Source organism: Pseudomonas sp. IT-P218, assembly GCF_949767605.1.
GTDB classification, from domain to species: domain Bacteria; phylum Pseudomonadota; class Gammaproteobacteria; order Pseudomonadales; family Pseudomonadaceae; genus Aquipseudomonas; species Aquipseudomonas putida_AE.
The window spans coordinates 56,571-287,256 of record NZ_CATKQQ010000033.1; the positions used below are offsets into that span (position 1 = coordinate 56,571).

General features: G+C 57.2%; 207 protein-coding genes, 3 tRNA genes and 6 pseudogenes (2 of these 216 only partly in view). 85 read left to right on the top strand and 131 right to left on the bottom strand.

What is annotated here, in order from left to right; genetic code table 11:
- Nucleotides 1-8, top strand: the final stretch of a protein-coding gene (locus ACM6I6_RS17905; RefSeq protein ID WP_414920353.1) for an NAD(P)H-binding protein. It extends 829 nt beyond the left edge of the window; the window shows 8 of its 837 coding nt (coding positions 830-837); the start codon falls outside the window, past its left edge; the stop codon is at nt 6-8.
- Nucleotides 9-101: 93 nt separating this feature from the next.
- Nucleotides 102-311 carry a hypothetical protein gene (locus ACM6I6_RS17910; RefSeq protein ID WP_274075988.1) on the top strand — a complete coding sequence of 70 codons (210 nt, stop codon included), beginning with the start codon at nt 102-104 and terminating at the stop codon, nt 309-311.
- A gap of 85 nt (nt 312-396) precedes the next feature.
- On the opposite strand, the gene ACM6I6_RS17915 is transcribed toward ACM6I6_RS17910, so the two are convergent.
- The 16 genes from ACM6I6_RS17915 to ACM6I6_RS17990 form a co-directional block, all read right to left on the bottom strand.
- Nucleotides 397-1,170 (bottom strand): ParA family protein, encoded by a 774-nt coding sequence (locus tag ACM6I6_RS17915; RefSeq protein ID WP_414920354.1) that lies wholly within the window; start codon nt 1,168-1,170, stop codon nt 397-399.
- 206 nt (nt 1,171-1,376) lie between these two features.
- Complete coding sequence (locus ACM6I6_RS17920; protein WP_406591671.1) at nt 1,377-1,895, bottom strand: GNAT family N-acetyltransferase; 519 nt, start codon at nt 1,893-1,895, stop codon at nt 1,377-1,379.
- Between the two features lie 9 nt (nt 1,896-1,904).
- Complete coding sequence (locus tag ACM6I6_RS17925) at nt 1,905-2,321, bottom strand: hypothetical protein (RefSeq protein ID WP_274075985.1); 417 nt, start codon at nt 2,319-2,321, stop codon at nt 1,905-1,907.
- Between the two features lie 181 nt (nt 2,322-2,502).
- Nucleotides 2,503-3,954: a DUF1254 domain-containing protein gene (locus ACM6I6_RS17930; RefSeq protein ID WP_406591672.1), complete on the bottom strand. Its 1,452-nt coding sequence runs from the start codon at nt 3,952-3,954 to the stop codon at nt 2,503-2,505.
- Between the two features lie 54 nt (nt 3,955-4,008).
- Nucleotides 4,009-4,185: a hypothetical protein gene (locus ACM6I6_RS17935; protein WP_323606179.1), complete on the bottom strand. Its 177-nt coding sequence runs from the start codon at nt 4,183-4,185 to the stop codon at nt 4,009-4,011.
- Nucleotides 4,186-4,482: 297 nt separating this feature from the next.
- On the bottom strand, nt 4,483-5,259 hold the full coding sequence (locus ACM6I6_RS17940) for a glucose 1-dehydrogenase (RefSeq protein ID WP_323606181.1): 777 nt from the start codon (nt 5,257-5,259) through the stop codon (nt 4,483-4,485).
- Between the two features lie 23 nt (nt 5,260-5,282).
- Entirely contained in the window at nt 5,283-6,098 is an 816-nt protein-coding gene (locus ACM6I6_RS17945) for a glucose 1-dehydrogenase (protein ID WP_323606182.1), read from the bottom strand.
- 23 nt (nt 6,099-6,121) lie between these two features.
- Nucleotides 6,122-6,565 carry a hypothetical protein gene (locus ACM6I6_RS17950; RefSeq protein ID WP_323606183.1) on the bottom strand — a complete coding sequence of 148 codons (444 nt, stop codon included), beginning with the start codon at nt 6,563-6,565 and terminating at the stop codon, nt 6,122-6,124.
- A gap of 47 nt (nt 6,566-6,612) precedes the next feature.
- Nucleotides 6,613-7,734, bottom strand: coding sequence for a saccharopine dehydrogenase family protein (locus ACM6I6_RS17955; protein ID WP_406591674.1), 1,122 nt, complete (start codon nt 7,732-7,734; stop codon nt 6,613-6,615).
- A 32-nt stretch (nt 7,735-7,766) separates the two neighbouring features.
- Nucleotides 7,767-9,371, bottom strand: a complete 1,605-nt coding sequence (locus tag ACM6I6_RS17960; RefSeq protein ID WP_323606186.1) for an AMP-binding protein — start codon at nt 9,369-9,371, stop codon at nt 7,767-7,769.
- Nucleotides 9,368-10,612, bottom strand: a complete 1,245-nt coding sequence (locus ACM6I6_RS17965; RefSeq protein WP_323606187.1) for a thiolase family protein — start codon at nt 10,610-10,612, stop codon at nt 9,368-9,370. The genes ACM6I6_RS17960 and ACM6I6_RS17965 overlap by 4 nt, the downstream gene beginning before the upstream one ends.
- Nucleotides 10,613-10,622: 10 nt before the next feature.
- Nucleotides 10,623-11,855 carry an acyl-CoA dehydrogenase family protein gene (locus ACM6I6_RS17970; protein ID WP_414920355.1) on the bottom strand — a complete coding sequence of 411 codons (1,233 nt, stop codon included), beginning with the start codon at nt 11,853-11,855 and terminating at the stop codon, nt 10,623-10,625.
- A gap of 259 nt (nt 11,856-12,114) precedes the next feature.
- Nucleotides 12,115-12,573, bottom strand: coding sequence for a glycine zipper 2TM domain-containing protein (locus ACM6I6_RS17975; protein ID WP_323606190.1), 459 nt, complete (start codon nt 12,571-12,573; stop codon nt 12,115-12,117).
- Nucleotides 12,574-12,587: 14 nt separating this feature from the next.
- Entirely contained in the window at nt 12,588-12,953 is a 366-nt protein-coding gene (locus tag ACM6I6_RS17980; RefSeq protein WP_406591676.1) for a hypothetical protein, read from the bottom strand.
- A gap of 120 nt (nt 12,954-13,073) precedes the next feature.
- Nucleotides 13,074-13,751: a DUF3313 domain-containing protein gene (locus tag ACM6I6_RS17985; protein ID WP_406591677.1), complete on the bottom strand. Its 678-nt coding sequence runs from the start codon at nt 13,749-13,751 to the stop codon at nt 13,074-13,076.
- A 47-nt stretch (nt 13,752-13,798) separates the two neighbouring features.
- Complete coding sequence (locus ACM6I6_RS17990) at nt 13,799-15,061, bottom strand: OmpP1/FadL family transporter (RefSeq protein WP_406591678.1); 1,263 nt, start codon at nt 15,059-15,061, stop codon at nt 13,799-13,801.
- A 156-nt stretch (nt 15,062-15,217) separates the two neighbouring features.
- Here ACM6I6_RS17990 and ACM6I6_RS17995 point away from each other — a divergent pair, with 156 nt between their 5' ends.
- The 4 genes from ACM6I6_RS17995 (at nt 15,218) to ACM6I6_RS18010 (ending at nt 18,197) form a co-directional block, all read left to right on the top strand.
- Entirely contained in the window at nt 15,218-16,012 is a 795-nt protein-coding gene (locus ACM6I6_RS17995) for a transporter (RefSeq protein WP_414920592.1), read from the top strand.
- 104 nt (nt 16,013-16,116) lie between these two features.
- Nucleotides 16,117-16,563, top strand: a complete 447-nt coding sequence (locus ACM6I6_RS18000) for a hypothetical protein (RefSeq protein ID WP_406591679.1) — start codon at nt 16,117-16,119, stop codon at nt 16,561-16,563.
- Nucleotides 16,564-16,591: 28 nt separating this feature from the next.
- Nucleotides 16,592-17,413, top strand: a complete 822-nt coding sequence (locus tag ACM6I6_RS18005) for a DUF2092 domain-containing protein (RefSeq protein WP_323626052.1) — start codon at nt 16,592-16,594, stop codon at nt 17,411-17,413.
- Nucleotides 17,414-17,429: 16 nt separating this feature from the next.
- Nucleotides 17,430-18,197 carry a hypothetical protein gene (locus ACM6I6_RS18010; protein ID WP_406591680.1) on the top strand — a complete coding sequence of 256 codons (768 nt, stop codon included), beginning with the start codon at nt 17,430-17,432 and terminating at the stop codon, nt 18,195-18,197.
- A 75-nt stretch (nt 18,198-18,272) separates the two neighbouring features.
- Here the strand turns inward: ACM6I6_RS18010 and hdeA are convergent, their stop codons facing one another.
- From hdeA to ACM6I6_RS18045, 7 genes are all read right to left on the bottom strand, one after another.
- Nucleotides 18,273-18,575 (bottom strand): acid-activated periplasmic chaperone HdeA, encoded by a 303-nt coding sequence (gene hdeA / locus ACM6I6_RS18015; RefSeq protein ID WP_323626053.1) that lies wholly within the window; start codon nt 18,573-18,575, stop codon nt 18,273-18,275.
- 123 nt (nt 18,576-18,698) lie between these two features.
- A complete protein-coding gene (locus ACM6I6_RS18020) occupies nt 18,699-19,358 on the bottom strand; it encodes a MarC family protein (protein ID WP_274075979.1) in 660 nt (219 codons plus the stop codon).
- A 194-nt stretch (nt 19,359-19,552) separates the two neighbouring features.
- Nucleotides 19,553-21,007 (bottom strand): DUF1254 domain-containing protein, encoded by a 1,455-nt coding sequence (locus ACM6I6_RS18025; protein WP_406591715.1) that lies wholly within the window; start codon nt 21,005-21,007, stop codon nt 19,553-19,555.
- A gap of 108 nt (nt 21,008-21,115) precedes the next feature.
- Nucleotides 21,116-22,762 carry a DUF1254 domain-containing protein gene (locus tag ACM6I6_RS18030; protein WP_406591681.1) on the bottom strand — a complete coding sequence of 549 codons (1,647 nt, stop codon included), beginning with the start codon at nt 22,760-22,762 and terminating at the stop codon, nt 21,116-21,118.
- A 187-nt stretch (nt 22,763-22,949) separates the two neighbouring features.
- On the bottom strand, nt 22,950-23,990 hold the full coding sequence (locus tag ACM6I6_RS18035) for a saccharopine dehydrogenase family protein (RefSeq protein ID WP_406591682.1): 1,041 nt from the start codon (nt 23,988-23,990) through the stop codon (nt 22,950-22,952).
- Between the two features lie 35 nt (nt 23,991-24,025).
- Nucleotides 24,026-26,527, bottom strand: a complete 2,502-nt coding sequence (locus ACM6I6_RS18040; RefSeq protein ID WP_323606200.1) for a LuxR C-terminal-related transcriptional regulator — start codon at nt 26,525-26,527, stop codon at nt 24,026-24,028.
- Nucleotides 26,528-26,710: 183 nt separating this feature from the next.
- Nucleotides 26,711-28,612 carry a DUF1302 domain-containing protein gene (locus tag ACM6I6_RS18045; protein ID WP_406591683.1) on the bottom strand — a complete coding sequence of 634 codons (1,902 nt, stop codon included), beginning with the start codon at nt 28,610-28,612 and terminating at the stop codon, nt 26,711-26,713.
- A 249-nt stretch (nt 28,613-28,861) separates the two neighbouring features.
- On the opposite strand from ACM6I6_RS18045, the gene ACM6I6_RS18050 reads away from it, so the two are divergent.
- The 5 genes from ACM6I6_RS18050 (at nt 28,862) to ACM6I6_RS18070 (ending at nt 36,827) form a co-directional block, all read left to right on the top strand.
- Nucleotides 28,862-30,229, top strand: a complete 1,368-nt coding sequence (locus tag ACM6I6_RS18050) for a DUF1329 domain-containing protein (protein ID WP_406591684.1) — start codon at nt 28,862-28,864, stop codon at nt 30,227-30,229.
- 254 nt (nt 30,230-30,483) lie between these two features.
- Complete coding sequence (locus tag ACM6I6_RS18055; protein ID WP_406591685.1) at nt 30,484-33,087, top strand: LuxR C-terminal-related transcriptional regulator; 2,604 nt, start codon at nt 30,484-30,486, stop codon at nt 33,085-33,087.
- Nucleotides 33,088-33,540: 453 nt separating this feature from the next.
- Nucleotides 33,541-34,413, top strand: coding sequence for a TauD/TfdA dioxygenase family protein (locus ACM6I6_RS18060; RefSeq protein ID WP_414920593.1), 873 nt, complete (start codon nt 33,541-33,543; stop codon nt 34,411-34,413).
- Nucleotides 34,414-34,519: 106 nt separating this feature from the next.
- Nucleotides 34,520-34,999, top strand: a complete 480-nt coding sequence (locus tag ACM6I6_RS18065) for a 2,4'-dihydroxyacetophenone dioxygenase family protein (protein WP_274075978.1) — start codon at nt 34,520-34,522, stop codon at nt 34,997-34,999.
- 178 nt (nt 35,000-35,177) lie between these two features.
- Nucleotides 35,178-36,827 carry a 3-(methylthio)propionyl-CoA ligase gene (locus ACM6I6_RS18070; protein ID WP_414920356.1) on the top strand — a complete coding sequence of 550 codons (1,650 nt, stop codon included), beginning with the start codon at nt 35,178-35,180 and terminating at the stop codon, nt 36,825-36,827.
- A gap of 107 nt (nt 36,828-36,934) precedes the next feature.
- Here the strand turns inward: ACM6I6_RS18070 and ACM6I6_RS18075 are convergent, their stop codons facing one another.
- On the bottom strand, nt 36,935-37,996 hold the full coding sequence (locus ACM6I6_RS18075) for an alpha/beta fold hydrolase (RefSeq protein ID WP_414920357.1): 1,062 nt from the start codon (nt 37,994-37,996) through the stop codon (nt 36,935-36,937).
- Nucleotides 37,997-38,356: 360 nt separating this feature from the next.
- Between ACM6I6_RS18075 and ACM6I6_RS18080 the strand changes: the two genes are divergently transcribed.
- Entirely contained in the window at nt 38,357-39,370 is a 1,014-nt protein-coding gene (locus ACM6I6_RS18080; protein WP_274075975.1) for an AraC family transcriptional regulator, read from the top strand.
- 159 nt (nt 39,371-39,529) lie between these two features.
- On the opposite strand, the pseudogene ACM6I6_RS18085 reads toward ACM6I6_RS18080, so the two are convergent.
- Nucleotides 39,530-40,295 (bottom strand): annotated as a pseudogene (locus ACM6I6_RS18085) (YeiH family protein).
- 97 nt (nt 40,296-40,392) lie between these two features.
- Nucleotides 40,393-41,718: an MFS transporter gene (locus ACM6I6_RS18090; RefSeq protein ID WP_414920358.1), complete on the bottom strand. Its 1,326-nt coding sequence runs from the start codon at nt 41,716-41,718 to the stop codon at nt 40,393-40,395.
- A 151-nt stretch (nt 41,719-41,869) separates the two neighbouring features.
- On the opposite strand from ACM6I6_RS18090, the gene ACM6I6_RS18095 reads away from it, so the two are divergent.
- Both ACM6I6_RS18095 and ACM6I6_RS18100 read left to right on the top strand, forming a co-directional pair.
- Nucleotides 41,870-42,901, top strand: a complete 1,032-nt coding sequence (locus ACM6I6_RS18095; protein ID WP_414920359.1) for an AraC family transcriptional regulator — start codon at nt 41,870-41,872, stop codon at nt 42,899-42,901.
- A gap of 287 nt (nt 42,902-43,188) precedes the next feature.
- A complete protein-coding gene (locus ACM6I6_RS18100) occupies nt 43,189-44,046 on the top strand; it encodes a TauD/TfdA dioxygenase family protein (RefSeq protein ID WP_274075972.1) in 858 nt (285 codons plus the stop codon).
- Nucleotides 44,047-44,618: 572 nt separating this feature from the next.
- Here the strand turns inward: ACM6I6_RS18100 and ACM6I6_RS18105 are convergent.
- Nucleotides 44,619-44,703 (bottom strand) — tRNA-Leu (locus ACM6I6_RS18105).
- Nucleotides 44,704-44,782: 79 nt separating this feature from the next.
- Between ACM6I6_RS18105 and ACM6I6_RS18110 the strand changes: the two genes are divergently transcribed.
- From ACM6I6_RS18110 to ACM6I6_RS18145, 8 genes are all read left to right on the top strand, one after another.
- Nucleotides 44,783-46,156 (top strand): tyrosine-type recombinase/integrase, encoded by a 1,374-nt coding sequence (locus ACM6I6_RS18110; RefSeq protein ID WP_414920360.1) that lies wholly within the window; start codon nt 44,783-44,785, stop codon nt 46,154-46,156.
- Between the two features lie 422 nt (nt 46,157-46,578).
- Complete coding sequence (locus ACM6I6_RS18115) at nt 46,579-46,872, top strand: plasmid mobilization protein (RefSeq protein WP_414920361.1); 294 nt, start codon at nt 46,579-46,581, stop codon at nt 46,870-46,872.
- Nucleotides 46,869-48,044 carry a relaxase/mobilization nuclease domain-containing protein gene (locus ACM6I6_RS18120; protein ID WP_414920362.1) on the top strand — a complete coding sequence of 392 codons (1,176 nt, stop codon included), beginning with the start codon at nt 46,869-46,871 and terminating at the stop codon, nt 48,042-48,044. Before ACM6I6_RS18115 ends, ACM6I6_RS18120 begins: the two co-directional genes overlap by 4 nt.
- Entirely contained in the window at nt 48,025-48,351 is a 327-nt protein-coding gene (locus tag ACM6I6_RS18125; protein WP_414920363.1) for a hypothetical protein, read from the top strand. The genes ACM6I6_RS18120 and ACM6I6_RS18125 overlap by 20 nt, the downstream gene beginning before the upstream one ends.
- A 401-nt stretch (nt 48,352-48,752) precedes the next feature.
- Nucleotides 48,753-49,160, top strand: a complete 408-nt coding sequence (locus ACM6I6_RS18130) for a hypothetical protein (RefSeq protein WP_414920364.1) — start codon at nt 48,753-48,755, stop codon at nt 49,158-49,160.
- 647 nt (nt 49,161-49,807) lie between these two features.
- Nucleotides 49,808-50,167, top strand: a complete 360-nt coding sequence (locus ACM6I6_RS18135) for a hypothetical protein (RefSeq protein WP_414920365.1) — start codon at nt 49,808-49,810, stop codon at nt 50,165-50,167.
- A 137-nt stretch (nt 50,168-50,304) separates the two neighbouring features.
- Entirely contained in the window at nt 50,305-50,580 is a 276-nt protein-coding gene (locus ACM6I6_RS18140) for a hypothetical protein (RefSeq protein ID WP_414920366.1), read from the top strand.
- Nucleotides 50,581-50,633: 53 nt separating this feature from the next.
- Nucleotides 50,634-50,900, top strand: coding sequence for an AbrB/MazE/SpoVT family DNA-binding domain-containing protein (locus ACM6I6_RS18145; protein ID WP_414920367.1), 267 nt, complete (start codon nt 50,634-50,636; stop codon nt 50,898-50,900).
- Nucleotides 50,901-51,183: 283 nt separating this feature from the next.
- Here ACM6I6_RS18145 and ACM6I6_RS18150 read toward each other — a convergent pair whose 3' ends face one another.
- Nucleotides 51,184-53,373, bottom strand: a complete 2,190-nt coding sequence (locus ACM6I6_RS18150) for an AAA family ATPase (RefSeq protein ID WP_414920368.1) — start codon at nt 53,371-53,373, stop codon at nt 51,184-51,186.
- 103 nt (nt 53,374-53,476) lie between these two features.
- On the opposite strand from ACM6I6_RS18150, the gene ACM6I6_RS18155 reads away from it, so the two are divergent.
- The 3 genes from ACM6I6_RS18155 to ACM6I6_RS18165 all read left to right on the top strand — a co-directional run bounded on the left by ACM6I6_RS18155 (nt 53,477) and on the right by ACM6I6_RS18165 (nt 54,848).
- Nucleotides 53,477-53,656: a hypothetical protein gene (locus tag ACM6I6_RS18155; RefSeq protein WP_414920369.1), complete on the top strand. Its 180-nt coding sequence runs from the start codon at nt 53,477-53,479 to the stop codon at nt 53,654-53,656.
- Between the two features lie 642 nt (nt 53,657-54,298).
- Nucleotides 54,299-54,580, top strand: coding sequence for a hypothetical protein (locus ACM6I6_RS18160; RefSeq protein ID WP_414920370.1), 282 nt, complete (start codon nt 54,299-54,301; stop codon nt 54,578-54,580).
- Nucleotides 54,581-54,641: 61 nt separating this feature from the next.
- On the top strand, nt 54,642-54,848 hold the full coding sequence (locus ACM6I6_RS18165; RefSeq protein ID WP_414920371.1) for an AbrB/MazE/SpoVT family DNA-binding domain-containing protein: 207 nt from the start codon (nt 54,642-54,644) through the stop codon (nt 54,846-54,848).
- 169 nt (nt 54,849-55,017) lie between these two features.
- Here ACM6I6_RS18165 and ACM6I6_RS18170 read toward each other — a convergent pair whose 3' ends face one another.
- On the bottom strand, nt 55,018-55,248 hold the full coding sequence (locus ACM6I6_RS18170; RefSeq protein ID WP_414920372.1) for an AbrB/MazE/SpoVT family DNA-binding domain-containing protein: 231 nt from the start codon (nt 55,246-55,248) through the stop codon (nt 55,018-55,020).
- A gap of 251 nt (nt 55,249-55,499) precedes the next feature.
- Between ACM6I6_RS18170 and ACM6I6_RS18175 the strand changes: the two genes are divergently transcribed.
- Nucleotides 55,500-56,117: an exonuclease domain-containing protein gene (locus ACM6I6_RS18175; RefSeq protein ID WP_414920373.1), complete on the top strand. Its 618-nt coding sequence runs from the start codon at nt 55,500-55,502 to the stop codon at nt 56,115-56,117.
- A gap of 1,163 nt (nt 56,118-57,280) precedes the next feature.
- Here ACM6I6_RS18175 and ACM6I6_RS18180 read toward each other — a convergent pair.
- A pseudogene (locus ACM6I6_RS18180) lies at nt 57,281-57,514 on the bottom strand (hypothetical protein); the annotation flags it as partial.
- Nucleotides 57,515-58,545: 1,031 nt separating this feature from the next.
- Here ACM6I6_RS18180 and ACM6I6_RS18185 point away from each other — a divergent pair.
- Both ACM6I6_RS18185 and ACM6I6_RS18190 read left to right on the top strand, forming a co-directional pair.
- Complete coding sequence (locus ACM6I6_RS18185) at nt 58,546-59,202, top strand: hypothetical protein (RefSeq protein ID WP_414920374.1); 657 nt, start codon at nt 58,546-58,548, stop codon at nt 59,200-59,202.
- A gap of 203 nt (nt 59,203-59,405) precedes the next feature.
- Nucleotides 59,406-59,564 (top strand): hypothetical protein, encoded by a 159-nt coding sequence (locus tag ACM6I6_RS18190; RefSeq protein WP_414920375.1) that lies wholly within the window; start codon nt 59,406-59,408, stop codon nt 59,562-59,564.
- A gap of 609 nt (nt 59,565-60,173) precedes the next feature.
- On the opposite strand, the gene ACM6I6_RS18195 is transcribed toward ACM6I6_RS18190, so the two are convergent.
- Both ACM6I6_RS18195 and ACM6I6_RS18200 read right to left on the bottom strand, forming a co-directional pair.
- On the bottom strand, nt 60,174-61,151 hold the full coding sequence (locus tag ACM6I6_RS18195) for a cupin domain-containing protein (protein ID WP_414920376.1): 978 nt from the start codon (nt 61,149-61,151) through the stop codon (nt 60,174-60,176).
- A gap of 112 nt (nt 61,152-61,263) precedes the next feature.
- Nucleotides 61,264-61,998 carry a glutathione S-transferase family protein gene (locus ACM6I6_RS18200; protein ID WP_414920377.1) on the bottom strand — a complete coding sequence of 245 codons (735 nt, stop codon included), beginning with the start codon at nt 61,996-61,998 and terminating at the stop codon, nt 61,264-61,266.
- 364 nt (nt 61,999-62,362) lie between these two features.
- Here ACM6I6_RS18200 and ACM6I6_RS18205 point away from each other — a divergent pair, with 364 nt between their 5' ends.
- From ACM6I6_RS18205 to ACM6I6_RS18240, 8 genes are all read left to right on the top strand, one after another.
- A complete protein-coding gene (locus ACM6I6_RS18205) occupies nt 62,363-63,400 on the top strand; it encodes a fumarylacetoacetate hydrolase family protein (RefSeq protein WP_414920378.1) in 1,038 nt (345 codons plus the stop codon).
- Nucleotides 63,401-63,416: 16 nt separating this feature from the next.
- Nucleotides 63,417-64,460: a glyoxalase gene (locus ACM6I6_RS18210; protein ID WP_414920379.1), complete on the top strand. Its 1,044-nt coding sequence runs from the start codon at nt 63,417-63,419 to the stop codon at nt 64,458-64,460.
- A 112-nt stretch (nt 64,461-64,572) separates the two neighbouring features.
- Nucleotides 64,573-65,568 (top strand): fumarylacetoacetate hydrolase family protein, encoded by a 996-nt coding sequence (locus ACM6I6_RS18215; RefSeq protein ID WP_414920380.1) that lies wholly within the window; start codon nt 64,573-64,575, stop codon nt 65,566-65,568.
- A 28-nt stretch (nt 65,569-65,596) separates the two neighbouring features.
- The gene (locus ACM6I6_RS18220) at nt 65,597-66,562 is read left to right on the top strand and encodes a C-terminal binding protein (protein WP_414920381.1); all 966 of its coding nucleotides are present in this window, start codon (nt 65,597-65,599) and stop codon (nt 66,560-66,562) included.
- Between the two features lie 26 nt (nt 66,563-66,588).
- A complete protein-coding gene (eno, locus tag ACM6I6_RS18225; RefSeq protein WP_414920382.1) occupies nt 66,589-67,884 on the top strand; it encodes a phosphopyruvate hydratase in 1,296 nt (431 codons plus the stop codon).
- A 10-nt stretch (nt 67,885-67,894) separates the two neighbouring features.
- Nucleotides 67,895-68,932, top strand: coding sequence for a phosphotransferase family protein (locus ACM6I6_RS18230; protein ID WP_414920383.1), 1,038 nt, complete (start codon nt 67,895-67,897; stop codon nt 68,930-68,932).
- A gap of 13 nt (nt 68,933-68,945) precedes the next feature.
- The gene (locus tag ACM6I6_RS18235) at nt 68,946-70,076 is read left to right on the top strand and encodes an FAD-dependent oxidoreductase (RefSeq protein ID WP_414920384.1); all 1,131 of its coding nucleotides are present in this window, start codon (nt 68,946-68,948) and stop codon (nt 70,074-70,076) included.
- 13 nt (nt 70,077-70,089) lie between these two features.
- A complete protein-coding gene (locus tag ACM6I6_RS18240; protein WP_414920385.1) occupies nt 70,090-70,503 on the top strand; it encodes a YybH family protein in 414 nt (137 codons plus the stop codon).
- Between the two features lie 44 nt (nt 70,504-70,547).
- On the opposite strand, the gene ACM6I6_RS18245 is transcribed toward ACM6I6_RS18240, so the two are convergent.
- The 15 genes from ACM6I6_RS18245 to fdhA (ACM6I6_RS18315) form a co-directional block, all read right to left on the bottom strand.
- Nucleotides 70,548-71,453, bottom strand: a complete 906-nt coding sequence (locus ACM6I6_RS18245) for a LysR family transcriptional regulator (protein WP_414920386.1) — start codon at nt 71,451-71,453, stop codon at nt 70,548-70,550.
- A 115-nt stretch (nt 71,454-71,568) separates the two neighbouring features.
- A complete protein-coding gene (locus ACM6I6_RS18250; protein ID WP_414920594.1) occupies nt 71,569-72,360 on the bottom strand; it encodes a cache domain-containing protein in 792 nt (263 codons plus the stop codon).
- A 154-nt stretch (nt 72,361-72,514) separates the two neighbouring features.
- Complete coding sequence (locus ACM6I6_RS18255) at nt 72,515-74,185, bottom strand: arylsulfatase (RefSeq protein WP_414920387.1); 1,671 nt, start codon at nt 74,183-74,185, stop codon at nt 72,515-72,517.
- A gap of 41 nt (nt 74,186-74,226) precedes the next feature.
- Nucleotides 74,227-75,003, bottom strand: coding sequence for a cyclase family protein (locus ACM6I6_RS18260; protein ID WP_414920388.1), 777 nt, complete (start codon nt 75,001-75,003; stop codon nt 74,227-74,229).
- Nucleotides 75,000-75,992, bottom strand: a complete 993-nt coding sequence (locus ACM6I6_RS18265) for an NAD-dependent epimerase/dehydratase family protein (protein WP_414920389.1) — start codon at nt 75,990-75,992, stop codon at nt 75,000-75,002. The genes ACM6I6_RS18260 and ACM6I6_RS18265 overlap by 4 nt, the downstream gene beginning before the upstream one ends.
- A gap of 9 nt (nt 75,993-76,001) precedes the next feature.
- Nucleotides 76,002-76,991, bottom strand: a complete 990-nt coding sequence (locus tag ACM6I6_RS18270) for a fumarylacetoacetate hydrolase family protein (RefSeq protein ID WP_414920390.1) — start codon at nt 76,989-76,991, stop codon at nt 76,002-76,004.
- A gap of 19 nt (nt 76,992-77,010) precedes the next feature.
- Nucleotides 77,011-77,601 (bottom strand): malonic semialdehyde reductase, encoded by a 591-nt coding sequence (locus ACM6I6_RS18275; protein WP_414920391.1) that lies wholly within the window; start codon nt 77,599-77,601, stop codon nt 77,011-77,013.
- A gap of 10 nt (nt 77,602-77,611) precedes the next feature.
- Complete coding sequence (locus ACM6I6_RS18280; protein WP_414920392.1) at nt 77,612-78,565, bottom strand: PDR/VanB family oxidoreductase; 954 nt, start codon at nt 78,563-78,565, stop codon at nt 77,612-77,614.
- An 89-nt stretch (nt 78,566-78,654) separates the two neighbouring features.
- A complete protein-coding gene (locus ACM6I6_RS18285) occupies nt 78,655-79,845 on the bottom strand; it encodes an MFS transporter (RefSeq protein WP_414920393.1) in 1,191 nt (396 codons plus the stop codon).
- Nucleotides 79,835-79,960, bottom strand: coding sequence for a hypothetical protein (locus ACM6I6_RS18290; RefSeq protein ID WP_414920394.1), 126 nt, complete (start codon nt 79,958-79,960; stop codon nt 79,835-79,837). The genes ACM6I6_RS18285 and ACM6I6_RS18290 overlap by 11 nt, the downstream gene beginning before the upstream one ends.
- A 37-nt stretch (nt 79,961-79,997) precedes the next feature.
- Nucleotides 79,998-82,493, bottom strand: coding sequence for an efflux RND transporter permease subunit (locus ACM6I6_RS18295; protein WP_414920395.1), 2,496 nt, complete (start codon nt 82,491-82,493; stop codon nt 79,998-80,000).
- Nucleotides 82,494-82,497: 4 nt separating this feature from the next.
- A complete protein-coding gene (locus ACM6I6_RS18300; protein ID WP_414920396.1) occupies nt 82,498-83,598 on the bottom strand; it encodes a WD40/YVTN/BNR-like repeat-containing protein in 1,101 nt (366 codons plus the stop codon).
- Nucleotides 83,599-83,681: 83 nt separating this feature from the next.
- Nucleotides 83,682-85,049: a DUF1329 domain-containing protein gene (locus ACM6I6_RS18305; RefSeq protein WP_414920397.1), complete on the bottom strand. Its 1,368-nt coding sequence runs from the start codon at nt 85,047-85,049 to the stop codon at nt 83,682-83,684.
- 13 nt (nt 85,050-85,062) lie between these two features.
- Nucleotides 85,063-86,742: a DUF1302 domain-containing protein gene (locus ACM6I6_RS18310; protein WP_414920398.1), complete on the bottom strand. Its 1,680-nt coding sequence runs from the start codon at nt 86,740-86,742 to the stop codon at nt 85,063-85,065.
- Nucleotides 86,743-87,538: 796 nt separating this feature from the next.
- The gene (fdhA, locus tag ACM6I6_RS18315) at nt 87,539-88,738 is read right to left on the bottom strand and encodes a formaldehyde dehydrogenase, glutathione-independent (protein ID WP_414920399.1); all 1,200 of its coding nucleotides are present in this window, start codon (nt 88,736-88,738) and stop codon (nt 87,539-87,541) included.
- Between the two features lie 327 nt (nt 88,739-89,065).
- Here fdhA (ACM6I6_RS18315) and ACM6I6_RS18320 point away from each other — a divergent pair, with 327 nt between their 5' ends.
- The 4 genes from ACM6I6_RS18320 to ACM6I6_RS18335 are packed head-to-tail and all read left to right on the top strand — an operon-like array spanning nt 89,066 to nt 92,435.
- Nucleotides 89,066-90,442, top strand: a complete 1,377-nt coding sequence (locus tag ACM6I6_RS18320; RefSeq protein WP_414920400.1) for an amidohydrolase family protein — start codon at nt 89,066-89,068, stop codon at nt 90,440-90,442.
- The gene (locus ACM6I6_RS18325; RefSeq protein ID WP_414920401.1) at nt 90,439-90,879 is read left to right on the top strand and encodes a GlcG/HbpS family heme-binding protein; all 441 of its coding nucleotides are present in this window, start codon (nt 90,439-90,441) and stop codon (nt 90,877-90,879) included. Before ACM6I6_RS18320 ends, ACM6I6_RS18325 begins: the two co-directional genes overlap by 4 nt.
- Nucleotides 90,880-90,922: 43 nt before the next feature.
- Nucleotides 90,923-91,303, top strand: coding sequence for a nuclear transport factor 2 family protein (locus tag ACM6I6_RS18330; protein WP_414920402.1), 381 nt, complete (start codon nt 90,923-90,925; stop codon nt 91,301-91,303).
- Between the two features lie 55 nt (nt 91,304-91,358).
- Nucleotides 91,359-92,435 carry a Rieske 2Fe-2S domain-containing protein gene (locus ACM6I6_RS18335; RefSeq protein ID WP_414920403.1) on the top strand — a complete coding sequence of 359 codons (1,077 nt, stop codon included), beginning with the start codon at nt 91,359-91,361 and terminating at the stop codon, nt 92,433-92,435.
- Between the two features lie 55 nt (nt 92,436-92,490).
- Here the strand turns inward: ACM6I6_RS18335 and ACM6I6_RS18340 are convergent, their stop codons facing one another.
- From ACM6I6_RS18340 to ACM6I6_RS18350, 3 genes and pseudogenes are all read right to left on the bottom strand, one after another.
- On the bottom strand, nt 92,491-93,417 hold the full coding sequence (locus ACM6I6_RS18340; RefSeq protein ID WP_414920404.1) for a LysR family transcriptional regulator: 927 nt from the start codon (nt 93,415-93,417) through the stop codon (nt 92,491-92,493).
- A gap of 391 nt (nt 93,418-93,808) precedes the next feature.
- Entirely contained in the window at nt 93,809-94,354 is a 546-nt protein-coding gene (locus tag ACM6I6_RS18345) for a methyl-accepting chemotaxis protein (protein WP_414920595.1), read from the bottom strand.
- A gap of 312 nt (nt 94,355-94,666) precedes the next feature.
- A pseudogene (locus tag ACM6I6_RS18350) lies at nt 94,667-95,746 on the bottom strand (methyl-accepting chemotaxis protein); the annotation flags it as partial.
- A 438-nt stretch (nt 95,747-96,184) separates the two neighbouring features.
- Here ACM6I6_RS18350 and ACM6I6_RS18355 point away from each other — a divergent pair.
- On the top strand, nt 96,185-97,417 hold the full coding sequence (locus ACM6I6_RS18355; protein WP_414920405.1) for an FAD-dependent oxidoreductase: 1,233 nt from the start codon (nt 96,185-96,187) through the stop codon (nt 97,415-97,417).
- 76 nt (nt 97,418-97,493) lie between these two features.
- Here the strand turns inward: ACM6I6_RS18355 and ACM6I6_RS18360 are convergent, their stop codons facing one another.
- Nucleotides 97,494-97,967: a MarR family winged helix-turn-helix transcriptional regulator gene (locus ACM6I6_RS18360; RefSeq protein WP_414920406.1), complete on the bottom strand. Its 474-nt coding sequence runs from the start codon at nt 97,965-97,967 to the stop codon at nt 97,494-97,496.
- Between the two features lie 285 nt (nt 97,968-98,252).
- Between ACM6I6_RS18360 and ACM6I6_RS18365 the strand changes: the two genes are divergently transcribed.
- The 3 genes and pseudogenes from ACM6I6_RS18365 to ACM6I6_RS18375 all read left to right on the top strand — a co-directional run.
- The gene (locus ACM6I6_RS18365; protein ID WP_414920407.1) at nt 98,253-99,206 is read left to right on the top strand and encodes a PDR/VanB family oxidoreductase; all 954 of its coding nucleotides are present in this window, start codon (nt 98,253-98,255) and stop codon (nt 99,204-99,206) included.
- 38 nt (nt 99,207-99,244) lie between these two features.
- The gene (locus ACM6I6_RS18370) at nt 99,245-100,324 is read left to right on the top strand and encodes a Rieske 2Fe-2S domain-containing protein (RefSeq protein ID WP_414920408.1); all 1,080 of its coding nucleotides are present in this window, start codon (nt 99,245-99,247) and stop codon (nt 100,322-100,324) included.
- Nucleotides 100,325-100,514: 190 nt separating this feature from the next.
- Nucleotides 100,515-101,149, top strand: a pseudogene (locus tag ACM6I6_RS18375) (transposase); the annotation flags it as partial.
- 513 nt (nt 101,150-101,662) lie between these two features.
- On the opposite strand, the gene ACM6I6_RS18380 reads toward ACM6I6_RS18375, so the two are convergent.
- Both ACM6I6_RS18380 and ACM6I6_RS18385 read right to left on the bottom strand, forming a co-directional pair.
- Nucleotides 101,663-104,752 (bottom strand): efflux RND transporter permease subunit, encoded by a 3,090-nt coding sequence (locus tag ACM6I6_RS18380; protein WP_414920409.1) that lies wholly within the window; start codon nt 104,750-104,752, stop codon nt 101,663-101,665.
- Nucleotides 104,749-105,858 (bottom strand): efflux RND transporter periplasmic adaptor subunit, encoded by a 1,110-nt coding sequence (locus tag ACM6I6_RS18385; RefSeq protein WP_414920410.1) that lies wholly within the window; start codon nt 105,856-105,858, stop codon nt 104,749-104,751. Before ACM6I6_RS18385 ends, ACM6I6_RS18380 begins: the two co-directional genes overlap by 4 nt.
- A gap of 213 nt (nt 105,859-106,071) precedes the next feature.
- Here ACM6I6_RS18385 and ACM6I6_RS18390 point away from each other — a divergent pair, with 213 nt between their 5' ends.
- Complete coding sequence (locus ACM6I6_RS18390; protein ID WP_414920596.1) at nt 106,072-107,529, top strand: efflux transporter outer membrane subunit; 1,458 nt, start codon at nt 106,072-106,074, stop codon at nt 107,527-107,529.
- 89 nt (nt 107,530-107,618) lie between these two features.
- Here ACM6I6_RS18390 and ACM6I6_RS18395 read toward each other — a convergent pair whose 3' ends face one another.
- The 3 genes from ACM6I6_RS18395 to ACM6I6_RS18405 all read right to left on the bottom strand — a co-directional run bounded on the left by ACM6I6_RS18395 (nt 107,619) and on the right by ACM6I6_RS18405 (nt 110,012).
- A complete protein-coding gene (locus ACM6I6_RS18395; protein WP_414920411.1) occupies nt 107,619-108,890 on the bottom strand; it encodes an OmpP1/FadL family transporter in 1,272 nt (423 codons plus the stop codon).
- Nucleotides 108,891-109,082: 192 nt separating this feature from the next.
- Nucleotides 109,083-109,703: a TetR/AcrR family transcriptional regulator gene (locus tag ACM6I6_RS18400; RefSeq protein ID WP_414920412.1), complete on the bottom strand. Its 621-nt coding sequence runs from the start codon at nt 109,701-109,703 to the stop codon at nt 109,083-109,085.
- A 69-nt stretch (nt 109,704-109,772) separates the two neighbouring features.
- Nucleotides 109,773-110,012, bottom strand: coding sequence for a winged helix-turn-helix transcriptional regulator (locus ACM6I6_RS18405; protein WP_414920413.1), 240 nt, complete (start codon nt 110,010-110,012; stop codon nt 109,773-109,775).
- 253 nt (nt 110,013-110,265) lie between these two features.
- Here ACM6I6_RS18405 and ACM6I6_RS18410 point away from each other — a divergent pair, with 253 nt between their 5' ends.
- Nucleotides 110,266-110,556: an NAD(P)-binding domain-containing protein gene (locus ACM6I6_RS18410; RefSeq protein ID WP_414920414.1), complete on the top strand. Its 291-nt coding sequence runs from the start codon at nt 110,266-110,268 to the stop codon at nt 110,554-110,556.
- Nucleotides 110,557-111,061: 505 nt separating this feature from the next.
- On the opposite strand, the gene ACM6I6_RS18415 is transcribed toward ACM6I6_RS18410, so the two are convergent.
- From ACM6I6_RS18415 to ACM6I6_RS18445, 7 genes are all read right to left on the bottom strand, one after another.
- Nucleotides 111,062-112,021 carry a transporter gene (locus ACM6I6_RS18415; RefSeq protein ID WP_414920415.1) on the bottom strand — a complete coding sequence of 320 codons (960 nt, stop codon included), beginning with the start codon at nt 112,019-112,021 and terminating at the stop codon, nt 111,062-111,064.
- A gap of 121 nt (nt 112,022-112,142) precedes the next feature.
- Complete coding sequence (locus ACM6I6_RS18420) at nt 112,143-113,399, bottom strand: cytochrome P450 (RefSeq protein WP_414920416.1); 1,257 nt, start codon at nt 113,397-113,399, stop codon at nt 112,143-112,145.
- Nucleotides 113,400-113,437: 38 nt separating this feature from the next.
- Complete coding sequence (locus ACM6I6_RS18425) at nt 113,438-114,604, bottom strand: serine hydrolase domain-containing protein (RefSeq protein WP_414920417.1); 1,167 nt, start codon at nt 114,602-114,604, stop codon at nt 113,438-113,440.
- A gap of 26 nt (nt 114,605-114,630) precedes the next feature.
- The gene (locus tag ACM6I6_RS18430; protein ID WP_414920418.1) at nt 114,631-115,437 is read right to left on the bottom strand and encodes an SDR family NAD(P)-dependent oxidoreductase; all 807 of its coding nucleotides are present in this window, start codon (nt 115,435-115,437) and stop codon (nt 114,631-114,633) included.
- 146 nt (nt 115,438-115,583) lie between these two features.
- Complete coding sequence (locus tag ACM6I6_RS18435; protein ID WP_414920419.1) at nt 115,584-116,531, bottom strand: PDR/VanB family oxidoreductase; 948 nt, start codon at nt 116,529-116,531, stop codon at nt 115,584-115,586.
- Nucleotides 116,532-116,616: 85 nt separating this feature from the next.
- Entirely contained in the window at nt 116,617-117,651 is a 1,035-nt protein-coding gene (locus ACM6I6_RS18440) for a Rieske 2Fe-2S domain-containing protein (RefSeq protein ID WP_414920420.1), read from the bottom strand.
- Nucleotides 117,652-117,809: 158 nt separating this feature from the next.
- Entirely contained in the window at nt 117,810-118,427 is a 618-nt protein-coding gene (locus tag ACM6I6_RS18445; RefSeq protein ID WP_414920421.1) for a TetR/AcrR family transcriptional regulator, read from the bottom strand.
- 279 nt (nt 118,428-118,706) lie between these two features.
- Here ACM6I6_RS18445 and ACM6I6_RS18450 point away from each other — a divergent pair, with 279 nt between their 5' ends.
- From ACM6I6_RS18450 to ACM6I6_RS18480, 7 genes are all read left to right on the top strand, one after another.
- Nucleotides 118,707-119,762, top strand: a complete 1,056-nt coding sequence (locus tag ACM6I6_RS18450) for a maleylacetate reductase (RefSeq protein WP_414920422.1) — start codon at nt 118,707-118,709, stop codon at nt 119,760-119,762.
- 51 nt (nt 119,763-119,813) lie between these two features.
- The gene (locus ACM6I6_RS18455) at nt 119,814-120,770 is read left to right on the top strand and encodes a glyoxalase (protein ID WP_414920423.1); all 957 of its coding nucleotides are present in this window, start codon (nt 119,814-119,816) and stop codon (nt 120,768-120,770) included.
- Nucleotides 120,771-120,780: 10 nt separating this feature from the next.
- Nucleotides 120,781-121,476, top strand: a complete 696-nt coding sequence (locus ACM6I6_RS18460; protein ID WP_414920424.1) for an alpha/beta hydrolase — start codon at nt 120,781-120,783, stop codon at nt 121,474-121,476.
- A 108-nt stretch (nt 121,477-121,584) separates the two neighbouring features.
- On the top strand, nt 121,585-122,481 hold the full coding sequence (locus ACM6I6_RS18465) for an NAD(P)-dependent oxidoreductase (RefSeq protein WP_414920425.1): 897 nt from the start codon (nt 121,585-121,587) through the stop codon (nt 122,479-122,481).
- An 18-nt stretch (nt 122,482-122,499) separates the two neighbouring features.
- The gene (locus ACM6I6_RS18470; protein WP_414920426.1) at nt 122,500-122,886 is read left to right on the top strand and encodes a carboxymuconolactone decarboxylase family protein; all 387 of its coding nucleotides are present in this window, start codon (nt 122,500-122,502) and stop codon (nt 122,884-122,886) included.
- A 164-nt stretch (nt 122,887-123,050) separates the two neighbouring features.
- Nucleotides 123,051-123,854 (top strand): N-acyl homoserine lactonase family protein, encoded by an 804-nt coding sequence (locus ACM6I6_RS18475; protein WP_414920427.1) that lies wholly within the window; start codon nt 123,051-123,053, stop codon nt 123,852-123,854.
- Between the two features lie 108 nt (nt 123,855-123,962).
- Nucleotides 123,963-126,728: a LuxR C-terminal-related transcriptional regulator gene (locus ACM6I6_RS18480; protein WP_414920428.1), complete on the top strand. Its 2,766-nt coding sequence runs from the start codon at nt 123,963-123,965 to the stop codon at nt 126,726-126,728.
- 79 nt (nt 126,729-126,807) lie between these two features.
- On the opposite strand, the gene ACM6I6_RS18485 is transcribed toward ACM6I6_RS18480, so the two are convergent.
- Together ACM6I6_RS18485 and ACM6I6_RS18490 are read right to left on the bottom strand one after the other, a co-directional pair.
- Nucleotides 126,808-127,824, bottom strand: coding sequence for an NADP-dependent oxidoreductase (locus ACM6I6_RS18485; RefSeq protein WP_414920429.1), 1,017 nt, complete (start codon nt 127,822-127,824; stop codon nt 126,808-126,810).
- Between the two features lie 56 nt (nt 127,825-127,880).
- Nucleotides 127,881-129,224, bottom strand: a complete 1,344-nt coding sequence (locus tag ACM6I6_RS18490; protein WP_414920430.1) for an FAD-dependent oxidoreductase — start codon at nt 129,222-129,224, stop codon at nt 127,881-127,883.
- A 353-nt stretch (nt 129,225-129,577) separates the two neighbouring features.
- Here ACM6I6_RS18490 and ACM6I6_RS18495 point away from each other — a divergent pair, with 353 nt between their 5' ends.
- The 4 genes from ACM6I6_RS18495 (at nt 129,578) to ACM6I6_RS18510 (ending at nt 133,331) form a co-directional block, all read left to right on the top strand.
- Nucleotides 129,578-130,171: a hypothetical protein gene (locus ACM6I6_RS18495; RefSeq protein WP_414920431.1), complete on the top strand. Its 594-nt coding sequence runs from the start codon at nt 129,578-129,580 to the stop codon at nt 130,169-130,171.
- Nucleotides 130,172-130,202: 31 nt separating this feature from the next.
- Complete coding sequence (locus tag ACM6I6_RS18500; protein WP_414920432.1) at nt 130,203-131,861, top strand: FAD-binding oxidoreductase; 1,659 nt, start codon at nt 130,203-130,205, stop codon at nt 131,859-131,861.
- Nucleotides 131,858-132,193, top strand: a complete 336-nt coding sequence (locus ACM6I6_RS18505; RefSeq protein ID WP_414920433.1) for a c-type cytochrome — start codon at nt 131,858-131,860, stop codon at nt 132,191-132,193. The genes ACM6I6_RS18500 and ACM6I6_RS18505 overlap by 4 nt, the downstream gene beginning before the upstream one ends.
- A 328-nt stretch (nt 132,194-132,521) precedes the next feature.
- Complete coding sequence (locus ACM6I6_RS18510) at nt 132,522-133,331, top strand: alpha/beta fold hydrolase (RefSeq protein ID WP_414920434.1); 810 nt, start codon at nt 132,522-132,524, stop codon at nt 133,329-133,331.
- 174 nt (nt 133,332-133,505) lie between these two features.
- Here ACM6I6_RS18510 and ACM6I6_RS18515 read toward each other — a convergent pair whose 3' ends face one another.
- The 4 genes from ACM6I6_RS18515 to ACM6I6_RS18530 all read right to left on the bottom strand — a co-directional run bounded on the left by ACM6I6_RS18515 (nt 133,506) and on the right by ACM6I6_RS18530 (nt 140,117).
- Nucleotides 133,506-135,983 carry an efflux RND transporter permease subunit gene (locus ACM6I6_RS18515; protein ID WP_414920435.1) on the bottom strand — a complete coding sequence of 826 codons (2,478 nt, stop codon included), beginning with the start codon at nt 135,981-135,983 and terminating at the stop codon, nt 133,506-133,508.
- Nucleotides 135,984-135,994: 11 nt separating this feature from the next.
- The gene (locus ACM6I6_RS18520) at nt 135,995-137,065 is read right to left on the bottom strand and encodes a WD40/YVTN/BNR-like repeat-containing protein (RefSeq protein WP_414920436.1); all 1,071 of its coding nucleotides are present in this window, start codon (nt 137,063-137,065) and stop codon (nt 135,995-135,997) included.
- A gap of 68 nt (nt 137,066-137,133) precedes the next feature.
- Nucleotides 137,134-138,483 (bottom strand): DUF1329 domain-containing protein, encoded by a 1,350-nt coding sequence (locus ACM6I6_RS18525; RefSeq protein WP_414920437.1) that lies wholly within the window; start codon nt 138,481-138,483, stop codon nt 137,134-137,136.
- Between the two features lie 20 nt (nt 138,484-138,503).
- Nucleotides 138,504-140,117 (bottom strand): DUF1302 domain-containing protein, encoded by a 1,614-nt coding sequence (locus ACM6I6_RS18530; RefSeq protein WP_414920438.1) that lies wholly within the window; start codon nt 140,115-140,117, stop codon nt 138,504-138,506.
- Nucleotides 140,118-140,511: 394 nt separating this feature from the next.
- On the opposite strand from ACM6I6_RS18530, the gene ACM6I6_RS18535 reads away from it, so the two are divergent.
- Nucleotides 140,512-141,390 carry an SDR family NAD(P)-dependent oxidoreductase gene (locus tag ACM6I6_RS18535; RefSeq protein WP_414920439.1) on the top strand — a complete coding sequence of 293 codons (879 nt, stop codon included), beginning with the start codon at nt 140,512-140,514 and terminating at the stop codon, nt 141,388-141,390.
- Nucleotides 141,391-141,519: 129 nt separating this feature from the next.
- Here ACM6I6_RS18535 and ACM6I6_RS18540 read toward each other — a convergent pair whose 3' ends face one another.
- Nucleotides 141,520-142,467: a cupin domain-containing protein gene (locus ACM6I6_RS18540; protein WP_414920440.1), complete on the bottom strand. Its 948-nt coding sequence runs from the start codon at nt 142,465-142,467 to the stop codon at nt 141,520-141,522.
- Nucleotides 142,468-142,582: 115 nt separating this feature from the next.
- On the opposite strand from ACM6I6_RS18540, the gene ACM6I6_RS18545 reads away from it, so the two are divergent.
- The 4 genes from ACM6I6_RS18545 to ACM6I6_RS18560 all read left to right on the top strand — a co-directional run bounded on the left by ACM6I6_RS18545 (nt 142,583) and on the right by ACM6I6_RS18560 (nt 148,830).
- The gene (locus tag ACM6I6_RS18545; RefSeq protein ID WP_414920441.1) at nt 142,583-143,650 is read left to right on the top strand and encodes a Rieske 2Fe-2S domain-containing protein; all 1,068 of its coding nucleotides are present in this window, start codon (nt 142,583-142,585) and stop codon (nt 143,648-143,650) included.
- 74 nt (nt 143,651-143,724) lie between these two features.
- Nucleotides 143,725-144,924: a formaldehyde dehydrogenase, glutathione-independent gene (fdhA, locus tag ACM6I6_RS18550; protein ID WP_414920442.1), complete on the top strand. Its 1,200-nt coding sequence runs from the start codon at nt 143,725-143,727 to the stop codon at nt 144,922-144,924.
- 1,601 nt (nt 144,925-146,525) lie between these two features.
- A complete protein-coding gene (locus ACM6I6_RS18555; protein ID WP_414920443.1) occupies nt 146,526-147,515 on the top strand; it encodes an MBL fold metallo-hydrolase in 990 nt (329 codons plus the stop codon).
- A gap of 322 nt (nt 147,516-147,837) precedes the next feature.
- On the top strand, nt 147,838-148,830 hold the full coding sequence (locus ACM6I6_RS18560) for a zinc-dependent alcohol dehydrogenase family protein (protein ID WP_414920444.1): 993 nt from the start codon (nt 147,838-147,840) through the stop codon (nt 148,828-148,830).
- Nucleotides 148,831-148,940: 110 nt separating this feature from the next.
- Here ACM6I6_RS18560 and ACM6I6_RS18565 read toward each other — a convergent pair whose 3' ends face one another.
- The 11 genes from ACM6I6_RS18565 to ACM6I6_RS18615 all read right to left on the bottom strand — a co-directional run bounded on the left by ACM6I6_RS18565 (nt 148,941) and on the right by ACM6I6_RS18615 (nt 158,986).
- Complete coding sequence (locus tag ACM6I6_RS18565) at nt 148,941-149,846, bottom strand: N-acyl homoserine lactonase family protein (RefSeq protein ID WP_414920445.1); 906 nt, start codon at nt 149,844-149,846, stop codon at nt 148,941-148,943.
- Nucleotides 149,847-149,859: 13 nt separating this feature from the next.
- The gene (locus ACM6I6_RS18570) at nt 149,860-150,342 is read right to left on the bottom strand and encodes a hypothetical protein (RefSeq protein ID WP_414920446.1); all 483 of its coding nucleotides are present in this window, start codon (nt 150,340-150,342) and stop codon (nt 149,860-149,862) included.
- Between the two features lie 43 nt (nt 150,343-150,385).
- Nucleotides 150,386-150,694 carry a DUF1330 domain-containing protein gene (locus ACM6I6_RS18575; protein ID WP_414920447.1) on the bottom strand — a complete coding sequence of 103 codons (309 nt, stop codon included), beginning with the start codon at nt 150,692-150,694 and terminating at the stop codon, nt 150,386-150,388.
- Between the two features lie 16 nt (nt 150,695-150,710).
- Nucleotides 150,711-151,433, bottom strand: coding sequence for an ABC transporter ATP-binding protein (locus ACM6I6_RS18580; protein WP_414920448.1), 723 nt, complete (start codon nt 151,431-151,433; stop codon nt 150,711-150,713).
- Nucleotides 151,426-153,423: an ABC transporter permease subunit gene (locus tag ACM6I6_RS18585; protein ID WP_414920449.1), complete on the bottom strand. Its 1,998-nt coding sequence runs from the start codon at nt 153,421-153,423 to the stop codon at nt 151,426-151,428. Before ACM6I6_RS18585 ends, ACM6I6_RS18580 begins: the two co-directional genes overlap by 8 nt.
- Before the next feature lie 2 nt (nt 153,424-153,425).
- Entirely contained in the window at nt 153,426-154,301 is an 876-nt protein-coding gene (locus ACM6I6_RS18590; RefSeq protein ID WP_186566886.1) for a branched-chain amino acid ABC transporter permease, read from the bottom strand.
- Between the two features lie 68 nt (nt 154,302-154,369).
- Complete coding sequence (locus ACM6I6_RS18595) at nt 154,370-155,548, bottom strand: ABC transporter substrate-binding protein (protein WP_414920450.1); 1,179 nt, start codon at nt 155,546-155,548, stop codon at nt 154,370-154,372.
- Nucleotides 155,549-155,596: 48 nt separating this feature from the next.
- Nucleotides 155,597-156,343, bottom strand: a complete 747-nt coding sequence (locus ACM6I6_RS18600) for an SDR family NAD(P)-dependent oxidoreductase (protein WP_414920451.1) — start codon at nt 156,341-156,343, stop codon at nt 155,597-155,599.
- Between the two features lie 35 nt (nt 156,344-156,378).
- Nucleotides 156,379-157,128 carry an SDR family NAD(P)-dependent oxidoreductase gene (locus ACM6I6_RS18605; protein WP_414920452.1) on the bottom strand — a complete coding sequence of 250 codons (750 nt, stop codon included), beginning with the start codon at nt 157,126-157,128 and terminating at the stop codon, nt 156,379-156,381.
- A 60-nt stretch (nt 157,129-157,188) separates the two neighbouring features.
- Nucleotides 157,189-158,175 (bottom strand): quinone oxidoreductase family protein, encoded by a 987-nt coding sequence (locus tag ACM6I6_RS18610; RefSeq protein ID WP_414920453.1) that lies wholly within the window; start codon nt 158,173-158,175, stop codon nt 157,189-157,191.
- A 28-nt stretch (nt 158,176-158,203) separates the two neighbouring features.
- Nucleotides 158,204-158,986, bottom strand: coding sequence for an SDR family NAD(P)-dependent oxidoreductase (locus ACM6I6_RS18615; protein WP_414920454.1), 783 nt, complete (start codon nt 158,984-158,986; stop codon nt 158,204-158,206).
- 125 nt (nt 158,987-159,111) lie between these two features.
- Between ACM6I6_RS18615 and ACM6I6_RS18620 the strand changes: the two genes are divergently transcribed.
- Nucleotides 159,112-160,068: a LysR family transcriptional regulator gene (locus ACM6I6_RS18620; protein WP_414920455.1), complete on the top strand. Its 957-nt coding sequence runs from the start codon at nt 159,112-159,114 to the stop codon at nt 160,066-160,068.
- A 72-nt stretch (nt 160,069-160,140) separates the two neighbouring features.
- On the opposite strand, the gene ACM6I6_RS18625 is transcribed toward ACM6I6_RS18620, so the two are convergent.
- The 8 genes from ACM6I6_RS18625 to ACM6I6_RS18660 are packed head-to-tail and all read right to left on the bottom strand — an operon-like array spanning nt 160,141 to nt 169,437.
- Nucleotides 160,141-160,977, bottom strand: a complete 837-nt coding sequence (locus tag ACM6I6_RS18625) for an HpcH/HpaI aldolase/citrate lyase family protein (protein WP_414920456.1) — start codon at nt 160,975-160,977, stop codon at nt 160,141-160,143.
- Nucleotides 160,978-161,004: 27 nt separating this feature from the next.
- Complete coding sequence (locus ACM6I6_RS18630) at nt 161,005-161,823, bottom strand: MaoC family dehydratase N-terminal domain-containing protein (RefSeq protein WP_414920457.1); 819 nt, start codon at nt 161,821-161,823, stop codon at nt 161,005-161,007.
- Between the two features lie 11 nt (nt 161,824-161,834).
- The gene (locus ACM6I6_RS18635; RefSeq protein WP_414920458.1) at nt 161,835-163,493 is read right to left on the bottom strand and encodes a GMC family oxidoreductase; all 1,659 of its coding nucleotides are present in this window, start codon (nt 163,491-163,493) and stop codon (nt 161,835-161,837) included.
- Between the two features lie 34 nt (nt 163,494-163,527).
- On the bottom strand, nt 163,528-164,928 hold the full coding sequence (locus ACM6I6_RS18640) for a GntP family permease (RefSeq protein ID WP_414920459.1): 1,401 nt from the start codon (nt 164,926-164,928) through the stop codon (nt 163,528-163,530).
- Between the two features lie 50 nt (nt 164,929-164,978).
- Nucleotides 164,979-166,193, bottom strand: a complete 1,215-nt coding sequence (locus ACM6I6_RS18645; protein ID WP_414920460.1) for a CoA transferase — start codon at nt 166,191-166,193, stop codon at nt 164,979-164,981.
- The gene (locus ACM6I6_RS18650) at nt 166,190-166,681 is read right to left on the bottom strand and encodes a MaoC family dehydratase (protein ID WP_414920461.1); all 492 of its coding nucleotides are present in this window, start codon (nt 166,679-166,681) and stop codon (nt 166,190-166,192) included. The genes ACM6I6_RS18645 and ACM6I6_RS18650 overlap by 4 nt, the downstream gene beginning before the upstream one ends.
- Before the next feature lie 46 nt (nt 166,682-166,727).
- Nucleotides 166,728-168,206 carry an aldehyde dehydrogenase gene (locus ACM6I6_RS18655; protein WP_414920462.1) on the bottom strand — a complete coding sequence of 493 codons (1,479 nt, stop codon included), beginning with the start codon at nt 168,204-168,206 and terminating at the stop codon, nt 166,728-166,730.
- Nucleotides 168,207-168,231: 25 nt separating this feature from the next.
- The gene (locus ACM6I6_RS18660; protein ID WP_414920463.1) at nt 168,232-169,437 is read right to left on the bottom strand and encodes a CaiB/BaiF CoA transferase family protein; all 1,206 of its coding nucleotides are present in this window, start codon (nt 169,435-169,437) and stop codon (nt 168,232-168,234) included.
- 374 nt (nt 169,438-169,811) lie between these two features.
- Here ACM6I6_RS18660 and ACM6I6_RS18665 point away from each other — a divergent pair, with 374 nt between their 5' ends.
- Nucleotides 169,812-170,717 carry a LysR family transcriptional regulator gene (locus tag ACM6I6_RS18665; protein ID WP_414920464.1) on the top strand — a complete coding sequence of 302 codons (906 nt, stop codon included), beginning with the start codon at nt 169,812-169,814 and terminating at the stop codon, nt 170,715-170,717.
- Nucleotides 170,718-170,997: 280 nt separating this feature from the next.
- Nucleotides 170,998-171,957 (top strand): LLM class oxidoreductase, encoded by a 960-nt coding sequence (locus ACM6I6_RS18670; protein WP_414920465.1) that lies wholly within the window; start codon nt 170,998-171,000, stop codon nt 171,955-171,957.
- 1,078 nt (nt 171,958-173,035) lie between these two features.
- Here ACM6I6_RS18670 and ACM6I6_RS18675 read toward each other — a convergent pair.
- The 6 genes from ACM6I6_RS18675 to ACM6I6_RS18700 form a co-directional block, all read right to left on the bottom strand.
- Complete coding sequence (locus ACM6I6_RS18675; protein WP_414920466.1) at nt 173,036-174,472, bottom strand: NAD(P)(+) transhydrogenase (Re/Si-specific) subunit beta; 1,437 nt, start codon at nt 174,470-174,472, stop codon at nt 173,036-173,038.
- Nucleotides 174,473-174,474: 2 nt separating this feature from the next.
- Nucleotides 174,475-174,786 (bottom strand): NAD(P) transhydrogenase subunit alpha, encoded by a 312-nt coding sequence (locus ACM6I6_RS18680; RefSeq protein WP_186566921.1) that lies wholly within the window; start codon nt 174,784-174,786, stop codon nt 174,475-174,477.
- A gap of 13 nt (nt 174,787-174,799) precedes the next feature.
- Nucleotides 174,800-175,942, bottom strand: coding sequence for a Re/Si-specific NAD(P)(+) transhydrogenase subunit alpha (locus ACM6I6_RS18685; RefSeq protein WP_414920467.1), 1,143 nt, complete (start codon nt 175,940-175,942; stop codon nt 174,800-174,802).
- Between the two features lie 201 nt (nt 175,943-176,143).
- Nucleotides 176,144-177,787, bottom strand: a complete 1,644-nt coding sequence (locus ACM6I6_RS18690) for an acetolactate synthase large subunit (protein WP_414920468.1) — start codon at nt 177,785-177,787, stop codon at nt 176,144-176,146.
- 878 nt (nt 177,788-178,665) lie between these two features.
- Nucleotides 178,666-179,412, bottom strand: coding sequence for an NADPH-dependent F420 reductase (locus ACM6I6_RS18695; protein ID WP_414920469.1), 747 nt, complete (start codon nt 179,410-179,412; stop codon nt 178,666-178,668).
- Nucleotides 179,409-179,801 (bottom strand): MarR family winged helix-turn-helix transcriptional regulator, encoded by a 393-nt coding sequence (locus tag ACM6I6_RS18700; RefSeq protein WP_414920597.1) that lies wholly within the window; start codon nt 179,799-179,801, stop codon nt 179,409-179,411. The genes ACM6I6_RS18695 and ACM6I6_RS18700 overlap by 4 nt, the downstream gene beginning before the upstream one ends.
- A 324-nt stretch (nt 179,802-180,125) precedes the next feature.
- On the opposite strand from ACM6I6_RS18700, the gene ACM6I6_RS18705 reads away from it, so the two are divergent.
- Entirely contained in the window at nt 180,126-180,707 is a 582-nt protein-coding gene (locus ACM6I6_RS18705; RefSeq protein WP_414920470.1) for an SH3 domain-containing protein, read from the top strand.
- Between the two features lie 17 nt (nt 180,708-180,724).
- Here ACM6I6_RS18705 and ACM6I6_RS18710 read toward each other — a convergent pair whose 3' ends face one another.
- The gene (locus ACM6I6_RS18710; protein ID WP_414920471.1) at nt 180,725-180,985 is read right to left on the bottom strand and encodes a hypothetical protein; all 261 of its coding nucleotides are present in this window, start codon (nt 180,983-180,985) and stop codon (nt 180,725-180,727) included.
- A gap of 300 nt (nt 180,986-181,285) precedes the next feature.
- Nucleotides 181,286-181,396: a hypothetical protein gene (locus ACM6I6_RS18715; protein ID WP_414920472.1), complete on the bottom strand. Its 111-nt coding sequence runs from the start codon at nt 181,394-181,396 to the stop codon at nt 181,286-181,288.
- Between the two features lie 107 nt (nt 181,397-181,503).
- Here ACM6I6_RS18715 and ACM6I6_RS18720 point away from each other — a divergent pair.
- Nucleotides 181,504-181,680 (top strand): annotated as a pseudogene (locus ACM6I6_RS18720) (hypothetical protein); the annotation flags it as partial.
- 81 nt (nt 181,681-181,761) lie between these two features.
- Here ACM6I6_RS18720 and ACM6I6_RS18725 read toward each other — a convergent pair.
- From ACM6I6_RS18725 to ACM6I6_RS18740, 4 genes are all read right to left on the bottom strand, one after another.
- Nucleotides 181,762-182,127 (bottom strand): histone-like nucleoid-structuring protein, MvaT/MvaU family, encoded by a 366-nt coding sequence (locus ACM6I6_RS18725; RefSeq protein WP_414920473.1) that lies wholly within the window; start codon nt 182,125-182,127, stop codon nt 181,762-181,764.
- 152 nt (nt 182,128-182,279) lie between these two features.
- Complete coding sequence (locus ACM6I6_RS18730; RefSeq protein ID WP_414920474.1) at nt 182,280-182,522, bottom strand: type II toxin-antitoxin system PrlF family antitoxin; 243 nt, start codon at nt 182,520-182,522, stop codon at nt 182,280-182,282.
- 236 nt (nt 182,523-182,758) lie between these two features.
- On the bottom strand, nt 182,759-183,256 hold the full coding sequence (locus ACM6I6_RS18735) for an exonuclease domain-containing protein (protein ID WP_414920475.1): 498 nt from the start codon (nt 183,254-183,256) through the stop codon (nt 182,759-182,761).
- A gap of 129 nt (nt 183,257-183,385) precedes the next feature.
- Nucleotides 183,386-183,685: a hypothetical protein gene (locus tag ACM6I6_RS18740; RefSeq protein WP_414920476.1), complete on the bottom strand. Its 300-nt coding sequence runs from the start codon at nt 183,683-183,685 to the stop codon at nt 183,386-183,388.
- 269 nt (nt 183,686-183,954) lie between these two features.
- Between ACM6I6_RS18740 and ACM6I6_RS18745 the strand changes: the two genes are divergently transcribed.
- Nucleotides 183,955-184,218, top strand: a complete 264-nt coding sequence (locus ACM6I6_RS18745; RefSeq protein ID WP_414920477.1) for a hypothetical protein — start codon at nt 183,955-183,957, stop codon at nt 184,216-184,218.
- A gap of 126 nt (nt 184,219-184,344) precedes the next feature.
- Here the strand turns inward: ACM6I6_RS18745 and ACM6I6_RS18750 are convergent, their stop codons facing one another.
- Nucleotides 184,345-184,533, bottom strand: coding sequence for a type II toxin-antitoxin system prevent-host-death family antitoxin (locus tag ACM6I6_RS18750; RefSeq protein WP_414920478.1), 189 nt, complete (start codon nt 184,531-184,533; stop codon nt 184,345-184,347).
- Nucleotides 184,534-184,547: 14 nt separating this feature from the next.
- Between ACM6I6_RS18750 and ACM6I6_RS18755 the strand changes: the two genes are divergently transcribed.
- Entirely contained in the window at nt 184,548-184,958 is a 411-nt protein-coding gene (locus tag ACM6I6_RS18755; protein WP_414920479.1) for a hypothetical protein, read from the top strand.
- Nucleotides 184,959-184,987: 29 nt separating this feature from the next.
- On the opposite strand, the gene ACM6I6_RS18760 is transcribed toward ACM6I6_RS18755, so the two are convergent.
- From ACM6I6_RS18760 to ACM6I6_RS18780, 5 genes and pseudogenes are all read right to left on the bottom strand, one after another.
- Nucleotides 184,988-185,392, bottom strand: coding sequence for a DUF6957 family protein (locus tag ACM6I6_RS18760; RefSeq protein WP_414920480.1), 405 nt, complete (start codon nt 185,390-185,392; stop codon nt 184,988-184,990).
- 67 nt (nt 185,393-185,459) lie between these two features.
- On the bottom strand, nt 185,460-186,188 hold the full coding sequence (locus ACM6I6_RS18765) for a metallophosphoesterase family protein (RefSeq protein ID WP_414920481.1): 729 nt from the start codon (nt 186,186-186,188) through the stop codon (nt 185,460-185,462).
- A gap of 17 nt (nt 186,189-186,205) precedes the next feature.
- Nucleotides 186,206-186,601, bottom strand: coding sequence for a hypothetical protein (locus tag ACM6I6_RS18770; protein ID WP_414920482.1), 396 nt, complete (start codon nt 186,599-186,601; stop codon nt 186,206-186,208).
- Between the two features lie 683 nt (nt 186,602-187,284).
- Nucleotides 187,285-188,172, bottom strand: a pseudogene (locus tag ACM6I6_RS18775) (DDE-type integrase/transposase/recombinase); the annotation flags it as partial.
- Between the two features lie 251 nt (nt 188,173-188,423).
- On the bottom strand, nt 188,424-188,687 hold the full coding sequence (locus tag ACM6I6_RS18780; RefSeq protein WP_154909239.1) for a transposase: 264 nt from the start codon (nt 188,685-188,687) through the stop codon (nt 188,424-188,426).
- Nucleotides 188,688-190,544: 1,857 nt separating this feature from the next.
- Between ACM6I6_RS18780 and ACM6I6_RS18785 the strand changes: the two genes are divergently transcribed.
- Nucleotides 190,545-190,748, top strand: coding sequence for a helix-turn-helix domain-containing protein (locus ACM6I6_RS18785; RefSeq protein ID WP_154909240.1), 204 nt, complete (start codon nt 190,545-190,547; stop codon nt 190,746-190,748).
- 15 nt (nt 190,749-190,763) lie between these two features.
- Here ACM6I6_RS18785 and ACM6I6_RS18790 read toward each other — a convergent pair whose 3' ends face one another.
- Nucleotides 190,764-190,910 (bottom strand): hypothetical protein, encoded by a 147-nt coding sequence (locus ACM6I6_RS18790; protein WP_414920483.1) that lies wholly within the window; start codon nt 190,908-190,910, stop codon nt 190,764-190,766.
- Between the two features lie 38 nt (nt 190,911-190,948).
- Between ACM6I6_RS18790 and ACM6I6_RS18795 the strand changes: the two genes are divergently transcribed.
- Entirely contained in the window at nt 190,949-191,110 is a 162-nt protein-coding gene (locus tag ACM6I6_RS18795) for a hypothetical protein (RefSeq protein WP_414920484.1), read from the top strand.
- A gap of 399 nt (nt 191,111-191,509) precedes the next feature.
- On the opposite strand, the gene umuC is transcribed toward ACM6I6_RS18795, so the two are convergent.
- From umuC to ACM6I6_RS18835, 8 genes are all read right to left on the bottom strand, one after another.
- Complete coding sequence (umuC, locus tag ACM6I6_RS18800; protein WP_414920485.1) at nt 191,510-192,787, bottom strand: translesion error-prone DNA polymerase V subunit UmuC; 1,278 nt, start codon at nt 192,785-192,787, stop codon at nt 191,510-191,512.
- Complete coding sequence (locus tag ACM6I6_RS18805) at nt 192,780-193,205, bottom strand: LexA family protein (protein ID WP_046820111.1); 426 nt, start codon at nt 193,203-193,205, stop codon at nt 192,780-192,782. The genes umuC and ACM6I6_RS18805 overlap by 8 nt, the downstream gene beginning before the upstream one ends.
- A gap of 210 nt (nt 193,206-193,415) precedes the next feature.
- Nucleotides 193,416-193,489 (bottom strand) — tRNA-Cys (locus ACM6I6_RS18810).
- A gap of 45 nt (nt 193,490-193,534) precedes the next feature.
- Nucleotides 193,535-193,610, bottom strand: a tRNA-Gly gene (locus tag ACM6I6_RS18815).
- A gap of 60 nt (nt 193,611-193,670) precedes the next feature.
- The gene (gene pgsA, locus ACM6I6_RS18820; RefSeq protein WP_274075970.1) at nt 193,671-194,231 is read right to left on the bottom strand and encodes a CDP-diacylglycerol--glycerol-3-phosphate 3-phosphatidyltransferase; all 561 of its coding nucleotides are present in this window, start codon (nt 194,229-194,231) and stop codon (nt 193,671-193,673) included.
- A gap of 32 nt (nt 194,232-194,263) precedes the next feature.
- Nucleotides 194,264-196,087: an excinuclease ABC subunit UvrC gene (gene uvrC / locus ACM6I6_RS18825; RefSeq protein WP_274075969.1), complete on the bottom strand. Its 1,824-nt coding sequence runs from the start codon at nt 196,085-196,087 to the stop codon at nt 194,264-194,266.
- A 2-nt stretch (nt 196,088-196,089) separates the two neighbouring features.
- Nucleotides 196,090-196,731 carry a UvrY/SirA/GacA family response regulator transcription factor gene (gene uvrY / locus ACM6I6_RS18830; protein ID WP_008015884.1) on the bottom strand — a complete coding sequence of 214 codons (642 nt, stop codon included), beginning with the start codon at nt 196,729-196,731 and terminating at the stop codon, nt 196,090-196,092.
- Between the two features lie 127 nt (nt 196,732-196,858).
- Entirely contained in the window at nt 196,859-197,314 is a 456-nt protein-coding gene (locus ACM6I6_RS18835; protein WP_414920486.1) for a GNAT family N-acetyltransferase, read from the bottom strand.
- A 610-nt stretch (nt 197,315-197,924) separates the two neighbouring features.
- On the opposite strand from ACM6I6_RS18835, the gene ACM6I6_RS18840 reads away from it, so the two are divergent.
- The 13 genes from ACM6I6_RS18840 (at nt 197,925) to ACM6I6_RS18900 (ending at nt 215,129) form a co-directional block, all read left to right on the top strand.
- On the top strand, nt 197,925-198,992 hold the full coding sequence (locus tag ACM6I6_RS18840) for a 3-deoxy-7-phosphoheptulonate synthase (RefSeq protein WP_406591700.1): 1,068 nt from the start codon (nt 197,925-197,927) through the stop codon (nt 198,990-198,992).
- 194 nt (nt 198,993-199,186) lie between these two features.
- Complete coding sequence (locus ACM6I6_RS18845) at nt 199,187-200,068, top strand: triacylglycerol lipase (protein ID WP_323606339.1); 882 nt, start codon at nt 199,187-199,189, stop codon at nt 200,066-200,068.
- A 106-nt stretch (nt 200,069-200,174) separates the two neighbouring features.
- Nucleotides 200,175-200,456, top strand: a complete 282-nt coding sequence (locus ACM6I6_RS18850; protein ID WP_059405911.1) for a peptidylprolyl isomerase — start codon at nt 200,175-200,177, stop codon at nt 200,454-200,456.
- Between the two features lie 135 nt (nt 200,457-200,591).
- On the top strand, nt 200,592-202,460 hold the full coding sequence (locus ACM6I6_RS18855) for an extracellular solute-binding protein (RefSeq protein WP_414920487.1): 1,869 nt from the start codon (nt 200,592-200,594) through the stop codon (nt 202,458-202,460).
- Nucleotides 202,460-203,518, top strand: coding sequence for a microcin C ABC transporter permease YejB (locus ACM6I6_RS18860; protein ID WP_323606341.1), 1,059 nt, complete (start codon nt 202,460-202,462; stop codon nt 203,516-203,518). The genes ACM6I6_RS18855 and ACM6I6_RS18860 overlap by 1 nt, the downstream gene beginning before the upstream one ends.
- A complete protein-coding gene (locus ACM6I6_RS18865; RefSeq protein ID WP_274075964.1) occupies nt 203,518-204,540 on the top strand; it encodes an ABC transporter permease in 1,023 nt (340 codons plus the stop codon). Before ACM6I6_RS18860 ends, ACM6I6_RS18865 begins: the two co-directional genes overlap by 1 nt.
- 14 nt (nt 204,541-204,554) lie before the next feature.
- Entirely contained in the window at nt 204,555-206,132 is a 1,578-nt protein-coding gene (locus ACM6I6_RS18870) for an ABC transporter ATP-binding protein (protein WP_323606344.1), read from the top strand.
- Nucleotides 206,133-206,221: 89 nt separating this feature from the next.
- The gene (locus ACM6I6_RS18875; protein WP_414920488.1) at nt 206,222-207,637 is read left to right on the top strand and encodes a sigma-54 interaction domain-containing protein; all 1,416 of its coding nucleotides are present in this window, start codon (nt 206,222-206,224) and stop codon (nt 207,635-207,637) included.
- 287 nt (nt 207,638-207,924) lie between these two features.
- Nucleotides 207,925-209,316, top strand: a complete 1,392-nt coding sequence (locus tag ACM6I6_RS18880; RefSeq protein WP_274075961.1) for a GntP family permease — start codon at nt 207,925-207,927, stop codon at nt 209,314-209,316.
- Nucleotides 209,317-209,323: 7 nt separating this feature from the next.
- A complete protein-coding gene (locus tag ACM6I6_RS18885) occupies nt 209,324-210,097 on the top strand; it encodes a 3-hydroxybutyrate dehydrogenase (RefSeq protein ID WP_323606347.1) in 774 nt (257 codons plus the stop codon).
- Between the two features lie 60 nt (nt 210,098-210,157).
- The gene (locus tag ACM6I6_RS18890) at nt 210,158-212,113 is read left to right on the top strand and encodes an acetoacetate--CoA ligase (protein ID WP_414920489.1); all 1,956 of its coding nucleotides are present in this window, start codon (nt 210,158-210,160) and stop codon (nt 212,111-212,113) included.
- A gap of 148 nt (nt 212,114-212,261) precedes the next feature.
- Entirely contained in the window at nt 212,262-214,799 is a 2,538-nt protein-coding gene (locus tag ACM6I6_RS18895) for a PAS domain-containing protein (RefSeq protein WP_414920490.1), read from the top strand.
- Between the two features lie 54 nt (nt 214,800-214,853).
- Nucleotides 214,854-215,129, top strand: a complete 276-nt coding sequence (locus ACM6I6_RS18900) for a peptidylprolyl isomerase (RefSeq protein ID WP_007933743.1) — start codon at nt 214,854-214,856, stop codon at nt 215,127-215,129.
- 125 nt (nt 215,130-215,254) lie between these two features.
- Here ACM6I6_RS18900 and ACM6I6_RS18905 read toward each other — a convergent pair whose 3' ends face one another.
- From ACM6I6_RS18905 to ACM6I6_RS18960, 12 genes are all read right to left on the bottom strand, one after another.
- Nucleotides 215,255-216,172, bottom strand: coding sequence for a sugar kinase (locus ACM6I6_RS18905; protein ID WP_414920491.1), 918 nt, complete (start codon nt 216,170-216,172; stop codon nt 215,255-215,257).
- A gap of 140 nt (nt 216,173-216,312) precedes the next feature.
- Nucleotides 216,313-217,530, bottom strand: coding sequence for an amino acid deaminase (locus tag ACM6I6_RS18910; RefSeq protein WP_274075956.1), 1,218 nt, complete (start codon nt 217,528-217,530; stop codon nt 216,313-216,315).
- Nucleotides 217,531-217,569: 39 nt separating this feature from the next.
- Nucleotides 217,570-218,334, bottom strand: a complete 765-nt coding sequence (locus tag ACM6I6_RS18915; protein WP_414920492.1) for an IclR family transcriptional regulator — start codon at nt 218,332-218,334, stop codon at nt 217,570-217,572.
- Between the two features lie 144 nt (nt 218,335-218,478).
- Nucleotides 218,479-218,868 (bottom strand): RidA family protein, encoded by a 390-nt coding sequence (locus ACM6I6_RS18920; protein ID WP_274075954.1) that lies wholly within the window; start codon nt 218,866-218,868, stop codon nt 218,479-218,481.
- Between the two features lie 30 nt (nt 218,869-218,898).
- Nucleotides 218,899-219,693 (bottom strand): amino acid ABC transporter ATP-binding protein, encoded by a 795-nt coding sequence (locus tag ACM6I6_RS18925; RefSeq protein WP_414920493.1) that lies wholly within the window; start codon nt 219,691-219,693, stop codon nt 218,899-218,901.
- Nucleotides 219,690-220,352: an amino acid ABC transporter permease gene (locus tag ACM6I6_RS18930; protein WP_274075952.1), complete on the bottom strand. Its 663-nt coding sequence runs from the start codon at nt 220,350-220,352 to the stop codon at nt 219,690-219,692. The genes ACM6I6_RS18925 and ACM6I6_RS18930 overlap by 4 nt, the downstream gene beginning before the upstream one ends.
- A 9-nt stretch (nt 220,353-220,361) precedes the next feature.
- Nucleotides 220,362-221,024: an amino acid ABC transporter permease gene (locus ACM6I6_RS18935; protein WP_414920494.1), complete on the bottom strand. Its 663-nt coding sequence runs from the start codon at nt 221,022-221,024 to the stop codon at nt 220,362-220,364.
- A 47-nt stretch (nt 221,025-221,071) separates the two neighbouring features.
- Nucleotides 221,072-221,920, bottom strand: coding sequence for a transporter substrate-binding domain-containing protein (locus tag ACM6I6_RS18940; protein ID WP_408596682.1), 849 nt, complete (start codon nt 221,918-221,920; stop codon nt 221,072-221,074).
- A gap of 266 nt (nt 221,921-222,186) precedes the next feature.
- Entirely contained in the window at nt 222,187-222,468 is a 282-nt protein-coding gene (locus tag ACM6I6_RS18945) for a type II toxin-antitoxin system RelE family toxin (RefSeq protein ID WP_274075949.1), read from the bottom strand.
- A complete protein-coding gene (locus tag ACM6I6_RS18950; RefSeq protein ID WP_274075948.1) occupies nt 222,458-222,706 on the bottom strand; it encodes a type II toxin-antitoxin system Phd/YefM family antitoxin in 249 nt (82 codons plus the stop codon). The genes ACM6I6_RS18945 and ACM6I6_RS18950 overlap by 11 nt, the downstream gene beginning before the upstream one ends.
- 251 nt (nt 222,707-222,957) lie before the next feature.
- Nucleotides 222,958-224,517 (bottom strand): TerC family protein, encoded by a 1,560-nt coding sequence (locus tag ACM6I6_RS18955; protein WP_274075947.1) that lies wholly within the window; start codon nt 224,515-224,517, stop codon nt 222,958-222,960.
- Nucleotides 224,518-224,822: 305 nt separating this feature from the next.
- A complete protein-coding gene (locus ACM6I6_RS18960; RefSeq protein WP_274075946.1) occupies nt 224,823-225,689 on the bottom strand; it encodes a LysR family transcriptional regulator in 867 nt (288 codons plus the stop codon).
- A gap of 103 nt (nt 225,690-225,792) precedes the next feature.
- Here ACM6I6_RS18960 and ACM6I6_RS18965 point away from each other — a divergent pair, with 103 nt between their 5' ends.
- Complete coding sequence (locus ACM6I6_RS18965; RefSeq protein ID WP_414920495.1) at nt 225,793-227,337, top strand: MFS transporter; 1,545 nt, start codon at nt 225,793-225,795, stop codon at nt 227,335-227,337.
- A gap of 155 nt (nt 227,338-227,492) precedes the next feature.
- On the opposite strand, the gene ACM6I6_RS18970 is transcribed toward ACM6I6_RS18965, so the two are convergent.
- From ACM6I6_RS18970 to cobN, 3 genes are all read right to left on the bottom strand, one after another.
- Entirely contained in the window at nt 227,493-228,038 is a 546-nt protein-coding gene (locus ACM6I6_RS18970) for a vWA domain-containing protein (protein WP_414920598.1), read from the bottom strand.
- 119 nt (nt 228,039-228,157) lie between these two features.
- Nucleotides 228,158-229,156: an ATP-binding protein gene (locus ACM6I6_RS18975; protein WP_414920496.1), complete on the bottom strand. Its 999-nt coding sequence runs from the start codon at nt 229,154-229,156 to the stop codon at nt 228,158-228,160.
- Between the two features lie 32 nt (nt 229,157-229,188).
- Nucleotides 229,189-230,686, bottom strand: the 3' end of a protein-coding gene (gene cobN / locus ACM6I6_RS18980; RefSeq protein ID WP_414920497.1) for a cobaltochelatase subunit CobN. The gene runs 2,327 nt beyond the window's last position; the window shows 1,498 of its 3,825 coding nt (coding positions 2,328-3,825); its start codon lies beyond the right edge, outside the window — the gene reads right to left on this strand; its stop codon occupies nt 229,189-229,191.

Consider the following 230,686-nt stretch of genomic DNA (forward strand, 5'->3'; position numbering starts at 1 on the left):
CGATGTGAGGCATTGGCAACAATGGCCTTCCTCGGCTAGGGTCACTTTGCGTATCGAACCAAGGCGTCTTGATTGGCAGAAGTCAGCCCATGGAGGAAGTGATGTCATCCACTCGTAATGCCGAACAAACCTATCGCCAGTGGTCCAGCCCGATCCTGCTTGAACTCAAGGAGCGAGAACATCAAATGACCCCGTCGGACCGCGAGGCCCTGCAAACCATTCTGCTGGAAAGAAGACTGATCGATGTCGGCAATCCCAACGGCAGCGATCGACGCAAGGCAGACCTGAACGCTGAACACAAACAGGAGTAACGACGCAAAGGACAGCAATAGACGAAGTCGAACACACAAGGGTTTGCATTAGCTTCAGTCCGCAAACCCTTGATCTCAGAGCCCCCTAAGCAGCTCGTTCCAGGGCATCCAGCAAGTTGGCAAACTCCAGCGACAGCTTATGCCGAGGGGCGAAATGCACGAGGGGAACCGACACCTCATGAGACTCGCGCATCTTCACCGAGCTGCTCAGGTAAACCGGCAGCACCGGCAAACCTTCGGCCATCAGCTCATCCACCAGCATCTGGTGCAAGCCGGTGTGACCAGTGAACTGGTTGACCACCACCCCTTCCACCTTCAGGGATTCATTGTGATCAAGGCGCAGCTCTTCCACTTGGGTGATGACGCGATACAAAGCCTGGCGGGAAAACCTGTCGCAATCGAACGGAATCAGCAAACGGTCCGCCGCCACCAGCGCGCTGAAGGTGTAGAAATTCAGTGACGGCGGTGTGTCGATGTAGATGCGCTCGTAGTCCTCGGACAGTGCGACCAGCAACTTGCGCAGCTTGTTGATCTTGAACTTGCTCTCCAGTTTTGACTGCAGCTCGGACAGCTCGGCACTGGCCGTCACCAGGTCGAGATTGGCGTAAGGCGTGCGGGTGATGTTCACGCGATTCTTCCTGCCCTCGAACCCGCTGGACAAGGTCTGCTTGAAAAAATCGGCGATCCCCGCAGGAATGTTCTCGTTCATCAACCCGGTGAGATAGTGGGTCGAATTAGCCTGGGGATCGAGATCAACCAGCAGCGTCCGGTAACCTTCGGCAGCACTGACGGCGGCGAGGTTGCAGGCAATGCTGGATTTTCCGACACCGCCTTTCTGATTGAATACGACACGACGCATGGGACTTGCTCATCCATGAAAAGGCCAGAGGCCGACTGAGGGAAACTGTAAGAAGTCGTGTCAATTCTATGACTGAATTATTACAGTATTGCGACAGTGGTTGGCGCAAGCCACGAGTTAGAGCGCTGGGCTCCTAAAAGAGCTCTTCAAGGCCTGTATCTCACATCAACGTTCGCCGAAGCGCTAGTGAAGTACTCGAACAAAACTCAGCCATGCCGGGCCTCCTGCTCGCGCATACCTTGGATGATCGTCGACGCAGACAAAACAAGGCGAAGTGGGTTGTCCTTGGAGGGCATGAACTGCAGGCTCTGGTAGTAAGCTGCAGCAGCCTCGTCTTTTGCATCAACAACGATGAAAGCCACGCCACAGTGCTTCGATACCGCGTACACGCGGCGAAAGAAATCAGCCATCAACCGCTGACCCAACCCCTTCTTCTGCATGCGCTTGTCAACGCCAAGCCTGCTCAGCAGCACTGCCGGCATCGGATACCGAGGCAACTTCTTTTTCATCTCATCACTGAGCTGATCGAGCGCCACAGCGGTGTTGGCCAGGGTGTAGTAGCCCAGCAGAACTCCGTCCTGCAGATACATGAACGTCCGGGAAATGTTACGCTTTTCGTCCTGACCAGCGTGCTGGGCAATATATGTGTTGAGGGCTGGATGAACTCCGCAGTCGAACGCAGCGCGATCTATCGACTTATCAAAGTCGACGGTGATGAAATCCATTAAAAGCCCTTAGCGTAAGGCAAGCAGATTGCGCAGCGCCTGATTAGGCTCGGGAGGATTGTCGAGCAGCTGGTATGCAGTGTCAGCATCCAGCACCGTCATGCCCTCGAAATCAACAGAGTCAGAAACCTGGGCCGACTGATCGTGCACAACGGAGCGGACCGCGAGGGCATCGACGACTTTTTTCAGGTCGCGAAGCTCCCGCTCCAGATTCTGAAGGTGCGGGACTCGTGGAGTACGAGGGGCTTTGTATACACCCGACTGACTCAGACCACTGCCGGCAAAAGCCTTTGCGGCTTGTCGCTCAACCACTTCGCTTGCACGCGAGGACACAACCACAATGCGATCGTCGCCGAGTCGGACGTCGAAATGCGCCTTCTTGCTGCCTGTCGGTGGCAGTGGTTTGTTTTCTGCTTGCTTGGTCACGGTGTTGCTCCTGTTGAGAAGCAAGAATATCACAAACTGCTTGACACCCCAGGGTTACGAAGTAACCGCCGATTTCAGGCGCTAATAATGTTTGCGGTAACCGGCGCGCTCCCAGTGAGTGAAGCGAACGAGCACCTGGCTGCCGATGCCAAGAAGATCAGGACATTGCTGCCATCAACGTTTACATGATCGTGCTCACAGGCGGCATCATGTACTCACCCTTGACCACGCTTTGTCCCGGGCTGTACAGGCGCAACAACAAGCTGAAGTCGCCCTTGGGTACCGGCAGCCAGTTGCTTTCCTTGTCAGCCCCTGGCGAAGGGTGTTGCAGGTAAATCGTCAGCGAACCGTCGGCATTCTTCTTCAGGTCCCGATTCTTGGTGCCGATTGAATAGCGATTGATCGGGTTGGGCTCGAAAAAGTGCTCACCGTCGTACGCCGATATTGACCAGAACGCCTCGGCCGGCGGTAGTTGATCGGCCGCAAATGTCAGGCTGTACGGCTTCGAGCCCTCAAGCCGTTCCCCGCGGCCATCGTAGTCGGTGCCCAGATACAGCGCGTCGTCCGGCTTGTTGGTGGCGATGTAGGCCTTGGCTACCCAGGCACGGCGCAAGTAGTTGCTTCCTGCTGCGCCGGCAGTCAGGTCGGCCGCCCACTGGTTACCGAATTTGTTGGGGTGGATGCTGAACGAAAACCCGGCATTGAGCACCATCGCACCATGCGCCAGTGCCCGGTCCAGGCCTCGCTGGATGGCCGGGTTGGTCTTGGCAAACTCCAGCGTGCGCTTGAAGGTGTCCACCAGTGCCGCCTCCTCCGGGCGTGGCTGGTTCTCTAAGAGGACTGTCGCCAGGTCGGCCCAGAAGGTTTCGTCCTTGACCCAGCGCACTTCTCCCTTGCTGTGTGCCGGGGCCGGAAATGTCGGCAGGGCGTGCCAATCGACGTTCCTGGGTTTGCCATCGAACTGGCTGAGCGGATAGGCGTTGACCTGGTTGACCAGCGAGCGCACGGCCTCCCGGTCCTGAATGTCGTCATCCATGAAGATGCGCGGCACCACCCAGGCCAGGTTGGTCGGCGAGCGCAACATCTCGACCACCCCGGCCGGTTTTTCACCCTGCCAGTCCGGTCCGACGATCATGTAGAAACCAGGTTTGGACTTGATCCGCGAGCCGGGGGCCGCGAACACTTCGGTATAGGCGTCCATGCAATGCAGCACCCAGTAGCGTGCGCCAAAGTCGGGGATCTGGAACACCACCGGGCCCTTGCCGAGGTCGGTGAACATCTGGCCGTAGATCACGTCCTGGTTAGGGGTCAGCACAAAGCGCTGCCCGGCATCGAGGTAGTCGGTCAACATGCTCAACTGATTGACCGGGGCCACCGGAATGATGCCGCCGACCAGCCCCGGACGTGGCACCGGCTGCATGGCGGCGCGGCGGTTATGCAGGTTGACCGCCGGCCAGCCCCAGATGTAAGCCTGTTTGCCGATGAGGTAGGCGTAATCTTCCTGGGCCTTCTGGTAAACCTGAGTCGACTCAGCAGCGTTGAGCGGCGTTTTTTCCTGGGCCACGGCCCCCAGGTTTATCGACAAGGCCAGGCCGACGGCGGCCGCAATAGGTGAAAATCGGAGCGAGAACATTAGCGTGTTTTCCTTGTATTGGAGGGGCCTTCCCTTTCTGTGAGGGTGTTCGGGTCAGAATGACCAGAACCAGCAAAACCAGACGCAGCTGGTTGACTGGCTGCGCAGTTGGTCCTGTACGGCGTACCAGGCGGGCGGGTATGAGGCGAAGGCGATGGCCCCGGCGATCACTAGCGAAGGCAGTATCAGTTCGAGGGCACGCGCAACCTTGCCCATCCATTCAGAAGCCATGATTGAGTCCCCCGCGTTCAGTTGACACGGCGGATGGCTGGCGACACACGGTCACCGCGGAAGATCGCCGGGTCCGTGGCCAGGAATGAAGCGGATAGCGCATGCGCAGGTCCTCGATTGTTGTGATTGTTGTTATCGGGCGGCTCGACTCTGGGCAGTCGAGAGGCAGGAGGACTATGCAAATTCCCCCGGCGCGCATTGATCCCCCACATGGGGGGAACCGGGCGGCAAAAAAAAAGGGCGAACCCCGAGGATTACCCAGGCTCCGCCCCAAAAACACAGCACAGCGACCCGCAGTCACTGCGCCAGATAACCTCCGTCGACCACCAGGTCAGTACCCGTTACATAGCTGGCATCGTCCGATGCCAGGAAGAGCGCGGCCTTGGCGATTTCCTCAGGGGCGCCTACGCGGCCCATGGGGATGCGCTGCTGCAGGAAACCCTGGAACTGTTGCGCCTGTTCCGCGCTGATGGTGCCCAGGCCGCCAGTGAACATCGCGGTCGAGATGAAACCCGGGCATAGGTTGTTGATGCGGATGCCATAGCCCAGGCGCGCGCAATGGGCGGCGGCTGCGCGTGTGAAGATGCGCACACCGCCCTTGCTGGCGTTGTAGGACGGCACCAGTGGCTCGCCGATGATGCCTTCGATGGACGCGATGTTGATGATCGCCCCGCTGCCCTGCCCCTTCATGGCCGCGATGGCCTGTTGGGTGCCAAGGAATACACCGTCGAGGTTGACCGCGTTGGTCTTGCGCCACTGCGCCAGGGTCAGGGTTTCCACGTCGGCGATGATGGCGATGCCCGCGTTGTTGACCAATACGTCGAGGCGTCCCCAGCGTTGCTGGACGGCGTCCATGACCTGCTGCCATTGCTCCTGCGAACTGGCGTCATGAACATGGAAGTCTGCCGCCAGGCCTTCTTCCTGCAAGCGGGCAACGGCGCTTTCGCCATTCGCCACATCGATATCGGTCAACAGGACCTTTGCGCCTTCGCGCAGGAAGGCTTCGGCGATCGCCAGGCCGATACCGCTCGCGGCGCCAGTCACCAGGCAAACCTTGTTGTGCAGACGACTCATGAGTTTCTCCTTTCTTCAGACAGTCAGCAGGCGCAAGCGCCGCCGTCGATGACGATTTCGCTGCCGGTGCTCCAGCGCGACGCCTCGGACGCGAGGAACAGCACGGCGCTGGAAACATCCTGCGGCTGGCCGTAGCCGAGCGGGTGCAGAGACTCGGCGTAGGCGTCGGCGCTGGCTTCGTCGGGCGCCAGGCCAATGGCGACAAAACCACGCACCACATTGACGCCCATGTCGGTCTTGATGATTGCCGGGTGGATCGAGTTGACGCGAACGCCATAGCCCAGGCGAGCGAACTCCACGGCCGCTGCCTTGCTCATCAGGCGCACCGCACCTTTGGAGGAGCAATAACCGCCAAGCGCCGGCATACCCACCAGGCCGGCCACCGACGACAGGTTGATGATCGAACCGCCCTTGCCCGCGGCGGCGCCCGGGCGCATGACCCGGGCGGCGTGCTTGATGCCGAGGAACACGCCGGTGACGTTGATCTCGTGCATCAGGCGGAAGTCCTCGACGCAGGCTTCGGTAAACAGCGCCATCTTCTCGATGCCCGCGTTGTTGACCAGCACGTCGAGCCCGCCGAAGGCCTCGACCGTTGCGGCGACCACCTGCTGCCATTGGGCTTCGTCGGTCACGTCATGCACCATGGCCAGGGCTTCGCCGCCTGCCGCACGGATACGTTCGGCGGTGGCTTGCGCCTGCTCGAGTTGCAGGTCGCTGACCATCACTTTGGCGCCCGCCATGGCCAGGGTGTGCGCAGTTTCGGCACCCAGGCCTTGCGCGGCGCCAGTGACCAGGGCGACCTTGCCGGCCAGGGCGAATCGTTCGAATACAGTATTCATCGTGATTTTTCTCTCGTGTTTGCTCACGCCGGTAAACGGCGCAGGAAAGCCAGGAACAGCAGGCTGAACAGTGCGTCGGCGCTGGCCAGCAGCGGCAGTTGCCAGCCAATGTCTCCCAGCAGCCAATGACCGAACACCAGCAGCACCACCAGCGTCTTGCCCAGCACGCCCAAGGCGATGTAAGGGCGAAAACGCTGCGGATGGCCGGCGACTCGCGCATAGGCGTAGCCGAACACCGCAATCAGCATCGCCGTCAGGTCGAGGAACAAGGCATTGCTGCCGTAGGCCGGCGTCAGCCCCAACAGGGGTGCCAGCCAGGATTGGCAAAACAGCAGGCCCGAGGCCACGGCCACATTGAAGGCGGCCGCGATGCCGAACAGCCAGCGGGCGTGAAGCCGCACATCGCGTGCTGCCGCGCGCGGGGCGTGAACCGTACGGGCTGGTTTATCCAGGACGACTGGGGGCATATCTTTCTCCGCTTGCGATGAACCGTTCAGGCTGGGCAACTGGCTGTTCAGGCCGGCAATGCGCTGCAATAGCCGCGCTCGTGGAAGAACTGGATCAGCTCGCGATGACCAAAGGCCTTGGCAGGCGACTGGAAGCCGACGTTCTTCTGCCGGTTCTCAAGCAGGCGCAGGGCTCCTTCGGCACAGAGGTCGCCGGTCCAGGTGTAGGCCGCGGACAGGTTCATTACGTAGGACGTGGTGATCTGCCGGCCCTGCCCGTGCACCACGATCACACCGCGTTGCACGTCCAGCGAATCCTTCGGCGGCTCGCCCGTGTCCATCTGGTCGCCCATGTGGTTGGTCCACTCTTCACGCTGCTGCTGGGTCAGGCCCGGCGCGACCGCGTTGAAGGCCTTGATCGCCTGGATGACCGGGCCGATCATGTGTTCGCCGACCGCCGTCAGTACCTTGCAGTTACGCACGCGCGGATCGTTCTTGAACCACACCGGCTCGCAGGCGCCACCCCAGGGGTGAGCACTGAGCAGCGCATTGCGGTAAGGCACGGACACCTGGTAGGCCACGTCATTGGGCCAGGATTTGTACTCACCCTGCTCCAGGTAATACTGGGACACGTCGTTGCAGACCATGCGCAGGAACGACTTGGTCGAGGCTTCCGAGGGCAGGCCGTTGTCGATCTGGTAGCAGATGTCCAGGCTGTCGATCAGCGGATTCTCCAGCACCACTTCGGCGGCCAGGGAGCCGGCGGCCCACATGAAGGAGTTGGCCGGGCACAGCAACAGGCCCTTGGCGGCGAAGGCGGCACCGAATTTCTCGCCGATGGCGGCGGTCCAGTCCTGCTCGCCAGTGGTATCCAGGTAATGGCAGCCCGCTTCCAGGCAAGCCTCGACCACCGGCCAGGCGATCTGCATGAAAGGACCGGCCACGTTGATCACCACGTCCACCTCGGCGAACAGCGGCAGCAAGGATTCCAGATCGTTGCTGGCGACGACGATTTGCGCATCGACCGCTTGGCCATGACGTTCTTCGACTACCTGCAACGCCGCTTCCAGACGGGCCTGGGTGCGCCCTGCCATGTAGAACGGTATGCCGCGCTGGGCCAGGGATTCGGCTACCAGTTTGCCGGTGTAGCCGCTGGCGCCATAGATCAGGACTTTGCGTGCTTGGGACATGTGAATTTTCCTCTTGTTGTTTGAATTGACTGTCAGCGGACTTCGAGATGCACGTTGGCTCGATCGCGCTCGAGGGCTTCGAGCAGGAAACGATCCTGGGGTTTTTCCGAGGCGGTCTTGGGGATCTGCGCCAACACCTGCAGGTAGCTCGGTACAAAGTTGGACTCAAGCTGCTCGCGGCAGACCCGGAAGATTCGCTGTGGGTCGAAGCCCGCCAGGTCTTTGGGCACCACCGCCGCAACCACGTCTTTTTCGCCGGGGACACCGCTGCTGGCCGGGATGCCATAGACGTACACGTCGTCGACCTCCGGGCACTCGGCGATGGCTTTTTCGATGAAGGCGCTGCTGATGAACTCACCGTTGCGGCGAATGCCGCTGCCTTTGCGGTACTGGAAGAACAGCCAGCCCTCGGCGTCCTGGGTCACCACATCGCCCATGTGCAACCAGCCGGCCGCGCACTTCTTTGCCGAGGCTTCGGGGTTGTTGAAGTACTCGACCTTGTAGGGGCTGCCATCGACCGGCTGGAACAGCAGCTCGCCTGGCTCGCCCGGCGCGCAGTCATGGCCGGCCTCGTCGACGATGCGATGGCGTAGATTCGGCGCCGGCTTGCCGATACTGCCGACGGGGCCCACGCCGATCGGCTTGATGCTCAGCCCACCCTCGGCAGCGCCGTAGAACTCCAGGACCTGGACGCCGAAGCGTTGCTCGAAGTCATTCCAGATCGCCTTGGGCATGCCGGCGGAAATCACGAAACGCACCGGATTGTCGGCGTCGTCTGGGCGGGCCGCCTCGGCATACAGCGCCGTGGTCATGCCGCCCAGCAGGGTGAAACTGGTGCAGCCGTACTGGCGGGTGATGTCCCACAGCCGAGATTTGGTGAACTTGCGCGACAGCACGCAGCGCATGCCCAATGCCAGCGACGCACCGAGGGTGACCAGTTGGGCGTTGGCGTGGGTCAGCGACAGTCCCGAGTAGGGACGGTCGTCGGCGTGGTAGCCAAAGGCGCGGTCGGTGATCAAGGCCGACTCGCAATAGCGCCTGTGGGTCATGACAATGCCTTTCGGATCGCCCGTGGTGCCCGAGGTGAAGATCAACTGCATCGGCGCATCGTCGGCCAGATCCGCCAACGGATGATCGTCGAGACTTGTCTGCAGGACATCGGCGTACAGCGTCACATCGGAGCTGTTCCGCCACTCACCGGCGGCCTCGTCGCTGGGCAAGACCAGCACCCAGGGGCGATCGTCGAGCTGCTCGCGGACCGCCAGCAGATTGCCCAGTGCGTAGTCGGCGGCAATCACTCCTTTGCAGCGCGCATTGTTGAGAAAGAACGCCAGCTTCTCGCCCTTGGCCCGCGGGTCGATCGGCACGAAGACGGTGCCGGTGATCGCCGCCGCCACCATCGCATCGACAAACTCCGCGTGGTTGGCCATCAGCAAGGCGAAGCAGTCGCCGGGCCGCAGTCCCAACCGGCTCAGGCCCCAGGCCAGTCGGTGGCCATTGCGCCACAGCTGCGCATAGGTGCGGGTCTGCGCCGGGCTTGCCGGGCCGTTCTCCACCGTCAGCACGCAGCGCTGCGGGTCGCTCACAACCCGGTTGCCGAGCAGCCCGGCCAGATTCAGATCGCTGTAATGACTCATCGCAGATTCTCCCGCACCAATAGAGTGACAACCGTGGCCGCGGCATCCAGGCCGATGGCCCCGCCGCCGTTGTGGGCCAAACCGATTCGCGCGTTATCGACCTGCCGTGCGCCGGCGCGCCCTTGCAACTGCTCGGTCAATTCGACGATCTGCGCGCAACCACTGGCGCCGATGGGGTGGCCTTTGCGCAACAGGCCGCCGGAAGCGTTCACCGGCAAGCGCCCACCCAGATGCGTCGCCCCGGATTCGAGCAATCGCGTACCGCCACCGGGCGCGCACAGGCCCAGGTATTCGTAGGCCATGAGCTCCGACGGTGCCGACGCGTCATGCAGTTCGACACAGGACAGGTCCTGCGGGCCGATACCGGAGGCGGCGTACACCTGTTGAGCCGCCAGGGCGCCGACGCTTTCGCCGGCCTGTTCGAAGTCCCAGCCCGACACCAGCGCCGAAGCCGCCACCCGCACCGGATTGCGCAGGCCGAGTTGCCGGGCCTTGCGCTCGCTGACCACCACCACGGCCGCCGCGCCATCGCCAATCGGCGAGCACATGGGCAAGGTCAAGGGATCGACGATCGAGCGGGCGCCGAGCACCTGCTCTACAGTCAGCACGTCACGAAATTGCGCGCGTTCATTGAGGCTGCCATGGAAGGAATTCTTCGCCGCGATCATGGCGAAATGCTCGGCAGTCGAGCCGTACTGCTTCATGTGCTTCTTGGCCATCAACGCGTAGATGTCCATGAACACCGAACGGCTGCTGCCCGCCCCGGCGACGTCGAACGGCTCGCCTGCAGCCTCGGCGAGTTTCTTCACCACGTTCATCGCACCTTCGGGGTCTTCGACGTCGATGGCGCTGGAAAACGCCCCGAGACTGCGGGCCTTGTCTTCGTGAAACAGCTTCTCGTAGCCGCACACCAGGACGATGTCGTAATAGCCGGCACTGACCATGGCGCAGGCCTGCTGAAAGGCCGTGGACGATGAGGCGCAGGCGTTTTCCACATTGACCACGGGAATCTTGCCGATGCCCATGCCCCGCAGCACCACTTCGCCACGGATCATTTCCTGGCCGGTCACCACACCGGCGGCGGCATTGCCCATCCACGCCGCCTGTAGCTGCGTCTTGTCCAGCCCGGCATCGTTCAAGGCCAATTGGATCGCCTGTCCGGCCAAGCCCTTGAGCGTCTTGTCCAGGTGTTTGCCGAACGGCACCATGCCCACACCGGCAACGTATGCATTCATCTTCATGTCGAGGTCCTCAGATCCGTGAAATCAGGGTGCCGCCCTTGATGGCGAGCATTTCGTTGCAACCGTCCTCGATCATCGAGGCGCGGGCATCGCGCAGCAGCTTTTCCACCGGGTACTCGCGAGTGACGCCGTTGCCACCGAACAGCTGGATCGCTTGCGAGGCCACGTCGAAGGCGGTCTGCGTCGCGGTGATCTTGGCGGCGATGGAACCTTGCAGCGCCGGGCGTGGCGCCAGCTGGTTGAACAGCACCGCACGGCGAGCCAGGGCACGGGAGGCCTCGACGCGGGTGAACATGTGGAACAGGCGATAGCGCACGTTCTGGTGAACGATGATCGGCACCCCGCCCTGCTTGCGCTGGTGGGCGTAGGTGTAGGCGAGCTCATAGGCAGCACGGGCCACGCCGGTCCAGATCACGCCCATCAATGCGTTGGCCTCGGCGAGCACGCCCTGCTCGACCCTGGCGTAGTCTTCCGGCCCGGCCACCAGGTGGTCGAGCGGCAGGCTGACGTTGTCGAAATACAATTCACCTTGCGGCAGCGCACGCTGGCCCATCTTGTCCAGCGGTGCCCCGCGGCTGACACCCGCGCTGTCGAGCGGCACCAGCACCACGCAGCGCTGGTCGCGGCCGGAGCCATCGTCGAAACCGCAGAACAGGATGCAGGTTTGCGCAATCGGTCCATTGGACACCCAGGCGGACTTCTGCCCATTGATGACGATGCGCTCGCCCTGGATTTTCGCGTTGCAATTCAATCGGCCATGCCCCACGCCGGGGTGGCGTACGTGGCCGCTGCTGTCGAGCATGTCGCTGCCATGGTCCGGTTCGGTAATGCCCCAGCAGCCCAGCGGGCGGTCGATGTAGCGCTGCATCAGGTCCTGCCGATCGACCAGGTCCAGGACAATGCCCGGGATCATGGCGGCGCCCAGCACCACGGCCAGGCCCCCGTCACCGTGCCCCAATTCCTCGAACACCAGGCTCATCAGGCGTGCGCGATCGGCCGCCGGCAACGCCTGCAGATCGGCCAGGTTCAGGCCGAGCCCGGCGAACTCCTCGAACACCTGCCACAACGGCGAGTCGGCGGCGATCACCTGCGCCGGGGTCATCTGGTCGAGCTGCTGGCCGAGCGGTCGCATCACATTGCAGGCAAAGCGCCGCGCACTTTGCTGCATCGCCTTTTCCAGCTCGTTGAGGTCGGCATCGAGGCCGGTTGGTTCAAGTTCCACTCGCAAGGCATACCCAGTCATTATTGTTTCTCTCGGGAAATGGCGGCAGCGGGCCGCACGCAAGGCGCGGCTGTCGCGACAAGGACGAGCTGGATGGTATGCGCAGGAACGAGGGGGATTGACCCCCTTGATGGGGGATGGGGGGTGTTCAGACTTGCAGCTTAAGGGGTCCGTCTTGCCTGCCCGATTGCCGGGCAGGCAAGTGAATAACTACGGTTACCCAGGTCCTTGTTACAAGTGCCTGGGCAACAGTGCAGCGCTCAAAAACCTCGGATGAATCTTAACCACCTTGCGGTACCACACGAGCATCATTGCCTGAGCCCTGGATATACACCTTCATCCCTTTAGCCAGGGAGGGATTGATCGGCTGGGTCACTGAGACCAGCACGCCACTGTTGACCCGCACGATAATCTGCTGCGCCTCTACCGGTTGATCGTACTTTTTCTTCTCGGCGTAATTACCACCCACCGCCCCGGCGAGCGCGCCGGCGACCATGGCAACATCCCGCCCGGTGCCCCGGCCAATCAGGCTGCCGATCCCCAGGCCACCCAGGCCACCGAGGACAGCACCGACGCCACTGTCGTGATTGGTCTGCATTTGTGTCAGCGAAATCTGCTCGATTGTGCCTGAGCGAATTTCAACTTCACCGGCGCCGCCGTCGGTTGAGCTGACGGCCGAACAGGCACTGATCAGTACAGCCGCCAATGTGATCGTCAGCCAGGACATGATTGCTTTCATAGCGGTGTACCTCGTCATTGATATTTGATGGCAATGCCCTTGAGCTTGCGTCCCTGAATCGTTTCGATGTCACGGCTCCAGAGTGGCCCGCTCACGTAGGCAGCGACGGGCTGGATCTGGTCATAAACGACAACCACTGCATCTGCGCCAAGCTTGGATGCTTCTTCGCGCAGCTTTTGTTCGACCTGGGTGATGGGCGGTGCCGGGTCGACACTGGCATCGATCAGGATTTCGCCCAACCGCACGTTGGGCCGCGTCGGCGCTGTACGGAGGATCTGCACCTCACTGGCCAGGGTTGGCGCGGGGTGCTCGACGCCGACGTAAGCGGTTGTCTGCGCATCCACCGACGCACAGGCACTGAGCATCAGCACGCTGGTCATCAGCGCGGCCACTAGTAACGGTCTTTGCAAGCTTGCGCATCGAAGCGATGAATAAAGACGCATGTCAGCAATCCTCTGCTTGAGGGTTTCGAGCAGCCGCCGTGACGGCTACGCTAAGGTTCAACTGCGAATGAACGCCCAAAGATCAACATTCAATTTATCGATGGCGGCCTTGAAGTCCTGGGCGGTAATTTTCTGGCTTTCATTTTCCAGGGTGCTACCAAATACCTTGCGAACCACTTTGGCGACGGTTTGATTGGTTTTCGCATCGATGAGTTCGGCTTCGATGAACAGGTTCGTGTCCTGATCCCGGTGACCGGTGGCCGCCTGTGTGGCTCCGACAACGGCGGCGATGGGCACCACTTCATACCATTTCATGCCTTCGTTGGAGGCACTCACTCCGGTGACCGCCGCACGCATGATCAGGGGCTTTGAGCCGGTCGGCGCTTCTGAGATGTTCGACACCAGGCGGTATTTCTGACCCAGTGTGGTTCGCGCCTTGCTGGTCATGTAGTTCTGAATATCGGCCAGCGTCTGTTGATTGATTCGTTCATTGGGCTTGGGCGCCGGATAGAGTTCCAGCCTGTTGAACGCCACGGTGTCATAGGCGTTCGGGCTCCACGACGGGCTGACCCAGCGCATCGTCGTTCCACCGCTGGGCGTGTCGACTTCCTGCAGGTTGTCATAGTTGGAGAGGAAACCGGAGTACTGCGTTTGCTCGGTGACTTTGGAGGTGCAACCGCCGAGTAACAGACTCGCCAGCGCGGTGCCGACAAGCAGTTTTCGAGACAGATTCATCGTGGTGTGTACTCCTTGGTTTGACGCGTCTTTGTTATGGCAGGGCATTAGAATCGCCAGGTCATATTCCCGGTCAGCGCTTGAATCCATGCATTGTCAAACTGACCGGAAGTTCGATTGCCAGAGAGGGATTTGGTCTGGTCCACCGACATGTCACCGATCCAGATCATGGCCCAACTGACGTTGATGTCTGTCTCTTTGTTCAGAGCATAGGTGGCGCCTGTCGCAATGCGCCAGGATTCGTCCATGGGCACGGTGAACGTCCGATTGCCGTCCGACACGGCGCTGCTGTCGTAAGCCACGCCGACGTTCCACAGCAATTGCTGCGTGGCCTGGTATTGCGCACCAAGGGATAGGTGCCAGGTATCCTTGAAGTCGGCATCGACGGTGGTCGAACGGGCGTTGCCCGCTGAGGTGTCGACCTGGGCGGCAATCTCGCCGAACTCTGACCAGTCCTGCCAGTTGACCGAAGCCAGCAAGGTCCATTGCCGGTCCAGTTGCTGAAACAGACTCAGGGTGACGGTTTGCGGCACCGTCATGTCCAGTTTGGTCTTGGCGCCATCCAGGCGTTCCAGCGCCGGGCCATTGCCTTTGATGTCCAGGCCGTCCTCGAAATCCAGATCGACCTTGCTGGTGTACGTCAGGCCAATACGGGTTCCGTATTGCGGGGCATAGATCACGCCCACGTTCGCACCGAACCCCCAATCCTCGTCTTTGTATTTGAATTGCCCGTCACCACGATCGGTTAGACCGAACGGCGAGCGATCTATGGCGGTTTGTGCTTGCAGCATGCCGTACATGGCCTTGACGCCGACACCGATCGACCATTGTTCGTCAAGGCGATACGCCACGCTCGGCACGAAAGAAACACCACCCAGACTGGCGTTCTGGGAGAAATAGCGGCCAGACCATTCGTTGTCGTAATTGACCGCCAGGCCGAAGTCGGCGTACTGGCCGAAGCCGACGCTCCAGTGATCGTCCAGTTCATGGCTGACGAAAAAACTGGCACCGGGTATGGGGTCCAGAGCGTTGCCACTGCTACTGCCCGCGACGTTGGTATCCTCGTCGCGATCAAATTTCAGGTGGCCGTACAGCACCTGCAAGCCAGCGGTTATTTGCGTGCCCGGCAGGTAGCTCATGCCCGCCGGATTGGAGGCGATCGTCGAGGGGCCCTGCGCCCGGGCGGCGGCACCGGCGTTGGCCAGGCCGGCATTATCGGTGCCGATTTCGTAGAGCATGATGCCGCCCGCCTGCACCTGATGGCAGAACAGAACAAGCACAGCTGGAATCGCAGCCTTCCTTAGTTGCATGGACTTACCTCGACAAGAAAGCTTTCTCGAACATCCAAATTAGTTCTGATTCAGAAAGTCTGAACTACGCTGGATGGAGCCGGGGACAGACCACTAAGTGGTAGTTCATGTTTTCGAAATCGCAAAGGTGTGCGAATGAATAAAGCTCTTCAATTCATGCCTGTCATGGCATTGGCAACCCTTTGGCCCAACATCGGGTTCTCCGCCGACAGCCAGGCGGAATTGGCCAAGCAATCGCTGAACCCGGTGGCGGCGCTCTACAGCGTGCCCATTCAATACAACTGGAACCAGAAGCTCGGGCCCAGCGGCGAGGGTTATCAAAGCGTCATCAATATCCAGCCCGTGTTGCCTTTTAGCATCAACGAGAAATGGAACCTGATTTCCCGAACCATCCTGCCGGTCATTGACCAACATGGCCTGGTACCCGGCGGGCAAGCCGACAAATCCGGTATCGGTGATATCACTCAGAGCTTCTTCTTTTCACCCAAGGAACCCACCGCCAGCGGCTGGATTCTGGGGGCCGGCCCGGTGATTCTGGTGCCGACCGGCAGTGATGACCTGTTGAGCGCTGAACAATGGGGCGCCGGGCCTACGGTGGTCGCGCTTAAACAAAGTAATGGCTGGACTCGCGGCATTCTGGCCAACCACATCTGGTCCGTGGAAAGTAGCCCGCCCGACGACAAGGAAAAGATCAACCAGACGTTCCTGCAACCGTTCTTCAGCTACACCACCCATACCTACACAACCTTTGGCATCAACACCGAATCCACCTACGACTGGCAAACCCGCGAATGGTCGGTGCCGATCAACCTGTTCGTGACCCAGTTGTTCAAAGTAGGTCATCAACCCATGAGCTTGCAGGCCGGACCGCGCTACTGGGCTGACAGCCCGAAAGACGGTGCTGAAGGCTGGGGATTTCGGGTAGCGTTTACGCTGTTGTTTCCAAAGTAGATTTAATTCAGGCCGGAATAATTTCTGTTTCACCGCTACTGCAATGCCCTCGACGGTGTAGATAACAGCTCGAGCCTCAGCCAACTCATTGATGGAGATTGCCAATGAAATACAGCGCCCCGCTGGTAATGCTATTGGGCTCGGCAGGCCTCTTGGGCTGCACCAGTTCCTCCAGCCATCCGGTAACACTGCCGTTGACCGCTACCCAACAGAATACTGGCCAGATCGGCAGTACGACTCTGACCACTGTGGATAATGAAACCAGTTTTGACTTCTACATTTCTGGTGTCCCGGACGGAACCACTCTGCCGTTGCGTCTCTACACTTTTGTCAACAAAGGCAGCTGCCAGCAGCCAGGCCCAGCCGCTTATGACATGAACAACAGGATTACCACTCAACGTGCTGCTGAAGCCGGTTGGACTTTTTACCGAACTGCGCCTGTCGCCGTGCCTGAACTGCTGTCCGGGAAGTACTCCATCGTCGTGCGTACGACTCCCGAGGATGGCAGCGTCGATATTTTTTGCGGAGATATCGCACAAGCGGTCAGGTGACCTGTCTTTACTTCTGCGGAGAAGAACGATGTTGGCACTCCATCAACATATCCGATTGCTCTCGCTTGGGCTGTTGATCGGCCTGTTCGCAGCACCCTTACAGGCAGCAGAAAAAGCCGTCACTGCTCCTGCGCCTGCGGTTCAACTGGAACCCAGGGCGCTGGAAGTTCTGCAGGCGATGAGCGCGAAGTTGGCTGGCTCACAGGGTATGAGCTTCACAGCCATCACGACCTACGAAAAGCCCAGCCGGCTTGGGCCGCCCTTGGCCTATAGCACGGTGGCGCAAGTCGACGTGCAACGGCCTGATCACCTACGCGTAATGACTTCGGGTGATGGTCCTGCGACCGAGTTTTACTATGACGGCAAGCGTGCCTATGCCTTTGCTCCGACGGAAAACCTGCTGGCGCAAGCGGATGCGCCACCCACCATTGATGCGACCCTTGAGGCTGCGTACCAGCGTGCCGCAATCTACTTTCCTTTTACGGATGTGATCGTCGCCAATCCTTATGAGGATTTGACCAGGGATATGCGTCTGGCGTTTTTCATCGGACAGTCCACGGTGATCGGGGATACCACGACTGATGTGATCGCTTACGCCAATGACATCGTCTTCGTCCAAGCCTGGATCGGCGCGCAGGACAAGCTTCCGCGTATGCTGCGTGCAGTGTTTCGCGATGATCCCAGCCAATCCCGGCATCAGGTCGCGTTCAGCGACTGGAAGCTTGCCTCGGCATTGTCAGTGGACAACTTCAAACCAGAACACATCGACAAGGCCCGACAGATCGAGTTTGCCCCGCCGCCAGACATGCGCCCCCCGGTTGGGGTTAAACCGCTGCAAGTAAAACCCTGAGTAAGGAGGATGAACCATGACTCGATCAACCTTGAGGCTTGCCGGCCTGTTGGTTGTGGCATTCACCTGTGATCAGGCTGCGGCCTGGTCGCACGCTTCCGGTTTTGGGCGCACATGGGGAGGCGGTGGCTCGTGGAGCCACTCCGGTGAATTCGGCTCGGCTTCAGGAGGGGGTGGCAGTTGGAGCGGCTCAAGCTATCGCGGCGGCTCGGCTTCCGGGGGGGATGGCAGTTGGAGCGGCTCAGGCTTTCGCGGCGGCACGGCCTCCGGGGGCGAGGGCTCCTGGCATGGCACCGGGGCCGAAGGAGGAACGGCCTATGGCGGCGAAGGCTCATGGCACGCCCAAGGCGAGTATGGGGGCAGTGCCAGTGGCTATCATGCGGACGGTTATGGCACAACGGTCTACCATCCCTCGAGCTACGGAACCACCTACTACCACCCGCCCACTGCTGTCTATGCCAGCAGTGGTTGCTATAACTGCGGCTACAACGACAGCGTAAGTCCTGCCGCCGCGGCGGCTGTTGGCGCGGTTACCGGGGCAGCCATGGCTGATGCTGCCAATACGAATGCCAGCAACAATGCCTATGGTGCAGGCTACAACGCCGGGATGATGGCCGCAGCGCCGCCTACCATGCCCATGGGTTCGACATTTGTCAGCTTGCCATCGGGGTGCGGGCTGAGGACCGTTTCCAGTGGCACGTACTATCAGTGCGGGGATTCCTGGGTGCGACCGGCCTACGGGGCCAATGGCGTTTATTACACCGTTGTACCAATGCCGGGATAACCTCGACTACTGCCTCGATAGGCAGATCTACTGCCTATCGAGGTATCCAAAAGTCACATCAGCAATACTCAGTGATTACTTGGCATGGCTTTTTTTCACGGCGCCCACAAAAGACGATTTCGGGTCTTCCTTGCAGGCCGCCACAATCTTGGGAACCACCGTTTCGGTGGCATCGACATCCAATACCGCTCCTACTGGCGTACCTGATTTTGTAAAGCCCTCAGCCAGAAAATAGGCGTTAGGTTGATACGTCTCATCCAACTCCACAAAATCGCCGCACGTCCACTTGTCAACGGATTGTGTGGGCGGCTTGGCGGCCAGGGCGGCAGAACTGACGAAGATTGCCAGGGTAGCGACGAATAGTTGTTTCGCTTTCATTGGAGGTCCCTCAGTAGTTGATTGAGCCGGCATGCCCAGGCAGAGGCAGTGGCGCAAATAACTATAGAACAGCGCAACAAAGCTGCTTCACAGCGTGTGGTATTGGCAGGCAGGTAGAACCACTTACTTTGCTACCCCGTCAAGCAGCACTCCATACGACTGGAGAAACTCCACCGTCCCGTGGAAGATCAGGCCGACGCCCATCGCCGAAACGAAGAAGCCGACGATGCGGGTCGCTGCGTCAATGCCTTGCGGGCCAATCTTTTTCAGGATGACATTGGCGTAAGCCAAAGAAAGGTAGGTTGTGAACATAGTGGCACAAATCGCCAGTGCCACCACGGCGAAGGACAGTATGGCGCGGTCGGAATCTTTTATGGTGCTGGTCAAGCCGATCACGGTGGCAATAGCGCCGGGGCCGAACATGATCGGCATGGCCATGGGTATGAAGGATACGTCCTGATCGCCTTTGCCAGCGCTTGGAATCAGATTGCTGTTGGGCGAAGGGGCGAAAAGCTCGAAGCCGATGCGCATCAGGATCAGCCCACCGACCACCCGAATCATACTCAATGGAACCTCGAACAGGCGCAGCAGCAGGTTGCCGAAGATCAAGAAGAAAAACATCAGCAGCAGCGCATAGAGGCAAGCCTTGCGCGCCACTCGACGCCGTTCGACAGCGTCTTTGTCTTGCAGCAGACCAAGGAATACCGGAATGGCCTCAAGTGGATTGATGATTGCCAGCAGGGTAGTGAACATGCCGAAGAACAGTGTGAGGTAGGCGTTCATGGATGATCTGCCAAGTGGGTTGTGTACCGGCTTACCATAGCTGATCAAAAACAGCGCGCCTCAAATCATGGGCATAAAAAACAGCGGATCCCGAATGTCCGCCTGAAAACGTAGATGCCTGTGCAGGCCTTGCCTGCCCGATTGCCGGGCAGGCAAGTGAATGACTGTCGCTACACGGGCAAACCGCATCAGGGTCAGTTGGTTTTCACCACATCAGGCGGCGTCCAGCTGCCGTCGATGATCGAGGCCTCAGGCCAGTAATTGCGCAGCAGCAACGAGAACGGCCCCGTGGGAGCTGGCAGCCAGTTGCTTTCCTTGTCCGCGCCCGGGGACTTGGCGCCGAGGTAGAGGGTCAGGGAACCGTCCGGGTTGTCCTTGAGCGTCTTGTTCTTGGTGCCCAGCGAAAAGCGCTGCAAGGGGTTGGCGTGGAAGAAGTGCTCGGCGTTGTACAGCGTCAACGACCAGAAGCCCTTGACCGGTGGCGTCTGCCCCTTGGCAAAGGTCACCGTGTATTGATGATTGCCGTCCAGGGGTTGCCCCTGGCTGTCGTCCTCCTTGAATTGGTACTGGGTCTCCTCGGGCGTGTTCTGGTACATGCTCGACTTGGAGATGGCGGTACGGTTGAGGTAGTCGGTGCCCCACTGTGACGCGTTGGCCGGTGCGGTCCAGCCGCGACCGATGGGCCGGCCGTTGTAGCGAAAGTGGAACAGGGGATCGACCAGGTCGGCATCGGCCTTGGCGAAGGTGTCCACCAGCTGTTTTTTGGTCTCGGGATTGCTCGCCGCGGCCTCCCACACCGAGCGGATCCAGGCGTACAGGGCTTCTTCGCCCGGTAGCGGCGGCACGCGTTTCAATACGTCCGCGAGATCCTCGTAGTAGCTCGCCGGCCTCACCCATTTGGTCTCGCCGCCGCTGCCCGCCGGAGCCGGGAAATGCGGAAGCTTGGCGTAATCCACGGTTTTCATCTTGCCGTCGAACTGGCTCAACGGGTACATGACCACCTGGTTGATCAGCGGCTGCACGGCGGCGGTATCGCCCGGCGTGTCATCCTTGAACACACGGGGAATCACGAACACCAGGTCGGTCGAGGAACGGGCGACGGCGGTAATGCCCGGCGGCACGGTACCCTTCCAGTTGTCCCCGGCAATCAGGTAGAAACCCGGCTTGGTTCCGTACTGCTTGCCAATGCGTGCCACTTCGTTGGTGCGCGCGTCGTACAAGGCATACACGTAGAAGCGGTCGCCGAAATCCGGCACCTGGATCACCGTCGGTTCTGTATCGAGCGCGGTGAAGCCTGCGCCATAGACCACGTCCTGGTTGGGGCAGGCGATGAAGCGTTGCTGGGGCTCGACATAGCTGGTCAGCATCGCGTTCTGGCCGACCGGCGCGACCGGAATGATACCGCCCAGCAAGCCGGGCTTCGGTGCCTCGGAGAAGGCCTTGCGGCGGTTATAGGCGTTGACCATGGGGTAACCCCATACATACGCCATGCGACCGACCATTTCGACATAGGACTGGGTCATCACGTTGCCGGCCACCGGGCCAGGCACCTGGTTGACGGCGGTAGGAATCGGTACTTGGATGTCCGGCGCTTGCGCCAGGCTCAGGCGCGGGGCGATGACCGCCGCCAGCGCAAGACTCAAGGCCATGGTAGTGGGTGCTGTTCTCACGATTCACTTCCCTTGCTGGTTGATGATGTGGGTCAACTCGACTCACACATGCGTTCCCGGCGCGCAGCCCGCGCGCCGTTGCACTCGCTACTGCACCAGCGTTATATCGCCGGGCTTCCAGGTCTTGCTGAAAAAGGCTTCGAGCGGGCTGTACAGTCGCAGGATGGTGAACCAGCCTTTGTTCGGATCGGTCTGAATCCAGTTGCCCGCCTCCACGCCGTCGGGTTTGTTCGGGCTGAAGTACACGGTAGTCGAGCCATCGCTGCTCGGCACTGCGGCCGGGGTCGGATAGTTCTGGCTGCCGGCGCGCGGGTAGCGTTGCGGCGTGTCGAGCATCGAGCGGGTCTGGTTGTCATACACGGTGAAGGACCAGAACTTCCCGGCCGGAATCTTCGGCGGCAGCGTGACCTTGTAGGTCTTGCTGCCATCGAAATACTCGCCCTTGGCATCCGCCACGCCGACCAGGTACTGCGAGCCGATGTCGGTGAGGCGCATGATCATCGCCGGGGTGATGAAGGTGTAGCCGAAGAACATCGTCGTGCGCACGTTGAGAGTGCGCGCCCCGGTCGGTGGATTGACGCTGATAGCGCCTTCCGGGCTCACCTGCGGCGGTGGCGTTTCGAAGTTGTAGCCGCCAAGGAACAACGGGTTGAACCAGGAAGTGGAATCGGCGTAGTAGTAACCGCCGTCCGAGGGCCGGAAGCGAAAATTCAGGCTGCGCGCCGCCGCGTTACCAATGTGCGCCGCATCGGTGAGGATCTTCTTCATGCGCTCATCGGGCGCAAAGGGTTTGCCCTTGACGATGCCGATGGCGGCCAGCGAACCCATGATTTCCGTGGAGAATGCCGTCGCCGGTTCCTTCTGCACCACATCGTTGAGCAGCTCGAAATAGCTGAAGTCGCTCGGTGGCACCGTGTTCATGACCTTGCCCGTGCCTTCGGTGAACTGCACCGGCTCCTTGGGTCGCAGGAACGACCAGTCCAACTGGTGCTCCGGTGTGCGCGCCAGCGTCGCGTTGCCCTGCAAGGCAGTCCCGATGCTGGTGCCGTAGCCGCCGGGCAGGTAGGGATAGACCTTGAGGGTGTTCTTGATGCGCGCGACCACCGGTTTCGGGTCGTCTTTTTCCAGGAACGAACGCCCGAGCAGCGTGGCGCGCGTGGTGCCCATCTTCTTCACGAAGTAACCGCCCTCCGGCACCTCGCCCTTGTAGTCTGGCGGCAGGAACAGGTACTTGCCGCCCTCGCCACGGTCCGGTCCGGGCAGTCCGAAATCGGTCACCCACTGGAACCACATGTCGTCGACCACGCCGAGCGAAAGCGGTGGCGTCTCGACCACGATCGGGCCCTTGCTGACGTCCAGGTTGACCCAGAAATACACGGTATCGGCGTTGGCCGTGAGGAACAGCGACTTGGCGTCCATCAATCCGGAGAAGATCAAGGCGGTGTTGTTCGGTATGCCGGCCTCCTGGAAGCCCTTGAAGATGGCGGCGACCGAAGCGCCCTGGTAGGCGTTGACGAAGGCTTCGACGCCATGCATCAGGTCCAGGTAGTCATAGGCCTTGGTGACCGTCTCTTTGCTCGGTGCGCCATCCTTGTATTCGAGGGGGCCGAGACTGGATTCGACCCGGTCGGGCGTGGCAATCGAGGGTGGAATGGCCGCTGCGGCCTGGACTGCAGTACAGAGGGGCAGGATGGCGGAAACCATGATTGCCCCTAGAAGTGTGCGTTGATGCATTGAGCGTCTCCCTGCATTGGCTCCCGCAGGATCGCTGGCCATGAATCACGCGCACCAGGAATCCTGCCTTGGGGAGCACATCAATTGTTGAATGTAATCGTGGCCTACGAAATGCACTGCCGGGGTAGGTCAGGAAAGACACGAAGCAGTGTAGATCAATTCCCCCGCCGCCCTGCCCCGCAGGCGCTTAGTGTTCCCACTCCACCCCGGGCAACGATTGAATGAACTCGTTGCCCATCAGCATGGCCGGGGTATGGAAACCGGCGACAGGCCCTTTCAGGCAATGCATAGCGATGGCCAGCCCGGCTTCCACGGTCAGTCGATAGACACTCGGCGCCGAGAGTGCTGCCGTGAGCTTGCGGCCATCGGTGGCTACCGCTTCTCCCCAGAATTGGGTTCGGTGATTGTCCAGCTCTGTGTGACTCGGCCCGCCCCTGTAGAATCTGTCGACCAGATGCTTGAGCCAGCGTTGCGCCGTGGGCGTTGCCAGCAGGCCACTGAAGGCAGAAGTCAGGCGCAAGAAAACGCCCATGCCCAACGGCAGCGCGGTATACACCATGCCGTTGGGCACTCCCGTGGACACACCCGCGGTATAGACGTCTGCCCAGGGAATGGTCACGCTCCAGCGGGCGCGATCCTTGAAGGGAACCCGCCGAATGCGATAGCCATTAGCGACTTTTTTCAACTGATGGTCGCGCCTGATGAGGCCACCCAGACGAATGCCTTCGACCAGGGTCTTGAGGCTGCCGGCGCTGGGTCGTGTCCCGAACGCGAACGCCAGGTCAATGCGCTGGGCGTCGGGCATGCGCGCCTTGAGGCCGGCGGCCAGGCAATCGGTCGGTACGATGTCAAAACCCGCGCCCGGGCAGAGCAGTATCGAGGCCGCCTTGGCCCGGGCATCCAGCTCATGGCACATCTGAAACACCGACAGCTCGCCGGCGATGTCCACGTAGTGAATACCCAATTCCAGGCACGCCTCCACCAGCGGCCGAGCCGTGGCCGAAAACGGCCCGGCGCAATTGAGCACGACAGCGATGTCGTCCAGAGCGCCCACGGCATCTTCCAGGGCGAACACCCGATATTCGATGCGCAGCTCATCGGCCAGGGGACGCAGCCGGGTGTCTGAGCGTGCGGCAATCACCACATCGAGATTTCTCTGCGCGGCCGCGCGACACATGAGTTCGCCGCTGTAGCCATTGGCCCCGTAAATCAACAGCTTGTTTTTCATTAGACACCTCAGGTTTGTGTTGTGGTGCTGCCGGGTCACGCCACCAGACCGAGCATCTTCGCGCGGACCACCGCTTGAGTCCGGCGCGATACACCCAGTTTCACGTTGATTTTCTGCGCATGGCTCTTCACGGTATGAAGAGAGATAAACAGCGATTCGGCGATTTCCTGATTCGATAAGCCCCGGGAAATCATTTCCAGTACCGACAGTTCCCGCTGACTGAGCAGGACAGCCGTGGTGCAGACCGTGGCGTCGTTGAAGACGTCCTTGCCCCAGCGCATCAAGCCGGGGCTGCGCTGACTGCAAACGCGCAGTGCGTGCTTCAGGCCGATTTGTCGGGCCAGCGCCAGACCATCAAGCAGGCTCATTTGCGCTTTGCCTTGCAGATTCTGGGCGTATTGGGCTTCGGCCAGACTGAGCCAGAGTTCGCAGGCCAGGGTCCGTCGCCCCTGGGCCAGGGCCCGTTTGAGCATGGATTCCAGCTGCACGCGCACATCCTGCCCCGACGCCGTGCGTACCTGGCAGAACAACAGTTCCAGGCGCTGGACCAGCTCCGGACTGCCAAATGGCGGCTTGCAAGCACCGGCACCGCGGTAGTGGGCGAGAATTTTTTCCAGTGCCTGCCCTGCCCGCTCGGGCCGTCCTTGCTGCAGCCACAGTTCGCCGTAGGCCAGCACCAGCGGCCCCATGTACAGCGGCTCGACGATGTTGCGCCGTTGCATCAGGCGCTTGGCCTGTGCCAGGCGAGTAAAGGCCTGGTCGAGATCGTCGGCCGCGGCATCGAGCGCAGCCAGGCCGATGTAGGCGTCGATGACCAGCGGGTCTTCGCAGGCCAGACCCGCGTGCAAACCATTCTGGAAATACCTCGCGGCCTCCGGGTATCGCCCTTGCTTGAGCAGGATCTCGCCCAGGCGCACCTGTGTCCGGCCCCACAGCAGGTCAGGCTCCGCCCAGGTGCCATTGAGTTCGCCCTGCAACTGGCGCAGCAGACGCTCGGCCCGGGTCAATTCGCCGCGAATGCCCAGCAGTTGTACGTGTTGCAGGACCAGAAGCGCCTCCAGACCAAGGCTGCCGCGTTCCCGTGCCAGGCGGGTGGCCGTGCCGTTGAGGTCATGGGCGGTTTCCAGGTGAGCGTCGACCTGGGCGAGTTCGATGAAGGCCATCCTGGTCATGAGCTGTTGCGCGCAGGCAGCTGGCGGCATTAACGCCAGTGCCTCGCCCAAGTCGCTGTTCGACGGCAAGGGTTGACCACGTTGGGCGGCGATCATGGCGATCAGCACTTGCCATTGTGCGAGCAGTTCGCGCTGCTGCCGGGCACCGGGTTGAGGCATGAATCGTTGCAACCGGTTGGCGCTTTGCGCTGCCGCTTCGAGGCGGCCGCTGAGCAACAGTGCCCAGGCATCGAGGATCAACAGCGACGGCGTACGGCACAGCAGGTCGCGCGGCAGGATCTTGCATCCACTCAATACGCGGGCCAGCTCACGGCCTTGGAACAAGCTTTCCAACGGCAATTGCTGCAAGAGCTCGGCAGCCAACTCGCCGTCGCTTGCCAACAGGGCCAGTTCAATTGCGGGCCGAACCTGATGCTGGCTGCGATACCAGTCACACGCACGGCGGTACAGCGCCTGTTTCGCCGCCTCGGCCACTTGCCTGGCGAGTACGCCTGCAATGGCCGGCCAAACGCGAAAGCGTTGATGTCCGTTGTCCAGTACCTCAATGAACAGACCGCTCTCGTACAACCGGTCGATGGGTGGGGCTCCCTCGACCGATACCAGCAGATGCTCGCAGAGCCCGGCATCGAAGCCAGGCAGGCAAGCCAGGGTGCAAAGGGTTTGTTGCCAGGCCCCAGGCAAGGCGGCTAGCACTTCTTCTTCAAGGTAACGCTGGAGCAACGCGGCGTCGGTTTCATGGCCTGGCGCATGGCCCTGCCCGGCACCGTGCAAGTGCAAGCGGATCCCGGTGTACCAGCCCCCGGTGCGGGCCAGCAGTTCGTCGACAGCCCAGGGTTGTACCGTCTGTCCGCGATTGTGCAAAACGGCTGTCAACTCATCGGCCGTCAAGGCCATCTGCGCGGCGCCCAACTCGAATAACTCGCCCTCCAGCAACAGGCGCGTCAGAGGCAAGACTGGCCGGCGACGACTGGCGATCCACCACTGAACCTGGCAGGACGACGCCTGCATCAGCCGGTTCAAACAGTCGTCAAGACTTCCTTCGATGGCACCGGGCAGACCGTCGAGCATCAGCCAGACAGGCGTCTGCCGCTGCTGCAGGTGGGTTTGCACCGATTGAAAATCTGCGTGTTCCAGACCCAGGGCCGCAGCCAGGCAATCCAGCCACGCCGTCTCCTGAAGTTGCCGACCCTGAAGATCAAACCACAGCAGCGGGACATCGGCCGGGCATTGTCGTGCGCACTCGCGCAACAGCAAGCTCTTGCCACAGCCCGCCGGCGCCCAGATCAGGCGTAGCCGGCAGCGCGCCTCAAGCAACGCATCGCGCAGCCGGCCGCGGGGAATGAATCCGTTAGGAAGGGGGGGCATTCTGGACACTCTGCTCTCCTGTCTCGCCAAAGGCCCGGGGGCGCAAGCTTGATCGCCGCTCATGCTAGTCGATGGCCTTGCAGGCTTTAGTCCCCGCAATGGGGGATAGCCGACTCGCCATGAGCCATTTTCAAGTGCGCGCCCCGGTGCCCTGGGACTGAGTCAATGTTTCCCGGAGAACTGTTAGAAGTTCACCCCGACACTGAGGGCGACAAAGTCGCGATCAGTGGAGGTGTTGAACTCGCCACCAAAGAAGTCGGTGTACGACAGACTGGCGGTGTAGGTGTTGAGGTAATCGGCATCCAGGCCAAGGCTGACGGCCTTGCGCCCCTCCTCGAAGTTGCCGCCGGGACCGGGCGAGTAGCCGTTGACGTCATGGGACCAGGCAACGCTCGGCTTGAGGTTGATACCGGCAAATACGTTGGTGTAATCGAGGATTGCACGGCCGCGATAGCCCCAGGAGGTGGCGGTGGTGAAACCGTCGTTGTTGCAGTTTTTGTCGACGTTTTTACCGTTGGCGCCCACTGCTCCCGCGTTGATGGCCTGGCAGGTATCGGCGGGCAAGGCGCCCGGGCCGAACACCGCATCGCGCCCGTAACGTGCCTGGGATTTACTCTCCAGGCCGCCCACATGGGTCACCCCGACTTCACCGACCACCGTCAGACGCTCGGCGCCCAGGACCTGGTCGAAGAAGTGCACGAAGGTGCTTTGCAACTGGCTAATTTCCTTGCGCTCATAGCCATGGACGGTGCTACCCGGAATGGATGCCGGATCGCCCCCAAGGACCGAAAAGTTGGAGAAGCTGGAGAACGGCCCGCCAAACTGCGCCAGGCCACGCACGCCGCTGTATAGGACATCCGTGGTATTGAGTTGCACCGGGGCATTGGGACGATAGCTGATCTCGCCGGTCCAGGAAGTACCGGTGGGCAACGTGGTCGCGAAGCTCAAGCCGTACAGGCGAATATCTTCCGGGTACTCGATGAAATACTGACTGCCGGCCGCCACATTGGCGATCGCCACACCCTGGCGCGCTGCGCCGGGCACGGTGGGAGACGAAGCACCGGCCAGGATACCCGCCGATTCGCGATAGGTGGCCTGGTTCGCCACCTCGGCGCTGAATATCGGTGCACGGGAATGGTAGTTCATGAAATAGCCACCGAATTCGGTATTCAGTGAATCGACCATCCAGCGTAGTGCCAGGCCGTACTGGCCACTGTCGCGCGCATCGCGGTCGCCACTGCGCGGCACGATCACCCCTTCCGACGTGGTTTGGTAACCGAACGCAGGACCAAAGGGCGCGAGGCCAGGCGACAGCACCGCCAGGTTGCGATTGCAACCGTCCGCCACCACGTCCGGCTGGGAGAAGAACGTGCCGCAGTTGTCGACCACGGTCTGGTCCCATTCCAGCTGGTAAAACGCTTCGGCGGAGATGTTGTCGGTCAGGCTCTGGGAAATGGTGAACATGTTCACCGGGATCAGGCCTTCCTTGACTTCCGCGCCGGGGCGGCGGAAAGCCGAGACATCGATCGGGTTGATCGCGTTGATGCCGTTCTGGATGAAGGTGCTTTCACCCCAGCTGACGACTTGCTTGCCCAGGCGCACCGAACCCGGCGCGTCAGCGATGCTGTAGTTGTGGTAGACGAAGGCATCGAGCAATTGCGAACCGGCGGATTTGGCGCCCTCCTTGCGTCCGTTGTCGCTGATGTCCTTGAACGGACGGCTTTCATCCTTGAGTTCGAAGTCGTACCAGTATTTGCCCCGCACGAACACACCGGAGTCGCCGTATTTGAGCTCCAGGTCGTGAATGCCCTTGAAAATCTTCGAGAAGGTTTCGCCTTTCTTGAAGTTCAGGTGGCTGTCATCGGTGGTTTGCGCCAGGCCATCGCCGCCGTTGTTCGAACCGATGAAATCCTTGTCCGCTCCGCGCACCGACCAGCTGGCGCCCACCGACAGGGAGGTGTCGAACGTACCTTCGATTTCGCCGATATTGAAGCTGGCTGCCTGGGCCTGGGCCGCGCAGCCAAGGGCGATGGCTACAGCAAGCCCCGTGAGCTTGAATTCTGCGCGCGTTATTGTTTTTTTCATGCGGCTCCCCTGTTGGGTTTTTGTTGGTCGCCGCAGCTAATCAGTTCTCCCCGCCCGAACGTAAGCGACGAAAGAGTGATTCAAAAACTCATACCTGCCCGGCCTTTTCGACGCCCCCCAAACGGGGGAGATTTCCCGCCGCCTCAGTGCGTTAGCGTGTTCCAAGAGCAATCTTTCTTGCTCGGCCGATGACTTGCGGCGAGCTGCGGCGCAAGTCCGGGCCCACTTACGTTGTCGAGGAAAGTTGAAATGCAAACAATAAGAACCTGGCTCAAAGCCGGAGCTTTCTCCCTCACTGCCCTGTCCACCGCGGCGATGGCAGCTGTTCCTGCCGAAGAGGCTGCACAACTGGGTGCAAAACTCACGCCCTTGGGCGCAGAGAAAGCCGGCAATGCCAACGGCAGCATTCCAGCCTGGACCGGTGGGCTGCCTGTCACCGCCGCCCCGGTGGATGCCAATGGTTTCCTCAGCGATCCCTTCGCCTCGGACAAACCCTTGTTCACCATCACCAAGGACAACCTGGCGCAGTACAAGGACAACCTGACGCCGGGCCAGGTGGAAATGTTCAAGCGTTATGGCGACACCTACAAAATGCCGGTCTACCAGACGCGCCGCAGTGCGGCCAACCCGGATTCGGTGTACGCCGCCGTGAAAAAGAACGCCACCACGACGAATCTGATCCAGGGCGGAAACGGCCTGGAAAACTTCGACACGGCGATACCGTTCCCCATTCCGAAGAGCGGTGTGGAGGTGATCTGGAACCACATCACGCGCTACCGCGGCGGCAGCTTTCGCCGGGTGATTACCCAGGCCACCCCTCAGGCCAACGGTGCCGGCACCCTGGTGACCTTTGAAGATCAGTTCACCTATCGCACGCAGCTCAAGGACTACGATCCGAAAGAACCAAGCAACATCATGTTCTACTTCACCCAGAACGTGCTGCAACCGGCACGCTTGTCGGGCAATGTGCTGCTGGTGCACGAAACCATCGACCAGGTCAAAGAACCTCGCCTGGCCTGGATGTACAACGCCGGTCAACGTCGCGTGCGCCGGGCCCCGCAGGTTGCCTACGATGGACCTGGACTGGCCACCGATGGCCTGCGTACCTCCGACAACTACGACATGTACAACGGCTCGCCCGACCGCTACGACTGGAAACTGGTCGGCAAGAAGGAAATCTACATTCCGTACAACAGCTACAAACTGGCCTCCACCAAGCTCAAATACGACGACATTCTCAAGCCAGGCCATATCGACCAGAACCTGACGCGCTACGAGTTGCACCGCGTCTGGGAAGTCGAGGCGACCCTCAAGCCCGGCCAGCGTCATATCTATGCCAAGCGCCACTTCTTCATCGATGAGGACACCTGGCAAGCCGCCGAAGTTGATCACTATGATGGCCGCGGCCAACTGTGGCGCGTAGCCGAAGCCCATGCCATGCAACTGTACGATCACCAAGTTCCCTTCTATGCACTGGAAACCCTGTATGACCTGCAGTCGGGCCGCTACCTGGCCCTGGGCATGACCAACCAGGAGAAACGCTTCTACGATTTCGACTTCCAGGCCAGCAAGGCCGATTACTCCACCGCCGCCTTGCGTAACGCTGGCGTACGCTGAAGCGCAACCGTTCGCCGAATACCCGGCACCAGGCCACCCCTAGCGGTGGCCTTTTTTCGTATCCGGCCCAAACTGAGGTGCCCTGCGCCGCGTCGTGCGCCCAACCCGGTTTCCCGGTGTGCATGCCTATACTGTCGAAGGGTCATTCCCAGGTACGCCCTCCTCCAAGAAGAATACGGGTCAGTATGTCAGCCATAACGACAATGCCACTGTTGGCGACCAAGCTCATTCCTCCGCGCCGCGGTCGTGGAACCTTGCCCAGGCCGCGCCTGGAGCAACTGATCGAACAGATTGCCCACGCCACCCTGACGGTGCTCAAGGCCCCGCCCGGATTCGGCAAGAGCACCCTCGCCAGTGCCTGGGCACAGGCGGCGTTGGCCCGTGGTGCGCGGGTCGCCTGGCTGACGCTTGATGAAACCGATGCCACGCCCGAGCGCTTGCTGCTGCATGTGGCTGCGGCGGTCCAACGGGGTTTCAAGGACGATCTGGAGCAGAACCTGATCAAGGACCTGCTCCTACTGCCCGGCGACCAGTTGGGGATCCTCCTGCTCAACGAGCTGGAGCGCAGTTCGCAGAGCAGTTTCCTGTTTATCGACGACTACCACAGTGTGCCGCCGCAGGTCCTGATCAGCGCCTTCGACCAGATCATTCGTTATGCCCCGGATAACCTGCACCTGGTTTTTTGTGGACGCAGCGACTTGCCATCGGCCTTGTACGCGCACCTCTATAGCGACGCCTGCCTTGAAATAGACGTCGGCCAACTGCGTTTCGATCTCGATGAAACACGCGACCTTTTGCTGCGTTCGGGCCTGGAAGCCGTCGATGCTGGCGAAGCATTGGACCTGCACAAGGCCACGGAAGGCTGGATCGCTGCGTTGCGCGCCAGCCTGCTGTCCCTGCGCCAACAACCTGCTGGCAGTTTTCGGTTGCCCAAGAGCATCTCCGGGCTGCTTGATGAATTGCTCGAACGCCTGCCGCCAGAACTGGCCGGGCAACTGCCACACCTGGCCAGCGTGGAACGCTTCAATGCAACGCTGGCGCAAGCCCTGACCGGCCATACCAACGGGCATGCCCTGATCGAAGACATCGAGCGCCTGCAGCTGTTTCTTACCGGTCTCGACGATAGCGGAGAATGGTTCAGCTTCCACCCGTTGTTTCGCGAACACCTCTGTCGTCGGCTGCAAGCCCGGGAACTCAATACGGCGCTGCGTTGCGCCGCGCAATGGTTCGCCGCAGAGCAACTCTGGACCGATGCCGTGCGTTGCGCATTGGCTGCCGGCGATAACGAAAGTGCCCAGGAATGGATCACGCATTGCGCCATCATGTTGGTAGAAAGGGCCGACTTCATCATCCTGCTGGACTGGCAACGTCAGTTGCAGGACCACCTGCTGCAAAGTCCGCCGCAGTTGAAACTGGCGCTGGCCTGGGCGTCTGGTCTGGCGATGACGCGCAGCAACTCTCGCCAGTTACTCGACGAAGTAAAGGCCGAATGTACCGAACTCCAGCGCTTCAATGAACGGGATGATCTCTACTGGGAATGCCAGGCCCTGCACGCCATGTTGCTGGCACTGGACGATCAGGCGGAAATGGCCGGCCGACTGGCCGAACAGTGCCTGCCACACCTCAAGGACCATCCTTGGATTTGTAATACCTTGCAATGCGTGGTCGGCTATGGCCATCTGGCGGCCTGCCGCTGGGAGGCGTTCTACAGTGTGCCGCCGACAATCTGCGCACCGCTGGAGCGCAGTCGCTACCTGGCCAACCAGGTCTACCGGCTGACGCTGATGGGGCTTGGCGAGATCTTGCAAGGACGCTTTTCCCAAGCCGCGGCCATCCTTGAGGAGGCACTGCGTTGCAGCTCCCGGGAGGGCAGCGAGCAGACCCAGGCGCCGGTCCTGCGGGCAATGCCCGCCAGCTTCCTGGCCAATGTTCGATACATGCAAGGGCGCCTGGATGAAGCCGCCCGGCTCAGCCTGGAAAACATCGAGATCGCAAAACTGGGGGGCTTTCTTGATTGCGCCGCCAGCGTGTTTGTCACCGCCAGTGGTTTGAGCAGCAACCGTGGCAGCCTGCAAGGTGCGCGCAGTTTTCTCGAAGATGGCGAGCGGCTGGCGCACACCCGCGAGTGGCCGCGCATGCATGCGCAGCTGTTGCTGGAGCGCACGCGCATCAGTTTGCTTGAACACAAACATCACGAGGCGCTGGCCTGTGCCCAGCAACTCGAGGCATTGCAGCTCGGGCATCCGCCGCCAGCCAGCGACAGTTTTGATGAGTACCAGTGCCTCGCCAGCCTTGCCAGCCTGTGGTGCGAGGCCGCCGGTCTATCACGCCAGGCCGATCTGGCCAAGGCCGAGCACCTCGGCCAACTGGCGATGCAGCACAATCATCGATTGATGCAGATCCGCCTGGCTGCCAGTCGTGCTCTGGTGAGTTGGCAACGCCAGCAGCCGGACAGTGCGGTGAGGTCCTTGCTGGAGGCCTGCAGTCTGGTCGAAGCCACGGGCGCCAGGCAATTGCTCGCGGATCTGCCATCCTGCGAGCGCTTGCAGCAGCTTGCAGCCTATGCGCTGCAGCAAGACATCAGCCTGAGCGAGCAAGCGCAATTGCAGCAGTTATTGCCGGGCGCGGTCAGCGCGACGCAACTGGCCAGCCAGCTACGCACGGCAATCAGCCTGACCAGCAAGGAACGCAATGTGTTGAAGCTGGTGGCCGAGGGCAAGTCAAACAAGGAGATGGCGAAACTGCTCGGCATCACGCCCGAGACCATCAAGAGCCATATGAAAAACATCTTCGCCAAGCTCAACGTCGACAGCCGCGCCCAGGCTGCCGTGGCGGCCAAGGCGAGCGGCTTTATCTAGTACCCCGCCTGTGCTCAGCAGTAGCGCAAGGCTTCACATGGGAAACAACAAGTCCTTCGATGAAAGCAGCAGATCTCGCACTGGTTGCGCTGCCAATTCGGCCAATCACAGGCACACGGTCGATCTCAACTAATTCCGATCTGGCAAGCAAGACAGCGCCGGAGCATTGGTCATCATTCACCTGAGTCCTGACCGCTAGGCTCGTTGTCCCAACATGCTAAGAAACTGTCCCGCTGCGCTCATAGCCTCGTGCCCGGGATATCTACGATAGGACCACTACCTCCGCCCCATCAGCGGGGGCCAGTTACCTATAACGGGCGCATATCTTGCGCACCGCCGTACAAGCACGGATTGGAGACAACAATGACAAAAAACGCCGAAATCCAGGACACCCCTTCACCAGCCTCTCCCTCGGCACCGAACATCATCCGGTCGTCGGTGCGCCAACATTCAATCAAGGTGGAGCTATGCACGCCCGCCATCGGCGCAGAACTCAGCAATATCAGCCTTGTCGACGCCGCTCAGGACCCCGAACTGATCGCGCAAATCCGGGAGCTGTGGCTCAAGCACAAAGTGCTGTTCTTCCGCGACCAGAACATCACTCCAATGGAGCAACAGCATTTCGCCGCGCAATTCAGCGAACTGGAAGCCCATCCCCTTGCGCCGAGCCATCCGGAGGCGGACAAGCTGCTGATGCTGTACCGCAACCTCGATCCGAACAAGCCTAAAAACTATGTCGAAAAGGCCAGTCGCGAGAACCTCTGGCATGCCGATGTCACTTACAAGAAGGCGCCGCCCCGCGGTGCGGTGTTGCGCTGCGAACTGGGTCCGGAAACCGGCGGAGACACTCTGTTTTCCAACATGGTGATGGCCTACGACAATCTGCCCGACACCATCAAGCAACGGATCGAGGGCTTGTATGCCAAGCACGGCGCCGAGCAGACCTTTGGCGCCCAGTTGCCACGCGAAGAACGTCACGCGATGGCCCTGAAGAGTCCCGGCGCTGAACACCCGGTTGTGCTGACCCATCCCGAGACGGGTGAAAAGGTGTTGTTCGTCAACTCGGCGTTCACCACCCATTTCTCGAACTTCTTCAACTTCGAGGACATCCGTTACGGCCAGGACTTCATGCCCGAGGCTCATCATCTGATGAACTACCTGATCTCCCAGGCCGCCATTCCTGAATATCAGGTACGCCTGAAATGGCGCACCAACACCGTTGCCATGTGGGACAACCTGCAAGTCCAGCACTACGCGGTGGCTGACTACGGCAATGCACCACGCAAGATGCTGCGCGCGACCCTGGCGGGCACCCCGCTGACCTGACCCTGACTGCCTGACAGGCTGCCAGAACACCCGACCCTCCGTGAGGGTCGGGCGATCCCGGCCGCCGAAAAATTCCCGATCACAACAACAATCAACGGAGATACCTATGCTCTACGAACACGTCGACACCGCCGTCATCGATGGCGAATCCCTGCCCTGGATTCCGTTTACCCCGTATGCGGAAAACGTATTGCTCAAGTACTTCAAGCTCGACCCGATCCGCGGCGAATGGATCGTCATGATGAAGGCGCCGATCGACATGCAGCTGCCCAAGCATCACCACACGGGCACGGTGATGGTCTACACCTTCGAAGGCCAGTGGAAATACAAGGAACATGACTGGGTCGCTGGTCCGGGCAGCATCGTCTACGAGACGGCCGGGTCGACTCACACACCGGAAGTCGTCAGCACCGGCAATGGCGACGGCTATGTGCTGACCCTGGTCCAGGTCAATGGCGATCTGGCGTTTGTCGATGACAACGACAACATCGTCGCGTTGGAAAACTGGAAGTCCGGCCTCAAGCGTTACCTCGCCTATTGCGAGCTGCATGACATCGAGCCGAAAGATCTCACGGCATTCAATTGATCCAAGTTCCGGGAGAACTCCCGGCATCCCTCCATTCAAGGGGGAGCCGGGACAGTAACCTGATCGCAAAACATCCAGGGGAGGAAAACAGGCTGTCCCGGTTCGCGGTCTTGACGTGGAATCTGACAGAGAACCCTGTCCGCTCCCCGATCTCAGACTTATGAACGGAGCGATGCCCATGCATGGCTTGATGATGCACAAGCAGCTGTTGATTTCCTCTCTGATAGAACACGCCGACCGCCATCATGGCGATACTCAGATTGTGTCCCGCCGGGTGGAGGGCGATATCCATCGCTACACCTTCCGTGACTGCCACCGTCGCGCGCACCAGTTGGCCAGCGCCCTGACCGGCCTGGGCGTGCAGCCGGCCGACCGCATCGGAACGCTTGCCTGGAACGGCTATCGTCACCTGGAGTTGTACTACGGCATCGGCGGCATGGGTGCCATCGTGCATACCATCAACCCGCGCCTGCATGAAGACCAGGTGGCCTACATCGCCAATCATGCCGAAGACCAATACATCTTCTTCGACATGACCTTCCTGCCGTTGATCAAGCTCATCGCTGGCCGCTGCCATACGGTCAAGGCGTTCATCGCCATGACCGATCAGGCCCACATGCCAACGGACGCCGGTATCGACAACCTGCTGTGCTATGAAGATCTGCTGCAACAGGGCGCCTGCGACTATGCCTGGCCGGATCTCGACGAGGAAGCCGCCTGTACGCTCTGCTACACCTCCGGCACCACGGGCAACCCGAAAGGCGTCCTGTACAGTCATCGCTCATCGCTATTGCACAGCTATGCCGCCGCACTGCCGGATGCCCTGAACTGCTCGGCGCGGGACGTCATCCTGCCGGTTGTGCCCATGTTCCATGTCAATGCCTGGGGGCTCCCGTACATCGCGTGCATGGTCGGCGCCAAGCTGGTATTTCCCGGACCTGCGCTGGACGGCCAATCGCTGTTCGACCTGCTGGAAGCGGAGCAGGTGACCCTCTCCGCCGGCGTACCGACAGTCTGGCAAGGGTTGCTGGGGCATCTGGAGCAAACCGACAAGTCTTTCTCCAGCATGAAACGCACCATTATTGGCGGTGCAGCCTGCCCCACGGCCATGCTGCACAGGTTTCAGGAGACCTTCGGCGTGGCGGTGTTGCACGTCTGGGGGATGACGGAGTTGAGCCCGATCGGAACCATCGGCACCCTCAAGGCCAGGCACCTGGTCATGTCCGCGGCCGAGCGTAATGCCGTGCAGTCCAAACAAGGCCGCGCAGTGTTTGGCGTCGACATGAAGATCGTCGGTACGGACGGCGTGGAACTGCCTTGGGACGGCGCGACGTCGGGTGACCTGATGGTGCGTGGCCCCTGGGTGGTACGCGACTATTTCAGAAACGAAGGTGAGTGCTCGCCGCTTCTCGAGCACGCCGGCCAGACATGGTTCCCGACCGGCGATGTGGCGACCATCGATGGCGATGGCTTCATGCAGATCACCGATCGCAGCAAGGATGTGATCAAGTCGGGTGGCGAGTGGATAGGCTCCATCGACCTGGAGAACATTGCGCTGAGCCATCCGTCAGTCGCCCAGGCGGCCTGCATCGCGGCCAAACATGCGAAGTGGGATGAGCGGCCGTTGCTGGTCATCGTCAGGAAAGCGCAGGCAGCCCTGACGCGGGATGAACTGCTGGCCTTTTATGAAGGCAAGATTGCCAAGTGGTGGACGCCGGATGATGTGGTCTTCGTCGACACGATTCCACTGGGTGCTACGGGCAAGGTCTTGAAGAACCGTCTGCGCGAGCAGTTCGGCGATCATCTGCTGGTCAAGGTTGTCAGCTGAGTAGCCAGGTAAAAATCCAGCCCTGCACAGGTGCAAAGGCAGGGCGGACGTTACGGCAGATGCCGGTAGCGTTCGCCCTGCCTTTTGCATTGACGCTATGAAGTGGCTTAGCGTGCCGCTGGCTCACAGGACATCGACTGCTCGAGAAACTCCAGCAGCAATTCGTTGACCTGGGCGGGGCTTTCCTCTGCGGCGCTATGGCCTACACCGGGTAGCAACACCTTTTTGCGCAGTGCGGGCAGGTAGGCGTCCATCTGCTCGTAGAGGCCGCGGATTTCAACCGGCTCCAGGGAAGGGTCGGCAGCACCACCGATGAACAGGCTCGGCTGGCTGACCTTCGCGCCGTCGAGAAACGCGGTGATTTCCCAGTTGCGGTCACGACAGCGGTAATAGTTGAGGGCTCCGGTAAAGCCCGTGCGTGTGTACTCGGCGACGTAGTAGTCCAGCGACCGGGGGCTCAACCAGGACGGAAACTCCCCCTTCGGCTCGGTGAAGGCATTGAGAATGGGTTCACCGGCCTCGACGAACAGACGCCAGCGTTCGGCGCCGACGGCGCTGCCGGAGATCGAATAGAAGACGCTGCTCAAGGTCTTGCGCGGATCGTGGGCCAACTCGTGATCCGGCTTGTCGAGCTGTTGGAAATACAGGTGGTGGTAGACCCTTCCTTTCGCCATGGCCTGCAAACCCACGGTCGGCTTGACCTTGCCGCGCGGTGGCACCGGCGTATTGAGCATCACCAGGCCACGGAACAGATCCGGTCGCAACAGGGCCGACGCTTGAGCCACCCAGGCCCCCAGGTCGTGCCCAATGATGACCGCGGACGTTTCGCCCAAGGCCGCCATCAAGCCCACCATGTCGCCGACGGCCTGGCTCATGTCATAGGCTTCGATGGCATCGGGTCGGTCCGACTGCCCGAACCCGCGTTGATCGGGCACGACAACCCGAAAGCCGGCCTCGGCCAAAGCCACGATCTGGCGCCGCCACATGTACCAGAGGTAGGGGAAACCATGCAGCAGGATGACGAGCGGGCCCTGGCCCTCGTCGATGTAATGCATGCGGATGCCGTTGACTTCGGCAAAGCAGTGATTGAATGCATCAGGATCGTCGGCATCCGCAGGCGCCATTGCAGCGAGCGGCTGACCGATACGCATTGAAGTGCGCGTATCCATTTTCTACCTCCATCTTATCAATTGTGGGCCTGAAGGTAGCGCCGTGTGGGTGCTCTGCACTGAGCTTCCCGGGACACAATCTTGTGAAACTGGGACAGCGCCAACACCTGCAGCGCGGCGCCTTACGCCATCGTTCCAGGCTCTTCGACTGTGTCCCAGTATGCTAAGAAATTATCCCGCCATGCCCATGCCACCGGGCCCATGCTCCCTAAAATGGATCCGCGCTACCTGCTCTGCATCACGCCAGACCAGGGTTGAAGATCGCTGGCGCCAGCAGTTCCGCCACAAGCGCCCTCTTCCCGCGCAAAACACCTTCGATGAAAAAAGCAACGCCGCCATCGGCCGAGGGAGATCCTGCACATGCCCAAGCTTGTTCGCGCCGCCGTCTTGACCAAATACCTGGAAGTCACCCAGGACCTCGGATTCAACCCGTGCGACATCATGACCGTCGTCGGGCTGAGCAAGGCTCAACTGCGAGTCCCGGAAAACCGTATACCCATCGATTCCGCCGTGCGCCTGCTGGAAGATTCTGCCGTCGCCAGTGGTTGCCAGACCCTCGGCCTGCGCATGGCCGAGTCGCGTCAGCTTTCAGACTTCGGCGCGGTCAGCCTGCTGCTCAGCCAGCAACGCACCCTGCGTGAGGCCTTTCAGGTAATGGAGCACTATCGTCATCTGATGAATGACTCCCTGGGGATCTTCGTTGAAGAAGCCGGCCGGATGGTGATCATTCGTGCCGAGATGGTCACCGAATCGCTGCTGCCCAGTCGCCAGGCCTCGGAACTGGTCATCGGTGTGCTGTTCGGCCTGTGCTCGACACTGCTCGGCGCGCAGTGGCGCCCGTACAGCGTCAACTTCATGCACCAGCCGCCAGAGAACCTGCATCTGCATCGGCGCCTGTTCGGCTGCAACCTGGAGTTTGGCAGCGATTTCAACGGCATCGTCTGCTCCGATGCCAGTCTGGACATGGTCAACGCCAATGCCGACCCGGCCATGGCAAGTTATGCCAGACACTACATCGACTCGCTGCAAAGCGATGTAAACACTTCGTTGCTGTTCGAAGTGCGCAAGGCAATCTACCTGCTGTTGCCCATGGGCCGCGCCACGATCGAACAGATCGCGCTGTCACAGGGCATGAACGTGCGCACCTTTCAACGCCGCCTGCAAGACGACGGCTGTGCCTTCAACGACCTGATCAACGAGGTGCGCCGTGACCTGGCGCTCCGTTATCTGGAAAACCCGAACCACTCGATGAGTAGCATCGCCGACATGTTCGGCTTCTCCATGGCCAGCTCCTTCACCCGCTGGTTCATCAACCAGTTTGGCATGCCGCCAGCGGCGTGGCGTCGCGCGCAGAAACAAGCGGTCGCTCCCTGACAGGGAGCGCTGTTCCCGCCTTTCAACGCACACAAAAAAAACGGCGACTGCTGGTACAGTCGCCGCGAAAACCGGTGCTTGTCACACCGGTGGTGAGCCTCACTGTAACGAGGAGCCAGCCCAGTGAAGCCCTGCCATAAACCTGTGTGAAGCCTGTTTTCAGGAACCCCAGTGCAGTAACAGAAGCACCAGCACCACGAGAAACACAGTTTCCCCGACCATCAGCAGGATCGGCTTGATCCCGACCGCTGCTAGTTCCTTGAGCCGGGTTTTCATGCCCAGGGCACTGATGGAAATCACCAGGCACCAGCGCGAGAACTCATTGACCCCGCCCTGCACCGCCGGCGCGATCCAGCCGGTGCTGTTGATGCAGGCCAGCATCAGTGATAACCCGTGAGCAATCATTGGATAGACGATCATCGCCAGGGTCGACAACGCCGACACGCCGATCACCGTGAACAGGGTCGCACGCTCTTTCTGCGGATGGTTAGGCAACGCCGCGGCCAGGGCCAAGGCTGCCGATGCACCGCAGATGGCGGTGGCGCCACCGGTAAGCATGCCGAACAAAGCCGAGCAGCCTGGCGGCGATCACTGAGACGCCGATGGTCACCACCACCAGGATCACCACCAGCGCCATCGGCTTCCAGCCCAACGCCGCCATTTGTTCCAGGGTGATACGCATGCCCAGTAGCGCCACGCCGATGCGCAGCACCATACGCGCGGTAAACTCGACACCGGCCTTGCACGAGCCTGCGTCCGCCAGAAAGTTCAGCGCCATGCCCAGCAACAAGGCGAACAGCATGAGCGGCGCACCATAGTGCTCGGACAAAAACGAAGCGGCAGCCGCCACGATCAGGCTGACGATAAAACCCGGTGCCAATTCGCGCACGCGGGTATGGGCTTGGGTGAGAGCAATGGCGCTCATGGCATGGACTCCTCGCCAATCAGCATCTGCTCCAGCTTGCGCTTGCCGATCAGGTTCCAGGGGCGATCGAAAAACACATCAACACTTGAAAAACGACTCACAACTTCACCTCTAACGCGGCGTCACTGACAGGGGCTGCGACGCTGTCACCCGTTAAACGGGCAATATCTTTGTGGTAGTGACACTTGGCGTAAAAGAACACCGCCGCGGCCGCGAGGCTGACCAGTGGCACCAGTTGAAACGCGGCATGCAGGCCGATCAGGTCGGAAACCCGGCCGGTAATGAATGGCCCCGGGGCCAGGCCGAGCAGGTTGTTGGCCAGGGTCAACGTGGCAAACGCCGTGCCGTGTACCGAGTAATGGGTCAGGTTGGCGACCATCGCGCCAGCCGGGCCCGTGGTCCCGGTGGCAATCAGCATGCCGAGGCAAATCAACAGCAATTGCACGGGCCCCGCCTGCAGCGCGAACGCCGCCGACAAGAGCAGGCAACTGCCCAGGCAGAAGGCGATGGCCAGGCTGACCTTGCGCTCCGGTGAGTTGCGACACAGCCGATCGCTGAGCATGCCGCACAGAATCATCCCCACACCGCTGCACAGCACAATGAGCGCTGCCAGCCCGCCGGCCTTGTCCGTCGGCATGTCGTAGTAGCGGTTCAGGTAGCTGGGAATCCACACCATCACCGTGCCGCCGACAAACAACTGCAAACCACTGCCGAAATAGGTCGCCACCACCGAACGGCTGGACCACAGGGTGCGCAACGGGCGCTGGACCTGCGCGCCCTGGTTCAGGGCCCGCGCCGCACGTTGCGGCGCAATGCGCGCTTCCTTGACGATGATTGGATACAGTACCGCCAGGCACAGGCCGAACAACGCCATGCCGGCAAATGACCAGCGCCAGCCCAGCTTGGCGGCGATCGCGCCGCCCAGGGCCATGCCCAGCACAGCGCCGAACAAGCCGCCGGCCATGAACGCGCTGGCCAGGGTGGCGCGCATGTGTTTTGGGAATACCGAAATCACCACCGCGATGCCCACGCTGCCGTAGGCGGCTTCGCCGACGCCGACCATGAACCGGGCGATGAACATCTGCGGGTAGTCCTGCGCCAAGGCGCAGCCCAAAGTGGCCAGGCTCCACAGTAGCGCCATCAGCGCCAGGCTCTTGACCCGGCCGAAACGGTCGGCCATCAGCGACAGCGGGAACGTCAGCAGACCGACCATCAGGGCGACAATGCCACTGAGCAAACCCAGTTGGCCGTCACTCAGGGACCACTCGCTCTTGAGCAGCGGGAACACCGCATTGAGCACCTGGCGCGACATGTAATCGGAAATCAACAGGCCGAAGGTCAGTGCAAAGACAATCCAGGCATATCTACGCGCAACGTTGACGCAACCAGCGTCGTCATCGTCGGCGATTGGGTGAAAGGCCATGCAGCCTCCTCATGGGTTTTATTGTTGTTATCCAGCGGATGGCCAATACGGCTCTGCCTCCACTATTATCAGTGACCTGAAGGTAGCTCTGGCGGGGCGTCCTGCACTAAGCTTCGCAGGACACATTCTTGTGAAATTGGGACAGCCCAGCATGTACACCCTGACCCGCAGTGCCAGCCTGACCCACTATGAGCAAGTGGCCCGCTCCGTAGGGCTGGACCCGTTTCGCATGCTGCGCCTGGCCAAGCTGCCGGCCAGTACCCTGGCCGATCCGAACATCATGATCAGCAGCGATTCGGTCGGCTGGCTGCTGGAAGAGTCGGCGCGCCTGTCTGGCCATGAGGCGTTCGGGCTGTTGCTGGCGCAATCGAGGCAGCTGTCCAACTTCGGCATGCTGGCGCTGCTCATTCGCGAAGAGCCGACACTGCGCGCAGCCTTGCTGTCCTGCGCGCGTTACGCCCGGTTGCATAACGCCGGCGTGGAGCTGCGGCTTGAAGATGTCGGGGACCTGGTCCTGTTGCATATGGGTGTGAACATGCAGGGTCATCATGGCGTCTGGCGCCAGGCGATCGAACAGGCGACGGGGATTATCGTGCGCACCTTGATCAATCTCAGCGGCCAGACTTTCCGGCCAGTCAGGGTCAGCTTTACCCACGAGCGACCCGCCAGCCTGGAAGTCCATCACCGCGTGCTGGGCACGGCGATCGAGTTTTCCCAGGAGTTCAATGCCATCGTTTGCCGCGCCCGCGATCTCGACGCGGCCATTCCCGCGGCAGACCCGACGCTGCATCGCGAAGTGAAGCGCTCCCTGGACCTGCTGTTGGCCAACCTGCGCGACGAGCCGGCGCAGCAGGTGCGCCAGGTGGTCAAGATGTTGTTGCCGGGCGGGCTGTGTTCCGTCGATGGCGTTGCCCAGCACCTCGGCGTGCATCGACGCACGCTGAACCGGCACCTCGCGGAGGAAGGGCAAAGCGTCACCACCATCATCAATGCCGTGCGTGCCGATCTCGCCGAAGAGTACCTGGCCAACAGCAAGCGCCGGTTATATGAGGTCGCCGAGCTGCTTGGTTTTTCCTCTGCCGGTGACTTTTCCCGCTGGTTCCGTGGCCAGTTTGGCCAGACGCCGTCGAGTTGGGTCACAGCCTACCGAGAGAGCCAGGTGACACCCGGGTCACTCACCTGAGTAAGTGGAACGGGCGGTCCCAAGGGAGCGCGCCCGCGAGCGGACCGACCTTGTCCCAATACGCTAAGAAAACGTCCTGAAATGCACAGGATTGCCCGTGCCTGCCAACTAGGATAGGCGCGCGGCATCGCTGTCGGCTCCTGCCGCAGACTCCCGCGGATTCACCTGTCCCACACCGCCGCAGCCAAAAAACTGGATCAACAATAACAAGCGCCGCCGTCACTCAAGGCATGGCTTTCACCTGTCACGCCCACGGCCCGGCCATAGACCAAGTAAATGGAGACGCAATGCGAGTCGAACAACTGACCTGCGCCATCGGCGCGGAACTGCTCGATGTGAACCTGGGCGACGCAGTGCGCGATGACGACCTGTTCAACGAAATTTACGCCGCACTGCTCAAACACAAGGTGCTGTTCCTGCGTGACCAGGATCTGGACAAACTTTCCCGTCGCGATCACGAGGCTTTTTCCCTGCGCATGGGGCAGCTCGAAACCCACCCGATGCTGCCCAGCCATCCCGAAGCGCCCGGCCTCGTGCAAATCTACAAGACCCCCGAGAACCCGGCGGACCGCTATGAAAATGCCTGGCACTGCGATGCCACCTGGCGTGAGTCGCCGCCGATGGGCGCGGTGCTGCGATGCGTCGAATGCCCTCCGGTCGGCGGTGACACCATGTGGGCCAACATGGTGCTGGCCTATGACAAGCTGCCGGCGGACGTGAAACAGGAAATTGGCAACCTGATCGCCAGCCATAGCTTCAACGCCTCCTTCGCCGCCGCCATGCCCAGGGAAAAGCGCCTGGCGATGAAGGCGCAGTACCCGGATTCTGAGCATCCGGTCGTGCGCACCCACCCGGAAACCGGCGAGAAGGTGCTGTTCGTCAATGCCTACGCCACACACTTCGTCAATTACCACCGCGATGGCCGTGTCCGTTTCGGCCAGGATTACAACCAGGCCGGCGTCGACCTGCTCAAGTACCTGATCAGCCAGGCCTACAATCCCGAGTACCAGGTGCGCTGGCGTTGGAAGAAAAACAGCGTGGCGATTTGGGATAACCGCTGCACCCAACACTATGCCGTGATGGACTATCCGCCTTGCCATCGCAAGATGGAGCGCGCGGCTATTATCGGTGACAAACCCTACTGATCAGTCAACCGGTTCAGACCCCAGAGACGCTGCTGAGCGTCTCCTTTGGGTCGTTTTTTCCTCTCACCATTGGAGGAAACGGCCAATAGTTGCCCGTCACCCAAACCGCTGTTACGGCGTTTTTCCGGGAGTTCGACCCGGTTTGCGCCCAACAAAAAAGGCCTACGCCATCAAGCGTAAGCCTTTGATATATATGGTGCCCGAAGCCGGAATCGAACCAGCACGCCCTTACGAGCGGGGGATTTTAAGTCATCTTACCCCTCGCCAGCATACAAAAGCAGTTGAGCGCTGAGGCCGGCTTTTGCCCGTGTTTACAGGCTTAAAAACTTGTTAAATCAATAGCTTACGGACATTCTTGGCTGCGTTGAAGAGCGGGTGAGAGCTGAGCTCGGCAGGCCAGGAATGGCGAAAGCTGCCAGCAAAGCTCCCAAGTTAGCTCCCAAATAGCTCCCAAGCCGGCTACCAAATTTAAGGTACTGGGTACCAAATCGCAGACAACAAAAAACACCAGGGTCTCGGTAGACGCTAGTGACAGATAGGGGTGTTTTTTGATGGAACGAGATGAAGCGAGATGGTGCCCCGAGCCGGAATCGAACCGGCACGCCCTGCGGCGGCAGATTTTAAGTCTGATGTGTCTACCAATTTCACCATCGGGGCATGGGAAATGCAAAAGCAGGCGCTGATTTAACCCTAAAACAAAACCAGAATCAATCACTTAGGAAATGAGACCCCCCTTATGGCCAAGAAAATCAATTTTACCAAGTCCGCATTGGACGACCTGACGTGCCCGGACGGCAAAGCCGACATCCTGGTGTACGACACGGAAATCAAAGGCCTGGCCATCCGGGTCACCAAAGCAGGCGGTAAAACCTTTTTTGTGGTGAGGAAATTCAAGGGCAGAGACCATCGAATCAAGCTCGACGCTTACGATAAACGCACCACAAAAATTCCTCTGATAAGGGAAAAAGCCTTGTCGGTGTACACCAATCTGGAGGCGACGTTGAAGGAAAAAATCGTCAAATCCATGCAAGATGAAGTAACTGTCGAGAGTGCATTCGAGGACATGCTGATCGCAAAAGCGAAGCTCACTGAGTGCACCGTCGAAGACTATCGCAAGACTTTTAAAAATCACATTGCTCCAAATTTGTCCGGCAGGCCTTTGCGCACAATAGCTGCTAAAGATGTGACGGCCCTGCACAAAAAGGTGACTGAGCCGGTACCAAAAAAGGATGGGACACTTGGCGCCCCACGGGAGCGGACAGCTAACAAGACACTTTCCCTGCTTGGCTCGATCTTTTCGTTTGCTATTGCCTTCTACGAAAACGGCTCGAAAAAGCTGGTTGAATACAACCCTGTCGACATTATGACCAAGCTAAACCTTTGGCACGAAAATAAGCGATCCAAAATACGCATAAACCCCAATGAGCTTGAGGGGTTTATTACGGAGTGCTTGGCTATTGCTGATCAGCAACCAATGCGGGATGTACCAACATCTTTCAAAACCGTTTCAGCCGCAGTCCTATTTATGCTTTTTAGTGGAGTGCGGCCTGGAGAAATTGCAAAAATTCGAAAGTCAGATATACACCACGCCACCCGGTCAATCATATTTTCGGCGCGAACCAAGCTTAACGAACAGAACTCGCTAAAAAACGGTGAAGAGTTTCACTTGGTGTTAAGTGATAGCTCCTACTGCCAGATCTTGTATGCAATGAAGCACTCGATCAGCGAGTACGTTTTCTCTGGAGTTATTCAAGAAAAAATAAGTGAGTCGAGCGTCAGGGATTTCTTGATCAGGATCCAAGACAAAGTGGGCAAAAGTCTACCTAGGAAGATTATGCGAGCTAGCTTTATATCGACCGCCCAACGGGCTGGAATTGGGCAATTTTATACTAAAGTGCTATCCAACCATGATGGTAAAGGACAAACCGTGGATGTGACGGATGGGTACAAAACCGCCTACCTTTCCGAAGTGCGGGACGCAATTACGCGAGTTGAAAGTGATGTTTATACAATGTCCGGCATGGGGAAAGATGTTGTTTGTAGAGGACTACTGGAAACTTTGGTGCCACTCGACCAAAAAGCAATGGGCGAGTTGGTAGTGCACATGTAAATATGACCGCCTAAGCCAACCCAGTCACGCTTTGAATTAATCCGCACTCTCAGTTGCGAAACCGCTCTACCCTAATGCGAATCTGCACTCACATACTGCGACATTCAACCATGTTCGCACTCTCCCTCTATGATTCCGCACTCACATACTGCGAAAATCACTCCCATATAGTGCGAGGTAACCAATACTCGCACTCCCCTACTGCGATTTCACAATCACCCATAGCGAAACAACATATAACCGAAAATAAATCACTATATTGTCAAAATTACTTCCACCTACTGTAGCTCCACCGGCATAATAGTCTTATATCAGTAGCTAGCCAGTTGTGTCTGTGTCAGACAATAAGAAGGCTACTCACTCCCCTTCGGGGGTTGCGTTAATATGAGCTACCAAATAAAAACAATAATAAGGTGAGCCAGATGAAAACCATTGTGAAGCAGAAGAAAGATGCCAGGATCACGATTAGGCTTAGTGAGTCTGATATAGAGATGCTGGAGAGCAAAATGGCTGAGGCAGGTTACAAAATCGCCGGGGCATTCATTCGCGACTTCGTGGCCAACGGCACAGTTAAACCGAAAGTTAGCAATGACGTTGTCCAGATTGCCCGCGAACTAATGAGTCTTGCATCAATGATAAACGCGGAGAAACCTGGCAGCGAACTCCTGGCAAAGGTTAAGCACATCGCCAAGATCAATGCCGGAGGTGTCGTATGATCGGCAAAATCTTTCCTAAGTCCTCGGGTTCTTTCAAAAAAAGGATCAGGTACATTTTCGGTTGCACTAAGCACGACCACGAGATCGATGGGATCATGACTATCGACTCCAACTGCATCGCCACAGATCCCCTTCCCGCGCTGCTGGCTGGTAGCGAGGATCAGGTAATGGAGATGGTCAAGGAGTTCGATCAAGTTGAGATCTTGCGCCGCATGTCTATCGACTCCGACAAGCTGATCAAGCCAGTCTTCCACGCGATGCTCTCACTCCGGCCAGGGGAGTCACTAACCCCTGAGCAATGGCGCACATCAGTCCGGAAATACATGGCAGACCTTGGCTTTGACGAAACCAATAAATACGTCGCGGTAATGCACCAAGACAAAGACCATCAGCACGTCCATATCGTTGCCAACCGTATTGAGCTGGACGAGGATTTTGCGATGGTCAAGGACAGCGACGAGCGAAGCAAGAGTATGGATTCCGTCTCCGATATTGAAGATTTGTTCGAACTGAAAAAAGCCCCCCGCCCATCGGCCACATGGGGCATCGCACTGAGCCATGCAGCAGTAAAAGCCTCGAACCGTGATGGCGAACTGCCACACAAACACCGCCTGATCGCCAAAATCGCAGGCGCCATCGAGCACACCAAGGCAATCCACGGCGACATGTTCGATCTCGTCGCAGCGCTGAGAAAGCAAAGGGTCTACATCCACCTGACCCTCAGCGAACAAGGCCAACCCAAAGGCATCTCATACGAATACGACGGCAAACACATCAGTGGCCGGCAACTAAAGCGTTCCAGATTGACTTGGCAGAAACTCATTACACAAGAAGGTATCAGCTATGACCCAGAAACCCTTTCAGAGCTTCAGACAGAGATTGAAAGACGAGATCAAGACGAACATCGCCAATCTGAACGACTCCAGTACTTCTACCTTCGATTCCAAGCCGGCGCGCGAAGAATCCCTATCAAAGTCAAAAGCGCCAACTGGCGTCTCGACAGGGACACCAGACTGATCCTGGAAGCCCTCGAAGCCCTGCTCGGCATCGATCTAACTTTCAAAGGTATCGGAAAGCCATCAAAGTACTACATTGAATTCACCCCAGGCCAACCCCTGGTGCTAAGCAACAAAAAGCAAAGGGAACACGAGTTTGATTCACTGCATCTATAACGCGCGGTTTGCGGAAATCGATGGCGTACCCGGCCAATGCGTTGCCGGGCACGTCTTCAGCATGCCTGACGGCGATGACTACATCCAAACGCAACCAATCCACGCGATCTGGCAAGAAAAGGGCGAGCTTTACGTTGAAGACAAAGCCGGCTGCACATACCAGATCGCTGATTTTGACGACGCCGAAGCGGCGCGCCAGGTTGTATTTATTCAGCGCCCTCGAAGTCATTCACGCTGGCTCAGCCGGGCCCGTCGGCCCGAAGCAGCGACTTTAAGAAAATTCCATCCATACACCGCCTACTGCTGAGTCGCTTTCCTGCAAAGGCGAGCGCATTGCATTGTCATAAATTGTCTCAGCTCAAACCTGCCTAGTTCTTGAAATCGTCTTGTTTTGTCGGTACTTGTAGGACACCCATCTCATGCAGGGAACGCAACCATGCAAGCTAGATTCAGAGTGATTGAGACCACCACACTGGACGATGGCAGCAAGCGATACAGGGTCGTTGATCTTGTAGAGGGAGGTTCTGCTAGCAAGCATGGTGTGTTCAAGGTTAGAACAGAGGCAGACGCGGTGTGCTCGACATTGAACGCTGAGCATCCGAGGCAGGTGGGAACGCGTGATGCTGTATTGCGTAGCGCCTACTGATTGGGTGCATTGATATTGCTGTCTGTTTCACCCTATCCCCCCATCACTCAAAGGAAAGCAGAGTGTTCAAACGCAACGATCCGCCCTCCCGTATGACCTATCTCCTCTTGATCGCATTGATGCCGTGTCTGATCCTTTCCGGCCTATGGAAGCAAGGAGATCTGAACCTGCAGACTGCCTCGATTGCACTCACCGTTAACGCGCTTTTCTACTTGAATCTTAAATTCATACAAGACTTCTTTCGTGCTGGCTGGAGCCATGAGTACGAAGAAAAACTCGCATTTTTGAGCTCTCAACTCGCTCGTGATGACCTTTCTTCGAAAGAGCGTATCCGCCTAGAGCGGAAACTGGCCCGCCTACCTAATCGCTACCATCTCGTCACTTCGCCAGATGCAACCTACCGTAAGATTAACGCCATTGGCTCTCTCCTATACGCAAGCACAAAGGTTCTAAAAGCGATGATGCGTTGATCAACATCCCATGACCAAGAAATATCGGATCGTAAGAATTTAGGGACGTAGGAACCATGTCACTGGATGTCGCTTACAGTATTGAGGCAGACGACTATGTTGATCCTGACCGAGCCTGTGACCTCTATTGGTCAGGTGTCATAACGAGTAAAAGGGGCTTTCTCTGCCCTGGTACCGATTGTGAAGAGCAGGTCACGTGCGCAAACCTTAACGAAGACCTACAAAATATGAGGGTTGTTCCTCATTTCAGGATCTATGGTACTCACGCAGAAAGTTGTGAAATCGGTAACCAGCTCCCGCTAGACTTCCTGTATGAACCTGCAGCCTCTGGCCCAGGTGAGCGCCAGACGGTCGACAAATCCATCGTGGATGTTTTCGAGCTGAAACGTCCGGACTCCTACTACGATGAACCTAGAAGCGATGCGCGCGCCGACGTGAGACTTGCAAAAAAACGGAGCAAGGGCAGAACCACTGGCACCCAACGGCTAGCAGAGGGAGGGGGGCTCGGAACGGTCTACTCAGTTCGCTCTGTCGTGAGTAGGTATATTCGTTACAAGAACGACGGTTCGTTGTAGCTCCGCCGGATCAATGTCGCCGGACAAGATGTTCAATACAGCAGCATTTTCAGATGCATATGGGAGCAAGACTTGAATGACCTCCCCGATCATCCAGTGATTTATTACGGTTGGGCCTACATCGACAGAACAAAAAATGACACCGCCTATCGAATTCGGTTTAAGAAAAACCTCAAGCGAGGGAATGAAAGCCTCGGAACGTCTAGCTTTGTCTCCGACGCTGTCATTGCTCAGTACAAGCTCAAAAAGCTGATGGGGGTCAGGCTCTCGAAGATCTGCAAACAAGCCAAGCCCACCGGTTACGTCTTCCTTTATGGACAGCCCACAGTCAGGGTCTCCAATGGTCGAAGCTACGCCAATTTTGATCTTAACAACCTTGATATGATCGATGTGAACTATGATTGCCCACTACCTCCCAAGTACGATAGATAGCCGGGGCCCTTAGCCCGAAGGATTGACCTCCCTATTGACGCTAATTCACACCACAGCTTAGCTATGGGCAAGCGGTGGCTCGGACGCAGAACAACTTGAACACAACCTCCCCTCTCTCCGCCCATGAGGTCTGCCAAGTGCTGACCGACGTCGCGCTCGGAAAACGCATCATGATGCGAAGCTCCAGCCAGTCATGGAATGAGATCTACCACGGCCTCATGCCCGTAGTGATTGATGGATGGCGGCTCACACTATTCAATGACTGTGACACCCTGGACTACTGCGAATACTGCACATCACCTGATGGCCGAGTCGGAACACTTGAGCTCTGGCAGCGTGACGGAGCCGATCCTGTCGACCAATTGAGTACCTGGGAGCGTGAACAGCTCGAACGTTTGCTCGACGCGCTCTGAGCTTGAACGCAAAGCACGTTACCGTTGCCGACCTCAAGCAACGGAGACCACACATGAGAAAGCCACCGATGAAAATAATCATCGAAGAATGGGATGGTGACGGTGCGATTCGAATTCCCGATGAGGCATTGCAGGAGCTGGAACTTGATGTCGGCGACTCGCTGTATTTGATAGAGGAATTTGTCGGCAATACGCGCTGCCTTGTCCTATCGAAGACGCCACAAATCGCGGATCGAATAGACGAGCTCGCTAAAGCCTGGAATCGCGGACAGCCTGGCAAGGCCTTGGAGAAACAAGGCAGTCGCGATTCGCTTGCGTGATTCGCCTCGTCGACCTTCTGGCTTGACCTGAAAACAGCCCATTTGCAAGACCAGCCCGAACGTTTCAAATCTAAACGGGAGCATCTCGGTTAGAAAAAACGAAGCCCCGGAGGTTCGCGGCTCTAGGGTTTCTATTTTCGCCTCCATCCCTTAATGGTTTGACAAACGTAGGTGATCCGGGGCCATTGGCCCGAACAAGCGATCTCTCCATTTAGGTCACACCGCCGCTTAGCTAAGGGCAGGCGAAGCACCTTCCACCGAAGGCGCTCCTGGGCTCGGACTGTTACACCGCTGCGGCACGACGCTTATGAAGCTGCTCCCGCCAGGTACTTAACGCTTCGAGATCCGTCCGTAGCTCCGTTTCCTCGGGAATGATCATTGGGATTTCAGTCGATTGGCTGTGCTCGTAGCAGCTGTATTTAGTCATCAACTCATCAATCAGTCTGCAGTCCTCTACGAGGATCCCCTGAATTGCCCGGAGTCGGCCATCAGTCTGTATACCGCGCCGGTGTCGGAGCACTACCTTGTTGAGCAGATCTTCCTCGACCGATCGCTCCACGAGTTTGCGAAGCTCGCTGCAAATCCCTTGAGCCAACGCACGATATGCATTCGCCCCGCCCGCATCACCTGCTTTCTTGGCATCGATTAGACGATTAAGCAAAATATTGTTCGCTTTCTTGGTTGGAGCATTCCACACATCTTGGTCTGCGGGATGACCGGCGGCCCCTCCATACGACTCAATCCGCATCGGTCGGTAGTGTTCGGCTTTCCATTCATCGCTGACCTTACGCGCCAAGTCTTCTAATACGCCGTACAACGATAACCGGTGAGTCAGGATGATGACCTGCCGTGTCTGAGCCAACGCAACCAGCCGGCAAGCGACAGCCCATTCAAAATCGTGATCCAAGGAGGAAATCGGGTCATCGAAGATGAATGGTGCAGAGCCAGGTTTCTCGCAGACGTCGGCTAGAAACGCTGCAAGGGAAATGATGCGCCGCTCCCCTTCACTCAAAACTCCATGCGGCTGGGTTCGCGCGTCTTGAGCACCCTTGAGCCGAACTTGATGGAGCACTACGGCATTGCGCGTCCGGGTTTTTACCAACTCTACCTGGATGCGATTAGCACCCAGAGCGCGAAGCTCTTGATTGAAGCGTGCGACGTACGCGTCGGTGACGACGGCTAGAGTTACCTCGGCTGCTTTGGTGGAAATAGGCCGGGAATTGGTGAGTGATTTCCAGTCGTCATACTCTTTGACCTTTTTAAGGCGCTCCACCTCAGCTCTTACTGCTACTGCCTGTTGGGTAATCCACCTGCGAGCCTCCAGGGCTAGTTTTTCCTTCGTGGCTTGCACTCGATCGAACTGAACAGCATCCGCTTCGTGCTGGGCAGCTGTGTCCTCCAATTCTCCTTGGTAGTCCGTGAGGGCAGAAATGTTTGCGACCTGAGACACGACAGGCGCTGCTGGCTGGGCGGCCTCATGGCTAGCGAGGGCTGCGCGTGCTAGCGCTGCGCTCTGCCAAAATCCTTTGAAAAACTCCGGCCAGCCCTGCTCACCTATTCCCGCTGCTTCGCATTGGGTCGTTATCTCATGCTCCGACGGGATCTTTGGCATGCGCTCTAACGTTTGGCTGTAACGCGACTCCGCATTCTGAGCGTCTGCTTCTAGTTTACCCTGCACGAACCCTTCAAACTCTTGGAGCCTACGCTGCGCCAGCTCATCAAGCGTTTGATGGCAAAGCGGGCAACGTGCCTGATCGTGGCTAACGGGAAAAGCATCGTGGGGGTATGGAGAGGCTGAGAATAAGCGAGCGGCCTCCCACATTGCACGCCAAGTGGGTAACCCCACTCCATCCAATTCGGCGGTCTTGATTTTCGCCCCTTCAACTGCAGCTTGGCGACTCTCTTTAGCCGTTTGCCTCAGATCGCGTATGGATTGGATGCTTTCTCCTCCATAGGCCCGAGCTGCGTCGGTCAGGGCTATGATTACCTTTTGGAGCTCGGCTTTAGTCCGTCGCTTCTGAACTGCCAACGCAGCCGGATCTTCAGTCTTCAAGCGTTCGGCAAGTACGGCGAGATGCTTTTCGTTTTCCGGCTTCCAAATCAAAGCGTCATTCAAAACTGCAACCGTCGCCGTGCCCAAGCTCTCATAGAGTCGCTTGCCCGGAGTGCCGTCATAGATGATAGGTAGCTGAGGTAGCGCTGTTACAAGCTTGCATTGCTCGGCCGTTAACATGTCTCGAACTTGCTCAACCACGACAGCGAGTTTTTCGAATAGGCTGACCAACGGCGGGATATACGTTGCAGCACTTTCAGCAGTCAGGTAGTGACTGGCTTCCTCGCTGTCAAAAATGTCTATATCGCGAAGCGCCTCGATAACAGGCTGGCCGACATGCCATTCGTGTGCGCTTTCGTGGCCGTTGAGCTGTGAAGTGATATGGCATTTGCTGGCAGGGGGGGGCGGCTTTGAAAACATTGGTTTTCAGTTCACTAGCTCGAGGTTTCCCTGAAAGCTTCTTCAAAATGCGGGTGTAGCTAGATTTGCCGGATCCGTTATGACCGTAGATCACCGATAGATTGTGGATGCCAAACTCCAGTGGTCGGCGCGGCTCAAGATTTTCGATACCGGCTATTTCCCCGATCCGTATCAGTCTCAGCTCTTGCTGGGCTGCATTCCCCTGGTTCAACTCTGCAAATGGGCGGTGCGTCGACGGTTTGCGTCCGACTGGTGTTTTGATCAGGGCGACCAGATCCGCTAGGTCGTCTTGGCCAAGAGCCCCTTTATTAAGGAGTCTGTCTGCCGCTTCTTGGAGCCAGTCGTTTTGCTTATGAAGCCACGAACGGATATCAACCTGCGCTTGCATCTTGGCCACTCCCTGACATTTGGATGTGGCAAAAAGCTAGCAGAGATCAATGTCACTCGCCCATCTATTTAATACGAGACAAAAAGTAACGCTGCAATCTTGCCGCCTAGCGGCTCAAACTATTCAACGACTGTGACACCCTGGACTACTGCGAGTACTGCAGGTCGCCTGATGGCCGAGTCGGGACACTTGAACTCTGGCAGCGCGACGGAGCTGATCCTGTCGAGCTACTGAGTCCCAGGGAGCGTGAACAGCTTGAGCGACTACTCTCTGGGCTTTGAGCATGCATGCAAAACGGCAGGTGAATGTTTGGCCCCTTCATTCATCGAAAGCAGCATCCAAGACTGTAGCTATGACATCATTTTCATCACAGACGGTTGCCGCTAAGGCTTGGTAGGTTTACCAGGATTTTTAACCTGCAATCCGGGTAACTGCCAATCTACGATGCAACCACAAATATAAATGGCCCTGCCCTTACTACCTGCTCAATGTACCAATCGAATAACTAGTGCTTGGCTTCCGAATAGGAGTAACAAATTGCTGAACCGTCCGGACAAAGACGCGCTCCGTGCAATGCTGGAATCGCAAGTCCAAGAAAAGCTGCAGCACGACCCAGACGCGGTAACGACTTATGCAGCCCAGCCTGTACCTGACCGAAAACCCTACACCAGCAAACCCACGGTTCAGGACAAGGCATTTCACAAGGAGCTCGAGCAGATGCGTGCAGATGCCGAAGCTGGAGTGATACATACGCCTAAGAGAGAGCCGGAGGACGGGGCCGCTCCTAGCCTTAAGCTTGATGATTATCCGGATCTGTAGGGTGCCATTGAGAATCTACAGGCAGGAACTGCTTGCCGGCTCATAGCAACGGAAACCACACGTGAGAAAGCGACCTATGAAAATCATCATCAAGGACTGGGATGGTGACGGTGCAATCCGGATTCCCGATGAGGCGTTGCAGGAACTGGAGTTGGATGTCGGCGACGCTGTGTATTTGATCGAGGAGTTTGTCGGCAACACGCGCTGCCTTGTCCTTTCGAAAACGCCTCCAATCGCGGATCGAATAGACAAGCTCACAGAGGCCTAGGATGGCGGAGAGTATGGTAACGCCGAGGTGAAATAAAGCAGTCACTCGACGAGCCGGGCCTAAGGCCCGAAAATGCGGTAGCAACAACCCATCTCAAAAGCCGGCTAGGAATGAAACGCGAGGCAAACCTAACAAACCTTTCTCCATGTGAAACGCTATCGACGAGCATTTACTCCTTCAGTGCAAAAACTGCGTTCCTGTCATCAATGCTTACGATGACCTTCGGCTTGCGAATCATGCCCTTCAGTCGCTTAACGGAATAAGTTGCTGCCGCCATGGCGAACTGGCCATTTTCCAGATTGACGAATTCGACCTCATCTCCTGGTTGCAGGCCTATAGCAGCCCGTACCTGGACAGGGATGGTGATTTGGCCTTTAGAATTCACAGTGGCACAAACCATGAGGATACCTACGCGATTGGGCACTTAAATGATAGCCGAGCGGTGCGGTAGGCTTTAACGTGAAGACGTGAGGTCGAGCCGGGCTTAAGCCCGAAGGAGCGATAGCCAAAGAAGCTTTAGCTCCGAAGCCCAACAAATCACCTATCCTGCGCCGGAACTGAAGCAGCACGCCCTCTAACAACTCCGTCAGAGCGTGGCTGTATGCACGTGTCGATGTACCTTGGACAGATCAAAGCTAGGACATCCATGTCATGAGCATTCAAGCAAAGCTTCTTCACCTTCAATCCATCCAAAACCTCCTCGCGCCCTACCGCTACCTTTACTGCGTAGACCTTGAGGCAACCTGTGACCAGGTGGATGAGTCGGAATCACCAAGACCCCTCGCAGTCGTTCCCGATCAGATGGAAACGATTGAAATTGGCCTGGTAGTAATCGATTTGGAATCGCTTGAGATCGTCGATGAGTTCCAGCGTTTCGTTCGGCCTCAGATCAACCCTACCCTGACCGCTTTCTGCAAAAAACTCACCTCCATCCATCAAGCAGACGTGGACGGCGCCCGAACCTATCAAGAGGTTGGCCAAGAGCTAGCAGCGTTTATTGCCCGGCATACAGATGCTGCTTGGGCATCTTGGGGTGACTACGATGCAAGGCAACTGGAGCGCGATGCAGGATTAGCTGCGTGCCCTTCCCTGCTCTCCGGTCTGCAGCACTTCAATGTGAGGAAATGGCATAAAGGGCTCTACGACAATCAGCCGAAGGGACTGAAGCAAACAGTAGAGGCCATGGGTTTGGCCTGGCAGGGTACCTACCACCGAGGGATAGATGATGCGAGAAATGTGGCTTCCATCGTGAAGGAGATGCTTGACTAATTTATGAGCCGGGCCTCAAGGCCCGAAGGTGCGATCTCTCCATTGCCTTTACTTCATACCGCAGCTTAGCGGGCAAGCGATGACTCGAAAGAAAAATGAATTGAACACAACCTCTCCTCTCACCGCCCTCGAGGTCTGCCAGGTGCTGACGGATGTCGCGCTTGGCAAACGCATCATGATGCGAAGCTCCCTCCAATCATGGAATGAGATTTATCATGGCCTCATGCCTGTGGAGATCAATGGCTGGCAACTCACGCTATTCAATGACTGTGACACCCTGGATTACTGCGAGTAATGCAGGTCGCCTGATGGCCGAGTCGGTACGTTTGAACTCTGGCAGAGCGATGGAGCCGATCCTATCGAACTACTGAGTGCCTGGGAGCGTGAACAGCTCGAACGATTGCTTGCTGGGCTCTGAGCATGCATGCAAAACGACAGGCGAATGTTTAGCCACTTCAGCCATCTCGAAAGCTGCGTTCAAGACTGTAGCTATGACATCATTTTCATCACAGGCGGTTGCCGCTAGGGCTTAGCAGGCTTACCAAAGTTTTTAACCTGCAATCCAGGTATCTGCCAATCTGCGATGCATCCACGAAATAGACGGCCCTGCCTCACCAACTGCTCAATCTACAAATCGAATAGCTAGTGCTTGGCTTCCGAATAGGAGTACCAATTTGCTTAACCGTCCAGACAAAGACGCGCTCCGTGCAATGCTGGAGTCGCAAGTCCAAGAAAAACTGCAACACGACCCAGACGCGGTAACGACTTATGCAGCCCAGCCTGTACCTGACCGAAAACCGTACACCAGCAAACCCACGGTGCAGGCCAAGGCATTTCACAAAGAGCTCGAGCAGATGCGTGCAGAAGCTGAAGCCGGAGTAATGCATACGCCTAATCGCGAGCCAGTGGACGGGGGGGCTCCTAGCCTTAGACTTGATGATTACCCGGGCCTGTAAAACGTGCTGCTGAGATCTACAGGCGGGAACGGCTTGCCGGCTCATAGCAACGGAGACCAAACGTGAGGAGGTAAAGTGGAGCCGGGCTAAAGCCCGAAAGAGCGATAGCCAAAGTAGCTTCAGCTCCGCAGCCGAACACATCGCCTATCGAATCTCACATGTGCCACCCGCGCAATGTATGGCGACCGCAGTCAGTCATGGAGCGAGTGCTGCCTTGATCAAGCGTGCGTTAGGTAAGGCTCGGCGCACGTCTTCTATGGCGCCCTCTATTGCGTCATGTGCAGAGGCTGCTTCACGGACAAACTCCAATGCCAGGCGACCTGGCTGTCCGATTCCGACCAAAGCATCATCACAGCCTGCTTCCGCCAAGCGATCCATAATCGCATCCATATCGTTGTAGTCAGACGGCAATTGGTATGCCAGGGTGAAAGTACATTCCATCTCTAATCCTTCGCTTCAGCAGACTCTTGATTGGTGTTTAGTTTTGCGGGATACAACGAGCAGTTGCTCATAAGGTTGGGTCGGTTTGATCGATGACAGCACCATACTACCGTCTCTGGACAGTGCCCCGACGTCATTCAAGCTGACTCAGCCGGGCCCGTGGGCCCGAAGCAGCGACTGTTAGAAATGCAGCCACACACCGCCCACTGCTGAGCCGGCCTCCCCGCAAAGGCGAGCGCATTGTGCTGTCATAAATTGCCGCAGCAAATCCTGCCTTGATCTTGAAATCGTCTTGTTTAGACGGTAGTTCTAGGGCACCAATGTCATGCACGGAAAGCAAGCATTCGCGAAAGATTCAGAGTGATTGATTCCAACACCTTGGACGATGGCAGCAAGCGATACAGGGTCGTCGATCTTGTAGAGGGCGGTTCTGTTCGAAACAGGACGACGTGCTTTGCGAACGCCAAAAGGTAATGGGCGACAGGATGATTGGCACCCGCGCAATGAATGGCGTCTTAGTTCAGTCATGGAGCGAGAGTAGCCAAGATCAGGCGCGCTTTAGGCACGGCTCGGCGCACGTTTTCAATGGCACTCACAATCGCGTCATGGGCAGAGGATGCTTCACGGACAGACTACAACGCCAAGCGTTCTGGTTGTCCGACTCCGACCAACACATCATCAGAGCCTGCTTCCGCAAAGCGATCGAATTGGTCCGTCAAGGTGAAAGTACACTCCATCAATAATGGTTGCGGATGCTACCAAAAATTCAGACTAAACAGCGAAATCGCAATATTAAGCATGTTATTAAAACGCCATTAACGCGCCCATAACCAAGAAAATAATCGACATCCCAAGAAAATATCGAAAAAACTCTCTTCGTTCAAAACCGTTGAATTTTGTACCCAAAAAACCTAATTGCATTACGCAGACCTAACAATTGACAGAAATTCAACAAAAAGCGGTATTGACCAATCTTAAGCAATCTGAAAAAGTGCGCACATCGCACTAAAAAACCCATAAACGGTATCAAAATGACATATTCTATCGAAGTTTGTATCAACGAAAATTCATCATCAGTTTTTCTGAATTTTGAACGTATCAGCGAGGAATTTCGGATTGTCAGGCATTGCAGATTTCAATGTATTGGCTGGGTTCTTAGTGCAGTGGCTCAGGTCGAGGCAGAGGTACAGAACGGCGCCACTTGGGTAAACCCAGAAGAGTCAGTTAAAGCTCTTATGCGGTTTCCCGTTATCCCTGAATATCTGGCGAGAAAACTTATCGCATCTGGTAGCCAAAGCGAGCAGTTTTCTTTGGTTTGGGACTTCCTATCGGACGCAGAAAAAAATGAGGCCATCACAGTAAACTTTGATTACTTTCATAATTTTTGGCCCGGATTCCAATTATACGCAACAGCTATCTCGCTACAAATAGCTAACACACAGCAACTAGACGAACTCAAGAAAAAATGCGAACGCCTGAATGACGAGGTACAAAGGAGCTTAACCATAAGAGCTCCAATATTGAGTATGCCAGATGAGAGTTTCACACCGATCGCGCCAATTAACCACATTGGAAATAAGCGATTCCACTCGGACAGCACTGATAGAGAGGTAGTATATGAATCACCCCCGCGCGCTCTTTGCGAGGATGCTGAAGACCCAGAAGACCCTGAAGATATCCCATTCTAAAAGACTATTAACCTATCTTTATCTCGCGACCCTCGCAAAGCGCCGGCGTTGCCCGCTTTAATCCCGACGAAACTAGCGCCCGCGATCTGGCTCGATCAGCAAATGCCTGAGTATCGAGATCCCTTTCCGGCAGTAAAAATTTACCGTGCAATCACCATCTTTAGACCTGAAGGAAGCGCCCGTTGTATCCGTGAGCTTGCCCAGTGATCCACATCGACGCTATCTGGCTCGCGATCGAGCTGATGGATACGCGCGCCGTTACCGAGACTGCATTGGCCAGAGTGATCGCGGTACTCGGTGCGGCGAAGCCACACTGTGCTTATCTGTTTGCCAATCGCCGCGCCAACCGGATGGAAGTTTAGGTGCACGACGGTGTTGGGATGTGGCTGGCAGCGCGAGGTTATCCTTGATAAATTTGAGCCATTCACAAATTTTGTGTCTGAATCTGAATCTGAAGTGCTGTGATGACAATACGGTTAGATGCTATCGTTTTTCGCCTGCTCATCGCTTATCGCGTCCAAAACCTCCTCAGGAAGAGAAAGCCTATAAGGGCCAATAAACTTCCAGCCAACAGCCTCCGGCAGCTTCTTCCATCTCTCGCACAACTCCATAGTCTTGAACGTATAAGGTGAGTTCTTACACACGCATGTTTGCTGTCATAATACGCATAACAGCCAACCTAGACGTTGCTGCCGGAGCTATCACGCTCACCCAATCACGAATCACGAATCACGAATCACGAATCACGAATCACGAATTTTCAGATAGAATCACGCTCCCGTTGAGTGCCGTACAGAGAAAATAATCTTCAAGTAAACGAATCAGCGACGAAATTCTACCTTTCGCGACCACCGCGATTCTTTTTTCAGCGTGGCGGAGCGCGCCGGGAACGACCAGTTCATCCCGTGCTGCTCGCGAGCGTCGAGCGCTCGGTTGGTGGTGGATATACGACCCAGCGCGGGCCGGCCGCATCAGTCGGTCTGCGACAGAGGCTGCGCTGGTTTAGCGTCACGCTTCCTATAGTTCAGCGGCGATACTCCGGCGCGCTGTTTGAATGTCTGCCTGAATACCCGATCCGATTGAAAACCGAGCATATGTGCGATCACCGAAACGGGGTGCTTGGTCGAAATCAGTAGTTCCGAGGCCAGCTGCACGCGCCACGACAGCAGGTATTCAATTGGCGGTTGCCCAACCATCTGAGTAAACCGCGCGGCAAAAGCTGAGCGCGACATGCCGGCTGCCGAGGCCAATGCCGGCACCGTCCAGGGCGAGGCAGGTTGGGCGTGCATCACTTCCAAGGCCTTGGCCACTTTCTCGTCGCCAAGCCCGCGCAGCCAACTGATTGGATGCTGTCGTTCAGCCTGTATGAAGGCGCGCAACAGGCTGACAAAGGTCATTTCCGCCAGCAGTTTGGCCACCGCGTAATAACCGGAACGGGTTTCTTCGCGCTCGGCCTGCAACAACGCAACCGCCGACTGCACCCCTGGGAAAGAGCCGCTGTCGACGCCGCGCATCACAATGAATTCGGGCAACACATCAAGCAGCAAATTGCGCCCACGCCCCTGGAACGTGAATGCCAGGCCAAGCAGCGTGGTCATTTCACCACCGCCGCCAAACTCCACCCGTGACGGCGCGGCCGGGCGGTGTTCGGCGTCCAGCCCCTCGAATGTCGTCAGTTGCCAAATTTCCGAGAGCGAGGCCAGCGCCGAATCTGGCGCCGCAGCCAACGCACATACTCCGCCACGCGGCACCAGCAAGGCATCCCCACATAACAGCTTTTGCGGGGCATGGCCCTTGGCGTAAAACCAGCAATGGCCTTGCACCACCGTCATGCAAAACCCTGGGCTGAAGTCTCTGACATCCACGCCCCACGGCGCGGATAACCGCCACTCGGAGATAACCGTCGATTCCACTTTCAACGAAAGCAGTACGTTGCTGAGCAAATCCATCGCATGGCCGTTTCGGGAAGACACCTCCGAAATACTGGGCCAAATGTCAGACGCGTTCAACGCTCACCTCACCGCTTGCGCCAAAGATGAGACCATTCGCTTTTGCGCACGCCTAATTGGCGAACTTGCCCAAGCGAGAACCTGCCGAATACGCCAGCTGGAAACCTTTAGTTGCTTGCAACCGCTGGTACCAATCCGAGACGCGTGGCAGCTCACCCCACAGCGAACTCATGCCCAGATCTTCGAGCCTGACAATGCTTGGCATCACCGCGATATCGGCCAGCGTCAGGCGGTCATGGGCGAGCCAGGTGGTTTTCGCCAATGCGTTTTCCATGCGCTGCAACGTCTGGTTGATACGTTCCATTGCGCCATCGAGTTTCTGCTGGGCAAAACCGTTGGGGCCAACCTCCAGGGCAAAATATTTACGCAGCGGCAAACGGCTGGCGAACTGCTCACGCTGCTCCTCGCTCATAGCCCGCAAGGCGCCGCCAAAGAGGTTCTGGAACGAGGGATAACGAATGGAAGGCGTCATTACCTCATCCAGGTACTGAACCCAGGCACGCATGTGGGCGCGTTCAACCGGATTTTCCGGTACGAACCGAGGTTCAGGAAACACCTCATCGAGGTATTCGTTGATCACACTGGAATCGGTAATCACCGCACCATCGTGTTTTAACGCGGGAACCAGTCCATTAGGGTTTATTGCCAGATACTCAGGTGTCACATGCTCGCCCAACTCTAGGCGCAGCCGCGTATCAACATACGGTACGCCCTTCTCGCCCAACACAAAGCGTACGCGCTGGCTGCAGGTGGAAAAAGCGACGTTATAGAGCTCTATTTCGCTCATCTTTTTATTGTTCCTCTATTAATCCAAACATGGCAGCGACAGCTAAAAGCGGTCTGGCTCAAAAGAGTATGAAGCTCCTCGGATTTTTACCAATGGCCAACGACGATGGCTGGTATCGATGCGCGCCATACACACTTGCCATAACCGATATCGTTTAATTTATGGAATAAATAACAATTAAGATCGTAGCGACATACCCCCGTATCCTTCGACATCCACAGAATCGATACGACACATTTCTACCAACCATTTTACACATGCATAGTTGGGCAATAGGCTGCGAACACCGACCAAGAACCGATGCTCTATTCACGCGTATAGCTGCAGCGGCCTCCCCACAAAAACAATAAATGAAGGTCTTTCAATGCCGACCTATTCAAACGCTTCACACTTTGCGCTCGGAATGTTTTCGGCGGCCGACGGCCCTGCGTTCCCGGGCATCGTTTTCAATGAGCAGGTTATCGCATTGGATGCATTGCGGCCCGTTTGTGCACGGTTAGGGGTGCATCTGCCGCAAGGCCGCGACCTGTTCGACGTCCTGCAGAGCTGGCCGCGCACGCTGGAAGCATTGACCCAGGTGGTGGCCGAGATTGGCCGCGATGCCACGCTCGCCACCGTCGCTCAGCCGCTTGCAGCTCTGCATGTGCACGCGCCGCTGGATCGTCCCCGGCAGGTGATCTGCTGCGGAGCCAACTATTTCAAGCATGTTGTCGATCTGATGGTGGCCGGTGAAGTGGGCAATGGCCCGGAGACAGCAGGGATGGACAAGGATCAGGTGCGCGCTTACGCGCAAAACCTGATGAAGGAGCGCGCGCTGCATGGTTCGCCATATGCCTTCAGCAAACCGGCCGCAACCATCACCGGGCCCTACGACCCGATCATTCTGCCCAGGCAAGCGAAGAAACCTGACTGGGAGCTGGAGCTGGCGGTGGTCATGGGTAAAACCGCGCGGCATATCAGCCGCGAGCACGCTCTGGACTACGTAGCCGGCTACACCATCGCTAACGACCTGACCAACCGCGACCATATCTGGCGGCGGGATGACATGAAAGCCATGGGCACTGACTGGATTGCCGGCAAAAGTAGCCCGACGTACTTGCCGCTCGGCCCTTTTATTGTTCCGGCCGTATTTATCAGTGACCCGCAGAAATTGCGGCTGACCCTGAAACTTAACGGGCAAGTTATGCAGGATGAAGTAACCGGCGACATGATTTTCGATGTAGCCCGACAAATTGAATACCTCTCCGGGCTCGTTCAATTAAATCCTGGAGACATTATCTGTACGGGGTCGCCTTCAGGTAATGGTACTCACTACAACCGCTTTCTTCAGTCCGGCGATGTACTGGACTGCACAATTACCGGCCTTGGCAGTCAACGCAATCACTGCCAAGACGAACAGTAAAAAGAGGAGAGAAATCATGATTAATGGCATTCAAACATTACTGTATGGCGTAGACGATGTCGAACTTTGCACACGCTACTTCGTAGACTTCGGCTTGCCCCTTATTGAGTCAAACGAACACTTTTCCCATTTTCAAATGGATGAGGGTTCAAACGTCATTATTCGTTCAATCAACGATCCGCTAATTCCCAAAAGCAGCGTGAATGGCACTGGCGTACAGGAAGTGATCTGGGGCGTTGATACACAACACAACCTGGACCGCTTGGTTCAAGAACTAAGCGTTGACCGTGAAGTGCGTGTGGACGAGGACGGTACCGCTCACTGTTTCACCGATGACGGTCTGGCCATCGGTCTGCGCGTCTTCACAAAACGCCCTGTGGAGTCGGCACCGAGCCCAATTAATTCTCCGGGCAACGTCAATCGCATTAATCAGCACAGGAAGTGGATTACCAAGGCGCGGCCTAAATCCATTCAGCACGTCGTGTTTCAATCGCCTAATGTCGAAGCTTCGTGGGAGTTCTACCGCGATCGTTTGCACTTTCGCGTAACCGACATCCAGGCGGGTTTCGGCATTTTTGGCCGTGCCCCCGGCGCACGCGATCATCACAACATTTACTTCCTCAGCGCCAATTTGCCCTTTAAGGGCCCAGAGGTGTGGGGTATGGATGGACTCTTGCGTTTCGATCACGCCAACTTCGGCGTCGATGATGTGGATGAAATCATGGTCGGCTCCAACCATATGCAACGCCAGGGCTGGCCAAAATCCCATTGGGGCCTGGGCCGTCATCGCATTGCATCCTCGCTGTTCATGTATCTGCCATGCCCTACCGGCGGCCAGGCCGAATACGGCGCCGACTCCGACCACCTCGACGACAGCTGGGTACCGCGCATCTGGAATCCCATGTTTGGTGCATTCAGCTTCATCACCAATATGCAGCCGTTCATGGCGGATGCGGCGCCGTGGGAATACGTCTACGCACCTGGCTATACGCCAGACAGCAAGGGCGTGAGCGGGCTCGGCGCCTACACAGGCGAAGCGATCTCCTTCAAAGCCCCCTGAAGCGGCTGTCAGACCGATGCCTCGTCCGCTTGCGGGCGAGGCATCCCTGACGTTCCCCCTCGTCGAGCCTGTTAACAGGCGACCACCGGCACACGTAACAAGGGAGTTGGCCGTGCATAACACTCAGCAGTTCGCCTGTCGCATCGGCAATTTTTCAGTGGCCGGGTGCGCCCCCTTTCCAGCTCTGATGGTGGGTGAGCACGCGATACCCGTCTCGGCGCTGCACCGACATGCACAAGCGCTGAACCTTCAGCTTTTCGGCACCCACTCTATTGCGGCGCTGATTGAAGCCTGGCAATTCAATCAATACACACTGATTCAGTTGGCCAAACAGATCGAGCAGCTTGGCTGGACCGGCCCCACGCTGCCACCCGAAGCCGTGGTCATGCACTCCCCCGTCTCGCCTCGCCAAGTGTTTTGCACGATCGGCAACTATCGCTCGCAGCTCACCGAAGCGTTTCACGACAAGGCGCCTGCCGGCACCCCAGCTGCGCAGACAGACGCGGAGGCAAAGGCCTTCATCGAACAGCGGCTTAAGGGTGAGCCCTATATCTGCGCCAAGCTGCCTTCGGCGCTAACAGGGCCAATGTCGACGTTTTCGATTGCCCCACACACCACCATGGCCGACTGGGAAGTGGAGCTGGGGGTGGTGATCAGCAAGCCCGCTCGCCATGTCAGCGTACGTGATGCCATGGAATACGTGGCCGGCTTCACCGTGGTCAACGACATCACATTCCGCGACCGGGTATTTCGCGCCGACCCTCCAGGCTTTGGCACCGACTGGCTGCAGGCCAAGGACGCCCCCGGCTGCCTGCCCACCGGCCCGTATCTGATTCCCGCGGCTTGCGTTGCCTACCCAGGGCAACTGCACCTCTCGCTGCGCCTCAACGGCGAGACCATGCAGAGCGCATCGACCAGCGACATGCTCTTCAGTGTGTGCGAGCAGATCGCCTATCTCTCTAGCAGAGTCCAGCTCCTGGCTGGCGATCTGATTTGTACCGGCTCACCCGCAGGCTTCGGCGCGCATTACGGCCGTTTTATCAGCCCCGGCGACGAGCTTGAGGCAAGTATCAGCGGGTTCGGCAGCCAGCACATCACATGCACATAACCCGACCGTGCAATAAACGGAAAATGAAATGAACAGCACCCGCACACGTACCGTTTTACTCACTGACTTTGCCTGGCCTGATGATTCGATTGAGCGCGGCATTATCGAAAGCGCTGGCTTCAAGCTGGTCAGTGGCCCTGCCAACCCGGCCTCGCCCGACGTCATCGAAGCCATGGTGCGCGAGCACCAACCAGAAGCCATTCTGACCTGCTGGGCCCAGGTTTCCGCCGCGGCTATAGAGGCGGCGGCGAACCTGAAAATTGTCGCGCGTCTGGGCGTTGGTCTGGACAACATCGCGGTCGACCAGGCAACCCGCGGTGGCATCTGGGTCACCAACGTGCCCGACTACTGCGTTGAGGAAGTCTCCGATCATGCGGTTGGGCTGGCACTAGCCTGGACCCGTGGCCTGGTCAGTTTCGACCGTGACGTGCAGCAAGGTAACTGGAACCCGGCCGGCGCAGCGTTGCGCCGGCTCGGCAACCTGACGGTCGGCATCGTCGGGTTCGGGCGTATAGGGCGCCGCACCGCGCAAAAGCTGCAGGCATTCAACGCGCGGCTCCTGGCGTTTGACCCCTACCCCGTCAACGACGCTGGCGTAACGTTTGTTGTGCTCGACGAGCTGATGCGCCAGGCCGACATCGTCATCGTCCATGCGCCGCTAACGCCCACCACCCATCACCTGATCGATCAGACGAGACTCGATCAGCTCAAGCCTGGCAGCTTTCTCATCAATGTCAGTCGCGGAGGCGTGGTCGATACCGACGCGGTCATACGCGCCCTGCAGAGCGGGCAACTCAGCGGCGCCGGCCTGGATGTACTCGAACAGGAACCCCAAGTGCCTGCAGAGCTGCTGCAGCACCCTGGGGTAATCATCACCCCGCATGTAGCCTTTTCATCTGACGCCTCGCTGGTGGAATTGCGCCAGCGTGCCAGTGAGGAAGTCGTTCGGGTGCTGCTGGGTGAACAACCACAGCAAGCTCGCAACACGCCTTAAACAATAAAAATTATCAGGATGCCCACATGGCCAACCCAACCATTTCTTCCGTTCATGCTCGCCAGATCCTCGACTCCCGAGGGCGCCCAACCGTTGAAGTCGACGTGCTGCTCAGCGACGGCAGCCTGGGCCGCGCCGCCGTGCCTTCCGGAGCCTCGACCGGCGCTGCGGAAGCGCATGAACTGCGCGACGGCGACGCCAATTACTACGAGGGCCGCGGCGTGCTGAACGCCGTAGCGCATGTCAATGGTGAAATAAGCCAAGCCCTGGCCGGCAAGCCTGCCTTCGAACAAAACGCCATCGATGCGCTGCTGCTCAATCTTGATGGCACTGCGCAACTCAAGCGCCTCGGTGCCAATGCCATCTTGGGCTGCTCGCTCGCCGTGTGCCGCGCCAGTGCGGTGAGCGCGCGCCAGCCCCTGTACCAGCGCATCGCTGAACTGGCAGGCATCACGACGCTCAGCATGCCGATGCCCATGGTCAATATTCTCAGCGGTGGTTTGCATGCCGGGCGCGGCATGGATGTGCAGGATTTTCTCGCCATTCCGGCCAGCGCCACGTCCATCGAGGAAGCCATCCACAACGTAGCGCGCATGCGCAGCGCAGCAACCCGAGTCATGGAGCGTCGCGGCCTGACCACCTTGCTGGCCGACGAAGGCGGGCTGTCTCCCGGTTTGAAAACAGGCCGCGAAGCACTTGAACTGATGGTCGCAGCCGCCGAAGAGGCAGACCTGGAACCCGGCAAGGATATGGTTATCGCCATCGACGTGGCGGCAAGCTCGCTCAAGGGTCCGAACGGCAGCTATCGCTTCGCCAAAGAAGGCCGAGACCTGCACAGCGATCAGGTGATCGAGATGCTCGACGGCTGGGTACGCGACTTTCCTATCGCCTCAATCGAGGACGGTCTGGACGAGGAAGACTGGCAAGGCTGGACCAAACTCACTGCGTTGCTCGGCAACCAGGTTCGCCTGATCGGGGACGATTTGTTCAGCACCAACCTCGCCCGCGTGCAACGTGGCATTAGCAGCTCAGTCGCCAATGGCGTGTTGGTGAAGGTCAATCAGAACGGCACACTCAGCGGCACCCTTGAGGTTATCGCTCTGGCCCGCCGCAACGGCTACGCCCCTGTGGTGTCGGCGCGCTCCGGTGAGACTGAGGACGACTTTATCGCCGACCTCGCCGTCGGCACGGCGGCGGGGCAAATCAAGATTGGCTCGGTACGCTGCTCGGACCGGTTGTCCAAATACAACCAGCTGTTACGCATCGAAGAACAAAGCCGCGCCGCATTTGCCGGTATGTCAGCCATTCGTATCGGTGGATGAGGACGCAGCCATGACCGATCAATTTGCCGCTCCATCAGAGCTCCGTGAGTTTCTTGTTCGCAGCAATCTTTTGTCTGCCACGCAGGCCAGCACCTGGACTCCGCTCACCGGTGGCGTCTCGTCGGACATCTGGAAAGTTGAAACGCCTGAACGAGTGTTGTGCATCAAACGAGCGCTGGCCAAGCTGAGAGTAGCCGCCGACTGGGAGGCCCCTGTGTCGCGCAATGCGGCTGAATGGGAGTGGCTTAAATACGCAGCTGCGCAGGTGCCCCAAGCGGTGCCCAAGCCATTGGCTCACGACCCTGACGCAGGCTTGTTCGCCATGGAATTTTTAGCGGAAGACCAGCATCCGGTATGGAAGCAGCAATTGCTGGATGGGCAAATTGAGCCGTCGGTGGCACGGGAACTAGGTGCCGTCATCGGGCGATTGCATCACACCAGTCGCCACTCGGCAGATCTGGCTCAGCGCTTTGCAACTGACGAAACCTTCGAGGCATTGCGCCTGGATGGCTACCTCAAGGCCACCGCCATACGCCATCCACAATTGGCCAGCCGGTTACTGGCGCTGGCCGAACGCACCGGTTCGACGCATACCGCGCTGATTCATGGTGATGTGAGCCCGAAGAACATACTCGTAGGCCCCAATGGCCCGGTGCTTCTGGACGCCGAATGTGCGTGGTACGGCGACCCCGCATTCGACGTTGCCTTTTTGCTTAATCACCTGCTGCTCAAGTGTTTGGTAAACCCGCATCTGACTGAGGGGTACCTTCACAGTTACCGGCAATTTGCCCTGGCCTACTTCGACGCCACGACGCCTGAAGACCGTTCGGCAATTGAAGCGCGGGCAGCAACACTTCTAACGGCGCTGCTGCTGGCCCGCGTGGACGGGAAGTCGCCAGTGGAATACCTTCGCACCGAAGCACCCAAGGCGCTCATTCGTGCCTTCGCCACGCGGCTTATTCTGAACCCGAGTTTTGAACTGACCGATATTGCCGAGCAATGGCAAAGTGTAATCGCTAGCGCCCCAACACTTGCACCACAACAATAAAAAGGTGAATAGCATGACAAATAGCAAAGCCCGCAAGGTACTGATCGTCGGCGGTGGCATCGGCGGGCTGACTGCCGCCATTGCCCTGCGCCAAGTAGGAATAGAAGTCGATCTGGTAGAGCTGAAAGCCGAATGGAGCGTCTATGGCGTCGGCATCATTCAGCAAGGCAACGTGGTTCGCGAGATGGCGCGCCTGGGCATTGCTGATCAATGTCTGAGCCATGGTTATTCATTCGACCAGGTGCGTATTTGCAATGCCCAGGGGCATCCACTGACCGTCATTCCAGGCAAGCGCCTGGCGGGCGATGCGTTTCCGGCCAACATGGCGCTCCCGCGTATAGACCTGCATAACATTCTGCTGGATAAGGCGAGTCGCCTGGGCGCGCAAATCGAACTGGGCGTTACGGTCGAGAGCTTCGAGCAGAAGTCTGACAGCGTCTCCGTCTGCCTGACCACCGGGCGCGTCGGCGACTATGACCTGCTGATTGGCGCCGATGGCATTTATTCCAAAATCCGCGCCCTGCTGTTGGGTGACCAGTTCAAACCGGCATTCACCGGCCAGGGCGGCTGGCGCTGCAACATGCCGCGTTTTCCGGAAATCGACTGCCTGACGGTTTTTCGCGGCGAACGCGGTGGCCAGGCCGGCTTCTGCCCGCTCAAAGACAACCTCATGTACATGCTGCAAACCACGGCAGAGCCGGGCAACCCATGGTTCGACCCAAACGAGCTGCACACCTTGTTCAAAGAGCGCCTGGCTGAATTTGAAGGCCCTATCGGCCGTGCGCGCGATGAGTTTTTGACCGATCCTGCGCAGGTCATCTACAAGCCCTTTGAAACCATTTTCATGGAGCAGTGGCATGCGGGGCGCGTACTGCTGATTGGCGATGCGGTGCATGCCACCACGCCGCACCTCGGTCAGGGCGCCGGCATGGCCATCGAGGATGCAGTGGTGATTGCCGAGGAGCTGCAAGCCCACCCGGTGGATAAAGCGCTGGAGCACTTCATGACGCGCCGCTTCGAGCGCTGCAAATTTATTGTTGAGACCTCCCGACAGATCGGCGTTTGGGAGATGGACCGAAGCCTGCCGGCAGATTTCGACGGCGCCGTGCGGCGCATGCTCGAAGTCACGGCCCAACCGATTTAAGCGGAGAAAACGTATGAGCGAACACCACCCCACTACGCAAGAGCAGGTCATCCTTGACCTGGAGCGCGCGCGATGCGCGGCGCTGGGCAATGGCGATCTAGTGGCGCTCGGCCAGTTGCTGTCCCGCGACCTTGTGCATGTTCATACCCGAGGCAATAGCGATGGCTACGAAAGCTACCTGGAGTACATGCGCTCGTTCCTGCAAGTGCTGAAGGTTGAAAGGGGCGACTTGCGCGTGCGGGTCTACGGCGACACGGCGGTGATGACCGGCACTCAAGTCAATACCGCGCGCCTGCGCAATGGGGACCCGCAGGTGATGCGGATCGAATCCAAAGCCATGCAGGTCTGGGCCAAAGAGGTAGACGGCCATTGGCGCCAGGTTGCCTTCCAGGCAACGCCGGTTGGCGTGCCGACGGCCGTCAACTAGCCGCACCGGGCTGCCGCACCGGGCTATGGGAACGGCGGAGCTCGTCAGAGTTTCGCCGCTTCCTCAACCAGCACCTTGCGCAACCACATCAACGCAGGAGAGCTGTCGCGGTGCTTATGCCATTGCACCATCTGATTCAATGGCGGGATTTTCATGGGTGCGTTCAATACGCGCACCGGAAGGTACTGCGCAGCCAAGTGGGCCAGCCGCCGATGAACAGTGGCGATCCGTTGCGTGCCTACCACCAGCACTGGTGGAGCGATCAGACTGGTACAGATCAATTCCACGCGCCGATTGACCCCGTGCTGCTCAAGAAACCACCCATCAAAAGCGGCTACCCGGTTGGGTCCAAACTCCACGGAAATATGCCCGGCCTCGAGATACTCTTCGAACAGCAGCGTCTCGCCAATGGTTGTATTGCCGGTCCACACCAGGCAGTCATAATTTTCTTCATACAACTTTTCGCAGGGGTGGCTGGCTGACGCTACCTGCTCAGGCAGTACCAGCAAATCGAGTTCGCCACGCTCCAATGCCTCAACCGCTCGGTCATGTTGCGATTGCACGTGCAGGCGAATATTCGGGGCTTCACGTGCCAAGCGTTGGGTCAGCGCTGGCATCAACAGGATCAAGGTCAACTCGGACACCATAATCCGATAGGTATGGTCATCCGTTGCGGGATCAAAGGTAGGCCGGTTAACAATCTGCGATTCGATGCTCAGCAGTACCTCACGCACGGGTTGTGCAATCGACTCGGCTAGCGGCGTCAACTCCAGGCTGCGGCCTACCTGAATCAACAGCTCATCATCAAAATAAGCACGCAATCGGCTTAACGCACCGCTCATTCCTGACTGCGTCAGAAACACGGCTTCGGCCGCTCGACTGATGCTTCGGTGCGCCAGCAGGGCATCGAGCGCGACAAGAAGATTCAAATCCAGACTTTTAAAACGCATTCAGCCTCCTGTTAGCACGGGTCCAATGCCCGTGCGTTTTTATTGGCTATCTTACACATACAACGTGTGAACCATGACAGGAGTCCTGGCCGAACCCACGCCTGTATAAAAAAGCTCAGCGCGGCTTCTGGTAATAGCCGACGGCGACCAGGTAGTTGCCGCTTTTGCGTACCAGCGCATATTTTTCTTCCACCTTCGAGGTCACCGGGTTTTTCCAGCGGTAGTGATAACTGGCGCTCGACTGGTTAGCCATCATCTGCAGAATAGGTTTGCCCACTGCGCGGCCGTCCGGGTCTTTGATGGTGGCGAAATCCACGCCAATCAATCGCGAGTTGTAACCATGGGCGACGTAACGGTGCGTGCTCTGGTCGACCACGAACAGATAGAGATCATCCTGCCGGAAGCTCGCCGAAAGACTGTTGATAGCTGCAATCGTGGCGGCCGGATCTTCATCAAGCTTTGTTACGGCGTGGTCTAACAGGGCCTGCGCCTGTAGCTTGTTTGCACGAGGAAGGTATTGGCCCACTGCTAGAATGCGCTCGCCCACACGCTGGTAATAGACCTGCTTGAGCTCCACCTTGCCATCAAGGGCGTTCATCCAACGGTACTCGGCTTTTTCGACCGCACCCTCAGGTGTGTTGAGCGCACTGGCAAACGCCTTCTGCAACTCTGGCTCCAACGCCTTGGAAACATTGCGCCCAATCAACACTGCAGACGTACCGCCGCTGGCCAACATGGTGCCGTGGGTATCAACCACAAACACGTAGCGCTCGCCGTCGATAAATTCACCCTGGCGACTGAACGCCGCAAAGGCTGCATCACCCTGAACCCGGTAATAATCCACGGCACTCTGCAGCAGCCGCTTGGCCTGTACGGCGTCGGCACCTGCTTCCTGGGCATGTGCCATCAGGCTCAAGGCCTGTAATACGAACAGGCCGTAACCCACCACTCTCGTTATGCGCATCCTGACTACTCCGTAACTTCAACCGAATGACCCTGTTTGTACGAGACGCTACTCGCATGCCCGCCGCGCTGATTACTTATACCGCCGAGGCTTGCCTTCAAGACCCCGGGAAGACGACGCCGACCTCGTGGGCATACCTGAGCCAAGCTTGCTTCAGACGCTCTACGGTTTGCGGCTGAGCTTGCGCAAGATCGTTTATCTCGCCCCGGTCCACGCTCAGATCGAATAGCTGCCAGACCGGTTTCTGGGCTGCTTGCCCCAGGCCCACCTGCGGCCGCATGCCGAGTAGCTTGAGATTGCCCTCTCGGTAATAGGCGTTACCAAACAACTCCCCCGCCAGGCTGTTGCGCACGGACGCCTTGCCTATTCCTGTCAGCATCGGCAGCATCGATCGGCCGGTGATGGGGTGTTTGTCGGGGGCCTGCGGAGTAGCAATACCGGCCACTTCCAGGAAAGTAGGCGCCAGATCGTCGACACGCGCGACCCCACGTTCCACTCGATTTTCAAGGGCTCTGTGCGGGAGGCTTTTCGGTAACTTGACGATTGCCGGCACGCTGATGCCGCCCTCGGCGGTCGTGCCTTTGAACAAGCGAAATGGCGCGGCACTGACTTCTGCCCAACGCAAGCCGTAATCGATTTGCGAGCCTGGTTTACCCAGGTTGGCGTAGCTGTTGTCGGTGCGCGGGCCGGGCGGGTAGAACGCCGTGTGGTTCTCGCCGGCGGCGCCGTTATCGGAGATGAACACGATCAGCGTGTTGTCGTACTGCCCGCTCTCTCGCAGGTAGGCCACCAGCCGGCCAATATTGTGGTCCAGGTTGTCGACCATCGCGGCGTAGATTTCCATCTTCCTCGCTTCAACCTTGCGTTGCGCGGGCGTTAACTGCTGCCACCCGGGCAATTGCTGACTGACCGGCAATGGCAGGGCCGGGATTTGCTCCGCGGCGATCAAGCCAAGAGCTTTCATCCGTCCGATGCGCGCAACACGCACGCTGTCATAGCCTTGGTCGAATCGGCCCCGGTATTTGTCCAGGTATTCTTGCGGTGCCTGCAACGGCCAATGCGGCGAGGTGTACGCTGCGTAGGCGAAAAAGGGTTGCTGGTCGGTATTGCTACGCCGCAAGTAGCTCAGCAGCTTGTCGGTATAGAAGTCCGTCGAGTAGAAATCATCTGGTACCTGCACCGCCTTGCCGTTTTCACGGTAGTGCACTTGTTCGATCCTGGCCGGATCGACACTGGCCGGCTTGAAGTGTGTGGCACCACCTTCAAGCAAACTAAACGACTGCGCGAAACCTCGCGCATCAGGCCCTTGCCCGATCTCAAGCCCCAAATGCCACTTGCCCACCATCAGGGTGCGGTAACCACCGACTTGCAGAAGTTCGGCAATTGAATATGACTGCTGGTTGAGATAACCCTCGTAACCAGGTTTGCCCCGTTGAAACGGCTGCAACGCTTCGGCCATGGTGCCTAAGCCAACGAGGTGATTGTCGGTGCCAGACATCAGCATCGAGCGCGTAACCGAGCAGGTTGGCGTCGCGTACATATTGGTCATTTGCACGCCTTGCCTGGCCAAGTCGTCCAGGCTGGGCGTGTGGATATCGCCACCGTAGCTGCCCAAGTCGGAAAACCCCAGATCGTCCGCCACGATCAGCAGGATGTTGGGTCGGGGTTTATCGGTTGCAGCCAGCACAGCATTGCTGGGAAGCGCCAACGCAACCATTAGCAGAATGGGGAAAACAGGAAAAGCAGGAAAAGCAGGAAAAGCAGGCATAGGTTTTCTCTTATTATTTGTCGGCTTAAGAAAATGCGCGCTCACTCATCAAAAATTGCAACCGCACGTACAAACCCCGCCGAGGCGTGTTTGATCTTGTAGGGGAAACACGACACCAGAAAGCCATAGGCAGGCAGGACCTCAAGATTGGCCAGCTTTTCCATTTGCCCGTAGCCGATATCGCGGCCCGCCTTATGCCCTTCCCAGATGATTGAAGCATCGCCGCTGGCGGCAAATCGCTCGCGGGTGTACTTGAACGGCGCATCCCAGCTCCAGGCGTCGGTGCCCACCACTCGGACGCCGTGTTCCAGCAGCCACAAGGTCGCTTCGCGGCCAATGCCAACGCCGGCGTCGAGATAGCCCGGCTGGCCGAAAATGGCCCCGGCGCGGGTGTTGACCAACACGATATCCAGTGGCTGCAGGTCGTAGCCGATCCGCTCGAACTCCGCCGCCATTTCAGCGCCGGTTACCACGTGGCCGTCGGGCAAGTGGCGAAAGTCGACCTTCACACCCGGCCGCAGGCACCAATCCAATGGCAGTTCATCAATGCCCCACGCCGGCTTGCCGCCGTCGGTGGTTGAGGCGTAGTGCCAAGGTGCATCCATGTGGGTGCCACTGTGGGTTGTGATTTCCAGTCGTTCCGCCGCCCAGGACTCATTACCGGGCAGCTGGCTCATTTCGAGACCGGGAAACATCGCCGCCATCTCTGGCCAGCCTTGCTGGTGGTCCATGTAATCAATCTTGGGCAGCAACGGCGGCGGGTCGGTGTACGGGTTGTTTTCCAAGGTGACGGACAGGTCGACAAAACGCTTGTTCATGGTTGCAACACTCCTACCGATTTGGCTGCCCGCCGGCTGGCTACCACCGAGCTGAGGACATTACGCAGCAGTCCGGACGGACCGCCGTCATGGCGAAATCCCAGCGCTCGCGCCAGAGTGGTTTTAATTGGCGGGAATTCTCCCAACAGATGTTCAAGTGCGGGGTCGGGTGCGTAGCTCACCAACTCACGCCGCTCGTGGCCGTAGCGGGTTACCAGCGCGGTCACGATATCTTCCACGGAGAGATGCAGCACTGGCAGTTGCCATACCCGGTCCCGCCCGGTAGTGCTGGTATCCAGTTGCGCGGCATGCAGCAGGTTGTCGACGCAGCACACCGCAGACATCCACCACGATGTGATGTGGGGGGAAACCGGGCAGCGATACGGTTGGTTGCTGGCCACCGCGTGCATCAGTTCACCCATGAACCCCGAGCGCAGGCCGCCAGCTTCCTGCGCACGCGCCACGATCGTGGGCAGCCGCACCACGCGCCCATCCAGTTCGCCACGGCGTGACAAGTCGCAGATCGCGGTTTCCACCATCAGCTTGTGCGCGCCATAGGACGTAACCGGCCTGGGCCGCTCCAGTTCCCCCATGCGGCTGGGCAACGCCCCCCCATAAACTGCGACGCTGCTGGCGTAGACCAGCACAGCCGGGCGCGGCAACAGACGCAATTGATCGAGCAATTCCAGGCTGGCCTTCAGGTTTACCTGGTTACCCAGCGCATAATTGCCCTCGGCCTCCACACAGGGCACGCCGGCCAGGTGAAACACCACATCGACGCCGTCCGCCAACGAACGGCGGAACAGGGCCGCCTCGGTAACGGTGCCAGCGTAGAAACGCAAACGTGGATCGGCGGGCAGATCATTTAGCGCCTGATCCAGCAATAACAGCCGGGAGATAGGCCTGCCGTTCAATTGGCCGAGAGCCAGCAACCGCTGCACCAACGCTCGGCCTACCAGTCCGTTTGCCCCTGTGACCATCACACGCATGCCGCTCTCCTATTGCTCGGCCTGAGCCTGCACTACACGTTGATCGATGGCGGAAAAAATCGACTGGCCCTCGGCGTCCACCACGTCCATGCGCACGCGATCGCCAAAGCGCATAAACCCGGTGCGCGATTCGCCGTGAGCAATCATTTCGATTGCCCGACGCTCGGAGATACACGCCGAACCGACGCTGCGGTCGTGATTGGAAACCGTGCCCGAGCCGATCAGCGTGCCCGCGCCGAGACGGCGCGTGAGCGCGGCATGGGCGACCAATTCGAAGAAGCTGAAATGCATCGCACCGCCGTGCGGGTGACCAAACCACTCCCCGTTCCACTGCACCTGCAAAGGCAGATGCACCCGCCCCTCGTGCCAGGCGGTACCCAGCTCATCGGGGGTCACGGCCACGGCAGCGAAGCTTGAAGACGGTTTGGCGTGCAGAAAGCCAAAACCGGTTTTCATTTCCCGTGGCGCCAACGCACGCAGGCTCACATCGTTGAGTTGCAGCACCAGCTTCACGTGGCTGGCAGCCTGGGCTGCGGTGCAACCTAGGGGCACGTCATCCACGAGTACGGCGAACTCACCCTCGAAATCCATGCCGTGCGCTTCACTTGGCAGTGCAATGTCATCGCGCCCTCCGAGAAAATCGTCACCGGCACCCTGGTACATCAGCGGCGTGTGTTCCATCCCTTCAATCGGGTCGAGGTTGAAAGCCGTCTGCATCAGCTCGCCGTGACTGAGAAACGCCGACCCGTCGCACCACTGATACGCACGCGGCAAAGGGGCGGCGGCCTGCACAGGATCAAACGCAAACGCGCCATCGGCCTGGCCATTGTTCAGTTGGGCGTAACGCGCCTGCAACCGGGGTTCAACCTGGCTCCAGTTTTCCATCGCGTGTTGCAAGGTGGCAGCGATGTCGCTGACATCCAAAGCCTGTTGCAGATCGCGCGACACCAGCACCAGACGGCCGTCGCGGTTCGTAGATTTGAGGCTGGCTAACTTCATGAACGCGCTCTCCAGAGAGTTATGCGAGGCGGCACGCCTGCGCGAAAGTCAGGCGCGGGCCAACCGGGCGTAACGCGGTGTGATCGCCATAGCCGAGGCTGCAGAGAAAGTTGCTTTTCCAGCGGCCGTCGGCAAAAAACGTCGCGTCCACCAGCGCGTTATCGAAGCCGGACATAGGTCCACAATCGAGCCCCAGGGCCCGCGCCGCCAACATCAGATAAGCGCCCTGCAGGCTGCCGTTGCGCAGGGCCGCTACATACGCCGCCTGCGGGTTGTCGCGGTAGGGCGCACCGGCGTCGTAGGCCGGAAACAGCTCGGGCAGGTACCGATAAAACTCGCTGTCGAACGCCACAATGACGGTGACCGGCGCGCGCAACATCTTCTCTCCGTTATGCCCCTTCAGGGCTGGCAACAACTGCTGCTTGCCCGCATCTGAGCGCACGAAAACGAAGCGCGCCGGGCAGCAGTTATTGCTGGTAGGGCCTTGCTTGAGGGTGTCATAAAGATGGCTAAGCAATGCGTCGGGCACCGATTGATCGAGCCAGGCGTTGTGCGAACGGGCACGTATAAACAGCTGGTCGAGGGCTTCAGCAGAGAGCAGTTGGGTCATGACAGATACCTTAAAGATCGAGAATCAGACGAGCGCTTTTGGCTCTGGAGCAACAAGGTGTGAATTGGTCGTTGCGGGCGTGTTCCGCTTCGGTCATAAACATGTCGCGATGGTCTGGAACACCTTCGAGGACACGCGTGATGCAGGTGCCGCAAATGCCCTGCTCGCAAGAAAGCGGGATATCCACTCCCGCATCCAGCAGCACCTCGGCAACACTGCGATCGGCAGGCACTTGCAAACACCGCCCGGAACTGGCGAGCTGGACTTCAAAGCTTGCGCTGTCGGCAGCGCCGGCCTGCGCAACGGCAAAGTACTCACGGTGCAATTGCGCGTCCTGCCAACCCTGCTCGCGGGCTGTTCCTAACACGTGTTCCATAAAACCGGTGGGCCCGCAAACGTATACGTGGTGGGTGGGATTCGCGTCGGCCAATACCTGTGCGGTATTCAGTCGCTGAGCCGCTTCGCCATCATCCATATGAAGGTGCACCGAGGCGGCAAAACCCGATTCCCGCAGGCGCTCGACGAATGCCATGCCAGCGGCACTGCGCCCGCAATAGTGCAACTCAAAGGCCTTGCCAGCATTGGCCAGACGCTCGGCCATACACAGAATCGGTGTGATGCCGATGCCGCCGGCAAACAGGAGGCTGTAAGCCGCTTCATGTTCCAGCGGGAACAGATTGCGCGGTTCGCTGATACGCAACTGGGTACCTTCGGACACGGCCTCATGCATGCACAGGGACCCGCCGCGGGAATTGGGGTCCAGCAGCACGCCAATCTGATAGCGATGGCGCTCATCCGGGTGATTGCACAGCGAATACTGGCGCACCAGGCCGTTGGGCAGGTGCACGTCGATATGCGAGCCTGCGCTGAAGGACGGCATGACGGACTCGCCAATCGCCGTCAATTCAAAACTGTAAATGCCCTGCGCTTCGCGCTGTTTGCGGGTTACTAGTACATCAATCATTTTTCATCCTTGGATCCCTCGCCCAGCAGCCCTCGCTGGCACATTCTGATTGCCATCATGCGTCGGGCCTGACGAATAAAATCGCTCGTTTAGTGAATGTGATCAGCCAGCGGCAGGACCCGGCGCGAGTGCACGCTCAAACACCCCAACGCCACTAGCAATTGCAACGCGCCTACCAGCATCAGGGCTCTAGAAAGCTCGCTGGAGTCTCCACGGGTAACGGCGAGAACCACCAGCGGGCTTAAAAACTCCCCCGCAAAAATAGCGGCGGTAAATCCGCCGCTGGCACGTCCGCGATGGTGGAAGTCAACCAATGACATTGCCCAGGTGATCAAGGTAGGCAGCATCAAGCCGATGCCCAAACCGTTGATCAGGACAGCCACGATCACCATGGAATGGTTTTGCGCGAACGCCATAAGCAAATCACCGATGGCAGCCATCGCGAAGGCGAGGAACAGCAACCGGGTTGGCGAATGGGTACCCAGCAGGCGGAAGCTCAAGGCACCCGCCAATACCCCGAGCTGGCTGGCGCCCATGGTTATGCCAATTTGCTGAGGCGCATTAACGTGCAGCAGGTTAAGCAGGTAACCCACTTGTACCGGCACAATAAAGAGACTGGCCCCCGCGAGCAGAGTCAGGCCATAAATCGGCAGCAGTGCGCGCCAGGGAAAGCGCACGGCCGCTGTTACGCTCTCATCTCTCGCTCGTTGCCGGGGCTCCCATAGAAGCACCGCCATCAATGGCAGAAACAACAGCCCGACGGTGTACAGCGCAAAGGGCGTGCGCCAACCGCTCTCGCCGAGCATGCCGCCAACTCCCATGAACACAGCGGCAGAGAGTGATGTAGAAACCATTTGCAGGGCGAACAGGCGCTCCCGCTTTGCCCCGTCGAAGTAGTCACCCACGAGCGTAGTGCAGCAGGTCATAATCGCAGCTTCGGCGAGACCGATCCCTGCCCGGCTGATAACAATAGCTTCAAGTGACTCAAGCCACAGCGGCATTACTCCACACAGCGTGTAGATAAACATGCCGCTCAGCAATAACACCTTGCGGCCAATGCGATCAGCGATCACCCCTGCGAAGGGCGCCAGTAACGCGATCACCAGCGCCGGAAGCGTCAATGCCACCGGTACCAGAATCGCCACGCCAGGTGTGGATGAAAAATGCTCCTGCATGCGTGGCAATACGGGTGCCAGAAGCACCGCACCGAGCACGGGTAAACAACTGCCGATTAGTAGCAGTAACGACTGAGGCAAGCCGGCTTTTCGTTCAGCAATCATGATCGAGGTCCACCGCAATGCTGCACATGACAGCCCCGTAGCTCGCCAGACCTGCAATCAGCTCACGCCACAACAGCCGCCCAACGTCGGCCAGGTACACGTTCATTTCGATCATCACGCAGCCCTCTCTTGTTGTTATTGATTGCACTGACTCAGACCCGCTGAACCAGCTGCAGCGACTCTTGCGTAGTGGTCGGGCGCTGCTGGGGAGCGCCCAATGCGGCGCGATCAGCGTTCTGCGTGGTGTTGGTCAGGTCGGTATGGCCCTTATAGAGGCGCTTGAGCGGCAACAGGAAGTACGCCAGCGCCGGCAAGAGCACCAGCGCGCCCACCATGTTCCACAGGAACATGAACGCCAGCAGAATGCCCATGTCAGCCTGGAACTTGATCGGCGAAAACGCCCACGTGCCCACGCCGATAGCGAGGGTTATGCCGGTCAGCATCACCACCTTGCCGGTGGATACCAGCGCGCGGTAATACGCCTGGGACAGGCTTTCGCCCTGGCGCATGTGGCCGAGCAGAATGCTCATTACGTACAGTGCGTAATCCACGCCAATGCCCACGCCCAGGGCGATCACTGGCAAGGTGGAGACTTTCACGCCGATGTTCAGCCACACCATCAAGGCCTCGCAAAGCACCGAGGTGAGCATCAGTGGAATGACCGCGCACACCGTTGCGCGCCAGGAGCGGAAGGTGATCAGGCACAGCACGATGACCGCACCGTAAACCCAGAACAGCATCTCGCGGTTGGCCTGTTTGACCACGATATTGGTGGCAGCCTCGATACCGGCGTTGCCAGCGGCGAGGAGAAACTGCACCTCTTCGGTGTTGTTGGCGGCGGCGAACTGCTCCACGTGCTCGACCACACGCGACAGGGTTGCGGCCTTATGGTCCGAAAGGTAGGCGTACAGGGTCAGCAGGCTGCAGTCTTCGTTGTACAACCCACGTGGCGCGCTGGCGGTGATCATGTTGAGCATCGCCTGGTTATTTTGCAGCTCGTACCATTTCGGGCTGCCCTCACTCATGCCGACCAACATGCGGCGGTTCATCAGGGCCAGCGAGTTGGTGGCGTCCACCCCCGGCAAGGCACGAAGTTGCCAGTCCAGGGAATCGACCTTGTTAAGAATGTCGTACCGCGCGCAGGCACCGGGCGGGGTTTTCACCATGACCGCAAACAGGTCACTGCTGGCCCCGTAACTGCGCGTCATGAAGGCATCGTCCTGGTTGTAGCGCGAGTCTGGACGCAGCTCCGGCGCGCCGACGTTGAGGTCACCAATGCTCAGTTGCAGGCTGACGACAAACCCCAGCGCAGCGAGTGCCAGACTGACTCCAATGCATAGAGTTGCCCAACGACGTTGCGTGAACAAATCGAGGAATCGCCAAAAATAATGGCGGCTCTGCCCGGCGCTTTCGGCCTGCTCGCTTTTCAGGCTCAGCGTTGCGGCGCGGCCACTTACGCCCACGTAGGACAGCAGCACCGGCAACAGGATGAGGTTAGTGAAAATAAGCACGGCCACGCCGATGCTGGCGATCACAGCGAGGTCTTGGATGACCTGGATTTTGATGATCATCAGCACGGCGAAGCCGACCGCATCGCACAGCAGGGCCGTGAGTCCCGCGAGGAAAAGACGACGGAACGTAAACCGGGCAGCCACGACACGGTGCATGCCGCGACCGATGTCCTGCATGATGCCGTTCATTTTCTGCGCGCCGTGGCTCATCCCGATGGCGAACACCAGAAACGGCACGAGTACCGAATAAGGGTCGAGTTGGTAGCCAATCAGCGGCAACAACCCCAATTGCCAGACCACGGCGATCAGTGAGCACAGCACCACCAGCAACGTGCTGCGCACGCAGCGGGTATACCAGTAAAGCACCACCGTGGTGATAAAAATGGCCATCGCAAAGAACAGCACAATCTGCTGCAGACCTGCGATCAGGTCGCCGACTTTCTTGGCAAACCCCGTGATGTGGATCTCGACATTGGCGCTCTGAAATTCGCTGCGCAGCGACTCAAGGCGCTGGGAAAGCGCTGAGTAATCGAGTGGTTGGCCATCCGGTGTGGAGGCCAGCAGAGGGACGTAGATGATGCTGGAGGACTGGTCAAAGGCAACCAACTGACCAATCTCGTTGGACTGCTGCACGTTGCGCCGCAAGGCAGCAAGGCTTGCTGGGCTGCCATCGTAGTCATCGGGAATGACCGGGCCGCCGTCCAACCCTTCTTCCGTTACCGCCACCCAGCGGGTAGCCGGCGTCCACAGCGACTTCATGAATGCGCGATCAACACCTGGCAGCAGATAAATCTTGTCGCTCAAGGCTTGCAGGGTTTGTAGGTAGTCAGGGTCGTAAATGTCGCCTTTCTTGTTTGCCACCGCAATGCGCAAGGCATTGCCCAGACCGCTGAGTTCCTGTTGGTGCTTCAGGTAGTTGGCGATATAGGGATGATGCGTGGGAATCATCTTTTCAAAGCTGGCGTTGAGTTCAACGCGGCTGCATTGATAGCCGAGCATCAGGGTGGTCAGCAGGCACAACAGCAACACCCAGAACCGATGGTTGAACAGCGCCCGCTCAACGATAGAGCCAGAGCGAGAATCAAACTGCGCAGTGCTGGGTTGGCCTTTAGCCACAGTGGTACCAAAAACGTTCATAGCCTCACTCCGAAACAACACTGGCTGGCAGCGGCACGCGTGTAAGCCCGCTAAATCCTGCGACGACCAGGCTTCCATCACTTGCCTGGATCAGGCCTGCCACCGGCAGACTCAATGGTTTGCTCAACACCCGCAGCGTGTCGCCGCTGTGCTCGTCGCTGAGAAACAAACCGCCTCCTTGATTGACGAACAGCACCTGGCCGCTGGCTAGAACCGCAGCGTCGCTAAAGGAGATGGGTAAACGGACTTCGAGCGGTTGGAAGGTGTCGCCGCCGTCATGGCTGATAAAGGCATTGCCCTTTAGCCCCGCCACCAGCAGCGCGCCGTCGGCTCGGCTTCGTGCAACAAACAAGCTGCCTTCATAGGGGCTTTGCACCTGCACAAACGAGGCTGCGTCGTCGTCCGAACGGGCGAGAAACCCTTGCTCGCCGGCGACAAACCAGCGCGGCCCTTGCTGGCTAATGGCGTATAGATGCAGGTTCATCGGGTTATCGATATGGCCCATGGCCGACGTCCAGGTCGCACCGCCATCAACGGTTTGCAGCGCCAAACCAAACGCACCGACAACCAAACCGCGCCGGGCATCAACAAAGTTCAACGCCAGAAACGGCTTGTCCGCGCCATCCGCCACCAGCCGCTCGGCACTGGCAACGCGGGCTTCGGCCGCAGCGGCATCGGCGGCGGCCTGTTCATCGCGCGCCGCTGCCAGCTCGATCTGCGCGGCACGGTTACCGTCAAGCTGCACCGTCCAGTGTTCGCCCGCATCGGTTGTCGCCAACACCACACCTGCATGGCCAACCGCCCAACCACGATGGTCGTCTACAAACTGCACCGCGCTGAGCGTGACCGATACCGGCACCTCGGCCTGGCGCCAACTTTTCCCGTCATCGTCGGACAGCATCACAATGCCTCGTTCCCCGACAGCAACTATCCTCGCACCGGCACGCGCCAGATCGATCAGCACCTTTTTTTGCGTTGGCGCAACACGCATCGCCGGTGTGTCCAGCGGCGCGCCGACTGCCGCGCTTTGTGCCATCGCGCACCCAGCACTGAAAGACAACGCCACAGCGAGTAGCAGCGAGTACCTTTGACAAATTCTATTCATTACCTACCTCGGCCAATCTGCTCTCCGATGTGCTAACAGGCGGGCACGCAAAGCGCCCGCCTGCTGTTTCTGCCTTTCAGGCGTTAACGCACACCCTGCCCTGCCATCGCGGCAGGAGAAAACTCAGATTTTTTGTAGCGATCAACAATTGAGTACTGCGAGTTTTTACCGCTGAAGATGCTTTGTGCGAACCAGGTGCCGGAGGTCAGGTCGTAGAAACCCGAGGTCAATTGTGTAAGGGCCGGAAGATCAGGCATCACAACGGGCAACGACCATAGGCTTTTGGCCAACTGCCCATTGGCATCCCAACGATCGCCCAACATGGCCTGCCAAGTGTCCTCGTCGAGGTAATAGCGCCCCTTTGGAAGCTGGTGACGTTTGCCCGGAGCCAGATTGGATTCCACCACCCAGACACGGTGCAGTTCCCAACGCACGTAATCAGGATTCAAATGGTTTTTAAGTAGCAGGTCCTCGGGCTTTTGTGCGGTCAGTGTTTTGTTGGCGTTGTAGGGGATATACAGCTCTTTTTTACCCACCAGTTTCCAGTTAAAACGATCGAGACGCCCCTGGTACACACTGAGCTCGTCAAACGACATGACCCCGGCGGTTGCGGGTGTCGGCGTGTCGCAGCAGGCATTGGGCAACTTGCGCACACGGCGCTGACCGGTGAGGTAAACCTGCGACTGCGATTTGTCGCCATTGAGGTTGGAGCGCCCCATTACTTGCTCACCCGCACGCAGCGGTGGGCCTACGTTAAGCAGGCGGAACAGCCAGTAATCGCCGTCAAACGTATCGGCGGAACCTTCCTGGTAGTAATACGGCATCTCCTGAATGGCCAGGCCGTCGGTGGTCATGACTTGGTTGCCGTCGGCCGTCATCAGGTAGTGGCGAAAATCCAGGGCAATGGAAGTGCCCCGCCAGTTGAGCAGGTGGTTCCACATCGCCTCGTCGCCGCTATGTGGCACCGGGAACGGGATACCACCAAACGCGCCCTGCGGAATCGGGCCGGCACTGCTGTCCACCAGCTTGGCATTGGTCGCGTTCTTCAGGGTGTTGTCATACACCCATTGTGGGGCCGCAGCAGTGCGGTGGGTGGTGTAGACATCCAGGCGATACGTTTGCGGGTAACGCTTGAGCATCTCCTTGGTGCCATCACTCAACTTGTCGGCATACTTGTCCATGTTGGCCGCGTTAATACTGTACAACGGCTTTTCGGCGGCAAAGGGGTCGCCGCGCTTACCCCCAGGCTTGAATGCCGGGTCTACCTTCGTGTAGCCACCGTCCCACGCCGGGATGGTGCCAGCGGCATTGCCTGCCTTTTCGGCGCCAAACGGCGTCAGGGTTTTGCCCAGAGCGGCGGCTTCTTCGGGGGTGGCGGCACCGAGGGCAAACGGCGCAACAGCGGCCAGCACGGCCAGGCACAAGGCCTTGAGAGTGAACTGAGTAGTCATGCGCAAGTCCTTTTCAGAAGGTTGTCTTGATCGAGAAAGCCACGTAGTCACGGTCTTTCAGCGATTGTTTGTAGTTGAACTGGCTGGCCGCGTTGAGGCTGGTGTCATCGGCACCGTAGTAGTGCGTGTAGGTGAGCCCCGCTGTCACGCGGTCCAGATAGGTGGCGGTAATACCCACGTTGAAGTCGCCGCCCTTGTCCGGCCCGAAGGAGCTGACAACCGCCGATTTGCCCATCGGAAAGTAGCTCAGGCCAACCGGAACGCTGATGTCTACACCGGAGAAAAACTGCCGATAGGTCGGGGTGTAAACCAGCCTGAAGCCGACCGCGTCATCGGTAGCACCGGGGTCCAGCGCTTCGCGGTTTTTGCTGACGTGCAACAAACGGTTCCAGGCAATTTCGCCTACGAGCCCGGATTCCTGAGCGATGAAGTTCGGGCCCAATGAGGCCAGTACGTTGAGGTTAACGTGGGCTGTACGCCCTACCGCGTAAAGGGCGTCGTCGTTGTTGTCTGCTTCCACCCCCGGAAGGATGGTCACTCCGTTCGATACCAACGGCATGTTCCAGCGCATCGAGGCTTCACCGGCGAAGCTGTACTCCTCGACAGTGGTCGAAAAACTCGCACCGAAGGCGCGGATGTCTTCGGGATACGCCCAGTAGTACTCACCCACTTTGCCGGTACTGAAATCCGGCGCACCGGCGACCGGTTTCAGATACAGCTTGGGTGTCTTGTCGTGGTACTGCATGGCATAGACGCCGTACTCAACTGACTCGCCGCTGAACTTGAGCTGCAAGCCGCCCTGTCCCGAGCTTCGCGCGTCCTTGTCTTTGCCATGGTAAAACGCCGCCGGGCTATCAGGGTTGCCACCGAGAAAAGACGGGAACGGTGCACCGACAATCAGGCGCTCATTACCTTCGCCAATAATGTCACTACTGGAGAAGTAACTGCCGGCACCTGGCAGCCGTGTCTCCTCCCATTCGAGCTGATAGAACGCGCCCAGGGACACGTCCTCGCTCAACTGAAAGGTGGTCGACAACTGATTGATCGGGCGCGTGATTTCTTTGAACTGGGTGTTGGGCACGGACTGCGCCTTGACGACATCGACTGGTGCCATACCACCTGCAATGCCATTCGCGCCGAAGAACAAGCTCTCGCCCCAGATCAAACCGTGGCGCCCAGCGCGCACTGACAAGGAGCGGTCTGCGACCTCGCCGTTCCAATACACAAACGCGTCGAGCAACTCACCATCGCCGCCATGCAGCTTGCGGGTGTCGTTGGTGAATTCGTCGTAGCTCACCGAACGTGCGTTGGCGCGGCCGGGATCGTCGTTGTCGTTGTCTTCCTGGTAAACGGTGTCGTACCAGCCCGCACCGCTGATGCGCGCGCCGACGTTTTGAAAGGAGATGTCCAGCTCGGAAAGGACATCCAGGCGATTGGAGATCAAGCCCTTGTCGAATGCTCGATCACCGTCATCCTGATTGAGTGCCACCTGGCGCTCGCTGAGCTTGCTGCTGGCATCCTGAGTACGCCAGGCAGTGCTGTATTTCAGCGTGTTGTCCCAGCGCAAACTCAAATCCGGGCTGCCCGTATCGATCTGAAACGCCATCGCCGTTGGCGCGCCAATTACCAAGGCAGCGGCTAAGGTCAGGCGATGGGGTGCACGCCGCGAAACGGCGATCTTGCGACTAGCCATTTGAAGTAACCCTCTTATTGTTTTTGTGTGGCGGATCTTCTACATGACCGTCCCGACAGCAGCAGTGAGCCGCAGCCGGGATGGCAAATGTTACTAAGCCAAACCGTCCGCGCGCTCTGGGCGGGTATCGCAATCTGATGGGGTAGGCAGCGCATCCGCGCAATTGTCGAAGCAGGCTGATAGAGCTGCGACAATGGTGGTACGCCCTGGGGTGGCGTCGGTGAGCCGCTTTGCTGCTCCACTACGTTTTCTTTGCGCGCTCTGGTTCATGATTCCTCTCACTTTTTATTTTTATTGGCCGGCTAACGCTGGGTCACTTGAGGCTTATGGATGCCTGCCAGTTGAGTCAGCTGCTGCCGCGTGTCGCTACTTTCCGACTAAAGCGCAAATTTTACTAATGGCAGGTAGGCATACGATGTATCGCTGCCGCAAATGGCTGGTCTAAGCCATTGAAATGGCGCGCTGGTCACTTCCAGCACCCGCTTGCCCCAAATGATGCCTGCGCCATACCGGGGTGAATTTCGCCGAAACGGGTGTCCTAGAGGTACACACCGAGCCAACCGGGAAGACTCGGGCCAGGCGCTCAGCACCCAGACCTACCCTGATCGGCAGACCAAACACGCTTAGCGGGTTGCTTTAAATACAACCCGAAACGAAGTTATTTTTCGTAAACAATCGGCGGCTTCGCCCAGGTAAAAAACCGCTGGCAAGACAAAAATGCCGAACCCTTGGTCCGGCATTTTGCTCAGCAAGAATGAGTCAGGCATGCATTGCGTGCACACCTGCGCGCAGCCCTTTAAGCAGCACTGAAGGTTCGATGGGGATCGATGACAAATTTCTTGGGTACGCCAGCATCGAACTCGCTATAGCCCTTGGGTGCATCGTCCAGGCTGATGACCTGCACGCCCACTACGTCGGCGATATTGATACGGTCCCACATGATGGCCTGCATCAAGGCGCGGTTGTACTTCATCACCGGCGTCTGGCCGGTATGGAAGCTGTGAGACTTGGCCCAGCCAAGGCCGAAGCGAATACTCAGCGCGCCTATCTTGGCCGCGGCATCTACAGCGCCCGGATCCTCGGTTACGTAGAGCCCTGGAATGCCAATCTTGCCGGCGACCCGGGTGACCTGCATCAGCGAATTGAGTACGGTTGCCGGTGCCTCTTGCTGCACACCTGAATGGCCATGGCCGCGTGCCTCGAACCCCACCGCATCCACAGCACAATCAACTTCCGGCTCGCCCAACAGCGCGGCAATCTGTTCGTGCAAAGGCGTATCCAGAGACAAGTCTACAACCTCGAAACCCTGCGCTTTGGCGTGCACCAGCCGAACCGGATTCACGTCACCGACGATCACCACAGCCGCGCCGAGCAAGCGCGCCGAGGCTGCAGCCGCCAGGCCGACTGGTCCTGCACCAGCCACATACACCGTACTACCCGGTCCTACGCCAGCCGTCACGGCGCCGTGGTAGCCCGTCGGCAGGATGTCGGAAAGACAGGTCAGATCCCGAATCTTCTCCATAGCCTTGTCGCGGTCGGGCAACTTCAGAAGATTGAAGTCGGCATACGGCACCATCGCGTAATCGGCCTGACCACCCGTCCAGTCCCCCATGTCGACATAACCGTAAGCGCCGCCAGCGCGCGCCGGATTCACCGTCAGGCAGACGCCGGTGTGTTGCTCTTTGCAAGAGCGGCAGCGCCCACACGCCACGTTGAACGGTACGGAGACCAGATCACCGATCTTGAGGTTCTCGACATCACTGCCCTTTTCAATCACCTCACCGGTGATTTCGTGACCCAGCACCAAGCCCGTTTGCGCCGTTGTGCGGCCACGCACCATGTGTTGATCAGAACCGCAGATGTTGGTGGAAACCACCTTGAGGATCACGGCATGTTCAATTTTGCGGCCACGAGGATCTTGCATTTTCGGGTAGGGAATTTTCTGCACCTCGACCTTGCCAGCGCCCAGATACACCACACCACGATTGTCGTTCATATTCTTGCTTCCTCTTGTTGTTTTACTCGTATGGGATCGGCGCAACAGCGTGCGGGGTAGTGATAACCGCGGCGGCCGTTGGCGCCGTTGACTCCAGCACTGGCAACCTCGCATGGGACTGACGTTCGGACAAATTGCCGCTTGGAATGTCAGCTATCGCGCACAGCCATACCGGCCAGGGACCCGACCAGCCGCGGCATCAAGGTGCGTTTCACCCCGCAGCAAGGGCATGAATTTTAGGCATTGGCAGGCAGCAATATTTTTCACTACCAAGCGGAGGTCTCGCTCCGTACTGTGCAGCTGAAGTACAACAACAAGGCGCACACCATGTCCCGCATTCACGTCAGTTGCAAAACCTTGTTCACCGGGCTGGAAGACGATGCTCGTAGCGACCAAGCCCTGGTGATTGAAAACGGCTCATTCATCTATGTGGGGCCGCAAAGCGCAGCCCCATCGCCAGAAGCCGGCGATGAAATTATCGACGCCGGCGACCACTTCGTGATGCCCGGCCTGGTGGATGTTCACACCCACCTGGTGTTCGGCAACGCGAAGAGCGAAGAAGACGTCGACCTGTTTGTATCACCGGAATTTCGCGCCCTGCGGGGCCTGTTTTTTACCCAGCACGTACTTGCTGCCGGCTATACCTCGGTGGTGGTGCCCGGTGACGCCGGCCAATGCAGCATTGCGGTACGCAATGCCATCAACGCCGGCATGTTCAAAGGGCCGAGAATTGCTGCGAGCAGCAATGTGATCGCCAACCGCCAGAGCCTGAACGATTGGTTCCCGACCTGGGTGGGTACGCCGGATTATTTCACCGGCCGCCTGTGCGAAACCCGTGACGAGCAGATTGCCGAAGTACGCCGCCAGGCCAAGGACGGTGTCGACCTGATCAAAATAAGCATGGATGGCCCGCACATGCGCGAGAACGGCGAACATATCGCCGCATTCACTCAGGATGAAACCACCGCCATGGTGGCCGAAGCGCACCGACTGGGAAAAAAGGTTGCGGTACATGCCTACGGCCGCGAGGCGGTGATGTATGCCGCGACGGCTGGCGTGGACGTGATTTTCCATGCGTTTTTTCTCGACGATGCCTGTATCCAGGCCATCCTCAAGTCCGGCTCGCACATTGCCCCGACCTTCACCATGCTCGCCAACAATGTCGAGTTTGCCGAAGCCTACGAGCCCTCCATCAAATCCGGCTACAGCGCCATGCAGCAACGCGTGATCGATAACGGTTGCCGCAACCTGCGCAAAGCCCGCGAGGCCGGCGTGCCCTTCATGACCGGCAGCGACGCCGGCTTCGCCATTACGCCGTACGGCGAATGGCACGCTAGAGAAATCGAAATAATGGTGGACTGGCTGGGCTTCAGCCCGGCGCAAGCGCTGCGGGCTGCCACCTCGGTATCCGCGAAAATGATGCCGGCCACACAGAAAGTCGGCGCCCTGGAAGCGGGACGCCGGGCCGATTTTATTTTTATCGAAGGCTCGCCTTTGCAGAATGTTTCGATCCTTCAGGAACGCGAAAAAATCCGAGGTGTGTTCCTGGGAGGCGAACGTGTTCATACACAAGTGCCAGGTTACGACCCCTACCGCGTCAGCGATTTCAACACGGTGAAATGGTCGGAACTGCATACCCGCAAACGCGCCGTCGACATGGGCAAACGCCCCGCCCCCACCCACCTGCCGAAGGCCTCCGTATGAGCAAACTGACCCTCGCCCAAGCCACCACCCTTGTTGATGCGGCCTTAGCTGAAGCGCGGCTTCGCGAGCTGCAACCCCTGTGCGTTGCGGTGCTCGATGCAGGCGGTCATGTGCTAGCCCTGAAGCGCGATGAACGCGCTAGCCTGTTGCGCCCGCAAATCGCCCACGGCAAGGCGGCATCCGTGCTTGGCATGGGCTTTGGCGGCCGCGAACTGGCGCGGCGTGCAGCGCTTATGCCGGTATTCTTCAACGCCTTGAGCGATCTGGCCGGCGGCAACATGGTGCCGGTTCCCGGTGGTGTGCTGATACGCGATGCCGACGGCGAAATCATCGGCGCCGTTGGTATCAGTGGCGACACCTCTGACAACGATGAGCGCTGTGCATTAGCCGGCGTACAGGCCGCCGGATTGATCGCCGACTGCGGCAGCAGCGAGTAAGCGCAAGAACATTTCTCTTTCACTCACCGGAGGTACTGTTTGCATGAATCAACAGCTTATTCAGGAAATCATCGAGGCTGAGGGCCAGCGTCGCGCCGCGCTGATCGCCAATGACCATGAGGCCATCAATCGCCTGTTCACTGATGACCTCGTGTACGTGCACACCACCGGCATGGTGCACGACAAAACCGAATATCTGGCCTATGCCCGCAACGTGGTGCGCTACCTCAACGTAGAGCGTGGTGCATTGGAAGTGCGGGTACACGGCGACGTGGCGGTGATGACGGGCTACCAGATCAACACCTTGCAAAAGCGCGGCGAAGACACGCCGGTTCGTGGTGAAGGTTTTGTCACCCAAGTCTGGCTCAAAGGCTCCGACGGCTGGCAGATCACTTCGTTCCATGGCAGCCGCCTGCCGCAGTGACCAAGACGCCGCACCGCGCCAAACGCACGCATAATAAAAACGATGAGGAGGTTCCATGACCCTGATTGCCACTGACACAACGGACGACGAAGCCGGGTTTATCAAACCCAATTACCCGCGTAATTGCTGGTGGGTTGCCACCACCTCCAAACAGCTGGGTCGCGAACCGCTGGCCTTGACGATGCTCAACACCAAGGTGGTGCTGTTTCGCAAGGAAGACGGCACCGTGGCCGTGCTGGAAGACCGCTGCCCCCACCGCTGGGCCCCGCTGTCTTCGGGTAAAGTGGTGGGCGACACAATCCAATGTGGCTACCACGGTTTCACGTTCGACGCGGCCGGAACCTGCGTAAAAATTCCCTCGCAGGCGCAAATCCCCGGCCGCTGCAAGGTCCGCGCGTATACCGCCGTCGACAAGCCGCCTTTTGTGTGGGTATGGATGGGCGACCCGGAAAAGATCGTACAAGGCCCGCCTGCGGACGCTGAGTGGCCAGCCGATCCCAACTACTCCTCCTGGAGCGGTGAAACGTTGGCGCATGGCAACTACATGCTGCTTAAAGAGAACGTGCTGGACCTGACCCACTTCGGTTATGTACACGCCACATCATTCAAGATTCTCGATTGGGTTGGCGCGCCGACAGTGACAGTTACAGAAGACCAGGTGAGCTTTCGACAAGAATTCAAAGACTGCAACCTGCCGCCCATGTTTGCGGAAGTCACGGCAATTGGCATGCAGAGAAAGGTCAATCGGTACAACTACGGCAGCTACGTGTCGCCTGCGTTGAACGTGGCCACCCTGGATATCGAAGACCTGAACGCCGCGCCAGGTCAACGCACGCATTTCAAGTTCCGTGTGGCGCACGTCACCACGCCAGAAACACCGACGCGCTTTCGTTATCTGTGGTTCGGCGGGTTCGACATTCCCAACATGGACCCCACCACCCTGAGCATGTGCAAGACGCTGACCGAGGTTGGTTTTGCCGAAGACAAGGCCATTATCGAGGCGGTGCACCGCAACATCATGGAAGATCCCCGTCACCTCGATTACCCGGAGATCATCGTGGGCACCGACCAAGCCGCCATTCAGGCACGGCGAAAACTACAGGCACAGCTGGACAAGGAGAAGAGCGATTAGGCCAGTAGACCGGCCATTCTCGCGACCGCGCGGCACTCTCCACTGGTGCCGCTTTCTAGCCGTTGGCCACCTGCGCCAGCAATTGGCGAAACCAGATTAACGACGGGTCGGCATCCTGGTAAGCATGCCATTGAACCACCTGCAAGGTCGGCGGCATTTCCAACGGTGGCGCCAGCAAGCGCAGGGGAAAGCGCCGTGCATACAAAAGCGCCAGGCGGCTGTGCAGCGTGGCGATACAGTCGCTACCCACCACGAATTCGGGCATCAGCCCGAACTGGTCAACCGCCACGCTTACCCGTCGTTCAAGGCCGCGACTGGCAAAAAATTCAGACTCCATGCTGCTGTGCAGCACCGCGCCGGCTTCGCGCACCACATGCGGCAGCGCCAGATACTGCTGCACCGTCAGGCTATCACCTACCCCACTATTCCCAACGCTGACGATAGTGGTGAAGCCATCTTCAAACAGCGGCTCCTGCGGGTGACGCGTTGAGCGATGCGCGTGGGGAATGATCACCAGATCGCAACTGCGGTGCTCCAGCACGTTATCGGCCAGCCAGCCAGGCTCCTGGCTTTTTTGCGGCAACAAGGTTTCCACGCTCAGATTTATGCCCGGCGCAATCTGCGCCAAACGTCGCTGCACTTGCGGCAGCAGCACCGCAATCACGTAATCCGAGGCCATGATGCGAAACCGCCGGGTTGAGCATTGCGGTTCAAACTGCGCATTGGCAAACGCAATGTGCCGCGCGCTTTCCAGAACCTGGCTGATTTGCGGATAAAGCCGTTGAGTCAAGGCGGTCGGCAGCATCTTGCCGCCCACAAGCGCAAACAGCGGATCGTCGAAATGCTCGCGCAAGCGGCCCAGCGCGGCGCTCACCGCTGACTGGGTCAAATGCAGGCGCGATGCTGCGCGGGTCACATGCTGCTCGATGAACAACGCATCCAGCACCGCCAGCAGATTCAGGTCCAACCCATAATAGCGCATCGGTCCAGCCTTCCTGTGAGGGTTCAGAACATACCGGGGTCGGCTCTATTGGCCACGCAAGCTGACCAGACAATTCAATAGAGCGACCACGTCCTAGAGGTGACAGGCCGCCCGGCCGGCACCCATTGCGCGCTCTGCTGCAACAGGCGCGGGCGAACGAAGGCGTACTTGCGTCACACCCGTGCCAGCTCATCCGCCTGCTGCGGCCATTGTTACGCCATCTCGTCGCAGCGCTGTTCGGCCGTTTTATCCAGCTGAGCCACCGTGTCGTCGTTGACGCTGTCCAGATGTACCCCAAGCGAGCCATGCACACGGGTCTGGTACAACAGCAACGCCTCGACATCAATGCTCGGGCGGTGCTCGTTCTAATTATTATTCGGCGAGCAGCGCGTCAGGCCTGAAAGTGCCCGACGGCAGCATTCAATTCGGCGCCCACGCGTTGCAGCTCGGCGACAGTTTGCTCCAGATGCTGGCTTTCGCGCGTGTTGCTCTGAGCAACCTCACGCACAGCCTGCACGCTGGCGCGCACCTGGGCGGCGACCACGCTTTGCTGCTGGGCAACCTCGGCAATCTGCTGGTTCATCTGCTCGACGCTCGAGACTGCCCGGGTAATGCGTGACAGCGCCTGCGAGGCGTGGCCGGCCAGTGCCACGGTCTCGTCCGTGAGATTGCGGCTACCCTTCATGCGTTCATCCACTTGTTGGGCCACCGTCCGCAATCGCGCAATAAGCCCCTCGATTTCCAACGTGGATTTTTGCGTCCGCTGGGCGAGTCCGCGCACCTCGTCCGCAACCACCACGAACCCACGGCCATGCTCTCCAGCACGCGCTGCTTCAATCGCCGCGTTGAGCGCCAACAGATTGGTTTGTTCAGCCACCGACTTGATCACATCCAGTACGCCGCCGATGGCAGAGCTCTCGTGCAGCAGCGATTGCATGGCCTCTGAACACCCGACCATTTCCAGCACCAGACTGTCGATCTTGCAGCCCGCCAGGCGCACCCACTCATCGCCTTCACGCGCCTGGCAGTCAGCCTGAGCCATGGCCATGCTGGCTTCACCGGCATTGCGCGCCACCCCGGCAGCGGTGGTAATCATGTGTTGCATGGCGTCGGCCGCCCGCGCTGTTTCGTGCAACTGCTGCTCCACGCCCTGGCTGTTGCGCGTGGTCATCGTAGCCATATTGGCGGCGGTGACATTCAGTTGCCCAACACCCTGGCCGATGCGCCCGACCAGGCTGCGCAAATTACTCAGCATGGTTTCGACCGTTACCAGCAATTGGCCTAACTCGTCCTGGCGTTTAGGATTGCTCTGCGCGCTCGCTATGTCGCCTGCCGCTGCGCGTTGCGTGAGCTGCACAACAATGCTCAAGGGAAGCACGATGCTACGCCTGATCAGCACGCCAGCGCCGACGCCCAACGCCAGGGCCGCCAGGGTAATCAGTGCCAATTGCCGATAGGCGCTCTGGCTGTCGATGCCGATGGCCAGGCTTTGTTGCTGGCTGGCCTTGGCAAGCAGATCGCCGACACGCTGCGTCTGCGTGCTCATGGCCGCCAGTGCCTGAGCGCTTTGTGTCCGGCTCTCGACGAACCGCTCAAAAGCCTTGCGATAGTCCACCAAGGCGGCACTGGCAGCGCTTAGCGAATCAAGTTCCGTGTCACTCAGATTGGTGGATTGCGCCTGCATCGCAGAGGTCAGGTCGCTGACGCTCAGTTCCCAATCGCTGCGGTAACGGTCGTCGCCATCCATCGTGTAATAGAGTTCACTGTCTCTGAGTTTGCCCAGCTTCTCGCGCAGGTCTGCGGCCTGTTCCAGCTTTGCCATTTGCTCGGCGGTCGGCGCCTGCCCTGCCTCTATCACGGCATTGATTGCGTCCAGCTGGTCGAGGAACACCCCGGAAAAACTCAACCCCGCCGCTTGCGCCCGCTCCTGCATACGCAAGCGCTCATCGCGCGCCGAGCGCAACGATTGGGCATACCGCACGAAGGCTTCCAGATAGGCGTTGGCACCTGCCTGAATGGCGGATTGGTCTGCCGAATCAGCCGACTGGGTCTGCGCTGCTTTTCTCAGTTCTGCCACGGCATCGCTCACGCGCGCGGCCACTTGCGCGTTCAAGGTGAGGGCGAATTCCTTTTCATCGATGCGCGCTTGCAGAATCAGCGCCTGCGTAGCGGCTTGATCGCGTAGTTGCTCACTGCGAGCCTTGAGTAAAGTCAACGAATAAGAGGCGGCCAACGCCACGCCAAGGGTAAACACCAACACCAAACCGAAGCCCAAGGACAACTTGGTACCAACGGACACGTTGGCTAACACGCGCGAGATAGAGGACATGACGGATACAACTCGATAGTGAGCAAGGGGCACGCAAAGCGAGGCGCAATTCGCACCTAGCACAAATGGCCAAGCTGTAATGCGGTAGCCGCTGTGCAAACAATTGCTGGCGGGGTGAGCGTTGGGGAGGGAGTTGTGTCGGTCATAGCGGCGGCCTTTTTTATTGTTATCCGCGCCCGTGGCATCACCACGCTGGACGCAGTTCGCAGGGTGCAACGCTAAAGCGGCGGCGTCGCTAACTCCAATCGATTATGAGGCGAGCAGGTATCGCTCGTGGCGATACCTGATTCTTTCGTTGGAAAATCAGCCGCTGCCGCGACCAGCGACTTTGGAGTTTGGCTAATAAGAGCATCTATCCGTTTTTTCGGCGTAATGCGCATATCAGGTCTACATCCGCCTCGTTAACATCCTCGCCACAACAATAACGAGGTAACTACGATGCTTAATTATTCCGAGAACTGGCGTGCAGGCAAACGAGTGGCTGTGGTGGGTGCAGGGCCCGGTGGGGTTTCTGCGGCACTGGCCCTGCACAAATTAGGTTACGACGTGCGGGTTTTCGAGAGGAACGCCGAACCCAAACCCATCGGCGGTGCGGTGCTGTTGGCCGTGCCGGTACTGGCAGTGCTGCGCTACTACGGTGTCGACATGGAGAACTTTGGCTCGTTTACCATCACCGAATTTCGTAACAACAAAGACCGCCTGCGCGCTCGACTGTCCTTCAATGCGTCGGTAGAAAAGTCATTCGGCATCAAGGGCTGGCACTACGGCATGTTGCGTTCCAATGCCTTCGCTCGAATGATGGAGTTAATGCCCGATGGCATGCTGGTGCCCGATTCGGATTTCGACAGTTATGTCGAGCAGCCAGACAGCGTGCTGGTCAATTTTAAAAACGGTACCCAGGTAGAGGCCGATATCCTGGTGGGTGCCGACGGCATTCGGTCCGGCGTTTCAAAACAGGCCTTTGGCGACCTCGGACTGTTCCACGTGGGCTTGCGCGCTTGGCTGGCGTGGTGCGACCCCCTAGAAGGCATTCCTGCCAACACCGGCAGAATCATTCACTCACGAAAGTACCAAGCCAGCTTTTTTCCGATGCTGCACGACGGCAAGCCAGGTTATGAATGGTGGATTGTTGAACCTTCCAAAGAGGGCGCCCCGGTGCCTACTGATGTCAAAGCGCATGTTGCCAATATTCTCAAAGACTTCCCGGACCCGCTGCCGCGTTTCCTCAATGCCACCGACATGACAACGCAAATTTTCAAATGGGAAATCTACAACCGGCCCTCGTTGGAGAAATGGAGCACGGGGCGCGTCGTTTGCCTGGGCGATGCCGTCCACCCGGTCTCGCCATACGCGGCCTACGGCATGGGCATGGCCATTGAAGACGGCTACTTTCTGGCCCGTGCCCTTGGCAGGTGTAACCTGCGCGATATGCCCAAAGTCACCCAAGCCTTTTCGGTGTTCGAGAACGAGCGCGTGGCCTACGTGAACCACAACGTGGAATTCGCCAGAAAGCTGGGTAACGTATTCCATCAACTGCCGTATCCACTGGCAAAACTCAGGGACTTTGTGTTCGACCACACCAAATTCTTGCACAACATGATTAGCAAGGACTACCTGAGCGAAGCCGAGAAAATGTCGTTGTCGTTGCAGGAGCTGCACCAGAAAACGTGATGCTCTAAACGCACCTTGGCCGAAACGTCCAGCTCAATGCAATACGCATCACAACGTATTGCCATGGATGCCACGCTCAGTTCGAAGCGGGTGGGTCGTACTCGTTTACGAAGCCGACCTGGGTCTGCATCCGGCCCAGCAGATTTACCAAGGTGTCGATCTCCGTGCGGGTAAAATCGCTCAGCAGGCGTCGCTCTCGCTCCAGTGCCACCTTTAGGACACGGTCATGCAGGGCCCTGCCCTCGGCCGTCAGACTGACCGTGTAGCGGCGTGCATCCTGACTGTCGACCTCGCCGCAAATGTGTCCCGCCTTTTCCAGCGTCTGCAGCGAGCGGCTGACCGCGCTCTTGTCCAGCCCGATCACCTGGCAAATGCGATTAGCGGTGATTTTGTCTTCCACCGCGAGCAAGGCGAGCAATCGCCACTCCACTACACCAATACCGAAATGCTTGCGGTAACTGATTGAAGCACCCGTGGCCAGCTTGTTGGCCAAAAAGGTGAGCATGGCTGGAACGTAGCGTTTGAGGTCTAGTTTTTCGATGTCCGTCATAGTGGGTGCCTGGCTTGTCTGCCTTAAAAGATGATAAACGGCACCACCAAACTGGTTGACACCGCAACTAAATGATTGGATTCTACATCCAGCCGGGCCCTGCGTGGACTGCTCGCATCATAGGCGACAGCCGCCCCAAAAAAATAAATAACAGGTAGCTCCACATGAACCGTATCAGGTCGCAACGCCTTTCAGCAGTCACCAGTCTGCGCTGAAGCGAGCGCGCTCGCTCACCAATTTCTATCCGGTTTTATTTGCAGCCACTTCAGTGTGGAGGGTCATTCCATGCTCCAGGTTTTAGTCAATCGCAAAGCGGTCGTGGCCGACGGCATTTGCAGTTTCGAAATGCGACTGGCCAGCGGCGAGCCATTGCCGGCATTTACCGCTGGCGCCCACGTGGATGTGTATTTGCCCTCGGGCGAGGTGCGCCAATACTCGTTGTGCAATGCCCCGGAAGAACGGCACCGCTACTTAATCGGCGTGTTGAAAGATCCACACTCGCGCGGCGGCTCCAAGTCAATGCACGAGCGGGTGGAACAAGGGCAAACGCTGCAAATCAGCGTGCCACGCAATCTGTTCCCGCTCGCCATCGAAGGCAAGCGTCACCTGCTGATCGCAGGCGGAATTGGCATTACGCCGATGATGGCCATGGCCCAGGAGCTTCATCGCCAAGGCGCCGACTTCGAGCTGCATTACTGCTTCCGCTCGCGCGATCGCGCCGCGTTTCTCGACTGGCTGGAAAACGCCGCGTTCGCCGAACGCGTGAGCCTGCACGATGACAGCAGCGCACCCCCTACCCACCTCGATGCCGGCGTCCTTCTGCAAAACCCTGAAGCCGGCCAGCACCTGTATGTGTGTGGTCCGGGCGGGTTTATGGATTACATCCTCACCAGCGCCGCAGCAGCAGGCTGGCCGCAGGCGCAGGTACACCGCGAGTTTTTCGCGTCAGCCCCTATCGACCACGACGGCGACCAGCCCTTCGAAGTCGAGCTCGCCCAATCCGGCCAGCTTTTTCAGATTCCCGCCGACCGCTCGGTGTTCGAGGTGCTGGATGAAGCAGGCATCGCGATTGAAACCTCCTGCGAGCAGGGCATTTGCGGTTCCTGCATTACCCGAGTGCTGCACGGCACACCGGACCATCGCGACCAGTTCATGACTGACGCCGAGCACGCCCGCAACGATCAATTCACCCCGTGCTGCTCACGCGCCAAAAGCCCGCGCCTGGTGCTGGATCTCTGAACTCAACTTTCACCCCTATCGATTGTCAGGAGAACAACATGACTGTTTCGAATAGCGAATCCCTTGCCTACAACGTAGCTGCAACGGCGCCGGTACCGACTTTTCCGTTAGACCAGTGGTACGTCGCCGCGTTGGCCTGGCAACTCACCGACAAGCCTGTCGGCCGCACCTTGCTGAATAATCCTGTCGTGCTGTTTCGCACACCGGACGGCCAGGTTGCGGCGCTTGAAGACCGTTGCTGCCATCGCGCGCTGCCGCTTTCCAACGGCACGCTGGATGAGCGCGGCCTGCGCTGCGGCTATCACGGCCTGCTGTTCAACGGGGAGGGCAAATGCATTGAAATCCCGGGGCAGGACAAAATCCCCGGAAAGGCCAAAGTGCAGGCGTACCACGTGCGCGAGCGAGATCAGATTGTGTGGATCTGGTTCGGCAGCAGCGCGCACCCGGAACCCAATTGCGAACCGCCGGCCTACGACGTGCACAGCAGCGGCAAATACATCTTTGATGGCGACGTGTACCACTACGACGCGCCGTACCAGCTTATTCACGACAACCTGATGGACCTTAGCCATCTGGGCTACGTGCACCTGCGCACCATTGGCGGCAACGCCAGCATTCACATGAACGCCGAAATGAAGGTGGAGAGTGACGAACGCACAGTGACGGTCAGGCGTTACATGCCAGGCTCGGTACCGCCCCCCACTTACGTGGCGGCTTATCCGTTCAAGGACAAGGTCGATCGCTGGCAGGAAATCGAATTTCACGTCAGCCACCTGCGTATATGGACCGGTGCGGTGGATGCCAATACCGAGTCGCTGAGCGACCCTGAGCGCGGCGGCTTCCACATGCGCGGTTTCCATGGCGTAACGCCAGAGACCGAGAGCACTAGCCATTATTTCTGGACCATCGCCACCAATCCGCAAACGGACCACGAGGCGGTCAAAGCCAAGGTCGTCGAACAAACCGCGCTGACCTTCGACGAAGACAAAGTAATCATCGAAGCGCAGTACCAAAACATGTGTCGCTTCGACACGCCCCCCATGATCGACATTCATGTGGATGTGGGCGCCAACCGTGCGCGCAAGATAATTGAACAACTTCGCCACTCCGCCCGTTGAGTGCACAGCAGCTGCCTTGTCCTGGCAGGGGTCAGATGGCTGTTTTTATTCTGCAACAGTCGCTACCTATAAGCAATTTGGCGAGGGACAGCGACACCTAGTCGAGAACCAAGGGTCGCTGCGACGGCGGTAGCTCCCCTGACTGGCCTCTGCCAAAATCTATCCATTGGCCGGAGGGGGATTACACAGCATGATGGGACAGTTATCGAGTGGGCAGGAGCGACTGTTTATTCGTTCAACCTCGAAGATCACATCCCAGCCAGTCACCTTCTGCGCAGCATTGATCGGTGTCTCGATCTGAGCGACCTGCGCCATTACCTCGCCGATCTTTATAGCCCCAATCGGGCGTCCGTCGATTGATCCTGAACTGATGATTCGCATGCTGATCGTGGGCTATTACTACGGCACTCGCTCAGAACGGCGGTTGTGCGAGGAGGCCCATTTGAACGTGGCTTATCGCTGGCTCTGCCGCTTGAGTCTTGAAAATGAAGCTCCTAATCTCAACGACTTTCCAAAAATCGACACGGCCGTTTTCGAGACAGTGATCTGTTTTCGCTGGCTGTTCAATGAAGTGCTGCGTCGTTGCATGGACGCAGGGTTGGTCTAGGCGAAGGCTTTGCCGTGGACGCCAGCATCATCAAAGCGGATGCCAGCCGGCAGCGCGGCGTGCCGGGTGATGAACAGGTCAACTGAAGCGATCCGACCCTGAGCCCCCCCCCCCGCCGTGCGTGAGTACTTTGAAGCCTCGATGAAGAGGCTTTGACCGAAACGCTAACCAAGCCCCTGTCGCTGACGGATTCTCAGGCCCGCTGGACCGCTGCTCCTTATGACTTCCAAACCCGCCACGGGTAGAGCCGATTAGATTCAGGTGCACGTGAACCACCGTTACGATCTTCATTCCGAATACCTTATTGAAGCCCAGGATGCGCCTCCTTCCGAAGGATTACGCCCTCCAACCGACCTTTGGAACGATCGGCAGTCTACTATCTAATCACCTCGGCTACTCGTGAGCAGAACTACGGAGTGAGGACCTTCTGCGAGTGGATCCAGCGTGCAATCAAAGAAACACACTCGAAGTAGCGGGAATGAAAATCTGCTTAGACAGCGACACGAAATTTATTATTTTCGCGGAATCAAAAAGGCCTGAAGATAAATATTCAGGCCCAGGATTACAATTTCCGAGACAAATTGAAGACGACGGCACTCCAAGATCTTTTCATAATATTTGATCCATATCTGCTATTCGCATTGCCGACAGAGGGCGTACGTCTTCGATGCTCGAAACGGGTTTAGCTGAGCGGACCCTGAACTGAACGGCTCTCAAGCCTGCGTGTCGGGTCAGGTGCAAGTTGCTGTATGAGTTTCACTCTCATGGTAAGGGCGGATCTTGAACCAGATGGAGTACATCGCAGGCAGGAATACCAGCGTCATAATGGTTCCGACAAACGTACCTCCGATGAGTGTGTAGGCCAGCGTTCCCCAGAAGACGGAATGGGTCAGGGGGATGAAAGCCAGGATTGCTGCCATCGCTGTCAACAATACCGGGCGGGCTCGTTGTACCGTCGCTTCGACTACCGCATGAAAAGGATCCAGTCCTTCTTGTGTGTTGTGATGGATTTGCCCAATCAGAATCAGCGTATTGCGCATCAGAATGCCGGAAAGAGCGATCAGACCGACCAGTGCGTTGATACCAAAGGGTTGCTGGAAGATCAACAATGTCGGCACCACGCCTATCAACCCCAGCGGTGAGGTGAGGAACACCATGATCATCGCCGAGATCGAACGGACCTGCAGTATGATGACCAGTAGCGTCACGGCAATCATGATTGGGAATAGCGGCAACATCGCTTTACCGGCTTTGCCCGACTCCTCGATTGCACCTGCTTGCTCAATCCGATACCCATCCGGCAACTGGTCAATTATCGGCTGCAGCTCTTTCACAATCGCGCTCGAAACATCCGGCGGCTGGAGATCCTCAGCGATGTCGCCACGTACAGTAATGGTCGGTGTGCGGTCACGACGGCGAAGGATCGGATCCTCCATACGTACATCCACCGCCCCTACCTGGGACAGTGGAATCCGCTGTCCCGCCGTGCCTACCAACGTAAAGCCTTCTATCTTGGCGGGATCAAGGCGGATATCGCCTGCTGCGCGCCCGACCACCTGCACCGAACGAATGTCCTCACGCACCGCAGTGATCGGAACACCCGCCAACAGGAACTGCAGTTGTTGCGCGACGGCGCTTGACGTCAGCCCAACTGCCTGCAGACGGTCCTGGTCCAGCGTGAAATGCAACGTCGGCGTCAGCGGGCCCCAGTCGGTGTTGACGGTTCTCATCATCGGACTTGCCTGCAACGTGTCCTGTACTTGGCCGGCGATTTCGCGAAGTTTTACGGGGTCGGGCCCCATCACCCGGTAGGCAACAGGGAATGGCGAGTACGGACCAAACACTAGCTGCGTCACCCTGACCCGCGCTTCCGGAGCCAAGCCCTCGGCAGCCGCCTCGCGAATACGAAACTTGAGAGCCTCACGGGCCTCCTGGCTGTCCGTCAGCACCACAATTTTTGCGAATGAAGGATCAGGCAGTTCCGGCGCCATCGCCAGATAGAAGCGCGGCGCCCCTTGCCCGATATAAGCCGTGACGATTTTTGCCTCATCCTGCTTTTGCAGCCAAGCCTCGACCTTGGCGGTGGTGGCGCTGGTCTGCTCGATGGAGGTGCCGTACGGCATTTGCACTTCAATCAATACTTCAGGACGGTCTGAGGTTGGGAAGAACTGCTTCTTGACCAGGCTCATGCCAAGGATCGACACGACAAACAAGGCGACAACGGTACCGGCCACCAGCCATTTGCGTGCAATGACCTGTGTCAACAGCCGTCGGAAGCGGTTGTAATGACGGGTGTTATAAATGGCCGCGTGGCCACCTTCGACCTTCTTGATGTCTGGCAACATCTTCACGCCCAGGTACGGGGTGAAGGCTACAGCAACCACCCAGGAGGCTATGAGGGCAATGCCTACGATCCAGAACATGTTGCTGGTGTATTCGCCGGCTGTCGACTGCGCGAAGCCGTTGGGCATAAAACCGATAGCGGTTACCAGCGTACCGGAGAGCATCGGCGCGGCGGTATGACTCCAGGCATATGCGGACGCTTTGATGCGGTCGTAACCCTCTTCCATTTTCACCACCATCATTTCGATAGCGATGATGGCGTCGTCGACCAACAGGCCGAGTGCAAGAATCAACGAGCCGAGGGTAATACGGTCAAAGTTTTTTCCAGTGGCCGCCATCACCACAAACACCACGGCCAACGTCAACGGCACAGCCGCAGCAACCACAACGCCGACACGCCAGCCCATGCTCAGGAAGCACACAAGCATTACCACGAGCAGCGCGACGAAGAACTTGACCATGAACTCGCCGACGGCCGAGTCGATATTCACCGATTGATCGGTGACTTTGGAGAGCGCCATGCCCAGCGGCATGCCTTCATTGATCTTGACAGTCTCTGCGTCGAGCGCCTTGCCGAGGTCAAGACCGTTCCAGCCCTCACGCATCACGACCCCCAATAACAGCGCGTCCTCACCATTGTTACGTACGAAGAAAGTTGCCGGATCTTCATACCCTCGTTCGACCGTCGCCAAGTCAGCGAGCTTTAGCGTGCGCCCCTGAAACGCGATGGGTGTATCACGAATCTTCTGCACCTTATCGAAGGCGCCATCCAGGCGGAGGAACACCTCAGGCCCGCTGGTATCGATGGAACCGGTGGGCGTGAGCACGTTTTGATTATTCAGCGCGGCGAAGATGTCCTGAGGGGAGATGCCCAAGGTGGCCAACCGATCATGGGAAAAAGAAACAAAGATACGTTCCGGCTGCTCCCCAATAATGTTGACCTTCTTCACGCCCGGCACATGCAACAGGCGCTGACGCAACGATTCAGCGTCACGAACCAACAATCGTTGCGGCTCTCCTTTGGCTTTCAAGGCGAACAGCGCAAATGTCACGTCCGAGAACTCGTCGTTAACCATTGGCCCGATAACACCGGCCGGCAATTTCCGTGCTTCATCGTCGAGCTTTTTACGCGCTTGATAGAACTCCTCCTGCACTTGCGAGGGCGGCGTGCTATCGAGCAGTGACACCATCGTGAAGGCGAGGCCCGGCCGGGTATAGGTTTCCGTGCGGTCGTACCACTTCAGTTCCTGCAGGCGTTTTTCAAGTGGCTCTGCGACCTGATCCTGCATCTCCTGCGCCGTGGCTCCGGGCCAGGCGGTAATAACCGTCAACTGCTTGACCGTAAACGGAGGGTCTTCCGCGCGCCCCAGCTGGAAGAACGACATGATGCCCGCGACGGCAATCAGGAAGATCAGAAATACCGTGATTGAGCGCTCACGAACGGCGATCGCGGAAAGATTGAAGCGAGCCTCGCTCATGGACGACCTCCGGCGACTTTGGCGGGATCCTGTTGAGGCAATCTCACCTCCTCCCCCTCGCGCAGCAGATGTGCGCCCAGCGCTACGATCTGCTCGCCAATCTTGAGATCACCCGTGACGTGCGCAGAGTCGTCGCTCAAACCCAAGACTTGAACAGGTCGCCAGGATACCTTCGCAGGTGTACCGGCGATGACCCACGCACCGGTGCCTTTTCCCGCGTCATAAATGGCCGCTATCGGCACTTGCAGCCCCTGCTCTTGCGGGGCAGCTTCAGCGATCCGAAGCGTAACAGTCGAACCTATCGGTGCATTGGCCAGCGCGCCCTCAAGCACATACCGCGCTTCAAAGGTGCGAGTCATCCGGTCTGCCGAGTCTGACAACAGCCTCAACTTCGCTGTGACAGCGCCCGTGGAATTGCCATACAGCGTCGCCTGCGCGGTGGATCCTGCTGCGGGGCGCAACGTCTCGGGCAAGTGCACGATGGCCTCGCGCTGCCCAGCCCGTGCCAGTCGAACCACAGGCTGTCCCGGGCTGACAACTTGTCCGGGCTCGGCGAGCGTCTCCACCACAACGCCGTCGGAATCGGCAAACAACACCGCATAACCAGAAGCATTGCGTGCTACGTCAGCCTGCGCTTCTGCGGCGCTGAGCTGCGCCTTTGCAGTATCCGCTGCAGCTTTGAACTGATCGTAAGCCGATGCAGAAATAGCTCCTGCGGCCACTAGGTCGCGATAGCGAGCCTCGTCGTCTGCTGTCTGCTTGGCTCGGGCTCGAGCGGCGATGACCGACTCTTGCTGCGCACGTGCCTGCAACCCCAAATCGATAGAGTCGAGCCGCATCAGCGGCTGACCACGTTTGACGGTCTGACCGGTGTCAACCAGACGCTCAAGCAACTTGCCGGAGACCCGAAAACCCAGATCGGCCTGGACGCGGGCAGCCACTACACCCGTGAAAGTACGGGAGACGTCGGACGAAGCACGAACCACTGCGGACCTCACTAGAGGAGCCTGCATGCGTGGGTCTCCGACGGAGGTTGAATCGCCACACGCCGTCAGGACAAGGGGCAACAGGCAAGCGGCAAACGGGAAAGGTCGAAGCCGGCGCATAGGTTCCCTTACTTAAAATAGGACGAGCGTCATATTCTCAGCATAGTGACTAATCGTGTCAATGGTCACGATCTGTGAAAGATTAGTTTCGCATTCTCGGAGCAACAATCTTCCTTTTAGCCCCAATAAATCAGTTAGTACTCAGTAGCGCCAATTGACAGCATGTGACCAAACAGTAATATGGTCACACCATTCTCTATTCAAGGAATCTCGATGCCTACCCACTGCCCAATTGCTCTTTTGGTCAGCGCCGGCCTATTGGCTGGTTGCGCGGTCGGCCCGGACTACCATCGCCCAGACGCCCCCCTTTCGGCCCGCTACGTGGGTCAGGCTACAGTCGAACAGCCGCCTGGCGAGGCGCCAACCAGCCTCGTCGCTTGGTGGGAAGGTTTTTGTGACCCATTAATGGCCGAGTTTATTTCCAAGGCACTTGAGCAGAATCTGGACCTGGCGCAGGCGTCGGCGCGACTCTCGCAAACGCGGGCCGGGCTAGGTGCTGCAAATGCCGCTTTACTCCCCTCGGGGAATGTGAGCGGACAGGCAGCACGCTCCTACCAATCAATCGAAACGCCGTTCGGCCAGGTGTTGAACTCAACGCCTGGCTATGATCGATACGGAAATTCCTACGAGGCCAACCTCGATGCCAGCTGGGAGGCAGATATCTTTGGCGGATTGCGCCGCGGACGCGAGGCGGCTCTGGCCGAGTACCAGGCGTCCCGGGCGGGTGTCGCGGCCACACGATTGGCAATCGCCGCGCAGACCGCCGATATCTACATCACGGTCCGCGGATTGCAGGCCCGCCTGGACATTGCAAATCGGCAAGTCAAAACGCAGCAGGCGTTACTGGAGAAAGTCCAATTGCTCTACAGCAAGGGACTCGCGGCGAACTATCAGGTTCGTCAGACCGAGGGCGAGCTATCACAGGTTCAAGCGATAGTGCCGGTGCTGCAGTCTGGTCTGGATGCAGCCATGAATGCATTGGATGTCATGCTCGGAACGCCGCCCGGAACTCACCGCACGCAACTCGCGAGTGCGGGGAGCATTCCTGTAGCGCCACAGTTGAAAGCGATGGGGACGCCGGCCGATTTGCTGCGCCGCAGGCCTGATCTCATTGTGGCTGAACGCCGTCTTGCGGCTACAAACGCACGCATTGGAGAGGCGGTTGCTGAGTATTACCCGAAATTTTCCCTGAGTGCATTGCTGGGCAGTGCCACGGCGGCATCTGCTGGCAACCTTTTTTCAGGCGGTGCCAGCCAATCGGCGGGCGTGCTGGGACTGCGCTGGAGACTCTTCGACTTCGGTCGCATAAACGCCCAAATCGACCAGGCCAAGGGACAGGAAGCCGAAACTCTGGCCGCGTACCGTCAGTCCGTGCTGCGCGCCACTGAGGATGTCGAGAACGCACTCTCCTCATTGGTAAATCGCGAAGCTCAAGCAACCACCCTCACCGGCGGAGAGGTATCTCTTGCTCAGGCTCGCCAATCGTCGTTCATTGCTTATGAGAAAGGCACGGCCAGCCTGATCGATGTCCTGCACGCTGACGAGACGATGCTGCAAGCCTCCGATGCTCGAGCGCAAGCGGGAACAGAGTCGGCACGAGCGGCGGTTGCGCTATTCAAGTCACTCGGTGGGGGGTGGCAACCATGGGACGTCACAGTGACGAGTCGATGACCTTTTAGGGAACGGCTCGAAATGTGTTTTTGAAACTCGGGAGGCAACGCGCGCTCCCGACCGGACTTCTATCGCGTAACAGCACTCAATCAGAAGCGGTAACTCACAGAAGTACCGAGCCCGCTCGCACTGTTCTTATATTTGGCACTGTAAGCACCTCGGGTCGGCGAGGTGTCGTTGACCTGTACGCTCTCCTCCCACAGGTAGGAATAGGCCACATCGATCGTGACATTGTCCGCAGGAGTCCAGCCAGCACCGAAGCTGATCACCTTGCGGTCGCCCGTAGGAATGCGCGGCCCACGATTGGTGTTATTGGTGGGTGACTGATCAACAGAAAAACCCGCGCGAAGTACCCATTGGTTATTCAATTGATACGCCGCACCGATAGCGTGAGCCCACGTATCGTGCCAATTCTGCTCTTCGGTAATAGTGCCCAACGTGCCGCTCAACGTAGGGGGTAAACCGGTGTTCTCGATGGTCAACGCTTTGAAGCGGCTCCAGCGAGTCCAGGTGCTGCCCAAGTAGAGCGTCCAGTCGTTATTGAGCTGATGGGTCACCGAGAAATCCACTGATTCGGGCGTATCCACTTCCAGCGAAGCGTCAAAGCTGCGGCCACTGACCCCCAACACGCTGAAGATGCCGTCAGTGACTTTAGTCTTGGCGTCCAATTGATAACTGACCTTGGAATGGTAGGTCATGCCCAACCGGGTTCGGTCTGTCGCCTGTACCAGGATACCGGCGTTGAAACCGAAGGCTGTGTCGTCACCCGTGCTTTTGAGATTTCCGTCATTGCGACCAGGGCTGAGTGGATTGGGCACCATACCCGACAGCTCACCGCTGATACGGTTGATGGTAGGACCGAACCCGATCGAAACTTTGTCGTTGAAGGCATAACTGATGGTGGGCTGGAACGTGAGGGTCGTAACCTCGCTTTTGTTGGCGTAATAACGCCCGGCGAAGCCGCTGCCATAATCAGTCATCAGACCGAACGGTACATAAAAACCAACACCGAATGCCCAATGCTCATCGATGGGTTTGACGTAGTAGCCCATAGGCACGGTAGTGATTGGCACCATGTCGCCGTCTTCTTGGCCGCCGAATTTACTGCGGGTGTGGCTGATGTCGGACTTGGCGAAAAGAGTCGCCGCCCCGACGCTCCCCTCCTCTCTTTTCAAGCGAGACATGCCCGCAGGGTTACCGAAGACCGTGCTCGCATCTTCAGCGGCAGAAGAGCGACCGGCAAACCCGGATCCCATGCCACTGATGCTTTGTTCATTGAGCGCGAAGCCGCTTGCAAAAGCGTTGGAAGATGCAATCACCACAGCAAGGCCGAGAGGGGTCTTGAGCACTGTTTTTTTCATTGTATGAACTCTATGGGTGTCACTGAAATGGAGCATTAGAAGCTATTGACGCTCATCTTCATACACGTGACCATTTCAGTCATTCGTCACTTACCAGACAAATAAATGTCCCTCAACGGACGGAAGAAGGACACGGGAAAAAATGTACTGATCTCTTGCTGACTCGGTATGCCGCAGATTTTCAGCCGAAGATCAAGGCATGAGGCTGCGCAAGATTAGGTTGGAGGTGAGCGTAGGTGCTTCCTCGACGAAATCGAGGTTGTACTGCAGCAGCAAGGGGTTTACGAAAGGTCTGAGCGTAAGATGTATCGACTCTACCGTCTCGTCCAGCGGAGTCTTGCGCTCGAATTCACCCACCTCTCGACCCTCTCGCACTATTAGCGAAACGAAGCTTTTGATTTGTGCGTCATAAGCCTGCGTACTCGACCAGCTTTCCGACGCCGCAAACGCTGCAATGTCATAGAGTTTTCGGTCGTTGAAGAACAGATTCACCCCAGTGGCGATCACCGTTTTAACCAGGCGCCGAAAACGCTCCGTCGGCGAAAGGCCCTCTACATTGATAGCCTGTTCAACTGCCGCGACGATTTCTGCCAGGCAATTTGCGCAGATGGCTTCACCAATTGCCTGCTTGGAATCAAAAAACTTGTAGATGTAAGCCTTTGAAAATCCGATGGCCTTGGCCAGGTCGGAAACCGTGGTTTTACCGTAGCCATATTGACTGAAGTGCTCGTTGGCCGCCGCGACAATCTGGTCGCGTATCTCGTGATCGATTGGGCCACGAGGGCCGGGCGCAGATACTGATGGCTGATTCATGAAAATAGATTACTCACCCTATCGAGGACTTACGAATTGTGACCGATAGCACATACAGTCACAAATCAATTATTCAGAAGCCATGCCAGGTGCTTCCTTACCTTTTTCATCGTGCTGGTGACGAAGCTCCGCCCATTCTATAAGCGCTGCCATGGCCGGGCCGAGTGCGTGACCCAGCGCTGTCTGCGCGTATTCCACTCGCGGAGGCACCTCGGGATATACGGTGCGCTGAATGATGTCGTCTTGCTGGAGCCGTTTCAACTGCTGAATGAGCATCTTCTGTGTGACATCAGGAATGAGCTTTTCCAATTCGGAGAACCGAGCGGGCGGCCCTCGGCAGCCATGAGCTCATTGATGATCACAATTTTCCACTTCCCCTCCAGAACGCGAAGCGTAGCGTTTATCGCCGCAGACCAGGCTTGCCGTCGTAAGGGATTCTCACACTCCCATTCGCGCTCCATCGATACATATCTTTTGGTGGGTTACAGACTAAAAAGTCGGTTCTTGCGGATATTGCAGCATTAAGAACAACGTATCCGGACTTTGAATCTTTGGAGGCATTATGAAAATCCCAGTCGTTGGCGTCGTATCCATTGGTGGACCCCTTGCCCGAAAGCTGGTCAGTGCCGGCCACGAGGTCAGTGAGGCTAACTCTCGGGGCAGAGAGTCGGTAAGCGCGTTTGCCGAGGAAGCAGCGGCGACTCCCTGTGACTTGAAGGATGCTTTCAATGGCGCCGATGCTGTGATTATTTCCATCCCCCAACCGGCCATGGCAGCTATTCCCAAAAAACGCTCGCTGCGTTGCCATAGTCGGTTCCAGTGGTCGACACGAGTAATTACTACCCGGATTTGAGAGACGTGCGCATCGCCGCTCTGGAAAATGGTCAGACGGAGAGCGTTTGGGGAAGCGAGCAGATCGGCCGACCGGTGATCAAGGCGTGCAACTTTTCGATGACGTTGGATTCGACCCGCTCGACAGTGGCAGCCTGGAGGCGTCATGGCGCCAACAGCCCTGTACGCCCGCGTACTGCTGCGATTACACCGCTGAAGAGATGCGCCCAGCGCTAATGCCGCGGTCAAGGGAGTCGCTGCTGCAGAAGCGAGAGGCGTTCAATACCCAACTCCCCGCCCTGATCGCCAAAAACCCCGCTCATTCTGAAGTGGTTAACTTTAATCGGAGCTTCAATGCGCATCACTGAAATCCGCAACGTTTTTCTTCAACCCTCCCACCATGACCCGCTATGAAAGTAGTAGCACACACTTTGAGGCCGCAATAGTAAGTAATGTCTTCATGCGGTGTGGTGGATAGAGAGATACCTTAGGCTTTCCTACCACTCATTTTGTTAACGTAAAACACTTCAAAACTCTGTGGCCAAACGCAGGGTCAGGCCACTCACACCTGTAGTGTTCTCGCCCCACACTGTCGTCAGAAACTTGGCCATCAAGTTGTATGGCTTTCCGTCAACAGCGAAGTCATAAGCCAGCAACGGGCCAACGCTGAATAACGCTGCCCGGCTGCCTCCATTTGAGACTTGTCTGCCATTGAGTGTGTCATCGGTGAGTTGCTTATAGGTGGTTCCCGTAACTCCATACTGCCAAGCACCACTTCGTTGCGTGCCCGCAAAGTCTAAACTGACGACATAACCAGAGTGATAGTCAGTATCTCGATTCTCTGTGTAATAGTTGAAGAATAGCCTGGCGCTGAGCTCAGTGGCTTCCCCCAGACCTTCGGGCAATAGACTAGGTACGGTATGAGTAATGCCCACATTCGGTGAAATTGTGTAGAAATTTGAACCAACGTTTGGCATCCGGTCTTTCTTGAAACTGCCAGTAGGAATATTTAAGCCAAGGCCGACCCAATACGCTGTCCCAAAGGGTATCGGGCTATCGGGCGAAAACTGTTTTGAAGGATTAAACTTGCTCCAGGCGAAGACGTCGGAGTAAATATCCTGCATGCCTGAGGCGCAAGACACCGTTGACATACCAAAACAAGTGCGCAACGCCCCTAGATAAATAGTCGAACCTATTGTCCCAGACAGAAAGGGTTGATCATAAACATGTAGTAAACCCGTGCCCGCAAAATAAACATGGCCATCGGCAGACATCGAGTCTCCGTTAGAGGTGTACCAATTGTCTATGTTCATTCCACCCGCGACGGCGGCAACATAATTTCCCGGCGGCGGAAGGAATGCAGATCGGATATCGGTGCCACCAATGGGACCTGCGGGAGAAATGGATTCCGCGGCCTTGACATTGAAGGGAAGCGTTAACACCGCTGTTGTGAAGATAATATTAAAAGCGCGCACGACACATTTCATACATTACTCCAGGCTATTATTTTTATAGGTACACGTACTCTTAAAACAGCGCAGATCACCGGACTTCTTTTTTGAAATCCGGGCCTGCGAGTGCAATCATTTGCCAGTTACACCTCTGCGACTAAGGCTTCCATTGGACTTGGATGGAACGGCGAATTGGCAGCAAAGCGAGAGGCAAGAAGTCCAGAGCCTGGTCAGGCGTTACATGAAGCGACTTCAGCCGTTCGAAGGCGACGCGCAAGCCAATAGTCCCCTGGAGACGTCCAAGGGGTGCGCCCAGGCAGGTATGGCGTCCCTTGGTAAAGGCATAGTGGCTCTGCTCATCCAGCACTTCGCGGTGAATATCAAAAGACATTGGATCAGCTACACCGGCGGGATCGGTATTGGCGCTGACCAACGCGAGCCAAACGAAGTCCCCTTCGTTGATTTTTACCCCTGCCACTTCGGTGTCCCTGGTCGCGACGCGAGAAGTGAACGGAGCTGAGGGCCTGCGCCGAACCGTTTCCTCGAATACTTTCGGCCACAGGCCAGGATTTGCAAGTGCGTCCGCCAGCTGGTCAGGATGTTGAGACAAAAACACTATACCGTTGGCCATTGCCTGGGCAGTCGTGTCGGTGCCCGCCGCTGCAAACTCCGTCAGATGCATCGAAATTCGCTCTTTGGATAGCGAGTAAGAACCATCAGGCTCCCGTGCGCTGGCCATGATGGAAATGATGTCGCTGTCCTGGCTGTCCCGGCGTTCATCAACTAGCTTGCGCAGATGGAGCTGTGCTGCTGCGTACCGTTTCCAGACAGTCGAGAGTTCGGGTTCAGGTATAGGTTCGCGACCACTGGCGAGAACGCGGAAATGATCATCCCGTAATTGACGGATGAAACCGTCGTCTTCAGGTGGTAGTGCCAGAAGGGCCATGAGTGTTTGGGTAGTCAACTCAAGGCAATAACTCTCCATGAACTCTGAAGAGCCCGCAGGTGCCAGCTTGTCGAGTATTTTGTTGGCTCGAGCTTCGATTTCAGGTGCGAGTTTGGCGATATTAGGTTTTAGAAAGCCTTTCTGAGCGACCCTTCGGGCACCCGTGTGCTTCGGCGGATCCATTCCGATCATGATCTCGCTCATAAGCTCCGGGCTCACGACAGAGGCGTAGTCGGAAGGGATATCAATGAACGCACCGTTGGACTTGCATGACCACAACTCCCAGTCCATCAGAGCGGCGTCCACATCCGCTCGGCGGGTAATGATCCACGCACCGATGGGCTCATACCAGAATACGGGGGCATTTTCCCTGGCCCCCTGAAACACGGCGGCAGGGTCATTCAGATAAAAATTGCTGAACAGGTCAAACTCGGCCGGAGCGGAGTGATTAAAAGGGCAACGACTCATAATGCTGTTCCTGCCTTGAGGAAAACTGGAATGACGTATTAGATGGCTGCAGCAATTGCCAGAGTTGAGAGCCTTTGGAATCTCAGAAGATTTTCACTTTCTTCCATAATTCCCGCGGTCAGGCACACGAAAGTGACGTCCCAAACAGGATCTACCCAGAAAAGCGTGGAACCGGCTCCGTAGTTTCCGAATGTGCGTGGGCTGGTCGTAGGTCCAAAATACGATGGGTAGAGCCCGGACCCTGAAAGCGCAAAACCCAGGCCGAAGTTTGCAGGAGGAACTTCCCAACCGCGTGCTTCTGCGAGCGCTTTGTAAAGGTCGCTAGGCTGGTCGCCGGTCTGGTTGGTCGTTGCGACATCCATCATCGCCGAACTGATGGGAGTGCCCTCAGTTCCTTTCCCTGCCTGACGCAGCATTTCAGCAAACTTGAATACGTCTCTAGCCGTTGATACCGCTCCGACCCAAGGCATCTCGGCCTGGCTGTTGATGATGTCGTTCATCACCTCGATATCTGCCACTGACAGCCATCCACCGTCAGGGAATTTTGCTCTAATCGGAACGTAACGATCGGTCCATGCATCCGGCGCGCCCAGGGCGCTACTGGACATCCCGAGAGAGTCGAACAGATTTTCTTGCAGCAAGTCCTTGAACCGCCCAGCTCCACTGGCGCGGCGTACCATTTCGGCCATTAGCACATGATTCAGCGTTGGCGAGTAATTAAGCGTAACTCCCGGTTCGCCGGTTACATCCAGCTGACAAATCGCATCCACTACGGCATTCATATCGCCCAATTGATCGTAGGGAAGCGGGCAAGGCGTAGGAACCAGTCCAGCACGATGAGTCAGCAGATGCCCTAAATTGATTTTGTCTTTGCGCCCGCTCCGGAAGCGGTCCCGACCATAGAACTCGGGGATCAAATCGACGACCTTGGTGGTCAGGGACAAAATACCCCTATCGATGGCCTGAAGTACCATGACGTTGGTGAACGCCTTGGTGAGGGAAAACACCCGATAGATATCGTCCGAGGTCGCCCGTCGTTTGTTTTCTTTATCAGCCCAACCGATTGAGGCTTCATATCCAATCTGACCGTGACGTGCCACGATAATATTGGCGCCGTCATACAGACCCGCGTCGACATCTTTCTTGATTGCATCGTCCAGACGTTGCAAAGCAGCAGGGTCAAAAAATTTATTATTATTTGGCATGTGATTGTTCCTACCCAAGAGTTTGATTACATGTAGATCCCGCCGGAAGGACAGAGGGTTTGCCCGGTGTAGTACGCCCCGTCCTCGCTCGCCAGAAACAGCAGCGTCTGAGCGATTTCAGATGGCTGTGCTGCTCGAGGGATAGGTTGCATCGCGATGATTTTTTCCATGATTTCTGGAGGCTGAGAGCTCAACAGCGGCGTATCGACGGCTCCTGGGGCTACGGCATTGACGCGAATATTGTAAGGAGCCAGCTCGCCTGCAGCTGATCGGGTCATGCCGAGCACAGCAGCCTTTGATGCGGGGTAATACAGAGGCATAGGGACGCCGACCAGCGCTGCCACACTCGAGATATTTACAACCGCCCCACCACCGGCCTTTTTCATAAGAGGTGCAGCGGCCCTTAGGCAATAAAAAGTACCGGCAAGGTTGACAGCCAAGACTTGAGCAAACTCTTCATCAGTCGTATCTTCGAGAAAAGCAGGGAGAAATCGCTCACCTCTTGCCGCCGCTTCAAAAGCACTGATATTTGCCTTTACCAACTTATCATTGGCTTCTTTCGTTGGCGCATTGATACCAGCAGCATTGATTAAAATATCAAGCTTGCCATATTTTTCATTGATATCAGCAAACACTGTATTAACCAGCTGACTGTTACTAACATCCAACTCCACACACTCGATACGTGGACCATTAAATTTGGCCGATAATTTTGCCATGGACAGATCTGCCGCGATGACTGTAGCGCCCTCCTCCACAAACAGATCAACCGTTGCTGCACCAATCCCAGAGGCGGCACCGGTGATAAAAGCGACTTTTCCTTCAAGTTTCATATTTAGCCCTATTGTTGTTTTAATAGCGCAAGCGCGCAATAGCATAATTCGTCCAGTCGGTCATAGGACAGAAGACGATTTACATAATTGAAATTGTGAAAAACCTGGAATACTACTGAATGCAGCACATCTGTTCAGTGCATCGATCAGATATCTAGCACCAATTTTTTTCCATGAGCTCGAGAACAGCACGTTAAAATCTGATCATTGGCGCTTCTTTCGCTTGGCGAAAGATAAAGATCGCGGTGATCTGGTGTTCCTTCCAAAACCCGCACGAGACATGTTCCGCAAACACCCTGCTCACAGGAGTATGGTATTTCGATATCGTTTTCCATCAGCACCTGCAAGATGCTGCGCTCAGCAGGCACGCTTAAAATCTGTTGAGTACTTGCAATCGTAATTTCAAAGGACTGATTCGCGTCAGTATCGCCTACCTCATTTGCAAAATATTCGCGGTGCAACTGGTCCTCTGCCCATCCTGCATTTCGTGCGGAATCCAGGACGAAATTCATAAAGCCGTTTGGCCCGCAAACGAAAAGATGTTCATCGGAGTTCCGGTTGGCAAGCATCAAGGCAAGATCAGGCTTATTATCGGGCTCGGAGTCAAAATACAGGTTGACGCGATCGGCTAAAGAACCACTTTTAAGTTTCTCAGCGAAGGCGGCATGCTCCCAAGAGCGGCTGTAATAGTGCAATTCGAACTCGGCGCCTATATGTGACAACCTTTCAGCCATGCTGAGTATCGGAGTAATGCCTATGCCACCCGCGAACAACAGTGTCTTCTTCGCTTCATGACTTAGAGGAAACAGATTACGGGGTTCACTTATATTCAGCTCTTGACCAATTTGCAGTTGGTGCATCGCTGACGAACCACCGCGCCCCTCTGGGGCTAACAAGACGGCAATCTTATAGCTGTGTTCAGCGTGAGAACCATTGTACAAAGAATATTGCCGAATCAATCCACCAGGCAAATGGATATCTATATGGGAGCCTGCGCTGAAGGGTGGGAGCGCCTCTCCAGTTACCGACACCAGTTCAAAACTAAGAATATTATGGGCTTCGCACTTGCGGTCGGCAATCCTGACACTTATCACGGCCAGATCTCCTGCAATTTGACAAATTGATACCCGCCTACAGGCAGTAAGCAAATATGAACACACTGTCGTTGATAGGGTTTTATTAGACGTTGACGAGCTCTTCGGCAAGAAGGCGATCGATTACTCGTCGCGATTGAACTCCGCCGGCGTCAATATTGAGTTTTAGAAGTGCCCGCTCCGGATACAGAAGGAGATTTTTCTGCTGCTGTTCGAGCATATCGAGATCCTCCGCAAAGATTTTTCCCTGCCCCTCGCGAATGGTATCTGTCAGTTCTTGATCGCTTGGCTTGAAATTACGGGCCATGCCCCAGAAATACCAGATGGAGGTCTCAGTTTCCGGAGTAATAAAATCCACCACGATGGAAGAGGCTTTGTATTCAGGAGCGGCGTTGACCCCTCCTTTACCTTCAAGAGCAACGCCCACCTCGATAAGAACGTGACTCGGCGGGGTAAATCGACAGATCTGCCAACGATCGACCAACGCGTCCTCATTCAGGTCGTTCCCCCGTAGCGCCATCTTCCAAAATGGCGGGGCGATGATGCTGTGCATGTGCCGCTCGGTCACCACCTCATTGCCATTTACGGACGTTTTGCAGGGGACTTCATCAATCTCTTTCTGTCCGATGCTGGAGGCGTGAACGTAGGTCTCATGGGTCAAGTCCATGAGGTTATCAATCATCAGTCTATAGTCGCAGGCGATGTGATAAAGACCACCACCGTAGGCCCAGTTTGGATTTTGCGCCCATTCCAGATGGTGGATTTCGTCAGCGTTCGCCAGTGACTGGTCACCTGGCCAAACCCAAATGAACCCGTATCGTTCAACTGCAGCGAACTTTTGAATGCAGGGAAAACCGCCAACCCGCTGCCCGGGCATGGACGCAGTGTGGCCGTCGCAACCCATGACGAGCCCGTGATAACCGCAGACCAGATTGCCGTTTTCAACGTACCCGAGCGACAGAGGGGCCCCGCGATGAGGGCAAAAATCTTCCAAAGCGCATACAAGGCTATCTGCACCCCGGAACAACACCATTTTCTTGCCGCATATTTGCCTGCCAAGCGGTTTCTCGGCCAACTCATCAGGGGTACAAGCCACGTACCACGCGTTCTTTTGAAACATGATCAATCCTCTGATTGGAGTTGTTTTGGGATTGAAACCATGTTCATCCAGCCAATCTGGCTTGTCAATAGCCTACTGACTAGACACGTGTCTATTTTCTACAAAAAAATTTACATGGCGATAAGCGGTGTCTCCAGACCATGAAGGTGTGAGAAAAATTAACCGCGAATGCGAGTAAGGACGGCCCACCACTGTGCGGCAAGGACGCGACAGAAGGTTTCGACGTCGAGAAGTTGGCCGACAACCGCAAAGAACATCACCCGTTCGAACTGGATCATCAGCGCAAGGATTGCGAGATGGTTGTCCTTGAAATGCTGCGCGTTGGACGCCGGACTCAGTTCGCGTGTGAACAGGGCAGCGGCTTCGGTGATGCTATCGATCCAACGTTGCGCAACCTTGGGCTCAGTGGCAACGGCCTGCTCCATCGCCTGGTAATGAAGACCTTCATCCTTCCAACGTCCAATGATCCCCATCAACCACATGCAGATATCCTCCTGCGTACCGCAACTCTCTCTGGCAAAAAGCGTATAGCGCTGGAACAGCTCAGGCTGGTTCCGGTCGATGACATCAACAATAATTTCCGCCTTGGTAGCAAAATGCAGGTAGAAAGTAGCCCTGCTAGCTCCGGCGGCAGAAGCGATTTCCGTAGCGGATGTCGCCTGGTATCCCTTGACTGAGAATGCCTGAAAGGCCGCCTCTACGATTCGATCCCTGGTCATCTTCGCCTGTGCCTCTCGAATGGGCGAAACCACCGTGGCTTCTTTACGATCTTTCAACTCGGCCTCCTCAGGTCGTGACAAACGCAGATCTCATCTCTCGTCTGCGCTAACGATTGGTATCAGCAAGCGTATCATCTGACTTCACAGTTCGGACAACTTGCCTTCCCCCAATAGCCTGAATCAGACCCTCTGGATTGCGTGTCCCCTCCCCTGCGCCCTCGTTACGCCACTATCTTTTGATAGGTGACTGCTTTGGCCTGCTGCACGAATCTCCAGCATCGACGTGTAACACCTCAGAAAGAAATGAGGTGAGTGCCCTTTTCTGCGGAGAGATGGATGCAACCATTTATTTTCAATGTCCTGCCCGGACGCGTGATTTTCGGATCAGGCACCTTGAGTCAGGTTGGTGACGAGATCCGAGGTCTGGGATGTGCACGCGCTTTGGTACTCAGCACTCCACAGCAAAAAGACCAGGCAGACCACCTGGCTTCGCAATTAACCGATCTTGCCGTAGGCGTTTACGCCCATGCGACCATGCACACGCCTACAGACGTGACACTCGATGCCCTGCGAATCTTTCGGGAGGTGAAGGCGGATTGCGTCGTAGCCCTGGGCGGTGGTTCTACCATTGGCCTTGCAAAAGCCATTGCGCTGAACACCGATGTGCCACAAATCGTGATTCCAACTACTTACGCCGGATCAGAAGCCACTCCGATATTGGGTCAAACTGAAAATGGCATAAAAACCACTCAAAAGACTCAAAAAGTCCTACCTGAAGTCATTGTTTATGACGTGGATTTGACCTTGGGATTACCGGCTGAAATGTCTGTCACCAGTGGGCTCAATGCAATCGCCCACGCTGTTGAAGCGCTATACGCCAAGGATGCCAATCCGCTGATTTCGATGCTTGCAGAACAGGGAATTGCTGCGATTGCTCGTGCACTGCCTCGTATTATCAAAAATCCCGACGACCGCGACGCGCGATCTGATGCGCTGTTCGGTGCGTGGGCCTGCGGTGTGTGCCTGGGGTCGGTGGGAATGTCTATCCACCACAAGTTGTGCCACACGCTAGGCGGCAGTTTCAACCTTCCCCACGCCCAGACCCACACGGCGGTGCTACCCCACGCCGTCGCTTACAACTTCGATGCCGCCCCTGAGGCCATGTCTCGGATCGCAGCGGCGCTAGGTGTTGATAACGCACCTCGCGGATTGTTCGATCTGGCCAAAACACTGGGCGTACCCACCAGCCTTGCCGAGCTTGGCTTGAAAGAAGCCGACCTCGCAAAAGCGACTGACATTGCGTGCGCTTCACCTTATTGGAATCCACGCGCCATCGAGCCGAAAGCAATCGGCGAACTACTCGCCAATGCCTGGGCAGGCAAGCGGCCGTAATCCGGATCTCGATAATTCAAACCGCTCGTGAAGAACGACAAAGGAGACGACATGGAACTCAATCCCCATATCTTGCGCCATCACCACATTACCCTGAACGTGGGCAGTGCTCAGGATGACTACGACTTTCATACCAAAGTGCTGGGCTTGAAGAGTGTGAAGAAAACTGGTTTATACGACGGCAACGATCCGATCTACCACTTCTACTACGGAAACGATATCGGAGAAGAGAGCACCCTGGTGACCTGCTTTCCGATGCGCCAATCTGGTCGAATGGGACGCCAAGGAAGTGGGCAAATCAAAACCCTCGCGCTATCTGTTCCGGTGTCATCACTGGTGTTTTGGGCAAAACATCTGGAAAGCCACGGTTTCAAACCGGAGTATCAAGAACGCTTTGGCGAGCAACTGCTTCACTTCGCCCACCCCTGTGGCATTCGTTACGAGTTGGTAGGTATTGCAGACGATGATCGCAAACCCTATTCAAATGGTGTTGTGCCTACAGGTTTCGGTATCCGCGGAACCCACGGAATCACCGTGTCGGTGCGTGACCTCGAGAACTCTTCCGAATTCATGCATTACGGATGGAACGGCACCAAGACCCATTCGGACGGGCAATTCACGCGATACGAAGTAGGCAACGGTGGTAGTGGGACGATCATCGATTACCAAGTGGAACCTGGCCTGGCTCAAGGGTCATGGGCCTACGGAGAAGGCACCGTGCACCATTGCGCTTTCGAGGTGACGGACCTTGATGTTCAGCGCAACGTCAAGCTGCACCTCGAAGGCCTGGGCTATACCGACGTCTCCGACCGAAAAGACCGCGGTTACTTTGACTCTGTGTATGTACGCACTCCAAGCGGTGCATTGTTTGAAGCGACGGTCTCGAAGCCTTCCGGATTCACCGTCGACGAACCGTACGAGTCACTCGGCAAGTCCATTCAAATCCCACCGCAATTGGGCGCCAGGGCTCAAGAAATCATCGCTTACCTTGAACCTTTGAAATATTAAGGTGGACGAGATGAGTGCAAATCCACACATGGGAATACCACCCCTCTGTTCGGGCCCAGCGCCCGTGGCAACAGGCTTTGTTGCGGTATTCATCCACGGCCGGACTCAGTCATCAAGCGACATGCAAGTCGTCGCAAACCGACTGAACATTGCTGGGATGCCCTGTATCGCAATAGACGCCGCGGACAACTCCTGGTACCCGAATCAGTTCATGGAACCCTTTGCGAAGAATCAACCGCGCCTGGATTTCGCACTTCAGCGCCTGGACCAACTGCTTGGCGAGCTCAACGAACGGGGTATTCCAAACGAGCACGTTGCCATCGTGGGTTTCTCGCAAGGAGCCTGCCTCGCTTGCGAATACGTCTTCAGAAAACAGCAGCCGTTCGCCGCATTGGTGGCGTATACCGGGGGGCTTATCGGTCCTGAAGAGACTCGATGGGAGCCAACCGGCAACCTTAAAGGAATGCCTGTTTTCCTCAGCAATGGAGACGAGGATCCGTGGGTCCCGCTCGGCCGCACCCGCCAAACCCTGGAAGTTTTCATGGCTATGGGCGCACGCGTCGAATTGAAGGTTTATCCAGAGCGCAGTCACGAAGTCTCGGATGACGAAATCAGGATCAGTAGAACGCTGCTGCAGAGTGCAATGCAACTCGCAACGCAGCCGCCAGGTTCAGGTCAATCGCCCGAACGTATTCCCTGGCCATAACCTCACCTGACTCTATATCCGTTCCTGCGTAGCACTCCGGAATCGGTAAACCACAGGAGAGTCACTGCCTGGATAGCTGCTCCACCACTGAAAAAGAGAGCATCAACTATGAATATAGGATTCATCGGACTCGGCACTATGGGTGAGCCCATGGCCACGCGCCTCGTTCAAGCAGGGTTGGTATTGACGGTATTTGACCTGAACAGCGACGCGGTAAATCGTCTGAGCCTACTCGGAGCACACTGCGCAGAATCGGCGGCGGAGGTGGCCAGTAAGGCCGAGATCGTATTTGTGAGCCTGCCAACGCCGGAGATCGTCCACAACGTTGCCTTGGGTGAAAAAGGCGTCGTCGAGGGCAGCAAAGTACGCATCTATATTGACCTGTCGACCACGGGTCCTCGGGTGGCGAAGCTGGTTGCCGATCAACTTGCACAACACAAAATTGTCGCTCTTGATTGCCCCGTCAGCGGCGGCGCTGCAGGTGCCGCGAAGGGCACTCTGGCCTTGATGGTTTCGGGTCCCGGCACAGCCTTTGACGAAGTCGCCCAGATACTCCAAATCATCGGCAAAGCGATTTACTGCGGAGAAGGTGCAGGGCTGGGGCAAACGATGAAACTCGTTAACAACCTGGTTTCGGTCACTGCTCTGGCTGTTTCCTCAGAAGCGTTGGTGATGGGTGTCAAGGCTGGGTTAGCCCCTAAAGTGATGCTCGACGTTTTCAATGCCGGCAGCGGTCGCAACAGCGCCACCGTCGACAAACTGCCTCGAGCGGTTCTGCCACGCACCTTTGACTTCGGTTTCAGTACTGCCCTCTCACTGAAGGACACGCGATTGTGCCTGGATGAAGCAGAAGCGATGGGTATTCCAATGCCGGTCGGCAGCGCCGTGCGGCAAATGCTCAATATGACTCGCGCCGCGTATGGGGACAGTGCCGATTTCACCCGAATGGTTTGCGTGCTTGAGCAATGGGCCGGAATAGAAGTGCCTTTGGTTTCTGAAACCTGAAAATAAGGAGAGATGACTATGAGCAATGAAATTTTTGAGAAAGGCTTTGCCAATCGTAAAGCAGTACTGGGTGCGGCACACGTTGAAAAGTCATGGGCCAACGCCGATGACTTCAACAAGCCGATGCAGGAGCTGGTGACTAAATATTGCTGGGGGGAAGTATGGGGTGACGACACATTGTCGTTCAAAACTCGCAGCATCGTGAACCTCTCGGCGTTAACCGCCATGAGCCAGCACCACGAACTCTCCGTGCACGTCAAAGGCGCTTTGACCAATGGCGTAACCAAGGAAGAAATACGTGCGGTACTGATGCAAGCCGCTATCTATTGTGGTGTGCCACTAGCCCTGGCCGCTTTCCGAATCGCCAGCGAAGCAATTGCCGCTTGGGAAGCGCAAAACGCCTGAAAGCGGGTGCGGCAAGGTTTGCAGAATTCAGCGAGCACCTCCACCAAGTGCTCGCGATGACAACTATAACCATTATCCGACTCGAGCTGGCGTCCCGCGAAAACGCAACCCATCAACGCTGAAACGCGGAGCAAACTACCCAGCTCGCAGGCGAGGTCGATACGATGCTTTCACTGCCAGAATACGAAGTTTTTGCCGTGCGTTACGCACAGCTCGAGCGCTCGCGACGCGACAACTTCATGCTTCCCGATCCACACGATGGTCCGATGCCGATGGACTATTTCGTGTGGCTGATTCGAGGAAATTCCGAACATTTCCTGGTGGACACTGGCTTCAATCAAGCCGCTGCAAATGCTCGTGGACGAACGTTGCTACGCTGCCCCATTCAAGCGCTGCAGACGCTCGGTTTATCTCCCGAAGACATACGGGAAGTCGTCCTTACCCACATGCATTACGATCACGCCGGCAACGTGGATTTGCTGCCGAACGCCCGTTTCCATCTTCAGGAATCAGAGCTGCAATATGCGACCGGCCGCTATATGCGCTACCCCCCCTTGCGCCACCCCTTCAATGTGAATGATGTGATCAACATCGTTCGCGGTGTCTACCAGCAGCGCGTCGTCTTCCATCAGGGGAGTACCGTGCTCGCTCCAGGTGTTGAACTGATCCACGTTGGAGGTCATACACAAGGTCTACAGGCGGTGCGGGTACATACAGCGCGGGGCTGGGTGGTCTTGGCATCGGACGCCAGCCACTATTACGATAATTTGATCGAAGAATCGCCGTTCCCTGTAGTCTTCCACGTAGGCGACATGCTGGAGGGTTATCAAAAGATATTATCCTTGGCAGACTCACCGGATCACGTGATTCCTGGGCATGATCCGATGGTTCGCACGTACTACCCTTTCGAGGGCGACCCGATCAACGACATCGTTGCGCTACACAAAGTACCTCAGATGCTGCGATGAAGGCCGCGGACATGTCAGCGTGCGAGCATCCGTTCGCTCGACTGAGTTCATATCATTTTTACAAGAGGTCGAAGACATCGACCCGTATTGTTCGGAGGCCTGCTGTGAATGCGCAGTGATAACCATAAGTCCCTTCGGGAACCCCAGGATATTTTCAACGTAGCCCTGCTCAGCTCGAAGCTGCAACCACCAGGTTTCGCTCAGCTCATTCCTCGCCCGAGCCTTCAGACCCGTCTGACAGAAGCCATCGACACCCCGCTCATCCTGCTGCAATCCCCGCCAGGCTATGGCAAGACTTGCCTGCTCGCGCAGTACTGCGAAAATTTGCGCGAGCAGGGTAAACGAGTTGCCTGGCTTGCCATCGATAGCTCCGAGAGGGAGCTTTCGGTTTTCACCGCGTATCTCAAGGCCATGATTGAGCTCGCCGGTCAACCTCCAGCCCGATTCGGGCAGCTCACCAGAATCGGCCACACGGGTCTGACGGATTCTCTCAACGCTCTGCTTGCCCTACTGGATGGGCATCTGGAGACACCGCTTTATCTGATTTTCGATGACGTACATAACCTGGCCAGCAGTGACTCTGTCCGAGTTCTTTCCATGTTGATCGAGCGAGCACCGGCGAACCTCCATTTTGCTCTGAGTTTTCGCGGTGAGCCCTGCTTGTCGGTAGCGCGACTTCGAATGCACGGAAAAGTATTTGACCTCGGCGTACGGGATCTCTGCTTATCAGATATGGAAACTAGCGCGTTGCTGGAGATGCATGGCGTTCAAGGTATCGACCAGCGCCAGCTCCATACGTTGGGCAGACGCCTTGAGGGGTGGACCGGCGGACTTGTCTTGAGTGCAATCCAACTCCGGCGCGATCCCGAGTTGATTCACAATCTCACGCATTTCTCTGGGGACAGACGACAGTTTGCCGAATTTTTTTTACAGGATGTATTCAACCGGCAACCACAAGTCATTCAAACGTTTCTGTTGCGCACCTCAGTGGTCGACCGCTTGTGCGCCCCCCTTTGCCACTTGCTGACAGGCATGGAGCACTGCCAGGATCTTCTACGCGAATGCGAAGGCCTGGGTCTGTTTCTCATCCCCATGGACGACCAACAGTTCTGGTATCGCTATCACCCGTTGTTTGCCGAGTTTTTGAGAAAAGAACTGCGTGAACAAGACGGCGAACTGCTTCTATCCCTGCATTCACGTGCCAGCGATTGGTTTTCCGAGCAAGGTGATCCTCTGGAGGCATTCAATCAGGCCTTCGCGGCAAAAGAGATGCACCGCGCAGCGGAAATTATGGACACGCATTGCCAGGACATATTTGCGACTCAAGAATACGCCTGGCAGATGGTGGAGAAACTTCCAAAGGAGATCATCGGACGTTTTCCCTACATTCTTCTGGCGCAGGTTTGGCAGCTGGAAATGCTCTGGCAATTTGAGACATGTGCCGAACTGATGGAAAAGGCCCATCAGCGTATACAGCAGTTAGAGCGCGATAAATTACTGCCGGAAGAGAAACTGTGTTCTCTCAGACATTTGCTTCAACATCGCGAGTTGATGCTGGCGCTGATGGGTGATGATCTTTCTACGGTACAGGTACGTGCTCAGGCCTTGCTTGAAACTTTCGATGATGCACATCCCGTGGTACGGGCAAGCCTCTACACAGCGCTGATCAGCGCTCAACGAGAACACTACAAACTGAGCGATGTAGAGCGTTTGAATGCTCTTGCAACCGAGCATCTCAAGCGCCTGCCCAATGACTTGGGCCAGGTTTTCCACAATGCGGTTGTCGGCCCTTCACGATTAATGGTCGGTCGAACACACGCTGCCGTACAAGCGCTGGGAAGCGCCCTAAAATCGGCAGAACATCTTGCAGGCAAGCGCTCACCTCTGGCAGCGATGGTGGCCGTTCTACTGGCCAAAGTTCACTATGAACGTGACGAGCTGGAGCAGTCGGCAAAATTGCTCGACCACTACCTTCCTCAAGCCACATTCATCGGCTTCGTGGATCAAGCCATCGCTGGCTGGCTGACCCGAGCTCGCCTTCTAATGATCGAAGGCGATCAAGCAGCCGCATTTTCTACACTCGATGAGGCGGATGTTTTCGCGACCGAGCATAACTTCGAACGCCTTCGTCTGTTCACTTTGGCCGAGCGTCTGAAGTGGTTACTGCGCAGGGGTGATACCGACGAAGTAATGCGCCTCGGCCGACGCAATGGACTGCGGTGTCCTGTTAACGAAGTCTCTCCCACCAACCGAGCTAAAACCCGCGATGAAGCGCGCGCCATCGCTTGGATCAGGGTCGCACAGGCTGACGATCGGTTGCCAGAAGCGTTGAATCTGGCGAAGTTGTGGCACCGATATCTTGAAAACGTTGACGCCGTGCGGAACATGATTCGGTGGGGCCTGTTAATCACACACCTTTCGGTGCTTTCCGGAGATCATCGCGCAGCACAGCGGATGCTGCGACGGACAATGCTGCAAGCAGCCCCTTGTGGTTTCATCCGCGTATTCCTGGATGAAGGGCCGTGGCTGGAAAGTCTGCTGCGGGAACAATTGAAAAACGCCGTTCTCAGTGAAGAACTTGCCGACTCTTTTGCGATCGATTTGCTGAGTCGTATGCAAGGGGCTGAGAGTGTAGCTTCCAAGCCCAGCCTGGACACCAGTGAACCGTCCCCTATCCTCGGAGCTTTGAACAGTCGAGAAATCGATATCCTTGAAATGGTCGCAATGGGCCTGCTCAACCGGGAGATTGGCGTCAAATTGGGAATGACCGAAGGTTCGGTGAAATGGTATCTGCAGCAGGTATACGACAAAATCGGTGTTCGTCGTCGTACGCAGGCAGCGGATCGGGCTCGCCAGCTCGGAATCTTGCGATAAGTATAAAGTGGTGCGGCCAGAATCTTCGACTGTTCAGGTCTGATAAATCTGGCCGCTGCTCCAATGCAGTTGCCGTGTTCTAGATTGACGCAACTCTCACCATGAGTTTGCCGTCATTGCTGCCCCGCAGAACGTGTCGTAAAGCTTCTGGTGCCATTTCAAGTCCATCGACTACATGGGCGCGGTGCCGAATTTGCCCGTGCTGGTAATGGCGCTCAAGAATGTCGTCAAATTCTGTCAGTCGTGATGAAAAATCTGGCACGACGAATCCACGAATCGTCGCTCGCCTGAACAATACCTGTGGAAAATTGACACAACCATAAGCGTTATTTGAAGAAGCCAAATCATATTGCGACATCGCCCCGCAGACCGCGATTCGGCAACCTATCGCCATATTCGAAAGCACGGCATCCAAAATAGCCCCTCCGACATTATCGAAGTAAACGTTGATGCCGTCGGGGCAAAGGCGCGCTAACGCTGCTGCCACGTCTTCTGTTTTGTAATCTATTGCCGCATCCAGCCCAAACTCATTTATCAATAGCCGGCATTTCTCCGGACCGCCGGCTACTCCTATTACCCGGTTGCCACGAGCTTTAGCCAACTGCGCCGCAAGTGATCCAGTCGCACCGGCAGCGCCGGATACCACTACAACATCATCTGGACCCATCTGGCCGATCTCAAACAGACCAATCGCGGCCGCGCGGCCGACATGCGAAAAAATCGACAAATGCGCCTCCAATGGAATAGTCGGGTTCAGTTCAAATCGCTCTATGAACATCGGTTGCGCCAGGGAGTAGCGCTCCCAGCCCCACATGCCTTTGACCATGTCTCCCGGTGTGAAATGCGCAGAGCGCGACTCCACAACGATTCCGACCGCTTGACCTATCATTACACTGCCTATTGCGAGTGGAAGGTAGGCAGAGCTTTTCTCCAGTTTTAGCCAATTGCGGCTTGTGGGATCTAACGAAATCAACAGCGTCTTGACCAGGACCTCCCCTTCTTTTGGCCTGGCTGACGCTCGACGTTCCCAGCGTAAGCAGTCTGGGCTGTACTCACCCAATGACGGTCGATCGATGATCCAGGCGTCGTTTTCCATTATTTATCCTTTTTTTATTTTCAAACTCAGCAAGACTGAAGCACTGCTCAACTGCGTCAGGAGCGTTCGTTGGAGAGGACGACACCGCCATGTGCACCGAGCGTTGGTGAAGTTCCAGCTTCATCGGCGTGCAGATAAACTTCCTTCCAATCGACACGATAGTCGCGGCCGGAAAGATTGAAGATCGATGTCATCGCTTGGCGGCGCATTTCACGATCATTCATCAGCGCTACGAAGTTGTCTTCGTCTTCTTTGCGTTTAACCGGGTTGGTTTCCTGCGTCCGTCGCTTGAACTCAATGGCTGTGGGGTTGGCGATCTCGAGAAAACAGCGGCGGCGTTCGTAGGCGTACCAATCCAGCGCATCTTCGTCATAATCCCCGTTGATAACCCCGCCCAGGCATTTGATCAACATGTTGGCGTCTTGAATTCCGCTGGTGAATCCCAAGCCACCAATAGGGTTGGTAGCGTGTGCGGCATCACCCGCCAGGAATACGCGACCTTGGCGATAGCGGCTGGCGCTACGTTGATGAACGCGGTAAGAATTGGCCATCAATAGTTCGTACGATTGTTTCGGGTCTGGAAGGAATTGCTTGATACGCTCAGGGATGCGAGCGATTCGCTCCTCCTCAGTCAATTCGCCCGCTTCTGCATATGCAATTCGCCATTGATGGTTATTGTCGATCTTGGCAATTACGGCCCAGTTAGCGCCATTCGCGAGCATGGTTGAAGGTGCGTAGCCGTGCTTGTCAAAGTCATAGACGACATTTGTGGCCATGAAAATTTCATTCCAGGTAAATCCCTCAAACTCAATGTTAAGTTCTTTGCGGACACTCGAACGGGCTCCATCCGCGCCAATCAACCAATCTGCTTCGAGCGTACGAGGTCCTTCGGCGGTGAGGACGGACACTAAAACCTGTTCGTCATTTTCCAGAACTGTATCGAAAACCACATCCCATAACAGCTCAGTTCCAGGCAGTTTCAGAAATTCTTCCAACACAATCTCAGCCAGCAAATCCTGCCCGAAATGCAAGTTATAGGCGTAAGGAGTGAGGTCCTCGACATCCCGAAAATCAAGGCGACCAACATTGCCCGTCATCGCAAAGTGCAGATGGTATTCGTATCCCCACGCCGCGATTTTCTGGGCCGCCTCCAGCAACCCAAGCTCATCCAGCACCTTCAAGGTTGATGACAAATACACCATCGCCCGAGGCCAACGAAGGATTTCTTGCTCACGATCAATAATGGTGACTTGTGCGCCCTGACGCGCCAGCCCCAGCGCCGTGATTAAACCTGTCGGTCCTGCGCCAACAACAATTACTCGTTTCCCCGTAGCCATCTGTAACTCCAGTTCGTTGTTCTTGTGGGCAGCGCAGAGCAGTCTGTGAGTGAGACAGTGCAACTGAAACTGTCCGCGCGACGCGACATAGATTTACTGCCGAACCGCCTAACAGATGACCTACCCAAAGATAGCTTTGGGGCACCGAGAAATTGAACATGTCAGGGCAAATGCACCTCACTATCCTTCGATAGGTGAAGCCCACGCGAGCTTCATCAAAATCAGTGCTTCTGGACTACTGCATACATCTGCCTGCCGCAGAGACGCAGCGAGCGATAACAACAATCAGAAGCGCAGGACCTCATGACCAATTCCGATTCTTCTTGCTGCCCATTCAATGCATATAACAGCGACGGGGCTGCGACACGCCTGCAAAGGAAAATCCGCACTTTAGCCATCGTTAAATGGCACACCGAATGAACCGCCGAGATTTTCTGAAGGTTGGGCTCACCAGCGGCGCGGTTGTGGGTATCAGCTCAAACGCGATTGCTGCCAGCCTGGAAGCGCTGGCGCTGCGCCCACCGGATTTGGTTGTCGCTGATGGCCGCTTTGAAGCAAGCCGCCGATTTGGTAGCGAGGCCGCATTCAGTGGCCTGCCGTCCCACATGATCGACGGCGACATTACCGACCTATGGTTCAAAACACTGGATCCACAGTGGCGCCGGCGTCCCACGATAGTTGCAGGTATGACAGCCACCCAGCCTCTCTTTTGCCTGGAGCGCCTTGCTCAAGACCGCGGAATGAGAGTTGTGCTGCGCATCACCCATGAAGCTTTGCCGAACGATCTGGTAAGCCATCACGTTGAGGCTCCGGAGCATTTGCTTCAGCCCCTGAGTCGCCTTCTGGACGGAGCTGACTGGAGTGAGCGTATGGCGAGGCTTACCGGCGTCTGCTCGTGGGGTGGGACGTCGGGTCGGTGTCACTCGCACCAGATCATTTCCGGGACTGCCGACGCCAGTTTACTGGACAGTCCTCTCGTTAGCTGGGTTATAGCCCCACTTGCCAGCTGACCCATCACAGTTCGATTTTCGAGGTATAGATATGCAAACCCCGCACGGGCTCAGCGCCGACGACTTCGCCAAAGCACTTCGAAAGTTCAGGCAGGTAGTTGGAGAAGAATGGGTTTTCACCAGCCCGGAAGACCTCCATCTGTATCGCGATTCGTACTCGCCATACTGGGGAGAACCCGAAGAAATTCTCGCCTCTGCGGCAGTGGCTCCGGCAAGTACTGAAGAAGTTCAGCAACTGATGCGGATCGCCAACCAGTTCAAGATTCCGATGTATCCGATCTCCACCGGCAAGAATCTCGGATATGGAGGTTCAGCCCCCACCTATTCAGGCTCGGTGGTGCTGGATCTGAAACGAATGAATCGAATCCTGGAGGTTAACGAAAAGCAGGCCTATTGCGTGGTTGAGCCTGGTGTCAGCTACTTCGACCTTTACCGTTATCTGCAAGAAAAAAAGATCAAGCTGTGGATGGATGTCCCTGATCCAGGCTGGGGCAGCATGTTAGGCAACGCCATTGACCGAGGAGCGGGTTACACGGCTGCTCAGTTTCGCAACCATTTCGATGCGCATTGCGGGATGGAAGTGGTACTGGCCAACGGCGAGGTAATGAGGACCGGCATGGGAGCTATGCCTGGCGCAGAAACCTGGCAGCTCTATAAGACCGGGTTTGGACCTTGGATCGACGGCATTTTCAGTCAGTCAAATTTCGGCATCGTGACGAAAATGGGTTTTTGGTTGATGCCCGAGCCGGAGGCGTTTCTCAAAGGTACAGTGCACCTTTCGAGCTATCGGGATCTCATCCCGTTAGTGGACATAATGACCGAGATGGAGAATCAAAAGATCTTCACCGGGTTCCCTGACATCAACAGCCCGCTGCTAGGGTCTCCGAGCTTGGCCGGCCTGCACGAATTTCTTCTCAACGGGCCGGTAGCACGTGATGCAGAGTACAAGGCACTGGCGGATCGCGGCGCGAAGCCAGAGGAGTACGAAGGTTACGGCAAAAAAAACGGCATACCATTTTGGAACGGCGCTTTTACCTTCTACGGACCCGAAAAAATCATTCGTGCTCAATGGGAACATGTCCAGGAACAATTTCGTAAAACGATCCCCGATGCAACGTTCGATGAAAGTGAGTATTACGATCTGCCTCTTTCGCCAGAGCAGCAGAAACAGGTCCAGTATCCGGCTCAGTTTGGTATCCCAAACATGCGCGCTTTTTCGATCGGTGCTCGTTCTCACTGGAATCCGGCGCCACCTTCCGACGGGCATGCGTGGTTTTCGCCCATTATTCCTCGGGACGGGGAAGCGATTCTAAAAATCAATGAAGTACTCGGAACAGCCGCTCGGAAACTCGGCGTGCCATTTGCCTTCGCACTCAATGTACCCGTCCCCTGCTGGGAGCGGTGTTTTGTCTTCATCATTCCGTTTTGGATTTCTAAAGATCCTGCAAAAAACAAACAGACTCGAGAAGCATTTCGCACGTTGATCAAAATTGCTGCAGAGAATGGTTGGGGCGAGTACCGGACTGCCACCGCCTTCCAGGGCGATGTCATGGATACCTATTCCTTTAACGACAACATCCTGTTGCGCTTTCATGAAACGTTGAAGGATGCGGTTGACCCCAATGGGGTTATCTCCCCTGGACGCTATGGAATATGGCCAAAAAATTTACGTGAGGGGAAAAAGGCATGAAGCTTTCACTCCAAACCCTACTGGTATGCGGGTCGATAAGCTGGGTTATAACTGCAGCAGCAGAGACCCAAGGTAAGCTGGTGTATGAGAGGTGGTGCGCACCTTGCCATTCCAGAGGGGACGTATATCCGGGGACGTCTGCTTTAGACGCCCGCTACAAAGGGGCTATTCCAGCAAGCCTTGAAGAACGCTCGGACCTTTCGCCTGAACTAATCAAGTACTTCGTACGCAACGGCATTTCCGTAATGCCGTTTTTCCGTAAAACAGAAATTAATGATATCGAACTGAACGCCCTGGCAGGTTATCTCACTGAGCCCGCGATCAAACAGTAAGCAAGAATCCGAGACTTTTTACCCAGTTCTTATCTAGGCCGTCCACTTCAGGACTTTAGGAGCGCGGCAGGGTCAACCGTGGCACGGTTGCCACCCACCAAGCTCCTCTTTTTAGCGACAGGTCAAAAACTGCTAAACCGCACTGCTCTGACCTACTAGCCTCTCTCTATCCGCTTTAAAGCTGCCGACCCATTCGTAAGCATTATTCGACAACGCCTGCCAGAAGATAGGTGAGCTGTAAGTCGTCGCGTGTCGATACTGGAACAGATGCCCAGGCATCGACAGTACTTCCCGTCTGCGCAGCGGACTAGAAACAGGAGCGCAATACTTGAACAGTTCACCCTTCGGCGACCGTCGAGTTGATCACGGCACGTACAGCCAGAGAGTCTTCGAAGTCGATGGCACTCAAACTGTTGTCTATCAAAACGGAACAGGCGAGCCCTTGGTGTACTTCCATGGCGCGGGAACGTGGCACGGCATAGGTTTTGCCGAAAAATGGGACGAGCACTTCAAGACATTTTTACCCCATCATCCGGGCTTCGGGGGCTCAGCGGTAAATCCTGAAATTGGCTCGATGCAAAGTTACGTTGATCATTACGCCAAGCTTTTCGATCTACTGGGCCTGGATCGCGTCCATCTGGTAGGAACATCACTTGGGGGATATTTAGCTGCTGAATTTGCAGCCCGGCATGGGGAGCGTGTCAGAAGATTGGTACTCGCATGCCCCGCGGGATTTGATGTCGAAGACCATCCGCAAACAGACCTGAGTCAGGTTTCGCCCGAACTAATTCCTGATTACCTCATGCAAAATGTCGGCAACCTGAAGCCTTATCTTCCTACAGAGCCGGATGAAGAATTCCATGCCATGCGCAGGAAAGAAGGAAATTCAACCAGCCGGCTACTGCTCAACGGCAAGTTGATAAATCCAGCAATGCCTTCAGTCCTGCAGCACATTAAGTCGCCCACATTGGTCATTTGGGGTAATAACGACAAAATTCTTCCAGTAGGCCAAGCCGAACACTGGCAGAGGGCTCTACCGCAATCTGAATTGCTCATTGTGGAAAATGCGGGACATCTGGTGCTGGACGAGTCCGAAAGCGCTCGGCGTATGGTCCGCGAATTCCTGCTACGAGGTTAATCAAAAGATCTCAGCGCCGGTGTTACAAGGACGACGTGAAAAAGCCTTCTTCATTCTTTCCAAGTATTGGGCTCACCATCAAGGCGATCATGTACACGCTGACGAGGTGCTTGTCGCCAAACTGACGCAAAAAAAACGCCGCACTCAGTGCGGCGTTCATACATCCAGGCTTACTTAAACGCCTTTCACCTCCAACGATGCCCGGCGGTCATTACGACCCAGCAGTGCTTCAGGTTTGTCGATCTCCCCTACCTCATCAATCGCGCTTTCCATGTTGCGAGACTGACGTTGAGGTTTGAGTAGAAAACTGGCCAACGCAGGCAGCAATATAAGTGCACCGAACATGTTTACGAGGAACATGAACGCCAATAGCAAACCCATATCGGCTTGAAACTTGATGGGAGAGAAAACCCAAGTCGCCACGCCAGCTGCCAACGTCACACCGGTCAGCGTCACGACCCGGCCTACAAACAGCAGGGAACGATAGTAAGCCTCGCTGAGTGATGCCCCCGTGCGCAGCAAAGCTAGCATTACACATAGAATATACAGCGCGTAATCAATCCCGATTCCCACTCCCAAAGCCGTGACGGGAAGTGTGGCGACCTTGAGACCAACGCCGACCCAGACCATCAGTGCCTCCGCAAGGATACTGGTCAGTACCAGTGGTACTACTGCAACCACTACGGCTTGCCAAGAGCGAAACGCAATCAGTGCCAGGATAATGACAACGACGTACACCCCGGCGAGCATCAAGTAATTGTGGTGTTTAACCACTTGATTTGTCGCCGCCTCAATGCCCGCGTTCCCCGCGGCAAGTAAGAATTTCACGTTTTCGGTGTCATTGTCCTTGGCAAAGGCTTCCACGGCTTCCACCGTTTGCTGGAGTGTCTCGGCCTTGTGGTCTTTCAAGTAAGCATACACCGTGAGGAGATCGCAGTTGGTGTTGAACAGCCCGCGCGGCGCTTGACCCATTAGTGAGTTTAATGCGGACTGGTTAGGCAGAATTTCCGCCCACTTGAAACTGCCCTCGCTGTACGCTGACGTCATTTGTCTGGCCAAATTCGCAAAGGAATTTGTCGCTTCGACGCCGGGCAATTGCCCTAAAAGGATTTGCAGATCGCGGACCTTAACCACCGTCTCATAGTTAACACATTGATCAGGCGGAGTCTTGACCATAATTGCCATGACATCACTGCTGGTCGCGTAATGACTGGTCAAATAGGCGTTGTCCAGATTGTATCGAGATTCAGCGCGTAGTTCAGGAGCTCCGGCATCAAGGTCACCGACCTGCAATCGTGAAGCAACCACCAGCCCCCCTACCGCCAAAATGAACGCGCAAGCAATAGCGCTGATAGCCCATCTTCTATGTGTAAAAAGGGTCAACAATCGCCACAAGGAACATCTTCCCTGTGCTCCTTCCAAGGAACTCTGTTCCTGGACAAGAGCACGTTGAGCCGCACGAGCATTAACACCTGTGTACGTTAGTAGTATGGGAAGCAAGATAAGATTGGTGAAGATGAGAATGGCCACACCGATACTTGCAGCAATGGCCAATTCGCGTATTGCCTGGATGTTCACCATGAACAGTACCGCAAAGCCGACCGCATCGCAGACCAGCGCTGTAAAGCCAGCCATGAAGAGGCGCCGGAAGGTATTGCGCGCGGCATGGATCCGATGCATGCCACGGCCGATATCCTGCATGACCCCGTTCATTTTTTGCGCACCGTGACTCATCCCGATTGCAAAAATGAGAAACGGCACCAAAATAGAGTATGGGTCCAGCCGAAAGCCTATCAGCGGTAAAATCCCTAATTGCCATACCACAGCAATTAGGGAACAGGTCACAACCAATAATGTACTTCGTACACAACGAGTGAACCAAAAGACCATCGCGGCGGTAATTGCCACCGCGATTGCAAAAAATATTAATATCTGATTCAAACCATCGATCAAATCACCTACGACTTTGGCAAATCCGACGATATGAATATTGATACCGTTGCCTTCGTACTTTGCCCTGATACTTTCCAGTCTTTTGGAAAGCTCGCCGTAGTGAAGAGTTTTCTGGGCTTGGGCGTCATAATCCAATAAGGGAACGATGATTGCGCTTGATCGAAAGTCGGCAGCGACCAACTTCCCGACCTCTCCTGACCGGAGAATATTAAGCCTCAACTGTTCCAGGCTTGATGGACTGCCGTCAAAGGTATCTGGCATGACCGGTCCGCCATCGATACCCACTTCTGTCACCATCAACCAACGGGTGCTCCGAGTCCATAGGGATTGCAGAAAGGGCCGTTCCACACCAGGAACAGTAACAATCTCATCATTTATTTTGCGCAAGGTCTCCAAGTAATTTGCGTCTAGAATGCTGTCACCTTGGGTAGAAACTACCACTCTAAGCGTATTCCCTAACCCTTGGAGGTCGGCTTCATTACTTAAATAGTTTTGGATATAAGGATGATCATTCGGAATCACCGCCTTAAAACTTGCATTCAAATCAAGATCGCGAGCACTCCACCCCAAGCAAATTGTAACTAACGCACAGAACAGCACTACAATGAGGCGATTACTAAATAAAATCCGCTCAAGAATAGTGCCGGCGGACGGATCAAATTCCTCGATCGTCGTCGCCGAATTTATATCAATTTTCATGTTTTCGAATCTCACGGCACAAGGACAGTTTGGGGTCCTAGCGGACCCACTGCAATCAAACTTTTTGCAGAAACAGGAAGAACGTAAGCAGTGGGTTGTACCCGTGCCGGCAGAAGACTGAAGGTGCTTCCGCGGTTATAACTGGAGATCATTTGGCCATTTTCCGCCACTAATATAATGGCGCCATCGGAAAGTACCGTGCCCGCTTGAATGGAGGCCTCAATGCCGCTGTTCACACTGTTCCAAGTCTTTCCATTGTCCACGCTGCACAACACCTTGCCGCGCAATCCATATGCAATAAAGGCTTGATTCCCCACAGACATAACGCCAAAGAGTGTTCCCTCCGATAAGTTCTCGGCGTGAAACTGATCCACCGTAGTCTGACGCTGAACGATGCCTTGCTCGCCCACCAATAAAAGACCTTCGAGCGTTTTAACAATGCCGTAGTAATGCAGCCCCATCGGGTTCTTGAGTTCGGGGTCCAGGGAGAGCCAGTGTTTACCACCATCCACGGTGCGCAGCGCATATCCGAAGGCGCCCACAATCGTCACGTTTTGCGTGTCCTCGACCTGGAGGGCAAGAAAAGGCTTGTCCGGTCCATCTTTGATCAACCGCTCAGCTTGATCGACGCTCATCCCATACATGGCGCCGCGTCCTGAGGTCGCTGAACGGGAGGCATTATCAAAAATCAGCTGAGCGACTTGAGCCCCATCCAGCTGGCGACTCCAGTTTTCACCGCGGTCCTCCGTTCGAAGTACTACACCCGAATGGCCGACCGCCCATCCAATATTCGCATCCGCAAATGCGACAGCCGTAAGCAGCACACTGGTAGGCACCTTGGCCTGGTGCCAACTTTGACCGTGGTCGTCCGACAGAACAATACGACCCGACTCGCCTACAGCTACCAGGCGGTCGCCGGCTTTTGCTACGCCAAGGAGGAACGTTGAAGCAGGCTGAAGAACCTCACGGGCAGGACGATCCATTACTGCCGGCCGCCCTTCCTCAGCACTGGCACCGTACGCAGCGGCAACCAGATATATTGCGCTCAACCAACGAGCTGCGCGCGAAATCGCATAAACCATTTCATGACTCCTAGAGCAATAGGTCCGCTTAGACTGACCGGGCGACCAAGAGCCGCCCGGACGACGGTTTAACGCAGGGCGTCTTGTACTAAAGCTTCAGCGGAATAGAAGGATCGTGGCTTCGGAGTGACGGGCAGGTACTTAGTGTCCAGCTCACCTAAGGTATAGGCCTGCTGCTGAAAATCTATTGACATGAACGGTCGCATGACAACGCCTGGCAGGTCATAGTTGACGACCGGGTAATTGATAGCACCACGATAGAGTTTGCCCTGAGCGTCCCAAAGGTCTGCCATCACGATCGCCCAGGTATCCTCGTCCATGAAAACTTTACGCTTAGGCACAACGTTTCGAACGCCGGCCTTGAGAGTGCCCTCGACTTCCCAGACACGATGCAGCTCCCAGCGAATCACATTCGGATTAAGCACTCTTGGAGTCAGCAGTTCTTCCGGCGTTACAGAAAAGAGTTTGTTGGTGTTGTAAGGAATGTACATCTCCTTCTTGCCTGTCAACTTCCATTCATATTGCTCTGGCGAACCGAAAAACCCGTAGGCCTCATCGAACTGAGTGAGGCCGGACATCAGAAAGTTGGGGGTATCAAATTGTACATTCGGTAACTTTCTAACGCGTCGTTGTCCTGGCATATATTGCCAGGAGCCTGGCTGGTTACTCGTAAAGTCTTGCGGCCAAATCCCCACCAGTGCTTCACCGGCACTGCGGCCAGGCGCGGTCGTCAGTGATCGATGCCATTGAAAGAATCCGTCGTAGTCGCTTTCCCCTCCAGGCAAAGCATATCTGTAAAATCCGTCCATTTTTAGCGAAGCCGTTAAGGACGAGCGGCCTTTGCCGTCGACCATGTACATCTTGCCCTCCATTTCTACGCCGACTCCTTTCCAGGCGAGGAAGTGGTTCCAGAGAACTTCCGAGCCATCCTTCGGTAATGGAAACGGCACGCCACCGTACGCATGGGTAACACCAATGCCGTCGCCACTGAGCTGCGCCGTAGTAGCATTTTTCCTGGTGTAGTTATAAAACGCCTCCGGCGCCGAAGCGGTGCGGTGCGTGGGGTAAACATCAAGACGCCATTCAGGGTTCTGTTGCAACAGCAACTGCACACTTTGAGATATATGATCCTTGTACTGTTCGGCATTCTTGCTGGTGATCACCAGCGTTGGTTTCTCGTCAGGAAACGGATCACTGTTCATACTGCCGGGCTTGTGGTCCGCTGGCATGCCTTTGTAACCACCTGACCAAGCAGGAATACTACCCGTAGCATTCCCCGCACGCTCTGCACCCATGGGCGTAAGTTCTTTATCCAGCCGGGCCGCCTCGGCAGGAGAAACAGCGCACCAGGCAGGAGCATTGAATAGCCCCGTCAGTAACGCAGCCGACAACAAAGACTTTATCTTGTAATTATTCATAAATGTATGCCTGAGGATATTTAGAAAGAACGGCTGACAGAGGCCATCAAAAAATCACGCCCCGAGTAGTAATTCGTCGTCTCACTGCCGAAGAAGTGCGTTGCGCTTAGACCCAACTTCCAGTCTTGCTGGTAAGTACCCACGACGCCAAGCGTGACATCGCCCCCTTCGTTGCCACCGTAATTGTTGAAGGCAGCCGAAATCGGAGACTTACCTTTGAAGTTGTATCCGAGACCAATTGGCAGCTCAACATCCAAGCTTGGCATTACCTGAAAGTATTGTAATGTGGTGACGCCGCGAATCCCGTACGCCGAATCATCCAAGCCAGTATCGCGCTGTTCCTTGTTTCGAGTGACTTCAAGAAGTCGATGTCCTGCCAGTTCTGCAGCGATACTGACACCGTCCCACGCAGGACCCGCACTTCCAACCCATACGGCAGACAGCTGTGCGTGCAGGGTATTACCCAGTACATCCGGTACTAAAACATCACCCTTTGCTCGAAGCGGCACACCATCTCGATACGAGATTTCCCCTCCTAGATTCAGCGATCCGTAAGACATGTTGGCGCTTAAACCATAGAGTTCGATTTTTTCCTTGTAATCGAGGAAATACTCGCCGAGCGAACCATTGACAGGGTCAAATCCGCCAGATGGAACAGTATTGACACGGGGAGTTTTGTCGTTATAACGAAGGGCATAAACACCCATGTCGAGGTTCAGGTCAACCGGCCGCCAACGCACCGAAGCCCCATATTGCGCGGCGTCCGGATTTTTATCAGCGCCACGATAAAAATACGCACCAGGGCCTGCAATAATCCGTTCGCCGCCTTCATCCAACAGGTCGACCGACGAAAGATAACTACCCGCAGGAGGGATACGTGTTTTCTCCCACTCAAACTGATAATAACCCTCAACTACCCAACTGTCGGACAGTAGCACGCTCATCGACAACTGGTTAGTCGGCAGGAATACTTCCTGCGCTTTGATGTTCGGAACGCTCAGTGCTTTATAGGCGTCCACGGGTGCCATGCCGGCGGCAACGCCGTTGTCAGTAAAAAACAGGCTTTCGCCCCATATTAAGGTGTGTTGCCCCAGGCGCATGCTGACCGGCACATCCATAGGTGTAAATTGACCGGACACGAAGGCATTCATTAACTCGATTTTCTTACCGGCCCATTTTTCAGTCTGGTCAGTAAAATGATCATTGCTCACTGAGTATGGGTTGAACGTGCCCGGTGAGTTGTTATCGTTACTACGGTTATAAACACTGTCGTACCACGCAGCGCCACTCAGGCTGAGTCCAAAATTATTCCACCGGGCATTCAGTTCGCTCAACCAGTCAAATCGATTCATCATCAATGACCCTTTATCAAAGTTGCGGTCAGGGTCATCTACGTTTGGGTTGGCTAGATTTTTATCATTGGGTTCACCAAGCCGTGATCCCAAGGAGTACTTGAGGGTGTTGGTCCAATTGACGTCGACTTCACCCACGTCAAATTGCGCAGCGCGAACAGATGTACTGATGCTGAATGAAGCAAACGCCATGCTCAGAATCGCCGCGGTGGGCAGCGACACCTGACTCAACTCTTTCTTTTTTCCCACAGTGAAACAGCTACGGTTTAACTTAATCGCCATTATTATTGTTCTCCGATTATCGGTAAGGCTCGCATTTTGACCAGGCAGGTGAAGCCTGGCTTTTGAGTCCTATACAGCTGCGAGGTGGCGGCTGTGCACCGAACGTACGGAGAGTGTCCAACCCGGAGCACCTATCCAAAGATAGATCCGGCTCTCTTGAACATCTCCCTCTTATTGCATGAGTGCCGACGGTCTCCCATAACGCGCTTGAGTCTCTTTGGCTTCCTATTGAAATGGACACTGCGGCGAATTAGGGCGGTGGCGCACTCATGTCGGCCGTCCCCGACCGACTGTGAAGCAGGTGTTGGTTTCACTGCGAACTAAACGCCGCGCTGGCTCAGACCAGCGCCCGGCTGTTTGGACTTGCACCCAACCGCCATCCGATAGGTGCTGCATGACAATCCGCTCGGTATTAACAATTCTCGATCCGAAAACAACAGTGAGATTTGAGATGAGTACAGCCGCACATTTGTTCGACGTATCTGGCCTGGCTTGCGTAATCACCGGTGGAGCGAGTGGTATCGGATTGGCATGCGCAGAAGCGCTCGCAGAAAATGGCGCCAAAGTCACTCTGATGGATATCAACGCAAATAGTCTCGACGGTATTGTCTCATCGCTCACCCGCCGCGGGCTCGATGTCCGAGGCGAACTCGTAGACGTTAGCGACCGAGCGTCGGTCGCAACTGCATTTCAAAATACGGTCAATCATTACGGTCGGCTGGACGTAGTCTTCGCAAACGCCGGGATAGATGCGGGTCCGGGTTTTCTTGGACGTGATGGGCAGCGGGTTTTCGAAGGTACTCTGGAAAACCTCGATCTGCGTAATTGGGAGCGAGTCATATCCATCAACTTGAATGGAGTACTGCACTGCTTGCAAGAATCTGCCAAGCACATGAAGCCCCAGGGCTCGGGCAAAATCGTGGTGACCACCTCGATTGCAAGTTTGCGCAGCGTCGCTTGGGTCGGCACGCCTTATCTTCCAGCAAAGGCCGGTGCTTCCCATCTGATGCGCCAGGCCGCACTGGAATTGGCCAAGTACAACATTCAAGTAAACGCTATTGCTCCGGGCGCTTTCGCCACCAATATAGCCGATGGCCATGTCAGGGATCCTGAAGTGCGCCGGTTATTAGAAGCGGGGAACCCCCAGCATCGCGTTGGCGACCCCGCCGAGATCAAGGGGATTGCGCTACTCCTCGCGTCCAGGGCGTCTTCCTTCATCACTGGCAGCGAAATCGTTATCGACGGCGGTGCCCTGCTCGGCCAGGCAGATTAATTAAACTCACCGTACCAAGCCTTCTATCTCGCGGCGTTAACCAGAGGTTGACGCTGCCCATTCAGAAACCGTGATTTCCATTTCTGGCCCAGCCACCCTTCATAAGGACTTTCTGCTCGACCTCAATGACTATGCTTTGCTGTAGCGCAAGGGAGGCATTCCGAAACGCCTGCGAAATACCTCACGAAAAGCGCGTTCCGAGAGATACCCTGCGGCTTCTGCCACCCGCGCCACCGGATCACCGGCTCGAAGGCGTTCCGCTGCGACCTGCATCCGAAGGTCGATCAAATAATCAATGGGTGACTGACCGACTATTCGAGTAAAGCGGCGACCAAAGGTGTGTCGGGACATTCCTGCTTCTTTCGCCAGCAACTCGGTGGTCCATTGCTCGCCCGGGCGCGAATGCATGGAAACCAACGCCTGTCGGATCCGCCGATCCGCCAATCCCTGAAGCCAACCGCGACTGTCCCCTGGAACTGACAACGCGTGAGCGCGGATAAAACTAGTAAATATCAGATTTGAAAGATGGGCAGCAGTCGCCACATAACCGGCACGGTTCGCCGTATCTTCGCTTACCAGAAACTCCAGCAACGAATTCATCCAGGGGAACATGCCGCTGGCACTTCCATGAAGATGAATCATTGGTGGCAGCGACCGCAGGAGTGGATTGCTGTCTGCGGCCTGGAGTAAAAAAGCCAGGATCATCATCCGCCCCACCTTCTCTCCCTGCCCTAGTTCAAGGCCAGAAATAGGCGCCGCCTGGCGTTCCCCGGCGACCAGCAGCGGTAACCCTCTCGAGTTCCAGTAATCCATCAAATCAATGCACTCGGCATCCGGGCTCGAGGCCACCGTGAAAGCGGCGCCCTGCAGAATCAACACAGAGTCGCCGGGCTGAAGCTCAACCGGAGCTTGACCAGACACCATCAACCAGAGCGGGGCGTCGAGGCAACATAACGCAAAGGCACTGGCGGCTGAAAAGCTGGGCACCCTCAGCCCCCAGGGGTCCCCCAGTGCATAAATGCCCCCAGAGTTCGCCTCTACTTTTAAAGATAGAAGTACTTCGCCTAGAAGATCCACACTCACTCCAATGTGATGAATACAGCCGATATTCGATGAAATACAGCATGGAAGACTAATCCTCGCATCCCTATGCTTGATAGACAAATACAACAACATGCCACCGGAGGATTTTATGTATTTGCACAATTGCTGGTATGTAGCAGCGTGGAACTATGAGATCACTGACGGCTTGGTTGCTCGAACCATCATCAATGAACCCCTCGTGCTTTACCGCATGGAGAACGGGACCGTCGCAGCGCTGCAAGATCGCTGCTGCCATCGCTCTGCGCCTCTATCCATCGGAAGAAAAGAAGGGAATTCCGTTCGCTGCATGTATCACGGTCTGAAATTCGACAGCTCAGGCAAGTGCACCGAGATACCCGGCCAGGACATCGTTCCTGCGCAGACTTGCGTACGTAGCTTCCCCGTTATTGAGCAAGATAGCTGGGTATGGGTGTGGCTCGGCGACCCAGAGAAGGCAGATCCCGCGCTTATCCCTCCAGCGGTGGGACATGATCACCCCGATTGGATTTTTAGATCCGGGAGTATCGATTATCAAGCCAACTATCAGTTGGTTAATGACAACCTGCTGGATTTTTCCCACCTCTACTTTCTCCATCCGGAAAGCTTTGGCATGGGCATAGATTGGGCCCATGTTCGACCGAAGGTCAGTCGACTTGCGCGCGGAGTCCGGGTCGAACGTTGGTTACCTGCGCAACCGACGCCGAATCACATCAAAGGAGTAGTGAATTCCGACACGGTTGATATTTTCACGGCCTACGATTATCTGGCACCGGGCGTAATGGTGATGAATTCGTACAGTTTTCCGCGTGGAACCCTGGAGCAATTCAATGGTGAAAAACCGCAGGACGTAGCGCCCATTACTCACGACGTGACGTGCCAGGCCATCACGCCAACAAATGACGCTAACTCCAGATACTTTTTCTCCTGGGCGCCTAATCGCCATGCTCTTGCCGGATGCAGCGAGAAACTTGCCGATGACATGATCGCTATTGCCCGCATGGCCTTCGAAGAAGATCGGATCATGATTGAGGCTCAAGCCCGCGTCCTTCAACACACCCCTAATCCAACGCAAGTACCCATCGCTTTTGACAATGCCTTGTCCCAAATGCGGTGGGTTTTGAACAAATTGAAGAAAGATGAACAGGCCCAGGCTCAGCTAATCGCAACGCCCGAGTAAGCCTGGCGCACGCACTGTGCATGCCCTAACGAAACATTAAACGTCGGCCAACTCACAATAAAGGAGAACAGGATATGTCTGATAATCGCGGTGTGGTTTATCTAGGCGCGGGAAAAGTGCAAGTGCAAAAAATCGACTACCCGAAGATGCAAGACCCTCGGGGTCGAAAGATCGAACACGCCGTTATTCTCAAAGTAATTTCTACCAACATCTGCGGCTCCGACCAGCACATGGTGCGGGGCCGTACCACTGCTCAGGTTGGGCTGGTGCTCGGCCACGAAATCACAGGTGAAGTGATCGAAAAGGGCAGCGACGTTGAAAGCCTGAAAATCGGCGACCTGGTTTCGGTACCTTTCAACGTAGCCTGCGGACGCTGCCGCTCGTGCAAAGAGCAACACACTGGCGTCTGTTTGACCGTCAACCCAGCCCGAGCCGGCGGCGCGTACGGTTACGTTGACATGGGCGACTGGACCGGCGGCCAGGCCGAATACGTTCTGGTGCCATACGCCGATTTCAACTTGCTCAAATTGCCGGACCGCGACAAGGCCATGGAGAAAATTCTCGACCTCACCTGCCTGTCCGACATCCTGCCCACCGGTTACCACGGTGCCGTTACCGCAGGAGTCGGTCCGGGAAGCACTGTGTACATCGCAGGCGCCGGTCCGGTCGGTCTGGCAGCAGCCGCGTCGGCACGTTTGCTCGGTGCGGCGGTGGTGATCGTCGGTGATATCAACACCATCCGCTTGGCGCATGCCAAAGCTCAGGGTTTTGAAATTGTCGACCTGTCGAAAGACACACCGTTGCACGAGCAAATCGCCGCGCTTTTGGGAGAACCGGAAGTGGATTGCGCGGTGGACTGTGTGGGCTTTGAAGCCCGTGGCCACGGCCATGACGGTGCGAAACGCGAGGCACCGGCCACTGTACTCAACTCGCTGATGGGGGTCGTGCGCGTGGCAGGGAAAATCGGCATCCCCGGGCTATACGTCACCGAGGACCCAGGCGCTGTGGATGCGGCGGCCAAAATGGGCAGCCTGAGCATTCGCTTCGGCTTGGGTTGGGCTAAATCCCACAGCTTCCACACGGGTCAGACGCCGGTGATGAAATACAATCGCCAGCTGATGCAGGCGATCATGTGGGACCGCATCAATATCGCTGAAGTGGTGGGTGTGCAGGTCATCGGACTAGACCAGGCCTCAGAGGGATACGGAGAATTCGATGCCGGGGTGCCAAAGAAATTTGTCATAGACCCTCACAGAACATTCAGCGCGGCATAACCCCACAGTCTTCAATGCGTACCGTGCAACCAGCGCTACGCATTGATCGCATCGAGTTCCCCTCCCCTTTAATAGCGCACTCCCTGCCGAGTATTCACTGGCCCCAGACCTGTAGCGCGACAGTTACACACCGCTCGTCAACAATTTTCTTGCACTACCGAAAGATAGGATTCATTCAGCTGCGGGCAACGCAACCTGTAGCTGATTTGTGCCCCCAAGAGACGAAGAAATGAAAACAAAAATAAAATCGATCGCGTTGTTGGCCTGTCTGTTTGGAGCGATGGCCATTTTATTGGTTTCACCTGCGCCCCGAAAGGAAGTCGTCCGAGTGTCCACTGCGTGTCAAATAGCGAATGCGCCCTGCAATCTACCGTCAGGCTTTCAAGGGTGGCCCTCTTTCCCTTAGGAGGGAAACTCAGCCTATTCACAAAAACCAATAGTGTACTAGGAGGTATGCCTCAGGTTTGCGGCGCCAAGTCGCGCCTGAGAGCATTAAGCTGATCGATGATTTTCACTGTTGCTCATATACGAGTGCTTTCAGAGGTGCGGTTTGAGGTCGCAGAACGAGAGCTGGTCCTGGAGTATTCACTTCCGCATCCGGGAAACCAGAGGCGAACGCTTCAGATACGATTGGGTAGAGAAGCTGCATACGAGCTGATCAGAGCTATCCGGGTCCTCGACTCAGCTCCGGAGCTCCCCTTGGAAAACCTGCTCAGTAAGGGAAGTTAAAGGGTTCGCCTGAGTATGGCGATGTGTTGACTACCAGTCGCCCTGGCCTTTCGTGTTTCCAATCCCATTCTTGATGCCAACATAACATTCATCTTCCAGTTCGCACGGAAGCCACGTGGTGAACTCTCCATGTCGAAGCCCAGGGTAGCGCTGAAGTCGGAGTTAACGTTCGAGGTGCGTTGTGGGCCATAGGTGAGAATGCCGGGCACATCAAACAGGGTTTAGCTCGGCTAAAAAAAAGTCTTGAGCCGGGCCTTGCCCGAAGAAGCGATGAATCCGTTACCCATACCCGAGCTCTGACTGCCCTCCATTGGGTTGTCAGGACGGGACGTTGCCCTCGATCGAAGATTATGGTGCTACTACTCCGCCTTCACATCGTTAGGCCTGCAAGATCCCGACGGATTTGCGCTCGACATACGCCTCACGGCGCCATGGTGTGAAACGTGAAATGCGGATTAACAAAGTTCGTTCCTAAAAAGCGCCATCAGCTTCCTCCCAAATCTAACGGTACATCCGTTCAGCACTGAAGTTGAAGGAGCATTATTCGAGATTGATGAGCAGCTCCTAGTTTTTAACGCGCGGTAACCAAACGCTCCTTGTGCTTCGGCTTCGTGGAGTGGCTGGGGCTAAGGTAACCAGGCGAAGGTATGGCAAGCTGCCTGATCTTTTGCCCTGCTCTAGACCGCGGTTTGCAATGTCAGGGCACATTTCAAGAACCATATGACAATTGGTCTAAGAGACAACTGCACAGAATCTTACAAACATATTGGTAACAATCACGCGCCTAATCTGTTTCAAAAGCGGAGATAGATCAAATAATTCCTTACGCCTAATATCGCTCCAGGCAAAACGCCCAACATTGGAGCTTAGTAATGAATCTTCTGAAAAACTCTTTTAAATCATTAGCCATGATTGGTTTGATCGGCTCTATGGGCTTAACCGCTACAATCGCTTGCGCTGCACCACAAAACATCTACGAACAAGCAGCCGGGTATTATCGCCAAGCAGTAGGGGATGCTGTTGTTACAGCAGTATATGATGGATACATAGATCTAAACCCTCAGCATCTTTCAGGAATGTCCCAAGCTGATATTCATAAGCGTATCTTTGATGAATATCAAAAGGCCTCACCACTGGTGCAGACCGCGGTAAATGCGTTCTTGCTAAAAATTGATAACCAATTGGTTCTCATAGATTCAGGTTCTTCAGATTGCTTCGGCCCGACGATGGGCCGCATGGTAGATAATATTCGCGCGGCGGGATTCGCTCCGGAAGAAGTCAATGCAGTGCTACTCACCCATATGCATCCTGATCATGCCTGTGGTGTAACTCTTCCCAACGGCAAAGCTGCCTTCCCGAATGCAACCGTATGGGCAGCCAAGCGCGATGCCAATTATTGGCTCGATGTGAACCAGGAAAAGAGCTTGCCAGTCGATCAACGCCCTTTCTTCAAAATGGCCCGGGATGCCGTGGCGCCATATGTGGCAGCCGGGCGATTCAAGACTTTTGAAGATGGCGCTTCCATTGTGCCTGGCATCGAGGCCCTCCCATCCAATGGCCATACTCCGGGCCATACCTCTTATTTGGTCAGCTCAGCAGGGCAAAAAATGTTGGTTTGGGGTGATATCGTGCACGTCCACTCGGTTCAGCTTGCTCATCCCGAGGTCACGATTGCAGTTGATGTGGATCCCAAGGCTGCCATCGCCTCGCGCCAGCGATTGTTAGCAAAAGCCGTTGACGGACGGTGGCTTGTAGCAGCTGCCCACCTCCCGTTTCCTGGCCTGGGTCACGTACGCAAGGAAGCTGAAGGCTACAGCTGGATCCCTGCGGAATACCGTAACCCAATCAATTCTGAAAAGTGATTCAAGCACCAAGCCCTGGAAGGGCTCGGTTTCATTTAGTTGAACCATGATCGGCGCCCCAACCCAGCTAATACAGGGAAGGGCTGAAGGCCATAGATGGCGCATCCTCCGGGGCGCCCTCGCTACCTTCGTCAGTGAAGGTAGGCGCATACCGCGCATGGATTCAAGAACCCCTGCTCGAACTGTCCAAGCTGGGAGCTTATCTAATTGTTGCCAGTGCAATACCAATCTATGAACCTTTCGACTATCTATCCACAGCGAACCTTTTGTTAGGATTTCCCAGTCGAGTTAACTAATTCACCTCAACCTTAACGAGGCTACCATGACTAAAGCTGTCCGCTTCCATCGTACCGGCGACGCAGACGTTCTGCAGATTGATGAAGTCGTCGTAAACCCGCCTGCTACGGGCGAAGTCCAGATTGAAGTTAAAGCTCTGGGCCTGAACCGTGCTGAAATCATGTACCGCACCGGTCAATACGTGATTGACCCTGTCTACCCCGCACAGCTTGGCTATGAAGCCGCTGGCATTATCCGGGCGGTGGGCGATGGCGTGACCGATTTCGCTGTAGGCGATATCGTGAGCGTAGTCCCCGCGTTCTCGTTCGCCGATTACGGTATGTACGGCGAAGTTGTTAATGCTCCAGTCCACGCGGTGGTGAAACACCCCACCAACCTGTCGTTTGAAGAAGCCGCTGCCAGTTGGATGATGTTCGTCACCGCTTATGGCGCCCTGGTCGAATACGGCAACTTGCAAGCTGGTCACACCGTGTTGGTTCCTGCGGCATCAAGCAGTGTCGGTCTTGCAGCAATCCAAATTGCCAATATGCTCGGAGCGACTCCAATCGCCCTCACCCGTACCAGCGCGAAGCGTCAAGCACTTCTCGATGCCGGCGCCAAGCACGTGATTGCCACCCAGGAGCAGGACGTTGTTGCCGAGATCGCACGAATCACCGAAGGCAAGGGCGCTCAAATCGCCTTCGATCCGGTGGGTGGGCCAGAGGCTACCAAGCTTATCCAGTCGCTCGCACCCCAAGGCTTCTTCTTCCAGTACGGAGCACTGGATCACCGCGACATTCCAGTACCGGTGTTCGAGATCCTGGGCAAGCATTTGACCATTCGTGGTTATGAGCTCTTCGAGATTACTACTGACGCTGAAAAATTGGCTCGCGCAAAAGCGTTCGTTAACCAAGGTCTGGCTGAAGGCAAACTGAAGCCTGTCATCGACAAGGTCTTCCCGTTCGAGCAGATTTCTGATGCTCATCGCCACATGGAATCCAACGCCCAGATTGGCAAAATCGTAGTTTCCGTCGGTTAAACTTTTGCCTGACTCACTTTTGATTGCTTCGGCAAAGTAGTCCCTCCTTCTACGCTGCTGTTTGGCATAACCATCGTTGTCCTCAGGGACAACGATGGTTTTTTCATTGCTCAGCAGACTCTGGAGAAATCATCATCCGCCAGGCTAACTTCAATAAGCTGAAGCCCAGCTTCTGTGATTCGACTTGGGAACACTTGAGGCAGTAATTGTTCGTGCACTGGGATCAAGCGCTTGATCTGGTACCCCACATGCTTGAGCATCTCATCAGAGCTGTGGATCAGGTTGACCATACTCCCCATCGCAAGCCCCACTGGCCTAAGCCTTAAGTCGCCTTCCACTTCCCCGCCGACTATCTTTGGATCATCAAGAAGGTTTTTGTAGGAGTACACCAGGTCTCCTGCGAGAACCCAAACGTTCTGGCTGTCACGCGCAAGGTCATTACGGACTTTGACCCACATGCAGCCATCCGTATGCGTATTGAAGGCGGTATGAACGTCAATACCCGGCAGAAGGTCTTCAACCTCCCCTTTGAGACAGACCAATCGCCCCTGTCTAGCCAGGTCGGCCACGCGCAGCACATCCGACGGATCGGTGCCCAGCATCGCCCATTGCATGTGCGCAGGTTGTGCCATGGCCGAGATCCAGTTCGAAATCTCCCGTTCTTGGATGTAGAACTTTGCATTAGGGAAAGCTTGGATGTTGCCCATGTGATCAAAATGAGCGTGCGTGAGGATCACGACGTCAATGTCTTCAGGCGTCAGGTCACACTCGGCCAATACCGCATGAGGTGGCTGCCAATTGATGACTCCGAATTTATCAGCCAGAAAGCCGCCATACTCGGCGTGGTTGTAACCCACATCAACCATGATGTTATGTCCCTGCCCCTGGATCAGTACATAGGCATAGGGAAGCTTCCGGATGCCCTCGTTGTGAGCGCCATAAACCACGGCGCTTTCTGGGCAATTCAACGCGAAGGCATACTCCAGCACGCGGATCGAATAGGCATTTTTTGTCATTGTTATATCCTTGTCAGTGAGCACAGCAGGCACAGCATCCCTCGAATTGAACCGGTTGCAGGCCCGACCATGGGTCAGAAGCGCATTTCAAGAGGCTTAGGATTTCGGAGAGCTCTCTGTGCCAGTGACAGGTCACAGCGGTCTCAGCACCTACGGATACCTGGGCTTCCAACTCGCCCGCGAGCGCGTTCAATTTCACCGCACTCGACACCATGTGCCGAAGGTGATCGACACCAAGTTTGGGTGGTTTTATCCGCATGAGCGTTGCCTTTACTTCCTCTGCCTGTTCGCTCAACGAGCGCGGCATCTTCATGAGCACTTCCAGGCGCGTTTCACCGTCAGACAAGATCAGCATGCCGCTGATCTGACCTGCCAGCCGAATTAAATGGTCATAGGTCGGCTTGATGCATGCTACGTAGCAAAACCAATCATCCCCTTTGGCCGCTGACACAGCTGACCAGTTGGTCAGCGTGTGCCGTTGAGTTAGGGCAGACATGATGATCCTCCTCGGAAAAGGGGCCAACGCACCCACTCGGCCATTACGACTGGCTATGCCCATTGAGCATGTATAAATGCGTATCGGCAGATCGGAATCGATAGTCGATCACCGCTTGATAATCTTCCGAGTAATAGAACTCGTTGGCCTTCTCAGGGCTCTCGAACTCCACGAGCACCACACGCTCGACTACCCTATCCCCTTCAAGCACCCTTGGTTCACCACCGGCGATCGCTAATGTGGCCCCCCACTTCTGGAGCACAGGTGTGACCTTTTCCATATATTCGCCATAAAAGACTTCTGGATTCGTCACCTTGAGTTCTGCGTAGATGTAACCTTTGCCGTTGCTCATCGCGTGTCTCTCGTGGTTAATGACTGCCGCCTAAGTAAGCCGCTTTCACGGCGGGATCGTTCTTCATTTTCGAAGCCAGGCCATGGATATTGATGCGCCCGTTCTCAAGCACATACGCATAATCACTGACCTCCAGAGCGGCAGCCGCAAACTGTTCGACCAAGAGCATGGTCACACCAGTCGACTTGAGCCGTTGAATGATATTGAACACTTCTTCAACCAGAATGGGAGCCAGGCCCATTGAGGGTTCATCCATCAGGATGACATCAGGGTTAAGCATGATTGCCCGAGCCATGGCGAGCATTTGCTGCTCACCTCCGGATAGCGTTCCAGCCTGCTGGTTTCTGCGCTCCTGCAGACGAGGAAAGAGCTCAAGTGCGCGATCGAGGTCGCCCCCGATGTCACCCTTCGGCCGGCTCCTGATGAACCTTGGAAACGCGCCCAACGTTATGTTGTCGACAACGGATAGCGTAGGGAAAATCTTCCGTCCTTCGGGTGAGTGAGCCAGACCGAGCCTGGCAATTTTATGCGAAGGCAGACCAGCGACGTTGTTGCCATCCAGGAGGATTTCCCCCTGACTGGGGCTGATCATTCCCGAAAGCGCTCGCATCGTGGTGGTCTTACCGGCTCCATTTGAGCCAATCAGGCTAACAACCGTGCCCTTTTTGACCTCAAAGTCGATGCCGTGAAGTACTTGGACGCTTCCGTACCCGGCAATCAGATTCTTGACCTTAAGCATGCTTTGCACCTCCAGTAACGAAGCTGTTCGTTTCGCCATCCGGCGTCGCTGCTTTGGCGGTTTCTTCTTCTGGCTTTACGCCCAGGTAAGCCTCGACAACTCGTGGATCGTTCTGCACATCAAGCGGCAAACCCTCTGCGATTTTCTGGCCGAAGTCGAAGACTGTGACGCGGTCGCAAATCCGCATCACCATGTCCATGTGGTGTTCAATTAAGACGATGGTTACACCGCGATCCCGGATTTTTTGAACAATTCGGATCAGGTCTTCGATATCAGGGGCGGTCAGTCCTGCAGCAGGTTCATCCAGAAGCAACAAGGCCGGGTTGAGAGCGAGTGCACGCCCTATTTCAAGGATGCGCTGCTTGCCATAAGGCAGGTTCCTCGCCTCCTCATGGCCAAGATGATCCAAGCCAATAAAGCGAAGAATGCTCCAAGCCTTCTCCCGCGCTGCGCCCTCTTCTGCTCGGTACGCGGGCAGCCCCAGCGCTACCGATGGCAACCCGCTGGCAAAACTATGGTTGAACGCCACCAGGACGTTTTCGAGGACGGACATTTCGCCGAACAGCTGTACGTTTTGGAACGTTCGAGAGACCCCGCTCAATGCAATTTTGGAGGGTGTCGAGTCTTGGATGGCTTTGCCTGCAAATCGAACCGTTCCTTCAGTTGCTCGGTAAATGCCCGTGATGACGTTCATCATGGTGCTTTTGCCTGAGCCGTTCGGGCCAATCAACCCATGGATAGTTCGGCGCTCGATATCCAGATCGATTCCGTTTAGCGCCTTCAGCCCGCCAAATTGCATGACAACGCCACGAGCCTGCAGAGCCGGGCCTTGGTTGGCGGTGACCTGACCGCCCAGAAAAGCTTCAACTGATGTTGCAGAGGCGCCCGCTACGCTTTCGCTACGAGCCTTGGCTGGTGGCGTTAGCGTCTTGACCAAGCCAACTACTCCCATTGGCAGGTAATAGATCACACCCAACATCATCAAACCGAAGATTGTCAGGCGGTGCTCGGTCACATCTTCAATGCGGAAGACCGCCCACACCACTGCGGCCGCCACTGCCACCGCAGCCACGCCATACTTCGGAGAGATTTTGCTTTTTGCCAGCGAATACACGACTGTCGCCACGGTCACGATAGCGATACCGATAGCGAGCGTTCTGACTGTTGCCAAATCCGAGAGCCAGTTGGGAAGCATGACTACGATCGCTGCTCCGACTATGGCTCCAATCCTGCTCTTTTTGCCGCCCAGAATCAGGGCAAGCAGGAACAGCACGTTGAGCTCGAACCCGAACGAGTTCGGTGCGATGTACTCTTCTGAATAGCTGAACAACGCACCAGCAAGGCCCGCAAAGGCGGCGCTCAGCACGAAGGCCAGCACTTTGTAGCGGTAAACGTTGACGCCCATACAATCTGCAGCAATCGGACTGCCGCGCAGCGCTTCAAAAGCTCGACCAATATGCGAACTCAGGATTCGGGACACGACCACAAGCGCTGCGATCAATGCGACAAGCACGACATAATAGAATTCTACAGCGGTGAGTCTGGTACCGAAAAGCTCTGGTTTAAGGACTTGCAGGCCCTGAGGGCCTCGGGTCAGGAATTCCATCTCATTGGTTAGGATTTGGATGATGGTGGAGAACGCCAATGTCACCATCGCAAGGTACGGGCCTGTCACTTTGAGGGCCGGAAATGCCAACAGGCCTCCAAAGATTGCCGTCACTCCTATGGCGAGTGGGATCGCTGCATATATCGGCCAACCGAGGCTGGTGGCGGCAATACCACAACTGTAGGCGCCCACAGCGAACAGGCCGGCATGGCCGAGGGAAACTTCGCCGGTATACCCAACCAGGATATCCATCCCAAACAGCAGAATTGCGTAGATGCCAACGACGACAATCAGGTGCAGGTAATACGGGTTATGAAATACCTGTGGCAGCAACGCACCGGCCATAAGCAACAGAACCAGAGAGAGGATTGAGGTCTTCTTCATGGTTACACCTTCTTGATCACGGCTTTGCCGAAAATGCCTGCGGGCTTGATCATCAACACGACCAGCAACAGGATGAGACCGGGGACATCTTTGTAACCGGTGGAGAGGAAGAAGCCTGTCGCTGTCTCAGACAAACCCAGGATGATGCCGCCCACGATCACCCCGACACCGGACGTCAACCCACCGATGATTGCTACTGCGAACGCTTTAAGTCCCAAAGCCACGCCCATGCTGGCGCCAGTCAGTGTCAAGGGGGCGACCAGAATGCCTGCAAAGGCCGCAGTCATTGACGACAGTGCGTAGGAGAACGTGATGACGCTACCAGTGTTGATGCCCATCAGACCTGCGGCATCACGATCCGAGCTTGTTGCGACCACTGCTTTGCCCAGGATCGTTTTGCGATTGAAAAACTCGACCGCGGCCATGATTAATAGCGCACCTGCTACCACAATCAGCTCCATCGGCATGACAAACGCCGATCCGATCTGAATGGGCATTTCTGACACCGGTGATGGGAATTTGAGATCGTCCTTGCCCCATATGTTTTCAGCGACGTTCTTGAAAATGATGGCCAAGGCAATCGTTGCCAAAATCCATCCAAACTCGGATTTGATTTTGAGCGCCGGCCGTACCGCGACACGCTCCACAAAAACACCTTGCGCAGCACCAAAAAGCATTACCAGCGGAATGGCTGCCCAATACCCAACGTATGGAACTATCGTCAAGCCAACCAGCGCCCCCAGTGCCAGAGCTTCTCCTTGGCCGAAGTTAAGAGTCGATGACGTCGAGAACGTCAGTTGGTAGCCAAAGGCAATAACAGCGTAAATCATGCCTACGGAAACCCCGCTAAGCAGAACTTGAAGTAGCATTCCGTCCATTTTTCACCTCTTCAGCGCGCAGGGCGCCGTGGCGCTCAGATGTCTGGGCGCCTGATTGTGGGAAATGATTAGTTCGCTTGAATCTTGCCGCGGTCTGCGTCGTAGGCGAAGACCACTTGGCCATTCTTGATCTCACCCATGATGGCTACGTTCGTGGTTTTGAACGCCTCATGGTCAGTTTTGGAAAACGGCTTGTTGTACGTCATGACCAGCCCTTCAACCGGGGCCTGAAGATCCTCAAGAGCTTCTTTAATCTTGGTGCCATCGGTGGATTTGGCTTGTTCGATTGCGGCGGCCAACAGGTAAATCGAGTCATAGCCTTGGGCTGCCCACACGGGGCCAGGGATCCGCGTGACACCATAGGCCTGCTCGAAATTCTTGATAAAGGCTTCGCGCTTGCCAGCAGCCCCTTCGAGAATGAAGGTCTGAGGCATGCGGACAGCTTCAGCGTTCGCGCCAGCGTTTTCCGCAAAGTTAGGCATGGAGAGCGTCCAACTCCCGATCATGGGAACCTTCCAGCCAAGCTTGGCCATGCCATTGGCAATTTGAGCGAGTTCAGGCCCAACGCCGTAGGTCAGGATGACCTGAGCCCCCTTCATTCGAGCTCTTAGTAGCTGGGGGGTCATATCGACATCTTTGATATTGAATTTCTCGACGGCGACTGGGCTGATGCCCCGCTCCTTGAGTACAGCCTCCAAGTCGGCTCGACCGAGCTGACCATAGTTCGTGGAATCAGCAAGGATTGCGACCTTTTCGAAATGCCGATTGTCGATTGACTCCTTCACGATCATTTCAGCTTGAAGTCGATCCGGAAGCGAAACGCGGAACACATAGCTGTCAGGCAGGAACGCCTTGGTCACGTCGGAGCCCGATGGGCCCGGGGTGATGATCGGAATTTTTGCTTCTTGGTAAAAGCGCTGACTGGCGAGCATGACGCCGGTGTTAATGACGCCGACAGCCGCCACGATCTGATTCTTGTAAATCAGCTCCTGAGCGACCTGTATGCCACGCTCATTTTTCGCTTCGTCATCACGCTCTACCAACTCCAATGGACGGCCCATGACACCGCCCTTTTCATTGATTTCCTTGACCGCAATTCGCATGGCATCACGCATGGAGACGCCCATTGGAGCGGAGCCTCCCGTATACGGGCCAGGCACGCCGATCTTGATTGGTTCGTCGGCAAAGGCGGCGCAGGCTGTTACAAGTGTTAAAGCTGCGGCAATATGGCTGATGAGTCGTTTCATTTTCATTCTCCGTTGTTCTTGTTCTGGATGCTGATCTGAAACATGGAGCTAGTGAATGTGCAGTCCTCCATTCACATCCAGCACGACACCGGTGACATAGCTGGAAAGATCAGAGGCGAGGTAGAGACAAGCTTTGGCTACGTCGTCAGGACACCCAATGCGTCCCAATGGTGTGGCTAACAGGGTTTTTTCGCGGTTGTCGCTAGATAGCCGACCCGCGATGAGGTCTGTTTCAATCAGCCCGGGCGCTACCGCGTTTACTCGGATTTGGTCAGGTGCCAGTTCCCGGGCCAGGGCCTTGGCGAGGGCTTGGACAGCACCCTTTGCCGCTGAGTAATGGGCTCCGCCCATAACGCCGCCACCGCGTTGCGCGGAAACGGAACTCATGCAAACAATCGCGCCGCTTTTCTGAGCACGCATACTCGGGACGACGGCCTTAGCCATGTTCAGCGAGCCCCGCAGGCTCACGTCCAGAACCAGGTCATAGCCTTCATCATCAATATCCAGCACTTTTCGGGGTTGGCTGACACCTGCATTGTTGATAAGGATATCGATCCGACCGAACTGGGCGAGCGTTGTCGCCACTGCTGCCTGGCAGCAAACGAAATCACGAATGTCATAATTCAACGCCAGCGCAGGCGTCGGCAGTGCAGCGACACGCTCGATATCGTATGGAGCTATATCGACCAAGACCACATTTGCCCCCTCCTCGGAAAAACGCTGGGCTATCGCCCAGCCAATTCCGTTGAGGGAAGCACCACCCGTTACAATCGCGACTTTACCTTGCAAGTACATGGCAACCTCCAACTCCGACGACAAGCTCTGGCGCATCAGTGGATGTGCAAGCCACCGTTGACGTCGAGGATCACGCCAGTGATGTAGCTGGAAAGGTCGGACGACAAGAACAGGCAGGCGTTTGCAATGTCGGCAGGCAACGCCATGCGCCCCAATGGGGTCGCCGCCATTGCTGCAGCATGCATTTCAGGGGTGAGTTTGCCGATGAGCAGCTCGGTATCGACAAGGCCAGGGGCGATGGAGTTGACCCGGATGTTGTCGGCGGCGAGCTCACGAGCCATTGCCTTCGCCAGCGTCTGGACGCCGCCTTTGGCAGCAGCGTAATGAGGCCCGCCCAGAACACCGCCTCCGCGTTGGGCAGCGACGGAGCCCATGCATACGATCGCGCCACTGCGGTTGGCGCGCATGTGCGGCACAACGGCGCGTGACATGTTGTACGCACCGCGCAGACTGACATCCATGACCAGGTCGTAATCGTCCATCGTGCTGTCCATCAGCCTAAAAGACTGGCTGACGCCTGCGTTGTTAATGAGGATATCGACCTTCCCGAACGACTCAACGATAGAGTCTACTGCGGCCTGGCAGAGCGCTGGATCGCGTACATCGCATGTCAGTCCAAGATGACCGTCACCCAGCTCCTGGGCAGCCGTCACAGTGTGCTCAAGGTTTAGGTCAAGCAAAGCGACACGGGCACCATTCAGCGCGAAGCACTTAGCGGTTGCCCACCCGATGCCTTTCATGGATGCAGCGCCGGTTACGATTGCGGTTTTGCCTTCAAGTAGCATTTGATCACCCCTTATTGTTTTTGGCTGGTGAGTTGCGAACTTCGTAAGCGTCCGGCTAGGTCAGGGTTGAAGCACCACTGAACCGGTGGTGCGCCCATTCGCCAGATCGTCGTGAGCTCTGCCCGCCTCTTTAAGTGGGTAGCAGTGCTCCGTCCGAATTTTCAGAACACCCTCGCTGATCAGGCCGTATAGCTCAGCAGCACCGCGCTTGAAATCGGCGTCTTCCGCGATGTAGTGGGAAATGGTTGGTCGGGTCAGAAACAGCGACCCTTTGTTGCGGGTATGAGCTAACTGGATAGGCTCGACGTCACCAGAAGGCCAGCCGAAGGAAGCCATCAGACCGAAGCGCTTGAGGCAATCCAGAGAACGTTCGAAGGTGGCCTTACCAATGGATTCGTAGACGATGCTTACGCCTACACCATCGGTCAGTTGCTTAGTGCGCTCAACGAAGTCTTCGCTGTTAAGATTAACGGGATACTTGCACCCATACTCCTTCAGCACCTCCAGCTTCTCGGCACTGTCGGTGGTGCCGATTACGTTGGCGCCAAGATGACTGAGCCATTGGCAAAGGATCAGTCCGACACCGCCTGCCGCAGCATGAACCAATACCCAATCACCCTTGTTTACCTCACGTAGTCGAGTCGATAGGTACCAGGCTGTCAGGCCGCGGAAGAGGGCTCCGGCAGCAATGTTTGGATCGATGTTCTGGTCTGGCAGAACGAACGCTCGACCGGCAGGGACATTGCGTACCTCAGAATAAGAGCCAGGGACAGCGTAGTGATAAGCAATCCGCTGTCCTACCTTGATCTCGCTGACCTGACCACCCACAGCGGTTACTGTGCCCATACCTGCGAAGCCCAAACCACTCGGCAAGTTCACAGGAAGAATGCCGGAACGCAGCTGGGTATCGATGAAGTCGACACCGATCGCCTCATGACGAACTTGCACTTCATTTGCTGCTGGCGCAGCAATTGGCGCTTGCTTCCATTGCATGACCTCAGGGCCGCCAGTTTGCTCGATAAGCACGTAGCCAGTGGATTCACTCATTTCATATCTCCTATTTAGAGGTGGCGGATTATTGGGCTGTCCAACCGCCGTCGACGCGAATGCAGGTACCAGTGACCATCCGAGCTGCAGGGCTAGCCAGGTAAACGGCGGCGCCTACAATGTCGGAAATGTCAGCCATGTGACCTAGAGGAATTTTCGAAACAAGGAAGTCGTACTTTTCAGGCGTATCAACAATTTTGCGAATGAGCGGGGTATCCACGAAGGTCGGAGCGATGCTATTGACCCGAATACCGGAGGAAGCGAGTTCGATGGCCAGTGCCTTCGTCAGCCCCTCGATGGCGTGTTTGGTCATGCAGTAGACCGACCGGTTAGGTGAACCGACGTGCCCCATTTGAGAGGTCACATTGATCACGCATGACTCAGCGGCATCACCTGACTCAAGCATCCTTTTGATGGCGGCTTGCGAGGTCACAAACAGCGCCCGAACGTTCAGGTTAAGCATGAGATCCAGGTTTTCGTCGGTGACGTCCTGAACCGGTTGCGGGAAGTTGGTGCCCGCGTTGTTTACGAGAATGTCTAGCTGCGGCAGGCCGTCAATCACGCTCCTTATTGCAGCGGAGTCAGTGATGTCGCAAACAATGATTGAAGCCTCATGCCCTTCGGACTGCAGTTCACTTGCGACATCACGCAGGGCTGATTCCGTCCGGCCTACCAAGGTCACACTTGCACCGGCTTGGCAAAGCGCAAGTGCGATGCCGGCACCGATTCCACCACCGCCGCCTGTGATCAGCGCATGCTTACCATCAAGGCGAAAAGACTTTGCAACTGAGTAGTTCCGATCGAATGACACATCGGGCTCCTTTTGTTTTTGTGGATGCCGTTACGACGTGTTTGAAGCATAAAGCTGGGTGCGAAATCCATCCAATTCAATTATCATCGGAATTATTAAGATTTTTCGATCAAATGGTAAATGTCATGTCCCTTTCGACTGAACCGCGCGCATTACCGAACGTAAATCTCAAACTCCTGCAGGCATTCTTGCTTGTAGCTGAGCATGGAAGCTTTCGACAGGCTGCTGATTTAACTCATAAATCGCAGTCGGCAGTCACCAGTCAGATCAAGCTGTTGGAGGCACAGCTTGGGCTCTCACTGTTTCACCGCACGACACGTCATGTGAGCTTGACCCGTGAAGGGGAACAGCTCTTGGATAGCGCACGCCGGGCAATCCATGAGATTGAGTTAGGTTTGCGCAAGATTCAGGAGTCGGCTGACCTACAGAGCGGCAGAATATTCCTCGCGTGCTCCACCACGGTGGCCGCCACTCGCCTAGCGAAAATTCTGTCTGCGTTTGATCACGATTACCCTGCGATCGAGGTTTTCGTAAGGGAACTCACTTCTGGCGACATGCACGAAAGCATTCGCAAGGGTGAAGTAGACTTCGGCATTGGCCCTATGAGTGATGCTCAGGATTTCAATTTCGAGCCTGTCCTCACCGAAGATCTCTATGCATTAGTTCCCAAGAAGCTTCTGCCCGACGCGGGAGAGACGATCACGATGGAGGAGTTGGCCAAACTACCTCTGTTATTGCTAAACCAAGCCACCGCACTGCGGATGCTGATCGAAGACACTGCAAAGGCGTCCAACCTTACACTCACGACCCGCTATGAGTTCAATCAGGCACAGACTTTAATTTCCATGGCGAGCGCGGGACTAGGAGCCGCGGTGCTTCCTTCGGTTGTGCTGCCTGACTACCCGCTTCCCGAAACAAGCCAGATGCTCATTGTTCAACCCAAGATGACCCGACAGGTGGCGATCATTACGCTGAAGGGACGGGCACTATCTCCTGCAGCAGCCAAGCTTGCGCAGTTGGTGCGGTTGCTTATCGGCGTCCCCCACTCAACGCGTAATCGTATTCAGCCATACTCGACTTAGGTAGAACTTGGTACCAAGACGCAAAAACCGTAGCATAGTCAAATGCTACGGTTGCCAAACTGCAAGTCGAGTTCAGGTGAAACTGGCAAGAGAAAGTATCCGCTCTGCTCTCGCCAGCACGGGCGCATCGATCATTCGACCGTCAAGTTTGAACGCGCCTGGCTGACTATCCGCGGCCTCACGGACGCGTCGTGCCCAGTCCACCTCATTTGCCGAAGGGGCAAGGCTTTCATGAATGACGGATATCTGGGACGGGTGGATACAAAGCACTCCGCCGAATCCCATGCCTTGTGAGTTCTTCACAGACTCTGCCAAACCGGACACATCAGCAATCGCAGGGTAGACACCATCCAGCGGCGGCGCCAACCTATTCAGCTTCGAGTGCAAAATGACGCCTGCGCGAAGCGTATTGAGCATGTGTTGGCCGCCCTGGGTGCCCTCCTCCAAAGCTAAATCCACGGCCATGTCGATCGAGCCAAAACACAGGCGCTCTACGCCAGGCGTCGCTGCGAGGAGTGACAAGGTTGCGGCTCCCGTGGCCGTTTCAATGATCAACCAGAGCGGCTTGCCGCACTCAGACAGCTGCATCACCAGCGCGGGATCTTCCGCCTTCGGTAACATGATCCCCGCGACGCCTGGTTCGCGATTGCAGAAATCGACGTCAGCCTGGTATTGATCATGGCCCGTACTGTTGATCCTCACCCACACCCTCGCCTCCGGATTTTTCTGAAGGAATGCCTGAAGCGAATCGCGGGCCCCCGGCTTTGCGCTTTCCTCGACAGCGTCTTCAAAGTCGATGATCACTCGGTCGGCACCGGCGGCCAAGGCTTTGGCAAATCGTTCCGGCCGATCCCCAGGAACGAATAATGCAGACCTGACAATTTGAATAGCACGGTCAAGCTGATCCATGAAGTTAACTCCAGAATAAATGGCTAGTTATTCAAACGTTACTTGGCCGGTCTGGCTGATGCCGTTGCTTGTGGCTGCCCATACATGAGCGACACCAGGAGACTCCACAAGCCCGCCTATCTCGACCGTCAGGTCTGAGATAATCGGTTGCACGCCTTTAAACGCGAAGCTGCGTACAACAGCGTCAGGCTTAGCCTTGGTGAAAGTGCGAAGAACGAGGGTTGCGGTCAGTGGCCCATGCACCACCAGACCTGGATAACCCTCTGTCTCGGTCACATAACGCCAGTCGTAGTGGATCCGGTGGCCATTGAAAGTGACTGCCGAGTATCGGAAGAGGGTTACCGGATCGATATCTACCTGTTCACCCCATTCCGCTTCGGGTGCGGGTTTACCAGGCGCAGCCTTATAAGGGTTAGGGTCGCGGTAAACGATGTCCTGCTCCTCCGTGAGCATCAGCTCGTTAAGCTGATAGATGCTGTGCTTCACCGTCACAAACAACAGTGAGCCAGAGCGCCCCTCTTTCTCTTGAATCCTTTCAATTGTAGAGATCCGCTCGGCGGGAACACCCACTTTCAGAGGTTTGTTAAACACCAGCCGCCCACCCGCCCACATGCGGGCGCGACTGCCCACTTCGGGCAAAAAATCTCCAGTTACGGGGTGGCCATCCTCACCGATTAACTCTACTGGTACAGCTTCTTGGAAAAATGCCCAATGCCAAAGCAACGGCAATGGCTCTCCTGCTGCTGGAGCATGCTCGCTCAACGTACCTGCGATTCGGGTAACCAGTTCGGGACTGATTGAGTCATGGCGCGTTTGAGTACGGCCAGCCCAGGCTGAATAGTCCATTGGTATTCTCCTCAGACCACTGCCGATTTGGTAGGTGGCGTGTAACCCGTAATAGCCAAGGTGCACGCATCCTCGATGATCATGTCCGCAGCTTTTTCCCCGATCATAATTGCCGGAGCGTTGGTATTGCCTGACGTGATGCTGGGCATGATCGACGCATCCACGACCCTTAGCCCCTGGATCCCATGAACACGCAAACGGCTATCGACCACCGCCATCTTGTCGCTTCCCATTCGGCAAGTACCCACGGGGTGATACATCGATTGGCCGAACTTGCGGATGTAGCCAAGCAATTCCTCATCGGTTTGCAGCTGTCGGCCGGGCATCGTTTCCTTCACAACCTTGTCCGCCAATGGTTGCGATGAATAGATTTTTCGCATCCAGCGGATCCCGGTAATCATTGCCTTGCAGTCATCCTCATGTGTGAGGTAGTTCATCAGGATGTTCGGGTCGTCGTAGGCACTTGCAGAGTTCAGGCGCAACCGTCCACGGGACTTAGGGCGAACCTGGCTGCACGAGGCTGTGACCACTGGGATCTTCTCTGGGACGATCCGGCCGTCCTCAGTCACGACGATGCTGAATGGACGGAACTGGATCTGGATGTCTGGATACTCGAACGATGGATCGGACTTGGTAAACGAAACGACCTGGGCTGCTGCAGAGGTGAGCAACCCTTTTCGCACGCCTACGTATTGCAGAACATGCGGAATCAGCCGCCAGCCTTGGATCTGGTGGTTGATGGACATTTCCGGTGATACCTGATTCAGAAAGTGCACATATGCATGGTCGTGAAGGTTCTCGCCGACGCCCGGAAGATCCTTTACGACCGCAATTCCGTGTTCTTGCAGATGCTCCTTCGGCCCTACGCCAGACAACATCAGAAGCTGCGGGGACGCAATTGTGCCGCCGCTGAGAATGATCTCGCTAGCCATGGCAGTACGCTTCCCGGGCTTACCTTTGATGGCGTAGCTGACGCCGATTGCACGGTTACTTTCAAACAAGATCTTTTCAACGTGGGCGTTGACCAGGATCTCAAGATTCGGTCTCTGCTTAATCGGGTCGAGGAACGCGGTCGCGGCTGACTGCCGCACTCCGTTTTGCATGGTCATCTGTGGGTAACCGACCCCCTCCTGGCGAGCGCCGTTGAAGTCGGGGTTGAACGCAATACCAGCGTTTTGAGCTGCCTTGATGAACAGTTGAGAAGCCTGATGAGGATTTACCACGTCTGCGATTGCTAACTCACCATCCGCACCGTGGAAAGCGTCTTCACCACGCAGTTGTTTTTCGCTTTTTTTGTAGTAAGGAAGGACATCGTCCCATCCCCACCCACTGTTCCCCTCGTCTCGCCAATCATCATAATCCTTCGGGTTGCCACGCATGTAGACCAGACCATTGATAGAGCTGGAGCCACCCAACGTCTTGCCGCGAGGGCAATACAGCACTCGGTTATTGAGGCCTGGTTCAGCAGCGCCCTGATAGCGCCAGTTCACCTTGTTGTTGGAAAACAGCCGCGTCATGCCAGCAGGAATCTTGATCCACAGCAGGTTGTCCGCAGGCCCGGCCTCAAGGAGGAGCACGCGCTTGGAGGGATCGGCTGTCAGTCTATTGGCCAGGACACACCCTGATGAGCCTGCACCGATGATGATGTAGTCATAATGTGAGTTGCTCATAAAGATACCCATCTCTTGTAGTTGTGTTGAGTGCTTAAACGAAGCCAGTCAGATAGAAGAATGCGATAACGACAAACGCGGCTAGGGTTTTGAAAATCGTTAGAACGAAGATGTCCCCATACGATTGGCGATGCGTTAGGCCCGTAACGGCCATGAGCGTGATAATTGCGCCGTTATGAGGGAGCGTATCCATGCCTCCCGCGCTGATGGATGCGACCCGGTGCATCACTTCTGCGGGAATTCCGTATTGATGAGCCATCGCTATGAACTGATCGCCCAGCGCTCCCAGCGTCAGGCTCAAACCACCCGACGATGACCCCGTAATGCCTGCGAGAATATTGACGCTCATCGCGAGATTGATCAGAGGGTTCTCTATATGCGCGAGGGAATCCGCCACCATTTTGAATCCAGGCAACGCAGCGATAACTGCTCCGAATCCATACTCAGAAGCAGTGTTCAATCCGGCCAGCAGCGACCCTGAAACTGCAATCTTGGTGGACTCTGTAAACACGTATTTGATTCTTGAGAACGCTAGCACTACCGTGGCGAGGATGCCCAGCGTGAGCGCCCCCTCTACTGCCCAAATGGCAGCCATCTTGGTGACTTCTTGAGGTACGCCAGGATAGTCAGGCCGGAACGTCACCAGTACCTGGTTACCCGCACCGTAGCTGAACAAGATCAATTCAAGAATGAGCTTGTTTCCAATCCCAACAATAAGGAGTGGAAGAATTGCGATCCATGGGTTGACTAGCTTCTGGTCGTGCACGTGAGATGGCTCGTTTGTGTGTCCGGTACCATAGCCCTCCCCGGCAGCCATCAACGTACGTCGGCGCCACTCCAGATAGATCAACCCACACCCAGCCACGAAGATCGAACCTACGATTCCCAGCACAGGAGCTGCGTAACTGTCGGTGCCGAAGAAGCTCGTAGGAATGATGTTCTGGATCTGAGGAGACCCAGGAAGTGAATCCATTGTGAATGTGAAGGCACCTAAGGCGATGGTCGCGGGGATCAGTCGCTTTGGAATGTCGTTCTGCCGAAAGAGCTCTGCAGCAAACGGGTAGATAGCGAACACTACAACGAAGAGCGATACACCTCCGTAGGTCAGCACGCCTCCGACAGCGACGATGCAGGTTATGGAGTAGCTGCTGCCAAAGACCCGTGAGATTGCAGATACGATCGATCTCGCGAACCCCGAAACCTCGATGAGCTTTCCGAAGACCGCGCCAAGCATGAACACGGGGAAATACAGTTTCAGCAGTGAAACCATCTTGTCCATGAAAATGCCGCTGTATGCTGGCGCGACCATCGATGGATCGGTGAGTAGCACTGCACCCAAGGCCGCTATTGGCGCAAACAGGATGACGCTAAATCCCCTGTAGGCGACATACATCAGGAAGCCTAGCGAGGCCAGGCAGATGAACAAACTACTCATGAAGCACACTCACTATTATTTTTGTCGATGAGTTGAGTCGATGTTGCTTTTTACGGGCCCGCGACCACCTTGGCGTCGTGCAGCCTGGCAATTTGATGGGAGTCGAACCCAAGGACGTCGGCGAGCACTTCATCGGTGTGCTGCCCCACGACAGGAGCGCTTTGTACATGACCGCGCTGCTGGCCAAAGAAACGTAGGGGTGTGCCGCAGGACAGGTGTTGGCCAACTCCTTCAGTCTCGATGTATTCGAACAGCGGGTTCTCTAGAGAGACGCGATTGTCCTCTTCGAGTAGCTGGCGGACGGTGCGGTAAGGGCCGTAAGTGACCCCGTGAGATTTGAAATGCTGCTCAATCTGCGCAAGCGTGCGCGCCGAACACCACCGGGCAATCAACGGTGCGATGATCTCGCGACCCTCAAAGCGGTCTTTCTCCTGGCGGAAGTCAAATCCAAGGGTCTGCTGGAGGCCACCGATGATGTCTTCTAAACCGCACGCCTTGATCAACGATGTCCACTGCTTGCTAGAGATGGCCACCACCATCACGCGACGGCCATCGGACGTTGCGAAGTCCTTTCCGAAGGCGCCGTACAGGTAATTCCCCAGCGACGTACGCTCAGGCTCCAGCAGCTCCGCCTCAGTCAGCATGCCGAGGTGAGAAAGAGTGGAGAATGCGCTGTCGGAGAGTGCGAGGCGGATCTCTGCACCAACGCGCTCACGGTACCGTCGCCCCAAGGCGGCTATCACCGCGGTAGCGGCCTGGTTCGCACAAATCACGTCCCACGCCGGAAGCGTGTGATTGACGGGACGATCTTCGGAGCCATTTCCAGTGATCACCGGATATCCAGTTGCACAATTGACGGTGTAGTCGACCGCCGTGCTCCCATCGAAGTTACCTTCGATCGTGCAACTGATCAGGTCGGCGCGCCGCGCGCGGAGCACCTCATGACTAAGCCAATCCACACCAATATTGGTTAATAACACACCTGACTGCTCACCCGGAGCACAGACCAGATTCTGGATGAGCTCACGCCCCTCCCCTGACCGAAGATCAATTGCGACTGAGCGCTTCGCCTTATTCAGGCTTGTCCAGTAGATACTTCGGCCATCGTCGGACAACGGGAGACGGTTGTAGTCAATGCCGCCTCCGATCAGGTCGACTCGGATGACATCTGCACCAAGTTGCGCGAGTGTCATCCCACAGAGAGGTGCCGCGATGAAAGCCGAGCTTTCAATCACTCGGGTTCCTTTGAGCAAATCGTAATTCATTGGTCACTCCTCGCTGTCTCGGCGAACTCACGAGTCGGAACCAGGCACGAACGAGTGAAAACAAGACACACAACGTCATGCTGATTAAAGGCTTCGGTTCTCGAAGTAATGATTCCTTGCCCTGGTCGTGAGCGGCTAGCTCTAACCTCAGTGACCTCCGATCGAGCGTAAAGCGTGTCACCTGGAAAGACCGGTGCCTTCAGTTCAATGTCCTTCCACCCCAAATTCGCGATCGCATTGAGGCTGATTTCATCCACCGTCATGCCCAATACAATCGCAACGGTGAGGCCGCTGTTGATCAGCGGCTTCTTGAATTCACTGGACGCTGCGAAGTTGCTGTCGCAATGCATCGGATGGCGATTCATCGTCAACAGGCTGAACTGGATGTTGTCAGCTTCAGTGATGGTTCGACCTGGCCAGTGGCGGTAGGTATTACCCACCGCGAAATCGTCAAAGAAGTTGCCTGGCATAGGAAATGGCTGGTGCATCGCTTTTATCCTTTTTGTGCGCAAAGCTTGAGATCGGCAGGTTCAATCAGCCAAGAACGAATGGGTCTGGGGTATGCAGCGCAGTACTGAACCAGACGCTCTTGGTTTTCAGGTACGCGTAGATCGCATCCTGTCCGTTCTCATGGCCAACGCCCGACCGCTTGTAGCCACCAAACGGCGCCATGTAGCTCACAGCGCGATACATGTTTACCCACACCATCCCGGCTTGAAGTTTCTCGGACATCAGCAGCCCACGGCGCATGCTTTGAGTCCAGACACCCGCAGCCAAGCCGTATAGGCTGTCGTTCGCGATGCGAATAGCATCCGCCTCGTCCTTGAAAGGGATGATGGACAAGACAGGGCCAAACACCTCTTCTTGGGCAATGCGCATCTTGTTGTGTACGCCAGTGAAAATGGTGGGTTCAACGAACAGACCATTGCCGCACTCGGGTGCAGTCGAAGCCTTACCACCCAAGCGACAGATTGCCCCCTCGTCCTTAGCGATAGCGATGTAATCGAGGATTTTCTGATACTGCTGTGGAGTAGTTACCGGGCCGACCTGGGTGGTGGACAGCATCGGATCGCCCATTTTTGCGGTACTAGCGAAGGCCAGAAGTTTGTCGACGAACTCATCGTGAATCGATTCCTGAACCAGAAGACGGGAGCCTGCCACGCAAGTCTGGCCGGTCGCCGCCATGATCCCACCAACAACGCCCTTTACGGCGTTATCGAGATTGGCATCATCGAAGACGATGTTTGGAGATTTACCTCCCAGCTCCAAGGTCACCTTTTTCAGGTTCCTGGCTGCCGCCTCGTAGATTTTTTGCCCGCCCATCTCGCTACCCGTGAAGGCAATCTTCTGTACGTCGGGATGGTTGACCAATGGTTCGCCAACTTCCAGGCCAAAGCCCGTTACGACGTTGACGACACCAGCAGGGAAACCTGCTTTTTCGACAAGTTTGGCGAACTCAAGCGCCGACGCCGAGGTAAACTCAGAAGGCTTCAGAACGAAGGTGTTACCCGCCGCCAACCCTGGAGCCAGTTTGTTCACCGCCAGCAGCAGCGGCGAGTTCCAGGCTGTAATGGCGACGCACACACCGAGTGGTTCATAGCGGGTGAAGGTGAACGTGTCTTTCTTGTCGATCGGAAGTACCCCGCCTTCGACTTTGTCTGCCAAGCCGCCGAAATAGTAGAAATACTGGGGCAGATAGTTGACCTGACCGCGCATTTCCGCGAGCAGCTTGCCGTTGTCAGCAACTTCGGTCTTCGCAAGCACATCAACGTTATCGGCGATCAGATCGCCTAGGCGCCGCAACAGCTGCCCCCGCTGGCTGGCGGTCATGCTCGCCCACTCACCGTCCTCGAACGCACGTTGAGCCGCCGCAACGGCGCGGTTTGCGTCGTCCGCATTGCCACGAGGCAGCGTCGCCCAAGCCTCACCGGTGAAAGGATTCTTGGTCTCGAACGACTCCCCCGATAACGATTCGACCCATTCGCCGCCGATGTACATTTTGTAATTTTTCATTCTGGCTGCCTCGTAACGTTAGTAATCAGATGGTTTGGTTGGCACGCAGTGACGCGATGTCTGCGGCCGTGAGGGAGAGAACTCGGCGAAGAATTTCGTCGGTACTGCTACCCAGAGCGGGGCCTGCGTGTTTGAACGTCGCCGGGGTTTCGGACAGGCGCGGGATGGCACTTGGCAGTACCAATTCACCAACACGGGGATCCTGGATTCGAATGAGGTTTTTACGCTCGGCGTATTGGGGGTCTTGGAAGATTTCCTCGATCGAGTACAGGGGCCCTGCCGGTACCTGACCCTCTGCACAAACCTTCAAAAGCTCTTCCTGAGTGTGCTGGGAGACCCATAAAGAAACGAGAGCATTGATCTTAGCCCTAGCGGCAACTCGATCTGGACTCGTGGGGTAGAGCTCAGCTAATTCAGGCTGCTCCATGGTCACGGCCAGCCGCTGGAACATCCGATCGTTGCTGCAGGCAAGTGCAATCCAGCGGTTGTCACTGGTCTCATAATGGCTATGAGGCACGACGTTGACGGTATCGGGCCCCATGCGCTCCCGGACAAGTCCGAACTTGGCGTAGGCAGGGGCGATTTCATCCAGCAAGCGAAACACCGATTCATACAGTCCGATATCGATGAACTGGCCAACGCCGCCGGCGGCAACCGAACGCATTGCCAACAGCACGCCAATCGCGCCCCACATGCCAGAAATGTAATCAGCAAGGGATGTTGAACCCGGTACAACTGGTGGCCCGTCGGGCTCGCCTGCAAGAAAAGAGAGCCCACCAAAGGCATGTGCGATTCGTGCAAACCCTGGCTCACCTCGCTTGGGCCCGGTCTGGCCATAGGCACTGACGCGGAGCATCACAAGCTTAGGGTTAATTTCACGTAGGGCTTCAAAGCCGAGCCCCCACTTCTCAAGCGTACCTGGGCGGAAGTTTTCCAGGACGACATCAGACTCGGCCACAAGCGCCCTGAACAACTCAGCTCCTTCAGGGGTGCGCAAATCCAGCGTCATCGACTGCTTATTGCGGGCTTCACTAAGCCACACAAGCGTATCCCCGCACTCAGTCGGAGTGCCAAATTTCCGCAGCGTGTCGCCGCCGTTCGGCTGCTCAATTTTGATCACCTCGGCACCGAAGTCGGCAAGTATCGTTCCGCAAAATGGCGCAGCGACGAATGTCGCGATGTCTAGCACTCGGACACCTTCCATCGGCTGTTTTATTGTTGTTTGGCTCACAGCGTTCTCCTCATGCACTCAGTTGAGCGGGCTAGCCGCTTCAAGGGATGAGGAAATGCTACAAGCGTGGGCTACGCATCACTAATTGAATAATTCATGAGATTATTCATTTTATTCGATCAGCAGCATGACCCTATTCGTGAAGACTTTAGCGATAGTCGGTAGGTAGCATTGGTAAGACTATGATTAACAAACTGTTTCCACAGCAGTACGCATGCTGGTAAGCAAGATGTTTTATAGTCAGGCGATTGATCACTACAGGTAGCGCGCTCCAATTATGCTGCCGTGGCTAACCGGTTTCGGGATCAATGGTGGGCTATCCTTTGCGGGTACTCGTGGCAGGATCCAACTATGAACAATGACAGGCTTCAAGAATGAATATGCTAGAAGCCATGGAGATGTTCGTGGCAGTGGTCGATCATGGCAGCTACACCAAGGCTGCAGAATCCATGCGGCTTCATCGTCCCGCGTTATCGAAAACCATTCAGAACCTTGAAAAAGATCTGGGTGTTCAGTTGCTGCATCGCACTACTCGAAGAGTAAATGTGACGCCTGATGGCGAGTTGTTTTACGACCGTAGCGTTCAGCTGCTAACAGACATCTCAGATGTGCTGGAATGGTTCTCGCCTAATCGACCACCCAAAGGCAAGCTGCGTGTTGATATGCCCACAGTGGTGGCAAATGCCATCATTATTCCAAAACTGCCCGAATTCCTTGAGCGCTACCCTGGCCTTGAGTTGTTCATCGGTACATCTGACCATCAAAACGATCTCATAGCCTCAGGAATAGATTGTGCGATTCGTTTAGGAGTACTGGACGATTCCAGCATGATCGCCAAGCCGATTGGCCAAGTCGAACTGGTGAATTGTGCTGCTCCAAAATACATCGCCCAGCGAGGCTCGCCTGCAACCATTGAAGATCTGCGCAATCACGTGGCAGTAAACTTCATTGTCGGACATCGGCGGCAAATTATGCCGTGGAGATTCCGAGTCGACGGCGAGTTGGTTGACATCAAAATGAAAAGCGCGGTAGCTGTAGACAATGCAGGTTCCTTCCTGCACTGCGGACTGGCTGGCATTGGTGTGCTCCAAGGGCTCCGACCTGCAGTGCAGGAATACATTGATTCTGGTGCGTTGGTAGAAGTCCTCAAGGATCTACATACAGAGCCCAAACAAGTATCTATCCTGTTCCCTGATCGTCGAAATTTATCACCTAATGTAAGGGTGTTCGTAGAATGGGTGGCTGAGTTATTCCGCGGCTTGAACACCCAGAAGAAGTAAACTGAAATTTCTCAGAGGCGTGTTGCACGCCTCACTCTGTTCTCGGCTGATTGGTACTTTGCTGGAACCAGTCTATGAAGCCGATGCTTATATTTCCAATGCGTTCAGCTTGATAAAATTCCGCACATGATAAAGCAGTTTCACACCGACTTTGCCGGGTGACTGCCGCCCGTTTCCCGAGCAACTTCCCACGCTCAATCTCAGATTTTTCTCTGCATTCTGGCTGCTCACCTCAATTTCTGTGGTTGCTTTGCGCTGAATTATATTCAAGAGGTAATCCATGTCTGACTATCGAAATTCCACGGCCACGTCGGCAGCTAGTGTGTTCGACAAGGTATTCAAGCCAGGTGAGCTAACCTTTGGTTTGTTGACGCCCCTCGAAGGCTACCCAAATAGCGATACCCCGACGATGCGAAACCATACCGCCTTGGCGACACTTGCAGATGATCTCGGGTTTGCGGCGCTATGGCTGAGGGATGTACCGTTCCGGGATCCCGCCTTTGGAGATGTGGGCCAGATCTACGACCCAATGGTATATGCCGGTTGGCTTGCCGCGGCGACGCGATATATTGCGATCGGTACCGCAGGTATCGTGCTTCCTCTCCGTGACCCTCTAGCAGTCGCCAAGCAGGCGCTGTCGGTTGATCAACTAACCAGGGGACGTTTTATTCTTGGGTTGTCTACTGGCGATCGACCTTCTGAATATCCCGCATTCGGCGCTGAATTCGAGAACCGTTCCGAACGCTTCAGGGATGCTCATACACTCATCACTGCTGCCGCAAACCAATCATTCCCGGTTCATCAGTCCAAGTTCTACGGCACGCTGGATGGCTCGCTCGACCTAGTACCGAAGGCAAAACAGGCTAGGCTGAAAACCGTGGCTGTAGGGCGCTGCGGCCAAGACATCTCTTGGCTCGCGGAAAACATGGATGGCTGGATCTGGCATCAGAGCAACATAGAACTTTTACCCACCGTTATCGAAAGCTGGCGAGCATCTTGCGGCCCCCAGGTCTTCAAGCCTTACGGCTACGGTACCTTCTTCGAACTCGATCGCGATCCAGACGCTCCGCTGCAAGTGCGACATGGTATCTACGGTGGCCGAAAGGCACTGATCGAGCTGTGGAAGCGTCAGCGTGATCAAGGCGTTTCGCATGTTGCCTTAAACATGCGCGTGTCGACCCGTCCTGTGAAGGAGACCATCGAGGAACTCGGCGAGTCGGTACTTCCGCTGTTCAACTGATCTGTCCGTTAGAGGCTGCTGATTGCAGCCTCTTGTGAGCTTGAATAGCTATCGAAGCCAGAAGAAAAAATCCTGGGCCCTCGAAGCGGAAGCTTGGGATAACGGGATGCAACATCTATTACCGGCCTTGAGGCCTACGAATTTCCCTCAGGCAGAACCTCAAACTGCTTGGATTTCCGTTCCACCTCCGACAGCTGAGAAGTCGGCGAAGCAACTACTGCTTCGGCGCAACCGCTTTGTTCACCTCCCGCAGCCATTCGAAATAGTAGTCGCTCAGTCGGACGGGCTAAGGGCCTGCTCTTCCCTCTCTAACAAACTCACTCAGCTCATTCAGCGAATAGTCATGAGCAGGCCCGTAGTAGAGGGCATGGGTCGAGCTATGCCTCGGTAATCGCACATTCTTTTTGATGCCGTCGAATTACTGCCTGCTGCGCGTAACGTCTGCAGGTGCCCAACCATTTTTCTGGGTAGCGGCGTTAGATATAGATGTCGAATGCGCGGTTTTCGCCGTGAAAGCAAACCCCTTGAACGCGAATTATTGACTCGATTCAGGCCGTAACAAAGCGGCTCTGGAGTTTTTTCAGCTCACCGAGTCCACATGGCTGCGTCAAAATGTGCGAACCACAGCCACTCCCTTCTAGCGCAACAACAATGAGGTGTCGCACCTAAAGCTGGACAAGGGTTCGCAAATTGGGGGGGGAGGCAAGCAACCGCTAGGCTGGCACTTCATGCTGAAGGGAAAATAGAAGGCGTATGATGTTAAAGCGCCGGTGATGTTGACGGTGGACGAGTCGACCAGCCATGTTCAGTGCGGAATCACAGACGGGATATCGCAGACGCAAAGGATTGCATTGGATCAATATCTGGCAAGCGGAGCGTTGGTCGAAATTTGACATCCGCTGAAGCTAAAACCGAGGTTCGCCGCGATGTTCCATCACGGCCAATCGCATCTATCCACGTCAGCTCATATCTTCGTGCACTGGCTCAGGGAGCCCTTCCTTCCGCTCCACTCAACCTAGTTCACCATCGTCACTGATAGGGTCAAAAAAGGCCCACCGCTGGCTGAGCCTTTTCCTGATCATTGATCGACGGAACGTACCATCTCCTCGATCACCTTCTTCGCATCACCAAAAACCATCATTGTCTTGTCCAGATAGAACAGCTCATTGTCGAGTCCTGCGTACCCCGCTGCCATCGACCGCTTGTTAACGATCACCGTGCGGGCTTTGTAGGCTTCAAGGATTGGCATCCCTGCAATTGGCGAAGCCGGGTTGTTCTTGGCTGCAGGATTAACTACGTCGTTGGCCCCCAGGACGAGGACGACGTCGGTCTGGGCGAAGTCATTGTTGATCTCCTCCATCTCATGAACGATGTCATACGGGACTTCAGCCTCAGCCAGTAGCACATTCATATGGCCAGGCATCCGACCCGCTACAGGATGAATGGCGTAGCGGACATCCACACCACGAGCTTGGAGCTTATCACTGAGTTCCTTTAGAGCATGCTGGGCGCGTGCCACGGCCAAACCATAGCCCGGTACGATCAGAACTGATTCAGCATTCGCCAACATGAACGAAGCATCATCCGCGGAACCCGAGCGCACTGGACGCGACTCGCTTTGCCCGGTCAATCCAGCATCTGCGGTAGCACCAAAACCGCCTAGAAGAACGCTGCTGAAAGAGCGGTTCATAGCCTTGCACATGATGTAAGAGAGTATGGCCCCTGATGCGCCAACCAGTGACCCGGCGATGATAAGCATCGAATTGTTCAGTGAGAAACCAATCCCTGCGGCGGCCCATCCTGAGTAGGAATTCAGCATCGAAACGATCACGGGCATGTCTGCCCCGCCAATCGGTATCAGCAGCATCACGCCGAACACTAATGCCAATGCGGTCATGATTAGAAATGGCGTCCAGGACTGATCAATTACGAAAACTGCCCCGTTGGCTACCAGCGCCACAGCAATTGCCAAATTCAGATGATGTTGGCCCGCAAATCTAATGGCCGCGCCTTGGAAAATACGCAGCTTCAAGCGCCCGGACAGCTTGCCGAATGCGATTACGGAACCAGTGAATGTTATCGCACCTACTGCGGTACCTAGCGCCAGTTCCACTCGGTTCGCTATAGGAATAAGCGCGAGCTCATCCAGGAGTCCGAACACTTGTGGTTGCCGCACCACTGCAAAGGCAATGCAAACCGCAGAAAGGCCAATCAGGGAATGCATGGCAGCTACGAGCTCAGGCATTTTCGTCATCTCGACCTTAATCGAGAGATAAGTCCCCACCAAAGCACCGAGCAGTAAAGCGACGAACAAGGTGACCAGCCCTTCCAATGAGCTTTCAGACCTCGGATGTTCAAGGATTACGGCAAGAGTAGTCAGAATTGCGATCAGCATTCCGGACATACCGAACAGGTTGCCCAGACGAGCAGACCTTGGTGATGACAAGCCTTTCAGAGCTTGGATGAAAAGTACCGACGCTATTAGGTAGAGCAACGCAACGACATTGAGACTCATGATCAGACTCCCGCCTTGCCAGCGTCTGGCTTAGCTTTCTTTTTAAACATGCTTAGCATTCGGCGAGTCACCAAGAATCCGCCAAATAGATTGACTGCAGCCAGAAACACCGCAAATCCGCCAAAGTATCGAGCCAATGGATCAGTAGTAAGCGCCGTAGCAAGCATTGCTCCAATGATTACAATCGCAGAGATGGCATTGGTTACGGCCATCAATGGGGTGTGCAATGCGGGCGTTACATTCCAGACGACGTGGTAACCCACATAAATCGCCAACACGAAAACAATCAGATTTATAACCACATGACTCAACATAGGCTCACCCTAATTAAACTTTTTTCGTTAACTGACCAGACTGGCACAGCAAGGTAGCGCTGACGATGTCGTCTTCAAGATTGATTTCAAGTTGACCGCCAGAGTTGGTAATCAACTTAATGAACTCCAACAGATTTCGTGCGTACAGTGACGAGGCGTCGGTTGCAACCATGGATGCCAAGTTTGAAAATCCGACCAGTTTCACTCCAAAATGCTCTACCACTTCATGCTCACAGGTGAGTGGGCAGTTACCGCCTCTACGACCCTCATGTTCAGCGCCTCGGCCTGCGGCAAGATCAACTACGATCGATCCAGGCTTCATAGCTTTGATGGTATCTACCGACAACAGTGTGGGTGCTGGTCGCCCAGGAATGAGCGCAATGGTTATAACAATGTCTGCCTGAGCCGCCCTGGTATGAACCAGTTCCGCCTGGCGCTTGACCCAAGTCGCCGGCATGGGGCGAGCGTAGCCACCCTTCCCCTCCGCGGCCTCTCGCTCCTCATCTGTCTCAAAAGGCACATCCAAGAATTTTGCACCCAGTGACTCGATCTGCTCCTTGACCGCAGGCCGCACGTCCGAAGCCTCAACCACGGCACCCAAACGCTTGGCTGTCGCAATTGCTTGCAGTCCAGCCACACCAGCACCCAACACCAATACGCGCGCAGCTTTCACAGTACCGGCAGCTGTCATCAGCATTGGCACGAAGCGCTGATATAGGTTGCTCGCGATCATCATCGCCTTGTACCCAGCAATGTTGCTTTGCGACGACAGCACATCGAGACTTTGCGCTCGGCTGGTACGAGGCGCCAATTCGAGTGAGAACGCAGTGGCGCCGCTTGCTGCGATGCGAGCAGCAGTCAGGTGGTCGAATGGATCGAGCATCCCCACAATTACAGATTCAGCTTTGATGAGTTCAAACTCTTCAGCCATTGGCGCTTGCACTTTCAAGACAATATCAGCTGAATAAACATCAGCTGCATCTTTTAAAATTGCTCCGGCCGCTTCATAAGATTCATCCAAAAAACTTGCTTTAGTGCCGGCGCCTTTTTCAACTATTACGGTGTGGCCTTGCGTGATGAGTTTTTTTACAGACTCCGGAGTGACCGCCACGCGATTTTCGCGCGCCTGCCGCTCGGCAGGTATTCCGATTTTCATAACAGACTCCAAACAACGCGTCGATTTGAATTTAGATAATTATCGTGGCGTTAAGTTAAAACACAGAAAATGCTTAACAAGTTGATGCTAGTGCATGCTCATCCATGGAAAAACACCAGTTTTGAGCCAAGACTTGTATAGAGTTGATACCAATCAAAAAAAGCCGTCAGAGGTACCAAATATGGTGCCCTTGGCGGAGCATTACACGGCGGCGCTACGCTTTCTGATTTCGTGATTTAAAATCGAATCGTTTTCGGAATAGTCAACTGGGCAGTCAATCACATGCACGCCAGGATTCTTCTGGCACCAATTCAGCAGCGCAAGCAGCGTTTCCGCGCTTTCAACACGATGCCCCATGGCTCCGTAGCTTTCCGCATACTGCACAAAGTCGGGATTGCCGTAATCCAGCCCGAAGTCGGTGAAACCCATGTTGGCTTGCTTCCAACGGATCATTCCGTAACCGTCATCGCGAAGAATGACCACTGTCAGGTTCATCCTCATCCGAACGGCAGTCTCCAACTCCTGGCTGTTCATCATGAAGCCACCGTCGCCACAGACCGCAATCACTGGTCGGTCGGGATAGACCAAGTGCGCCGCCATCGCCGATGGCAAGCCAGCGCACATCGTCGCCAAGGCATTATCGAGCAGCACGGTGTTCGGCATGTGCGCCTTGTAGTTTCGCGCAAACCAGATCTTGTAGATCCCGTTATCGAGCGCAACGATGCCTTCGGAAGGCAGCGCCCTTCGGATATCTGCGACCAACCGCTGCGGGTAGATCGGGAAGCGATTATCATCAGCACCTTCTGCAATCTGGGCTTCATTGGCTTCGCGGATGGCCATCAGCCGCGTGAAGTCCCATTGCGAAGTGTCATCTAGCGCTTCACTGATCTGCCATACAGCGTTCGCAATGTCCCCGACAACTTCAATCTGCGGGAAATACACTGGGTCAACCTCCGCAGAGCGGAAGTTAACGTGAATGACCTCAGTCCCTCCCCGCACCATGAAGAAAGGCGGTTTCTCAATCACATCGTGGCCAATGTTCACTATTAGATCAGCGGCTTCGACGGCGCGGTGCACGAAGTCGCCTGAAGATAATGCGGCGTTCCCTAGGAAGCGCGGGTGGCGCTCATCCACCACCCCCTTGCCCATCTGCGTAGTCACGAAAGGGATGCCTGTTTTATCGATCAACTGCCTCAACACTTTTGCAGTCATTTTACGGTTCGCGCCGGCGCCGATGACGAGGATCGGGGAACGAGCAGCTTTGAGCTTTTCAACCGCTGAACAGATCGATTTGTGCTCTGCCAGTGGGCGACGGCTGGAGCTTGGAGGTAGAGGCGTGCTTTCAGTTTGCTCGTCAGCAATATCCTCAGGGAGCTCCAGGTGCACAGCGCCTGGCTTCTCCTCTTCCGCCAGGCGAAATGCCTCGCGCACACGCGACGGGATGTTATCGGCGGATGCCAACTGATGGGTGTACTTCGTAATCGGCTGCATCATGCCGACCACATCGATGATCTGGAAACGACCTTGCTTGGATTTTTTTATTGGTTTTTGCCCAGTAATCATCAGCATGGGCATACCACCTAGGTAGGCATATGCTCCAGCGGTCACCAGATTCGTAGCACCGGGGCCTAAGGTGGAAAGACTAACACCCGTTTTTCCGGTCAGGCGGCCATAAGTCGCAGCCATGAATCCCGCAGACTGCTCGTGACGCGTAAGCACCAGCTTGATGGGCGACTTTCGCAAGGACTCTAAAAGGTCGAGATTCTCTTCGCCTGGAATGCCGAAAACGTATTTCACGCCTTCATTCTCCAGACTTTGCACGAATAGGTCAGAGGCCTTGGCCATTGTTCGTTTCCTCGGTGGTGGAGGTCAAACACGTCAGTGTTTGCGCTGAATAATCCGGCCAGCCTGCTCATGAAGCCAATCCACAGGCGGTCATTTGATACAACTGATAACTCGCATTCTTTCAAAGCGCCCTCTAGGGATAAAGACGCTGAACGGGACAGGACTGGTATTCAGATCGAAACAAAGCGCAGGTTGAATGGCCTCGACCTTCTTCGAGGCGAAGGTATGATCATTTTATGGAGTTCAAGAGCAGTCGATACTGCGTAAGAACGTAGGGACGCTCTATCAGAAAAGACCGTTGGGAAGGGCAAGCAGACTTAGCTTGGTAGCGCCGCACTGCCATCGGTGCATCTAGGTCGCTGTAAAGCCGGGACTTTCGCTGTGAGTGTGCGCCTAGGCTTGACGCCAAAACCGCGCAATAAGGTTCCGATGTATGTGAACCACGTTGCTCAAACTAGCGGGACTTTTCGATTGACGAATGATGACGATTTCAGCATTTCGGAGCGGCTCCAAATGCCTTAAGGGCGGTCGTATTTGGCTTCCGATTACCAATGCCCAGCCAGCGTTTTCCCGCTCGCTCACGGTAAGCGTCTATAAAACGATGATCTTTTTGAGAGAACCGGCATATGCGGCTTATGCCAGCGCGCGTACTGACGGCACTGAAGTTCACCGCCCGCTAACACAATCCCACCGATCTTGGCCAAGGTGACGCATAAAGCCTTCAGCCTCCGACCTTAGCCACAACATCGCAAAGCGTTACGACGAGAAGGAAGGTGGGCATGTTCCGGAACATGAAACGCTGTGATGCACACGTCCGCTGTGGCAAATGTTTCTACCATTACGTAGATCGACATCACAGCGCTTCGCGCAAATGGAACCTACATATTAATAGCCCGTACCAATCGTACGCCCCACTCTGCATCTGGATTGGTCGTTCCATCGCCAAGCCGCTCCTGCATCACTGCGACACCCAGATCTCGACGCTTCGGCAACCTGTCTTTTTCCGCCGCAGCGAGCGCAGCGGCTATCTCGTTTAGTTTGAGATCAGTGCAGTAAGCTGGAGCACCAGGCTGCTGCCGCCACGAGTCCTCAAGTGGCCCCGAATAATAAAAATCAAGGCCCGTATCCTCGACTAAGGTTCTAGCCACTTCACGATCTCTGTCTCTGTCGGCAGCAACCGGCAATGCAATACGGTCTGGATCTCCGGAAGGTTTACCCTTGCTGGCTAACGAAGCAGAACCAATCGCGTTCCAAGCTTTTGCAATCGGGCGACCCAATTGCTCGCCGACCCAGAGGCTTTCCACTTGTCCAGCTTCAATCGCGTCAATATTTCCGTCGCGGAAAGGATAATAGTTGGAGGTATCGATCACCACCGTCTGGCTTGGGACACCTGAAAGTAGCGAAGCGACATCAGGAATACTTGTGAGGGGAACAGACAAAATGACTGCGTCGACATCCGTTACAGCTTCCTGTGCGGTTACTGCTACCGCGCCCGTAGTCAGCAACGCTTTGTCGATCGTCTCTGGGCCACGAGAGTTCGCAACCTTAACGATGTGACCTGCAAGGCTCAATTTGCTAACCAAAGTCTTACCGATATGTCCTGTGCCAAGTATGCCGATTTTCATGGTTCCTCCACTGTTGCGACTGGGTGTTCGATTGCTTGGTGGGCTAGGCCGTCTAGGGTGCGCCGAAGTTCTACTACGTTCTGCTCGTTCAGCTGACATGCAGTCTTGATCTTGCCGGTGATTGCCTGGACTTCAGTCTCCAGTGCTCGCCCTTGAGATGTGAGATCCACGAGGACGCGGCGCTCATCATTGAGATCCCGCTTACGCGTAACAAGCCCCGCTAGTTCGAGACGCTTGAGAAGCGGAGTAATCGTTCCTGTATCCATACTCAGGCGCTCGCCGAGAACACCAACTGGTTGCGGAGCACCATTTAGCAATTCCAGCACTACCAGGTACTGAGGGAACGTAAGGCCTAAGGGCTCAAGAAAAGGCTTGTGTAGCCGCACCATCCGATTTGCCGCGCCATAAAGGGCAAAGGAAAGCTGCTGACCTACGGTATTTTGATTCAATTCTCTAGCTCACTATTATCTAGTTCGCTAGACAATAACCTGTTAGGCGACAGTGATCCACCTTTTTTTGCCCCGGTGAGCCACGCCTGCCCATGGTTGGCGACAGAAAGAGCGTACCTTGGCATTCAACGACTTGGGGGTGGGATACCAATGATTGAGCGGTTGAAACGCCTGCTCAGCGCAATTTAACGGCGAGCGCCTTAAGTTGCCGGTTGGTATTTCGACCAGATAATGGATGCACGTCTAAGCTCACGGTACGCCGCAGTGATCAACTCCGTCGCGAAGGCAACTGACGAACTTTTTTTGGGAGCAATGGATATGCGCAAGAAACCTCAATCTTGGTTTGTCCCGCTTCTAATCCTGGTCGCGCTTCTGTGGGCAATCGGCAAAAAGGACACCACACCATCTCAAGTTCAGCCCGCCGCCCAGAGCGAACCGGATAAATTGATCTCCACACCGGCTCCATCTACTTCGCCAATAGCCCCGCCAGCCGACCAATACGTCAGCACAGACAAGCTCAACATCCGAGATCAACCCGGCGGAAAAATCATTTCCAAGCTTCAGCGCGGAGATAAGGTGCAGGTCTTTGAAAAACGAAACGAGTGGGTACGCGTAAGCATCGATGGCCAGCCAGCTAGGTGGCTGGCCTCTAAAAATCTTTGCAGCGGTGCAGATTGCTACATCGCGCCTGTTCCAAAATCTGCGCGTGCCGCGCCACAACCTGTGCGTAGTCCCGCTCCTGAATACGGCTCATCTTGTGCATGTTCCTCCGGCAGCATATGCATTGGCCCCCGAGGGGGAAGATACTGCATCACTTCAGGAGGGAAGAAACGTTACGGCGTGTGATTACAGGCGAGATTACGCTACGGCTTTGTGGCGTCAACAAGGGTGAGTGGGATCCTTTCAATTGCCCAAACGCGCACCTCTTGACGAGCGGAACTAGGCACAGCGCAAGCCGTCCGACCTGTGAATTCTCGTTCAAGTCGGTCTTCATCAATTCGCCAACCGCGCTGCTCCAACTCCTTCACACGGCACCTGAAGAAGATCTGCAGCGCACCCGATTTCAAAGAAACTTCTTGCTGCCAGGAATCAGGTACTCGCTCTGGCCGCACGTTTTTTAGCACTGCGTGATCCTGCTCAAAAATTCGAATATTGCTGGCAGCGAAACGTCGATCAAGCAGTCGAGATCAAAGGAATGTTCGGCCCATAATCCACCTGGTTTGCGTGCGGTTGGCATCGATTGGGACATGAGCTGAGACAATGTGGATTCTCCACACATTCGGTAATTCGAGTTCCAACGTTGTGCACGGGCATGACAGATGAAAACCTGGAATCGTCTTTACGCTCACAAGCTCAGTTGCAGACTTACGTCGAAATAACCCAGTACGTTTTGGGTGACGCATGATCATCTTCGCGCGCCCACTTCATACATCGCCATCTACTTCAAACGCATCGATTTCATGATGATCAGGGCCGCCGAAGGTAGAGACGTGAACGAATGGCGCGTGCGCAAAGTCGAGCCCGTTTTCAATCACTCGATCCCTACTTGTCTCCCAATCAAAATGCCGGAAACCACACGCATGTTCGCGTCATCTGTCCAGTCAAGCATAGGTAGCGGCGGCCTTTCGTGCTCTGATATATCACCGTGAATCAAGCTGCCTGGAGCCGCATGACTCAGGCCGGTGCACAGATGATGAACGGGTTCTCGGTTGCCTGTTAGCTGCACCGCGACTGGCGCAACGACATTGAAGGCCTGGACAACCTTTTGTCCCAGCGCACCCAAAATTATCGCAACTTGATGAACAGCTACCCGGTTTGACTGCACATCAATCTTAAATCTGATTTGAAACCTAATGCCCGCTTATGCGGGCTTTAGGCTGCTAGAAGTGGGAAATCGAACTCACTTGGTCAGCCAAGACTCCACGGTCGCGGCGCCGTGCTTTGTTTTCCATTCCTTGAGCGTTTTGTGATTGCCACCCTTCGTCTCGACAACTTCACCTGTTTGAGGGTTTTTATAAACCTTCAATTGGCGAGGTTTGCGGCTGCCGGCTTTAGACTCCGCAGCTGGAGAGCGACGGCCTGTTTGTGGATCAAGCAGGTTAATCACGTCCTTCAGGCTGTAGCCGTAATTTGCAAGCAAATCGCGCAGCTTCGTTTCGAATTCTATCTCCCTCTTGAGGCCTGCGTCGCCCTTTAGGGCTTCGAGAGCCTGGAGCTGTTCGGCGAGGTGTTTTTCGAGCTGGCGGAATTCTGCGAGTTTGGACATGTTGAATCTCTACGTAATTAGTCGCCTAACAATACAGCAAATCTGTATATCGAATTAAGGCTCAGCTCTTCCGATTAGTGAAATGTCACTGTCATCACTCTTTGAAAAAAATGGCGATGAGCCCATACAACGAGCCCGGGTGCGGCCCTGATTTACTCGTCTTCCGCTGAGAGCGGTGAATTGAGGTCAACATCTACCTGACCGACTAGCGCAAAAATTCGAGCGACCAGACGCGTATCCACAGGCAGCATTTGCTCTGGATACGTGTCCATGTCAGCCGCGAGAAGCCCGAGAGTTCGGGATACGGATAGATGGCCTTCCATCGGTTCATTCGCTGGCGAGGTCTTCCGAACGTGGTGCGCGGACTTGATGTTGGGGATACGAGGATCATTCATGACTCAACCTTATGCGATTCGACGTTGCAGCAACTGCGGGAGTATCCACCTGTTCTGATGCCGAAGTGTTGCTCCGATTAAAGGGAGCTTTGGATGTGAAAATTATGGCTAAGCAATAATTATGGCTGAGCCATAATTTGAAATAATCCAGCTTTGTCCCTTCGCCACAGATGGTGAAACTCAAATCACCAGCAGGACACCGTTCAAAGCTGAGCGACCAACGTCGCGATGTACCTCTATGGTGACAGAGCAAACCGAGAGGCCAATGCCTTGAAAAGCTCTGCAAGCATCCGCGCGTCTAACAATGCATGGTGCGGCAGATCAGGTAGATCCAGCTCCTCAAGAGCTTCCGCACTTACCTGATTGAAAAGGATCGTGAGGTCGGTTGGTTGATCCATAACGTGGAGTGGCCAGGGTTGATGATCTGCACAAACGAGATCACGGAACAACTGCCAATCCCAATGTGGCGCATCTGAACACACCTCAAGCTGCTCGACGAAGCTCCCTAGAAATCTGCGAAGAGAGGCTTGGGCTTCGCTAAGCGACTGACCACATCGCAGAGGATCAAGCTGTGGTAGAACGTTCTGAATAACGAAATCACTACAGTCTTCGACCAGATAGGTGTCGATCAGCTCAACGTAGAACTCTCGGCCCGACTCTGATACCAGAGCTAGGGATATCAGCTTCGAGTCCCGATTGAGCTGAGTAAATTCGCAATCAAGGAATATCTTCAACGTCCTTTCCTTTTCATCGAGTGCTAGCGTGGCCTGTCGTTGGCGCCCTGCTCGTCCCACTGATAGATTTGCGAGGCAAGTTGGCTGAGTAAGATGAGACGCTGCATTTGTGATTGGACGTGGGGACTTTCAGTCGTCCCCCCAGGGATCGAATTTATCCCCATACCTCGCGTGTAACGCACGATTGCGTTCGATCCGCCTAATCCACGGATCGTAGTCCTCTGGCAATGCGGCGAGCTTAGCGCTAATGATCATTTGCACTGTTTCATCACGCAGTAACCTACTGGTCAGTTCGCGGCATTCGCCACGCGTCACCACACCATAAGCGGTGTGATTGTCTTTAACGTAGAGATCGGTCATTCCTACCCGCATATGGCCATATTTGTGTACGTCATCCGGGTAGATGTCCTCTAGGCTGAGATATCCCATACCAACTCCGGGCTAAGAATGTACTCGCTGAATAGCACTGCCTGTGCGCTCCGCAATGTTCAAAAGTGCCACCGATAGCGTGCACCATCATTGAAGTCGTCCCTTCGCGCCAGCGCCTACAAAAACCAGCCAACAACATGCTAAGCAGGACTACCTATGAGCCAGCCAGCAGCAAGCGGTTAAGTGTGCGCATGATAACCTCGACTCAGACATCACTGTTCTGAGTACCCACCTTGTGCACTGCCACCGTACCCAACGATTTCAACACATTGATCAATGCACCAAAATTTTCGGACGACCCAGTTGGTTGGCGTCAAATGAAGCGCTGGCAGCTCATCGCTGATGAGATCTTCAAAAGCACATCCAGAGAGGCATTGCTGGAAGCTAGGGGCAGAGCCGAAGGCTATATCCACGGTCTTGTGGACGCGGGGCATTTGTCGACGAGAGACACAGACCGCGACTATCTCATTTTGAGTATTGTCCAACGCCGGCGTGAGTTTTTGCAGAAACTGATGAACGAGTACGGTTACTGAGCACAGGCGAGCGGTGACTCCGCCCGATAGCACGAGTGTTACAGGGCAGATGCCGCTAAGGGCGCTCCGCACGGCTAACTCGGAGCGCTGCAGATTTAAATCAGAAGAGGCCTAGCAAGCGATTTCTCAGCGGACTGGCGGAACGCGGGGGCGGAGATCATCCTGGATGACGTTCCACTCCTCAATCGAGACCAGCACAGCGCTCCTTCGCTGCCCATCGATGACAACCGGTTTACGAGTCATGATTACCCTTTCGAGCAACTCATCGAAATTGTTCATGGCTCGAGTTGCCGTCCAGTGTTCTTCCATTGCCATGCAGCCATGTCTCCATGTCCAATGAATTACGCATTCAACCTTGGATCAGATTCGAGCCGTTCACCCGACCGAAGCAATTCGAGAAAACTCCGTCGCCCGCCCCCACGCTGGAAGCTACCAACAAGGTAATTTCCTTCTCGCGTCTCAAGAAGCCAAAAACGCCCTTCTTTCCAGGCCCTCTGAATTTTTTCTGTTCGAATGATGCCGCCATTGGCTGTTCGGTACGCATCGTCTTGCTGAAGGTGATCGAAGGACACGCCAAGACACCTATCATCGATAATCACTGCATCGCTGATAAAGGCCGTAATGGGCACTGTGTATTTTCGGAGACTCGCTTGTACGAGGCGACTCATTTGGAAGTCACTGAGATATTTACTATGAAATTCGACTTCGATGATTTCGGGCATCCGGCCATCTCCAAATGACTCAAGTAGTATTTTGCGCCAGTCATTGCTCAATCCGCTTTCATGGAGAAAGCAGCACCTATGCTGGCATTTTTTCTTAGGCCCGATCCCAGCAGGAGGTATACCGTACTCTTGGTTTCAAACATGCAATTCTCGGTGTATGAGATCCCAAAATTACTGCGTACCCACATGCCCGCCTGAAATCGATTTCGACTATCAAAAACGACTTCATGCGCGAACAGAGTCGCGGGCAGTAGACCGAGCCCGGTGAGCTTTTCTTTCTCATCGGGGTTAACCGTAAGGTCGATCAAATTCCATTGCCGAACAACGCAGAATGCTTTGCCTGGGAATGACTTTGCTGCTAAATAGATCAGGTCTTCCTCAGACCCCAACCAGCCAGCCATCTCCGCGCCTGCGCCGTAAAGTAGCTGCGAGATTTCTTCTAACGTAACCATGTAATTTTCTCGAATTCGTACGCAGCGAAATTCAGTTCGCTAAGGTTCATAACTGAGAGACGGCTCATCAAATCTCGATCAGAAAATCCTGATCGAAACCGGTCTCTTCGGTCGGGTATCCGCGAGGATTCGACACAACTCGGCATCCTTGTTTAACGAAATCCGCAGCGATGTGGGTATGTCCATAGATCCAAAGATCGGTCTTCTCCAAAAGCTCAGGCCAATTGTTTGCGTACGCAGCAATGAGATGTGCAGGGAAATCCCCACTCACGTGTTCCAAAGCGGGTGCATGGTGCGTGACGACAACAGTTTTACCCGCGAAGGGCTTGTCTAATTCGCCAGTTAGCCAGGCGTACGCCGCCTGAGATTTAGCGATCAAGTCATCAGGACGCAAACGTCGGAAACTTACATCGGTTCTGATCACGGTGAAATCATTCATCCAGTCCCAAGCAATACGTTTTGCGGCCACGACATCACCCGTCGATGAGAAATTTGTCCAGGCCGTTGTGACCAAAAACCGGGTTTGATTCAGGATCAGCGTTTCGTTCTCGAGTACGTGCACGTGAGGGGCTGCGGCCTCTTTCATTTTCCGCAACGTGTGATCAATGTGGCCGCCGTAGTACTCATGATTTCCGCAAACGTAAATCACCGGGCAATGGAATGTGTCGTTCGCCCAAGCTACGCCGCGCGATTTGATATCAATGTCTCCAGCGAGAATGACTACGTCCGCGTCGCTTGGGGCGGGCTTGAATCGAGCGAACCCGAGGTGCAGATCTGAATAGATTTGAAGCTTCATTGGAGCCGCCGTTTAGGTCAGTGGTCAGCAAATTCCGGAACTGCTGAAGGCGCAGTTTTTGTATGTTCGTAGATCGTCCGAATGCCGGTGAGTGAACCGGCGTCGAGGCCATCTCGAGCACTGCTATAAACGGCGCCACCCGCGACCTTATGAAGCAACACGCACTCGCCTTTCTGGTCGTAACCGATGACCAAGCTGATTAGCTTCTCCATACGCTCTGAGAGGCCTCCATTGACCCACGGCGAGGTTATGACCTGAACCTCTTCAACAAGGCAAGTTGGGCCTTCTAGCTCCAGTAGGTTGGACAATAAAGAGGCGTCCGTTGGCATAAACCTCTTGGTGAATTGTCTGGCTCCCTCTGTGAACCGAAGGATGACGTGATACCAAGGATCCAATGATTCCCGTTCGATCATTCGCCATGCGGCTCGTCCTGGCCCTGGGAAGCCGGGTCGACCTTCTCTATAATACTCATGAGAAATAAACATTTTTAGATACTCGCCTGTGATTCGCGCATGTGCGCCAAAGAGCAAAGAGCAAAGAGCAAAGAGCAAAGAGCAAAGAGCAAAGAGCAAAGAGCAAAGAGCAAAGAGCAAAGAGCAAAGTCTTAGACTATATCCATGGATTATTGGATGCCGTTCGCCTATTGCCAGGAGACACCGATCGTGGCCGCCTGGTTCTGAGCGTCGGTCAAAGGCGTTGCGAGCTTTTACAGAAATTGCTGTACGAATACAGTTAGCCAATCTCTTCAAATGGGTAATTGCAAGGGTTAGAAACTACGTATCATCCATACGGTTATTGCTTGCCTCTACATGCGTGTGCCGATAATTTCATAGCCCCGTCTTTTCTTGGTGGCTAGCTTAACCGGTTGTTCAGATGTGTCAAACACGAGCCCAAGCCTGCTGATCCGTTCTGGGCAAAAACCTTCAACCTCATGCAAAATCAGCATCGTGTCAATTTATATATATCGTTTTAACTAATTGATTTTAAAGGTTTTTTTACGTAACACCCTAGTTGCTGCGCAAAAAAACAGCATAAACATTTTCGTCTTTTTTTAGAATATTCGGCGTTTTTCTAGAAAGTTGTCGCGTCCACCGTTTCAATACGCGACTTTTACGATCACGGCCAACTTCCTTTCCGGGTTCAGATACACCGTCCCGATCGGGTTCAAGTTATGCGTTTCACCCGACTACCGTTCCCGTCTTCTTTCTCGGGCAAGCCGTAGATCGCGTCCCGACGCGCCAAGATATCTGCGTCTTTCCCGTCGTGGCGCTGGGCCGGAGCTACGAAGCGGATTCGGCTGTGACGATGCACGGTGTTGTGCCAGGTCATAAAATCCCTCACCCAGATACGTGCATCATCCACGCTGGTAAATCCATCGTGCGGCCATTGCGGGTAGTACTTGAGCGTTCTGAACAGGGATTACGAGTACGGGTTGTCATTGCTCACCAGTGGTCGGCTGCGCGTTGGCGTGATGCCCAGGTCATACATTTTAGTCGTCAACGTCACCGATTTCATCGGCGCAGCATTGTCCGAGTGCAACACCATAGGCTGACGCCAGCATTTTTCAATGCATCACGCTTTTGTGTAGTAACGCTGCTTCTTCGCCGCTCTCGGCTTCGCGGACTTCCCAGCCCACGGCCTTGCGGCTGTAGATATCCTCGATCAAATAGAGGTAGTAAAACTTCCCGCGAACCGGCGATGGCAGGTAGGTAGGTAGGTAGGTGATGTTCCATGACCACACCTGATTGGCCAATATCGCTGCGTAAGTGGTTGGCGCCTCATGGCGATGCGGCCGCTTGGCTCGGGAGCGGTGCTGATGACCCGCGGCATGCAAGGCGCGATACAAATTTGCCTCCGAGGCCACATAGCGTCCCTCGTCGGCCAACTGCGGGACGATCTAGCTCGGCGGCAGATGCGCATAGGCTTTGCTGTTGCACAGCGTCACGATGCCTTGTCGCTCAAGCTCACTTAGCGCGTTGCTCGGTACCTGGCCAGTGGAATTTGCCTTGGCTAAACCGTCAGGCAGCAAGCCATATTCCCACGCCGTCATGCACCAGGACTTTCATCCGGTTGTCTCGGAGATTGGCAAAGAACTAAGCACTGTGCGGCTTAGCCGCACCGAACACTCCAACCACCCTGGCCAGCGCGGTTTCGGTGCCGGCGCGCATATCCATGGGCTCAGTAGCGTGCCAGCTCATGGACAAACCGGGCGCATCTTTCAGGATCTGAAGATGGTCACTTCACAGTGAGTTGTTGGTGGCCAAAAGGGATCTCGATGGTGATAGAGACTGATTGGGCTGGGCTACGGACGAGCTTCATCTGAACGAAATTGGGCAGCGTCGGCGCCTGATGATCACCATAAGCAGGTATCCATTTTCGAACCAGAGCAGCGTTGATGCCGTGGCGCAATACTACGCTGGCCATTGATACGGCTGTTTGCAGGCATTCTTGGACGACTTGGGCTTTGAAAGGTTTGGAATAAGAGGTTCTTTGGCGCATGGTGATCCTGACGATATAGGCGGTGGTGTCCACATATTTTAGGTGGACACCATCGCCTATATGGTTGGGATCGGGTAGGTGAGTTCGCCGGTCGCTTACCGAATGCAAGCGGGGCGGTCAAGTCGAATGCAAATAGCTGGTCAAGTCAGTGTAATTACGCAGTGCAGTGCTTTGACCAACGTCTTGCGAGCTTCTTGATTCACCGGCGGCTCCAACCACCAGGATCTGGAATAACGTACTTTTTCGCCGCTATCCCCCACCTCATCACAACCTAGATGACGTGGTGCATGTTTGCCCAAGGTGCTTGTTTTCAGACACCGTGAACCGACGCCAGATCTTCGGAGTGATCCTACTAGGTGCGGGTTCAGGTAAACGGACAGTTCTAGGGCAGCAGAGCCACCGATCCAGCATGCTACAAAAATTTCGCAAGGAAGCGCAGGTGTAATTTCGAGGGGATCGGGTGGCATTGGTAAGAACCTTCCCCTCAAGTGGTGGTGTCAAAACGATACAAACCTAGGTGACTAGCTGTTTACGCGTCAGCCATCAATTAGCCACAAGCGACGTAAACCCCAATCTTTACGGTAATTCTAAAAAGTCAACCAATATATATTTTTGGGTACCCCCTTGAATTCGGTTTTTTAAAACGGAGTGTATAGTTATTGAATTCAAAAACAGCTTTCTCCAAAGCCTTCAATCAATACTCACACCTACAAGCAACGCCCAACTGACCTTTGCCTAGCGCTTCTGAGATTCAACTTACTTACTGGCCAATTGATAATCTGTAGAGGAAACCCCATCAAATGTACCGAGAGCTTTAGGAGGCCGCTTAGCTTGTATTAGTCGTTTATCCGGCCGCAGGACGGCTAGCTTGTCTTTTGAGCCCAAATCAAGTAGCTAATTTTTTTGGGATAACTACGTCCAAAATTTGAGACTCGCCTTGCCGTCAAAATAAAAACAACGAAGCTGGGGTTGAAAAAACCACAGACGAGAAAATTTTGGACGGATTCGACTCCCTCCTTAGAGCGGATCGGCCACTTGGCACGTCAACCAGAAAGCCCTGCCCGGACTCACATCCCGAGGTGACACTATCACCCTCACCCGCATATTTCTGCAGGGCGCTCAAGAGTAGGCTCATGCAGTTTTTTCGTGATAGGCACCGGCTGGCGATGGCTGAGTGCGATTTGATCCCCTACAGGTCTTCGGATTACGCGCTGGCACGACTTCTGATTCCCGGCTTTCCTCACCGCTTGCCCAAGTGTTGCGATGAGTTTTTATACGCCTAGAAGCTCGTAAAGCGTAAGCGTCTGCCCAATACACCTACGTGGTTAGGCAGGCATTTGCGGATCAAGTTGGCGCTCATGTCGTGACTGAGGGCGACCTGGAAACCGTGGCTCCGGGTTGCAGGCACTCCTACACAACCTGGGTCTTGAAGGGCTTGGGATCAGAGCTTCATTGGCGCATGGAAATCCAAGCGAGATGGGCGATCGCGTCGCTAAAAAAATAGAAAGGCACAATCGCCCTAATGCTGGGATTCTGAAGGCGTGTCGCTGGCACCCACAGATGGCGCAAGGTAGGCAATGTCAACCACCTTAGCAACTCCAGCTTTTAATGGCCATTTGTGGCCCCCCCCCCCAAAAAAAATACGCCCCCCCCCCCCCGCCTCAAGCTTAAGTCGAACCTTAACGGTATACTTTCTCTGTACTCATTCCTTGAATTGACGACCTGTCAATAGACAACCCAAATAAATACGACGAACGGTCGTTGACCTCCCCACAGAAAACAATGAGCATGTATTGACACCAGACAGCCTCAGGACGTGCGAAAGGTGAAACCTATTGATTTTAAAGGGTATTTTTTATGCGTTTGCCACAAAATAGCGATTACGTCCCGGCTAAAGAAGCTGCCGCAATTCTCGGCCTCTCTCCTGAGACCCTTCGCTTTTGGCGGTACACAGGCAAGTACAAAGACATGCTGCCACCATTTATGCACATCAGCCGGCAGATCTTTTACAAAAAAGCTGATGTAGAGCGATTTTCCGAAATGAGCATGACCGCCGCCTAACGCCAGCCTGGTGTTTTACTCGCGGAAGAAAATAAGGCGCACCGTCTTTGTTGAGACGGTGCGCCTTTTCTTTTGCGCCACCACCTCTCCCACATCATCACCAAAGATCCACTTGGAAGCTGCTTGGGAGCTGCTCGCTTGCCAATAGAGAGTGGCGATCAATCAGGAGCTTCTGTGGCTGGCGGGAGCTTAGGTGGGCGGTGCGTAGCTTGCTGGAGATTGGACTTTTGAGCGCTGCGGCTCCCAAAAAGCTCCCAAGCGCTGACCTGTATGGACTTGCAAAATATTTTACAGAGAAGAAATCGCTTCAACAGGCTGATTTAATTGAGGTTTTTCTTGATTTTGGTAACGCAGAGGGATGATGGGGGTTGACCCCCGAGGGATTTTAAGTCCCATGCGTCTACCAGTTTCGCCATTCGGGCGGTAGCGCGGTGAAGCAGAGGGGGGAATATATACATCCCGTCCGGGTGAAGCAAGTTTGCGACGGTGTTTTTTGGCGATTGGATCGAGCCGATTGCGTAAAAAAAAGCTTCTTAAATCATGGGTCTACGGAGCTTTTTTACAGTGCTGGGCAAGATCGATGGTGACCCCGCGCCCAGCACATCGCAAGAACCGGAATATCACTTTATATTTCAATAGCTTACCAGCATAACCCAGGCACATCCAGCGGCCGCGCCAGCCAATGCCTGAAACCGGGGAAGTCTCCGATTTCTACCCTCACAAGGACCGAGCCCATGGGGTTGTCTTGCTGCAGCGCGAAATCAAACGCATGACACCCTCCATAGCTGATCCAGCCTCGTGGTGTAGCTCTGGCTCATCATTTCCCGGCGCATGCCCCAGTCGGGATTGGTCGGCACACTGGCCGCGCGAAGCGTCCCCCTTCCCCACCTGCCATTGATCTGGTCCAGCACCGCCATGACCCGGCTTGCCCCGGCCGGTTGCGAGGTGGCAAACAAATCATCGGTGTACTCGCCGGGCTGGCACAGATTCAGCAGCATGACCTCCGCTTTGCTGTAGGCGAAGCCAGGGCGGAATACCCGATCCAGTGCATCTACGGCCGTCTTGGTCAACAGACGCACATCGTCTGTTGGATACGGTAGCTCAACCACCACACCGTTGGCGTATTTGGCTTCCTCGGGGTTGAACATGCCGGTCCGGATGCTGACCCGGATCTTCTTGCACAGTGAGTTCTGCGCCCTGAGCTTTTCCGAGGCACGCATCATGTAGGTGGCGACGGCCTCCTTGATCGGTGCAAGCTCCTTGAGCCGCATGCCGAACATTCGGCTGCAGCAGATCTCCTGCTTCGGCGGGTCTGGTTCATCCAGTTCCAGACACGGGGTGCCGGCCAGTTCCCGGGCGGTCTTCTCGATCACCACGCTGAAGTGCTTGCGCAGCGACCAGGCGTCCGCCTTGGCCAGGTCCATGGCCGACTTGATGCCCAGTGTGTTCAAGTGCACTTTCATGCGCCGGCCCACTCCCCACACTTCACCCACGTCGGTGTTGCGCAGCACCCAGTCACGTTTTACCGGATCGCAAATATTCACCACGCCGCCAGTCTGCGCCTGCAAGCGCTTCGCCGTGTGGTTGGCCAGCTTGGCCAGGGTCTTGGTGGGGGCGATGCCAACGCCGACCGGGATACCGGTGCAGCGCAAAACCTGGCTGCGAATCCGTCGACCCAGTACGTCCAGGCCTTCGATACCGGTCAGGTCGGCAAACGCCTCATCGATGCTGTAGACCTCGACCGCCGGCACCATCGACTCGATCAGCGTCATCACCCGCTCGCTCATGTCGCCATACAGCGCATAGTTCGACGAGAAGGCGACGATGCCTTGCTGGCGGAGCTTGTTCTTTATCTGGAAATACGGCTCGCCCATTTTCACGAAGGGCTTGGCGTCGTAGCTGCGCGCGATGACACAGCCATCGTTGTTCGACAGGACGACGATCGGGACCTTGGCCAGGTCCGGGCGAAACACCCGCTCGCAGCTGGCATAGAAGCTGTTGCAATCGATCAGACCGAAGACTGGCACTGGCTTAGACATGGCTGCGCACACTGCCGGTGATCACACCCCAGATCGACAGCTCGTCACTCTCCAGCACATAGCGTGGCGGGTATTTGGGGTTCTCCGACAGCAGGATCACGTCCTTGCCGCGAATGCACAAGCGCTTGCAGACCGGATCGTTGTTCAGCAAGGCCACGACGATATGGCCATGGGCCGGTTCAAGCGAGCGATCCACGATCGCCAGGTCCCCCTCGAAAATCCCGGCGCCCTGCATGCTCTCCCCGGTGATCGATACCAGGTAGACGTGCGGTGCACGGATGTTCAGCACCTCATCCAGAGAGATGTGCGCCTCGATGTGGTCCGCTGCTGGCGATGGAAAACCTGCCGGCACCTGGAACAGGCAGAGCGGCAGTTTCCGACCGCCCTGGCCGATAGGTCCTAAAATTGCAAAGCTCATGACGCACGACTTCCAATACTGTACGAATATACAGTTAACGTCCAGAAGGCCTTGCGGTCAATTTTTTTGTAGGAAAAATCTGATGGGTGGGTGAGTCAATGAGCAATCGGTGCGGTGGTTGCGGAAAGCCTTGCAAAAGTTGCGGAACACATCACTTTCCTGAGAGCAATAAAAAACCCCGCAGACGTTAATCTGCGGGGCTATTTATAGTGGAGGCCGAGGTCGGAATCGAACCGGCGTAGGCGGATTTGCAATCCGCTGCATAACCATTTTGCTACTCGGCCTCAAAACATCTGTTGTCAGTAGCGCGACATCAAATGCGTAAAACTTGGAGCGGGAAACGAGACTCGAACTCGCGACCCCGACCTTGGCAAGGTCGTGCTCTACCAACTGAGCTATTCCCGCTTGGTGTGGCGCATTCTATAGAAATCAGAAGCGCCGTCAACCCCTTGATTCAAAAAAGTTTTATTTCTTTTGCACGTCGGTACGCAGATGCGGCCAGGCCGCCCGCAAGTACTGGACCATGGACCACAATGTCAGGCCCGCGGACACCATCAGCAGGGTGTAGCCCAGCAGGACCCAGAAGCTGAAGTCCGATGGATTGGCCAGCAGGATCACCAGCGCCAGCATTTGCGCGGCGGTTTTCCATTTGCCCAGGTTCGACACGGCCACGTGCGCACGGGCGCCGAGTTCGGCCATCCATTCGCGCAGCGCCGAGACCACGATCTCGCGACCGATGATGACCGCAGCCGGCAGCGTGAGCCACAGGTTGCCGTGTTCCTGTACCAGCAACACCAGGGCCACGGCGACCATCAGCTTGTCGGCCACGGGGTCGAGGAAAGCCCCGAACGGCGTGCTTTGTTCCAGGCGTCGGGCCAGGTACCCGTCCAGCCAGTCGGTGGCGGCGGCAAAGGCGAAGACCGAGGCTGACGCCAGGTAACTCCAGTGGTACGGCAGGTAGAACAGCAAAATGAAGATCGGTATGAGCAGGACGCGTAGAACGGTAATCAGATTAGGGATATTCATCGGCACAACTGGCTACGAGGTGAGGGGGCATTCTACTCGCTGTGCAGATTTGCATAAATCAACTCTGCGAGCTTTTTACTGATCCCGGGGGCTTTGGCGATTTCGTCGATGCTGGCACGAGACAGCTCCTGCAATCCACCAAAATGTTTGAGCAAATCGCGCCGACGTGTCGGCCCGACCCCGGCAACGCCTTCCAGCGTCGAGGTGCGGCGGGTCTTGCCGCGGCGCGCGCGGTGCCCGGTAATCGCAAAACGGTGGGCTTCGTCGCGAATCTGCTGGATAAGGTGCAGCGCGGGGGAATCACCGCGCAAGGTGAATTCGTGGGCGGCGTCGTTGAGGTACAGGGTTTCGAAACCGGCCTTGCGCGTCGCGCCCTTGGCCACGCCGAGCAGGATCAGGTCGGGCACCGCCAGCTCGTTGAGCACGTCGCGGGCCATCGACAGCTGGCCCTTGCCGCCATCGACCAGGAGGATGTCGGGCAGCTTGCCCTCCCCGTCCTTGAGCTTGCTGAAGCGTCGGGTCAGGGCCTGGTGCATGGCCGCGTAGTCATCGCCCGCGGTAACGCCTTCGATGTTGTAGCGTCGGTAATCGGACTTGATCGGGCCTTCGGGGCCAAACACCACGCAGGAGGCCACGGTCGCCTCCCCGCTGGAGTGGCTGATGTCATAACACTCGAGGCGCTGGGGCGGTTCATCCAGCTTGAGCACTTCTGCCAGGGCATCGAAACGCGCGGCAACGTGTTGCCGGTTGGCCAGGCGCGCACCCAGGGCCTGCTCGGCATTGGTTACCGCCAGTTGCTGCCAGCGCGCACGGGTACCGCGCACCCTGTGGCTGATGGTCAATTCGCGACCGCGCAGCTCGTGAATGGCCGCGATCAGTGTCGGGAAATCTTCGTGGACCACATTGACGATCAGTTCGCTCGGCAGGTCGCGTTCAGGGCTGCTGACGTAGTACTGACCGAGAAACGCCGCCATGACCTCGGAAACGTCTTCCTCGATACCCACCTGCGGGAAGAAGTTCTTGCTGCCCAGCACTCGCCCGCCGCGCACGCTGATCAGGTGAACGCAGGCACCGCCCGGGTTGACGAACGCGGCAATCACGTCGACGTCACCCGTGCCGCCTTCCATGCTCTGTTGATCCTGGACCCGGCGCAGCAGGGAGATCTGATCGCGCAATTCGGCGGCACGCTCGAACTCGAGGTTGATCGCCGCCTCTTCCATGGCTGCCGACAACTCGTCGGTCAGTGCATTACTGCGCCCTTCGAGGAACATCACCGAGTGACGCACGTCTTCGGCATACACCTGCGGGTCGACCAGGCCGACACAGGGCGCCTTGCAGCGCTTGATCTGGTATTGCAGGCAAGGCCGCGTGCGGTTCTTGTAGTAGCTGTCTTCGCACTGACGAACGAAAAAGGTCTTCTGCAACAGGCTCAGGCTTTCGCGGATCGCGCCGGCACTCGGATAGGGGCCAAAGTATTTGCCCTTGGCCTTCTTCGCCCCGCGATGGATGCTCAAGCGCGGAAACTGGCCATCGGAGAGAAAAACATAAGGGTAGGATTTGTCGTCGCGCAGCAGGATGTTGTACGGCGGCCGCCATTCCTTGATCAGCGTCTGCTCGAGCAGCAACGCCTCGGTTTCATTGGCCGTGATGGTGGTTTCGACCTGGGCGATACGCGCCACCAGCGCCGCAGTCTTGGGCGCCAGGCCGGTTTTGCGGAAGTAGCTCGACAGGCGATTCTTGAGGTTCTTGGCCTTGCCGACGTAGAGCAGGCGTGCGTCGCTGTCGAACATGCGATACACACCGGGTCGCCCGCTGACCGTCGACAGGAAGGCGCTTGGATCGAAGATTTCAGTCATTTTCAGAGGCTGGCATCAACCATGCCGTGACGAACCGCCAACAGCGTCAACTCGACATCGCTGCTGATCGAAAGCTTTTCGAAAATGCGATAACGGTAGGTGTTCACGGTTTTTGGCGACAGGCACAACTTGTCGGAGATGATCTGGACTTTCTGGCAGCCGACGATCATCAACGCGATCTGGATCTCCCGTTCAGAGAGGGCGTCAAAGGGCGAATCGTTGGTTGGCTGGAAAGACTTGATCGCCAGTTGCTGGGCAATTTGCGGGCTGATGTAGCGCTGACCGGCAAACACCAGGCGGATGGCCTGGACCATTTCCGGCAATCCGGCGCCCTTGGTCAGGTAGCCTGCCGCACCGGCTTGCAACAGTCGCGTGGGAAACGGATCTTCCTCGCACACGGTTACCGCGACGACCTTGATGTCGGGATGGCTGCGCAATAATTTGCGGGTGGCTTCAAGACCGCCGATCCCGGGCATCTTGACGTCCATCAGGACCACATCGGGTTTCAACTCGCGCGCCTTCAGCAGGGACTCTTCCCCGGACTCTGCCTGGCCGACTACTTGCAGGCCATCGATGTCAGCCAGCATTCGTGTAATGCCTGTACGAACGAGATCATGGTCATCGACTACTAGCACCCTAATCAAGCAGACACCCCGCGATATGATCTTGTTGGATTGCCCGCCACCTTAGCAAAAAGCAACTGGCAGACCTAGCGGCAAGCGTTATATAAAAAGTTTCCACTCGTCTTGCAGGGCTTGTCGCCAGCGTGTTTCAGAGCATTGCTGCGGAGGCTTCACGCTCCATGCGCAGGAAACACTCGTCCCTGCCCACCACTTTCAAGCCCTTGCGTTCGTACAGGGCTCGCGCCGGATTATTTTCAAACACCGTCAAGCGCAGGGCCCCGCGCCCTTCCCTGCACGCCAGCGCCAATACCTGATAGATCGCCCAGGACCCAGCCCCCTGCCCTCGATACGCCTGGCCAACCTGAAGTTCGCGGATGTACAGCGCCCGGGCATCCCGGCTCAGGCTGACGAACCCCAGCCGACGATCAAAGTGCACGATCACCCGGTTGTCACGCCCCGCCCAGGCGACATCGAACGCTTCGTCCAGCCACAACAGATCGTGCTGGATGTAATAGCGCAGCATATTGATGCGTGTCAGGTCCCGGGCGAAATCGAGGTCGTGATCGGTCGCCGGGCGCCAGTCAACATCGATCAATGGCGTCATGCTGATCCCGTGGCAAAAAACCAGAAGTGTGGCACATCTTCATCGGCGCTCAAGCGATAGAAAACGCCGGCGCCGAGCGATAGCATTTTCTGATTGAAACCTCGTACCAGCCTCTAGTAAGCTCGGTGCACTCATCGGAGACAGACCATGTTCAACGCCCGCCCACCGCTTCATACCGCCAGCGCCCCGCGCTCGGTTGCGGCTGCCCGGGTGAATGACGTGTGCACTCCGGCAAACTTTTATTTTGGGTATTGGTTTAGCCACTGGCGCGCCTGATACCCACACGGCGCCCACTTCAAACGGGTCGCCACCAGAGAATTCTCAACCCCCGGTCGGCCTCCCGACCGGGGGTTTTGTTTTTTGGGCCCGAACACATTTAGCGACACACCGCCATCAAGAGGATTTTAGAAATGAACTACGCCACTTATTACCGTCACGACAGTTTTACCGCCTGGCGATTTACCACCCTCCGCTCGGGACAGCCTGCCGCCTCCGATCGGTCACCCACAGGTGGCAAGCACACACACGCAGCCAATCCGGCCAATTGTCGAACACCCCAGTAGGGCCGAGCGCGCGGGAATGAACCCGCCGCCGCCCAGGAAGCCTGAACATGAATTCGTCCGTCTCTGCTCTGCCACTGTCGACCCTCACCTCTGCCAACGAAGCGCTGACCCTGCGCCTGCCCAGTTCGTTGCAACTCAAGCAGCAATTGCCACTGACCAACGCCTTGGCCCGGCAAGTCGCGACTCACCGCCAGGCGGTTCGCGCAATCCTCGACGGTGAAGACTCCCGTCTGCTGGTCATCGTCGGCCCCTGCTCGATCCACGACCCGCAATCCGCTCTTGAATACGCCGACAACCTGGCCCGCCTGAGCGCCGACGTCAGCGACCAGATGCTCCTGGTGATGCGCGCCTACGTCGAAAAACCTCGCACCACGGTGGGCTGGAAAGGCCTGGCGTACGACCCGCACCTCGATGGCAGCGATGACATGGCCGGCGGCCTGACCCTGTCCCGCGAACTGATGCGGGAAATGCTCATGCTCGGCCTGCCGGTGGCGACTGAACTGCTGCAACCCATGGCCGCCGGGTACTTCGACGACCTGCTGAGCTGGGTGGCCATCGGCGCCCGCACGACCGAGTCGCAGATCCATCGCGAGATGGCCAGCGGCCTGGGCATGCCGGTAGGCTTCAAGAACGGCACCGATGGCGGTGTCGGCGTCGCCTGTGACGCCATGCGCTCGGCCGCCCATCCACATCGCCACTTCGGCGTCGACAGCCAGGGTCACCCCGCGATCATCCAGACCCCGGGCAATGCCGACACCCACCTGGTGCTGCGCGGCGGTCATCACGGACCGAACTACGACCGCGCCGCCGTCGCCCGCGTCCACGGCGACTTGACTCGCCTGAAGATCCCGGCCCGGATCATGGTCGACTGCAGCCACGCCAACAGCGGTAAGGATCCGCTGCGCCAACCCGCCGTGTTCAACGACGTGCTGGAACAACGCCTGCAGGGCGATCGCTCGCTGATCGGCATGATGATCGAAAGTCATTTGTTCGAAGGCTGCCAACCGCTGAGCCCGTCGCTGAAGTACGGCGTTTCGGTCACCGACGGCTGCCTGGGCTGGAGTGCGACAGAGCAACTGTTACGCCAGGCGGCGGATCGGCTGCGGGCACAGTAAACCCGCTGACCACCGGCATGATCGGGCTGCACCAACCCGTCTTCATCCGAAGATGGGTCGGCAGCCACCAGAATTCGTACCCTGCCTATGCCTTTTTCCCCAGGCCACAGCGGCCATTTCATGCATCGCTGCGGCGCTGGAGTCTTTAGAGTGACATCGAAGTCACTTTCTTGAACCCTGGAAAAGGAATGAACATGCAACGGAATGCAAAGACTCATTATCCCATCCTGCTGGTGCACGGGCTGTTCGGCTTCGAGCGGATCGCCAGCGTGCACCTCTTCCACGACGTCAGGCAGGCCCTGCGCAACGCTGGCACGAGGGTGTTCGTCCCGCATCTGTCCGCCACCCACAGCAACGAAGTACGCGGCGAACAGCTGCTGGCGCAGATCCAGCGTGTACTGGAGGGCACCGGGGCCGACAAGGTCAATCTGATCGGCCACAGCCAAGGGGCGTTGGCCGCACGCTATGCCGCCGCGACAGCGCCCGGCAAGGTGGCCTCGGTGACGTCCGTCAGCGGCCCCAACCACGGCTCGGAACTGGCGGACCTGCTGCGCAAGGCACTGACACCGGGCCACCTGCCGGAAATCGTGGCCGAGACCATTGCCACCTTGTTCGCCGACTTTCTTTCGTTACTCAGTGGCAAAGGCCGGATGCCGCAAAATGCCGTCGCCGCGTTGAACGCCCTGACCACGCAAGGCGTGAACGCCTTCAACCAGAAGTACCCCCAGGGGTTGCCGCAGACCTGGGGTGGCAAGGGCCGCGAGCAGGTCAACGGCGTGCGCTACTATTCCTGGAGTGGCATCCTGCAGGGCAAGCGGCGGGCTGAAGGACTTGAGGTAGCTGATCCATCCCATGGACTGATGCGCGCGCTCTCACGTTATTTCTCCCTCGAGCCCTTGCAGAACGATGGCCTGGTCGGCCGCTACAGCTCCCACCTGGGCACCGTCATCCGCTCGGACTATCCGCTGGACCATCTGGGCACCCTTCGCCAGTCAGGCGGTCAAAGTGTAAGGCGCGTCGACCCGATCGATCTGTATGTGCAGCACGCCGAGCGCCTGAAAAAAGCCGGGCTTTGACCCAGGCCCGCCGTCCAGAGCGCTGGCAACGGAACTTTGGGGAGAAATAGCCCACTGAATCCGGTAGGCTCAGCACTTTACCGTACATTGAATGGAGAGTTTTCCCATGGCCAAAGCCACTGCCCGTCACATCCTTGTTGCCAGCGAAGCCAAGTGCAACGAACTGAAAGCCCAAATCGAGGGTGGCGCAGACTTCGCCGAAGTCGCCAAAGCCAACTCCACCTGCCCTTCCAGCCGCCAGGGCGGTGACCTGGGCTCGTTCGGTCCAGGCCAGATGGTCAAGGAGTTCGACACCGTGGTCTTCAGCGCACCGCTCAACGTAGTGCAAGGTCCGGTCAAGACCCAGTTCGGCTACCACCTGCTGGAAGTGACCAGCCGCCAGGACTGATAGACGCCTGGATTTACTGTGCAGCGGCCCGCCTTCTGGTGGGCCGTCGTGTTTCAGATACGTAATACGGCTGGCGAGGGACGCGCCGCTAGCGTACAAATCGTGGTTGACGACCACCCGGCTCTAAGGCTGAAAATGCGACTGGCTTTCCCGACTTCATTGTTCACTGCCGTGGCCCTGCTCCTGGGCGCCGCCGGTGTGAATGCCGCACCGCAACATGCGTTGACCGTCTACGGCGAGCCCGCCAAGTACCCTGCCGGCTTCAGTCATTTTGCCTACACCAATCCGCAGGCGCCCAAGGGCGGGACGATGCGCCGTTCGGCGATCGAGATCGGGCATTTCGATCACGTCCTGCCTTACATAGACAAGGGCATCGGCGTGAGCCAGATCGATGGCCTGCTCTACTCGCCCCTGGCACAGCGCTCGCTGGACGAGCCTTACACGGTGTACGGCCTGGTGGCGCAGCAGATGGAGCGCTCCGACGATGGCCTGTCCCTGCGCTTCTTCCTTAACCCCAAGGCGCGGTTTGCCGATGGCAAGCCGATCACCGCCGAGGACGTGCGCTACACCTTCGACCTGCTGATGACCCAGGGCAGCCTGCGATATCGCACGCAGTTCGCCGACGTAAAAGGCGTGGTAGTCGAATCGCCATTGACCGTGCGCTTCGACTTCAAGAACAACGAAAACCGTACCCTGCCGCTGGACATCGCGACCTTGCCGGTGTTTCCCGAACACTGGTGGAAGAGCCGTGACTTTGCCGATGGCGGCGGTTACGAGCCGCCCCTGGGCAGCGGGCCGTACAAGGTCGGCAAGGTCGATTCGGGGCGCAGCATCACCTTCGAGCGCAATCCCGACTGGTGGGGCAAGGACCTGCCGGTCAGCCGTGGCCTGTACAACTTCGACCATTTCAGCATCGAGTACTTCGGCGACACCGATGTCGCGCGCCAGGTTTTGCGCGGCGGCGCCTACGACTACAACCGCGAGTTCTCCGCCACCGGCTACTCCATTGGCTACGACAGCCCGGCCCTGAGTGACGGTCGCCTGCAAAAAGCCCACCTGGCCACCGAAGCGCCGCAATCGGCCCAGGGCTTCGTGTTCAACCTGCAAAAACCGATGTTCCAGGACCGCCGGGTGCGCCAGGCCCTGGCGATGCTCTGGGACTTCGAATGGAGCAACCGGCAGATGATGCGCAACCTGTACATCCGCCAGCAGAGCTACTTTTCCAATACCGAGCTGGCGGCCCGGCGCTTGCCTGATGCCGGTGAGCTGGCGATCCTGGAACCCTTGCGCGGACAGATCCCCGATGAAGTCTTCAGCCAAGTGTTCGAGGCGCCGAAAACCGATGGCAGCGGCTTGATTCGTGACAAGCAACTGCAGGCCCTGGAGCTGCTGGAACAGGCTGGGTGGAAACCCCAAGGCGATCAACTGGTGAATGCCGAAGGCGAGCCGCTGAGCTTCACCTTCCTGGTCAGCCAGAACGGCATGGACCGCTTGCTCCTGCCCTACAAGCGCACCCTGAAACAGATCGGCATCGACCTGAACATCCGCCGCATCGATTCGTCCCAGTACGTCAATCGCCTGATGAGCCGCGACTACGACATGATCGTCACCGGCTATCCGGTCACCACCTCCCCCGGTGGCGAACTGATCAACTACTTCGCCTCGGTCTCGGCGACCGACCCCGGTGCCAACAACTACATGGTGTTGAAGAACCCGGCGGTGGACACCTTGATCAATGGTTTGATCCGCGCCAATACCCAGGCCGACATGCTGCACTATGCCCACGCGCTCGACCGGGTGCTGCAATGGAACTATTACTGGATTCCCAACTATTACCCGCCGGGCAGTTCCACCGTGTGGTGGAATCGCTTCGGCATACCGAACGTGCAGGCGAGCAATGACGAAGCCATCGAGAGCTGGTGGGAAATGAGCACCACACCACTCACCAACCAGCAGATGACCGCTGAGCGAATCCGTCGCGGCAGCCCCGGAGGACCGCACTGATGTGGGCTTATATCCTGCGGCGCCTGCTGCTGATCATCCCGACCCTGGTGATCATCCTCCTGGTCAACTTCGTCATCGTCCAGGCCGCCCCGGGTGGCCCGGTGGAACAGGCCATCGCACACCTGCAGGGCATCGGCGGCGCCGGTGTCGGTGGCGGTTCCAGCGAGACCATGGGCCATTCCCGGGCCAGCCGCGGCCTCGACCCGCAGTTGATCAAGGACATCGAAAAGCAATACGGCTTCGACAAGCCGGCACCGGAACGCCTGTGGCTGATGCTCACCAGTTACGCGCGCCTGGACTTCGGCAAGAGCTTCTTTCGCGGCGCCACCGTCACCGACCTGATCCTGGAGAAGATGCCGGTCACCATCTCCCTCGGGCTCTGGGCGACGCTGATCACCTACCTGGTGTCGATTCCCCTGGGGATCCGCAAGGCCGTGCACCACGGTAGCCACTTCGATGTCTGGAGCAGCACCGCGATCATCATCGGTTATGCCATGCCGGCGTTCCTGTTCGCCATGTTCCTGATCGTGGTGTTCGCCGGTGGCACCTCGCTGAACTGGTTCCCGGTGCGCGGGCTGGTCTCGGACAATTTCGAGTCGCTGTCGACCCTGGGCAAGGTCGCCGATTACTTCTGGCACCTGGTGCTGCCGGTGACCGCCCTGGTGATTGGCGGTTTCGCGACCCTGACCATCCTGACCAAGAATTCGTTTCTCAACGAAATCACTCGCCAGTACGTAGTCACCGCCCGCGCCAAGGGCCTGAGCGAGCGCCGGGTGCTGTACGGCCACGTGTTCCGCAACGCCATGTTGCTGGTGGTGTCGGGGATTCCCCAGGCCTTCATCAGCGTGTTTTTTGCCGGTTCCCTGCTGATCGAAGTGATCTTCTCCCTCGATGGCCTGGGCCGCATGAGCTACGAAGCGGCCGTGTCCCGGGACTACCCGGTGGTGTTCGGTTCGCTGTTCATCTTCACCCTGTTCGGCCTGCTGATAAAACTGGTCGGCGACCTGTGCTACACCCTGGTCGATCCGCGCATCGATTTCGCCGCGAGGAACGCCTGATGCTCAAGCTTTCACCGCTGGGCCGACGCCGCTTCGAGCGCTTCAAGAAAAACCGTCGCGGCTGGTGGTCGCTGTGGCTGTTCGTCGGGCTGTTCCTGCTGACCCTGGGGGGCGAGCTGATCGCCAACGACAAACCGCTGGTCGTCAGCTATCAGGGTTCGTTGTACTTCCCGGCCCTCAAGCGCTACACCGAGCAGGAATTTGGCGGACAACTGCCCTTCCAGGCCGATTACCGCAGCGATTATGTACAGAACCTGATCAAGAAGGACGGTGGCTGGCTGCTGTTCCCGCCGATCCCCTTCAGCGACGACACACCGAACTACGACCTGAACAAACCGGCCCCGAGCCCGCCATCGAACGTGAATTGGCTGGGCACCGACGACCAGGCGCGGGACGTGTTGGCGCGGGTGATCTTCGGCGCGCGGGTTTCGATCCTGTTTGCCTTGATGCTGACGTTCGTCAGCGCGCTGATCGGCATCGCCGCCGGCGCGTTGCAAGGCTATTACGGTGGCTGGGTCGACTTGCTCGGCCAGCGGCTGCTGGAGGTCTGGTCCGGGTTGCCGGTACTGTACCTGCTGATCATCCTCTCGGGGTTCGTCGAGCCGAATTTCTGGTGGTTGCTGGGGATCATGGCGCTGTTTTCCTGGCTGGCGCTGGTGGACGTAGTGCGCGCCGAATTCCTGCGCGGGCGCAACCTGGAATACGTCAAGGCGGCTCGGGCGCTGGGCCTGAGCGATCGCAAAGTGATCGTGCGGCACATCCTGCCCAACGCCATGAACGCGACCCTGAGTTACCTGCCGTTCATTCTGACCGGGGCCATCTCGACCCTCACCGCCCTGGATTTCCTCGGCTTCGGCATGCCGGCCGGCAGTGCGTCCCTGGGCGAACTGATCGGCCAGGGCAAGCAGAACCTGCAGGCGCCCTGGCTGGGCCTGACGGCGTTTTTCACCCTGGCGTTGATTCTTTCTCTATTGGTGTTCATCGGCGAAGCCTTGCGCGACGCCTTTGACCCTCGTGCGTGAAGCGGACCGTTGATATGAGCAACCTGATCGAAATCCGTGACCTCAGCGTGGCCTTCAGTGGCCAGACGGTGGTGCGCAACCTGTGCCTTGACATCCGCCCCGGCGAATGCCTGGCGCTGGTCGGCGAGTCGGGTTCGGGCAAGTCGGTGACCGCCCACTCGATCCTGCAGCTGCTGCCCGAATGCGGCACCGAGACCACCGGCAGCATCCGTTATCGCGGCCAGGAACTGGTGGGCGCCGATGCGAGCAAATTGCGCAAACTGCGGGGTAATCGCATCGCGATGATCTTCCAGGAGCCGATGACCTCCCTGAACCCGCTGCACAGTATCGAGAAGCAGATCGGCGAGACCCTGCTGGTGCACAAAGGCCTGGCCGGCAAGGCGGCACAGGCGCGGATTCTCGAATTGCTGCACCTGGTGGGTATCCAGAAGCCCAAGGAGCGGCTCAAGGCCTACCCCCACCAGTTATCCGGTGGCCAGCGCCAGCGGGTGATGATCGCCATGGCCCTGGCCTGCGAGCCGGAACTGTTGATCGCCGATGAACCGACCACGGCGCTGGACGTGACGGTGCAGCGCAAGATCCTGCTGCTGCTCAAGTCGCTGCAACAGCGACTGGGCATGTCGCTGCTGCTGATCAGCCACGACCTCAATCTGGTGCGCAGCATTGCCCAGCGTGTCTGCGTGATGAAGGCCGGCGAAATTGTCGAGCAGGCCACCTGCGAGACGATGTTCACCGCACCGAAACACCCTTACAGCTGCGTGCTGCTCAATGCCGAGCCGGAAGGCGTAGCGCTGCCCCGGGACGAACGCGAGAAAGTCCTGGAGGTGCACGACCTGCGGGTGCAGTTTCCGGTCAGTGGCGGACTGTTCCGACGCAAGACCTACCTCAAGGCCGTGGACGGCATCAGCCTGAATATCCAGCGGGGCAAGACCCTGGGCATCGTCGGCGAGTCGGGTTCCGGCAAGTCCACGCTCGGCCAGGCGATCCTGCGCCTGCTGGACTCCGAAGGCAGCATCCGCTTCCAGGGCCAGGCACTCGATGGCCTGACGCAGAAACAGTTGCGGCCGTGGCGCAAGAAAATGCAGGTGGTGTTCCAGGACCCGTTTGGCAGCCTCAGCCCGCGCATGTCCGTGGCGCAGATCATCAGCGAAGGCTTGGAAGTGCATAGCCAGTTGACCACTGAGCAATGCAACGCCGAGGTGATCCGCGCGCTGCAGGAAGTCGGGCTCGACCCGCAAAGCCGGCATCGCTACCCCCACGAGTTCTCCGGTGGCCAGCGCCAGCGCATCGCTATCGCCCGGGCGCTGGTGTTGAAGCCGGCGCTGATCCTGCTGGACGAACCGACCTCGGCGCTGGACCGTACCGTGCAGAAGCAGGTAGTGGCCCTGCTGCGCCAGCTTCAGGAAAAGCACGGGCTGACCTACCTGTTCATCAGCCATGACCTGGCGGTGGTGCGCGCCCTGGCCCACGACATGATCGTGATCAAGGACGGCAAGGTGGTCGAAAGCGGTGCCAGCCACGACGTGTTCGATTCGCCGCAGCATCCCTATACCAAGGAGCTGTTGGCGGCGGCACATGTGGGACAGGCATAATTCAGTCAGACCGCGTCGCGGCCTTCTGTAGGAGCGAGCTTGCTCGCGAAGAGGCCGCCACTGGCAACACATCATCAGGATCAGCCCCCATGAACACCACCGAAAGCCTCAAGGACTACCAGCGCGTACGCCTGCTGGCGATCCGCTCGCTGTTCGAGATCATCGAGCAGTCCAGTGAAGGCACGGTGATCGTCGACCGCGATGCCAACATCGTCTGGATGAACGAGCGCTATGCCAAGCGATTCGGCCTGCAATCGGCCGAAAGCGCGATTGGCAAGGCCTGCGAAAGCGTGATCCCCGGCAGCCTGTTGCGCGAAGTGGTGCGCACCGGCCGACCGATCCTGCTCGACATGCAGGACACCCCCAAGGAACCGCTGGTGGTGATGCGCCTGCCGATTCACGACGATGCCGGCGAGGTGATCGGCGCCATCGGTTTTGCCTTGTTCGACGAGTTGCGCAGCCTGTCGCCGATGCTCAAGCGCTACATGAGCATGCAGGAAGAGCTGGCTTCCACGCGCTCGCTGCTGCGTGCGCGCCAGACCCGCTACAACTTCGCCCACTTCATCGGCACCAGCGCCGCCAGCCTGGAAGTCAAGCGTCGTGCCCGGCGCAGCGCCAGCACCGACTCGCCGGTGTTGCTGCTCGGTGAAACCGGCACCGGCAAGGAACTGCTGGCACAGGCGATCCACAATGCATCGCCGCGCGCGCACAAGGCGTTTGTCAGCATCAACAGTGCCGCGATCCCCGAATCGCTGCTGGAAGCCGAATTTTTCGGCACCGCCCCTGGCGCCTTTACCGGCGCCGACCGCAAAGGCCGCGCCGGCAAACTGCAGATCGCCCAGGGCGGCACGCTGTTTCTCGACGAGATCGGCGACATGCCGTTGCCGCTGCAAAGTAAATTGCTGCGGGTGCTGCAGGAAAAGGAATTCGAGCCGGTCGGTTCCAACGAGGTGATCCAGAGCGATGTGCGGGTCATCGCCGCGACCTCGACCGACCTGGAAGCGGCGATCAAACGCGGCGAGTTTCGCGCCGACCTGTACTACCGCCTCAACGTCCTGCCGATCCAGGTGCCACCCCTGCGCGACCGTCTCGACGACCTGCCCGCCCTCAGTGAAGCGATCCTTGAAGAGCTGCGCAGCCAGCACGAACTGAACGGCGAAGCGTTGGCGCTGCTGGGTCAACACGCCTGGCCGGGAAACATTCGCGAGCTGCGTAACGTGCTGGAGCGGGCGGCGTTGCTCAGTGATGATTTGCGGCTGACGGAGATGGATATCCGGGCTGCGATCGGCACGTTTATGCCGGTTGCGCGCGTGGCGCCGTTGAGTATCGAGCCGGTGGCGCATGAGACGTTCAGTGCGGCGCGGGAACGGTTTGATCGGCAATTGATTGAAAACGCCTTGGCGCAATGCGGGGGCAAGGTGATTGAAGCAGCGGCACGATTGGGGTTGGGGCGGTCGACGTTGTACAAGAAGATGGTGGCGTTGGGGATTGCTGAGTCTCTATAAAGAGACATAAATCTCCATTGGTAGATATGGCCTCTTTGCGAGCAAGCCCGCTCCCACAGGGATCGTATTCTTCCTGCCATACGGTATCCCTGTGGGAGCGGGCTTGCTCGCGAAGAGGCCGGAAAGACCACCAAAAATCTCAAAACCGAGACAACTCAAACCATCGCAACCTGGCCTTCTTTAATATTTCTTTATATTTCAACAACTTAACCACCTGGCACAAATCTCGCTATAGCCCCTCCCCACAACGTACTACCTTAAAAAAATAACAATCCAGGAGACACACCATGAGTGTGATCATTGCCTTGGCAGCCCTCACGCTGCTGATGCTGGCTGCCTACCGTGGCTACAGCGTTATCCTTTTTGCCCCGATTGCCGCCCTCGGCGCCGTCCTGCTCACCGATCCTTCTGCCGTCGCCCCTGCCTTCACCGGGGTGTTCATGGAAAAAATGGTCGGTTTCATCAAGCTGTATTTCCCGGTGTTCCTGCTCGGCGCAGTGTTCGGCAAGCTCATCGAACTGTCGGGTTTTTCGCGCTCGATCGTCGCGGCGGCCATTCGCTTGCTTGGCACCCGCCAGGCGATGCTGGTGATCGTGCTGGTCTGCGCCCTGCTGACCTACGGTGGCGTCTCGCTGTTCGTGGTGGTGTTCGCGGTCTATCCGTTCGCCGCGGAAATGTTCCGCCAGAGCAACATCCCCAAGCGCCTGATCCCGGCGACCATCGCCCTCGGCGCCTTTTCGTTCACCATGGACGCCCTGCCCGGCACCCCGCAGATCCAGAACATCATCCCCAGTACCTTCTTCAACACCACCGCCTGGGCTGCGCCATGGCTGGGCTTGATCGGCGCGATCTTCGTGGTCTGCGCCGGCATGCTGTTTCTGCAGCGCCAACGCAAAAAGGCTCAACTGGCCGGTGAGGGTTATGGCACCGAACTGCGCAACGAGCCGGAAACCGCTGCCGACATCAAGCTGCCCAACCCCTGGATCGCCCTGTCTCCGCTGTTGGCCGTGGGCATCATGAACCTGCTGTTTACCCAATGGATCCCACAGTGGTACGGCAAGACCCACAGCCTCGCACTGCCAGGCATGGCCGCGCCGGTGACCACTGAAATCGCCAAGCTGACGGCTATCTGGGCCGTTCAAGCCGCGCTGCTGGTCGGCATCCTCATGGTGTTGGTGTTCGGCTTCCAGGCGATTCGCGGCAAACTCGCCGAGGGCAGTAGAAGTGCGGTCGGCGGTTCGTTGCTGGCGGCGATGAACACCGCGTCGGAGTATGGATTTGGCGCAGTGATCGCCTCCTTGCCGGGCTTCCTGGTCTTGGCCGACTGGCTCAAGAGCATTCCCAATCCGCTGGTCAATGAAGCGATAACCGTGACCCTGCTGGCCGGCATCACCGGTTCTGCGTCGGGTGGGATGAGCATTGCGCTGGCGGCCATGGCCAATGACTTCATCGCAGCCGCCCACGCCGCCAACATCCCGCTGGAAGTCCTGCACCGGGTGGCCGCCATGGCCAGTGGCGGCATGGACACCCTGCCGCACAACGGCGCGGTGATTACCCTGCTGGCGGTGACCGGCCTGACCCACCGCGAGGCCTACAAAGACATTTTCTGTATTACGCTGATCAAGACCCTCGCGGTTTTCGTAGTGATCGGCACTTTCTACGCCACTGGCATTGTGTGAGGTATTGATGACGACTCTTTCGGGCAAGACCGCACTGGTCACCGGCTCCACCAGCGGCATCGGCCTGGGCATTGCCCTGAGCCTGGCCAAGGCGGGCGCCAACCTGATTCTCAACGGATTTGGCGATGCATCCAAAGTGATCGCCGAGGTAGAGCAGTTCGGCGGCAAGGTTGGCCATCATCCGGCCGACGTCAGCGACGCGGCGCAGATCGCCGACATGATCGCCTACGCCGAGCGTGAGTTCGGCGGCGTCGACATTCTGGTCAACAACGCCGGCATCCAGTATGTGGCGCCGGTGGACGAGTTCCCGGTGGAGCGCTGGGACTCGATCATTGCCATCAACCTGTCGTCGGTGTTCCACAGCACCCGCCTGAGCCTGCCGGGCATGCGCGCCAAGGGCTGGGGCCGGGTGATCAACATTGCCTCGGTGCATGGCCTGGTGGGTTCGACGGGTAAAGCCGCCTATGTCGCCGCCAAGCACGGGGTGATCGGGCTGACCAAAGTGGTCGCCCTGGAAACCGCCACCAGCAACATCACCTGCAACGCGATTTGCCCGGGCTGGGTGCTGACGCCGCTGGTGCAGAAGCAGATCGACGACCGCGCCGCCACCGGCATCGACCCGCAGCAGGCGCAGCATGATTTGCTGGCCGAGAAGCAGCCGTCGCTGGAATTCGTGACGCCACCGCAATTGGGTGAGCTGGTGTTGTTCCTGTGCAGCGAAGCCGGCACCCAGGTGCGTGGCGCGGCATGGAATGTCGATGGGGGGTGGTTGGCGCAGTAACCATCCACCCTGTGAAATGTGTCTACCTCGGCTTGTGCGTGAATAATAAAGAGGCAACTCATGTCCGACATCCTCTGGCAACCCAGCGCCGAGCGCATCGGCAAGACCCGCATGGAGGCCTTTCGGCGCTTCATCAATCAACGCCACCACCTGCACATCGACGACTACCCCGCCCTGCACCAATGGTCGATCGATCAGCGCACGGACTTCTGGCAGGCCATCGTCGACTTCTTCGACATCCGCTTCCATGAGCAACCCGACGCGGTGCTGCTCGAAGGCGCGCAGATGCCCAGCGCCCAGTGGTTTCCCGGCGCGACCCTAAACTTCGCCGAACACCTGCTGAGCCGTCGTGACGATGCCGTGGCCGTGGTGGCCGTGGCTGAAAACGGTCAGCGTGAACACCTGACCTGGGCCGAACTGGCCGAGCATGTCGCCGGCTTCCAGAATGGCTTGATCGCGGCCGGTGTCGGCCTCGGCGACCGGGTGGCGGCGTGCATGCCCAACACCTGGCAAACCCTGGTGGCCATGCTCGCCACCACCAGCCTCGGGGCCATCTGGTCCTGCTCGTCGCCAGACTTCGGCACCCAGGGGGTGATCGACCGCTTCGGCCAGATCGAACCGAAAGTGCTCGTCACCTGCGCCGGTTATCGCTACGCCGGCAAGGAGATCGACCAGACCGCCAAGGTCAACGAAATCCTCGAACGCCTGCCGACCTTGCAGCAGTTGGTCATCGTGCCATACGCACAGCCCAGAACTCACATCGAAGACTTCCGTACCCCGGCCAACGTCACGCTCTGGGACGACTTCTATGAACCTGGCGGCGAACCGGATTTCGTCCCGGTGCCCTTCGCCCATCCGCTGTACATCCTCTACTCCAGCGGCACCACCGGTGTGCCCAAATGCATCATCCACAGCACCGGCGGCGTGCTGCTGCAGCACGTCAAGGAACACGGCCTGCATTGCGATCTCGGCCCCGGTGACCGCTTGTTCTACTACACCACCTGCGGCTGGATGATGTGGAACTGGCTGGTCTCGGCCCTGGCGGTGGGCAGCGCCGTGGTGCTGTACGACGGCTCGCCGTTCCAGCCGGATGCCGATCGCTTGGTCGATCTGATCGACGACGAGGGCATCACGGTATTCGGCACCAGCCCCAAGTACCTCGCCACTCTGCAAAGCAGCGGCGTGAAGCCTGCGCAAAGCCATGAGCTGGGCAGCCTCAAGACCCTGCTCTGCACAGGTTCGGCGCTGTCGCCGCAGAGCTACGACTACGTCTATCGCGATTTCAAGGCCGACCTGTGCCTGGCGTCGATGTCAGGCGGCACCGACATCGTCTCCTGTTTCGTCAACGGCAACCCCTGGCAGCCAGTGCGCCGTGGCGAGATCCAGGGCAAGAGCCTGGGCATGGCCGTGGAGGTATGGAACGACCAGGGTCAACCGGTGATTGGTGAAAAAGGCGAGCTGGTGTGTACCCGGCACTTTCCGGCGATGCCCATCGGCCTGTGGCACGACCCCGACGGCGAAAAGCTCAAGGCTTCCTACTTCAGCCAGTTTCCCGGGGTCTGGGCCCAGGGCGACTACGCCGAACAGCTGCCTCATGGTGCGATGATGATCCACGGCCGTTCGGACGCGGTGCTCAACCCCGGCGGCGTGCGCATCGGTACCGCGGAAATCTATCGCCAGGTGGAAAAGGTCCCGCAGGTGCTCGACAGCGTGGCCATCGGTCAGCAATGGCAGGATGACGTACGGGTGGTGCTGTTCGTGCGCCTGCGCGATGGCGTGGAACTCGATGAGGCGTTGCAGCAGCAGATTCGCCAGGTCATTCGCGCCAACACCACACCCCGGCATGTGCCGGCGAAGATTGTCGCGGTCACCGACATTCCCCGGACCATCAGCGGCAAAGTCGTCGAGTTGGCGGTGCGCAATGTGGTGCACGGGCAAAAGGTGAAAAACACCGATGCGCTGGCCAATCCCCAAGCCCTCGAGCAATTCCGCAACCGCCCTGAACTCCAGGACTGAAACACCTGCAGGGGTTCGATTTCCATGGCAAAAAATATCCGTGGAGCATTCAATGATAAAAAGAATGACCTGAAGCAGGCCATCCAGCGTCTACTGCCCTGCAGGAATAGTAGAGGCCGCCACACCGAATCATGTTCAGGACAACCAGATGAACGCATCACCCACCGGCAGCGATGCCCAGGCCCTGATTGCCAGGCTCGACTGGGCGAGCAGCCCCCTAGGCGCCGCCAGCACCTGGCCGCAGAGCCTGCGTACCGCCGTGGACATCGTGATTCACTCGCCGATGCCGATGCTGCTGCTCTGGGGGCCGCAACTGACACAGATCTACAACGATGGCTTCGCGCTGCTGGCCGGCAGCAAGCATCCGCACGCATTCGGACAGCCAACCCACCTGATCTGGCCCGAATTGAAGGACTTTACCGACCCGATCTACAGCGCGGTCCTGCAAGGCCAGGTGCGAACCTACAGCGAACAGCGCTTCACCCTTCAGCGCGACGGCATCGATTCCGACTTCTGGCTTGACCTGACCTACAGCCCCATCCGCGACGAAAACGCCCAGGTCGCCGGCATCCTGGTCACTGCGATCGAAACCAATGAACGCCGGCGCATCGCCCTCGAACTGGAACAGCGCTCCGCCGCGAGCCTCAAGGCCCAGCAAGACACCGAGGAGCGCCTGCAACTGGCCCTCGCCGCCACCGACGCGGTCGGCACCTGGGACTGGGACATCAGCGAGGACCGCTTCATCGCCGACGCCCATTTCGCCCAACTGCACGGCATTGAACCGGCGCTGTCCGGCCAGTTGCCGATCAGCGAATACCTGCACGGCGTCCACCCCGAAGACCGCACCCTGATCGCCCGCAGCATCAAGCACTGCATTACCCACGGCACCGAATACGCCGAGGAATACCGTCTGCTGCTAGCCGATGGCCAGCTGCGCTGGGTGTTCGCCCGCGGCCGTTGCTACAAGGATCACCACGGCCGGCCGATCCGCTTCCTCGGCGCCGCCCTCGACCTGACCGAGCGCAAGAACACCGAGCAGGCCTTGCGCCAGAGCCAGACCGAGCTGCAGTTGATCATCAACGCCATGCCGATCCTGATCAGCTACGTCGACCGCGAGGAACGCTTTCGCCTGAACAACGCCGCCTACCTGGACTGGTATGGCCTCACGCCCCAGGAACTCTTCGGCCGCACCGTCCGCGAAGTGCTGGGCGACGAGGCCTATGCCCTGCGCGCCGGGTACATCGCCCAGGCCCTGGCCGGCAAGGCCTGCAGCTTCAGCATCAGCACCCCGCACCGCGATGGCAGCATCCGCCAGGCGCTGATGAATTACCTGCCGCGTCACGGTGCGGATGGCGCGGTAAATGGTTTCTACATCTTCGTCATCGACGAAACCGAGCGCAAACAGACCGAAGAAGCCTTGCGCAACCTCAACGAAACCCTCGAAGAACGGGTGAGCGCCCGCACCCGCCAACTGGCCGAGGCCAACGAAAAACTGCTCAGCGAGATGTTCGAACGCGAGCGCGCCGAAGAAGCCCTGCGCCATGCGCAGAAAATGGAAGCAGTGGGCCAGCTCACGGGCGGCATCGCCCATGACTTCAACAACATGCTCACCGGGATCATCGGCAGCCTGGACCTGATGCAACGCTACATTGCCGACGGCCGCGCCGCCGAAATCGCCCGTTTCACCGAAGCCGCGGTGTCCTCGGCCAACCGCGCTGCCGCCCTCACCCATCGGCTGCTGGCGTTCTCCAGGCGCCAGTCGCTGGATCGCAAGACGCTGAACGCCAATGACCTGATCCACTCCCTGGAAGACCTGCTCAGCCGAACCAAGGGCGACCATATCGAACTCAAGCTGCAACTGACCGAAGACGTGTGGCCGGTCAGTACCGATGTCAGTCAACTGGAAAACGCCCTGCTCAACCTGGTAATCAACGCCCGGGACGCCATGCCCGATGGTGGCCGGTTGTGCATCGAAACTGCCAATGTCTATCTCGACGGCAGTGACATCACCACCCTGGAACCGGTCAAGGCCGGGGATTACCTGATGATCGCGGTCAGCGACAACGGCACCGGCATGACCCCGAAGGTATTGGCCAAGGCCTTCGACCCGTTCTTCACCACCAAACCCATCGGCCAAGGCACCGGATTGGGCTTGTCGATGATCTACGGTTTCGCCCAGCAGTCCGGTGGCCACGTGACCCTGTTCAGCATGCCCGGCCAGGGCACCAGCGTGCGCCTGTACTTGCCGCGACTGCTCGACGTTGAGCCGCAGGACGTGCTGTCGCCGGTGATCAGCGAAGCACCGTCGGCGATTGCCGGCGAAACGGTGGTGTTGGTGGAGGACGACCCGGCGGTGCGAATGCTGGTGTTCGATCTGCTCAAGGAGTTGGGTTATCACGCCTATGAAGCCGAAAATGCGAAGACGGCCCTGCCCTTGCTCGAATCCGACTTGCGAGTCGATCTGTTGGTCACCGATGTCGGGCTGCCCGGGATGAATGGCCGGCAACTGGCGGAGATTGCCCGTCAGCATCGCCCGGAACTGAAAGTGCTGTTCATGACCGGTTACGCGCAAATGGCCGCCGAACGCCAGGGCTTTCTCGAAGAAGGCATGGACATGGTGGCCAAACCGTTTTCCATCGATCTGTTGGCCAACAAGATTCGCACGATGATCGGTCAAGCGCAGTGAGTTAAGGCATAATCGCCCGCCCCGCTGTCACGACCGTTGCAAGGTACCTGCCCCATGAAAGCTCAAGCCCGCCATATCCTGGTGAAAACTTCGGAAGAAGCCGAACAACTCAAGCAACGCATCGCCAAGGGTGAAGCCTTCGATGTACTGGCCAAGAAGTACTCCACCTGCCCGTCCGGCAAACGCGGCGGCGACCTGGGTGAAGTGCGGCCGGGGCAGATGGTCGGTGCGATCGATGCGGTGATCTTCAAAAAACCGCTGCGGGTGGTGCATGGGCCGATCAAGAGCAAGTTTGGGTATCACCTGGTGCAGGTGTTCTACCGCGACTGATGGGTTGGCTTTGGGGCTCCATCGCCAGCAGGCTGGCTCCCACAATGGATCTTCTGTGTCCACAAGGCCCTTGTGGGAGCCAGCCTGCTGGCGAACCGATGGCGCAGCCAGCGGCCATCCAGCACTCACTTGGGGATGAGTGCTCCGGGCACCTGAATCACCCGACTCGCCAACCGATGCCCCGCCTCCGCCGCTTCAACCGGGCTCCCCCCCTTGAGCCGCGAAGCCAGGTACGCCGCACTGAACGAATCCCCCGCCGCCGTGGTGTCCACCACCCGCTCGACCTTCTGCGCCGGCACTTCGAACGACTCGCCGTCGCAACGAATCAAACACGCCTCGGCGCCGCGCTTGAGCACCACTTCAGGCGTGCCGATCTGCTCGTACGCGGCAAACACCGCCGCACAATCGGAGAAATGGAACAGCGCCTGCTCGTCATCGACAGTCAGCAGCGCCAGGTCGACATAGGGCAGGACCTTGCGATAAGCCGCCCGCGCCTCCTCCACCGAGGCCCACAAACGCGGGCGGTAGTTGTTGTCGAAGACGATGCGCGCATCGCGCTGGCGGGCCTCGATCAGGGTTTCCAGCAATTTTTCCCGACCTTGTACGCCCAGCACCGCAAGGGTGATGCCGCTGAAATACAACACGTCGTAATCCGGCAGCGCCGCCAGGATCGGCGCGGCGGCCGGGGTGGTGAAGCAATCGCGCACCGCCGCTTCATTGCGCCAATAGAGAAAACGCCGCTCGCCGGCGGCGTCGGTCTGGATGCAATACAGCCCCGGCAAGCGACCGGGCAAGCGCTGGACCATGCCCAGGCCAATGTTTTCGTCGGCCCAACTCTGGCACATGGCATCGCTGAAACTGTCATCGCCCAGGGCGGTGACGTAATCCACCGTGCCGGCGGCGCCCAGTTCCCGGGACAGGTAGACCGCGGTGTTCAGGGTATCGCCGCCGAAACTCTGTTGCAGACTGCCATCGGCGCGATGCTGCAACTCGATCATGCATTCGCCGATCAGGGCGATGCGTGGGGTGTTGATGGTGTTCATTATTGTGGGGTCTCTGGTATTGCGATGTTGTCTGTCAGGGCCCCATCGCCAGCAGGCTGGCTCCCACAATGGATCTTCAGTTTCCACAAGACCCTTGTGGGAGCCAGCCTGCTGGCGATGGCCGCGCCGCGGTCGAAATCTTAGAAACAGGTTTCCATGTTCTCGATGACGTTCAACTGCTCATCCACCAGGCACCCCGTACGCCACTTGTCGAACGTCAGGCACGGGTGCGAAGTGCCGAACGAAATGATGTCGCCCACCCGCAGATCAACCCCCGGCGCCACGGTCATGAAGGCATGCTGGTCCATCACGGCGGTGACCTTGCAGGCGCTGACGTCATCGCCCTTGGCCGGTACCACACCGGCCTGGTAACGCAGCAACGGCACCGGCAATCCGGCGTCATAGGCCACGTCGCGCTTGCCCAGGGCAATCACCGCGAAGCCAGGTTCGGGCAACGACTGCACGTGCGCCCAGACTTCCAGCGCCGGGCGCAGGCCCTCCTGCAGGTCGCTGCGACGGTCGAGCACGCAGCATTGCGCTTCCTTGTAGATGCCATGGTCGTGCGCCACATAACTGCCGGGGCGCAGGACGCTGAGGAAGCGCCCGCCCGCGTTCTGCGCCTCGAACTCTTCGGCAATCAGGTCATACCAGGCCGAACCCGAAGCGGTGATGATTGGTTTGTTGATCGCGAAGGCACCGCTGTCCTGCAACTGCACCGCCAGACGCACCAACGAGCCTGCGAACGCGCGGATGCCGCTCACCGCGTGATCGCCGTGGATCACGCCTTCATACCCTTCGATCCCGGTCAGCGCCAAGGCTGGTTGCGCGGCGATCGCCTTGGCCAGGTCCAGCACTTCCTGTTCGCTGCGGCAACCGCAACGACCGCCAACCACGCCGTATTCAATCATCACGTTCAGGCGCACACCTCGCGAGGCAAAATACGCGCCGAGATCGGCGACGTTGTCCGGGTGATCGACCATGCAATAGAAGTCGAACGCCGGGTCCGCCAGAAGATCGGCAATCAACGCCATGTTTGGTGTGCCGACCAGCTGGTTGGCCATCAGCACCCGGTGCACGCCGTGGGCGTAGGCCGCACGGGTTTGCGTGGCGCTGGCCAGGGTGATGCCCCAGGCGCCGGCGTCCAGTTGCCGGCGAAACAGCGCCGGGGTCATGCTGGTCTTGCCGTGGGGCGCCAGTTCAGCGCCGCTGTTGCTGACAAAGTCCTGCATCCAGCGGATGTTGTGTTCCAGCGCTTCGCGATGCAGCACCAGCGCCGGCAGGCTGACGTCGCGCACCAGGTTGGCGCCGGTGTGGGCAAAGCCCTTTTCCACGGCGGCAGTATTTTTCGCAGAAGACATGGTCGAACTCCTCACATTCGCGGCCGCGGGCAGCCGCTGTTATTCGTTGATGCGACGGGCCAGGCTGTTGGCGCTGTCGATCAGCACCCGGCGGTAGTCGTTGTAATTGTTCCTGGCATCGGCCCGGGGGGCGACGATGCACAGGGTTGCGATGGCCACGCCATTCGGGTCTTTGACCGGGGCGGCGAAACAATGGGTAAAGGTGTCGGCCACGCTATCGAAGGAGAAAAACCCGTCGATACCGGCCTGGCGGATTTCCTTGAGAAACTGCTCCAGCGGCAAGCGTTCGCCGGTGGGCAGGATGAAGTCGTCGTGGTCGATCAGGTCGACGATTTCCTGGTCACTCAAATGCGCCAGCAACAGGCGCCCGGACGCGGTCCAGGGGATGGGCGCGTTCTCGCCGATGTCCGAGGAAATGCGGAAATGCCGCTCGCCCTCCTTCATCAGCGCCACGGTGTATTTGCGCCCGTTGAGCAGGCACATCTGCGCGGTTTCACGGGTCTGGCTGACGATGTCCTGCAGGGCGTGATCGGCCTCGCGGCTCAGGTCGAAATGGCGCAGGTGCGCCTGCCCGAGGAAGTACAGCTGGCGACCGAGGTAGACGTGACCGTCCTTGCCCACCGGCTCGAGGATCCGCCGTTCGAGCAACGAGGCCACCAGCTCGTAGACCGTGGATTTGGGGCTGCCGATGCCGCTGGCAATGTCGTTCGGGCGCAGGGGCTGGCCGATCTCCTTGAGGAAATCGAGGATATCGAACGCCCGGTCCAGACCGCGTGCCCGGCGCTTGATGGTGTCTTCGGTCATGTCAGTGGTTCCCCTTCAAAATCCCGGGAGTTTACCGAGAGTGCGGTGGCGACTGTTAGGCCGCCATCGCCAGCAGGCTAGCTCCCACAGGGAAACGCATTCCAAATGTGGGAGCAAGCCTGCTGGCGATGAAGCCACCTCGGTTCAGGCCTTTTTCTTGTACGCGATGCAGTCGATCTCGACCTTGCAGTCAACCATCATGTTCGCCTGCACACAGGCCCGCGCCGGAGCATGTTCAGGCTTGAAGTACTCGCCGAAGACCTTGTTGAAACTGGTGAAATCCCGCGGATCCTCCAGCCACACGCCAACACGCACCACGTCTTCCAGGCCGTAACCGGCCTCCTGGAGAATCGCGACCAGGTTCTTCATGGTCTGGTGGGTCTGCTCGACAATGCCGCCAGTAATGATCTCGCCGTCCACCGCCGGCACCTGCCCGGAAACGTGCAGCCAGCCATCGGCTTCAACGGCGCGGGCGAAAGGGCGAGGCTGGCCGCCCGCGGCGGTGCTGCCGGTGCCGTAACGAGTAATGCTCATGGGTGTTTCTCCTGATTGAAAATCGAGTGTTTAAAACCGCGTACTTTTAAGAAATTCAGCCAGACGCGGTGACTGCGGGCGTTCGAACAGATCCTTGGGTGGCCCCTGCTCTTCGATACGTCCCTGGTTCATGAAGACAATCTTGTCCGAGACCTCGAAGGCGAAGCGCATTTCGTGGGTCACCAGCAGCATGGTCATGCCGTCTTCGGCCAGGCCCTTGATCACGCTGAGCACTTCGCCCACCAGTTCCGGGTCCAGCGCCGAGGTGACTTCGTCGAACAGCATCAGGCTCGGGTTCATCGCAATCGCCCGGGCAATCGCCACGCGCTGCTGCTGACCGCCGGACAACTGCCCGGGAAAATGATCGCGGCGCTCCAGCAGGCCGACCCGCTCCAGCCATTTTTCCGCCAGGGCCACCGCTTCGTCCTTGTGCAGCTTCTTGACCTTGAGCAAACCCAGGGTGACGTTCTGCAGCGCGGTCAGGTGCGGGAACAGGTTGAATTGCTGGAACGCCATGCCGGTCATGGCACGGTGGCGGGCGATGATCTTCTCCGGGTGGCGGATGCGCTTGCCATTGACTTCGTCATAGCCGATGGATTCGCCGTCGAGCAGGATCTGCCCGCCCTGGAATTCTTCGAGCATATTCACGCAGCGCAACAGCGTGGTCTTGCCCGAACCGCTGGAACCGATCAGCGTCACCACGTTGCCGCGCTGCATGCTCAGGTCGACGCCCTTGAGCACTTCGAGCTGGTCGTAACGCTTGTGCAGGCCGCGGATGTCCAGCAGCGGCTGGCCGTGTTGTGCGTTGGTTTGAGTCTGATTCATGGCAAGGCCACCCGCTTTTCAATGTGCCGGCCGAGTAACTCGATGCCGTAGTTGATGACGAAGAACAGGAATCCGGCGAACAGGTAGAACTCCAGGGTCATGAAATTCCGGGCGATGATCTGCTGGGTGCTGAGCAGCAGCTCGGCCACGCCGATCACCGACAACAACGTCGACGCCTTGACGATCTCGGTGGACGAGTTGACCCAGGTCGGCAGGATCTGCCGCATCGCCTGGGGCAACAGCACGTAGCCGAGGGCCTGGTAGAACGTCAGGCCGATGGCCTGGCTCGCTTCCATCTGCCCGCGCGGCAAGGCCTGCAACGCACCGCGCACGATCTCGGCGACGTGGGAGCCGCAAAACAGCGTCAGCCCCAACGCTCCGGCCTGGAACGCGCTGATCTGCCAGCCCAGTGCCGGCGCCATGTAGAAACAGGCCAGCACCAGCACGAACACCGGCGTACCGCGAATCACATCGACGTAAAAACGAAACGGTGCGCGCATCCAGAACTTGCCGTAGGTCAGCACCAGGCCAGCGAACACGCCGAGCAGCGTGCCCAGCAAAATCGCCAGCGCAGACACCTGCACGCTGGTCAGGAAGCCTTGCCAGAGCGGCTCGCGCGCGACCCATAACTCATGCAACCAACTGGGGGATTCGTACATGGGGGCCTCCTATCGGCGGATCGCCAGGTGCTGCTCGAGGTAGCGCAGCATCATGGCAATGAGGTAGCAGGCCGCCACATAGAGCGCCGTGGTCACCAGCCAGGTTTCAATCACCCGGTAGCTCTCGACATTGATCTTGCGCGCGTAATAAGTCAGCTCCGGCACGGCGATCGCGGCCGCCAGCGAGGTGTCCTTGAACAGCGAAATGAAGTTGTTCGACAGCGCCGGCAACACATTGCGCAGCATCACCGGCACGGTGACGTAGGCCTTGACCTGCCATTCGCCCAGGCCGATGGCCAGGCCGGCTTCGCGCTGGCCCTTGGGAATGCTCAGCAGACCGCCGCGGAACACTTCGGTCAGGTAGGCCCCGGCATACAGCGACAGGGTGATGATGAACGACGGAATCTTGTCCAGGCGAATCCCCAGGCTCGGCAAGGCGAAGTAGATCAACAGGATCAACACCAGGATCGGCGTGTTACGGATCACCGTGACATATACCGAAGCCAGCACCCGCAACGCGCGATGCTTCGACAGCAAGGCAAACGCCATCAGCAGGCCGATCACGCAGCCAATGGCGATCGACACCAGCGCCAGTTCAAGGCCCAGGCCGAGCCCCGCCAGCAAGCTGTCGAAATCGCGCCATACGGCGGCAAAGTTCAACTGATAATTCATGGTCGGCAGTACCTTGAGCGGGGCGCGAACGCCCCGCCCTCACGGGATCATTTGAATTCGGCGGGAAAACCGATGGCTGGCGTCGGCAGGTCGACACCGAACCACTGCTTGAAGGACGCCGCGTAGGTCGGGAACTCAACGCCGGTCATGGCTTCATGCAGGGTGGTGTTGACGAAGTTCAACCAGTCCTGATCGCCGCGCTTGACCGCGCAGGCATAGGTTTGCGGGCTCCAGGCATAAGCCGGGCTGCGGTAGCGGCCAGCGTTCTGCACCATCAGGTACTTCACCGAAGACTGGTCGGTGGCCGCCGCATCGGCACGGCCGGAGTTCACCGCCTGGTACATCAGGTCGACGCTGTCGTACTGATCGACCTTGGCCTTGGGCAGCGCCTGGTGCACCAGCTCTTCGGCGTAGACGTTTTGCAGCACCGCCACGGTAACGCTGTCACCCGCAGCTTGCATGTCGTCGATTTCCTTGTACTTGCTGTTTGCCGGCAACAGCAGGCCGACGCCTTCACGGTAGTACGGCAGCGTGAAGGCCACCTGCTGGGCACGGCTGGCGGTGACCGTGATGAACTGGCAGCTCATGTCGACCTTGTCGGTCAGCAGGTTGGGGATCCGCGCATCGGACGACTGCACCACGAACTCGACCTTGCTCGGGTCGTTGAACAGGCCTTTGGCGACCATGCGAGCAATATCGATATCAAAGCCCTGCAACTTGCCATCCGCCCCCTGAAAATGCCAAGGCGCGTTGGTACTGCCGGTGCCCACGATCAGCTTGCCGCGGGCAAGAACACTGTCGAGCTTGCCGTCCGCCGCCTGGGCCACGCCCACGGCAGCGGCAGACGCTGCAAAAAGAAGAACACACGCTTTGAACAAGGAAGGTCGGCGATGCATGGCAAGCACTCCAGGGTGATGTTTATTCCGCTATACCGGAATACGGTATGTAACAACGGAATAGACAGCAGAAAGTGTGCCACAGGTTGTGGACGAGATGTAGGGGGAATGAAAAGTGTTTTGAATCAGGTGGATGCGTGAAAACCGGGAAACAACTCAGCGAAAGGGACGATTTTAGAAGCGCTACCGTTGGCTACGGGGGGCGGGTAGCAGGTTCACAACTAGTGCGCCCTTGCTTGTGAAACGAGCAGTCACGCAGCGATGACTTAGCGGGTGCCAGCGTCTTTATACACATCACCCCGCTCTCTTTTTCCGATCGCAATGACAGTCACCACCAGCACTTCATCCACGACCCGATAAACCAATCGATATCCGGCACTGCGTAGCTTGATCTTGTACGCGTTTCCTAGACCGCTCAGACGGTCCGCCGGTACGTGTGGATTGACCAGTCGCTCTTGAAGCTTCTTTTTGAACTGCTCTCGAAGATTTACCCCCAGCTTCCTCCACTCCTTCCAGGCCTTTTCGGAAAACTCCAACTCATAGGTCATCAATCGAAACCTTTATCGTCGGATCGTTTTCTCGCTCTCTACAAAGGGCAACCAACTCCAGATCTTCTAACCGGTTCATCATCGCCTCGTATTCTTTGGCCGGGACGCAATAGAACGCGGGCTCGTTGCGGTTGAGGATCGCGACGGACGACCCTCCACCGGCTGCGACTGTACCCATCGGGTTTTTCTTGAGCTCCGAGATACTCGCTACTACATGCGAAAGCACGATATGCGGCATGAAAGTGTTCCTTAGAGTGCTATTAGAAGTGCTAAAAATAGCACTCGCAAGCAAATCTGACCTCACTACTTTTGCCATAAGACCCCTTAATATCGATTGTTGAGAACGTGCAAAAGTTAGCACTTTGTGCGCTTCTCAGTTTCCGAGAGTCCTATGGGGCAAGTCCTGAAGTCAGGTGAGGGAGTGTCTGAACTTCTGTAGGAAAATTCTCCAGAACGCGGCACTCGATCCACACAAGGCCCGGCAATGAATCAACCGCCCAAACGCACCAGAGATACCCGCGTCACCCGCCGCTCTTCAACCGACATGACGGTCAACCGCCAGCCTTCCCACTCGTGGCTATCCCCGATCATCGGCAGCCGATCCAGCAGGCTCACCACCAAACCGGCCAGGGTTTGATAGTCGTCGGTCGGTTGTGCCGCAAACCCGGTCCGCTGATGCACCCGCGCCAGGTTCAATGCGCCGCTGACCACGAAACCGCCCTTCTCCTCGACCACGTCCGGGCCTTCGATTTCGCTGGCGTCGGGCAGCTCACCGGCTATCGATTCAAGAATGTCGGTCATGGTCAACACGCCGACGAAGTCACCGAACTCATTGACCACGAACGCGATGTGGGTCGAGGCCTTGCGCATCTGTTCCAGGGCATTGAGGATCGAATAGCTGTCCAGCAGGTTGATGGTCTGGCGCGCCAGGTGTGCAAGATCGGGCTGGTTGCCGCCCAGGTATTCCTTCAACAGCTCCTTCTTGTGTACGAAGCCCAGCGGCTCATCCACCGCGCCGTCGCGAATCAGCGGCAGTCGCGAGTAGGACGAGTGCATCAGCCTTGTACGAATCGCCTCGGCGTCTTCAGCCAGGTCGATGTGATCGACGTCGGCGCGTACGGTCATCAAGCTGCGGATCGGCCGCTCGGCCAGTTGCAGGACACCACTGATCATCACCCGCTCACGACGATCGAACAGCTGTTCGCCCGGGGCCTCACCGTTATCCAGCATGTCGGCAATGTCTTCACCGACCTCCTCCACCGCCAACTTGCGCCCGCCGAGCAGGCGCATCACCGCATGGGCGGTACGCTCACGCATAGGTCGCAAGCCCTGCATCGAGCGCTTGCGGCGTGCCCGGGCGATCTGGTTGAACACTTCGATCAGGATCGAGAAACCGATGGCCGCGTACAGATAACCCTTTGGAATGTGGAAGCCCAGGCCTTCGGCGGTCAGCGCAAAGCCGATCATCATCAGGAAGCCCAGGCACAGCATGATCACTGTGGGATGCGCGTTGACGAAGCGGGTCAACGGCTTGCTGGCGACGATCATCAGGCCAATGGAAATGATCACCGCGATCATCATCACAGCGAGCTCGTCGACCATGCCCACGGCGGTAATCACCGCATCGAGGGAGAACACCGCATCGAGCACCACGATTTGCGCCACGATGGGCCAGAACAGCGCGTAAGTCGTGTTGGACGTGCGCTCGCCGACATGGCCTTCGAGCCGTTCATGCAGCTCCATGGTCGCCTTGAACAACAGGAACACACCGCCGAACAGCATGATCAGGTCACGTCCCGAGAAGCTCTTGTCGAATACCTCGAACAGCGGCTGGGTCAGGGTCACCAGCCAGGAAATACTCGCCAGCAGGCCCAGGCGCATCAACAAGGCCAGGGACAGCCCGATGATTCGCGCGCGGTCGCGCTGTTCGGGTGGCAATTTATCCGCCAGGATCGCGATGAACACCAGATTGTCGATGCCCAGCACCAGCTCCAGCACAATCAACGTCAACAAGCCCAGCCACGCGGTGGGGTCAGCTAACCATTCCATTTGAACGTCTCGATCTCTTCAGTGAATTCAGAATGCCGGGCACGGCAAGGCACGGCGCAGAGGCCGGGGAAGTGCAATGACAGGGAGATCGGGACGCCAGAAGACCGGATGTTTCGCGTCCATCAAGACCGCGCGTTGGCGCGAGGGGAAAGGATAACTGGGGGGCTCCGTAAGGGTGTTCATGCAAGTCCTGAAAAGGAAAAAGGACTTGAATCGTACAGGCGATAGAGACAATTCCTACAGCTGGAAACTATTTCAAGATCTGTAGCAACCCTGGAGTTGTGTTGCTCTGGAGGCGATGCTTTTCAACCATTCTTCACTCGCTCGATGTACCGCACCACAGCCGGGGACTTTTCGAACCGCCGATGAATCAACGCCAGCCATGACGATGCCTTGCAGTCGTTGATCTGGCGATAAACCACATTCGGCAAACTGACGTGGCCGACCACCGACTCCGGCACCACCGCCACGCCCTGCTCCAGGGAAACCAAGGCAATCACCGCCACCAGCCCACCGGGCTGCGCACCGAGTTTCGGGACGAAATGACCTTGGGAAGCGACTTGCAATGTACCCACGACCTGTTCCGGGAGAATGAAGTTTTCATTCTGTAAATGCGCCGAATTGATCACCGGCAAACGGTTCAGCCACGAGTCGACCGGCAACGCCAACACAAAGCCTTCGTCGCTCAACTGCACAGCCTCGATGCCCTCGGGCAGGGCCAGCGGGCAACGGATATAGCCCAGGTCGAAGCGCCCTTCAAGGATCATGTTCGCCAGGCTGGCCATGGGGCTTTCCCGCACATTGAGGCTGACATCCGGGTACTCGGCGGCAAATCCCTGCACCTGTTTTTGCAGCAGCCCCGAATACACCGCCGACGCGACATAACCCAGTTCGATGTGGCCGATATCGCCACGCCCGGCGCGCTGGGCGTTTTGCTGGGCGTATTCGAATTGCCGCACCGTCGCCTCGGCTTCGATCAACAGTGCGGCGCCGGCTTCGGTCAAGCTGACTTCACGGGTCTGGCGCACGAACAGGCGCGTGCCCAGTTCGTTTTCCATGTCCTGGATCTGCCGAGTCAAGGTCGGCGGTGCGATGCCGAGTTGCTCGGCGGCGCGAGTGAAGTTGCCTTGCCGGGCAACAGCGAGGAAATAGCGGAAATGACGGATATCCATCGATGCATTAGCTCAAAGGTAATGAAGTGACGGTGCGCGCCTAACAAAGGCCGCGTCAGCCAGCGATAAGCTGCACTCAACCTCACAGTAGAGAACCCTGGCCATGTCCGTCAAACCCAAGGTGAGCCCGCGCCTGACCTTGCTCACTGCCTCTGCGGTGTGCTCGCTGATCGTGCTCGACACCAACATCGTCGCCGTTACCTTGCCCAGCATCGCCCGGGACCTGGGAGCGAATTTCGCCGACATCGAATGGGTGGTCAGCGCCTACATGCTGGCCTTCGCCGCGCTGTTGCTGCCCGCTGGCAGCCTGGCCGATCGCTTTGGCCGGCAGAAAATGCTGATGTGGGGGCTGGGCATTTTCATCCTTGCGTCGATTGGCTGTGGGGCGGCGCCGAATGCACTGTTTCTCGACATTGCCCGCGCCATCAAGGGCGTCGGTGCGGCGCTGCTGTTGACCTCAGCGCTCGCCTCCATCGGCCACACCTTCCACGATGAAGTCGAACGGGCCAAGGCCTGGGCATTCTGGGGCGGTTGCATGGGCGTGGCGATGACGGCGGCGCCGACCCTGGGCGGCTTGATCACCGAATACATTGGTTGGCGCTGGATCTTCTATCTCAACCTGCCTGTGGGGCTGGTGCTGATGGTTATGGTCTGGCGCGCGGTGCCGGAATCCCGCGACGCCCAGGCTGCGCGCCTCGATCCGTGGGGCAGCCTGGCCTTCAGCGCCAGCCTGTTGTGCCTGATCTGGGGCTTGATCGAAGCCAACCGGATCGGCTGGGACAACCCCGTCACCTACACCCGCCTCGTGGGCGGCGCCCTGTTGCTGGGGTTGTTCGTGGTGATCGAGCGCCTGCAACAGCGGCCGATGATCGACCTGCAACTGTTCCGTCACCCGCGTTTCATCGGTGCGTTGCTCGGCATGTTTTCCTACGCCGCGTGTGCCCAGGTGATGATGACCATGTTGCCGTTCTACCTGCAGAACGGGCTGGGTTTTACCGCCATTTCCGCCGGGCTGGGCATGCTGCCGTTTGCCGTGACCATGCTGATCTTTCCGCGCATTGGTGCACGCCTGGCGGGACGTGTGACGCCGGCAAACATGATGGCCATCGGGCTGACGCTGGTCGGTAGCGGTAACTTGCTCAGCGCCTGGGCGGTCATTAGTGGAGGTTACCTGCCCTTCGCCCTGGCGATTGCCGTGACCGGTGCCGGCGCGGGACTGCTCAATGGCGATACGCAGAAAAACATCATGGCCTGCGTGCCTAGGGAACGCACCGGCATGGCCTCGGGCATGAGTACGACGATGCGCTTCAGCGCGGTGATGCTGGCGATTGGTGTGTATGGTGCGTTGCTTTCGGGGCATAGCGAACAATTGCTGCACGACGGCCTGGCGGCACAGGGTGGGCAATGGCTTGAACAGACCCAAGGGGTTGCCTCGCGGGTGGTGGCCGGTGACATGGCGGCGGCGCTGAGTCTGGTGCCGGAGGCCGCGCGGTCGGTGGTCGAGCCGCTGGCGAGAGAAGCGTTTGTGGGTGGTTTCAGTCTCTTGCTTTGGGTCGCGGGGTTGGCGGGATTGTTTGGTGCGTTGGTGGTGGGCTTGCTGATGCGCAACCCGATTCCAGTGCCCCGGACTGCACTGGTGCTTGAGTGACGCGTACCTGGCAATTTCAGCTTTGAACCTGAGGCCCTCATCGCCAGCAGGCTGGCTCCCACAGGGGAATCCGGCGTTTATGATTTCTGTGTCTCACCCGCATCACTGTGGGAGCCAGCCTGCTGGCGATTGGGCCAGCACAGACAACGCAGAACTCAGCTGGGAAGCAGTTCGTCGATATGCCGATATTCGGATTGCAATTGCGCCGCCAATACCTTGCTGCGCCCGAGACGAATCGGCCCGCGCTCGATGTCGATCACCAGCCCCGGACAATCGAGCGTGGGCAACGACGGCCATTCTTTCAGACGGCCATCGGTCACCAGCAACAAGCGCTGCTGCTCCGCAGGAAAACGCTTTTGCCGCACGGCCAGCCAGCGCCCCGCTTCACCCAGCGCCGCCAGCAACGGCGTGCCGCCACCGGCGCCCAGGCCATCGAGCCATTGGCGCAACCCCGTCGACGCTTTCAGCCCCTGCACCTGCCACTTCGGCAGCGCACCGCTGGCCGTCAGCAAGGCCAGGCGCGCGCGCTGTCGGTAGGCGTCGTCGAACAATTGCGCCAGCAAACCCTTGGCATCACTCAAGGCTTGATGACGCCGGGTGGACGCCGAGGCATCGACGATCACCAGCCACAGTTCATGAGCCGAACGCGTGCGTTGCTGGAACAACACGTCCTGGCGCTGGCGCGGCCGACCGTTGAGCAGCGTGCCTGGCCAATTGATCGAGCCACCATCGGCCGCGTGACGTTTACCCTGTTTGCCGGAATCGAGCCGTCCGGCACGGGGTCTGGCATTCGCCCCCGCGTCAGATCGAGGGCGAATGCCTAGGGCTTTTTTGGCCAGCTCGGCACTTCACGTCGCGCACCCACCGGCAGCGCTTGAGCGGGCATTTCACCCCACTGGCCCTGGCCTTCGCTGGGGTTGGAATTCTGCCCGGACTGGGCCTGGTTCTGTTGTGGTGCAGGTGGCGTATGCTCTCGACGACGATGGCGCAGGGCAAACTCGGCGACCGCGTCGATATCCTCTACATCAATCGATGCAGCCCCGCGCCACGCCGCATGCGCACGCGCCGCGCGCAACCAGACCAGATCGGCACGCAAGCCATCGACACCGGCGGCAAAGCAGCGCTCGGTAATCTGCGCCAGCGCTTCGTCGTCGAGGGGAATGCCCGCCAATGTGCTGCGGGCTTTTTCGCAGCGCTCACGCAACGACTGCTGCTGGCTCTCCCATTCGGCGCAGAATCGTTGCGGATCACTGTCGAAATCCAGGCGTCGACGGATGATCTGCCCGCGCTCGGTCGGGGCGGTGTGACCACCGAGGACGACGTTCAAGCCAAAGCGATCGAGCAATTGCGGACGTAACTCGCCCTCTTCCGGGTTCATGGTGCCGATCAGCACGAACTTCGCCGAATGCCGATGGGAAATACCGTCGCGCTCAACCAGATTGGTGCCGCTGGCGGCCACGTCGAGCAGCAGGTCAACCAGGTGATCGGGCAGCAGATTGACCTCGTCGACATACAACACGCCGCCGTCAGCCTTGGCCAGCACACCCGGGGAAAATTGCGCGCGACCCTCACTCAGAGCCGCGTCGAGGTCGAGGGTGCCAACCAGGCGTTCTTCGGTGGCCCCCAAGGGCAAGGTGACGAACTGGCCGCTGGCCAACAGGTCCGCCAGGCCGCGGGCCAGGGTCGACTTGGCCATGCCGCGCGGGCCTTCGATCAATACGCCGCCGATCTTCGGGTCGATGGCGGTCAGGTACAGCGCGAGCTTCAGTTCGTCGGCGCCGACCACGGCGGAGAGGGGGAAATGGGGGGTGTCGGTCATTGTTCAATCTCGGTCATGGTCGGTGGTGTTTATCAGCTGTCTTCTTCTATATCCAGCAACAGGTTCTCCAGGGCCTCGCGGTAATCCCCCGGCTCTTTCCACATCCCTCGCTGTTGCGCTTCGAGCATGCGTTCGGTCATGTCGCGCAGGGCATGAGGGTTATGCTCACGCACGAAATCCCGCGTACCCGGATCGAGCAAATAGGCATCCGCCAGCAGTGCATACTGGTGATCGTCGATCAACTGCGTGGTGGCGTCGAAGGCGAACAGGTTGTCCACCGTCGCCGCCATTTCGAAGGCGCCTTTGTAGCCATGGCGCTTGACCCCGTCGATCCACTTCGGATTGGCCGCCCGGGAGCGGATGACCCGGTTCAGCTCTTCCTTCAGTGTGCGGATCTTCGGCAAGTCCGGCTGGCTGTGATCGCCGTGATAACTGGCCGCTGCCTCGCCACGCAGGCTTTCCACGGCGGCCAGCATGCCGCCCTGGAACTGGTAGTAGTCATTGGAGTCGAGCAGGTCGTGCTCGCGGTTGTCCTGGTTTTGCAGCACGGCTTGCATCTGGCCCAGGCGCTGGGAGAACTGCTCACGGGCTGCGGTGCCTTCGTCGGAACCGCCGTAGGCGTAGCCGCCCCAGTTCAGGTAGACCTCGGCCAGGTCCTCGCGGCTTTGCCACAGTCGACCGTCGATGGCGCCCTGGACACCCGCGCCATAGGCGCCGGGTTTGGCGCCGAAAATGCGCCATCCGGCCTGTCGCCGGGCAGCGTCTTCATCCATCCCCGATTGCAGCAGCGCCTGACGTTCGGCGCGCACCTTGGCGGCCAGGGGATTGAGGTCGTCTGGCTCGTCCAGCTCGGCCACCGCTTGCACGGCGGCATCGAACAGCCGGATCAAGTTGGCAAAGGCATCGCGGAAGAAACCCGATACACGCAGGGTAACGTCCACCCGCGGTCGATCAAGCAAGCTCAACGGCAGGATTTCAAAGTCGTCTACCCGCTGACTGCCGGTGGCCCAGACCGGGCGCACGCCCATCAACGCCATGGCCTGGGCGATGTCGTCGCCGCCGGTGCGCATGGTCGCGGTGCCCCAGACCGACAGGCCGAGTTGACGCAAATGATCGCCATGGTCTTGCAGATGGCGTTCAAGAATCAGGTTGGCCGACTGGAAACCGATGCGCCACGCGGTGGTGGTTGGCAGGTTGCGCACGTCCACCGAATAGAAGTTGCGCCCGGTCGGCAGCACGTCGAGGCGACCGCGACTGGGTGCGCCGCTTGGGCCGGCGGGGACGAAACGGCCACTGAGGGCGTCGAGCAGGCCGCGCATCTCTGCGGGACCACAGGCGTCCAGTCGGGGGGCGACGACTTCGCGCAGGTGGTCGAGGATGGCGTTCACGTCAGACCAACTCGCCTCCTGTGGGAGCCAGCCTGCTGGCGATGGAGTGCCAGCCACATTGATGTCGACTGACACTCCATCGCCAGCAGGCTGGCTCCCACAGGAGATCAGCTGTGTGGCGAATAGCTCGAGACGTTCGCGG

Excerpts from the sequence above, each read along its gene's own strand:
- ACM6I6_RS17910 (WP_274075988.1), top strand. The coding sequence starts at position 102 with ATGTCATCCACTCGTAATGCCGAACAAACCTATCGCCAGTGGTCCAGC.
- ACM6I6_RS17915 (WP_414920354.1), bottom strand. The coding sequence starts at position 1,170 with ATGCGTCGTGTCGTATTCAATCAGAAAGGCGGTGTCGGAAAATCCAGC.
- ACM6I6_RS17920 (WP_406591671.1), bottom strand. The coding sequence starts at position 1,895 with ATGGATTTCATCACCGTCGACTTTGATAAGTCGATAGATCGCGCTGCG.
- ACM6I6_RS17930 (WP_406591672.1), bottom strand. The coding sequence starts at position 3,954 with ATGTTCTCGCTCCGATTTTCACCTATTGCGGCCGCCGTCGGCCTGGCC.
- ACM6I6_RS17935 (WP_323606179.1), bottom strand. The coding sequence starts at position 4,185 with ATGGCTTCTGAATGGATGGGCAAGGTTGCGCGTGCCCTCGAACTGATA.
- ACM6I6_RS17940 (WP_323606181.1), bottom strand. The coding sequence starts at position 5,259 with ATGAGTCGTCTGCACAACAAGGTTTGCCTGGTGACTGGCGCCGCGAGC.
- ACM6I6_RS17945 (WP_323606182.1), bottom strand. The coding sequence starts at position 6,098 with ATGAATACTGTATTCGAACGATTCGCCCTGGCCGGCAAGGTCGCCCTG.
- ACM6I6_RS17950 (WP_323606183.1), bottom strand. The coding sequence starts at position 6,565 with ATGCCCCCAGTCGTCCTGGATAAACCAGCCCGTACGGTTCACGCCCCG.
- ACM6I6_RS17955 (WP_406591674.1), bottom strand. The coding sequence starts at position 7,734 with ATGTCCCAAGCACGCAAAGTCCTGATCTATGGCGCCAGCGGCTACACC.
- ACM6I6_RS17960 (WP_323606186.1), bottom strand. The coding sequence starts at position 9,371 with ATGAGTCATTACAGCGATCTGAATCTGGCCGGGCTGCTCGGCAACCGG.
- ACM6I6_RS17965 (WP_323606187.1), bottom strand. The coding sequence starts at position 10,612 with ATGAAGATGAATGCATACGTTGCCGGTGTGGGCATGGTGCCGTTCGGC.
- ACM6I6_RS17970 (WP_414920355.1), bottom strand. The coding sequence starts at position 11,855 with ATGACTGGGTATGCCTTGCGAGTGGAACTTGAACCAACCGGCCTCGAT.
- ACM6I6_RS17975 (WP_323606190.1), bottom strand. The coding sequence starts at position 12,573 with ATGAAAGCAATCATGTCCTGGCTGACGATCACATTGGCGGCTGTACTG.
- ACM6I6_RS17980 (WP_406591676.1), bottom strand. The coding sequence starts at position 12,953 with ATGACCAGCGTGCTGATGCTCAGTGCCTGTGCGTCGGTGGATGCGCAG.
- ACM6I6_RS17985 (WP_406591677.1), bottom strand. The coding sequence starts at position 13,751 with ATGAATCTGTCTCGAAAACTGCTTGTCGGCACCGCGCTGGCGAGTCTG.
- ACM6I6_RS17990 (WP_406591678.1), bottom strand. The coding sequence starts at position 15,061 with ATGCAACTAAGGAAGGCTGCGATTCCAGCTGTGCTTGTTCTGTTCTGC.
- ACM6I6_RS17995 (WP_414920592.1), top strand. The coding sequence starts at position 15,218 with ATGCCTGTCATGGCATTGGCAACCCTTTGGCCCAACATCGGGTTCTCC.
- ACM6I6_RS18000 (WP_406591679.1), top strand. The coding sequence starts at position 16,117 with ATGAAATACAGCGCCCCGCTGGTAATGCTATTGGGCTCGGCAGGCCTC.
- ACM6I6_RS18005 (WP_323626052.1), top strand. The coding sequence starts at position 16,592 with ATGTTGGCACTCCATCAACATATCCGATTGCTCTCGCTTGGGCTGTTG.
- ACM6I6_RS18010 (WP_406591680.1), top strand. The coding sequence starts at position 17,430 with ATGACTCGATCAACCTTGAGGCTTGCCGGCCTGTTGGTTGTGGCATTC.
- hdeA (WP_323626053.1), bottom strand. The coding sequence starts at position 18,575 with ATGAAAGCGAAACAACTATTCGTCGCTACCCTGGCAATCTTCGTCAGT.
- ACM6I6_RS18020 (WP_274075979.1), bottom strand. The coding sequence starts at position 19,358 with ATGAACGCCTACCTCACACTGTTCTTCGGCATGTTCACTACCCTGCTG.
- ACM6I6_RS18025 (WP_406591715.1), bottom strand. The coding sequence starts at position 21,007 with ATGGCCTTGAGTCTTGCGCTGGCGGCGGTCATCGCCCCGCGCCTGAGC.
- ACM6I6_RS18030 (WP_406591681.1), bottom strand. The coding sequence starts at position 22,762 with ATGCATCAACGCACACTTCTAGGGGCAATCATGGTTTCCGCCATCCTG.
- ACM6I6_RS18035 (WP_406591682.1), bottom strand. The coding sequence starts at position 23,990 with ATGAAAAACAAGCTGTTGATTTACGGGGCCAATGGCTACAGCGGCGAA.
- ACM6I6_RS18040 (WP_323606200.1), bottom strand. The coding sequence starts at position 26,527 with ATGCCCCCCCTTCCTAACGGATTCATTCCCCGCGGCCGGCTGCGCGAT.
- ACM6I6_RS18045 (WP_406591683.1), bottom strand. The coding sequence starts at position 28,612 with ATGAAAAAAACAATAACGCGCGCAGAATTCAAGCTCACGGGGCTTGCT.
- ACM6I6_RS18050 (WP_406591684.1), top strand. The coding sequence starts at position 28,862 with ATGCAAACAATAAGAACCTGGCTCAAAGCCGGAGCTTTCTCCCTCACT.
- ACM6I6_RS18065 (WP_274075978.1), top strand. The coding sequence starts at position 34,520 with ATGCTCTACGAACACGTCGACACCGCCGTCATCGATGGCGAATCCCTG.
- ACM6I6_RS18070 (WP_414920356.1), top strand. The coding sequence starts at position 35,178 with ATGCATGGCTTGATGATGCACAAGCAGCTGTTGATTTCCTCTCTGATA.
- ACM6I6_RS18075 (WP_414920357.1), bottom strand. The coding sequence starts at position 37,996 with ATGGATACGCGCACTTCAATGCGTATCGGTCAGCCGCTCGCTGCAATG.
- ACM6I6_RS18080 (WP_274075975.1), top strand. The coding sequence starts at position 38,357 with ATGCCCAAGCTTGTTCGCGCCGCCGTCTTGACCAAATACCTGGAAGTC.
- ACM6I6_RS18090 (WP_414920358.1), bottom strand. The coding sequence starts at position 41,718 with ATGGCCTTTCACCCAATCGCCGACGATGACGACGCTGGTTGCGTCAAC.
- ACM6I6_RS18095 (WP_414920359.1), top strand. The coding sequence starts at position 41,870 with ATGTACACCCTGACCCGCAGTGCCAGCCTGACCCACTATGAGCAAGTG.
- ACM6I6_RS18100 (WP_274075972.1), top strand. The coding sequence starts at position 43,189 with ATGCGAGTCGAACAACTGACCTGCGCCATCGGCGCGGAACTGCTCGAT.
- ACM6I6_RS18110 (WP_414920360.1), top strand. The coding sequence starts at position 44,783 with ATGGCCAAGAAAATCAATTTTACCAAGTCCGCATTGGACGACCTGACG.
- ACM6I6_RS18115 (WP_414920361.1), top strand. The coding sequence starts at position 46,579 with ATGAAAACCATTGTGAAGCAGAAGAAAGATGCCAGGATCACGATTAGG.
- ACM6I6_RS18120 (WP_414920362.1), top strand. The coding sequence starts at position 46,869 with ATGATCGGCAAAATCTTTCCTAAGTCCTCGGGTTCTTTCAAAAAAAGG.
- ACM6I6_RS18145 (WP_414920367.1), top strand. The coding sequence starts at position 50,634 with ATGAGAAAGCCACCGATGAAAATAATCATCGAAGAATGGGATGGTGAC.
- ACM6I6_RS18150 (WP_414920368.1), bottom strand. The coding sequence starts at position 53,373 with ATGTTTTCAAAGCCGCCCCCCCCTGCCAGCAAATGCCATATCACTTCA.
- ACM6I6_RS18170 (WP_414920372.1), bottom strand. The coding sequence starts at position 55,248 with ATGGTTTGTGCCACTGTGAATTCTAAAGGCCAAATCACCATCCCTGTC.
- ACM6I6_RS18175 (WP_414920373.1), top strand. The coding sequence starts at position 55,500 with ATGAGCATTCAAGCAAAGCTTCTTCACCTTCAATCCATCCAAAACCTC.
- ACM6I6_RS18185 (WP_414920374.1), top strand. The coding sequence starts at position 58,546 with ATGACATATTCTATCGAAGTTTGTATCAACGAAAATTCATCATCAGTT.
- ACM6I6_RS18195 (WP_414920376.1), bottom strand. The coding sequence starts at position 61,151 with ATGGATTTGCTCAGCAACGTACTGCTTTCGTTGAAAGTGGAATCGACG.
- ACM6I6_RS18200 (WP_414920377.1), bottom strand. The coding sequence starts at position 61,998 with ATGAGCGAAATAGAGCTCTATAACGTCGCTTTTTCCACCTGCAGCCAG.
- ACM6I6_RS18205 (WP_414920378.1), top strand. The coding sequence starts at position 62,363 with ATGCCGACCTATTCAAACGCTTCACACTTTGCGCTCGGAATGTTTTCG.
- ACM6I6_RS18210 (WP_414920379.1), top strand. The coding sequence starts at position 63,417 with ATGATTAATGGCATTCAAACATTACTGTATGGCGTAGACGATGTCGAA.
- ACM6I6_RS18220 (WP_414920381.1), top strand. The coding sequence starts at position 65,597 with ATGAACAGCACCCGCACACGTACCGTTTTACTCACTGACTTTGCCTGG.
- eno (WP_414920382.1), top strand. The coding sequence starts at position 66,589 with ATGGCCAACCCAACCATTTCTTCCGTTCATGCTCGCCAGATCCTCGAC.
- ACM6I6_RS18230 (WP_414920383.1), top strand. The coding sequence starts at position 67,895 with ATGACCGATCAATTTGCCGCTCCATCAGAGCTCCGTGAGTTTCTTGTT.
- ACM6I6_RS18235 (WP_414920384.1), top strand. The coding sequence starts at position 68,946 with ATGACAAATAGCAAAGCCCGCAAGGTACTGATCGTCGGCGGTGGCATC.
- ACM6I6_RS18240 (WP_414920385.1), top strand. The coding sequence starts at position 70,090 with ATGAGCGAACACCACCCCACTACGCAAGAGCAGGTCATCCTTGACCTG.
- ACM6I6_RS18245 (WP_414920386.1), bottom strand. The coding sequence starts at position 71,453 with ATGCGTTTTAAAAGTCTGGATTTGAATCTTCTTGTCGCGCTCGATGCC.
- ACM6I6_RS18250 (WP_414920594.1), bottom strand. The coding sequence starts at position 72,360 with ATGGCACATGCCCAGGAAGCAGGTGCCGACGCCGTACAGGCCAAGCGG.
- ACM6I6_RS18255 (WP_414920387.1), bottom strand. The coding sequence starts at position 74,185 with ATGCCTGCTTTTCCTGCTTTTCCTGCTTTTCCTGTTTTCCCCATTCTG.
- ACM6I6_RS18260 (WP_414920388.1), bottom strand. The coding sequence starts at position 75,003 with ATGAACAAGCGTTTTGTCGACCTGTCCGTCACCTTGGAAAACAACCCG.
- ACM6I6_RS18265 (WP_414920389.1), bottom strand. The coding sequence starts at position 75,992 with ATGCGTGTGATGGTCACAGGGGCAAACGGACTGGTAGGCCGAGCGTTG.
- ACM6I6_RS18270 (WP_414920390.1), bottom strand. The coding sequence starts at position 76,991 with ATGAAGTTAGCCAGCCTCAAATCTACGAACCGCGACGGCCGTCTGGTG.
- ACM6I6_RS18275 (WP_414920391.1), bottom strand. The coding sequence starts at position 77,601 with ATGACCCAACTGCTCTCTGCTGAAGCCCTCGACCAGCTGTTTATACGT.
- ACM6I6_RS18280 (WP_414920392.1), bottom strand. The coding sequence starts at position 78,565 with ATGATTGATGTACTAGTAACCCGCAAACAGCGCGAAGCGCAGGGCATT.
- ACM6I6_RS18285 (WP_414920393.1), bottom strand. The coding sequence starts at position 79,845 with ATGATTGCTGAACGAAAAGCCGGCTTGCCTCAGTCGTTACTGCTACTA.
- ACM6I6_RS18290 (WP_414920394.1), bottom strand. The coding sequence starts at position 79,960 with ATGATCGAAATGAACGTGTACCTGGCCGACGTTGGGCGGCTGTTGTGG.
- ACM6I6_RS18295 (WP_414920395.1), bottom strand. The coding sequence starts at position 82,493 with ATGAACGTTTTTGGTACCACTGTGGCTAAAGGCCAACCCAGCACTGCG.
- ACM6I6_RS18300 (WP_414920396.1), bottom strand. The coding sequence starts at position 83,598 with ATGAATAGAATTTGTCAAAGGTACTCGCTGCTACTCGCTGTGGCGTTG.
- ACM6I6_RS18305 (WP_414920397.1), bottom strand. The coding sequence starts at position 85,049 with ATGACTACTCAGTTCACTCTCAAGGCCTTGTGCCTGGCCGTGCTGGCC.
- ACM6I6_RS18310 (WP_414920398.1), bottom strand. The coding sequence starts at position 86,742 with ATGGCTAGTCGCAAGATCGCCGTTTCGCGGCGTGCACCCCATCGCCTG.
- fdhA (WP_414920399.1), bottom strand. The coding sequence starts at position 88,738 with ATGAACGACAATCGTGGTGTGGTGTATCTGGGCGCTGGCAAGGTCGAG.
- ACM6I6_RS18320 (WP_414920400.1), top strand. The coding sequence starts at position 89,066 with ATGTCCCGCATTCACGTCAGTTGCAAAACCTTGTTCACCGGGCTGGAA.
- ACM6I6_RS18325 (WP_414920401.1), top strand. The coding sequence starts at position 90,439 with ATGAGCAAACTGACCCTCGCCCAAGCCACCACCCTTGTTGATGCGGCC.
- ACM6I6_RS18330 (WP_414920402.1), top strand. The coding sequence starts at position 90,923 with ATGAATCAACAGCTTATTCAGGAAATCATCGAGGCTGAGGGCCAGCGT.
- ACM6I6_RS18335 (WP_414920403.1), top strand. The coding sequence starts at position 91,359 with ATGACCCTGATTGCCACTGACACAACGGACGACGAAGCCGGGTTTATC.
- ACM6I6_RS18340 (WP_414920404.1), bottom strand. The coding sequence starts at position 93,417 with ATGCGCTATTATGGGTTGGACCTGAATCTGCTGGCGGTGCTGGATGCG.
- ACM6I6_RS18345 (WP_414920595.1), bottom strand. The coding sequence starts at position 94,354 with ATGCAATCGCTGCTGCACGAGAGCTCTGCCATCGGCGGCGTACTGGAT.
- ACM6I6_RS18355 (WP_414920405.1), top strand. The coding sequence starts at position 96,185 with ATGCTTAATTATTCCGAGAACTGGCGTGCAGGCAAACGAGTGGCTGTG.
- ACM6I6_RS18360 (WP_414920406.1), bottom strand. The coding sequence starts at position 97,967 with ATGACGGACATCGAAAAACTAGACCTCAAACGCTACGTTCCAGCCATG.
- ACM6I6_RS18365 (WP_414920407.1), top strand. The coding sequence starts at position 98,253 with ATGCTCCAGGTTTTAGTCAATCGCAAAGCGGTCGTGGCCGACGGCATT.
- ACM6I6_RS18370 (WP_414920408.1), top strand. The coding sequence starts at position 99,245 with ATGACTGTTTCGAATAGCGAATCCCTTGCCTACAACGTAGCTGCAACG.
- ACM6I6_RS18380 (WP_414920409.1), bottom strand. The coding sequence starts at position 104,752 with ATGAGCGAGGCTCGCTTCAATCTTTCCGCGATCGCCGTTCGTGAGCGC.
- ACM6I6_RS18385 (WP_414920410.1), bottom strand. The coding sequence starts at position 105,858 with ATGCGCCGGCTTCGACCTTTCCCGTTTGCCGCTTGCCTGTTGCCCCTT.
- ACM6I6_RS18390 (WP_414920596.1), top strand. The coding sequence starts at position 106,072 with ATGCCTACCCACTGCCCAATTGCTCTTTTGGTCAGCGCCGGCCTATTG.
- ACM6I6_RS18395 (WP_414920411.1), bottom strand. The coding sequence starts at position 108,890 with ATGAAAAAAACAGTGCTCAAGACCCCTCTCGGCCTTGCTGTGGTGATT.
- ACM6I6_RS18400 (WP_414920412.1), bottom strand. The coding sequence starts at position 109,703 with ATGAATCAGCCATCAGTATCTGCGCCCGGCCCTCGTGGCCCAATCGAT.
- ACM6I6_RS18410 (WP_414920414.1), top strand. The coding sequence starts at position 110,266 with ATGAAAATCCCAGTCGTTGGCGTCGTATCCATTGGTGGACCCCTTGCC.
- ACM6I6_RS18415 (WP_414920415.1), bottom strand. The coding sequence starts at position 112,021 with ATGAAATGTGTCGTGCGCGCTTTTAATATTATCTTCACAACAGCGGTG.
- ACM6I6_RS18420 (WP_414920416.1), bottom strand. The coding sequence starts at position 113,399 with ATGAGTCGTTGCCCTTTTAATCACTCCGCTCCGGCCGAGTTTGACCTG.
- ACM6I6_RS18425 (WP_414920417.1), bottom strand. The coding sequence starts at position 114,604 with ATGCCAAATAATAATAAATTTTTTGACCCTGCTGCTTTGCAACGTCTG.
- ACM6I6_RS18430 (WP_414920418.1), bottom strand. The coding sequence starts at position 115,437 with ATGAAACTTGAAGGAAAAGTCGCTTTTATCACCGGTGCCGCCTCTGGG.
- ACM6I6_RS18440 (WP_414920420.1), bottom strand. The coding sequence starts at position 117,651 with ATGTTTCAAAAGAACGCGTGGTACGTGGCTTGTACCCCTGATGAGTTG.
- ACM6I6_RS18450 (WP_414920422.1), top strand. The coding sequence starts at position 118,707 with ATGCAACCATTTATTTTCAATGTCCTGCCCGGACGCGTGATTTTCGGA.
- ACM6I6_RS18455 (WP_414920423.1), top strand. The coding sequence starts at position 119,814 with ATGGAACTCAATCCCCATATCTTGCGCCATCACCACATTACCCTGAAC.
- ACM6I6_RS18460 (WP_414920424.1), top strand. The coding sequence starts at position 120,781 with ATGAGTGCAAATCCACACATGGGAATACCACCCCTCTGTTCGGGCCCA.
- ACM6I6_RS18465 (WP_414920425.1), top strand. The coding sequence starts at position 121,585 with ATGAATATAGGATTCATCGGACTCGGCACTATGGGTGAGCCCATGGCC.
- ACM6I6_RS18470 (WP_414920426.1), top strand. The coding sequence starts at position 122,500 with ATGAGCAATGAAATTTTTGAGAAAGGCTTTGCCAATCGTAAAGCAGTA.
- ACM6I6_RS18475 (WP_414920427.1), top strand. The coding sequence starts at position 123,051 with ATGCTTTCACTGCCAGAATACGAAGTTTTTGCCGTGCGTTACGCACAG.
- ACM6I6_RS18480 (WP_414920428.1), top strand. The coding sequence starts at position 123,963 with ATGCGCAGTGATAACCATAAGTCCCTTCGGGAACCCCAGGATATTTTC.
- ACM6I6_RS18485 (WP_414920429.1), bottom strand. The coding sequence starts at position 127,824 with ATGGAAAACGACGCCTGGATCATCGATCGACCGTCATTGGGTGAGTAC.
- ACM6I6_RS18495 (WP_414920431.1), top strand. The coding sequence starts at position 129,578 with ATGAACCGCCGAGATTTTCTGAAGGTTGGGCTCACCAGCGGCGCGGTT.
- ACM6I6_RS18500 (WP_414920432.1), top strand. The coding sequence starts at position 130,203 with ATGCAAACCCCGCACGGGCTCAGCGCCGACGACTTCGCCAAAGCACTT.
- ACM6I6_RS18505 (WP_414920433.1), top strand. The coding sequence starts at position 131,858 with ATGAAGCTTTCACTCCAAACCCTACTGGTATGCGGGTCGATAAGCTGG.
- ACM6I6_RS18515 (WP_414920435.1), bottom strand. The coding sequence starts at position 135,983 with ATGAAAATTGATATAAATTCGGCGACGACGATCGAGGAATTTGATCCG.
- ACM6I6_RS18520 (WP_414920436.1), bottom strand. The coding sequence starts at position 137,065 with ATGGTTTATGCGATTTCGCGCGCAGCTCGTTGGTTGAGCGCAATATAT.
- ACM6I6_RS18525 (WP_414920437.1), bottom strand. The coding sequence starts at position 138,483 with ATGAATAATTACAAGATAAAGTCTTTGTTGTCGGCTGCGTTACTGACG.
- ACM6I6_RS18530 (WP_414920438.1), bottom strand. The coding sequence starts at position 140,117 with ATGGCGATTAAGTTAAACCGTAGCTGTTTCACTGTGGGAAAAAAGAAA.
- ACM6I6_RS18535 (WP_414920439.1), top strand. The coding sequence starts at position 140,512 with ATGACAATCCGCTCGGTATTAACAATTCTCGATCCGAAAACAACAGTG.
- ACM6I6_RS18545 (WP_414920441.1), top strand. The coding sequence starts at position 142,583 with ATGTATTTGCACAATTGCTGGTATGTAGCAGCGTGGAACTATGAGATC.
- fdhA (WP_414920442.1), top strand. The coding sequence starts at position 143,725 with ATGTCTGATAATCGCGGTGTGGTTTATCTAGGCGCGGGAAAAGTGCAA.
- ACM6I6_RS18555 (WP_414920443.1), top strand. The coding sequence starts at position 146,526 with ATGAATCTTCTGAAAAACTCTTTTAAATCATTAGCCATGATTGGTTTG.
- ACM6I6_RS18560 (WP_414920444.1), top strand. The coding sequence starts at position 147,838 with ATGACTAAAGCTGTCCGCTTCCATCGTACCGGCGACGCAGACGTTCTG.
- ACM6I6_RS18565 (WP_414920445.1), bottom strand. The coding sequence starts at position 149,846 with ATGACAAAAAATGCCTATTCGATCCGCGTGCTGGAGTATGCCTTCGCG.
- ACM6I6_RS18570 (WP_414920446.1), bottom strand. The coding sequence starts at position 150,342 with ATGTCTGCCCTAACTCAACGGCACACGCTGACCAACTGGTCAGCTGTG.
- ACM6I6_RS18575 (WP_414920447.1), bottom strand. The coding sequence starts at position 150,694 with ATGAGCAACGGCAAAGGTTACATCTACGCAGAACTCAAGGTGACGAAT.
- ACM6I6_RS18580 (WP_414920448.1), bottom strand. The coding sequence starts at position 151,433 with ATGCTTAAGGTCAAGAATCTGATTGCCGGGTACGGAAGCGTCCAAGTA.
- ACM6I6_RS18585 (WP_414920449.1), bottom strand. The coding sequence starts at position 153,423 with ATGAAGAAGACCTCAATCCTCTCTCTGGTTCTGTTGCTTATGGCCGGT.
- ACM6I6_RS18590 (WP_186566886.1), bottom strand. The coding sequence starts at position 154,301 with ATGGACGGAATGCTACTTCAAGTTCTGCTTAGCGGGGTTTCCGTAGGC.
- ACM6I6_RS18595 (WP_414920450.1), bottom strand. The coding sequence starts at position 155,548 with ATGAAACGACTCATCAGCCATATTGCCGCAGCTTTAACACTTGTAACA.
- ACM6I6_RS18600 (WP_414920451.1), bottom strand. The coding sequence starts at position 156,343 with ATGTACTTGCAAGGTAAAGTCGCGATTGTAACGGGTGGTGCTTCCCTC.
- ACM6I6_RS18605 (WP_414920452.1), bottom strand. The coding sequence starts at position 157,128 with ATGCTACTTGAAGGCAAAACCGCAATCGTAACCGGCGCTGCATCCATG.
- ACM6I6_RS18610 (WP_414920453.1), bottom strand. The coding sequence starts at position 158,175 with ATGAGTGAATCCACTGGCTACGTGCTTATCGAGCAAACTGGCGGCCCT.
- ACM6I6_RS18620 (WP_414920455.1), top strand. The coding sequence starts at position 159,112 with ATGTCCCTTTCGACTGAACCGCGCGCATTACCGAACGTAAATCTCAAA.
- ACM6I6_RS18625 (WP_414920456.1), bottom strand. The coding sequence starts at position 160,977 with ATGGATCAGCTTGACCGTGCTATTCAAATTGTCAGGTCTGCATTATTC.
- ACM6I6_RS18630 (WP_414920457.1), bottom strand. The coding sequence starts at position 161,823 with ATGGACTATTCAGCCTGGGCTGGCCGTACTCAAACGCGCCATGACTCA.
- ACM6I6_RS18635 (WP_414920458.1), bottom strand. The coding sequence starts at position 163,493 with ATGAGCAACTCACATTATGACTACATCATCATCGGTGCAGGCTCATCA.
- ACM6I6_RS18640 (WP_414920459.1), bottom strand. The coding sequence starts at position 164,928 with ATGAGTAGTTTGTTCATCTGCCTGGCCTCGCTAGGCTTCCTGATGTAT.
- ACM6I6_RS18645 (WP_414920460.1), bottom strand. The coding sequence starts at position 166,193 with ATGAATTACGATTTGCTCAAAGGAACCCGAGTGATTGAAAGCTCGGCT.
- ACM6I6_RS18650 (WP_414920461.1), bottom strand. The coding sequence starts at position 166,681 with ATGCACCAGCCATTTCCTATGCCAGGCAACTTCTTTGACGATTTCGCG.
- ACM6I6_RS18655 (WP_414920462.1), bottom strand. The coding sequence starts at position 168,206 with ATGAAAAATTACAAAATGTACATCGGCGGCGAATGGGTCGAATCGTTA.
- ACM6I6_RS18665 (WP_414920464.1), top strand. The coding sequence starts at position 169,812 with ATGAATATGCTAGAAGCCATGGAGATGTTCGTGGCAGTGGTCGATCAT.
- ACM6I6_RS18670 (WP_414920465.1), top strand. The coding sequence starts at position 170,998 with ATGTCTGACTATCGAAATTCCACGGCCACGTCGGCAGCTAGTGTGTTC.
- ACM6I6_RS18675 (WP_414920466.1), bottom strand. The coding sequence starts at position 174,472 with ATGAGTCTCAATGTCGTTGCGTTGCTCTACCTAATAGCGTCGGTACTT.
- ACM6I6_RS18680 (WP_186566921.1), bottom strand. The coding sequence starts at position 174,786 with ATGTTGAGTCATGTGGTTATAAATCTGATTGTTTTCGTGTTGGCGATT.
- ACM6I6_RS18685 (WP_414920467.1), bottom strand. The coding sequence starts at position 175,942 with ATGAAAATCGGAATACCTGCCGAGCGGCAGGCGCGCGAAAATCGCGTG.
- ACM6I6_RS18690 (WP_414920468.1), bottom strand. The coding sequence starts at position 177,787 with ATGGCCAAGGCCTCTGACCTATTCGTGCAAAGTCTGGAGAATGAAGGC.
- ACM6I6_RS18695 (WP_414920469.1), bottom strand. The coding sequence starts at position 179,412 with ATGAAAATCGGCATACTTGGCACAGGACATATCGGTAAGACTTTGGTT.
- ACM6I6_RS18700 (WP_414920597.1), bottom strand. The coding sequence starts at position 179,801 with ATGGTGCGGCTACACAAGCCTTTTCTTGAGCCCTTAGGCCTTACGTTC.
- ACM6I6_RS18725 (WP_414920473.1), bottom strand. The coding sequence starts at position 182,127 with ATGTCCAAACTCGCAGAATTCCGCCAGCTCGAAAAACACCTCGCCGAA.
- ACM6I6_RS18730 (WP_414920474.1), bottom strand. The coding sequence starts at position 182,522 with ATGAATGATCCTCGTATCCCCAACATCAAGTCCGCGCACCACGTTCGG.
- ACM6I6_RS18740 (WP_414920476.1), bottom strand. The coding sequence starts at position 183,685 with ATGGGATATCTCAGCCTAGAGGACATCTACCCGGATGACGTACACAAA.
- ACM6I6_RS18750 (WP_414920478.1), bottom strand. The coding sequence starts at position 184,533 with ATGGCAATGGAAGAACACTGGACGGCAACTCGAGCCATGAACAATTTC.
- ACM6I6_RS18755 (WP_414920479.1), top strand. The coding sequence starts at position 184,548 with ATGTCCAATGAATTACGCATTCAACCTTGGATCAGATTCGAGCCGTTC.
- ACM6I6_RS18760 (WP_414920480.1), bottom strand. The coding sequence starts at position 185,392 with ATGGTTACGTTAGAAGAAATCTCGCAGCTACTTTACGGCGCAGGCGCG.
- ACM6I6_RS18765 (WP_414920481.1), bottom strand. The coding sequence starts at position 186,188 with ATGAAGCTTCAAATCTATTCAGATCTGCACCTCGGGTTCGCTCGATTC.
- ACM6I6_RS18770 (WP_414920482.1), bottom strand. The coding sequence starts at position 186,601 with ATGATCGAACGGGAATCATTGGATCCTTGGTATCACGTCATCCTTCGG.
- ACM6I6_RS18780 (WP_154909239.1), bottom strand. The coding sequence starts at position 188,687 with ATGCGCCAAAGAACCTCTTATTCCAAACCTTTCAAAGCCCAAGTCGTC.
- ACM6I6_RS18785 (WP_154909240.1), top strand. The coding sequence starts at position 190,545 with ATGCGTTTGCCACAAAATAGCGATTACGTCCCGGCTAAAGAAGCTGCC.
- umuC (WP_414920485.1), bottom strand. The coding sequence starts at position 192,787 with ATGTCTAAGCCAGTGCCAGTCTTCGGTCTGATCGATTGCAACAGCTTC.
- ACM6I6_RS18805 (WP_046820111.1), bottom strand. The coding sequence starts at position 193,205 with ATGAGCTTTGCAATTTTAGGACCTATCGGCCAGGGCGGTCGGAAACTG.
- pgsA (WP_274075970.1), bottom strand. The coding sequence starts at position 194,231 with ATGAATATCCCTAATCTGATTACCGTTCTACGCGTCCTGCTCATACCG.
- uvrC (WP_274075969.1), bottom strand. The coding sequence starts at position 196,087 with ATGACTGAAATCTTCGATCCAAGCGCCTTCCTGTCGACGGTCAGCGGG.
- ACM6I6_RS18835 (WP_414920486.1), bottom strand. The coding sequence starts at position 197,314 with ATGACGCCATTGATCGATGTTGACTGGCGCCCGGCGACCGATCACGAC.
- ACM6I6_RS18840 (WP_406591700.1), top strand. The coding sequence starts at position 197,925 with ATGAATTCGTCCGTCTCTGCTCTGCCACTGTCGACCCTCACCTCTGCC.
- ACM6I6_RS18845 (WP_323606339.1), top strand. The coding sequence starts at position 199,187 with ATGCAACGGAATGCAAAGACTCATTATCCCATCCTGCTGGTGCACGGG.
- ACM6I6_RS18850 (WP_059405911.1), top strand. The coding sequence starts at position 200,175 with ATGGCCAAAGCCACTGCCCGTCACATCCTTGTTGCCAGCGAAGCCAAG.
- ACM6I6_RS18855 (WP_414920487.1), top strand. The coding sequence starts at position 200,592 with ATGCGACTGGCTTTCCCGACTTCATTGTTCACTGCCGTGGCCCTGCTC.
- ACM6I6_RS18860 (WP_323606341.1), top strand. The coding sequence starts at position 202,460 with ATGTGGGCTTATATCCTGCGGCGCCTGCTGCTGATCATCCCGACCCTG.
- ACM6I6_RS18865 (WP_274075964.1), top strand. The coding sequence starts at position 203,518 with ATGCTCAAGCTTTCACCGCTGGGCCGACGCCGCTTCGAGCGCTTCAAG.
- ACM6I6_RS18870 (WP_323606344.1), top strand. The coding sequence starts at position 204,555 with ATGAGCAACCTGATCGAAATCCGTGACCTCAGCGTGGCCTTCAGTGGC.
- ACM6I6_RS18875 (WP_414920488.1), top strand. The coding sequence starts at position 206,222 with ATGAACACCACCGAAAGCCTCAAGGACTACCAGCGCGTACGCCTGCTG.
- ACM6I6_RS18880 (WP_274075961.1), top strand. The coding sequence starts at position 207,925 with ATGAGTGTGATCATTGCCTTGGCAGCCCTCACGCTGCTGATGCTGGCT.
- ACM6I6_RS18885 (WP_323606347.1), top strand. The coding sequence starts at position 209,324 with ATGACGACTCTTTCGGGCAAGACCGCACTGGTCACCGGCTCCACCAGC.
- ACM6I6_RS18890 (WP_414920489.1), top strand. The coding sequence starts at position 210,158 with ATGTCCGACATCCTCTGGCAACCCAGCGCCGAGCGCATCGGCAAGACC.
- ACM6I6_RS18895 (WP_414920490.1), top strand. The coding sequence starts at position 212,262 with ATGAACGCATCACCCACCGGCAGCGATGCCCAGGCCCTGATTGCCAGG.
- ACM6I6_RS18900 (WP_007933743.1), top strand. The coding sequence starts at position 214,854 with ATGAAAGCTCAAGCCCGCCATATCCTGGTGAAAACTTCGGAAGAAGCC.
- ACM6I6_RS18905 (WP_414920491.1), bottom strand. The coding sequence starts at position 216,172 with ATGAACACCATCAACACCCCACGCATCGCCCTGATCGGCGAATGCATG.
- ACM6I6_RS18910 (WP_274075956.1), bottom strand. The coding sequence starts at position 217,530 with ATGTCTTCTGCGAAAAATACTGCCGCCGTGGAAAAGGGCTTTGCCCAC.
- ACM6I6_RS18915 (WP_414920492.1), bottom strand. The coding sequence starts at position 218,334 with ATGACCGAAGACACCATCAAGCGCCGGGCACGCGGTCTGGACCGGGCG.
- ACM6I6_RS18920 (WP_274075954.1), bottom strand. The coding sequence starts at position 218,868 with ATGAGCATTACTCGTTACGGCACCGGCAGCACCGCCGCGGGCGGCCAG.
- ACM6I6_RS18925 (WP_414920493.1), bottom strand. The coding sequence starts at position 219,693 with ATGAATCAGACTCAAACCAACGCACAACACGGCCAGCCGCTGCTGGAC.
- ACM6I6_RS18930 (WP_274075952.1), bottom strand. The coding sequence starts at position 220,352 with ATGTACGAATCCCCCAGTTGGTTGCATGAGTTATGGGTCGCGCGCGAG.
- ACM6I6_RS18935 (WP_414920494.1), bottom strand. The coding sequence starts at position 221,024 with ATGAATTATCAGTTGAACTTTGCCGCCGTATGGCGCGATTTCGACAGC.
- ACM6I6_RS18940 (WP_408596682.1), bottom strand. The coding sequence starts at position 221,920 with ATGCATCGCCGACCTTCCTTGTTCAAAGCGTGTGTTCTTCTTTTTGCA.
- ACM6I6_RS18945 (WP_274075949.1), bottom strand. The coding sequence starts at position 222,468 with ATGACCTATGAGTTGGAGTTTTCCGAAAAGGCCTGGAAGGAGTGGAGG.
- ACM6I6_RS18950 (WP_274075948.1), bottom strand. The coding sequence starts at position 222,706 with ATGCCGCATATCGTGCTTTCGCATGTAGTAGCGAGTATCTCGGAGCTC.
- ACM6I6_RS18955 (WP_274075947.1), bottom strand. The coding sequence starts at position 224,517 with ATGGAATGGTTAGCTGACCCCACCGCGTGGCTGGGCTTGTTGACGTTG.
- ACM6I6_RS18960 (WP_274075946.1), bottom strand. The coding sequence starts at position 225,689 with ATGGATATCCGTCATTTCCGCTATTTCCTCGCTGTTGCCCGGCAAGGC.
- ACM6I6_RS18965 (WP_414920495.1), top strand. The coding sequence starts at position 225,793 with ATGTCCGTCAAACCCAAGGTGAGCCCGCGCCTGACCTTGCTCACTGCC.
- ACM6I6_RS18975 (WP_414920496.1), bottom strand. The coding sequence starts at position 229,156 with ATGACCGACACCCCCCATTTCCCCCTCTCCGCCGTGGTCGGCGCCGAC.